The organism is Cytobacillus pseudoceanisediminis (assembly GCF_023516215.1).
GTDB classification, from domain to species: Bacteria; Bacillota; Bacilli; order Bacillales; family Cytobacillaceae; genus Cytobacillus; species Cytobacillus pseudoceanisediminis.
The window spans coordinates 173,015-403,700 of the sequence record NZ_CP097349.1; the positions used below are offsets into that span (position 1 = coordinate 173,015).

The following is a 230,686-nucleotide window of genomic DNA, read 5'->3' on the forward strand; positions in this document are numbered from 1 at the left end:
ACAACGGCATTGAATACGGCGATATGCAGCTGATTTCCGAATCTTATTTTCTGTTGAAAAATGTGCTTGGTTTGACTGCTGAAGAGCTTCATGAAGTATTTGCCGATTGGAATAAAGGTGAGCTTGACAGCTATCTTATTGAAATCACCGCTGATATCTTCACGAAAAAAGATGATGAAACCGGCAAGCCGCTGGTAGATGTCATCCTAGACACAGCCGGCCAAAAGGGAACCGGCAAATGGACAAGCCAAAGTGCGCTGGATCTTGGCGTACCGCTTCCAATCATTACTGAATCCGTTTTTGCCCGATTCATCTCTGCCATGAAAGAAGAGCGTGTCAACGCAAGCAAAGTTCTTCGCGGGCCAGCTGCATCGGAATTCACCGGTGATAAAAAAGCCTTTATCGAAAGTGTCCGCAAAGCCCTTTACATGAGCAAAATCTGCTCATACGCACAAGGCTTTGCTCAAATGAGAGCAGCATCCGAAGAATATGGATGGGATCTTAAATACGGCGATATTGCGATGATTTTCCGCGGAGGATGCATTATCCGTGCCCAATTCCTGCAAAAAATTAAGGAAGCATATGACCGTGAGCCTGGTTTAAAGAACCTGCTTCTTGATCCGTATTTCAAGGAAATCGTGGAAAGCTACCAGGATGCTACCCGTGAAATTATCAGTACGGCTGTGAAGAACGGCATCCCTGTACCATGCTTCTCTGCGGCACTGTCCTATTATGACAGCTACCGCACTGAAACTTTGCCTGCAAACCTTCTTCAGGCACAGCGTGATTACTTTGGCGCACACACCTATCAGCGTACAGATAAAGAAGGCATCTTCCATACAAATTGGATGGAGTAATATAAAAAAACAGCGTTCAAAAGGCGCTGTTTTTTTTGTAATTGCAGGAAGCCGGATCATGGTATCCCTAAACGAACCCCCTGCCGCGGCAGGGGGTTCGAAAATTATTTAACACTGTTCAACATCAAGGTCTGTTACAGGCCACCAGAAGAAACCGTCTTTTTCAAGCATCTGGTCTGCTTCTTTTGGACCCATTGAACCGGATTCATAGTTAGGGAAGCCTGCTTCTTTTGTGTTTTCCCATACGTCGGAAATTTTGTCGACAAAGCTCCAGGAAAGGGCCACTTCATCCCAATGGGTAAAGTTGGTTGCATCTCCGCGCATGCAATCATATAAAAGCCTTTCATAAGCTTCAGGCGTATTCATGTCATCGATGCCTTTGTTGGCAAAATTTAATTTTACCGGTGTGGCTTCCATGTTTTGTCCTGATTTTTGGGCATTCAAATATAGAGTAATGCCTTCTTCAGGCTGAATATGGATGACCAGCAGGTTCGGATTTAACGTTTGCTCAGTCTGATAGTATAAGTTCATCGGAATATCCTTGAACTGGATAACAATTTTCGTTGATTTTGCAGCCATTCTTTTTCCAGTACGAATGTAGATTGGTACACCTGCCCAGCGGAAATTGTCAATCATCAGCTTGCCAGCTACAAAAGTTTCGGTGTTTGATTGTTCATCCACCATCGGCTCTTCATTGTATGCAGGGACTTCCTGTCCGTTTAATTGGCCTTTTCCGTACTGGCCGCGGACAAAGTATTCTTTCACCTGGTCCCCTTCAAGCGGACGCATGGCTCTTAATACCTTCACTTTTTCGGATCTGATTTCATCTGTTGTCAGGCGGATTGGCGGCTCCATTGCCAGGAGGGCAACCATTTGCAGCATATGGTTTTGAACCATATCACGAAGGGCGCCGCTTTTTTCATAGTAACGGCCGCGTTCTTCTACACCCAGTACTTCGCTTGATGTAACCTGGATATTTGAGATGTAGCGATTGTTCCATAAAGGTTCGAAAATGGCATTGGCAAAACGGATAACTTCAATATTTTGTACCATATCTTTCCCTAAGTAGTGGTCAATCCGGTAAATTTCATTTTCTGAAAAAGCTTTTCGAATTTGCTTATTAAGCTGTTTCGCTGATTCCAAATCATGACCAAAAGGCTTTTCAATGACAAGGCGCTTAAAGCCATCCACATCCGTCAGTCCATCTGCTTTTAAATGCTCTGCAATGGTACCGAAAAATTCAGGGGCCATGGCAAGGTAAAAAATGCGGTTGCCTTCAAGGGAATAATGAGCATCCAATTTTTCAGCCACACTCTTTAATGCCAAATAGGAGCCTGAATCCGTTACATCGTGCGAATGATAGTAAAAATGAGAAATAAAATCTTCAAGTTCTCCGTTATCTTTAATAGCTGACTCAACAGAGGCTTTGACACTTGCCTGAAACTCTTCATTCGAGAGCGGCCTTCTGGCGATCCCGACTACCGCGAAACGTTCAGACAGCCTGCCTTTTTTGTACAAGCGGTAAAGTGAGGGAAACAATTTTCTTTTAGCCAAATCCCCCGTTGCCCCAAATATCATTATTAATGCGGTCGGTTTTTCGTTTGATTTCACGATTCTAGAACCTCTTTTCGAAAATATTTCTGTATGTAAGGCTGGACTGGCATTTGCCCGCCCGCAGCTTGAATAAAAGCTGTTATATTGCATTCGCAAAAAACGTCTGTACAAGTATAAAATTGTATCTGTTTAAAGCTATTTTCGCAAATATTAAGTTTGCCTTTTTAACATAGTTTCTTTCTAAAGGCCAGGAACTATCCTGTTAAATAAAACAAAAAACAATTGATTTAAATATTCCGCAGTTGCTGTGGTATATTGTTTATATTCGAACTGGCAAGCTCTGACAGATTTTTTTATCCTGACTGCTGGAAAGGAGGTTGTTTTTTCAATGGATGTTTTTTTCTTGGGAACGGGTGCAGGAATTCCAGCTAAACTGAGGAATGTATCTTCGATGGCTTTAAAGCTCCTGGATGAAAGAGGGAGCATTTGGCTTTTTGACTGTGGGGAGGCTACCCAGCATCAAATACTGCATACAAGCATTAAACCGAGGAGAATTGAAAAAATCTTTATTACACATCTGCATGGAGATCATATCTATGGTCTGCCCGGATTGCTCTCCAGCCGCTCTTTTCAGGGCGGTGATACTGAGGTGACTCTCTACGGGCCAAAAGGGCTGAAAGAATATATTGAAGTCTCGCTCTCTGTCAGCGGTACATACCTTAAATACCCTTTGAAAGTTGCTGAAATCAGTGATGGCACTATATTGGATGAAAAAGACTTTAAGGTGGAAGCGCGCTTGCTCGAGCACGGGATTCCTTCATATGGCTACCGGGTTACTGAAAAGGACCGTCCGGGAACATTGCTCGCGGATAAACTTGCAGAAGCGGGAATTAAGCCGGGTCCGATATATAAGAAAATAAAAAATGGCGAAAACATAGAGCTTGAGAATGGGAATATTCTGGAAGCAAAAAACTTTCTGGGCCCGGCTCAAAAGGGCAGAATCATCACGGTGCTGGGAGATACCAGGATTTGCGATGCGGCAATAGAATTAGCGGCTCATGCAGACCTATTAATTCATGAGGCAACCTTCTCACAGGGAGAAGAAAAGCTTGCACACGATTATTTCCATTCGACAACCCGGCAGGCTGCCAAAGTCGCGCGTGAGGCGAATGCAAGGAAGCTTTGTCTGAATCATATCAGTTCACGATATGAACGCCAGGATTGGGAACAGCTTGTGAAGGAATCGCAGACAATTTTCCCCAATACGGTAATTGCTGAGGACTTTAAAGAAATTCATATACCGCTGGATAAAGGAGAGGTGAATTAATTGAAAACTTTCTATGTCGTGCGCCATGCAAAGGCTGAGGGCCAGCCTTTCTCTGCCAGATTGACAGAAAGCGGAAGGGAACAGGCATTAAAATTAATTGATTTCTTTAAAGACAAGGAAATTAATCGCATCTATTCAAGCCCTTTTGTGCGGGCGATGGAAACTATCCGGCCGCTTGCACAGTCGAGAAACCTTGAGATTGTGGAGGAAAGCCGTTTGGGGGAAAGGGTGCTATCCTCCATTCTTTTTGATGATTGGCAGGAGAAGCTTAAGCAAAGCTTTTCCGATTTTGAACTGGTTTTCGAAGGGGAGAATCCCATTCGTCAGGCATGGAACGAGCTGCTTCCCTGCTGGATGAATTAATCGCTTCCAGTGAAAATCATATCGTTCTGGTCAGTCATGGCAATTTATCCACTTTGCTGCTGCGCTATTTTGATGAAAATGCAGGCTTTGAGCATCTTATGAAGATGAGCAACCCGGATGTTTTCGAGATTAAGGCAGATAGTGAGGGTGCGGCATGGAGGCGGATTTGGAACGAAAAGTAATGTCTGGAAAAATTGAATTTTCAAATTTGGCATTGACGGTTTCCTGCAGGCATAATATAATCACACTTATACTTTAAAACATTATATTAAAAAGCTATGAAGAGACTCTATTAAGTCTTATCTCCCTGTTTATAGAGAGCCAGTGGATGGTGAAAACTGGCACAAAGATAAGATGAATTTCATCTTGGAGCTTATCTTTTCTGCTCAATAGCAGGAAAGACGGTTAATCCGTTATATTTCGAGTGGAAAGTCACATGCTTTCAAAAAGGGTGGTACCGCGTGAATCTGATTCGCGTCCCTTTTGAAGTATGTGGCTTTTTTGTTTTTTGGGAAAGTTCTAAAAAATGGAAACCCAGCCGGTTTCTATTAAGAAAAGCTCCAGGCGCCAGCTTATCGCCGCCTGGAACCAGGCAGTATCTATATTGTAAATTATGGAGGTACAGGCATGCAGCAAAATGAGCAATGGTCATCGAAGATAGGATTTATTTTAGCCTCGGCCGGTTCGGCAATCGGACTTGGAGCTATCTGGAAGCTTCCGTATGTTACCGGGACAAGCGGTGGTGGAGCATTTATATTATTATTTCTGCTATTTTCACTATTAATTGGTTTTCCGCTTTTGCTGGCTGAGTTTGTGATCGGCCGCAGCACGGGGAAAGAGGCAATCTCGGCATACAAGGATATTGCTCCGGGAACTAAATGGCACTGGATTGGCTACCTTGGCGTATTTACCTGTTTTCTGCTTTTATCGTTTTATAGTGTAATAGGCGGGTGGATTCTGAAGTACATTGTATACGGGGTTACCGGTTCTATGAATGGAGCCGGCAATTATGAAGAGTTATTTGGCACATCCGTGTCAGACTCTGTGTCTGTTGTAGCGGCACAAGGGCTCTTTTTATTAATAACTGTTTTAGTGGTTGCTAAAGGTATCCAGAAGGGTATCGAGCAGGTCAGCAAAATTATGATGCCGGCTTTGTTCCTTTTATTTATTATCTTGATTGCACGATCCCTAACACTGGAAAATGCCATGGAAGGCGTCGCATTCTTCTTAAAGCCTGATTTTTCAAATCTGACGTCTGAAACCGTCCTTTATGCGATGGGTCAATCGTTTTTCTCTCTAAGTGTCGGGGTATCGGTTATGGTAACTTACAGCTCTTATCTATCTAAAAATGAAAATCTGATGCAGCCGGCCTTTTCCGTTGTCGGAATGAATTTGTTTATTTCTATTCTAGCTGGATTGGCTATTTTCCCGGCCGTTTTCTCACTGGGATTTGAGCCGGCTGCAGGTCCTGGTTTATTGTTCATTGTTCTGCCATCTGTTTTTGATCAGATTCTGTTCGGACGAGTGTTCTTGCTCTTATTCCTTGCACTGTTTCTATTTGCAACCTTAACTTCCGCTTTTTCAATGCTTGAGATAGTGGTGGCTGCTCTGACGAATAAGGAGGGAAGAGGCAGAATCCGTGCAGCCTGGCTGACAGGATTGGCAATCTTTATCGTAGGAGTCCCATCTGCACTTTCCTTCAGCAGCCTATCAGATATTTCAATTTTCGGCAAAACGATATTTGACAGTGCTGATTTTCTTGTCAGCAATGTATTAATGCCGGTAGGGGCGCTCTTCATTTCTATTTTTGTTTCATACAAAATGAAGAAGGATCTGCTGAGAAATGAATTGATTCAAGGTTCAAAATCGCTGAATGGAATCTTTTCCGCCTGGTATTTCCTTTTGCGTTATGTAGTGCCTTTGGTTATCATCATTGTATTCCTTGATTCACTGCAGATTATTTAATAGAAAAGGGATGGCGAACCGCCATCCCTTTTCTTTATTTTAATTTCAGAATTTATAACTTTGTATACCTTGAGAGCTGTCTAGCGCAAGCAGCCTGCCCCCTCGAGGTGAGGCCCCACGATGGGGGTCATGCAGACGTTGCCGCAGGTCAAGGAAAGTTGCGGCAGCGATCGCACATCCGAAAGCGGCAGCTTTTTGGGAGGATGTGGCGTTCTTAGTCTGCGTCCCTTCGTGGGCAAGGTGCTTCTGCTTTTCTTTAAATCCAGCCGCGTTCATATTGCTTAGGCGGTTCAATTGCTGCTCCAAGTTCCTTTGCTGCTGTGCGAGGCCAATAAGGGTCCCTCAGCAATTCCCTCGCAATGAAGATTAAATCTGCCCGTCCGTTTTGCAGAATTTCTTCTGCCTGCAGGCCGGATGTAATTAGCCCGACTGCACCAGTCTGAATATTGGCACCTTCCTTAATGGTTTCAGAGAATTTGACCTGGTAGCCCGGGTAGCTATTTATTCTAGCCGGCACTACCGCTCCGGAACTTACGTCAATAAGATCCACTCCCTGCTCCTTCATCCATTTTCCCATTTCTGCATAATCCTCTGCAGTTAACCCCTCATCATGATAATCATGTGCTGATACTCTAACAAACAAAGGCCCACCCCAAACGGTTTTAACTGCTTCAATGACTTCACGGAGGAAACGGTAGCGGTTTTCGGCTGATCCCCCATACTCATCACTTCGTTTATTGCTTAGCGGTGAAAGAAACTCATTGATCAAGTAGCCGTGTGCCGCATGAATTTCAATTACTTCAAAGCCGGCTTTCTTCGCCCTTTCAGCCCCTTTTTTGAATGCCTCCACAGTTTCAGACACTTCTTCTTTTGTCATTTCTTTAGGTGTTTTCATTTTTTCATTAAAAGCAATAGCTGATGGGGCGAGAATTTCCCCTTCGACAGTCGCTTTTCTGCCGGCATGTGCAAGCTGTATCCCAGCTGATGCCCCGTGTTCTTTCATTAGCCCGGTTAATTCTTTCAGGCCTGCGATATGGTCATCGTTCCATATTCCCAGATCCTGCGGAGAAATACGTCCCTGCGGAGTTACAGCAGTTGCCTCCAGGATGATTAATCCCACCTGGCCAACAGCCCGGCTCGTATAATGTGTCCGGTGCCAGTTTTCAACCATGCCGTCTTCATTATGGCTTGAGTACATGCACATCGGTGCCATAACAATTCTGTTCTTAAAGGTGATTCCTTTAATTGTTAAAGGGGAAAAAAGCTTTGTTTCCATAATCAATGCCTCCTTATTTCGCTATCCTAAATATTAAGTATATCAGGTGATTCCGCAAATGAAAAAGAACATGCACTTAGGAAGGTGTTTGCTTACTTCAGCGTTTATTCCTGAGTTCGCTTAATCTATATAATGTACCTCTCCAGACAATGCCGCCCCTTACAAAGGTTAGAATGCTGGCACGAAGTATGGAATAAATAAACAGGAGAGCTGTAATTGGAAATACAACAAACAGAAGCGGGGAAAATTTGGACATTCTTTTTGTAATAATTGTATAAACAACTGCTAAAAAAATGATGTTTACAAGGCTTAAACTGAAAATAACTTTTTCGGCTGAAAAAATTGTGATAAAGGGAAGCACCTGAGAAATGAATGTGCCGGCAATTGCAAACAGAACCATGCTAACCCGGTAATGAAGGCCTGCAAAAGTATTTTTCTCCAATCCTTTGAAGGCCTCTTTTAAGCTTTCATACCATTCAACTTCAATCAGGTTCATCGCCGTTGCAAATTTCTGTTTGAGGCCATTTTGTTTTATTTTCATTCCAAGCATTAAATCATCATCAGGCCGCATTCTTATTGCTTTATGTGTTCCGATTGCTTCATAGGATTGCCTGGATACCATGTTAAATGCCCCAATGCCAATGCCGGTTTTGGAACGTTGATTGTTCGCCAGCCAGGGGCGTTTATAATAGGAAAAACCGAAAAGAAAAAAGCAATGAACGTGTTGAGCCAGAAACTCCTTCCCATCAAGCTCGGTGCCGCGGTTAAATGGTCAAGGTCATTCTTACTAAAATAATGAACCGCCCTGCTGAGGGCGTCCTTTTTAAATAATACATCAGCATCTGTGAACAAAATTAATTCCCCTGATGACTCCAAATATCCCATGTAAAGGGCATGGTTTTTTCCAAGCCATCCACTGGGAAGAGTCTTGATATCGATACACTTAACCCTTGAATCACTTTTCTGGAGGCGGTCCATGATGCTTCCTGTGCTGTCGGTTGAACGATCATTGACCAATATCCATTCAATGCGTTTATAGCTTTGCTGCAGCTGGGTTTTTAAGCTCTCCTCAAGCCTGGCTTCTTCATTCCTTGCCGCTGTTATGATAGAAAGAAGAGGGCCATCAGTCATCGTATTGCTATCTTCAAGGCGGTCCAGGCTTTTTAGTCCCAGAACGGCATCAATTAGTACTGCAATCCATACAAGGAGGCTTGCGCTTAATAGAATAGTGAGCATTTGCGTGTTTCTCATCCTTTTTTCATAGTTTGCAATAAGAAGACGTAATTACAGGGGAGATGCCCCAGTTAAATTTTCACTGTGCTGCTGAAGCTTTGGCCAAGCCGTCTGGATTGGGCTGTCGCTTCCTTGATGCATTCAATAAAGGCTCGCTGCACCCCGTTTGCTTCAAGCACTTTTACACCTGCTTCTGTGGTGCCGCCGGGGCTTGTTACTTCCTTCCTAAGCTGCTGAGGATCCTTGGCCGACCTGGCCAGCATTTCGGCTGCCCCGATGAGGGTTTGGATGATGAATTCTTTCGCCATCTCCTTTTCGAGCCCGATTTCTTCCGCGCTTTTTTCCATGGCTTCTGCAAGATAATAAATATACGCTGGTCCGCTGCCTGACAGACCTGTCACGGCATCGAGCTGACGTTCCTCAACAAACGCTGACTTTCCCACTGTATCAAAAATGCCTCTTACTGCTTCCATCTGTTCTTTGGTCACTCTTTCATTAGCCGATAAGGCGCTCGCTGACTTTCCGACGGCTGCCGATGTATTCGGCATGGCTCTCACGACTGGCAGCTTTTTTCCGCCAATAGTTCAATGCTTTCGATTGAAACGCCTGCCAGAACAGAAATGATCAGCATATCTTCCTGTAAATAAGGTTTTATTAGAGTAATGGCATCCGCTGCATCTTTTGGCTTCATCGCTAAAATAACCGTTTCAGCCCCCTGAACAGTTCACTGTGATTATAAGTTGCCTGAACGCCATAGGCTTTTTGCATGGATTGCAGCTTTTCCCTGCTGCATTTGTTTGTGACCCAAATATTGCTGCCGGTTATGAGCCGGCTTTCAATCATTCCTGATATTAACGCTTCTGCCATTGATCCTGCTCCAACAATAACTAATTTTTTCATTTGCTGTTATTCCTCCTTTATTGATCCAAATGCCGGCTGACTAAAATAAAAAAGCCTTTCCATCCAGTAAAGGACGAAAAGACTATGCTTCCGCGGTACCACCTTCATTGCCTTTCCTTCTGAGTGCAGCATGCCTGCTGCATCCGCTGTCTTTGAAAAGGCATCTCGATCCCGATAACGCCGGGGGTGCGTTTAGGTTTTCCTAACAGCTCATAAGGCAGGTTCAATGGTCAAGTGGACTGTGAAGCCTTTCAGCCGCTGAGCTTCACTCTCTTTCGCCGTTTTCCATTTACTAATCTTATTCATCGCTATTTTCCTGCTGTCCAATAGTGCAGCTTGGTTTGTGAAATCAAATTTTAATTGTGATTATGCAAGAAGACACGCTTATTTGTCAAGCAGTATTTTCCTATAAAATATTAATAATGTGCAAAAGTTATGTGAAAATAATGACAATTGATAAAAAGAACGGTACACTTATTTTTATATATGAAGATTTCTAAATTATGTTATGGAATTTCGGTAATTTGTACGCATGGCAAATGCTGATATTTTAAGGGTAAAACAAGTTGGTTTATCTAAAGGGCATATGGACTGTATGACTTGGATGGCCTGCGGAAGTATATAAAAAAACAGCTTTATTTTATTTAAATATAGTGATTTAGGGGGATTGTTAAAATGGCAAATTGGAAGAATGGAATTGCAAAGCTTGTTATCCCGACACCTTTTCCTGTCGGTGACGTTAATGTATATGCAGTGAAAGGGGAAAAGCTGACTCTTGTTGATGCCGGCCCTAAAACGGATGAAGCATGGGAAGCCTTAAAATCCCAGCTTAAAGAGCTGAATTTAACTCCCGGTGATTTTGAACAGGTTGTCCTCACACATCATCATCCCGATCATGCCGGGCTGCTTGACTTTTTCCCTGATAATCTCGATGTGTTCGGGCACCGGGTTAACCAAAGGTGGCTGTCCCGGACGGACCAATTTCTAAAATTTCATGATGAATTTTACATAAAACTGTTCAATGAATTTGGGATTCCTGAAAGTTATTTTTCCTTTATAAATAAGATGAAAAAGACTCTGCGCTATTCCTGCAATCGTACTCTGACGGGCGAACTGGAGGAAGGCAGGCAGCCTGAAGGGCTGGACGATTGGACGGTAATGGAGACACCCGGGCATGCACAGAGCCATATAGGTCTGTTCAGGGAGAAAGATGGTGTATTTCTTGGAGGAGACCATTTGCTTGCACACATTTCTCCTAATCCCATCCTGGAGCCGCCGCTTCCCGGCAATACGGAACGGCCAAAGCCGCAGATTCAGTATAATGAGTCGCTGAAAAAGCTGCAGCAGCTTCCAATATCCCTTTTTTACTCTGGACATGGCGAGGATATTACAAATGTGAATGAGTTAATAAACGAAAGGCTTGGCCGGCAGCATGAGCGGGCAATGAAAGTAAAGGCATGGCTCGAGTCCGAATCGCTCACTGTTTTTGAAGTGTGCCGCCGCCTTTTTCCGAAAGTTTATGAGAAGGAGCTTTCCCTGACGATTTCCGAAACGGTTGCTCAGCTTGACTATTTACATTCAATAGGAGAGATTTATATAAATAAAGAGGAGGAAGCATTCTTGTATTCCGCATCAAAAGAGGTGGTTTGATTTGTCAGACAGATTAAAGAATAAAAATGTGATTATTACAGGTGCATCCGGAGGGATCGGGGCCCAGATGGCTGTCCTTTGTGCCGAGAGGGAGCGAACCTTGTCCTTCTTGCCCGCAGTTTTGACAAATTGCAGGAACTGCAGGCAGATTTGCTTAGGCGTTTTTCAGTGGATGTTTACATACATAAACTTGATGTTTCGGACACTGACGAGGTCTCGGCTGTTTTTTCCGAGGTACTTGCCCGGTTTGATCATATAGATGTTCTTGTGAATAATGCCGGGTTCGGCGTTTTCCGGGAAGCGCATGAAGCAAACGTTGAAGAAATAAAGGGAATGTTTGATGTAAATGTAGTTGGTTTAATGGCTTGCACCAGCATGGTGCTGCCGGTGATGAGGAAGCAGAGGAGCGGCCATATTATCAACATCGCCTCACAGGCGGGCAAAATTGCCACACCGAAATCCAGTGTCTATTCCGCAACCAAGCATGCTGTTCTTGGCTATACGAACAGCCTTCGGATGGAGCTGGCTGACAGCAATGTCTTTGTGACTGCTGTTAATCCCGGACCGATTGAGACAAACTTCTTCAATATTGCCGATGAAAAAGGCACATATGTGAAAAATGTCAGCAAATTTATGCTTAAGCCCGAATATGTTGCGCTCAAGGTAGTTAATGCAATGCTCCGGCCGGTCAGGGAAATTAATCTTCCTCGGTGGATGAATGCGGGAAGCATCGTCTATACACTTTTTCCAGGGCTTTTCGAAAAAATTGGAAAGCGTGCATTCAATCAGAAATGAAAAGAAGCCGGAGCAATCGCTTTGGCTTCTTTTTCATTCAAAAATATGGTGAACCAGTAATATACCCGTATACCACATCATTTACTATTTCATGCAGCTCGCTGTCTGCTTCTTTATTTTTCTCCTCTATTACTTTATTGAATATCTCTGCAAATTCCCTGCTCTCAAACGAAATGGAATGGCTGTCCTCGTTATATTGCTTTAAACAGTTTTGAACCATTTTATATATCATTTTTTTTGTTCATTATTTTTGCACCTCAAGCTGATTATACTGGCTTCTGGTAATATCGGCACCTGGCAAAAGAACCTGTTTTAAGAAAAAACGCGTAAAATTTCCATTGAAACCGAACGCATATTCGCTTAATATAATGGGTATACATATATAGAACGGATGTTCTTGTTTGTTTTTATTGGATTCAGGAGCTGCCGGCCAGCATAAGCAGGTACGGCGCCTTGCGCTTTTCTGAAGGAGGATGTCGATGTCATGGTTGATTACAGCGCAATGCCGAATAATCAGATTTTGTGTGTTGATATGAAGAGCTTTTATGCAAGCTGTTCTGCTGTCATGCTTGGTCTGGATCCTCTTGATTGCTATCTTGTAATTGCCGGGAATGTGGAACGGAAGGGCAGCGTTGTTCTGGCTGCCTCTCCGCGAATGAAAAAAGAGTTTGGGATAAAGACAGGGGCCCGGCTTTTTGAGGTTCCAAATGATCCGCGCATTAGAATTGAGGAGCCGAAAATGGCGACTTATTTAAGAATCTCCACTGAAATCACCAGGGTGTTTAACCGTTATGTCCCCAAGGAAGCCATCCATACCTACAGTGTCGATGAAAGTTTTATAAAAGTAGACGGTGCAGTGCATCTCTGGGGTGATGCCCAGACAATTGCCTGGAAAATAAAAGATGATATTGAACGGGAATTTCAGCTCCCCTGTGCCATAGGAATAGGGCCTAATTTGCTTATGTCAAAGCTCTGCCTGGATCTTGAGGCGAAAAAAGGGGGTTGCTGAATGGACGTACGAAGATGTGAAAGCAAAGCTGTGGAATGTATCCCCTTTAAGGGAAATGTGGGGCATCGGCCGCCGTGTTGAAAAGACATTGAATGGAATGGGGATTTTTACAGTTGGACAGCTTGCCCGCTATGATCTGGCTAAGCTTGAAAAAAGTTTGGGATTATGGGCAATCAGCTCTATCACCATGCATGGGGTATTGATCTGTCGGAAATAGGGGCACCGATCATGGAAGGGCAGATCAGCTTTGGGAAAAGCCAGATTTTACTGAGGGATTATAAAGAGGAAAAGGAAATTAAGCATGTGGTCCTTGAGATGTGTGAGGAAGTGGCAAGAAGGGCCCGCAGCCACCGCAAAGCCGGAAGGACCATCAGTTTTGGCCTTGGCTACAGCCAGGATGAATTTGGAGGAGGCTTTTACCGCTCAAGGACAGTTGACCAGCCAACCAATATTACGATGGATCTTTATCGCGTTTGCCTCGAGCTTTTTGACGAGAATTATGAGGGCAAAACAGTGCGTCAGATTTCCATTTCCCTCGGCAATATTACGGATGACAGCGAAATGCAGCTGAATCTGTTCGATTTGGATGGCTGGAAAAAAGGGAGCTCGGCTACACAGTGGACCGGATCCGCTCCAAGTTTGGAGGAGGAGCTTTGCTAAGAGCCGTCTCTTATACAAGCGCAGGAACCGCCAAGCACCGTGCGACATTGGTTGGCGGCCATAAGATGTAAAAGGGGTCAGCTCATGATTCGCGATCGGGGCAGAATAAAATGGACTTCTATGATGCTGCCGGAACATGTAAAGCTCTTGAGAGACTGGGCAGAGGAAGATACGTACGAGCAAAAGCGGGAATTGGATGAGCAGAAATTTGAATATATGAATGAAATTCTTTCGGAGGCAATGGAATTTCAAAAAAGCGTTACACTTACTCATTACAGGGGCAGAAATTATGAACTGGTCATCGGGAGCATCCATTACTGGGATGAACTTGGCCAAAAGCTTCATATTGTTGATCGATTTGGGGAGATTCACCGTATTTCCATTAACGCTATAGCGGATGCGCGGTTCACGGAAGAATAGAGCTGTCTGAACTGGATGAATTTAAAACGGGTAGTTTTTGGGCGCGGGAAGCACCTTAACAGCAGGGGGTGTAAGAAATATGCCTAGAGGAAAAGAACTGGAACAGCTGCCGATGGCTAATATCGCACCAGGGGCAGGAGAAGACAGTACGGACAGGGACCGGGAAATGCTACAGGGGATTGTACAGGATGAAAGAGCAACACCCGCAGGAATAAAAAATGAAAAAAACGGGGATGACTGTCCCCGTTTTCCACCCTTATTGCTTGTCGTCGAGAGCTTTCTCCGCACGGACACAGGATTGGAAAGTTCCTTTATGAGTGCCGTCACAAAATGGGATTTTTTGGGACCTCCCGCAGCGGCAAAGGGAGAAGGTTTGTTTTGTTTCAAATTTATTGCCATCCATATCAATTAACTCTACATCACCTGTTACACGCAGCGATCCATTATCCATTACTTTAATCTGCGCCTTTGACATATCCAATCATCCTTTCACATTTTGGTGGCTGAATAAGCAACTGTCTCTTTCAGAAGCATGTTATTCCTATCTGTGTTAAAATACAGCATATGCAAAGGGGAGGTAGTTTTAAACATGGAAATTGCATTAACTGAATTGGCGGCTGAAAAATTGTCCGAACGGATTGCCGGCAAAGATGGATTCATAAAACTAAAGTATGATATAGATGGCTGCGGCTGTGTAGTAAGCGGGGTAACGGCTCTCTGGCTTGTTAATGACCTGGATGAAGATGACAGGGAAATTAAAACGAACGCTGGCAGCATATATGCGGAAAAATCAAAGGAAGTATTTTTGGATGACGATTTAACAATAGACTTTTCAGTGAAAGCAAATTGCTTTCAGTTAAAAAGCCCAAATCAGTATTTAAACCCTAGGATGAGCTTTATTGATAAAACAAAATAATGATGTAGCAGGCGGCCGCTGAGGGAAGGCGGTCTTTTTTAATAGGTTACATAGGTAAAAATACCCTTCCAAAATTCTGGAAAATAAGGTTTTAATATATTAGTAAAAGGTTACAGGCTAAATAGAATAACAATAACAAAGATGTTTTGTCATTATTGGTGAAGAGAGAGTGCTGATGGGGGAGATTCGAATGAAGCAGAAGTTATTTTTGCTGGCGGCAGCTTTCCTGATGCTGTCAGGGTGCAGTACAGCAACAATGGGCCAGGCGATTGATGATGGAATTCCATTCAACGTAAAAGAAGTCTTACATAAAGAAAAAGTAAAAGATGGAGTCATACTGCTGTATTTAACGCAGCAGAATGATGGACAAAACGAGGTCGAGGCCATGGCGGCTGCCTATTTGAAGGGCAGTGACAAAAAAGGCTGGAAAAATGAAGGCCATAACCATTGGGAATATTATGAGAATGAACATATGACCGTTTATAAAGATACTTTTTATGATTACGATAAGGAAGGTAAATTAGAAAACAGATTACCGATTATTTTTGGCGAGATTCAGAGCGGAGATATAAAAAAAGTAGAGGTGGCCGGCAAGGAAGAGAAATTTGAAGAAGCGGCTATTATTAAAAAAGAAAACAAACGCTATTATTTTAAAATGGGAGATTTTCATACTGCAAGAGGGCTGTCGGCAGAGGGCAAGGAAATCATAAAGAAAAAGAAAAATTAGAGGATCCTATATGAAGCAGCTGGCTCACATTGAAGCCAGCTGTTTCTATTGTGATAAAGTATCTTTGCTGCTGACATACTGATCCAAAAACTCGTCGATGACTTTTTCATAATCTTCTCTGTTTTCATTGAAGGATTGGGCATGGATTCCATTGACAGCAAGGTAAAGTTGTTTAGGGCCTTTTTTCTTCTCGTATAAAGCCTCGGACATGGTCGGCAAAATAAAATCATCTTTTTCACTGTGTATGAACAGGATGGGTTTCTTTATATTTTCAATTACAGAAATAGGCGATACATCTGCGATGGAGTATTTCTCACGCATCCGCAGAAATAGATCGGCAACAGGCAAAAAGAGCTTTGGAGACAGCCTCATTTCTGCTTTCAGACGGTAAGCCAGCTGCTCTTTAAAGTCTGAAAAAGGGCAATCGGCGATGTAAAAGTCGGCACCGTCTTCGAGCATTCCCGCATAGAGGATCATTGTAGCAGCTCCCATGCTTTCGCCATGAATGCCAATCTGAATAGTTGGCCCTTTTTCCGCTTTAAGCCAATCAATAATTGCTTTTAAATCAAACTTTTCATAATGTCCGTAACTTGTCGTTCTTCCTCCGGATTCTCCGTGGCGGCGATGATCATAGATAACCGCATTAAATCCCCGGTCCAAAAAAGGTTCATATATTTAATCGAGTTCATTTTATTTTCCGTAACCCCGTGGGAAATAACAATATAGCGACTATTTTTATGCGGTTCGACAGCCACAGCTTTTAAGTTATAGCCAAATGGGGAGGGAATAAGCACTTCTCTTTTTGGCAGGCTTTCATACTTGATAAGATCAAGTCTGCCGGACTCCTTCTCCCTTTCTAAAATAAAGTCATCTTCCTTCTTTCTCATAAACATAAGCCTATTGGTAAAATAGACGCCGAGTGATGAAAGAAAGAGTACGATGGAAAATAAATAACGTAAAAACCTTCTCAAACCCATCCCTCCATCTTTTTTCTTTATTTTACCATTCCGGATAAAATTAAAACAGAGATGTGAGCCGGGACATGCAGAAATTTCAGAAGGAATCTCGGCATGAAAAAAGCCGCTTTTCGGCGGCTTATTGCTTTGCGTTTTGTCTTTTAGTTGGATGAATTGCCTTTTCTAAATCCTCGGCAGCAATCGTCTGGTTTACTGTATCGGAATTCGGCTTTCCCTTCTGGCTATATCCTTTATCGCGTTTTTGGCTCATCGGATAATCCCCCTTCTAATAGGCTTCAGCTGATTTGAGTTCGTCAGCTGCTTTAGCAGTTGCTTTCATCTAATAAGATGCTATAAGAAAGGGCGTATTATTCATCTTAAGAAGCTGCTATTGAACAGTTTGAGCGTTCAGCCTGAAATAGGTGCTTTCAATCGGCCTGGAAAGATGAGGCTGAACAATTTTTACCGCTTCAAGTAATTGATTAAGATTAACATTGGTTTCAATTCCCATACGCTCTAGCATATACACAACATCTTCAGTTGCCGCATTGCCTGCAGCGCCCGGGGCAAATGGGCATCCGCCAAGTCCTCCGGCGGAAGTATCAAAGCGGTCGACACCTGCCTGTAAGGCTGCAAAAATATTAGTGAGGGCCATTTTTCTTGTGTCATGGAAATGTGCAGTCAGCAGGGTAGTTGGAAACTCTTCTTTTAAACGGGAAAAAAGCCCGTGCGATTCATGGGGAGCAGCCATCCCGATTGTATCTGCCACGCTTAATTCATCAGCCCCTGCGTCAACAAATTGACGGCATAGCCCAACTGTATCTTCAGGGTCGATTGCTCCTTCATACGGACAATGAAATGCCGTAGAGATGCAGGCGCGGACAAAGTAACCTTTCTCCTTCAGTTCTCCGATAATCGGCTTTAGTTCATCCATGCTTTCCTGAGTGGATTTATTAATATTTTTCTTATTAAATGTATTGCTTACACCGACGAAAACGGCAACGGCCCGGCATTCAGTCATATATACCCTTTCAATGCCCTTGCGGTTTGGGGCCAGCACGATATCCCTTGTATTTGCATCAAGGCAATCTGCCGTAATTTCAGCTGCATCCCCCATCTGCGGAACCCACTTAGGAGACACAAATGAAGTAAGCTCCAATTCTGTTAATCCTGCATTTTTTAAACTTCTAATAAAGTCTTTCTTGACTTCGGTGGGTACAAAGGACTTTTCATTTTGCAGTCCATCCCGAGGGCCCACTTCAATGATGGTTACTTTATTTGGAATTGCAAGCGTCATGTTTTCCTCTCCCGTTACATATTTTAGATTGTGCCTGGTAAGCGTTTTCTTAAAAATGTTAAATCCCTTGAATTTATTGTAGTAGGAAAGCATTTTTGATTGCAAGAATAATAAAAATTTTGACAAAATAAAAGGAATTTTGAGATCTTGGCACGAATACAAGCAGAGAGATGTTTTGAAAGGATGAGAGAGATGGCACAAACAGAAGTCGTAATAGTCAGCGCTGTCCGGACAGCAATCGGCAGTTTTAATGGAAGCCTTAAAGACGTATCAGCACCAGAGCTTGGGGCGATTGCGATAAAAGGCGCACTTGAAAAAGCAGGTGTAACCCCGGATCAGATAGATGAAGTAATCCTGGGGAATGTCCTGCAGGCAGGTCTGGGACAGAATCCGGCAAGGCAGGCAGCTCTTAAAGCGGGCCTTCCTGAAAGCGTTTCCGCGATGACGATTAATAAGGTCTGCGGTTCCGGGCTGAAAGCAGTTCATTTAGCTGCACAGGCCATTTTAGCCGGTGATGCAGAAGCGGTGATTGCTGGCGGCATGGAGAATATGAGTCAGGCTCCTTACATACTGAAAAATGCAAGAAATGGCTTTAAAATGGGAGATCAAAAGCTTATAGATTCGATGATATCAGACGGGCTCTGGTGTGCATTTAATGATTACCATATGGGAGTTACTGCTGAGAATCTCTGCTCTAAATACGAGCTGAGCCGGGAAGAACAGGACGAATTCGCAGCAGCCAGCCAGGAAAAGGCGGCAAAGGCAATTGAAGAAGGAAAATTCAATGATGAAATCGTTCCTGTGGAAATTCCTCAGCGAAAAGGGGATCCGATTGTTTTTAATACAGACGAGTATCCAAAAAAGGGACGAATGCTGAAAAGCTCGCAGGCCTGCGCCCGGCGTTTAAGAAAGACGGCAGCGTAACAGCCGGTAATGCTTCCGGGATTAATGACGGTGCTGCGGTATTGCTTGTTATGAGCAAAAAGAAAGCAGATGCACTTGGACTTAAGCCATTAGTAACGATTAAAGGAAATGCAAGTGCAGGTGTGGATCCAAGCATCATGGGCATTGGCCCTGTTGCTGCGGTAAAAAAGCTCTTGAAAAGGCTTCTGTTTCCATGGATGAATTGGAGCTTATTGAAGCAAACGAAGCATTTGCAGCCCAGTCGCTCGCAGTTGACAGGGAGCTTCGTTTTAACAAGGAGATTCTGAATGTAAATGGCGGGGCAATTGCGCTCGGACATCCAATCGGCGCAAGCGGTGCAAGAATTCTTGTAACTCTTATTCATGAGATGCAAAAAAGACAGGCGAAAAAAGGCCTTGCAACTCTATGCATCGGCGGTGGCCAGGGGTAGCCACGGTGGTGGAGCTTGCATAGGAATATCGAAAATAAATGAAAAGCAAAAAAATTGAGTATTTCAATGAAAGGAGTGATTGAAGTGAAGAAAATTTGTACTTCCTTCAGTGAAGCAGTTCAGGAAATTCATGATGGCGCTGTCCTTATGGTTGGCGGCTTCGGTCTGTGCGGAATCCCTGAAAACCTTATTCTTGCTTTAGTTGATAAAGGGGTCAAGGACCTTACTGTCATTTCAAATAACTGCGGTGTTGATGATTGGGGGCTTGGGCTGCTATTAAAAAATAAACAGATTAAGAAAATGGTCGGTTCTTATGTCGGCGAAAACAAAGAGTTTGAGAGACAGGTTCTTTCAGGCGAAATTGAAGTAGAGCTGCTGCCTCAAGGAACGCTGGCGGAAAAAATTCGTGCAGGCGGTGCCGGCATTCCTGCTTTTTATACGCCGGCAGGAGTAGGCACACCGATTGCAGAGGGGAAAGAAACCAAGGTTTTTGACGGCAAGGAATATCTCCTTGAAGAGGCACTGAAAGCAGACTTCAGCCTTGTAAGAGCATGGAAGGGCGATAAAATGGGCAATCTTGTATATCACAAAACTGCCCGGAACTTCAATCCGATGATTGCAGCAGCAGGCAAAGTGACAATTGCAGAAGTGGAGACACTTTATGAAATTGGTGAATTGGATCCGAACTATATTCATACGCCGAGCATCTATGTCCAGTCGCTGATTGAGGGAAAACAGGAAAAGCGCATTGAAAGACTGACTGTGAAGAAATAGATACGGACGGAAGGAGAGGGACTCATGAGTAACGATAAAGCAGCAGTCCGCGAGAAAATTGCCAGACGTGCTGAGAAAGAAATTGAAAATGGCTTTTACGTTAATTTGGGAATCGGCATGCCGACATTGGTTGCAAACTATATTTCTGATAATAAAGAAGTAGTCCTTCAATCTGAAAATGGATTACTGGGAATTGGACCATACCCTGCCGAAAGCGAAGTTGATCCGGATTTAATTAATGCAGGAAAAGAAACAGTTACCGCAATTTCGGGGGCCTCCTATTTTGATAGTGCTGAATCTTTTGCGATGATCAGGGGAGGCCATGTGAATATTGCCATTCTCGGCGGCATGGAGGTTTCTGAAAAAGGGGATCTGGCAAACTGGATGATTCCCGGGAAAATGATCAAGGGAATGGGCGGTGCAATGGATCTGGTTCATGGCGCCAATAAAATCATCGTCATCATGGACCACACCAATAAAAATGGAGATTCGAAAATCCTTAAAGAATGCAGCCTGCCTTTAACAGGAAAAAACGTTGTTGACCGCATTATAACTGAGCGGGCAGTCATCGATGTCACTGATTCTGGTTTGAAGCTTGTTGAAGTCGCTAAAGGCTTCACAATCGAGGACATAATCAATTCAACAGAACCTGAATTGCAAATTGATGAAAACGTTGTAACAGAAGCTTATTAATTTCTTTTGAAAAGTACAGCTGCATGCTGTGCTTTTCATTATTTTTGAATTGTTTTTAATAAATTTCAGTGTTTATATTTGCACATAACTCAATGTCCTGCGGGAGGAGGCTCTCGTTCCTCCCCGCGGGAAAGCTTGAGTGCCTGCAGCGGAAATCAACGGGCAGCATTCAAAAGTGCAAACAACTAATGAGAAATAGAAATAGGCCTCTTAATAAGAGGTTGAAAGAAAAGAGGAGAAAAAATGAGTTTTTCATTTAAAGGAATCGATCATATCCAGCTGGCAGCTCCAAAAGGCTGCGAGGATGCAGCGAGGAAATTTTACGGTGAGCAGCTTGGACTGAAGGAAATTCCCAAGCCTGAAAATCTTCAGAAGCGCGGCGGCTGCTGGTTTATATGCGGAGATCAGGAAATCCATATCGGGGTGCAGGAAGGCTTCCTGCCGGCCAAAAAAGCCCACCCTGGATTTATTGTAGAAAACCTCGAAGACTTGAGAAGCAGTCTCCAAGAGCAGAAGATAGCTATAAAGGAAGAACCGCCAATAGAAGGAAGGAAGCGATTCTTTGTTGATGATCCATTCGGAAACAGAATTGAGTTCCTGGAGTATTTGTCGTAATAGCCATGCAGCCTGTTCCTTCATGAATAGAAAAATATGATATAATAAATGGCAAAATTAGTTGATGAGGGGATTATATGAAAAAGAAAAAACACCATTCCCAGCCTAAAAAAGACGATAAGCCAGTCACGCTTGGCGATATGCTAAACCAGGACTTAATGGAGCAATTAAAAGGGAAAAAGCAGGAATTAAAAGCTGCCGAAGATAAACAGAAGGAAGAAGATGAGCGCAAAAAAAGAGAGGAAAGAAGACTGCGCGAAAAAAATAAAAGTTTTGAAGAACTGCTTGGAGAAAGCGATCTTAACTGGAAAGAGTTCAAATAATAAGAAAAGCGGAAGGCGCACGCTTAGCAGCTTAGGCCCGAGAGCCGATGGTGCCTGAGCTGGACAGTTATCTAACTTCAGAAATTACATATTCTTATCTTTCAAAAAAGAAGGGGCTGACTTTCCATCAGCCCCTTCTACTCTCATTATTACAAGCTATTATTATCGATGCTGCTCATATTTGTTTAGCTTGGCAATGGATTGAATAATAGTCAATTCATCTTTATTCAGGGGATTAGCTCTTATTGCTCTTGCATTTGCTCTAACTTGCTCTGCCTTGCTGGCACCTGCCGTCACGGAAGCGACAGCGGGATCCGCAAGATTATACTGAAATGCTATCTCAGTCATGGAGCGCTCATCCGAAATTTTTTCCCTGATGCTGGTAAGCGTTTCTTCCAATTCAGCATAGCTGTAATCCAAATAGCCTTTCTTTTTAACTGACTCCGTTGCCTTATCCAGCATTTTGTCGCTGAGCAGACCTTTAGCGAGCGGACCTCTTGTAACCGCGCTGATGCCTTTTTGATTTAGAAGCGGTAAAGCTTCTTCTTCCGGTCGCCGATCTAGAATGCTGTATTGCATCATGACCGAAATGATGGAGGACTTTGAAGCATATTCACGGATCACATTTGGACGGATGGAGGATATGCCATATTGCCGGATGTATCCTTCTTCCTTCAGTTCCTCAAATGCTTCAATGGTTTCATCAATAGGATCTTCAATCGTGCCTCCATGAAGCTGATATAAATCAATATAGTCTGTGCCCAGCCTTTTTAAACTGTCCTTTACAGCTTCTTTGATGTGGCTTTTTGAGGGATCCCAGCTCCAGCCATCTTTATTATTATTCCAGCGGTTGCCGGCTTTGGTAGCAATGATAACCTGTTCCCGGACACTCTTTAAGGATTGTCCGACAAGCTTTTCATTTTCGCCAAAGTCATATAAGTCAGCTGTATCAAAATAATTGATTCCTTCCTCAAGGGCAGCTTCAATAATCTCCTGAGCCTGGGAAGGGTTGGTGCCAATTGACATGCAGCCCAGCCCAAGCTCGCTTACGTACAAGTCTGAGTTTCCAAGTCTTCTCTTTTTCAAGTACCCACCTCATTTGAGTGTTTTCTATAATTGTACATAAACAAATGAGGCATACTCAAATTTAGAGGCTTATCATTTTATATTGTTCTGAGATTCAACCCAGTCTTTTACAAGAACGTACTGCCTGCTGTATTGTTTTAATTTCTCACGGACTTCCCAGGCTTTTCCGGTCAGAATAATTCCCCTTTTGTGGACATACACCTTCATGCCATACTCCCCCTCATCAAGTATGATAAAATGTATGAGCAATCATTATCGGAATAGAACAGGAGTGACTTAAAAACAATGAGCCGCCTAGAAGAAAGAACGATTAATACGGAAAAAATCTTCACTGGTAAAGTCATTAGTCTGCAGGTGGAAGATGTTGAATTGCCGAATGGCAAAACATCGAAGCGGGAAATTATCAAACATCCCGGGGCAGTAGCTGTATTGGCTGTAACAGAAGATAATAAAATAGTGATGGTCGAACAATATAGAAAAGCGCTGGATAAGATTATTGCTGAAATCCCTGCCGGAAAGCTAGAAGCAGGAGAAGAGCCCAGAGTTTGTGCAGAAAGGGAACTTGAAGAAGAAACGGGGTACGGCTGCACGGAAATGGAATGGCTGATCTCATTCTACACTTCTCCTGGATTTGCCGATGAGCTGGTACATTTATATATAGCAAAGGGTCTTATGAAAAAAGAAAATGCCGCTTCGCCTGATGAGGATGAATTTGTGAATCTTATGGAAGTAACGCTTGATGAAGCAATTTCCCTGCTGAAGCAGCAAAGGATTTATGATGCGAAAACCGCTTATGCTATCCAATATCTGCAGCTGCAAGAGGCGCAGAAAAAATAGCATGAAGCGCTTTTTTACTGATCTCCATATCCATATTGGACGTACGTTTACGGGAAAGCCGGTTAAAATAACAGGCGCTAAATCCTTAACCTTCACAAATATCATCAGGCATGCCCGAAATGAAAAAGGGCTTGATATCATCGGCATTATTGATTGTCATTCTCCTGAAGTCATTCTTGAAATCGAGGATTTGGCTCAAAAAGGACTGGTAACTGAACATAGCGACGGGGGACTTCAGTATGGAGATTTAACGATTATACCTGGCTCAGAGCTTGAAATATATGATGAATTCTGTAAAGGCCCCATTCATGTTCTTTGCTTCTTTCCGACCCTTTCAGCTATGAAGGTTTTCTCAGCCTGGCTATCGGGACATTTAAAGAATATAACATTAAGCTCACAGAGAATTTATGCCTCAGGCAGAATTCTTCAGAAAAAAGTGAAGGAACTGGATGGGCTTTTTATACCTGCCCATGTTTTTACCCCATTTAAAAGTTTATTCGGGAAAGGGGTGGAGCGGTCGCTGTCAGAAGTGTTTGATCCTGGCTTAATTGATGCAATAGAGCTGGGGCTCAGTGCAGATACTATGATGGCTGATCAAATAGCTGAACTACACAGATATACCTTTTTAACCAACTCAGATGCCCATTCACTAAAAAAAATTGCAAGAGAATATCAAATCCTTGAAATGGAGTCACCAACATTTGCTGGCCTGAAAAAGGCTTTGGCTGAAAAAGAAAAATGCAAGGTGAAAGCCAATTTCGGGCTCGATCCGCTGCTTGGAAAATACCATCAGACTGTTTGCTCTGAATGTTTTGCCCCATTTGATGGAGCAAAGGGCATATGCAGAAATTGCGGTAACCACAAATTTATCAAAGGCGTGGCTGACCGGATCTCTGAACTAAAATCATCTGGAGAATTGCTCGTTGAACGGCCTCCCTATATTCATCAAGTGCCGCTTGAGTTCATTCCAGGGTTAGGCCCGAAAATGCTGGAGAAGCTGCTGAATCATTTCGGCACTGAAATGGCCATTCTTCACGATGTTCCTTTATCAGAAATAAGCAAAGTAATCCCTGAGAAAACAGCCAGGCTTATTGAGAAAGCCCGAGGAGGAACATTAAACCTCAAGGCAGGGGGCGGGGGCAAGTACGGCAAAATTATGGATATCTAAAAAACATAGAGCCCATCAGGCTCTATGTTTTTTAGATACTTTAGCATAAATGCATGTATCCCTAAGCTCTTTTCCATCTGCGCTCAGACTGTCATTGATTAGTACCCCTTCAAGCGTGTATCCCAGCCTTTCGGGAATCCTTCGGCTGTTTATGTTTTTCGGATCACATCTAATTTCCACTCTGTTCGCTTGAAAATGCTCAAAGGCAAATTTCGTCAAACCTTCGGCAGCTTCAGTAATATATCCTTTTTTCTGAAACCTCGAATCTCCCCAATAACCTATTTCGAATTTGCGGACATCCCAATCAATACGATGCAGGCCAGTGGAGCCAATAAAGACATCGTCTTCTTTCCTATAAATATGGATACGGAAATCTTCCCTAAGGATAAACTTGGCATAAGATTTGCGGATGCCAGCTTCAGTTTCTTCCACTGATTGTTCATTCTGTGCAAAAGGAAGCCATTTTCTTAGCTCAGCAGCTGAAACTAATATAGCTTCATGCACTGTTTTCCCATCTCCGGGCAAGGCAGGTCTCATATATAGCCTTTCGGTTTCAATCCTCTCTGGAAACTCATTTAAAATCGAATCCATTTTCTCATTCCCCTCTATGACAATTTAAATAATTTTGAAAATTATAGCGGAAATAACTGAAGTATTCAAGACTTTTTTTCCATTGGGGAGTAACCAATTCTTTGTCATACAAATCTGGGACAGGCATAGAATTTAATATCCAATCTGTTTTGTTTTAGGAGGAAGAGCAATGAAGAAAAAATGTACCAGAACGCTGCAGCAGCCCACTTTCGCGAACATTCCTCAATCTATTTATTTGTTGTTGTATTATTCCTGATGGGTGTCATTTTTGGGGCTATCGTTGTGAATAGCTTAAGCTTTACACAAAAGGAAGATTTATTTTATTATCTGTCGCAGTTTTTTGGCCAGGTATCAGATGGACATGTTGCAGCAGCAGATGAATTATTCAAACAGAGCTTTTTTCATAATACAAAATTTATAGGACTGATGTGGATTTTGGGAATCTCCATAATTGGACTGCCTGTCATTCTGATTCTTCTATTTATGAAAGGGATGGTGGTTGGCTTTACAGTTGGTTTTCTCGTTAACCAAATGGGATGGGAAGGGTTTTTGCTTTCCTTTGTATCGGTCCTTCCCCAGAATCTGATCATTATACCTATATTTATTCTCGCTGCAGCACTGGCTGTTTCTTTCTCTTTAAAAATGATAAGAAGACAATTTATGAAAAAAGTCGGTCAGCCCATGATGCCTCTTTTTGGAAGGTATATGGTTGCTTTTGCAGTAGCCATTCTGTTTCTAATTGCTGCAGCCGGAGTGGAGGCGTTTATCTCGCCTGTCTTAATGAAGTCTGTTGTCAACTCAATCCAATCCTAACATATGAATGAATGTAATGGCAGAGCTACCAGCTCTGTCTTTTGTTTGTGCAGGAAAAGGGATAGAAACAAAGAAGATAGGGTACATATAAAGAGGTTTAAATATGTTTTGAATCATATTATAATAATTATTATATGAAAGTAATTTTTATCTGTTATTTATAATTATTTTATTTTGAATGTGATCTCATTTCTGTTATAATGAGAATGTTAGTGGCGAGGGAGGGACTTTCGGTATGGAAAGCAGAATTGAAAGAATAAAAAAACAGTTGCATTCATCCAGCTATAAACTAACACCACAGCGAGAGGCAACAGTTCGCGTCCTGTTAGAACACGAAGAGGATCATTTAAGTGCGGAAGATGTCTACCTCCTAGTAAAAGAGAAATCGCCTGAGATAGGCTTGGCAACTGTATATAGAACACTTGAATTGCTGACTGAACTAAAAATTGTCGATAAAATTAACTTTGGTGATGGAGTTTCCCGTTATGACCTGCGTCAGGAAGGGGCAGCCCATTTTCACCACCATTTAGTCTGTATTGAGTGCGGAGCTGTTGATGAAATTCAGGAAGATTTGCTTGAAGACGTAGAGGAAGTGGTTGAACGCCGCTGGAACTTTAAAATAAAGGATCACCGCCTTACGTTTCATGGCATCTGCTACCGCTGCCAGGATAAACAGACAGACAACGAAACCGAAACAGAAGAAAACTAATATTTATTGACAAAGCTTATTCTTACATTAGAATGGGCTTTTTATTTTGATCTATTTTCACAAAGTTTGCTGTTTTCGAATGGATAAAAATATTTTTTACCGCAAAGTTGATCTTCGCTGTGGGCACTTGATCCTCGAAAATGCTATCGCATTTCCTTCGTGCGGTTGTTCATTCAAGGAGGTTTATTCAATGTTCTGCGGGAGGAGAGGGAAGGGAGAGACGCGAAGCCGAGGAGGCTCTCATTCCTCCCCGCGGGAAAGCTGGAGTGCCCCGTGCTGAAATCAACGGGCTTCTTTCAGAAAAACAACAATCCATAAGAGCCTGGTTATAAAAGTAAATCCCCAATAACAAACAAAAAGGAAGAGTGCCCTGAAGAAACGCCAATTATGCAGATTCAGGTATAATTCTTGTCCAAAATGGCATACCTTTTAATAATAGAAAGCATTTGAATCTTTGCTTATTAAAAGTGATGGAGGACCAAACAATGAAATCCTGGCTGAGTATGGCTTTTCAGACCATTAAAGTGTTTGTCATTTTTACTGGATGCACAATCCTTTTTTATTATGGTATTATGTGGTTAAACGAAGAATACCAGGATTATCACCGCTATGACGAACCACAGGGAGCGGCTGTTAAGGTGTCGGCGAGCGGTACAGATGAAGATAGGAGCTTGCTGGACCGGTTAATTCTTTTCTATTTAAATGGGGAGTAATGCAATCATATGGATGATCAGTTAAGGGACTTTATTCATTATTTACTTGTAGAAAAAGGCCTGGCCAAAAATACAATTGTATCTTATGAAAGAGATTTGAAAAGTTATCTGAAATATCTCAAGTCTGAAGAGAAGATTTCAAGCCTTGAGAGTGTGCAGCGGACACAGATTGTCCAATTTCTCGGCTTTTTAAAAAAACAGGGCAAATCCTCAAAAACCTTGGCCCGGCATATAGCCTCCATAAGGGCCTTTCACCAATTTCTGCTCCGCGAAAAAGCAGTTGGCCATGACCCTTCGGTCCATATAGAAACACCGCAAATGGAACGTTCGCTTCCAAAAGTATTAAATATGCAGGAAGTGGAAACTTTATTGGATTTTCCAGAGATAAAGGATCACTTTGGTTTGCGCGATAAAGCCATGCTTGAACTTTTATATGCTACAGGCATTCGCGTAAGTGAGCTGATTGGCCTGAACATAGGTGATGTCCATTTAACGATGGGCTTTGTAAGATGTATAGGCAAAGGAAACAAGGAGCGGATTGTGCCTATTGGCAAAACAGCCTCAGAAGCGCTGGAAAAATATTTAAATGAAGGAAGAGGAAAGTTTGCTCCAAAAAAGCATAAAGATGAAGCGTTATTTTTAAATCATCACGGCAAACGTCTTTCAAGACAGGGATTTTGGAAAATATTGAAGCGGCTGGCTCAGGAGGCAGGGATCGAGAAGGAACTTACTCCGCATACGCTGAGGCATTCATTTGCTACTCATCTGCTTGAAAATGGTGCGGATTTGCGGGCAGTCCAGGAAATGCTTGGACATGCCGATATTTCCACCACGCAAATTTATACGCATGTAACCAAAACTCGCCTTAAAGATGTGTACAGCCAATATCATCCCCGTGCTTAAACCATTAATTAACTAAGTAAATATAAATGTCATAAAGCTGCCATGAAAAATAGGCAGCTTTTTCTTGTCTTTTTACCTGTTTATTATGTAAAATATAGATGTCAGACTTCTGACGAATGAAAGGGCTATCTATATATTTATTTAACTGAAAGAATTACCTTTTTTACTGTCCAGGTCCATCGCCTGCCTCCTTGAGGTGTGTGGGCAGACAAGGCGTTCCGCTTTTCTTTCAGCAAGAGAATCAGTGTTAAATAAACCTAAAAAGGGTACTATACGAATATGATTTTTGTAACCGTATTCAAATAATTAGGAGGTTTACATATGTCTGCATATACATATAAGCGCGTTTTTTTAATCGTCATGGACTCAGTAGGAATTGGAGAAGCGCCTGATGCCGATAAGTTCGGTGATAAAGGCGCTGATACGATTGGCCACATTGCAGAAAAAATGAATGGCCTGAAGATGCCGAATATGGGCAAACTCGGGCTTAGTAATATCAATGAAATCAAAGGAATCGAAAAAGCAGAGAAGCCAATGGCATTTTACACTAAAATGCAGGAAGCATCTAACGGAAAAGACACAATGACTGGACATTGGGAGATCATGGGCTTGAATATCCAAACCCCTTTCGGGTATTTCCAGACGGGTTCCCGCAGGAATTGATTTCTGAACTTGAAGCCCGTACCGGGAGAAAAATAATCGGCAATAAACCGGCGAGCGGAACGGAAATTCTAGTTGAACTCGGGGAAGAGCATATGAAAACCGGCGCTTTGATTGTTTATACATCAGCCGATTCAGTACTGCAGATCGCGGCACATGAAGATATAATACCAATCGAAGAACAGTATGAAATCTGTAAGATTGCACGCGAACTGACGCTGGATGAAAAATATATGGTCGGCAGAGTGATTGCCAGACCATTCATTGGCGAGCCGGGAAATTTCCAAAGAACATCCAATAGACATGATTATGCGTTAAAGCCTTTTGACCGCACGGTAATGAACGAAATGGCAGACATTGGCCTCGATGTATTGGCAATCGGCAAAATTTCCGACATTTTTGATGGCGAAGGGGTAACGGAAGCCATTCGTACAACTTCAAATATGGACGGAATGGATAAGCTGATTGAAACATTTGAAAAAGAGTTTACGGGCCTGAGCTTTTTGAATCTTGTTGACTTTGATGCATTATTTGGGCATAGACGTGATCCGGAAGGCTATGGAAAAGCACTTGAAGAATTTGATGAGCGCCTGCCTGAAGTATTTGAAAAAATGCAGGACGGCGACCTATTAATGATCACTGCGGACCATGGTAATGACCCGGTCCACCATGGCACAGATCATACACGTGAATATGTTCCTCTTCTTGTTTACTCAAAAGACATGGAGGAAGGGCAAGAGCTTCCAATTAGCGAAACCTTTGCAGATATTGGAGCAACAATTGCTGATAACTTTAATGTAAAGATGCCGGCTTTTGGCAAAAGCTTTTAAATCAATTGAAATAACGAATAAAAAAGCAGATGAGGAGAATGACGATGAATTATAGCAAAATTCAAAATGCGGCTGAATTTCTTAAAAATAAGTATACTGGACAGCCAAAGATTGGGCTGATATTAGGGTCAGGACTTGGAGTGCTGGCAGACGAAATTGAAGAACCGGTTAAAATCCCTTATAACGAAATCCCTGATTTTCCTGTATCAACAGTAGAGGGCCATGCAGGACAACTGGTATTCGGACGTTTGAACGGCATTGAAGTGGTTGCTATGCAAGGCCGTTTCCATTATTACGAAGGATACTCATTTGATAAAGTAACCTTTCCGGTAAGAGTTATGAACGAAATGGGTGTTGAGAAGCTTATTGTTACGAATGCAGCAGGCGGAGTGAATGAAGCCTATTCACCTGGTGATCTCATGCTTATTTCAGACCATATCAACAATATGGGCAGCAATCCGCTTATTGGTCCCAATGATTCCCGCATGGGTCCGCGTTTTCCGGATATGTCAGAAGCATATTCCAAAGAATTGAGAAAGCTTGCCAGAGATATAGCCGATAAGCTAGACCTGAAGATTCAGGAAGGAGTTTATGTCGGCAATACAGGGCCAACTTATGAAACACCTGCAGAAATTCGCATGCTGAGAACAATGGGCGGAGATGCAGTCGGCATGTCAACTGTTCCAGAAGTCATTGTGGCACAGCATTCAGGAATGAATGTTCTTGGAATCTCCTGTATCTCAAATATGGCTGCAGGTATCCTGGATCAGCCGCTGAACCACGAAGAAGTAATCGAAACAACTGAGAAAGTCAAAGCCGATTTCCTTCGTTATGTGAAAGCAATTGTTAAGGAACTTGGTGTATAAGATTTTTTAAGGCATGTTGATTCTGAGGCTATGCGGCTAACTTAGTTTAATTACTAAGTTGGTTGGAGCGGAGGGCACTTGACTCCTGCTCAGAGGAGGCTCTCGTTCCTCCCTGCGGGAAGCAAGTGTCCCGTGCTGCAATCAACGGGCTGCTTATTGAACAAAAACAACAATCCGATTAGATTAGAGCCATAAGAAAAGAATAAATGAAAGCAGTGGTGTTTGATGATGAGAATGGTGGATCTTATTGAAAAGAAAAGGGATGGACTTGAGTTAACAACAGAAGAAATTCAGTTTGTCATTAAAGGATATACAGACGGATCAATCCCGGATTATCAGGTAAGTGCTTTAACAATGGCTATCTTTTTCCAGGGAATGACAGAGAGCGAAAGAGCCGACTTGACTATGGCGATGGTAGAATCCGGTGATCAAATCGACTTATCGAAAATAGAAGGCATTAAAGTAGATAAACATTCAACTGGCGGTGTTGGCGATACAACAACACTGGTCCTGGGGCCGCTTGTAGCGGCAGTGGGTGTTCCGGTTGCGAAGATGTCAGGCAGGGGACTCGGACATACAGGCGGAACAATCGACAAACTTGAGTCTGTAGTAGGTTTCCATGTGGAAATTGAAAATGATGAATTTATAAAGCTTGTTAATCAAAATAAAATTGCAGTAATTGGACAGAGCGGAAACTTAACACCAGCTGACAAAAAGTTGTATGCACTGCGCGATGTTACAGCTACAGTCGACAGCATTCCTCTAATTGCAAGTTCGATTATGAGCAAGAAAATCGCTGCAGGTGCTGACGCCATTGTCCTTGATGTTAAAACAGGCGCTGGCGCATTTATGAAGACACTTGATGATTCACGTGAATTAGCGAAAGCGATGGTTCGAATCGGAAATAATGTTGGCAGAAACACAATGGCAGTTATCTCCGATATGAGCCAGCCGCTGGGCTATGCAATTGGAAATGCCCTTGAAGTAAAAGAAGCGATCGATACATTAAAAGGCGAAGGTCCTGAAGATTTGACAGAACTTTGCCTGACCTTGGGCAGCCATATGGTTTTCTTGGCGAAAAAAGCGAATTCATTGAAGGAAGCGCGTGAGAAGCTTGAAAATGTTATTAAAGACGGTTCCGCTTTAGACACATTCAAAGTATTCTTAAGCTCTCAGGGCGGAGATGCTTCCGTTGTTGATGATCCGCAAAAATTGCCTCAGGCAAAATATACATTTGAATTAGAAGCTAAGCAGGATGGCTATGTTTCTGAGATTGCAGCGGATGAAATCGGAACAGCAGCCATGCTTTTAGGAGCAGGAAGAGCAACCAAGGAATCCGAAATCGATCTTGCTGTCGGCCTTATGTTAAGAAAGAAAATCGGCGACCAGGTACAGAAGGGCGAATCTCTCGTAACCATCTACAGCAACTTCGAAAATGTAGAAGAAGTAAGAAATATGCTTTATGAAAACATTGCTATGTCGACTGAAAAAGTACCGGCTCCAGTATTGATTCATGAAGAAATAACTGAATAATATAGCAGCAAAAAGCCGCCAGGACTTCATGTCTGGCGGCTTTTTGCTGTGGTGCTGTTTCTCTTATTTTCTTTTTAGTCAGCCAGAACTGTATAAATTTTCTTTGAATGGAAAAAATGGAGGCTATAAAGAATGGAGGTATTGTGTGATGAAACGACTCGTCTCATTGATGTTAATAACATTATTAATGGCAACAATCTTTGTTCCTTCAGGATTTGCAAGAGAAAGCAGTGCAGATTTAGCGGATAATGTGAAATCCGCAATTCTTATCGAACGTGATACCGGATCGATATTGTATGAAAAAAATAGCGGTGAACAGCTGCCGCCTGCGAGTATGACTAAAGTAATGACAATGCTTCTAATCATGGAAGCTATAGATGAAGGAAAGCTGTCATGGGATGAGAAAATCCGGACAAGCGAGTATGCGGCATCAATGGGCGGCTCGCAAATTTTCCTTGAGCCAGGTGAAGAAATGACCACAAAGCAAATGCTGCAGGGAATCGCTATTGGTTCAGGAAATGATGCGTCCGTTGCAATGGCTGAGAGAATTGCTGGTTCAGAAGAAGCTTTCGTTGAAATGATGAATAATAAGGCAAAGGAATTAGGCCTTAAGAACACTAATTTCCAAAACCCTACAGGCCTGTCAGCTAAAGAACATTACAGTACTGCACATGATATGGCAATAATGGCAAAAGAGCTCCTTAAATATGAAAAGATAACAGATTTTACTGGAACCTATGAAGCCTATCTTCGTGAAGACACAGATAAAAAATTCTGGCTTGTCAATACAAATCGCCTTGTGCGATTTTATCCAGGAGTTGATGGGCTTAAAACAGGTTTCACATCTGAAGCAAAATACTGCTTGACAGCAACTGCCGAGAAAGATGGCATGCGGGTAATAGCAGTTGTATTTGGCGCACCGACTTCCAAAGAACGCAATGCCCAAGTGACTAAAATGCTCGACTATGCATTTAGCCAATATAAGACACATCCAATGTATGAAAGAAATCATGTCCTTGGCAAAGTTGCAGTAAGCAAAGGGGAGAAGAAAATGGTTGAAGCCCTGACAAGCGAACCGATTTCCCTATTAACTAAAAAAGGTGAAAGCATTGAGGAAATTGAACAAAAAGTTACATTAAATAAAAATATTAAAGCACCTGTCCAAAAGGGCGATCAAATCGGGACACTAACCTTGAAAAAGAATGGAAAAGTTTTAGTTGAAAGCCCTCTGGTTGCTAAAGAAGATAGTATGGAAGCATCATGGTGGACCTTGTTTAAGAGATCTATGGGATTATTTTCAAAAGCTGAATAAATAACCATTCATTTTTGTCGAAAAGAATCTTTATGTTAATTATTTTTAGCGAAAATGCACTAGTTTTGTCTCCAGGAAGGAAATGAAACATCATGCATCGAAATTGACTCACTATAAGGGCGGATACCGGAATTTTTTGAGATTCCGGCTTATCCTATCCGGAGAAAGAGCATGGAGTATTAGCGGCTTTTTCAGTTGCGGGTACCAGATAAGGAGGCTAAGATAGTGAGTCTTAACATTAATTTGGAAGTGAAGCATGATGTCTTATGTATTCGTTTAAGCGGGGAGCTGGACCACCATTCGGCAGATGAGCTGCGTGAACAGGCAACAAGGGCGATTGAAGAGCATGACATCCATCACATTATTTTAAACCTTGAGCAGCTTTCTTTTATGGATAGTTCAGGGTTGGGAGTTATTTTGGGCAGATACAAACAAATCAAACAAAAGCATGGTGAAATGGTTGTTTGTGCCATTTCTCCAGCGGTGCAGAGACTATTTGATATGTCGGGTTTATTTAAGATTATCCGTTTAGAACCGACAGAAGAAAACGCACTGCAAAGATTGGGGGTTGCCTGAAATATGAAAAATGTGATGAACCTCGAATTCAGCGCACTTAGCCAAAATGAATCATTCGCTCGTGTCACTGTTGCTGCTTTTATTGCTCAGCTTGATCCGACAATGGATGAACTGACAGAAATTAAAACTGTCGTTTCCGAAGCTGTAACCAACTCCATTATTCACGGCTATGAAAATGATCCTAATGGGATTGTCTATATTTCTGTCCTGATTGAAGATGGATTCATTGATTTGACCATTAAGGATAAAGGCCTTGGAATTATGGATGTGGAGGAGGCACGTCAGCCGTTATTTACAACAAAGCCTGAACTGGAAAGATCAGGTATGGGCTTTACCATCATGGAAAATTTCATGGACGAAATCGAAATCAAATCGCAGCCGGGGATAGGCACAGAGATCCGATTAAGGAAGCATTTATCAAATAGTAAAATGCTATGCAATTAAGGGAGTCTTGCTATGGATGTGGAGGTTAAAGCAGAGAAGGGCCAAACCTATTTAAAGGACAATGAAGTCAAGGAGCTTATAAAGCAAAGCCAAAGCGGAGATCAGGGTGCGAGAGACAAAATTGTTCAAAAAAATATGCGTCTTGTCTGGTCTGTCGTCCAGAGATTCTTGAATAGAGGATATGAACCGGATGACCTTTTCCAAATTGGCTGTATTGGCTTGTTGAAATCGGTTGATAAATTTGATCTCAGTTATGATGTGAAGTTTTCAACCTATGCGGTTCCAATGATTATCGGAGAAATCCAAAGATTCATCCGCGATGATGGAACGGTGAAGGTAAGCCGTTCATTGAAGGAAATGGGCAATAAAATCAGGAAGGCCAAAGATGAGCTATCAAAAACGCTTGGCCGCATCCCAACAGTTACAGAGCTTTCCGAGTTTCTGGAAATCTCTCCGGAAGATATTATCCTAGCCCAGGAAGCAAGCCGGATACCTTCATCAATACATGAAACAGTTTATGAAAATGATGGAGATCCCATAACGCTGCTCGATCAGATAGATGATGGCAATGAAGGGAAATGGTTTGATAAAATAGCTCTAAAAGAAGCGATCCGCGAATTGGATGAGCGGGAAAGACTGATAGTTTATTTGCGCTATTATAAAGATCAGACTCAATCTGAAGTGGCAGCAAGGCTTGGTATTTCCCAGGTTCAGGTATCGCGTCTTGAAAAAAGATACTCCAGCAAATGAAAGATCGAATGGATATATAAATCCATCCGGTCTTTTTTTATTTTCAAAATACCAAAGCATAAAGCTTTGGACATCGATAACTGTCTAGATCCCCCACTTCTGCTGCTTTTCTAAACAGCCAATTATTGGAGTTCATGAAGCTAATATATGTAACTCATACTAAATATAGACACAAAAGCGGAAACGCTCTAAATAGTCGTACCAAGTTTATAAAAAGGAAATCACTTTGTGGGAAGTGAGCGTTTTGGAGAAAACAGTTTATATTCGCTTGCGGCACCGTCTGCAAATACGGCCCAATCAGATAATAATGCTTAAAGATATTGCACAGGTCATTGCCGATGATGATATTTATGTAAAGCTTTGTGCACTTCCGCTATATAAAGTAAATGAGCATGACCAAAATATTGTGATAATTGACGTTATGAAGGTAATTCGTGCCATTACCCAATTATTTTCAAACCTGGAGGTCCAGTCGATTGGGCCGGCTCAATCGATAGTTGAGGTTGTTACAAAAAAGCAAAAAGTATCATTCCCTCTTTTCCTGCTGGTTTGGCTGCTTCTGTTTATTGGTGCCGCCCTGGCAATTATGAATTTTCATGAAGATGTGAGCATGCAGGCTGTACAGCTTAGAATTTACACTCTCATAACTGGGGAAGTGGACAGAAAGCCCCTCATTTTTCAAATTCCCTATTCCATAGGCCTGGGGCTCGGCATGATCATATTCTTTAATCATGTTTTTAAGAAGCGGCTTAATGAAGAGCCTAGCCCATTGGAAGTGGAAATGTTCAATTATCAGCTGGATCTTGATAATTATGTTGCATTGAAAGAAAACAAGGAGAGTATGAAGTATCTTGATGACCATTAATGTTGTCCTGGTAATGATCATTGGATTTGCGGGGGGCTCGCTGTTGGTTCAGGGTTCGTTGCCTTTCTGGCTGTTTTAGGCATTATCCCGAGGCTGACCCAGCTGACCAAAACGATGAAAATGATCCATCATTATGAAGCTGCAGTTGTTATGGGTGCTTTGGCAGGTGCCCTGGCAACTTTATGGGATCCGGTGCTCCAGTTAACACCGCTGCTTTTAATCCCCCTGGGGCTCGCGTCGGGAATATTTATTGGAATGCTGGCAGCAGCTTTAACCGAAGTTTTGAATGTATTTCCAATCCTTGCGAAAAGAATCGGAGTGGATGGGAAAATTGCGATTTTATTAATGGCATTTGTATTTGGAAAGGTGTTCGGATCACTGTTTCAATGGATTTATTTTGTAAATAAATAAGCAATCGGCTGGGCATATTTAAAGAAAAAATGAGGATTCGGAAAGGAAAAGCCGCTATGGATGAACGGAGGCACGTCATTCTTATAACAGATGGAGACGATTTTGCAAGGAAGACAGTTGAACTTGTTGCTAAGGAAATCGGAGGAAGATGTTTGTCCTTGTCGCATGGAAACCCTTCAATCTTAACCGGTCAGCAAATCGTCAAGCTAATAAAAAAGGTTTCCCATGATCCTGTCCTGGTTATGTTTGATGACAGCGGGTTTATCGGGGAGGGAACTGGAGAGAATGCGCTGAAATATGTTGCGTGCCATAAGGATATCGATGTTCTGGGAATCATAGCAGTTGCCTCAAAAACAAGACAGGCCGAATGGACAAAAGTAGATGTGTGTATTGATAATAATGGCGAATTAACCCCTACGGAGTTGATAAGTTTGGAGTTCCCGAGATGGAAATAGGCAGAATCAATGGTGATACCGTTTATTGTCTGGATCAGCTGGATGTGCCGATAATCGTGGGAATTGGCGATATCGGGAAGATGTCCAAAAAAGATCATTATGATGCAGGATCACCGATTACTAAAAAGGCAGTAGAACTTGTATTGGAAAGGAGCGGCTATTATGGCACAAAGGAAGACGAAAGAAGATAAGACACCCATATTTGAATCCGTACATGAAATTGAAAAATATATGAAAAATAGAGTCGGCCTGGGAGAAAGCTTCGATCTGGGTGTCAGAAAGCTAACGATCTTAAGGAAGGATGTACATTTCTATTATATTAACGGATTAACGGATACGAATTATATCATTGCTATCATTGAGGGATTGGTTGGAATCAATGACAGTGAAAAACTTTCCGCTAACCTTTTTAAAATCATTGAAAACAGGCTGAGGCATCAATCAATTGAACACATTAAAACAATGGATGAGCTGGTCGATCAGGTGCTCTCAGGTCTAATTGTGGTTGTAGGCGAGGGAGAGGGAGAAGGGCTTGTCATCGATGTCAGAAGCTATCCCGGCAGAACCCCTCAGGAGCCGGATACTGAAAAAGTTGTCCGCGGATCAAGAGATGGCTATGTAGAAAATATTATAGTAAACACGGCCTTAACCCGCAGAAGAATTAGGGATGAGAGACTGCGATTTGAGATAATGCGCGTAGGTGAAAGGTCTAAAACGGATGTTGCCATTGGTTTCATTAAAGATGTGGCCAATCAGGATTTAGTTGATTTAATTAGAAAAGAAATAAAAGCCATTGAAATAGATGGCATTACCATGGCTGATAAAACAGTTGAAGAATTTATACTGAAACAGGGTTACAATCCCTTCCCGCTGGTACGGTATACGGAAAGGGCAGATGTGGCAGCAGCCCATTTGCTTGAAGGGCATGTTATTGTTTTTGTTGATACTTCACCAAGTGTGATTATAACACCTACTACTTATTTCCATCATTTACAGCATGCGGAAGAATACAGGCAATCGCCAGCTGTCGGCACATTTGTCCGCTGGATTCGCTTTTTAGGTCTCTTGGCTTCTGTTGTGCTTTTGCCGCTATGGTTCTTGTTTGTTTTGGAGCCTTCGCTTCTGCCTGAAAGGATCGCGTTTATCGGACCAAACGAAGAAACGAATGTGCCTGTCATAGCCCAGCTGTTTCTTGCAGACATCGGAATTGAGTTTCTAAGGATTGCAGCCATCCATACACCTACACCGCTTTCAACAGCTATGGGCTTAATAGCCGCTGTACTTATAGGCCAAATTGCCATAGATGTTGGCCTATTTGTTCCTGAAGTCATTTTATATGTATCACTTTCGGCAATTGGAACATATACGACACCAAGCTATGAACTGAGCATTGCCAATAAAATTCTGCGATTGTGTTTGCTTGTGGCAGTTGCCATTTTCCATACACCCGGCCTAGTCGTGGGACTCACACTAATCATTCTCCTGCTGGCAAGCATTAAATCTTTAAATACACCATATCTATGGCCATTTATTCCATTCAGCCCGGTGGCTTTAACCCAAATCCTGATTCGCCGTTCCATGCCCGGTTCAAAGATCAGGCCGAGTATTGTCCAGACTAAAAATCGTTATAAGCAGCCTGTTAAATAAGAAATACGCGTAATGCCGATTGCGGAAATACACGAAATATGGTAAAGTTTTTTTAATTAAATAAAGGATTAAAGGAAACAGAATAGACAGTCTCTTACGCAGCTGTCTTTTTCTTTCATAAACTGATTAATCACGGGGGCAGGGGAACCTGGCCTGGCTCCTGCGGAAAAGGAAGAGGGGGAACCATGTATTTTCACGGCACCATGAAGGTAAATGAAAAAGGGCATCTTGAAATTGGCGGTATGGACACAGTCGATCTTGCCGGTCAATTTGGAACACCTTTATACGTATATGATGTGGCATTAATAAGAGAACGGGCAAGGGGATTTAAGCAGACTTTCGATAAGCTTGGAATAAAAGCACAAGTGGCATATGCAAGCAAAGCTTTTTCTACAGTGGCCATGGTTCAGCTTGTTGATGAAGAAGGTCTTTCTTTGGATGTAGTTTCAGGCGGAGAGTTATACACGGCTCTTGCTGCAGATTTTCCACCTGAAAGAATTCATTTTCACGGGAATAATAAAAGCAGAGAAGAATTGAAAATGGCTCTTAAGAATCAGGTCGGCTGTATTGTTGTCGATAATTTTTATGAGCTGGAATTATTAGAGGAGATTTGCGAATCTCTTGCAGCCAGGACAAAAATCTTACTGAGGGTTACACCTGGAATTGAAGCCCATACCCATGATTATATCTTAACTGGCCAGGAAGATTCAAAATTTGGGTTTGACCTTCAGAATGGACAGGCGGAAACGGCTTTACAAAAAGCGCTGAATTCAAGCTGGATCGAAACACTTGGACTGCATTGTCATATCGGTTCTCAGATTTTCGATACAACAGGATTCATTTTGGCTGCCAAGAAAATTTTTGAAAAGATGGCAGAATGGAAAGAAAAGCATGCTTATGAACCTATAGTGCTTAACTTAGGCGGAGGTTTTGGAATCCGCTATACAGAAGATGATGATCCGATTCATGCATCTCAATATGTTGAAGAAATCATTGGGGAAGTTAAGAAACAGGCTGAACATTACTCAATGAAGATGCCGGAAATTTGGATTGAGCCGGGGCGCTCCCTTGTGGGAGATGCAGGGACAACTTTATACCAGACGGGATCACGCAAAGAGGTTCCAAATGTCAGAAATTATCTGGCTGTGGACGGCGGCATGAGTGACAATATCAGGCCGGCTCTTTATCAGGCTAAATATGAAGCGGTATTGGCAAACCGGGTATTGGATAAACCCGAAGAGACAGTATCAATTGCCGGTAAATGCTGTGAATCAGGCGATATGCTTATTTGGGATTTGCCTCTTCCAAAAGCAGGGGATCAAGACCTCTTGGCGGTTTTCTGCACCGGCGCATACGGCTATTCCATGGCAAACAACTATAACCGAATTCCAAGGCCGCCTGTCGTTTTTATTGAAAATGGAGAGGCAAAGCTGGTTGTTAAAAGAGAAACATACGAGGACATTTTAAGATTGGATTTGCCAATCAATGAAAAAATAAAAAATTAAGCTGCCCGTCAAGGCAGCTTAATTTTTTAAGAGAAGAAGGCTTTAACAGCGTCTATTACACTCACAAAAAAACGCTTTAAACTTTCTAAAAAACCTTGGCCTTCTTCACTTTCAAGGTATTTGGATATTTTGTCTTTTGCCTGGTTAAGCTGCTCGCCGACCTGATTCCAGTCGATATCAAGCTCTTTCAGCTTGTTGAACAAATCTATTAAACTTAAAATCTCCTGTTCAGTCAGAGTGATGCCGAGTTCCTTGGCGGCATTTTCGATAATAGTTCTTAGTTCTGCATCGGTTTCAGGTGAGTTTTTTGCAATTTCCTCTTTAATTTTGGCAATTAAAGCAGCAGCATTCTCGTTTCCGACCGAATCGCCAAGCTTAGCTGTTTCGACCATTTCTTCATTAGCCGCCTGTTTTACTTCTTCAGGGATTGTTTTTTCGGCCGAAATTTCATATGCCTTGATGATGCCTGTTAAGGCAGCTGTTCCGGAAACATTCGCAGGAGCTGTTATATAGATTTTCGCATCTTTTACACCTGCAGTAATCAAGGCATTAATATACATTTCATCAGTAACCCAGTTGATATTCTTTGTCTCAACTTCAAGTCCGGAGCCTTGTTTTGCTATTGTGACAGCTGAAGAAGATATCGCTCTCGTGCCTATTAAAGCTTTAGAGATATAATTGCCAAGATATTTATGTTCTTCTTCATTTGAAACAGTAATGATGGCCGCATCTTTCGGAGCTTTCATTTCAGCCAGAAGCATATTTTTTTGTTCTTCTGATAGATTCTCTCCTAGGGTGACAATTACGTCACCTTCTGCCATATCGGCAAATGCCTGTATCGGCATAATAAATAATAGCGAAATCATGAATAGCGCAAGCATTTTATTCCATTTCATGCGGTTTCCTCCCGAAGCAAAAATAGGTAAGCCATGTATGACAAGTCTGCCTTAATTATAATGGCTTCCTGTAAATAGACGATTCTTATGCGGAAAAGTTTCAATTCTTCTTTACCTGAAACATTAGCTCAAAATGCCTATTTCAGCAAGCAGAATGGAATTATCAAAAAGAATAGTGTAAAATGAATGATAGTTTGTGAGTCATAGGATTTATATAAATGGGGGCAGTAAGGAATCATGAAAAAAGCAATTGGCTTCTTTTTATTTTATTGCTTGTCTTAAGTATCGGATGGGGACTGGTTTACTGGTTTTTTATAGTTTAGAGCCGTCTTGTATCAAAAAAGGCGCTAAGGCAATGAATTATACGGTTTTTATTCGAAAATAGCAACATTCAGCATGAATACATATACTGTTATGGTAAGTTTATAAATATTAAAAAGTGGGAAAAATAGTTATGATGTTTTTATTCAAATAATGAGGGATTAATATGCTAATTCGATATAAAAAATCATTTGAAAAAATTGCAATGGGTCTTTTATCTTTCATGCCTAATGAAAAAGACCTGAAAAGGCTGCAGCAGACGATGAAGCAATATGAATCAGAAGAAAATTGGCAGCTGTTTTTGTGGAAGGAAGACGAAGATATAATTGGGCTGGTTGGGGTTACATCAAGTGATCAGACCATGGAGATTCAGCATATCTCTGTTAACCCGTCACACCGGCATCAAGGGATAGGCAAAACAATGATAAAAGCATTGGATGAACTATACCCTGGCAAAACGTTAACTGCAACTGATGAAACGGAAGCTTTTTTGAACAAGTGTGATATCAATAATGAAAATAAAGAAAAAGGCAGCGAATAATTATTATTCCTGCCTTTTTTTCTGATTCAGGGCATCCAGTCTCTCTTTAATGACCATTGTTCTATCTCTTCTTTTATGGCGGTGAACAATTTCTTTATCCAGTAGAATGCTGTCAGAGCACCAGGCAAATCCCTTGGAGGAGCAAACATCCATGCATTTTTCCTTAAGCAAGTGGTCTGTTATTGGCAAATTAACGCTCGTGTACTTACCGCCTTTTTGTATCAGCTCGAGCCTGTCCTTAAGGTCTTTCATCAATTGATCTGCATTAAGTCCCAGTGCCGTCAAATCTGCAGGACTGCACTCCAATATGCCGATTCCTTTGCGGAGAGTACGTTCGGCACCATTATTATTTTCTCTGCGATGATGATAAAAAGAAACTGCCATGAGAATTAGCCCAACCCATGTAGAACTTTTATTGTTTCGATCTGTATTCTTCCAGTATTCCTCCAGTATTTCGTGACATTCAAAATAATCACGGTCACCATGAAAATGGACCATGAACTCGATATATGCATCAGGATACATACTTTCACTCCTTGACAATTCTTTCTTTATTTTAACATAGGAGAAGCGGTTATCAGAAAAATAAAAACCCGGCGATTTAACCGGGCTTTTGAACACGTATATTTTGGCGCTTCTGGCTGGTCTCTGAAAGGCAATCCTTTTTCAGGTCCAGCCAGCAAAGTGCTGAATTTGTTATTTACTGTATTTAACGCAACAATTTAGAAGCACCAGGAAGCTCCTACAATAATTAAAAGGATGAACAACACTACAATTAAAGCAAACCCGGTTCCGCAATCTCCAAATCCAGAATTAGACATTCAAAATACCTCCTGTATCTTTATTTCCATACATCGTATGTAGGCAATTGCCTGAATGATTGGGCGCATCAAAAAAATTTGAAAATGAAATTGGGGGCATTCCGGACATCAGGGTTATTTTTCTATTGGATAACATTAATGAATAATCTATACTAGATATAGTCTTTTGGCGTTTAACGGAATCAATATTAGGAAAATTTGGTGGGTATTTATGCAATATGATCATTATAACGTAAAAATAGATGCGTTCGAGGGGCCGCTGGATCTCCTTCTTCATCTTATCAATCGGCTGGAAATCGATATCTATGACATTCCTGTATCAGAAATAACCGAGCAATACCTCATTTATATACATACAATGAAAGAGCTCCAGCTTGACGTAGCAAGCGAATATCTTGTGATGGCAGCTACACTGCTGGCTATTAAAAGCAAAATGCTCCTGCCAAAGCATGAAGAGGAAGAGCTGGAGGATGAATTTGGAATGGAAATGGAGGAAGATCCAAGAGATGAACTTGTAGAACGGCTGATTGAATACCGTAAATATAAGGAAGCTGCAGAAGAGCTTAAGGAGCGCGAACAGGATAGAAGTTTAATGTATACAAAGCCGCCTGCAGACCTTTCAGAATATGTGAATGATTCTCAGCAGGAAAAAGCTGATTTGAATGTAAGTCTTTATGATATGCTTGGTGCTCTGCAAAAGTTATTAAGAAGGAAGAAACTGCAAAGGCCGCTTTCTGCGAAAGTTGCCCGTCAGGAGATTCCCATAGAGAAGCGGATGTCTGAAATTGTGGACCAATTAAGGAATTTTAAGGGGAGGAAAAAATTCACCGACCTTTTTCCAATATCAGACAGAGAACATATAGTGGTTACTTTCTTGGCGGTGCTGGAGTTAATCAAGCGCAAAGAAATACAGGTCGAGCAGGACAGAAACTTCTCGGATATCTTTGTAGCGTCCATGGAAGGAGACAAATAGTATGGAGATTATTAATTGGAAAGGAATTGCTGAAAGCCTTCTGTTTGCAGCCGGTGATGAAGGCTTATCCCTAAAGCAAATTGCCCATGTTCTGGAGGTGGAAGAACTTCAGGCCCGTGAAATCATGGACAGCCTTATTGAAGACTACAGCAATAGCAGCCGCGGAATTATGGTGGTTGAACTGGCAGGGACTTTTCAGCTGGTTACGAAAAAAGAGTTTTCTGCGTATTTAAAAAAGCTGGTAGAATCTCCATCGTCCGCTTCCTTATCTCAGGCGGCACTCGAGACATTGGCAATCATTGCTTACAGACAGCCTATTACAAGGACAGAGATTGAAGAGATAAGGGGAGTCAAGACAGAGAGGCCTCTTCAGACATTATCGGCAAAAGTACTGATTAAAGAAGTTGGACGGGCAGAAGGAACAGGGCGGGCCTACCTGTATGGAACGACTAAAGAATTCCTTGATTATTTTGGCCTTAAAAGCATAGAAGAGCTTCCGCCGCTCCCCGATAAGGTTAGTGAAGAAGAGGATTCCTTCCAGGAAGAGGCAGATTTATTCTTTGAGAAGTTCCAGGAGCTAGATTCTTGAGTTTTCTGACACATTACATAGGAAGTGTGGTAAAATAGATTTATATTTTTCCCTTTCCTTTTAAAACAGCTGTCATACATATCATCTTAAAACCGTCGGGGGAAATAGGAGGGTTTTGCTTGCTGATTAAACATTGCATTGGATACGAGCTTGAAAAAGAAAAGCCGAACACTTCGGAAGACTTTTTTAACAGAAGCGAGATTGTGTTCGAAGAAGATGGGCAGGAGAAAACTTTTCATGTTTTATATGTCCGTTTCTTTGATGAATCCATGAATGAGTTCACACCCTATGAACAGGACCCGGTCTTCATTGCTGGTTCGAGAGAGGTGCAGTTCAAGGATCTTGTTGCTCTTTCATGTTTATTAAAGAACCCGGGTTTTAGGCATCGCAAACGAATTTATCTTAACTCAAAGGCTGATTTTGCATCCTATTTTCAGGATCTGGACTTTTCCAAGCTTCCATCCATTTTTGAAGCGCTGGAGAATAAAAAATCCTTTGACCTGCGATCACCTTTAGATTTTATTGTTCAACCGCAGTAATAGCCAGTGTATAAATACGGGGGTGTAATGGATGGGGAATTCAATCGTTAAATCACAAATGGAAGATGTGAAAAATTTCCTCGGTAATAGCGTTGCCGCTTTTGAAGATTTCTTAAATAATACAACGATTAAAGATCTTGAAACAGAAAAGCAGGGAAATGTGAATTATTATAAAAGCATTCTTTCACATGTCAGAAAACTCCTGGTTTATTGTGAAGAAGGGCTTGATACCTGCACGATCATTTTAAAAAGTGAACCCTTCCAAAAGGGGGCTGCCGAAAAGACATTATATCGGATTTACCATCAGTGCATTGAAGAGTTTTTCTCTCCGAAAAATGATGCCTGGTTTGAGAATAGCCGTTCAGCATATACTGGAAAAAACTCAATCCAATTCCACGAGGAAGTTCCTGACAGCCTAAAAACAATGTTCAGGCAGCTGGAAGGAGAGTTCCAGCGGATTCGGGAGGAACTTGAATATTACGAAACCGACTACCGGACAAAAATGATTCAATCAAAATAGGAATGTTGAAGAACAGCAGGCGGCTGTTCTTTTTTTGTGGGCGGGTTTACTGCAGTCTAGCGGGCAGTAAAAGATTGAAGTTTCACTTTATATGCAGGTTTCCAATTTTCTTTGGAAAACGTACAAACTTCCACTCATACAAATAGAAAGTGAGCTATAAAAAGAAGTGAGTGAGGGATTGTATGAGTAAAATGGAAGATTACATCAAGGAAGTTACAAAATGGAACAAAGAGCTAAGAGATTTCTTAGACTCGGAGGATGTTGAACAAAACGATGAACTGTGGCAAAGGCTGGATCATTTTACCGAAATTATGGATGGAATAAACGGTCCCCTCGATATTGAAGCCCTGGAAAAGCTGCAGGAACACGTAGATACTCTTCATTCCGATATGGAGAATTATTTTACTAATAGACAGCAGCTTGGAAATATCTATATCAATGAACCGTACATTTCTGCGGGTAAGCACTTTTTGCCTCCGCTCCCTTATGATTACAGTGCACTTGAACCGCATATCTCAGGTGAAATTATGAGACTGCATCATGATAAGCATCATCAATCTTATGTGGATGGATTGAATAAAGCAGAAGTGATGCTTCAAAATGCGAGAGACAATAATGACTACAGTCTCGTAAAACACTGGTCCCGTGAACTCGCCTTTCATGGATCGGGCCATTATTTGCATACGATATTCTGGAATAATATGAGCCCTGAGGGCGGAGGAAAACCTTCTGGGGCACTCCTCAAAGAAATTAACAAATACTTTGGGAGCTTTGAGAGGTTCAAAAACCATTTCACTGAAGCAGCCAAACAGGTAGAGGGCGTAGGCTGGGCAATACTGGTCTGGTCGCCAAGAGCGCGCAGACTCGAAATACTTCAGTCGGAAAGACATATGCTCTTAACCCAGTGGGATACGATCCCATTGCTGGTTTTAGATGTATGGGAACATGCATATTATCTGCAATATAAAAATAATCGTGGAGATTATGTGAAAAGTTGGTGGAATGTTGTCAACTGGAAGGATGTAGAAGACAGGTATTTAAAAGCATCTGAGTTAAAATGGAAGCCGTTCTAAATAGGAGAAGAAATAAGAAAAAGGGGAGTACCAAGAGTATTCCCCTCATTTTTGATGGACAAGCCTTTTCCAAAGCCGCCTGACAAGTCAAACTTAATAGTCATATCACTACTTGTCCTGCATAAACTTGTACAAATAAATGAAAAACATGGAGCTCCTCTCTGCGGGGGGATCCTGTATTTCGCTCAATTTGACATTCCACAAAGGAGACGGGGTTTTGTGCAATGAAATGGTTTAGAAGGCTGATGGCCATGGTTTTGGCCACCGCGTTGATGGTGATGAATATTCCTCAGAAGGCAGAAGCGTCTGTTTCAGTAAGTGCCCGGAGTGCCATATTAATGGAGCAGGATTCTGGCCGTATCCTTTACCAGAAAGATGCAAATGAAGTGAGGAGAATAGCAAGTATTACAAAAATAATGACAGCAATTCTGGCTATAGAGTCCGGAAAAATGGACGACATGGTTAAAGTAAGTGAGCGTGCTGTCAGAGCGGAAGGCTCCTCGATTTATCTAAAGGCAGGCGAAAAAATTAAGCTTGAAGATCTGGTCTATGGACTCATGCTTCGTTCAGGCAATGACTCTGCTGTTGCAATCGCAGAGCATGTTGGCGGAAGTCTTGAAGGATTCGGCTTTTTAATGAATAAGAAAGCTGAAGAGATTGGCATGAAGAACACACATTTCGCAAATCCCCATGGTCTGGATGATCATGAAGACCATTATTCGACAGCGTATGATATGGCTTTGCTGACCAGGTATGCAATGAATAATGAGACATACCAAAAGATTGCTGGTACAAAGGTGCACAGAGCACCAAATCCGAATGAAAGCTGGGACAGGGTGTGGAAAAATAAAAATAGGCTCCTGACTGAATTATATGAGTATTGCACCGGGGGAAAAACAGGATATACAAAAAGGGCAAAAAGAACTCTTGTTACAACAGCATCCAAAGGCAGCCTTAATCTGATTGCAGTAACCTTAAACGGACCCGATGACTGGAATGACCATATTAATATGTATGAGACAGCTTTTAAAACCTATGAAATTGTGGAAGTCCTGCCCGAGGGAATTATAGATGATATTGATGAAGAATATTATAAAGGCAAAGTTTATTTAAAGCATCCCTACCACTACCCTGTTTTAAAAGAGGAAAAAGACAAGTTTAAGATTAATATAGAGCTGCAGAAACCTGAAACAGAGTGGAAAGACAGCCGGACAATGCCTGAAGTCATAGGACAGGCAACAGTGTATTTTGAAGATCAGCCTGTTAAAAAACTTCCTTTATATTACAAGCATGATAAAGCAAAAGAAGATAAATCGCTTTTAGAATACTTTAAGGGTCTTTTTACCTCCATTGCGGGAGTGAAGATCAATGGTTAATATCATTTGGGTAATGCTTACCGCTATAGGCATTGTCTTTGCCATGATAAATGGCACCATAAACGAAGTGAACGAAGCCATTTTCAATGGTGCAAAAGAAGCGGTCACGTTATGTATCGGTCTAATCAGCATACTCGTTTTTTGGCTGGGAATGATGAGAATTGCAGAGGATGCCGGATTGCTGAAGAAGCTTGCTTCCTTATTCCGGCCTCTTGTGAAAAGGCTATTTCCAGAGGTGCCGGGTGATCACCCGGCGATGGGATATATGCTGTCAAACATGATGGCCAATATGTTCGGTCTTGGAAACGCAGCTACCCCGCTCGGTATAAAAGCTATGGAAGAGCTGAAGCAATTGAATGGGGGCAAAAATGAAGCGAGCCGCTCTATGATTACCTTTCTGGCCATCAATACTTCAAGTCTTACTTTAATTCCTACAACCGTGATTGCAATACGGATGAATTATAATTCCGCCTCGCCAACTGATATTGTAGGTCCCACTTTAGTGGCTACATTCTGTTCAACATTGGCCGCAATAATGATTGACCGTTATTTCTATTATCGAAGAACGCGTAAAGGATGAGGTTAGGATGGAGATTGTGTCAGCTGTTTCCCTTTGGTTAATTCCTATTTTAATAGGATTTATATTAATATATGGAACATTTAAGAAAGTTCCTACCTATGAAAGCTTTACTGAAGGCGGAAAAGAAGGCATAAAAATTGCTGTATCCATCATTCCGTTTCTTGTCGGCATGCTTGTAGCCATATCGGTCTTCAGGGCTTCCGGCGCTCTGGAGTATTTTATGGATCTGATCAGGCCCGGACTAGATGCCCTTGGAGTACCTCCTGATATCGTGCCCCTGGCTATTATCCGTCCGATCTCTGGTACTGCAGCTCTGGGAATGACCAGTGATTTAATCGCTGTCCATGGTCCCGACTCGTTCATAGGCAGACTTGCCTCAGTGCTTCAGGGCAGTACAGATACAACTTTTTATGTACTGACGGTCTACTTTGGGGCGGTAGGAATCAAAAAATAGGAGATGCCCTCAAAGTCGGACTCTTAGCCGATTTGGCAGGCATCATTGCCTCCATAGTGATTGTAACACTTGTTTTTGGAAATATGTAAAACAGAATGGAAAATAAAAGGCGTTTAATATAGGGTCTTAACGATGAGTCAGGTTGTTGCTATTTAACTGCAAACGAAGTTTAACCATCGGGCTGATTGGACTGGAGAGCACTTGATCCTCGAAAATGCATTCGTATTTTCTTCGTGCGGTGTAAATTCACAGAAGAAAATCCAATGTCCGGCGTGAGGAGGCTATCGTTCCTCTCTGCGGATTCACTAGCCGCAGCGGAAATCAGCGGATATCAGTTTAAAAACAAAACATCCTATTAATTAAAAGATACCTAATTAGGTGTCTTTTTTTATTTTTATCTAAATTCCAACATTCAGTAATTACAGACTATTTCTGATGCAAGCTGTTTTAACTATGGTTTGCTTTGAAAACTTGACGAATTATGTCATAATTCAGTAGGAGTGAAAAAGTATGAAATACTGTTAATAAAACTTTGAGGTGACATATATGGAAAGATTGCAGAAGGTTATTGCCCATGCTGGGTTTGCTTCGCGAAGAAAAGCGGAAGAGCTAATGGCTGAAGGCCGTGTAAAGGTTAATGGAAAAACAGTGAAGGAACTGGGAGTTAAGGTCTCTCCTTCAGATCGGATTGAAGTGGATGGAATTCCAGTTGAGAGAGAGGAGCCCGTTTATTTCCTTCTCTATAAGCCAAGAGGAGTAATTTCTGCCGTTTCCGATGATAAAGGCAGAAAAGTCGTCACGGATTTCTTTGAAGGAATCAAACAAAGAATTTACCCTGTTGGCAGATTGGATTACGATACATCCGGAATTCTCATTCTTACCAATGACGGGGAATTTGCAAATCTTTTAATGCACCCAAGCAATGAGATTGAAAAAGTCTACGTTGCCAAGATAAAAGGCATCCCTTCAAAAGAAAGCATGAGAAGCCTTCAAAGAGGAGTGGTCCTCGAAGATGGAAAAACAGCGCCTGCTAAAACCAAACTTTTATCAATGGATAAGAAAAAACAGACAGCCATTGTGGAAATCAGCATCCATGAAGGACGAAATCGCCAGGTTAGAAGGATGTTTGAAGCCATTGGCCATCCTGTTCTGAAACTGAAGAGGGAGAGATACGGCTATCTTACTTTGCAGGGTTTATCAGCGGGAGATGCGAGAGAACTTACTGCCCATGAAGTTAAACAGCTGCGGGCACTTGCTATGAAGAAGAAATAGTGAGCACAATAAAAATTCATAGAAGTGTCACAGTTACGATAATTTGTTAACAATATAGGTATGATGAAAAATGCTATAATAGTAAACAGCTATGAGGCTAAATTCTTTTTCCATATGTTACATATTAACGTATTAAAGGTACGATTTTTGATCTGAAAAGGATGCCTTAGGAGGGAAGTTTTTTATGAAGAAGCAGCGTCTGGTAATGAGAACAGTCATATTGCTTGTCCTTGGTGCTGCCGTGGCATATACGCTATACGCTAATTTTACGAAAGACAAGATTCAAAAGGTTGCTGTAGGAGAAAAGGCACCTGATTTCGTTTTGACAGACATGGATGGAAATAAACACCGGTTATCAGATTATGAAGGCCAGGGTGTTTTCCTGAACTTTTGGGGAACATGGTGCAAGCCCTGTGAGAAAGAAATGCCATATATGAACAACCAATACAAGCAATTTAAAGATGAGGGTGTTCAGGTTTTGGCTGTCAATGTAGGAGAAACAGATTTGGCAGTTAATAAATTTTCTGAGCGTTACGATTTATCTTTCCCGATTGTCATTGATAAGAATACCCAGGTTCAATCAGCTTACGGGATTAATCCTCTTCCTGCAACTTTCCTTATCGATAAAGACGGGAAGGTAGTCAAGTATATTACAGGAGAGTTGACTGAAGATACAATCAAGAACTATATGGAACAGATTAAACCATAAGTTACGGGGAGTTTTATATATGAAAGAAGTAAAATGCGACTGCGGCCATGTAAATCCCATAGGAACGATACTATGTGAGTCATGCGGCAAGGTATTGGAAGAAAAAGAAAAAGATAAGAAACTTCTGGATATGCGGTATGAAGGTAGTGCACGCCGTTCGCAAACCTATAACAAAACCATAATTGATAAAATATGGAATTTCTTCTCGTCTGTAAAGGTTGGAGTCTGGCTGATTGTCATAACGCTGATTGCTTCAGCCCTAGGAACGATTCTCCCTCAGGAAATGTATATTCCGCCGATCATGCCTGCTGAAGAATATTACGAAGATCAATATGGATGGATAGGCAAATTATACTATGATTTAGGATTCCATAACCTTTACAGCTCATGGTGGTATTTGATTTTGATTGCCTCAATCGGCATATCGCTTGTAATATGCAGTCTGGATAGGGTAATCCCTTTGTACAGGGCTCTAAAAAACAGAGGGTAAGCCGTCATGAAAGCTATCTCCAGCGCCAGCGGGTTTTTGGGGTTTCACAGGCAGAAGACACTGATCAGGCATTTACTATGGCAAAAGAAAAATTAAAATCAAAGAAATACAGCATCAGAGAAGAGGATGGAAACATCCTTGCCGAGAAGGGACGTTTTTCAAGATGGGGCCCATACGTTAACCATGTAGGGCTTATCATATTTTTAATCGGCGGAATGCTGCGTTTTGTACCAGGCATGTACGTTGACAAAATACTCTGGATCCGGGAAGGCGAGACAAAGGTCATTCCTGAAACCAATGGAGAATACTACCTTAAAAATGATGGCTTCATCCTTGAAATGTACGATAAAGAGAAAGATAAAGAAGTGTTTGAAGAAGCGATCGATAAAGCAGGAATGGTAGCAAAAAATTATCAGTCCAATGTGACTCTTTATAAAAAACAGGGAGATACAGTTGCAGGGGAAGAGGCTGATCTCGAGAAAGTTAAGGATTTTGAAATTAAGGTAAATAACCCTCTGAAGTTTGAAAAATTTGCATTATACCAAGTAGATTACAAGCTTAATGAGCTTAACAAAATGTCCTTTGCCCTGACCAATAAAAAAACGGGTGAAGAATATGGTGATTTAACAGTCGACCTGAACGATCCTCAGGATGTATATGATCTTGGAAATGGCTATAAAGCTGAAGTTGTCAGCTATTTTCCTGATTTTGAATTTGATGAAAATGGGGAACCGATAACAAAGTCCAGAGTTCCTAATAATCCTGCCTTTGTTTTTAAAATGTTTACTCCGGATAAGCCAGATGGCGAAATTAGCTTCGTTGCAATCAGACAGACAATTGAACCTTTTGGTGATAATGAATATAAGATGGCATTTAAAGGCATAGATACTAAAAATGTATCGGCTCTGACTGTCCGAAAAGATTTAACCCTATGGATTATTGCATTGGGCGGTGTTATTTTCATGATAGGTGTTGCACAGGGGTCTTATTGGAACCATCGAAGAATCTGGCTGCGCCGTGTCAATGGAGAAGTATGGGTAGCCGGACACACTAACAAAAACTGGCATGGACTTAAAAGGGAAATAGAGGCAGCATTGGACGGAACCGGAATTAAGGTGCCGGAAGACCAGCTGCAAAATCAAAGTGAAAAGAAAGGCTAAGGAGGAATCTGAGTGGTTACAATAAGCAGCAATTTACTATACACAGCTTTTATCCTCTATTTAATTGCTACTGTCTTTTTTGCTGGCTCCATAAAGGATAAGAAAAATACAAACAAAGGGCCAAACAAATGGGCGGCAATCGGATTATGGATTACCATTATCGGGTTTGCTGCACAGTTGGGCTACTTTATTACGAGATGGATTGCAGCCGGGCATGCGCCTGTCAGCAATTTATTTGAATTTACAACATTCTTTGGAATGTCGCTTGTAGGTGCTTTTATAGTGATTTACTTAATTTATAAAACACCTATTTTAGGAGTCTTTACGCTTCCTGTTGCTTTGCTTATGATCGCTTATGCAAGTATGTTTCCGCGGGAAGTTTCACCCCTGATCCCGGCTCTGCAGAGTGATTGGCTTCATATTCACGTTACAACTGCAGCAGTTGGACAGGCTATTTTAGCTGTCAGCTTTGCTGCAGGAATTATCTATTTGGTTAAATCAGTCGATCAATCTAAGCAAAGCAAACAGAGATTCTGGCTAGAAGCCGTTATGTTTGGCTTGGTTTGTACACTTGGCTTTATTATTATAAGCTCAAGCTTTTCAGCTTCCGGCTACAAGGCCGAATTTAACTGGGTTGATAAAAACGGACAGGAAGATGTTCTTGAGTATCATATGCCCGCTTTAACAGGTCCTAACGAAGGAAAGCTGATTACGGAAGGGAAATTTGAACCGCTGGCGGAAATGCCTGCAATTATTAATGCAAAAAAATTAAATACAGTTATATGGTCATTGGCTTCAGGTATCATTTTATATCTTGCATTAAGATTGATTCTCCGAAAAAGAGTTGGAGCTGCGCTTCAGCCGCTTGCTAAAAATATTAATCTGGATTTGGTTGATGAGATCGGCTACCGTTCAGTATTAATCGGATTTCCGGTATTTACGCTCGGAGCGTTGATATTTGCCATGATATGGGCACAAATTGCCTGGACTCGTTTCTGGGGATGGGATCCAAAGGAAGTATGGGCACTTATTACCTTCCTATTTTATGCTGCCTATCTTCACCTTCGCCTTTCAAAGGGCTGGCATGGTGAAAAGTCTGCGTGGCTTGCAGTAATCGGATTTATCATTATCATGTTTAACCTGGTTGCGGTAAACCTGGTCATTGCAGGATTGCACTCCTACGCCGGATCATAACAAGAAAAGCGGAAGCCGCCTTGCTCACCCCCGACAAGCACAAGACGGGCCTCCCGGAAAGGCGTCCTTTGCCTTTTTGGGAGGATTACTCGAAATGTGGAGGCGACTGCCCTATCAACGTACGCAGACTAAGATCGCCACGTCCTGTGGCAACGTCTGCATGACCCGCATCCTGCGGGCCTCAGGCATAAGACGGTTCCTGTTAGAAGGCGTTCTTCCTTCTGAAAGGAAACGCCTTATGACCCCGAGTCCCTGGGAGCCGAAACAAGACAAGCTTGTGACCTCGAGGGGGTAGGCGCTGGAGTTAGACAGTTCTCAAAAATCAAAGATAATAATTCTGATATTAATCATACAAGCCTTCACTTCACAACAGTGAAGGCTTTAATTAAAGCTATAATTCTTCTGTGATTTTCTGCTCTATATTTACTATGTGTCACCGCGATTTGATTGGAGCGGAAGGTGAGAGATCCTCGAATATGCATCCGCATTTTCTTCGTGCGGTGTTCTTTCGAGGAAGCTCATTCAACGTCCTACGGGAGTAGCGTACCAGGGAGACCCCGCAGACGCTAAGCGTCGGAGAATCCAGGCAGCCCCGTGTGTCGCTAAGTGCCTGCAGCGGAAATCCACGGGCAGAATTCTTTAGCTAAAATAGATTTTTGAGAAGAGCCATTTCTATTGAACGTTAGGGGGATTTGAAAAATGGAAAACCAAGTGAAAATTCTACTAGTGGATGATGAAGAAAGAATCCGCCGTTTATTAAAGATGTACCTTGAGCGTGAAAATTATTCGATTGATGAAGCGGAAAATGGAAACCAGGCTTTGTCAAAAGCTCTCGCAAATGATTACGATGTCATCCTTTTGGATTTAATGATGCCCGGCAAAGACGGCATTGAAGTCTGCAGAGAGCTGAGAGAGAAAAAAGCTACTCCTGTGATCATGCTGACAGCCAAAGGGGAAGAAGTTAACCGCGTACAGGGATTTGAAGTGGGCACAGATGATTATATTGTAAAGCCTTTCAGCCCGAGGGAAGTTGTGCTGCGAGTGAAGGCATTATTGCGCAGGTCTTCTAAAACTACCTACCTTCAAACAGAAACAACAGCAAAGGATGTAATTGTTTTTCCTCATCTAACGATTGATAATGATGCTCACAAAGTGTTGGCTGATGGAAAAGAAGTCAGTTTAACGCCAAAGGAATATGAACTTCTCTATTTCCTGGCAAAGGCACCGGATAAGGTTTTTGACAGGGAGCAGCTGCTTAAGGAAGTTTGGCACTATGAATTTTTCGGAGATTTAAGAACTGTCGATACACATGTGAAGCGCTTGCGTGAAAAATTAAATAAAGTTTCTGAGCAGGCTGCCAGAATGATTGTCACTGTTTGGGGAGTGGGCTACAAGTTCGAGGTTATTAATGAATGATGCTCTTTAGGAGTGTTGCAGGTAAGCTTTGGGGCACAATTCTTTTGTTAGTTTCCTTTGTACTGCTAATTTTAACAGTCATGCTGCTTGAGTTTTTTGAAAATTACCATATAAATGAAACAGAGAAAGGATTATCAAATACAGCCCATAAAATAACCAGAATTTTAAAAGAGCATAATCGTGAAGTCGGTTTGGAGATCTCCTGGGAACTTGTCGACGATGTTACAAAAGTAGTCATTATTAACTCGCCGAAAGAGTACTACTATTCTCCAAATCATACAGGTTCATTAAAACTCCCTATCTCCTACCTCACCGAGGAAGATGATTTAAAAGAAGTCCTCACGGAAGATAAGACTGTAAAAAAAGTAACATCCGTTAATCCTGAGTACACAGATGTAGCCGCAGATGATGACAGCAAGATTCTTATAATTGGGGTCCCTCTTGAAGGGGACAGCAGCAATGGGGCCGTCTTTATCTATCAATCCATTGAAGTCATGCATGAAACACTGCGTTCAACGACTAAATTTATTTTGCTGGCTGCAGGAGTTGCCATTATCCTAACAACCATCTTTGCATTTTTCTTATCGACAAGAATTAATGCTCCGCTCAGAAAAATGAAAGAAGCTGCCTTTGAGGTAGCAAGAGGTAAATTCGACACAAAGGTTCCGATCCTGACTAATGATGAGGTTGGCGAATTAGCCATGGCTTTTAATCAAATGGGCAGACAGCTGAAATTCAATATGAATGCTCTAAGCCAGGAAAAAGAACAGCTGGCAAGCATTCTAAGCGGGATGGCTGATGGGGTAATCACCTTCAACCGGGATGGCACGATCCTCATCACAAATCCTCCTGCAGAGCGGTTTTTGCAAAGCTGGTTTTATGAACTGGATGACATTGAGAATAATACAGAGGAAGTGCCATCCAAAGTCATGGAGCTTTTCCAGCTTGCTGTTAATACCGAGAAGGAGCAGATCGGAGAAATCTCTATACAAGGACGTTCCTGGGTGATAATCGTAAGCCCTCTTTATAATAATAAATATATAAGAGGAGCGGTTGCGGTTATCAGGGACATGACGGAAGAGCGTAAGCTTGATAAGCTCCGGAACGATTTTATAGCGAATGTTTCTCATGAATTAAGGACGCCGATTTCTATGATGCAGGGATATAGTGAAGCGATTGTCGATGATATTGCCGGAACGGACGAAGAGAAAAAAGAGATGGCAAGTGTCATTTATGATGAATCCCTGAGAATGGGCCGGCTTGTGAATGAATTGCTGGACCTTGCCAGAATGGAAGCCGGACATATTCAGCTGACAATGGAAGAAACTGAAGTGAATTCCTATCTGCAAAGAATTATCAGGAAGTTCCAGGGGCTGGCAAAAGAGAAGGAAATTAGTCTGGAACATGATCTGCAAAGCAAGGGTGTCCCTATTCAAATTGATCCGGACAGAATTGAACAGGTTATGACTAATCTGATTGATAATGCCATCCGGCATACCCCTCAGAATGGAGAGGTAAAAGTGCTCGAGAGAAGTGATGAACGGGGACTGTTTATCGAAGTGAGAGATTCTGGCTCAGGGATTCCTGAAGAAGACCTGCCGTTTGTATTTGAACGCTTTTATAAAGCGGACAAAGCAAGAACGAGAGGCCGATCTGGAACTGGCCTTGGCCTTGCAATTGCAAAAAATATAATTGAAGCTCATAAAGGACATATTACCGTTCAAAGCAAGACCGGACACGGTACGACATTTTCAATCTTTATCCCTCGAAATGAAGGATAAAGGCGAGAAATGTGGCGATTGTTCTTGATACACGGGAAACAATTTGTCATAGGCTTAGGGAAGGAGATGCATAAAGTTTCCTTCCCTTTTTTTGAAATATAGTTCTAATCAACAGGCCGGGCGTTTTTGAAGGCAAGGGAGTAATCCTGCACCCAAACAGGCTCTTGCGCTTTTCTGCAAAATAATAATATAGTTAAACTGTAACTTTTTTTAGAGAGAGAACGACTATTTTATTGAACGGGGAGGGGAATCCATGGACTCCGTTTTTGATGATCTTTATAAAAAATACCATCATGACGTTTTTCAATTTCTATTTTATATGGTCAAAAACAAGGAACTGGCTGAGGATTTAGTCCAGGAAGTCTATATAAGAGTATTAAAATCATATGAAAAGTTTGAAGGGAAAAGCAGCGAAAAAACATGGCTCTTTTCCATTGCGCGGAATGTTGCCATAGATTCCTTTCGCAAGCAAAAGGGCTGGAAGCAAAGGATTATGGAGAAATTTGACTGGTCAACTCAGGAGGTAAAGGATGAACTTCCCTTGCCGGAAGAAATTGCCCTGCAAAGAGAAGAAATTCAGCTGATCTACCGCTGTCTGGATTTATGCACCATTGACCAGAGGCTTGTCATAATTATGAGATATATACATGAACTCAGCATTAATGAAACAGCTGATGCACTTGGCTGGTCCGAAAGCAAGGTTAAAACAACCCAGCATCGTGCCTTAAAGGTGCTTAAGAAACATATGGAAGATTTTAAGGTAAAGGAGGGAATGGATAATGAAGGAATCAAAGTGGAGCGATGAGCAGCTTCAGGAATTGCTGAGTCAGTTGCCTAAAATTAAAGATGATCGTGATCCGAGAGACATTTATCAAGCCATCGAAATTAAGATGGGAAAGCAAAAAACAAAACATGGATCCTGCCATCTATCGCAGCGGCTGCTGCATTGCTCCTGCTTTTTATTCTCGTCCCAAACCTTATGAGCTGGCAGGAGTCTGCCGATAAGCAGGTCGAATCGAAAGCGGACCAATCAACCTCATCTGAACAAATAACAAGTGAAAATAACACTTTTCTGGAAGCAAAAGAGGAAGACTCTGAATTAATTGCTCAAGAGAAAGGCTCAGAAGAACAGGACCAGGCAGAGCTGTCCACTGAGCCGGAAGCGGAAGCGGAAGTAAATGATGAGGAGATAAGCCAGAAGACGGTTGCATCAGAATCTAGCCCTACTGCCGTTTATGAAGAAGATTTGGCAGGGAAAGAGGTACTGACTTATGCGATTCCAGATCAGGCGGCACAAAATATTGTACCCGTCAGTGTTTTAGTTGATGAAAATCCTGCCAGGACGAAATTTGAATTATTTGAAGACACAATGGGCAGGCTGACCGAAGATGAATGGGGTTTAGAGGATTACTATCCTCTGAAAGCAAATTTCACCTATGATCAGGGAAATAAAATGTTAACTGTTGATGTGCCAGCGGATCATCCATATAGTATGTCTTCCACGACAGAATTACTTTTAGAGAAGGTCTTGTCCAATATAATGAATAATCTTGATATTGAAAAGATTAACCTCATGACTGAAGGGGAAATCGGCATTGAATTTAGCCATTACGGATATAGAGAGGAATTTATCCCGGAAAATAGCAATGGTAACTTAATTTATTATTTCTTATATCCAAATGGCGCAGATTCAACACCATTCCTGGTCCCGCTAAGAGAGCAGCTCAACTCTATAAAAGATGCTCTAACAGCTATGAAGCAAAACCGGACTGAAAATAATTTACAGGCATCCATACCAGAAGACATTGATTTTGAAACAGAAGAAATACAGGATGGCAAACTCTTAATCCGTTTTAATAATGAATCAGAAATAATTGATGATGAATCAACACTTCATGCGATTGAAGCAATACTTCTGACGGCAAAAGACTTTGATTTTGACACGGTTAAATTGGAAAATGCAGATGTTGATAAAATAGGCAAGTTTGACCTTACAGAAGAATTAAAAGTACCAATAGCAGCGAATAAACGAGATTTGCCAAATTAGAGAGGCGGCCCATGTGGCTGCCTTTTCTTTTTCAGGGATAAAAATCCCTCAGGTCTGCATAAAAACTATGCTGCTGGAAGTATACTAATAACTGTGCTTTTAAGAGCTTTATTATTAATTGTTCTAAAAGAGTACAAGCTGTCATAGGGTGAAAGAGAGTGCGGTCACTGAAAGGCACTCGTACGGATATTTCAGCTGACAACATAGGAGGAAAAGAATGAAGGATTACATAAGACGTTTCTTTATCGCAGGAATAATGGCTCTTTGTGTGAGTCTGTTATTTCTGGGAGGGAAGCATTCTAAAGCTGCCGAGCCAAAAATTCCGGAACTGACAGAGCATTGGGTATGGCCTGCAGATGGTGTAATTACAGACACGTTTGGGACAAGAGAAGGACAGCATAAAGGCATTGATATAGCTGGAGATTCCGGGTCTCCAGTTTATGCTGTTGACGCAGGAATTGTGTCCAGGTCTTATTATTCCCAAACATATGGAAATGTGATATTCATTAAACATAACAATCAAACTGAAACAGTATACGCCCATCTGGATAAACGCTTTTCTGCTGAAGGAGAAAGTGTTGGGCTGGGACAGAAAATCGGACTGATGGGAAGCACGGGTGACTCCTCAGGGGTGCATCTCCATTTTGAAATACATACGCAGGCATGGACAGCTGATAAAATAAATGCAGTTGACCCTTCTGTTGCATTTGGGATGGGAGAAGTTGGACAAGCTGTAAATGCAGTGATGAAAGTTGAAAATGCGCGTGAAGTTTCAGCACGGCCATCTAATTTTGAGTCAGGGAAAATAAAAAATGGTTTCGAGGAAACTTACCATATAGTTAAAACAGGGGAAACATTATGGTCTATTGCTGCACACTATAATTTGCGGGCCGGGGAAATTGCGGATTTAAATAATATTAATCCTGATCACATTTTTTCAGGTCAAAAACTATTGATAAAACCCGTGAAATCTTTAGAATACACTGTTAAACAGGGAGATACTCTATCTTCTATAGCAAAAATGCATGATACAACGGCAGAAACAATCAAAGAATTAAATAATGCCGATTCAGATACTATAAAAATTGGACAAATTCTAATCATTCGCAAAAAATAGAATAGAAATGATTGCACCGCTTTACTCCCTTAAAGTATAATGGGTAAAAAAACTGGGGGAGTTTGAGAAATGCTTACAGACTATCATAATCATCTCGAAAATGGCACGTTGAGCCTGGATTATTTAAGAAAATTCACAGATGCTGCAGCCCGGAAAGGGATTGAATCTTTTGGAATCTCAGAGCATGCATATCATTTCTATCAGACAGCAGACATCCTGCAGAATTCATGGGTAAACGAAAGGCGCTTTTATGATATGAAAGACTATGTGAATGTTTTTCATGAAGCGTGGAGCAATGACATAGATGTGAAGATGTCAATTGAAATGGACTACACGCCAGGCAAACACCGTGAAATGGCGAAGTTTATCAATAGTTATTCTTTTGACTATGTTATTGGATCCATTCATTGGGTTGGAGATTTCGGCATAGACCTGGCTGAATTTAGGAAAGAATGGGATAAAAGGGATTTATATGATGTATATCGTAAGTACTTTGATCAGGTGGTCACTCTGGCTCAGTCAAATTTATTTGATATTGTTGGCCATTTAGACCTCGTGAAAATTTTTAAATATGTTCCCCAGGACGAAGAATTCCTGCTGGAGCAATATGATCGTGCAGCCAATGCGCTGGCAGAATCCAAGACATGTGTTGAAATCAGCACGGCTGGTCTGCGAAAACCAGTGGGGGAACTATACCCGGACAAACGGCTTCTTCAGAAATGCTATGATAAAAATATCCCGATTGTTCTTTCGTCTGATGCACACTTTCCTGAACATGTAGGTGCAGATTTTGAAAAAGCAATTGATCTTGCAAGAGAAGTGGGGTATCAGTCCATCATGACATTCTCAAAAGGAGAAAGAAAGGAATTTCCGCTTGGATAATATAAAGGATGGCATATTGCCGTCTTTTTTTGTTATATCGATAAAAATCTGTAAGGCTCTCGGTTAGAGAGATTCTCTATATCTGTCAGGTAAACATATCCCTTCACAGAATAACTTTTTTCAGTATAATTAATTTGTATAAATAAATACGGTCTATCTTCGGGGCAGGGTGAAATTCCCGACCGGCGGTGATGGGTCATTCTTGACTCTAAGCCCGCGAGCCTGAAAGCAGAGTTTTTGAAGAGAAACCTTTGCGGTTAATTTGGGCAGGATTTGGTGCGATTCCAAAGCCGACAGTACAGTCTGGATGGGAGAAGATGGAGGTTCTGCAGACGTTCAAAAAATGCAGGTTTTGAACGTTATTAAGCGTGCCTTTGCAACTCTCCCTCAAGTTATATTAGCTTGAGGGTTATTTATTGCGAAGACATTTGCTTAGCTGAACCTTTCTTCTTTAGGAGAGATAGTCCTTAAAAGGAGAGAGGAACATGAAAAAACTTAATATCAAAACCATGGTTGCCATCGGAATGCTGAGCAGCATCTCTTACGTATTAATGCTTCTCAATTTTCCAATCCCGCCGTTTCCGCAATTTCTGATGATTGACTTCAGTGATATTCCTGCATTAATCGCTGCGTTAATTTTTGGGCCGGCAGCAGGGATTTTGGTGGAACTTATTAAGAATATTCTTGACTACTTCATGACAGGGAGTGCAACAGGAGTACCTGTTGGGCATATTGCAAACTTTGCCGCAGGCATTTTGTTCGTCCTGCCGACTTACTATATGTACAGCAAGCTGAAAACAAAAAAGGGCATGACGTTTGGACTTGTTATCGGCACAATGGTTATGGCTGTCATAATGAGTGTGCTTAATTACCTTGTAATACTGCCGGCATATACTTTCTTCCTTAACTTCCCTGCAATGTCAGCACCTGAAATGAGAACTATGATTGTGACAGGGATTTTGCCATTCAATATTATAAAAGGTTTAATCATTTCATTTGTTTTCATGCTTATTTTTACACGCATGAGAACTTGGGTGGAGAAGCAGGCTGTTATAAAAAGCGCAGCTTAATAATATATAAGTTTAAAGCAGCGGCAAATGTGCCGCTGCTTTTTCTGTTCACTCCATTTAATCTTGTTAAATGTTAACATAAAAAACTCCCTTTCATGATGAAAGGGAGCAGCAGCTTAACAAAGGGTAAAGTATGGTTGAAGGATTATTCGTATTTAAGCGGATCGCCATCAAAAGCATCATCAGCTACTTTAATTGAATCGGTTGGGCAGCCTTCAAATGCATCCATCATATCATCAACTAATACATCAGGAATTTCAACGATACCCTGGTTATCATCAAGGGTAACGAAAGCGATGCCTTCATCATCATAATCATAAATGTCCGGTGCAGCTGCGCCGCAAGCTCCACATGCAATGCATGTTTCTTTGTCAACAATTGTATACTTTGCCATGAAAAAAACCTCCCAAGATTTAAACAATTAATCGTCCATCAAGATGATGGTAACACATTCCTCACATCTATTGTAAAACTGAATGTTCAACTTTTCAATAGAAAATGTATTGAGAATGCTTATCACACAAGGGTTTAGGCATAATTTACCCTGTGAATAAATAATTAAAACGGCCTGCCGATTTCTTTCATGATAAAATGGAAGAGGGGCAACAAGCTTCTTAAAACAAGAAAAAAATCTTTGGCCGTAAGGTGAAAAAAATGGAAAGATCTTATTTAAAAACTATAATAATGTACTGTATTAAAGAATTACAGGGACAAAGAACTATATATTCTATTTTACATTTGCTCAATGGAAAAAAATCTTCCCAAACCATTCAGGATGCTCATTTATTTCAGCTAACCCCGCTTTTTAGAACATTTGGAAGTTTAAGCCGGGATGTTCTGGATCAACTTGCACAAGAAATTGTAAGCAAAAGCTGGATGACTCCAACTGATGAAAAGCATTACATTTTGACTTCAGATGGTAAGGAAGAGCTGGAAAGGTCTCTTTTAGAATGTCCAATACCGTCTTCATTAAACGGATGGCTGTATTATAGTGCAGGTGACCTGTTTTGGGAGAGGATTACTCTTTTAATTCAGGTTATATCACATTTAAATAATAACAATGTAAAATACCTTCCTATTCAAAGAAAAAGAGATGTTCACGAATGGCTGAAATACTTTTTGAGAACATCTGGATTCGCCCGCAATGAAGTAGGAAGTGTGCTAAACAGGGAACTTTGCCAGTGCCTTGAAAGACTAAGTGATATTAATCCTGCTGTACTGACATTGAGGCTGACAGGCTATAACCGTATTGGCCTCACTGCTGTTCAGACTTCAGAACAGCTGGGAATCAGTCATGATTATTATCACCATCAGTTCCTTGGAGCCATTCATCATATCCTTGCAAGCGTAAGAGAAAATCCTGACGAATATCCGCTTATCGATAAATTAGTGAGCGGGACAGGAAATGAAGTTCAGCTAACGTTGTCTGCTCAAAAAACATATACACTGCTAAAACAGGGACTGGATTTGGATGTGATCGCAAAAACGAGAAACTTGAAAAAAGCACAATTGAGGATCATGTTGTGGAGGTAGCGTTAAATGACAGCGGTTTTAATATCACAAGTTATGTTTCAGAAAAGAAGCAGAAATTGATTCTTCAAGCAGCGAACAGTGCTGATTCATTGCAATTAAAGCAAATACGTCAATTGGTGCCGGAATCCGATTATTTTGAAATCAGATTAGTCATTGCAAAGCTTGGAGAGGGACAATGAGATTAGAAGCGCTATTACAGAGCAAATTTGGATTTTCTGCCTTTAGACCTGGACAAAAGGAGATCATTGAATCTGTGCTTTCAGGGAGGAATACTGTTGCCATGCTGCCTACAGGTACAGGTAAATCCCTATGTTATCAGCTGCCGGGATATATGATTGAAGGTCAGGTGATTATTATATCTCCTTTGCTGTCCCTTATGCAGGATCAGGCTGAACAGCTTATGATGAATGGGGAAAAAAGGTGATTGCATTCAATTCCTTTTTAACCCGCGGAGAAAAAACAGGCATTGATTCATCTGAATCAATATAAGTTTATCTTTATTTCACCCGAAATGCTTTATTATGAGTCAGTACTATCACAGTTGAAGAAATTGCGCATTGCTTTATTTGTTGTGGATGAAGCTCATTGTATTTCCCAATGGGGGTATGATTTCAGACCCGATTATTTAAAGCTGGGGAAGTCAGGAAAATGATAGGGAACCCGGTTACTCTGGCATTAACAGCTACAGCTACCGCTGAAGTTAAAGCAGATATAAAAAAGTCACTTGGCATACTGGACTGCAGCGAATTTATATACTCCGTTGACCGTCCTAATATTGCATTATCTGTAGAAAGGTTAGAGAATTTCCGTGAAAAAACAGAGAGACTTGTGGAGCTTGCTGGAATCCTTCAGGGCCCTGGAATTATTTATTTTTCCAGCAAAAAAATGGCGGAACAGTCAGCTGAGCTGCTTAGGGACAAAGGAGCCAAAAGAGTGATGGCTTACCATGGGGGAATGGACCAGGAAAGCCGTATCCTTGTGCAGCAGCAGTTTATTCATGGGCAGCTCGATCTTATTTGTGCTACAAGCGCCTTTGGCATGGGGATTAATAAAGATAATATCAGGTATGTAATACACTTTCATATGCCTCTTCAGATTGAATCCTATTTGCAGGAAATTGGCCGGGCAGGGAGAGATGGAAATCAAAGTATAGCCATTATGCTCTATGCACCGGGTGATGAGCAGCTTCCCATACAGCTTGCAGAAAGTGAATTGCCTGACAAAGCACAAATTGATTGGATTAAGGAATGGATAGAAGAAAACCCAAATGCGATCCAGAATATTGGTCCTTTTGAAGAGCAAATTAAGCAGCGTTCCGGTTTGACCGATGTTCAGTGGCGAATTTTTAATGATTTTTTTGAAAGGAAAAGCAAATCTGGACTCGATTACAGAAGGATTCTGCAGGAGATGAAGGAGTATTATGAAGGCAGAATCAAACTGAAAAGGGATAGCATTGAGGAAGTATATAAGTGGATCTACAAGAAGACATGCCGGAGAGAGAGTATACTTTCCTGCTTTGATGAGGAAAAAAATGCCTCAGTCCCATCCTGCTGCGATATTTGCGGTTTGCAATTGGAAAATTTCTTAAGGAATACAAATTCAGATAATCAGGAAAGCCCGCTGTATGATTGGAAAAATCATCTGGAATACCTCCTGATTCCAAGTGAGTGAACCAAAATGAGGAAAAGATACGCGGACATTATTAAGGAATTGACTGACAAGGAACTATTATTCCATCTTTATCTTACTCAGGTGCTTATTTTATCCATTTCTTTGATACTAAGTATTATATTGTTTAATAGTTTTGGGGAGTTCCAAGCTCTTTTTGAATTCAATGATATAAACATTTTTGTAATTGGAGCGGCGGCAGGAGCTGCAGTTGTCCTGATTGATATCGTGTTGATGAAGGTTCTCCCTGAAGTGCTGTATGATGATGGAGGATTAAATGAGAAAATCTTTCAGAATCGCAGTTTTATCCATATTGCTTTTATTGCGGCTGTGGTGGCGTTTAGTGAAGAACTTCTATTCAGGGGAGTCATTCAGACCCATTTTGGCCTTGCTATTTCCAGTCTTATTTTTGCGCTTGTTCATTATCGATATCTTTTTAATTGGTTTTTGTTTGTAAATATTATTACATTAAGCTTTTTAATAGGTTATATTTATCATATAACCAATAATTTGCTTGTTACGATTGTTATGCATTTTCTGATTGACTTTCTTCTTGGTATTCTTATTCGAAAACGTTACCTGAAAAAAACTATAAGGAAAGCTGAAGAGGACAATTCAATTAACGATCATTAACAGCAGCACACAAAATATACTTCTTATGATTTTTATTACAGGAAGGGATGAAACATGAATAAAGAAGACCCTTATAGAGATCAAGCTGAAAGACTCCGTAAGAAGATTGACCGAAAACAGGAAGCGGAATATAGCGGGCAAAAATCCGCTTTGCCGCCACGGAGCCGTGTTCACCAGGAAAAAAGGAAAAAGAGTAAATGGAAGGTTAAATACCCAGTTATTCGCCTGCTTGCTTTATTTTTTATCCTTTTGCCCATCACCATTTTCAGTATATATCAATATGTAAGTAGTGATAAAAGCATTAATGCCGGGTTAAATGCAGAAAATGAAGAAATCGGTTCTGAAACGGTCGTTTTTGCCACAAATGATGAAGGGGAAGGGACAACCATAGAAGTAAGAGAAGAGCCGGAATCCCAGGAACCTGAGAAACCTGAAAAAGCTGAGGGCGTTCAAGTAAAAGAAGATGCCAAAGTCCAGCAGGAAAAAGAGGCCTCTCAAACGACTGATAAAGAAGATAAAGGATCTGAATCCAATTCCAAAAAGCAAGCCCAGCAAACAGCACCTGAAAGTACAGACTCTTCCAAAACTGCCGGGAAACAGGAACAGGAAGAATTAAAAACGGAAGGCAAAGTTGTTTACCATACGGTCAAACCAAAGGAAACAATTTTTAGAATTGCCATGACCTATTATAAATCCCAGTCGGGAATTGAAAAAATAAAGCAAGCCAACAATTTGCCGTCGAATGAAATACAAACGGGCCAGGTATTAAAGATTCCGCTTGAGCAATAGAAGGAGCGGAAACAGGTAAGGCAGCGGCCTCTCTTTCTTAGTCATATAATAATGGACAGGCTCATACATTATTGAGAAAGGGAGGGAGAGTATTGGAATCGCCAATTAGAATGCTTGACGAACGTACAGATCAGGCTACCAGAAAAATGCTTGAGAAAGTGGTAGAGAGAAAGCAAAAATTTGATCGATTCAAGTCCTGGCATTTACTTGCCATGTGGGCAACTGTTTTTATTTCTTTTTTATTCTTTTTATATATTTATAAAAGTGTTATGCAGCCTTACTCTTACTCGTTTGCTTCCATGTTTTCGGCTTTTGTCAATCAGTCAGCTAATTTCTATTTGCTCGTTTTTTCTGTTGGCCTATATGGGCTTATGAACCTTCTGAGGGAAAAAAGAGAAAAAGCAGAAAAAGAATATCATGCTCTAAGGTGTGAAATAATAGATAAGAGCAAAGACCTTTGGAAAAAAGAAGATGAATGGAAAAACCGCCATACTGTTTTCGAAATGATGAAAAAAAATTATGATATAAATCTTTATCATGAGAATAAATGACAGTGCAGTTAATGGAAAAAGAAGCAGCTTGCCTGCTTCTTTTTTGTTAAGTATCTTTTAAAAGAATTTCTTCTTATCCCGTTCTTCCTTAAGAATTTCCACGGCTTCTCTAAAGCGCTGTGAATGAACAATCTCTCGTTCTCTTAAAAACCGGAGTCCGTCATTTAAATCCGTGTCATCACTCATATTAATGATCCACTGATAGGTTGCTCTGGCTTTCTCTTCTGCTGCGATATCTTCGTATAAATCTGCAATTGGGTCTCCCTTTGCCTGGATATAAGTAGCTGTCCAAGGAACACCTGCAGCATTATGGTAAAACAGTGCGTTATCATGGTCAGCATAATGATCACCGAGACCAGCGGCTTTCATTTGATCAGGCGTAGCGTCCTTCGTTAATTTGTATACCATTGTTGCGATCATTTCCAGGTGGGCAAACTCCTCTGTTCCAATATCTGTAAGTAGCCCGATGACCTTATCAGGTATAGAATAACGCTGGTTCAAATATCTTAGGGCAGCAGCAAGTTCTCCGTCAGCCCCCCATATTGTTCAATTAGAAACTTTGCCAGTTTGGGGTTGCATGTGCTTACCCTTACCGGATATTGCAGCTTCTTTTCATAAACCCACATTCTTTCTCAGCTCCTTTCAAATATCCAGATATATTCCTATTTAGCGCCTTCATATAAGAAGGCGCCGGGAAAAAGTTTATACTTGCCAAGGCCACGGTGCATCATCCCAATTCCAAGGCTGGCCGGAATAGCTGTGTCCAAATTGCATTAATGGACCATACTTGCTCTCAATGGCATTTCTCAGTTTTTTTCGTTCCTTTGCATAGTGATTGAATTGCTTAATGGCTTCAGAATCATTGTTATGAGTGTCAAGGTATAGAGTCAGTTCAACAAGGACAAAATCCACAGCCTGGAGCTGTTCAAGAAGCTGATAGTAATCTGCCGGCAATTGTTTCATGGCTATTGTCCCTCCCTGGCTTTTTCATAGGGACTGTACCATGGATCATAGAAAGCCTTCCAAAGCGTTCCTGCTCTTAAAGCCTCCATTGGCGTAAATTGTTCAAGCCCTGGCGGCTGAAATCCCATATATAGATTTGGAGGAGTGGAATAAGTTTTGACCTTTATAGGAGTGCAAGGGTCAAATGGGCTTACATAAGGGTGCCAGGTTTTACGGAGTGTATTCATCATAATCCCTCCTTTTTATGCGTCATTGAAACTTATGAAAAGTGCAGTGTTTTTATGATTGTTTACTCTAATAAAAAGAAGGGAAACTTGAGGTGATGGCGAAATTAAATGTTAGGTCTAATTAATGTTACTTTGAGGTGATGGCAATGTTTGTGAAAAGTATCATGATCCCCAAACATACCTGTTATACAATCGGACAGGATGCACCATTGAAAGAAGCTCTGGCTCTGCTGGAGGACCATCAGATTGACGGGCTTCCTGTATTGGATGGCGATCAATATGCCGGCATAATTACGAGATATGGAATATATGAGAACTTCTTTTGTCAGGTAATTCAAAGGAGGGTTTCCTGGAAGGAACACTGGTCAAGGATATTGCCACACATCAGGAGCAATATTTAAAAGGAAATGAGATTTTTGAAAAAACGCTTCTGGATTTAAAGGATTTCCCTTTACTTGCAGTTTTGGGCGATAATCGAAAATTTCTGGGCATTGTTACACGCTTTGATGTTCTCGCTCAATTCCAATCGGCCTTCGGAACCAATAAATCCGGTGTCAGGATTGCGTTTACTTCGGTAGAAGCGGAAGGGCGAATTGCACGTTTAGCCGAAATCGCCCATTATTTTCATGAACATATCATTTCCCTTGTTACCTTTGATGAAACCGACAAGCTGGTCCGCCGCATCGTGATGAAGGTTGAAAAAAATAATAATATGGATAAGTTCATCAGCCGGCTTGAAAAATCGGGTTTCCGTGTTTTGGACATAACTGAGTACTAGAGTAAATATAGTCAACAAAATAAATCCTTCTCATACACTTTGTATGGGAGGGATTTATTTTGTTTTTTATTTTGCTGAAGCTATTTACAGGCTTTATTAGCGGCATATTATTTATTAAATTTTTTCCGGTGTCTATTCCAATGGGCATCTCGGATATGATTGTCATTTTTGTACTGGAGCCGGCGGGCTTCGTCATGGGAATGATTTTTTCCTTATCGCCTTTATAGCCAACGCAGAGATCATCAGAAGTATTATCGAGTGGACTGCCAGGCTTTTAAAAAATATAAGGTCATTAAAACATATGGATGCTTTATTTGGGCCTGTGCTGAGTTTATTGCTAATTGGAGGCTTTTTTGTTTTGTCAGTCCTTTCGCCATGGGAAGCATTTGCCCTTTTCTGTTTTTCAGTAATTTATGGTATTATTTCTTTAGATTTCAAGAAAATCAATCTTGCCGAAGACTGATCGAAGGCGATTGATGGCAGGAGGATTTATGATATACCTAATAGCTTTGGCCATAATTGGCGGTGCGTGTTTACTAATGTATATGTTTAGTGAGGCATTTGCAGATAGAATTATATATAAAGAGCTTTCTTTTCCTGAGTTTCCGGAAAGCTTCGGTGAAGTAAAGCTTTTTTTATTTCGGATATTCATAAGAGGACGGTGTCAGAATCGATAATCGGGGAGGTTAAAGAAAAGAAGCCTGATCTGGTCATCATCGGCGGCGATCTCTTGGAAAAAGGAGTCCCTTTTGAAAGAGTAAAGAAGAACCTTTTGGGATTAAAGGAATGCGGGCCCGTCTATTTCGTTTGGGGGAATAATGACTATGAAGCGGATTACCACGAGCTCGATGCTCTGCTTCTCGAATGCGGAGTAAAAATTCTAGATAATACTGCCCTTTCCTTTGAATCAAATGAAGGAGAACGTTTTATTTTGATGGGAACAGATGATCTAAGCAAGGATAGGGATCGGCTCGACCTTGCACTTAAGGATGCAGGCTCAGGGGGTTTCAGGTGCTGGTCAGCCATGATCCAAGAATCATTAACAGTATAACAAAAGAACAAAATATTCACCTGGTGTTAAGTGGACACACACATGGCGGGCAAATTCGCATTTTCGGGTTTGGTCCTTATGAGAAGGGCCGGATAAAAGTGCTGCCGCAAACAACTATTCTGATCAGCAACGGCTATGGTACGACCGGTGTGCCATTGAGGCTGGGGGCAAAGCCGGAAACTCATTTCATTACAATTAATAAGGGCTGAAAATAAAACACACCCAGATTTTACAGTTCTACCGGCGGTTTTTATAATTAGTAATGAATGGAGGGCTGGGTATGGCAACTGAAGAAGGAAAGTATAATATTAAGGCTGTATCTAAGATGCTCGGCATTCAGCCAGGAACGTTAAGAGCATGGGAGAGACGGTATCAAATTGTTGCTCCAAAGAGAAATGAATCTGGCCATAGGCTTTATACAGAGGAACATATCAAAGTGTTAAAATGGCTGATCAGGAAAGTGGATCAGGGTTTTTCCATAAGTCAGGCTGTTTCCCTTCTGGAAAATAAGGAACTGAATGCCGAGCCGCTTCAGATGGATAAGGAAGGTGATCGGTCTGGTGCCCTCGCCAATGAGCTGCTTGAAGCTCTCCTTCAGTTTAATGAAACAAAAGCACATGATTTAATTAATCAGGCTTTCAGTTTTTATACAATAGATAAAGTTCTTATTGATATATTAGGTTCACTTCTTGTAAAAATCGGGCATCAATGGGAAGAGGGGAAAATAACAAGTGCACATGAGCATTTTGCCTCATCTATATTAAGATCCAGAATTGGGATGATTCTGCATTCTTTTCCGCATAACGGAGTTCTGCCAAAGGTGATAGCAGTCTGCGGACCAGGTGAAGCTCACGAATTAGGGCTATTAATTTTTACTTTATTTTTGCGCAGAAGAGGATTTGAAGTCGTTTACCTTGGGACAAGCATCGCTGAAGAAGATATCGAAACTGTGATTGAGATAGTTAAACCAAAGTTTATATTCTTATCCTGTACGATGAAGTCCAACGTACCAGAAACTCTAAAACTGTCAGAGAGCCTTGCAGAGACTTATGGGAATTTGCATGTAGGCATTGGGGGATTCGGGATTGATGCCCTCAGTAATGAAGAAAAAACGAAGTATGAACAGTTAATTCCCGGCAGTTCCACAAATGAATGGGAAGAATGGATTAGAAAACGGCTCCAATAAGATAAGATCTGGCGGTAAATTGCCGGGTCTTTTCTTTTTAGCCATACAAAATAAGACGACTCACAAACTGCGCAATGTTTCATACACTAAATCAAAGAGTTGGTTCAGGTCAGGGGGCTTATTATGCGCTTAGAACGTTTGAATTATAATAAAATCAAAATCTTTCTCACATTAGATGATTTAAATGATAGAGGACTGACTAAGGAAGATGTCTGGAAGGATTCACTTAAATGGCATCAGCTTTTTCATGAGATGCTGGAAGAGGCAAGTGAAGAATTTGGTGTAGATATTCAAGGTTCAGTTGCTGTGGAGATATTCTCCATGCAGTCTCAGGGAATGGTTATGATCGTTACAATGGAGGAGCAGATGGATGATGAAGAGCTCCTTGAGGATGGTTTTATTGAAATGCAAGTAACTGTTGAGGGCAGTGAAGATATATTATTCGAGTTCCAGGATTTTGAAGATGTAATTCAAATGGCTGCAGAGCTGAATCGTGTACAGATTGAGGAAGGAAGCCTTTATTCTTATAAAGAGAAGTATTATTATCATGTTACTGATATAGCGGCAGAAAACGTTCATAGAGTAATTGCCATACTAGCTGAGTACGGTGATTCAGCCTTTACCAGCATACATGTTATTCAGGAATATGGGAAAGTACTTATCGAGTCCCAAGCAGTAAAGGAGCTGGTAAAATACTTTCCATAAGGCTGAAAAGAGGGAAATCCTCTTTCTTTTTTTGAACAAAGGCAATCTTCCCCGCACAGATTATCAGGGAGGATGATTACAGCGAAATACAGTGATTTTGGATTAAATGGTCATGAACTATATAAAAATTGGGTAAAACAAGTATAGTCAATCAAATGCAATAATAGCATAAAAATGGAAAAGTTTTTAACTAAACAGTAAAGAGGGAAATGGATGTTTCCTTTAGGTTAAAACGGGAAAACGGGTACTAGGAGTAAACAGAAAATTCCCTTTAATACCAGGGCTGAGAGCGGTTTCATGAAAATATTAAAAAATGAGGAAAAGTACATTATTCTTCTTGCATAAATTAGGCAAAGGTGTATACTAATCCATGGAAGCGGACAACTAATGAAAGTGATTTTTCTAGGAGGTTTACAAATGGTAGCCGAGAAAGGTACTGATTCAAATAAAGCTGAAAAATTGGACGTCTTAAGGTCGACTCAAACTGTCATACATAAGGCTTTAGGGAAGCTGGGATATTCTGATGAGGTCTATGAGCTTCTAAAAGAGCCAATTCGCATGATGACAGTGAAAATCCCTGTACGGATGGATGACGGAACAGTAAAAGTCTTTACTGGCTACCGGGCCCAGCATAATGATGCTGTTGGTCCTACTAAAGGCGGTATTCGTTTTCACCCGAATGTAACTGAAAAGGAAGTAAAGGCACTGTCAATCTGGATGAGCTTAAAATGCGGAATTGTGGATCTTCCATATGGCGGAGGTAAAGGCGGAATCGTTTGCGACCCTCGCGATATGTCCTTCGGTGAGTTAGAGCGGCTAAGCCGCGGTTATGTACGGGCAATCAGTCAAATTGTGGGACCGACTAAGGATATTCCTGCACCTGATGTATTTACCAATTCGCAGATCATGGCATGGATGATGGATGAATACAGCCGGATTGATGAATTTAACTCTCCAGGCTTCATTACAGGTAAACCACTTGTACTAGGCGGTTCACATGGACGGGAATCAGCAACAGCTAAAGGGGTTACAATTTGCATACGCGAAGCTGCAAAGAAAAAGGCATTAATCTGGAAGGTGCAAGAGTAGTTGTTCAGGGATTCGGTAATGCTGGAAGTTTCCTCTCAAAGTTTATGCATGATGCTGGTGCAAAGGTTGTTGGCATTTCAGATGCTTATGGCGGTTTATATGATCCAGACGGTCTTGATATCGATTACCTCTTGGATCGCCGTGATAGCTTTGGCACTGTGACAAAGTTGTTTAATGATACAATTACAAATAAAGAGCTGCTTGAACTTGATTGCGATATTCTGGTTCCTGCGGCCATCGAAAATCAGATAACAGAAGAAAATGCACATAATATAAGAGCGAGCATTGTAGTGGAGGCGGCTAACGGCCCAACTACTTTGGAAGCAACACGAATTCTTTCCGAGCGCGGAATTCTGCTTGTGCCTGACGTGCTGGCCTCGGCTGGAGGAGTAACGGTTTCATACTTCGAATGGGTGCAAAATAACCAGGGATATTACTGGACCGAAGAAGAAGTAGAAGAAAAGCTTGAGAAGGTAATGGTTAAGTCATTTGATAATATTTATCAGACGTCCCAAACCCGTCGTGTGGATATGCGCCTGGCTGCTTATATGGTTGGTGTGAGAAAAATGGCGGAAGCTTCAAGATTCCGCGGATGGATTTAATTATAAATCCCATTGGTGAAAGTAAGACATTTGAATAATCATAAAAAATCTCCTATCATAAACTGATGGGAGATTTTTCAGTTGTTTTCAGTAAAGGTGGTTGCTTTTTATCTTCAAACTAAGTTTACCTGTTGAGTTGATCTTCGCTGTGGGCACTTTATCCACGGAATTCATCCGCATTTCCTTCGTGGGGGTTATTTCTAGGACGCTTATTCAGTATCCTGCAGGAGGTTAGGGAAGTGAGAGACCCCGCAGGCGGAAGCGAGGAGGCTCTCATCTCTCCGCGCGGAAAGCAAGTGCCCCATGCTGATTTGAACGCGCATATTATAGGCTAAAACAATTATTTGTAAGAAAAACAGCAACATGAAACTTTTTTTCATGGGTATTGATTAAGGAGTGAGAATCTTGAATATAGACGCTATTATTGTTGGCGGAGGACCATGCGGATTGGCAGCTGCCATAGCCCTTCAGGAAGCTGGGAGAAACCCGCTTGTTATCGAAAAAGGCAATATTGTAAACGCAATTTACCACTATCCAACACACCAAACCTTCTTCAGCACGAGCGAAAAGCTCGAAATCGGCGGGGTACCCTTTATAACAGAAAATTATAAGCCTAAGAGAAACCAGGCACTAACTTATTACCGGGAAGTTGTAAAAAGAAAAGGGATTAAGGTAAATGCCTTTGAAAAAGTTCTCAAAGTAATTAAAAATCCATCTGATGTATTTGAAGTACAAACAGATAAGGGCATTTATACCGCCAATTACGTAGTAATTGCTACAGGCTATTACGACCATCCAAATTACATGGGAGTTCCAGGGGAGGATCTGCCAAAGGTGTTTCACTATTTCAAAGAAGCCCATCCTTATTTTGATAAAGACGTAACGGTAATTGGCGGGAAAAACTCAAGCGTCGATGCTGCGATCGAACTGGTTAAAGCAGGAGCCAGAGTTACGGTGATCTATCGCGGAACAGAATATTCACCCAGCATAAAGCCATGGATTCTCCCTGAGTTTGAGTCCTTAGTCAGAAACGGCGTCATCAAAATGGAATTTAATGCACATGTGAAAGAAATCAGTGAAAATAAGCTGACCTACATGGCAGGTGGCCAGCATTTTGACATTGAGAACGACTTTGTATTTGCCATGACCGGCTACCATCCTGACCATGAATTTTTAAGGGGTATGGGAATTCAAATAAATGAAGAAACGGGCCGCCCTCAATTTAATCCTGAAACGATGGAAACGAATGTCCCTGGAATATTTATTGCGGGTGTAATAGCTGCCGGGAATAATGCCAACGAAATTTTTATTGAAAATGGCAGATTCCATGGCGGACAAATAGCAAAAGCTATAATTGAAAAAGGCAATAACAAAGGCTGATCACAAGTGATTAGCCTTTGTTATTGCCAATTTATATTTGGAAAATCTCTTCGATATTTTGCTGGGTTTCCAGTCCGATAAGCAGTTTAATTCTTGCTTTTTGCCCGTTTAGTCCATTTGAGAAAATAACACCCATGTCCTTTAGATGCTTTCCGCCTCCGTCATAGCCATACACATCTTGTGCAATTCCATTGAAACATCGGGAAACCAATACAATCGGAATGTTCTTTTCTGTAAGAGCCTTAATGCCTTCAATTGTGGCTGGAGGCAAATTGCCTTGTCCAAGTGCTTCAATCACAACTCCGTCAAAATCTAAATCACCTATCGCATAAAGCAAAGAAGAATCCATTCCGGCAAATGCTTTAATAAGTGTGACTTTTTTAACAATAGCATTTAAAGGATAATATTCTCTATTTGTGGGCGTGTTGTGGAATAATACACCTCTCTTTGTGACTATTCCGATTGGTCCATACTGCGGGCTTTGGAAAGTAGATACATTGCTTGTGTGTGTCTTTGTCACATTTTCCGCAGTATGAATTTCATCATTTAGAACAACCAGAACCCCTTTGTTTTTTGCTTCTTCACATGAAGCCACGCGAATGGAGGAAATTAGGTTGTAAAGTCCGTCAGAGCCGATTTCATTACTTGATCTCATTGCACCAGTAACAACGATGGGAAGAGATGTTTTAACAGTCAGATCCAAGAAATAGGCTGTCTCTTCTAATGTATCTGTTCCATGGGTAATGACTACGCCGCTAATTTTTTCTTTTGCCAGGTTTTTTTCAATGATTTCCTTCAATTTAAGCATTTCTCTAGGTGTTATATGCGGTGAAGGGAGATGAAAAGGCTCTTCAACCAGTAATTCTGCAAGGGAAAGCAGTTCCTTTGTTTTTTCAGTTAATGGATTATTATCTGTTGGCTTTACAGCACCAGTTGCTGCATCCTCACTCATTGAAATGGTGCCTCCAGTGTGTATAACAAGTATCTTTTTTTCTCCATGTTAATCCCCCAATTCTAGCTTTGACTCAAAATATGATGTGAAATATTTTGTTTTCCAATATTTGAATAATCATTTTAATTCTTTCTATATCATGATACGATTAAGAAAACAGATTGAAAAGAGGGCAGCTCATGCTGGGAATATTATCCGCTGGCATCGCGCCGGGGTTGGCATTATTAAGCTATTTTTATTTAAAAGATCAATATGAGTCTGAACCCATATCAATGGTTTTTAAAACTTTTTTGTTTGGTGCTTTGCTCGTATTCCCTATCATGTTCATCCAGTATGTTTTAGAGACTGAAGGGGTGCTGCAGTCTAGTTTGATGGATGCATTTCTGTCATCAAGTCTGCTGGAAGAATTCTTTAAATGGTTTATATTATTTTATACTATTTATCAGCATATAACATTTGATGAACCATATGATGGAATTGTGTATGGTGCTTCTGTATCACTTGGCTTTGCCACTGCAGAAAATATCTTCTATCTCGTCGCACTCGGTGTGGAACACGCTCTTGGAAGGGCCTTGCTTCCGGTTTCCAGTCATGCTCTCTTTGGTGTTATCATGGGCTATTATATAGGAAAAGGAAAATTCTCGGCAACCTCGACAAAAAAATGGATAGCCTTTTCGCTCTTTATACCTTTTCTCCTTCACGGTATTTACGACTATATCCTGATCTCCTTAAAACATTGGATTTTTATCATGTTCCCATTTATGATCTTCCTTTGGTGGCTGGGCTTAAGAAAAGTCAAAAAAGCAAGGGCACATAGTCTAAACCACATGAATAATCAATTTGATTTACAGAAAACTCTCCATTCTTGATGGAGGGTTTTTTATTTTGCCGAAAATAAACCAAAAGTAAAAAGACTCAAGTTATTGAATAAAAAGCCAAGGACTACAAAAAATAGGGTCAATGAAAAAAGATTGACTTTTGGAGGTTAAAATCCATGAAAAAGAATTTTTTGGCAGGAAAGGTTTTACTCATAATCTCCCTTTGTATTCTAGGAATTCCTTTTAGCGGGAATATGGACAAAGCTAATGCCTTTTCGAACCAGGTTATCCAGCACGGAGCAGTGGGAAATGATGTAATCGAGCTTCAGTCCCGCCTGCAGTATTTAGGATTCTACAATGGGAAAATCGATGGAGTTTTTGGGTGGGGAACCTATTGGGCACTCAGGAATTTTCAATATGAATTCGGCCTTCCGATAGATGGGCTTGCTGGCCAGGAAACAAAAAATAAGCTCGTAAAAGCATCCAAGTATAATGAACAGTATGTGAAAGAACAAATTAATAAGGGCAATAAATTTACCCATTACGGCGGGGTGGACACTGAAAAGCAGACTAAGCCTCAGCAAGGTGGATCTTCCGGGGGAACGGCACAGCAGCAGGAAGCTCCTAAACAGCCGACTGCTGCAAATGTGCCTAACGGATTCTCAGATAATGATATCCAGTTAATGGCCAATGCGGTTTATGGAGAATCAAGAGGAGAGCCGTATACAGGCCAGGTGGCAGTTGCCGCAGTTATCTTAAACCGTGTAGAAAGTGCATCATTTCCGAACACTGTATCTGGCGTTATTTTTGAGCCGCGTGCTTTTACCGCCGTGGCCGATGGACAGATATGGTTAACGCCGAATGAAACTGCAAAAAAGGCCGTCCTTGATGCCATTAATGGATGGGATCCAACAGGCGAGGCACTGTATTACTTTAACCCGGATACAGCAACAAGCGGATGGATTTGGACACGGCCGCAAATCAAGCAGATTGGAAAACATATATTCTGTAAATAGAGGGGTGAATGATCATGCTTAGAGGAATTCTCATAGGCGTACTTGCACTGGGTGTTGCCGGTACAGCGTTTTGGGGTTATCAGGAACACCGGGAGAAAAATGCAATCCTAATTAATGCCGAAAATAATTATCAAAGGGCATTTCATGATTTAACTTACCAAATTGACCTATTGCATGACAAAATCGGAACAACCTTAGCAATGAATTCGAGAGCTTCACTATCACCTGAATTGGCAGAAGTGTGGAGATTGACTTCAGAAGCCCACTCAGATGTTGGCCAGCTGCCTCTCTCACTTCTTCCTTTCAATAAAACAGAAGAGTTTCTATCCAATATTGGAGATTTCAGTTATCGGACAGCAGTAAGGGATTTGGAGAAGGAACCTTTATCGGATAAAGAATATCAAGCGCTAAAGCAGCTCTATAAACAGTCGGCTGATGTTCAGCAGGATTTGCGCAAAGTTCAGCATATGGTGCTTGAAAAGAACTTACGGTGGATGGATGTAGAAATGGCGCTCGCTTCCAATGGGGAAGCTGCAGATAATACAATCATAGATGGATTTAAGACAGTGGAAAAAACGGTTGAAGGCTATGGAGAGACAGACTTTGGACCGGCATTTGTAAATATGCAGAGGAAGGATGAAAATTACAAATATCTTAAAGGTAAAGAAATAACAGAAGAAGAAGCTGCACGAATAGGTCAGCAATATGCAAAGTTGGGGAAAAATGTAAATATAAGAGTGACTGAAAACGGCAAAGGATCTGATTACGGGTTCTATAGTGTCAGTATTCAAAATAAGAAAACAAAAGAAGAAGCAAACATGGATATCACTAAGAAAGGCGGGTATCCTATCTGGTTCATACTGGATCGGGAAGTGGCGAAACAAAAAGTAAGCCTTAATGAAGCAAGCAATAATGCGATTAAATTTCTGAAAGATAATGGCTTCAAGGACCTTGATTTATTCGAGAGTGCTCAGTATGACAATTTAGGCGTATTTACCTTCGTATCCAATCAGGATGGCGTAAGAATTTATCCGGACTCCATTCGTGTGAAAGTTGCGCTTGATAATGGCAGTATGGCAGCCTTTTCTGCTGAGGATTATTTAAAAGCTCATCACCAGAGAGAAATTCCTGAGCCTGCAATTACTGCAGAAGAGGCGAGAGCCAAGGTGAATCCACAACTGAAAGTCATGGAAGACAGACGGGCAATCATCATTAATGATTTAAAACAGGAAGTTTCCTGTTATGAAATTCTAGGCACATTGGGTGAAGATACCTACAGAATCTATATAAACGCAGAAACAGGACAAGAAGAAAAAGTAGAAAAGCTAAAAAATGCTGAGCCAGTATTTGAAGATGTACTGTAGAGAAAGCCGTATAGGCTTTCTTTTTTTGCTTTAGGAAGCACTTGGGTCTTTTTGCCTAAGTTTTTTAAAAATGCTATTGCGGGAATCTTTTATACCGGTCATAATTAAATGACAAGTTTATCCTTTTAATAAGGGAAGTGTGTCAGTGTGATAAATATTGGAGAGACAGTGCTGCTCGAATTAACATACTCGGAAAAATCCGAGAAATATAAATGCAAGCTTGTTGAAAGAGAAGGAAATAATCTATATATTGATTATCCGATAGTACAGGAAACAAATAAAACTGCTTTCCTGCTCGATGGGACTCAGCTGAAGGCAACCTTTTTGGCTGAAGATGGGACGGTATATCTTTTCGAAAGCGAGGTTATGGGAAGAGTTAAGTTGAAGATCCCGATGATTGTTTTATCATATCCAGGGGACGAACATTTGGTAAAAATTCAGCGGCGTCAGTTTGTCCGGGTTGAAACACCCGTTGATGTTGCTATCCACCCGGAAAGTAATGAGTTTAGTCCTTTTGTATCCGTTACGGATGATATTAGTGCTGGCGGGGCTGCAATCATCGCACAAACAGGCAGCTCTTTAATAGCGAATATGCAAATACTCACTTATTTCGTATTAACTATGCAAAACGGCGACAATTATTATTTACGGCTTAAAAGTAAGGTAATCAGAGTTTCTGAACCTCAAAATGGAAAATCGCTTATTTCTGTTCAGTTTTTGGAGGTAAGCCCCAGGATAGACAATTGCTCCTGCGATTTTGTTTCGATAGGCAACTGGCAATGAAGAAAAAGGCCTGGAAATATAAATAAAGGAATATTTTTTATATTCATCTCTCATAATAGATGGTGAAGTCTATTGGCTTATTCTTATTTTACCAGTTGGAGAGATGGCATTAATGAAAACGGTGGAGAGGATTATTCTAAAGTTAATTATTGTGCAATTTGTTTTCTTGCTGTTCACTCAATTTTTCTTTCATCATATGGATGCTTTTCCGGAATTAAAGCAGCTGACTCAGTATGAGGGTGTTACAGATCAGAATTTCACTGAGCTGCTTGAAACGTTCAGGGAAAATTATTAGCAGGCAGGCGCCTGCTTATTTTTTGTCCCGGCAGTCGGGAAAATCGATCATCTATAAGCCTTTCAGGGGCTATTTTTTAATATTTGCAAGACTTAAAAAACAGCTTAATTATGCACTGATGCAGACTTATTATGTTAAAATAAAGCTGAATGAACCTGGGAAAGAAGCGGCCAGGGGTACAGGAGGAACTATGAGCAAACGTATATCAATTGCAATTGACGGCCCAGCTGCTGCAGGGAAAAGTACAGTAGCAAAGATTGTGGCAGAAAAATTATCTTACATATATATTGATACTGGTGCCATGTATCGCGCCTTGACTTATAAAGCTATTCAGAAGAATGCAAGTCTTGAAGATGAAGCTTCTCTTATGGAGATTCTAAACAATACAGTTATTGAACTGCAGCCAGGCGAAAAAGGGCAATTAATTTATCTGGACGGGCTGGATGTGACAAATGAAATCAGGACTTCTGAAGTGACAAATTCTGTTTCTATAGTCTCCATGCATAAACTAGTTAGAGAAGAAATGGTATTGCGCCAGCAAAGCTTTGCTTTAAATGGAGGAGTTGTAATGGATGGCCGGGATATCGGAACCCATGTCCTGCCCCATGCAGAAGTAAAGATTTTTCTTTTAGCCTCTGTCGATGAAAGAGCTGTAAGGCGACATAACGAAAATATCCAGAAGGGATATCCATCTGATCTTGAAAAACTGAAGGAAGAAATTTCCTTAAGGGACAAGCTGGACTCTGAGCGCGAAGTAGCTCCCTTAAAGAAAGCAGATGATGCAAAGGAGATTGATACAACTTCTTTGTCAATTGGTCAGGTAGTCGATAAGATAATGGATCTGGCTATTGAAAGGATTGGTTCAAAGTGAATCTCTATTCTTTTGCTAAAGCAGCAGTCTATGGAGTTCTAAAACCCATATACAGATTTGAAGTAATTGGGAAGGAGAACTTTCCTGCTGAAGGGGGCGTCCTTTTATGCTCTAATCATATAGATAATCTCGATCCTCCGGTGGTCGGCATTAATGCTCCAAGGCCAGTTTATTTTATGGCCAAGGAAGAGCTTTTTAATGTACCGGTTCTGGGGAAAATTCTTCCCGATCTCAACGCATTTCCTGTCAAGAGAGGAATGAGTGACAGAGAGGCATTGAGAAAAGGGCTTGGAATATTAAAAGAAGGAAAGGTTTTAGGGCTGTTTCCAGAGGGTACTAGAAGTAAAACGGGGCAGCTGGGGAAAGGACTGGCAGGTGCAGGTTTTTTTGCTCTCAGGTCAGAAGCGAATGTCGTTCCCTGCGCCATTATTGGCCCCTATAAAGCTTTTTCAAGATTAAAAGTTGTATATGGTAAACCAATTGATATGAAAGAGCTAAGGGAAAGAAAGGCCTCGGCGGAGGAAACCACTGAATTGATTATGTCAGAAATACGTAAATTAATAGAAGATTATTCATAGACCTTCTTGCTTGACAAAAAACTTCTTTTGTAAGAAGTTAGTAAAAAGGCATTTTTTAAAAAGGCGAAAATATTCGAAAAATAAGGCTGTCCTTTACTTTGAACTTCAAGAATTGTCTAGCGCAAGCAGCCTAACCCTTCGAGGTCACAAGTCTTGTTCTTGTCGGGGGTGGGCAAGGCGTTTACGCTTTTCTTATGAGGGCAGAAAGAGACATTCAACAACAGTTGAAAAATAGCCTGCAAAATAAATAGCCATTCGAGTATTTCTGCTGCTGACACAGGGTTCTTGCCTGGATGGCAGGCAGTTGAATACAGATTAAAAATTTGAAAGCAGCCATTGGATTAAGGAGGAATACATATGTCAGAGGAAATGAATCAAGTAGAAGTTAAAAATTTTGAGGTGGGTGACAAGGTAAAAGGCCAAGTTACCAAAGTAGAAGAAAAGCAAGTCATTGTTGATCTTGCTGACAGCAAATTGGATGGGATTATCCCAATCAGCGAGCTTTCAAGCCTTCATATTGAAAAAGCAAGCGATGCGGTTTCAGAAGGAGATGAGCTCGAGCTTGAAGTTTTAAAAGTGGAGGAAGAAGCCCTTATTCTTTCTAAACGAAAAGTGGATGCCGGGAAATCCTGGGAAACCCTTGAAAAGAAATTCAATGATGGTGAAGTTTTTGAAGCAGAAATAAAAGATGTTGTTAAAGGCGGCTTAGTAGTAGACTTGGGTGTGCGCGGATTTGTTCCTGCTTCCCTGGTTGAAGCTCACTTTGTTGAGGACTTTACTGATTATAAAGGCAAAACGATGACATTTAAAATTGTAGAGCTTGATAAAGATAAAAATCGCCTGATTCTTTCTCACCGCGCTGTAATAGAGGAAGAAAAAGGAAAACAGAAACACCAAGTGCTTGAATCCCTTCAGGCAGGTCAGGTTTTAGATGGAACAGTTCAAAGAATTACTGACTTTGGAGCATTTGTTGATATTGGCGGGATCGATGGTCTTGTTCATATTTCCCAGCTTTCTTATGAGCATGTAGAGAAGCCTTCAGATGTTGTGGAAGAAGGCCAAAAAGTGAAAGTGAAAGTATTAAGTGTAGACCGGGATAATGAACGCATTTCACTTTCCATTAAGGAGACTTTGCCAGGGCCATGGGATAATATCAGTGAAAAGGCTCCTAAAGGAAGCACTCTTGAAGGAACAGTAAAAAGACTGGTGTCATATGGAGCATTTGTTGAAGTTTTCCCAGGAGTGGAAGGCCTTGTCCATATTTCTCAAATTGCGCATAAGCATATTGGAACTCCTCACGAAGTATTGAGCGAAGGACAGGAAATAAAAGTAAAGGTTCTTGATGTGAACGAACAGGACCAGCGCCTGTCATTGAGCATCAAAGATCTTCTTGAAAAAGAACAGGAAGAAGTGACTGACTATGAACTTCCTGAAGAAAATAAAGGCTTCTCTCTTGGTGATATGATAGGCGACCAGCTAAAGAATTTAAAAAAGTAATGGTGATAAATTTTGTCTAGATCAAAACGTAAATGGGATCATATCCAGCATGCTTTGGCAACGGGCCAAAACAGCAATACCGGTTTAGAGGATATTGCATTTATTCATCAAAGTCTTCCTGATGCGTTTCTTGATCAGGCTGATTTAGGCACTTCAATTGGCGAACTTTCATTAAGTTCGCCAATTTTTATAAATGCCATGACAGGAGGCGGAGGAGAAAGAACGGTTCAAATTAACCGGGATCTCGCCCTGGCTGCCAGATCAACAGGCCTTGCTATGGCAGTAGGGTCTCAAATGTCTGCACTGAAGGATCCAAGTGAAGCAGAATCCTACAGGGTTGTCAGGAGAGAAAACCCCTATGGAATTATTATTGGCAACTTAGGCAGCGAAGCTACAATCGATCAGGCAAAAGCAGCGGTTGATATGATAGAAGCAGATGCTTTGCAAATTCACTTAAATGTAGTCCAGGAATTGACCATGCCTGAAGGTGACCGTGATTTTCGGGGGCCCTAAAAAGAATTGAACATATCGTCTCCCATTCAGAAGTTCCAGTAGTTGTAAAAGAAGTGGGGTTTGGCATGAATAAAGAAACAGTATCAATGCTTGCATCAGCCGGTGTTACAGCAATCGATATCGGCGGATTTGGCGGAACGAATTTCTCCCGCATAGAAAATGCAAGAAGAGAAAGACTGTTAACGTTTTTTAATGAGTGGGGAATTCCGACAGCAGTTTCCATTGCAGAAGCTGTATCTTTGGAAAAAGATATTGCTGTCATAGCTTCTGGGGGATCCAGTCAAGCCATGAAATAGCTAAGGCAATTGCTCTTGGTGCAGGAGCTGCAGGGATGGCGGGATACTTTTTGAAAGTGCTCATGAAAGAAGGACTTGAAGCACTCATTGAAGAGATTAACAATATGCATACCGAATTGAAAGTGCTCATGACGGCCTTGGGGGCAGCAAACATCGCCCAGCTTCAGCAGTCTCCAATTATCATAACTGGAGGGACCCATCATTGGCTGAATGAACGTGGCATTGATACAAAGGCATATTCCCAGCGGATCATCCCAAAGTAAAGCTCTCGTCAAATGACGAGAGCTATTTTTTGCTTTCAGAGGCGTGTATATTAGATTTTTGAACATCGATAACTGTCTGGGTCCACAAGGAACGCTTCGACAGCATGACCATAGCACGATTAAAAGCATTAGCTTTTATGAGGAGCGCCTCCACCCTCGAGGTCACAAGTTTGTCCGGTTTCGGCTCCGGACGAAAGCTAACCATTCCATTCCAGAAGGAAAGAACACCTTCCTGCAGGGCTAATCTTGTGCTTGGTGCCCCCAAGGAAAGGAGGGCTTTGTCAGCATAATCATCGCACGATCAAATGCGCCAGCTTTTGAGAGAATGTGGCGTTTTTAGTCTGTGTTCCTTTGTGAGCAAAGTGCTTGCACTTTTCTTTTTAACTGTATTTTGAATCATTCAAAGATCTGGCTTCTTCGGGGCTCTGCATCTTGGCAGCTCCAGCATAATGAAGTGCCTGGTCGCGATCGGATTCCACTTTTCCGCTATTTTTAAGTTTTTTTCCTGTCTGTCTTTACCCATATTAAACACCTCCATGTTATTAAGATGAAATGAGTGCAAAAGAATTATGCAAAAAGATAGCTTTGATTCCAAAGGAATTATCCTTTTGAACTTGCAGGGTTATTTTACATATGAAAAAGCCATAATGGAAATGATAGGAGGTAGAGGATGGAAGGATTAATTTTCTATTGGATTTCCTGGATGGTTTGGATTATGGCGACTTTTTTTATGGATCGAAATAATAAATACAGGTTTCTATTATCTGCCTGGATTTTATTCTTCATTATGCTGTCACCCTGGACACTTAAAATCTTCAATGTTGAAACTGGTATTGGTGGCCTTTTTCTGCTTGTATCTTTATATATTTTTGCTGGGAGATTAAAAAAACTGAGTAAACTTTATTTCCTTTTTTGTGCTTTCATCCTGATGATGGCATATGTCACATTTCATCTGTTTGAACTGTTTGATCCGGTTTGGGTAATATTCTCACGAAATTGGATGCTGTCAGTCCTTCTTGTTTATTTGGCAGTTCTCCTGCAAAAAAACAGAATGCTCAGACTGCCGTTAATATTGCTCGGGAGCATCCAGGGAGAAGTTCTTTATGCGCTCATACTTAATCAATTTTCCTTTCCGTACACTATTGGATCATTGGCCTTTCTGGATATCATGGCAATCTCTGTTTCCATATCGGCCGTATGGATTGCAGTGCAATGGGCCGTCAAATATATTGAAGCCAACTTTAAACATTTCGAAAGGGAGAAACAAAAATTATCATGAGCGAATATACGTACCCGATACTTTTTGGTCTGGCAGCCGGAACTTTGACCCGTATTTATATGCTGAGGACGGATTACCGGCAATATCCTACATACTTACATGGAAAAATTATACACGTTGCATTGGGATTCATTGCTGCTGGCCTGGGAACGGTGGCCATCCCTTCAATTATGGAGGAAGAATTCACAGCCATTACCTTCCTGACCCTTGCTGCATCCCAGTTTAGGGAAGTCAGAAACATGGAGAGAAACACGCTTACTGAACTGGACAGCTACGAAATGGTTCCCAGAGGCAAAACGTATATAGAAGGCGTGGCGATCGCCTTCGAAAGCAGAAATTATCTTGTGATTTTTACATCTTTATTAAGTACGCTTGGCTATCTGCTATTTAATATATGGGGAGGGCTTGCGGCAGCCATTCTGGCCGTACTTATTTCAAAGAAATTAATGTCAGGGGGAAGGCTGAAGGAAATCGTTGAAGTTGAGTTTGTAGAGCCGCGATTTGATGGAGCGGGCTTGTATGTTGACAATATTTATATCATGAATATAGGTTTGCCTGAAAGACAAGAGGAAGTGCTGCGATATGGGATGGGATTTATTTTAAAACCTAAAAATTTCAATGCCCGCTCCACTATTGCGAATCTTGGGCAGAGACAGGCTATATTGCATGATGTTTCTACTGCTTTGGGTGTTTACCGGGATTCCGGAACTCCTGCGCTTGTTCCGCTTGCGAAAAGGGACCTTGATGATGGGCGTGTGGGGGTTTTTGTATTGCCGCAGGAAAAGAATATCAATAAAGCCATAAAAATCATCGAAGCGGTTCCGACACTCGAAAACGCGATTAGGATGCCTACTGAACGGCAAACGAATGGGAAAGGAAGTTAGCGTATGGTGCTTGAAAAATTCATACTGGCTGCAATTACAACAAATCCAGCCAAGATACCCTCAGGAACCGCCGTATTTCATTGTGAAGATAAAAAAGAAATGGAAATCATCGCAGCCAATCTCGAAGCTATTCTTGACGGTATTGCCCATGCTTTAACAGATGAACTATATGTAATTGTTAAGCATTAATCCAGCTTCCAAGTTTTTCATTGCTAGGAAGGTTTCTCTTTGTTAAAATATCTAAGTTAGACCCTTCTATCTTTGAGAAGGGTTTATTTTATAAATGTACAGCTGTTTGGATGGTTTTAACATCAATGTAGTGTTATTGTGGACAGCCATCTGTATGCTTACTCAAGGTAAAGGCATTTCTGGAACATAGATGGGATGTTTAAACAATTTAAATAAAGAATTGAAAGGGTGATGTTCATGGCAAAACCAGTGGTGGCTATTGTCGGGCGTCCTAACGTTGGGAAATCAACGATATTTAACAGAATTGTAGGAGAACGGATATCCATTGTCGAAGATATTCCGGGAGTGACAAGGGACAGGATTTATAGTTCGGCAGAATGGCTGACTCATGATTTTAATATTATTGACACAGGCGGAATTGATATTGGAGACGAGCCATTTTTAGAGCAAATTCGGCTTCAGGCAGAAATTGCGATTGATGAAGCGGATGTCATCATTTTTCTTGTAAACGGGCGAGAGGGTGTTACCTCTGCAGACGAGGAAGTTGCCAAAATTTTATATAAAGCCAAAAAGCCTGTAGTTCTTGGGGTAAATAAGATCGATAACCCTGAGATGCGGGATTTAGTCTATGACTTTTATGCACTTGGCTTTGGTGAACCATTTCCTATTTCAGGTTCTCATGGGCTTGGTCTTGGAGACTTGCTTGATGAAGCAGCCAAGCATTTCCCGAAACATGGCCAAACTGAATATGGAGAAGATGTCATTAAGTTTTCTTTAATTGGGCGCCCGAATGTCGGGAAATCCTCCCTTGTAAACGCAATGCTTGGTGAAGAACGGGTCATTGTCAGCAATATCGCAGGCACCACAAGAGATGCTATCGACTCGAAGGTGAAGGTTGACGGACAGGAATATGTCATCATCGATACTGCAGGAATGCGAAAAAAAGGGAAAGTCTATGAAACAACAGAAAAATACAGTGTACTGAGAGCTTTGCGGGCAATCGAACGTTCCGATGTTGTCCTAGTGGTCATCGATGGGGAAGAAGGAATCATCGAGCAGGACAAGCGCATTGCCGGTTATGCTCATGAAGCAGGCAGAGCTGTTGTTATTGTAGTCAATAAGTGGGATGCAGTTGAAAAAGATGAGAGAACAATGAAGGCATTTGAACAAAATATCCGTGAGCATTTTCAATTCCTTGATTATGCACCAATTGTTTTCCTTTCAGCTAAAACGAAAAAGCGTATTCATACTCTTATCCCGATGATTAATACAGCCAGTGAAAACCATGCTTTGCGTGTTGAAACAAGCGTCCTCAATGATGTCGTTATGGATGCTGTTGCGATGAATCCAACACCTACAGATAAAGGAAGACGCCTAAGAATTTATTATACAACACAGGTTGCTGTGAAGCCGCCGACATTTGTTGTGTTTGTTAATGATCCTGAACTTCTTCATTTTTCATATGAACGTTTCCTTGAAAACAGAATTAGAGACGCTTTTGGTTTTGAAGGCACACCTATTAAGATATTTGCAAGGGAAAGAAAATAATGCGATGATGCCAGCCGGAAAGCTTTAATGTTGTCTGGCAGGCAGAATCGGATGAATTTTTGATGCATCCAAATACATTGAAAGGCAGTGATCAAATGGAGCGGAAAAAAGAAAGTGTAGCTGTAGCAGGTGCTGGCAGCTGGGGTACTGCCCTGGCGATGGTGCTTGCGGATAATGGGCATGACGTCAGACTGTGGGGCCATAATCCTGATCAGATAGAAGAAATTAATAAGCACCATACTAATCAAAAATATTTATCAGGGATACATCTGCCTGCAGAAATAAGGGGATACACCTCGCTTGAAGAGGCTTTAACCGGAACAGACACTTTGATTTTGGCAGTACCGACAAAGGCAATTCGTGAAGTAGTCGGCAAGATCAAGGGAAGTAGAAAAGAGCCTCTAACCATTGTACACGTAAGTAAAGGCATTGAACCTGATTCACTTCTCCGGATTTCTGAAATGATTGAAGAAGAAATGCCTGGAAATCTTCTGGATAGTGTAGTGGTACTCTCTGGCCCAAGCCATGCAGAAGAAGTTAGTCTGCGGCATCCAACTACTGTTACGGTATCATCAAAAAATATGGTTGCTGCCGAAAAAATCCAGGATTTGTTTATCAATAACAATTTCAGAGTATATACAAACCCGGATATCATTGGAGTGGAAATTGGCGGGGCTTTGAAAAATATTATTGCGCTTGCAGCTGGAATTACAGATGGCTTAGGCTATGGAGACAATGCAAAGGCAGCCCTGATAACCAGAGGCCTTGCTGAAATTGCCCGTCTCGGTATGAAGATGGGGGCAAGCCCGCTTACTTTCTCCGGTTTAGCGGGAATCGGTGATTTGATCGTTACATGCACTTCTGTCCATTCACGCAATTGGCGAGCAGGCAACCTTCTTGGAAAGGGCCATAATCTGCAGGAAGTCCTTGATAATATGGGGATGGTCGTAGAGGGAGTCAGGACAACAAAGGCAGCACATCAGCTGGCTCAAAAATATGATGTAAAAATGCCGATTACTACTGTCCTGTATGATGTTCTTTTTAATAATGTAATTGCGAAGGATGCTGTTGATCTTCTGATGGCAAGAGGAAAAACACATGAGATGGAAGATCTTGCGAACGTTTTGGAAGATCAAAGCGGGAATAAAAAGGACTGAAATGTTTATTAATTGAAAAATATAGGCATTAGATGATGCGAGACAGCAGGTTCCTGCATACAATGCAACGAAGCAAACTAGTGTAATGAACAGGGTGCTGGGTTATTTAGTCAAATGGCTGAGGTAAAGAATTGCCCCTTCTTTGCCTCAGTTTTTTTGTGTTTAATTTTTTCGTAATGAAAAGTTTTTAGATTTATTCAATTAGTATGTTATAATACATTTCGGAAAAGGGAGTTGATTTGTATGTCGCCGGCTTTAATGAAAATGTGGATATCCCTTGCTTCTATGGGATTTATGTTTTTATCTATAATATTAATTTATCTTAGCCGCTACAAGCTGAAACCTGGAGTTTTTAAGATTATAACAGCCATTGTTGCCTACTTTTTAATGATAATAAGCGGGATTATTATAGTGATTGTCGTGTTCAGCGGTCCGACAAGCAGCTAGCACTTTTACATAAAGGGTTGATTAAATGAAAAAAGCTTTTAATATATTTTTGCTCTTGTTGAGCGGTGCTTTGATTCTGACGGGCTGTATGTATCCTGAAGAGAAATTATCACAAAATCAGATAGCCTATAAGGATCAGCTTCAGTCTGTCCAGTCGGCAGTGGACCAATATCGGGAAGCAAATGGAGACCTTTTGCCGATCAAAACCAAGGATCAGACGACCCCTATATATCAAAAATATCCAATTGATTTTAAGAAAATTGCCCCCGAATATATGGCAGAGCCGCCTGGGAATGCCTTTGAATCCGGCGGAGTTTTTCAATATGTAATCGTTGATGCAGAAACAGATCCAAAAGTGAAGATTTTTGATTTAAGAATTGCTGAAACTATAAGGGATATTAACCTGAGGGTTAAGGCACATGGGTTCCCGCCATATAAAGAGCAGATAGCAGAAAATGTCTTTACGATGGATTTCAAAAAATTAGGGTTTAAGGAAGAACCTAAAGCCCTCAGTCCATACAGCGGCCAGAGCCTCCCGTATGTTGTTACCGGCAATGCAGAGGTATACGTGGATTATCGGGCTGATTTATATCAGGCATTGGAGAATAAGGAAAACAAGCCTAAACCTGGAGAAGATATTAGAGATCTTCTTGTAGAGGATTCTGATTTTGTTCCTGCCTATTCCCTGCCTTACACAATCGATCCCGCCACAAATGATCCAATCTTTTTGGTGAAATAGTCATAACCCTTCTCCTGCAAAATATATTGTAGGAGAAGGGTTATTTTTTTATATACTTTTATAGCCACTCTTCAACTATTGACTATAAGCATAAAGGTAAAGGAATAAAGAGTAAGGGGAGTTTGAAAATAAAAAGGAAATTTGGAATGGTAAGCTGTCCATTTCAGACTGTCATTGGTTTGGAGATTTCCAGCTGGGCTGGCAGGTGCAATGCACATTCCTGATAGGGGGTAAAAATTTTAAAAAACTGTCATAACAATGTAGGACAACATCATACACATATAATGTCCAAACATAATAGATAGGATAATATTATCCCATTAACTCAAGATTTCAGGAGGGGATCACTTGGAAAAGGTTGATATTTTTAAAGATATTGCCGAAAGAACTGGCGGCGATATATATTTTGGAGTAGTTGGCGCAGTTCGCACCGGCAAATCTACATTTATAAAAAAGTTTATGGAACTAGTTGTTCTGCCAAATATGGAGAATGAAGCAGAACGTGCCCGCACACAGGATGAGCTTCCTCAAAGTGCTGCCGGCAAGACGATTATGACAACAGAACCGAAATTTGTCCCTAACCAGGCTGCTACAGTGCATGTTGCAGAAGGGCTGGATGTAAATATCAGGCTTGTGGACTGTGTGGGATATACAGTACCGGGGGCGAAGGGCTATGAAGACGAAAACGGCCCGAGAATGATCAATACACCTTGGTATGAAGAGCCGATTCCTTTTCATGAAGCTGCTGAAATAGGAACTAGAAAGGTAATTCAGGAGCATTCGACTATCGGAGTAGTGGTTACAACTGACGGAACAATTGGAGAGATCCCGCGTGCGAATTACCTGGAAGCCGAAGAAAGGGTTATTGAAGAGTTAAAGGAAGTTGGCAAGCCATTTATCATGATCATTAACAGTGTCCAGCCTCATCATCCGAATACGGATGCCCTGAGAAATGATCTCGCTGAAAAATACGATATCCCTGTCCTGGCCATGAGTGTTGAGGGCATGAGGGAATCAGATGTACTAAACGTTATGCGTGAAGCTCTTTATGAGTTCCCGGTACTGGAGGTCAATGTAAACCTTCCGAGCTGGGTAATGGTGCTGCATGAAGATCACTGGCTTCGTGAAAGCTATCAGGAAGCTGTTAAAGAAACGGTTAAGGATATAAAGAGGCTAAGAGATGTCGACCGAGTGGTCCATCAATTCAGCGACTTTGAATTCATTGACCGGGCAGGCCTCGCAGGTATTGAAATGGGGCAGGGAGTAGCCGAAATTGACTTATATGCGCCAGATGATCTTTATGATGAGGTACTTAAAGAGATAGTGGGTGTTGAAATCCGCGGAAAAGACCACTTGCTTGAGCTGATGCAGGAATTTGCTCATGCCAAAGCAGAGTATGATCAAATTTCCGATGCATTGAGAATGGTAAAGCAAACCGGCTACGGCATTGCTGCTCCTTCGCTGGCTGATATGAGCCTCGATGAACCGGAAATTACACGCCATGGTTCCCGCTTTGGTGTAAGGCTAAAAGCCGTTGCCCCATCCATTCATATGATTAAAGTGGATGTAGAATCTGAATTCTCACCTATCATCGGAACAGAAAAGCAAAGTGAAGAACTTGTCCGCTATCTGATGCAGGACTTTGAAGACGATCCGCTTTCAATTTGGAACTCCGACATCTTTGGACGCAGCCTAAGCTCCATCGTAAGAGAAGGAATTCAGGCCAAACTCTCCCTAATGCCTGAAAATGCAAGATACAAACTGAAAGAAACATTAGAAAGAATCATCAACGAAGGCTCTGGCGGATTAATAGCGATTATTCTTTAATGAAGGCTCCTTTTGGAGTCTTTTTTTACGTTTATTCTAATTTAAAGGAAATGTTTGAAAAATTCACTGCTTAATTTGCAATTGATTATCTAAAATAGTGTTTTAAAAAGCGCCGTAAGGGTAATAAAAACAGGTCAACTTATTACAAATATGTTGCAAAGAAGAAAAGATTCCCATTAAATCATGAAATATTCTTGATAACAGCATTTGATTGTGATAATCTTTTAACAGAATTACCGTTATGGCGGCCGAAACCCTTATATTTAAAGGGTTTATAATGATTTTTGGATTGAAAAATTTCAATTTATCATTTATTATAGGGCTTGTTATACAAAAAAAACGCCATAACGTATAGAATTCAGTAATTTTGTTTACAAATGTATGTAAGGAATCTTATTTTACTGGGTTTTATCCATATTTGGGAGGAGGTGAAAGGCATGAACAAAACAGAACTAATTAACGCAGTTGCTGAAGCTGGCGAACTTTCTAAAAAAGACGCGACTAAAGCAGTTGATGCTGTTTTCGATACAATCCTTGATGCTTTGAAAAATGGTGATAAGGTACAACTAATCGGTTTCGGAAACTTTGAAGTTCGCGAGCGTGCAGCCCGTAAAGGACGCAACCCGCAAACTGGCGAAGAAATCGAAATCGCTGCAAGCAAAGTTCCTGCTTTCAAACCAGGTAAAGCGCTTAAAGATGCAGTTAAATAATCTACATACAAGTGCTTAAAGCTTATGCTTGAGCTAAAAACCGCGAATAATCGCGGTTTTTTCTTTTTTATCCGATCTGAAATCACCCTGGCTACAGGGGAAAGAGCTGTATATTTAAATTAGAGAAAGACACGGAAGTTTCAGTTTTGCCTGAATGAAAGGGTTATGCTAATATGAACATATTATTACCACAGTGTTAATACATAGGAGGCATAATTATGGCAGAAGTGAATCGTGCCCAGATAGAGGATGCGGTGCGTTTAATATTAGAAGCTATCGGAGAAGACCCGAATCGTGAAGGACTTCTTGATACGCCTAAGCGAGTCGCAAAAATGTATGAAGAAGTTTTTATGGGGCTTAACCAGGATCCTAAAGAATACTTTGAAACAGTATTTGGCGAAGATCATGAAGAACTTGTTTTAGTTAAAGATATTCCATTCTACTCTATGTGTGAACATCACCTTGTACCTTTCTTTGGTGTTGCTCATGTAGCTTACATCCCAAGGGGCGGCAGAGTAACAGGTTTAAGCAAACTTGCCAGAGCAGTGGAGGCGGTTGCCAAGCGTCCTCAGCTTCAGGAACGCATTACATCTACTGTGGCAAATTCCATTCTGGAAAAGCTTGAGCCCCATGGTGTAATGGTCGTTGTGGAAGCGGAACATATGTGCATGACAATGCGCGGAGTTAAAAAGCCTGGTTCAAAAACGGTGACATCAGCAGTAAGAGGTGTGTTTGCAGAGGATGCAAGAGCACGGGCTGAAGTGCTTTCGCTTATTAAACAATAATAATGAGAACTCTGTAATGAAGGAGTTCAGGCTATAAAAAGGTCAAAGGCTGAAAGATAAAACTTTTAGCCTTTTTTTGTAAGTAATTATCATGAACATATGAAGCAAAGGATGGTTTAAATGGAAAAGAAAAGTCCATCAGCAAATGAATATATTGTGATAAAAGCCAAAGAAGACGGTGTTAATGTCATAGGGTTAACAAGAGGCTCTGATACAAGATTCCATCATTCAGAAAAACTTGATCAGGGAGAAGTAATGATTGCACAATTTACCGAGCATACATCCGCGATTAAGATCCGGGGGAATGCAAGAATAATGACAAGCTATGGGGAACTTGAAAGTGAAGCTAAGAAATAACCTTCCCTTTGAAAAGAAGGATAGGATATTTTCACAAGAGAATGTCCTGACATGTTCCTGTAATTTATGATATAATTGTTTCTGCTTGATTATTTCTCTTGAATACAAGATACCGGGTAAAAGGCTTTTTTTGCCCGTTTTACTTTAATAGTAACCAATGAATTGGCTAAAATAGATAAGATGTGTAAGGCAATTTGTGCCCGTTCTCTTTGTCGCAGTATTTACATGGAGAAAGCGCGCGGCTGAAAAAGAAAACTAAGGGGAAACAAGGGTGATGGCATGCATGATGTGAAGATTAAATTAGCAGATATAAAAGAACAGATTGAGAAAAAGTTAACCACCCTTATCTGCTCAGGTATATTGATTCTCCTGTTATTGATGAAGACAAGCTTCTGCTTCTGATCTCTTTCCTGAATGATGTGGAAATACCTGACACAAAAGCAGAAAAATATGCAGTTACTGCAATGCTTATCCAAATCGCCCTTGATACCCATGAACTTGTTAAGAACGATGAATCTGAAGACAAAGGTCTTAAGCATAGACAGCTCACTGTCCTTGCAGGTGTTTATTACAGCGGTTTATATTACAAGATTCTCGCAGCTTTTGATGATATTAAAATGATCAGGGCCTTCGCAGATGGGATTAAAGATGTAAATGAGCATAAAATTTCGCTATATCAGAAGTCTCCTGATGCAGTTGACAGCCTGATGAATTCAGTCAAAAAAGTTGAGGCGTCCCTATTTGAAAAACTGGCTGATGCATTCAGCAAGGCAGCTTGGAAAGAGGTAATATCCAATCTTTTATTCATCAAGCGATTGATTGCAGAGAAGCAGCAGTTCATTAAGGAAGGAACCTCAGTTGTTTTTGAAGCCCTGAAAAAGCTGACTTTCCCAAAAGTGAAAGACATGTCTGCTGAGCAGCGGAGATATCTGATTCTCATTTGTGATAGATATATTGATTTTTCAAGGAATATAGTTGATCAATCCCTGAGGAAATTCCCTCTTGCAAATGAATTATTAGAGCAGCGTATTCACTGCATTTTTAATAATAGTCAGTCTGTGGCTAAAACTTTTGTGGAAGAAGGATAAAATATGCAGCAATCAAAAGAAGAACGTGTTCATAGCGTATTTGAAAAGATTTATGGCAACTACGATAAAATGAATTCAGTTATCAGCTTTCAGCAGCATTTAAGATGGCGCAAAGATACAATGAAAAAGATGAATGTTCAAAAGGGTTCAAAGGCTCTTGATGTTTGCTGCGGTACTGCCGATTGGTCCATTGCGCTTGCTGAAGCAGTAGGTGAAAACGGTAAAGTTGTAGGTTTGGATTTCAGTAAAAATATGCTTAAAATCGGTGAGGAAAAAATTAAGGATAGGAAACTGAAGCAAGTCGAGCTTGTGCATGGAAATGCAATGGAACTTCCTTTTGCGGACAATTCCTTCGATTATGTTACAATCGGTTTCGGTCTTCGCAATGTTCCGGATTATCTGCAGGTATTAAAAGAAATGCACCGTGTTGCAAAGCCTGGCGGTATAGCAGTGTGTCTGGAGACTTCTCAGCCAACTCTGTTTGGATACAAGCAGGCTTATTATTTCTACTTCCGTTTTATCATGCCTATGTTTGGCAAGCTTTTTGCCAAAAGTTTTAATGAATATTCCTGGCTGCAGGAATCAGCCAGAGACTTTCCTGGGATGAAAGAACTTGCAGGAATGTTCGAAGAAGCAGGCTTTAAGAACGTCACATTCAAGCCATATAGCGGCGGTGTGGCTGCAGTACACATTGGAACGAAATAAAAAATAATAACTTGTTCTGTATGTTTCTCATTGAACGATAGAGAATAGATCAGACGGGATCGATAAGCTGGGTGAGTAAGCAAATGAAATTGAAAATGATGTATTCATTTTTAAATTCAGATTTAACTGTTATAGAGAACGAGCTTGAGGAGACGATTAAAGCTGAGTCTCCTCTATTGCATCAGGCTTCCCTGCATCTGCTGCAGGCCGGGGGAAAAGAATCCGGCCAGTTTTTGTTTTGCTTGCTGCAAAGTTCGGAGAATATGATATTGATAAAATTAAAAACGTAGCGGTATCACTGGAGCTTATCCATATGGCGTCGCTTGTCCATGATGATGTTATTGATGATGCAGAACTGCGCCGGGGGCAGCCTACCATTAAAGCAAAGTGGGATAATAAGATTGCCATGTATACCGGTGATTATATTTTCGCACGCGCTTTGGAATTAATAACCAATATACAAAATCCGCATGCTCACAAAATTCTCTCCCATACCCTTGTGGAACTTTGCATAGGAGAAATTGAGCAAATTAAAGATAAGTATAACTATGATCAGAATATAAGGACATATTTCCGGAGAATTAAAAGGAAAACAGCCATGCTTATTGCGGTGAGCTGTCAGCTTGGCGGCATTGCAGCTAATGTGGAGGAAGATATACATAAAAAGCTCTTTAAATTCGGCTATTTTGTGGGAATGTCCTATCAAATCATTGACGATGTCCTGGATTTTGTCGGTACAGAAAAAGAACTTGGCAAGCCGGCGGGAGGAGATCTCCACCAGGGTAACATTACGCTCCCTGCTTTATTTGCAATGGAGGACAGCATCATCTGCGATCAAATCAGCAGAGTCCACGAAGGAACTGAACGAAGTGATATTGAGAAGATAATTGCTTTGGTCAAAGACTCCGGTGCAATTGAAAAATCTCTGCAAATTAGTGATAAATATCTGCAGAAAGCCTTGGGGGTTCTCGAAGAGCTGCCTCCTTCCAGGTCAAAGAAAGCTTTGCGGGATATTGCAAAATTTATAGGCAAAAGAAAATTTTAATCCGCCAATTAATTGCCAGCACTTTTACAGGTGCCGGCAATTTTGTTTAGGAGGAAATTATTAAGTAAAAGCGCTTTCAGATTTCTGTTGCTAAATTTTCAAAACAATGTTAATATTTTCGTGGATTAACATAAATCACTATACATAAAGTTTTAGGAGTGGAATCAATGGAAAGAACATTTTTAATGGTTAAACCAGACGGAGTACAGCGCAATCTAATCGGGGAAATCGTTTCCCGTTTCGAAAAGAAAGGCTTTCAGCTTGTTGGCGGCAAGCTAATGAGCATCAGCAAGGAACTTGCTGAAGAGCATTATGGAGAGCATAAAGAGCGTCCATTTTTCGGAGAACTTGTTGACTTTATTACATCCGGACCAGTATTCGCAATGGTTTGGGAAGGTGAAAATGTTATCGCTACAGCTCGTCAGATGATGGGTTCAACAAATCCTAAAGATGCTGCTCCTGGAACAATCAGAGGAGATTTCGGCATTACAGTTGGGAAAAATGTAATCCATGGATCAGATTCACCTGCAAGTGCAGAACGTGAGATCGGCCTTTTCTTCAAAGAGGAAGAAAAAGTGGAATACAAAAAACTAATGAATGAATGGATTAACTAATATTCAAAAAAAGTACTTGTCCCTGACAAGTGCTTTTTTTGTAACCGAATTCATTTTTACGGCTGGGCGGGCATAGATAGAAGTCAAAAAGCTCACCAATTATTATAAGAGGGGAAAAGGAATGGCTAACGATTATCAGGATTTTATTCTAAATATTAAAAGAAAAACAGGAATCGACCTATCTCTGTACAAAGAAGCACAAATGAAAAGAAGGCTCATTTCATTGTATGAGAAAAAAGGCTTTAATTCATTTGGAGATTTTTTTAATGGCATAGTCAAGGATAGAGAACTCCTGAATGATTTTTTGGACAGGATGACGATAAATGTTTCCGAATTTTACCGTAATGCGCAGAGATGGGAGGTGCTCGAAAAAAAATCCTGCCGGGGTTATTAGAGCAGAATAGGAATTTGAAAATCTGGAGCGCAGCATGCTCCACTGGTGAAGAGCCTTATACAATTGCCATGATTTTATCAAAAATGCTGCCGCTATCCCAAATAAAGATTACTGCAACAGATATTGATGAAAATGCCCTGGCGAGGGCCCGGATGGGTGTATACCCTGAGCGTTCGCTTAATGAGGTTCCTGAAACCATGAGACAGAAGTTCTTTGGGCGTGAAGGAAGTTTCTTTAAAATATCCGAGGATATAAAAAAGACGGTAATTTTAAAAAGCAAAATCTTCTTGCAGACGATTTTGGCGGGCCGTTCGATTTAATTGTATGCAGGAACGTTCTTATTTATTTTACAGAGGAAGCAAAGGATCAGCTTTATCATAAATTCAGCAGCGCATTAAGAAAAGATGGCATATTCTTTGTTGGGAGTACTGAACAGATTTTTAACTCAGGCCGCTATCACTTGGAATCTGCTGAAACCTTTTTTTATAGAAAAGAATAAAAAAGTAACCGCATAGGGGATGATTTTCTGACATCCTCTTTCTTTTGTTTTTCTCCGTTTTGTAGTAAATATCTATTCGTGTTAAAATGGCTCCATTCATAAGAAGAAATAAAATATTATAGGAATTTTCAATTTTATCTATTCTTATATTTATCATTATGTTATATTGATACATAATCCTTTAATGAGTTGAAGGGGGAAAGAGTTTTGAGATATCTTACATCTGGTGAATCTCACGGACCACAGCTGACCACTATAATTGAAGGGCTGCCTGCAGGAATGCCGCTGATTGATTCAGATATAAATGAAGAACTTGCCAGACGCCAGAAAGGCTATGGCAGAGGCAGAAGGATGCAAATTGAAAAGGATACTGTTCAAATAACAGCGGGGATCAGGCATGGATATACATTAGGATCGCCGGTGGCACTTGTGGTTGAGAATAATGATTGGAAGCATTGGACAAAGATTATGGGCCAGGACCCTCTAAGTCCTGAGGATGAGGGTGAAGTGAAGAGAAAAATATCGCGTCCCCGTCCAGGCCATGCTGACTTAAATGGAGCACTAAAATATGGGCACAGGGATATGAGGAATGTGCTGGAGCGATCTTCAGCCAGAGAAACGACAGTGAGGGTGGCAGCCGGTGCAGCTGCCAAAAAACTGCTCTCTGAATTGGGGATTGAAGTTGCAGCCCATGTTATTGAAATTGGCGGGGTTGTTTCAAGCAAAAGAGATTATTCTTCACTAAAAGAGTTAAAGGAAATCACAGAAGAATCGCCTGTTCGCTGTCTGGATCAGAATGCCGGCCAAAAAATGATGGATGCCATTGATTCCGCGAAAGAAAATGGGGATTCCATTGGCGGAGTAGTAGAGGTTATTGTTGAAGGCATGCCTCCGGGTGTCGGAAGTTATGTACACTATGACCGCAAGCTCGATTCAAAGCTTGCAGGGGCAATGGTGAGCATTAATGCGTTTAAAGGTGTTGAGTTTGGCATTGGCTTTGAGGCTGCAAGGAAGCCTGGAAGTGAAGTTCATGATGAGATCACATGGGATCCTGAAAAAGGCTATTATCGGAAAACGAACCGGCTTGGCGGCTTAGAAGGGGGCATGACAACGGGTATGCCTATTGTTGTCAGAGGAGTGATGAAACCAATTCCTACCCTCTATAAGCCTCTTCAAAGTGTCGATATTGAAACAAAGGAACCCTTCTCAGCAAGCATAGAGCGTTCTGACAGCTGTGCAGTACCTGCAGCTGCAGTCGTTGCAGAAAATGTAATTGCCTGGGAATTGGCTTCAGCTATTGTGGATCAATTTTATTCTGACCGTTTCGAAGCATTAAAAGCTTCGGTTGAGCAGCAAAGAAAATTTGCGAGGGAGTTTTAATGAATAGTATTTCAATCAAAACCCCCGGGAGGACCTATCCAGTTTATATAGGGTCAGGAGCAATTGAGGGATTGGGATCATATATTAAAGATACTTTTCCGGCTCTAACCAATTTAATGATAATTACAGATGAAACGGTCCGGGCCATACATCTGCCTGTGCTGGAAACAGCACTTAGGGGTATAGATGCAAAAGTCTGCACAGTGCCAAGCGGGGAGAGAGCAAAGACATTTGAAGTTTACTATCAATGCTTGTCATTTGCTTTGGAACATAAGCTTGACCGAAAATCTCTTATTCTGGCGTTTGGCGGGGGAGCTGTCGGAGATTTGGGAGGTTTCGTGGCTGCCACATTTATGAGGGGGATACCCTTCATTCAGATTCCTACTACCATTTTGGCGCATGATAGCGCCGTTGGAGGGAAAGTGGCCATCAACCATCCTTCAGGAAAAAATATGGTGGGATCCTTTTATCAGCCTCAAGCTGTATTTTATGATTTGAATTTTCTTGATTCCCTTCCTCCAAAAGAGGTGCGCTCAGGGTTTGCAGAAGTAATAAAGCATAGCTTGATACATGATATGAACTTTTATTTGAGTCTTAAAGACAACATCCGCTCGCTTGAAGGGCTTCCTTCTGATGAATTAAGCGGAATGCTTACAAAGGGGATAGAAATCAAAGGCATGATCGTTGCTGAGGACGAAAAGGAAGCTGGTGTTCGCGCATTCTTGAATTTCGGCCATACCTTGGGTCATGCAATTGAAGCAGAAAAAGGCTATGGAGAATGGACACATGGAGAATCTGTTGCAGTAGGAATGCTATTCGCACTCCAATTAAGCAATAAAATGCTTGATCTGCGTTTTGATGTTAACGAATTCCGGTGCTGGCTTGATCAGCTTGGCTACCAAACGGATCTCCCGGAAGATTTATCGCATTCAAAACTGCTGGAACGGATGAAGCAGGATAAAAAATCAGAAGGCCAGAATGTCCGCTTTGTTCTTTTGAAAGAAGTGGGCAGTCCCGTTATACACCAGGTTTCTGATGATTTTATTCTGCAGGAGCTCGCAATATTTTTAAAATAAACAAGGAAGACTTTATTACTAAGAGATAAAAAGGCTGGTGAATCAGCTTTGGGAGGTGCTGCAAGTGATTCGAGGGGTGAGGGGAGCCGTCACCGTAGATAAGAATAGTGAATCTGAGATATTAGAGGCAACTGAGATGCTGATCAGACAAATGATTCAGGAGAATAAGATTAATTCTGAGGATGTTGCTTCTGTATTCATATCCGTTACGGAAGAATTAACAGCAGCCTTTCCCGCAAAGGCAATGCGTTCAATAGAGGGCTGGACCTATGTTCCTGTCATGTGCATGAGGGAAATACCTGTTGAAGGATCACTTCGTAATTGTATTAGGGTAATGATGCATGTGAATATAGATGTCCCTCAGGAGAATATCTGCCATATATATTTGCGTGAAGCCATCCAGCTCCGGCCAGATCTAAAGACCACAGACTCTCCTTAATGGAGAGTTTTGTGATAATATAGGAGCAGATCAAATAACGCTTTAATACGATAATAAGTAAAAGTGATAAAAAGAGGTGGATTTGAATGAAATGGAAGGAACAGCTGTTGGATTTAACTCCTTACCAGCCGGGAAAATCAATTGATCAAGTAAAAAAGGAATACGGTCTGGATAAAATAGTTAAGCTTGCTTCAAATGAAAATCCGTTTGGATGCTCTGAAAAAGTTCTTTTTACTATGAATCAGTCGACATCATTTTTTGCGCTGTATCCCGATGGCTATGCTTCTGAACTGCGGACTGCTCTGGCTGGACACTTAAGCATACAGGAAGATCAGCTGATTTTTGGAAACGGATCGGATGAAATAATTCAAATGATTTCCAGAGCTTTATTAAGCCCGGAAACAAATACTGTAATGGCTGCGCCAACATTCCCTCAATATAGGCATAATGCTGTAGTAGAAGGAGCCGAGATCAGGGAAATTCCATTAGTTGATGGGGGACATGATCTTGATGGAATGCTGGCTGCAATTGATGAAAATACAGCTGTAGTATGGGTTTGCAGTCCAAACAATCCGACAGGAAACTATGTTAATGAATCTTCATTGCTTTCCTTTCTGCAAAAGGTGCCTCGTGATGTATTGATAGTCCTTGATGAAGCTTATTATGAATATGTTATTGCTGAGGATTACTACAATGCATTGGATTTGATCCGGAAATTCGAAAATTTGATTGTCCTTCGTACATTTTCGAAAATTTATGGCTTAGCAAGCCTTCGGGTAGGCTATGGAATTGCAGATCCTCAAACTATCAAAGCTCTTGAGCCGGTTAGGGAGCCGTTCAATGTAAACAAGTTTGCTCAGGCTGCAGCAGCTGCAGCCATAGGGGATCAGAACTTTATCGAAGAGTGCAGACAGAAAAATCGGGAAGGGCTGGAACAATTCTATGCTTTCTGTGAAGCACATGGACTGGAATACTACCCTTCACAGGGAAATTTCATTTTAATCAACTTTAATGCAGATTCAAATGAAGTGTTTCAATTTTTGCTTGAAAAAGGGTATATCGTCCGCTCCGGCAAAGCACTTGGCTTCCAGGGATATGTCCGTGTCACAGTAGGTTCCAAGGAACAGAATGATGGTGTGCTTGCCGCCATGGATCAATACCTTGCAAAGCAGGCTGCAGCATTGTAGGCAATATGGGTTCTTAGTATTAATACTTTTTGATATCCATTCAGAGGCATATAGATGCCTCTGAATTATTTTTAATAAGGCGGTGAGAGGATGAGAGGGAAAATCTTTATTATCGGCCTTGGTTTGATCGGCGGCTCTTTGGCATTATCGATAAAAAGAAGCCATAGTGAAAGCATGATCATCGGCTTTGATGTAAATAAAGAGCAGGGACGCCTTGCTGAAATGCTTGGGGTCGCAGATGGAATTTCTTCTACAATTGAGGATGGAGCAAGGGACGCCGATTTAATTTTAATAGCTGCACCTGTGCAGGAGACACAAAAAATTATACATATATTAAAAGAGTGTGAATTAAAAAACACGGTCATCATCTCGGATGCAGGCAGCACTAAAAAGGAAATTGTCAGCTGCGCTAAGGTACTGAAGGAAAAAGGAATTACGTTTATCGGAGGCCACCCAATGGCTGGCTCTCATAAGAGCGGTGTTACTGCAGCAAAAGCATTGCTTTTTGAAAATGCCTTTTATCTGCTCACTCCTGAAGAGCACGTTTCCACGGCAGAGGTTGAAAGGTTAAAAGAATGGCTCACAGGGACGAAAGCAAAATTTCTAACCTTATCGCCTGAAGAACATGATTATATAACTGGTATTGTGAGCCATTTTCCGCACATGGTGGCTGCTTCTCTAGTGCATCAGGCAGAAAAAACAAGCCGTTCACAAAAGCTGATTCCAAGACTGGCTGCCGGCGGATTCAGGGATATTACCAGGATTGCCTCCAGCAGCCCTGCAATGTGGAGAGATATCCTGCTTCAGAATAAAGAAGTGCTTCTTAAGTTAATGGAGGATTGGCAGGAGGAAATGGAGAATGTTAAATCAATCCTCAGGCAAGAAAACAGTGAGGGCATTTTTGAGTATTTCCTCCGTGCAAAATTGTTCAGGGATGAACTGCCGCAAAAAGAAAAAGGCGCAATTCCGGCATTTTATGATCTCTTCGTCGATGTGCCGGACTACCCAGGTGTCATTTCAGAAATAACTGGATATTTAGCTAAGGAAGAAATCAGCATTACGAATATCAGAATTCTGGAAACAAGAGAAGAAATTTATGGAGTTTTGGTTATCAGCTTTCAAACTGAAGAGGACCGGGAACGGGCCATTAATTGCTTAGAACAATATACAAGCTATGAAACAACCATCGGTCTATAGTTCAGCAGGGAAGACCTTTATAAACCAGCAAAGGGTGATTAATATGATTCCGGCAAATTTAAGGACAAATCTTAAGGGATTAAGCGGAGAAATTGCGGTACCAGGTGATAAATCCATATCTCATCGATCTGTGATGTTTGGATCAATTGCAAAGGGAAAGACTGTTGTAACCAATTTCCTGCTTGGTGAGGACTGCTTAAGTACGATAGCCTGCTTTAGAAAGCTGGGTGTATCTATTGAACAGGAAGGCAATAAAGTCACAATTATGGGGAAGGGGATGGATGGATTACATGAACCCGAAGCTATTCTGGATGTTGGCAATTCCGGTACAACCATTCGCCTTATGATGGGAATCCTGGCTGGCCGTCCATTCCATTCAGTCCTTGTCGGGGATGAATCAATTGCAAAAAGGCCAATGACAAGAGTTACCGCACCGCTTAGTTTATTTGGGGCGAAGATTTATGGCAGGAAGAATGGTGAATTTACCCCTTTATCAGTAATTGGCGGACCGTTGGCCGGGGCAGCATACGAGCTTCCTGTAGCGAGCGCACAGGTAAAATCCTCGCTGCTCTTTGCCGGCCTGCAGGCCAGTGGGGAAACAGTCATTATTGAACCTATGAAGACGCGTGATCATACCGAAAGAATGATTAAGCAATTTGGCGGGGAAGTTGCAGCAGATGGGCATACCATTCGGATTAAAGGCGGTCAAACGCTAACAGGGACGGAAATCCATGTTCCAGGCGATATATCTTCTGCTGCCTTCTTCCTGGCTGCAGGAGCCATTGTGCCTAACAGTGAGATTAAACTGAAAAACGTCGGGCTCAATCCTACAAGAACCGGCATCATTGAGGTATTGCAGCAGATGGGTGCAAATATTAGCATTGAGCCATATGAAAATGGCTTAGCCGAGCCCGCAGGAGATATTACCATTAGAACATCCACTCTTAAAGGAACCGTTATCGAAGGGGCGCTCATTCCTCGGCTTATCGATGAAATTCCTATTATAGCCCTGCTCGCAACACAGGCAGAGGGAGAAACAGTTATCAAGGATGCAGAAGAACTTAAAGTCAAGGAAACGAATCGCATTGATACGGTTGTCAAGGAACTGTCAAAGCTTGGAGCCGATATTACTGCTACGGAAGATGGAATGGTGATCAAAGGGAGGGCATCCCTTTCTGGAGGTACTGTTTCAAGCCATGGGGACCATCGAATCGGCATGATGCTTGCAGTTGCCGCTGCCATTTCAAAGGGGGAAGTTCAGCTTCAACAGAAAGAAGCTATTTCTGTATCCTATCCGTCGTTTTTTGAGCATTTTGAAAGCCTGATTTCGGAGACGTAAGAAAAGCTGTAAGCGCCTTGCACGCCCCGGCACATCGAGGAGGCAGGCTGCTTGCGCTGATAGTTATCAAACTTCGGAATTTTGGACATTCTTGTCATTTAAAAAAGAGCTGATTTCCTGCAGCTCTTTTTCTATTGAATCAGTCATATTTGCGAGAAAAATTCATAGCTTGTCATAAGACCGTTTTAGAGGGTGGTTTTATGACTTATATTATTGAGAATGCAAATATTTTAAAGGAAGACAAGCTGATAAAAACATCACTGCTGATCAAGAATAATGAGATTTCACTGATGCAGGCAGAAATGAGAAGGTTTCAGTTTGCCAGAATGGATGCCGCTGCATTTATTATGGCTGCAGGATTTGTGGTTCTGGATACATCTATACCGCTGGAAAAGCCTTTTATTGAACTCAAAGAGTATTATATAAGGGAGTTCCTATTAAAAGGCTGTACAGCCTTCCTAACAGCCGCACCTGTAAAGCATGAATATTCCATGAAGAGTGACCTGAAATGCTTTAAGGCAAGTTTGTTAAGCAGTCCAATCGATTATATTATTGGTGTTAAGATTCCTGTCCGTCTCCTCACACCTTCATTTATTAGAAGATGCAAGAGGGAAAGGGTTCCTGTTGTTTTTGTTGAAATACAGGATGCAAAGGAGCTTGAAGCTGTACCATGGGGGTGGCTGCGGGAAGCCATGTTTCCTTATAATTGCCCGCTTTCCCCAATCTTTGCAAGCAGGAATGAAAAGGAGAAAAGCAGAATTAATACATTATGGAAAAAAATGATGCAGGAGCAGAAAATCCCTTCCATGCCAAATGAGCTGAATGAACACGAACCGCTATCCCGGTCAGTCCTTTCCAAAGCAGGAATTTACCCGTTAAAAGGAAATATCCATCAGGGTGGTGAAATCAGCTATAATTTATATGAAAAACCTGCAGAAGGTCTTACCGTTGAAGAATCACAGCTGTTTCATTATCATAGAGATAAACTTGCTGTTTCTGTACTGAGGGGGAAAGTGATACGAGCCGGGCAAGAAGTGGTTTTCCGTTCAGGGTCAGGCGAGCATGTTAATATCAGTACGCCAGCTTACTTTAAAATAGCCGATTAGCATTCGAAAGGAATTTAGTATGGATAAAGTAAATAAAATCATTACTCTTTTAGAAAACGGTCATCACGAAGAAGCATTGGAGAGCTATCAGCTAATACTGCTGGATGGTTCACATGAAGAAAGGTTCCTGCTGGCAGAAGAACTGTTCCAGTATGGGTTCCTTGAAGAATCAAAAGCATTATATGAACGTCTTCTGGAAGCATATCCGGAAGAAGGGGAACTGCTCGTTCTGTTAGCTGAAACACATATTGATCTGGGAAATGAAGAGGAAGCCATCCTCGTCCTTGAAAGAATAAATGAGCATGATCCAAGCTTTCCGCAGTCGCTTCTTCTATTAGCAGACCTTTATCAAATGGATGGTCTATTCGAAGTCAGCGAACAAAAGCTGCTGAAAGCAAAAGAAATATTGCCTGAAGAAGTAATTGTAGATTTTGCTTTGGGAGAACTTTATGCAGAGCAGGGAAGATTCCTGGAAGCAAAGCGGATTTACGAAAATGTTCTCGGTAAAGAGGAAGTCATTGCGGGGATAAATGTAAATCAGAGAATGGCGGATATTCTCAGCGCAGGAGGAGCATTTGAAGAAGCCCTTCCATATTACGAAAAAGCGCTTGCTGATAAACTGGAGATTAATACCCTTTTCAGCTATGCTTTTACAGCGCTGCAAGCGGGCTTTAACCGTACAGCAATTGAAAAGTTGACAGAACTGAAGGATCTGGACCCCGAGTATCATTCACTGTATTTATATCTTGCCCAGGCATATGAGAGGGAGGAAGAGGCTGGAAAAGGCCTTGAAGCGGTAAAGGAAGGCATTAAACTGGACGAATTTAATAAAGAACTATTTTTCTATGGCGGTAAGCTTGCCCTGAAAAATGGCAATGAAAAAGAAGCTGAAGATATGTTCAGACAGGCTCTTGCACTGGATCCCGAATATGTCCAGGCAGCCATTTATTTAAATAGACTGCTTCTGCAGCACGAAAGATATGAAGATGTAATCGAGATCACTGATATTTTGAACGAGCTTGAAGAGCCGCAGCTTATATGGGATTCAGCTGTTGCCTTTCAGCATACTGAAGAATATTCAGAGGCATTAAACAAATACCAGCTTGCATATACTTTCTTTAAACAGCAGCCTGATTTTCTTTCAGATTACGGATATTTTTTAGCAGAGGAAGGAAAAAGGGAAGAGGCTGCCGAAATTTTTAATACATTAATCAAACTGGAGCCAGGCAATGAAGAGTACCTCGATGTTCTGGAAAGACTTACTGATGATTTTCTTGATTAAATAAGGAAGCTGTTTTTTTAGCGTAGGGTGCCCTTATTGTAATTTCAGTTAGGCCAAATTTGTCTGTAAGCAGAGGAGGGAATCAAAAATGGCGACCCCTGTATCTGTCAACGAGAAGAAAGATTTTATCCGCTGGTTTTTAAACCATTATCAGCTCAAAAGAAGAGAATGCGTATGGATTCTCAATTATTTGATGAGCCATGACCAGCTTATGGAGAAGGTGCATTTTGTGGAACAGGCACAGTATTGTCCAAGAGGCCTGATCATGTCCGCCCACTGTGTGGATGAAGTTCCTTTCCGTTTTTATAAAGAGAATGTAATGACTACAGATGCGGAGAAGTCCTTCCATGATATCCGCTTAAACAGGGATGAAGAGATTTACATTCAGCTTAATTTCCATGCTTCCAACAAGGCCCATCAGTATGCAGCTGTCATGGAGGAAAATCCCTTTATGCCTAAAACACTTCAGATTAATGAAAAGGACCGGCTGATCGCGGAAAGGTTCCTGACAGAAAGCCTGGAGAAGTTCAGAAGAGAAAAACTTCTTGAGCTGATTGATGAAGCACTGGATAAGCAGGATAAAAAAGCTTTTAACATTTTGACTCAGCAGCTGAATAAATTAGAAACAACCTAAGCCTTGCTTTTATAAAAGCAGGGCTCTTATTTTTGTCTGCGCCCTATAGCGTAATCTGATTTGAAGCACTCTAAGCATTAATGATATATTAAGGGAGGCAAATATATGTAATGGAGTGAATGATATGAAATGGGTATCACAGGATATCGAAATGTTCCTTAAAGAAAAGCAATATGTAGACACTGCAGTTCTGCCGCTCCTTCCAGTATCATTTGGTGATGATATTAAACAGTCTGTAGCCATGACAGAATTTATATCGCTTCTAAGTGTCCAGCTTGAACGGCAATTCAGAGGCCGTCTGATCATGCTTCCTGGCTATGCCTATCTGAAATCAGCAGGGGAAGAAAGCCTGCTCAGCGGCTTGAGTGAATGGGAAGCAGAATTGAAGGCACAGGGATTTAAGCACATATTCCTTCTAACTTCAGATAGCATGTGGAAATCCCTTGAAGACCGCTTGGAAGGAGGTTTGATTTGGCTGCCATCCCTGCCTCTTGAGCATATGGATGAAAACTATCGAAATTCCATTCTGGATGACCAGGTGAAGCAGCTGTTGAATTTATTCGTGCAAAAGTGGCAAAATGGTGAATAGTGTGAATGTTAAGCCGCTCTATTTACATGTTTCGCCAAAGGATTATATTGACCTTACATAAAGATTGATATATCATTGTTATGTCCTAGTTTTATATTGTGTTGAATTTTGTCCGTTGGACTTAACTTCATAATAGAGGGGGAAAAGTATGAGCAAAAATCGAGTTTCTAGACGTCAATTCCTAAACTATACACTTACTGGTGTAGGCGGTTTCATGGCAGCTGGCATGCTGATGCCGATGGTCCGTTTTGCGGTCGATCCTGTATTGCAGGCAGCTGGTGAGAGTGATTTTATCCCAACAAAGCAAAAAGTGGCTGAAATTACTGAAACGCCAACAAGGGTTGATTACACATTTGAACAGCAGGATGCTTGGTACACATCCGAAGTTACCGGCACTGCTTGGTTTATAAGGATGAAAAAGGTGAAATTGTAGCATTGTCTCCAGTATGTAAGCATTTAGGGTGCGTAGTCGACTGGAATACTGACAAATCAAACCCTGATCATTTCTACTGCCCTTGCCATGGCGGCCTTTATACAAAGGATGGGACAAACGTTCCAGGTACACCGCCGGTTGCAGCGCTGGATGTATTTCCTTACACAGAAAAAGACGGCTTTTTGTATTTAGGCAAGGCTGAACCGCGAAAGGAGGCGTAATAATTGTTAAACAAAATTTATGATTGGGTAGATGAACGTTTAGATATTACGCCGATCTGGCGGGATATTGCTGACCACGAAGTTCCAGAGCATGTAAACCCTGCACATCATTTCTCTGCATTCGTTTACTGTTTTGGCGGTCTGACGTTTTTTGTAACTGTAATTCAGATTTTATCCGGTATGTTCCTGACAATGTATTATGTTCCGGATATTAAAAATGCATGGGAATCCGTGTATTATCTTCAGAACCATGTTGCATTTGGACAGATTGTCCGCGGAATGCACCACTGGGGAGCAAGTTTGGTAATCGTAATGATGTTCCTACATACGTTACGTGTTTTCTTCCAGGGAGCTTATAAGAAGCCCCGTGAATTAAACTGGATTGTCGGAGTGCTCATTTTCTTCATTATGCTTGCACTTGGACTGACAGGTTACTTATTGCCTTGGGATATGAAAGCCCTTTTCGCTACAAAAGTAACAATCCAGATCGTAGAATCAACTCCGCTGATTGGAGAATATCTGAAAATACTTATTGCCGGACATTCTGATATTGTCGGCGCTCAGACGATCACCCGATTCTTTGCCATCCATGTATTCTTCTTACCGGCTGCACTATTCGGGTTAATGGCTGCCCACTTTATTATGATTCGTAAACAGGGTATTTCAGGACCGTTGTAAGAAATAATTTTTTGATCATTGCAAAAGGAGGGGAAATCGCCCAATGCATCGTGGTAAAGGTATGAAATTCGTAGGTGACTCTCGTGTTCCTGCAGAACGCAAACCGAATATCCCGAAAGACTATTCGGAATATCCAGGAAAAACAGAAGCATTCTGGCCAAACTTCCTGTTAAAGGAATGGATGGTAGGGGCTGTATTCCTTATCGGTTTCCTATGCTTGACAATTGCGCATGAGCCGCCATTAGAAAAAATTGCTGATCCTAGTGATACAGCTTATATCCCGCTGCCAGACTGGTACTTCCTGTTCTTGTACCAGCTTCTGAAATACAGCTATGCTTCAGGACCTTATAATGCAATCGGTGCTTTCATTATACCGGGTCTTGCATTTGGAGCTTTGCTGCTTGCGCCATTCATTGACCGCGGACCTGAACGCCGCCCATCCAAGCGTCCTTTAGCAACTGGCTTCATGCTATTGGCTCTTGCCGGCATCACTTTCTTGACTTGGGAGTCTGTTGCACACCATGACTGGGAAGCTGCTGCACAGCAAGGTAAGATTGTAGCTGAAGTAGAATTTGATAAAGAGGACGAAGGCTACAAGATTTTTGAAGCGAACGGCTGTATTTCCTGCCATGGAGGAGATCTTCAGGGTGGAGCAGGTTCACCTGCACTTGTTGATACTGGATTAACACCTGAAGAAGTTGCTGACATTGCTAAAAACGGTAAAGGCGCCATGCCTCCGGGAATGTTCAAAGGCACTGATGAAGAACTTCAAAAGCTTGCTGAGTTTATTTCTGGCCTTGAAAGCAAATAATTTGTAAAGAAGCTGGCACTGCCAGCTTCTTTTTTATGCACAAAAATTGTTCGGTTTTTTTACAGGCATTTGGTGTGGTAAAATAATGAAATAATCGTGTACATAGAGAAGGAGAACAAAATATGAAATGGATCTATCCTTTATTAGGCAGCAGAGCTATGCTGATACTGCTACTGGTCATTAACACGGCAGGCACAATTTATGGGTATGTATGGTATAAGTGGCAGCTTGTCGATACACCGCCGATTTTTTTGCCTTTCGTACCGGACAGTCCTACAGCGAGCCTGTTTTTTATGTTTGTGCTTATCGCCTTTCTATTGGGCAAAAATTGGCCGCTGTTTGAAGCGCTAGCTATTGTAACCCTTATTAAATACGGAATATGGGCTGTGGTTATGAATTTGCTCGTTTTTCAGGTGACAGGTGAATTGGATCCTGTAGCGCTCATGCTGATCTTCTCGCATGGTGCAATGGCAGTCCAGGGTGTTTTGTATGCACCATTCTACCGTTTTAAACTATGGCATCTAGTTTTAACAGCAATTTGGACTCTTCATAATGATGTAATTGATTATGTCTTTTTCATGCTGCCGCGCTACCCTATTTTAAATCTTTACACACCGCAAATTGGCTACTTTACATTTTGGCTCAGTATTTTTTCCTTAGGAACCGCTTATTACTTCGTCTTAAGAAAGAATCGGTTTAGTCTGGATATAGTGAAATAGTGCTCCGATTGTCCTAATCCAAACCATTGAGTGATTTGGTTCCTCGTTTGTTTGAAAGAAATATCCTGGCTGGCTGAATTAATTTCTGGTCTAACCTTGTCCCTCTTTTCATATTTATCTAATAGTAATTTGAGGGGGACAAGTTTAATGAGGCGAAAAGTAATCGCATTCTTATTCATTATTATGTTATTGCCTGGAATGGTGTCTGCGGATAAGACAACACAAATAGATAAATTAGATCAATTATCTAATGAAGCCTTACAGATGGTTAAGCTTCATAGGTATGAGGATGCCAAGAAGCTTTTGGAGTATTTTTCCGAGCAATTTGTTGCTGTGAATGGCAAGGAAAGGCCATTTACAATGGACGAACTCCGGATTATTACAGTCTCTCATGATGATGCTGTACAAGCTGCTGTCAATACATCAATGAGCCATGAAGAACGGCTGAATCATGCAACAAAGTTCCGCCTGGTTATGGATGCAATCTCCTCAAAGTATCAGCCTTTGTGGACCGAAATGGAGAAGCCGATTATGACTGTATTTGGAGAAGTTAAGGAAGCGGCATACAGAGGCAATAACGAGAACTTTCATTCACATTTGAATTCCTTTTTGTCTTTATATGAGGTTATTTATCCCAGTTTAAAAATTGATGTTGATGCCGAAAAGGTACAAAAACTGAACGCACGCATTAATTTTATCGATCATTATCGGCCGCAGGTGCTTTCTCAGCAGGCAAGTCAGCAGGAGCTGGCGGCATTGGAAAATGATCTGCAGACAATCTTTGATGAAATGACAGAAGATGAAACGGACCCATCCCTTTGGTGGGTAATCATTTCAACCGGGAGTATTATCATCATTACATTATCTTACGTAGGCTGGAGAAAATATAAGGGAGACAGGGCAAGACAAAAAAACAGATCGTGATAAGAAAAGAGGAAGCGCCTTGCCCACAAAGGAACGCAGACTAAGAACGCCACGTCTTCCTAAAAGCTTCGCTTTCGGTCGTGCGATGTTTTTGCTGACGAAGCCTACATTGTCCTGTGTGCCTCAAGCACAAGACGAGCCTCATGAAAAGGTGTTCTTTGCCTTTTTGGGGGAGTCCCCGAAATGTGGAGTCCCTAGGAGCCGCAACTAGACAAACCGAAAAGTGGAGGCGACTGCCCAGGGACGACAGGCATAAGATGGTTCCTTCTGGAAGGAAACGGCTTATGACCCCGGGTCCCTAGGAGCCGTAACTAGACAAACCGAAAAGTGGAGGCGACTGCCCAGGGACGACAGGCATAAGATGGTTCCTGTAAGAAGGTGTTTTTCCTTCTGGAAGGAAACGGCTTATGACCCCGGGTCCCTAGGAGCCGTAACTAGACAAGCTTGTGACCTCCAGGTGGTAGGTGCTGTAGCTAGACAGTCCTCGAAGTTCAAAAATTTCTACACCCTTATTTTTGAACAAAAAGAATAATTGAGCGTCTTTTCCGTTTTGCAATAAAGGAAAATGGGAAAAAGATAATTAGAACTACTCATATGCTGGAGAGAAAAGCCAGCGGTTAAAATTCAACATGATCAGCTTGATGGGGGGTAACAAAATGGGAGGATATCTCATTTATTTTGCAATAATTATTCTTGTTCCGCTCTGGGCACAAATGAAAGTTAAGGGAGCTTACAGCAAATATTCAAAAATTCCTTCATCCACACAAATGAGAGGTGCTGAAGTAGCCAGAAGAATCCTGGATGAAAATGGCCTATATAACGTTGGCGTGGAAGAGACCAGGGGACATTTAACGGATCATTATGATCCGCGTTCTAAAACTGTCAGGCTATCAGCAACAAATTATCACGGCCATTCAGTGGCAGCAGCTGCCATTGCGGCCCATGAGGTTGGCCATGCAATTCAGGATAATCAGGATTACGCTTTTCTGCGTTTTCGCCATGCGCTTGTGCCTGTTGCAAATCTTGGTTCAAACTTCTCCTGGATTCTGATCATGATCGGTTTTTTTGCAGGATTGAGCGGAATGGTGCTGCTGGGAATTATCTTTATGGCAGCTGCAGTGGTATTCCAGGTTATCACTCTTCCTGTGGAGTTCAATGCTTCTAATCGTGCAATGGATCAGGTAGTGTCCCTCGGAATTATCAGAAACGATGAAGAACGGGAAACAAAAAAGTTTTGAATGCAGCTGCATTGACATATGTGGCGGCAGCAGCTGTTGCTGTGCTGGAATTGCTGCGTTTAATCCTTATTTACACAGGTATGACAAGATCCGAGTAAGAAAAGCTGCTAGATAGTTATCTTAAAAAAGCCGGCTAGTGTTAATGTCCCCTTTAAGTAGACATTCAAAAAAACCTTCATGTTACCATGGAGGAAAGAATGCTACTTGGAGGGGATTTTTTCTATGGCAAAGAAAGGACAAACTTTTAATAGCTATTCGGAGGAGTTTAAACATAATGCCGTCATGAGATACGTGAATGGGTCTAAGAGCTATAAAGTGTTGTCAGAAGAATTGGGAATTCGTCACTGCAGCCAGCTTAAAGTGTGGGTTAAGAAATGGAAAGATGGAGTACCATTTGATGAGCGTAAGGAGTCTCTAACCCTTTAAAAGGCAGGCCTAGGACTAAATTTAAATCGGTTGAAGAGGAAAGAGATTATTTAAAAGCACAGGTTGAATTTCTAAAAAAGCAGTATCCAAATCTGGTAAAGGAGGAGGAAACATACCCAGAAGAATAAAATATGAACTGGTTGATGAGTTAAGGGGGACCTATCCGGTCTCCTGGCTGCTGGAGATTGCCTATATCAAACCGGCTAGCTATTACAAATGGAAAAAAACGAATGTTAAACGGGAAGAGAAGGCTAAGGATGAACAAGTCATCCGTGAGCACATTTTGGGGATCCATTTCATGCATCCTGAATTTGGCCGGCCTCGTATTACAGATGAATTAAATGAAAACGGGTATTTAATTAACCACAAGAAGGTCTGCAGGCTGATGATGGAAATGGACATACAATCAGTCATCCGAAAGAAGAGAAAATGGCACGGTCGTAGTCCTTCTATCCTCTTCCCTAATCGCCTTAAAAGGAATTTCAGGGCTGCAGGACCTAATCAAAAGATGGTAACGGATATAACATATGTGTCTGTTGGAGAAGAATTTTATTATGTATCGGTCATACAGGATCTCTTTAATAACGAAATAGTAAGTTGGGAGCTATCTAAGAGAAATGATCTGGAACTTGTGTTAAATACAGTAGAAAAATGGACAAGAAAAAAGACGTAGCTGAAGCCGTTCTCCATTCAGATCAAGGTTTCCAGTATACGTCAAAGCTATACAGCAGCCGATTAGAGGATTATGGCATCAAGGGCAGCCACTCTCGAAAAGGAAACTGCCTGGACAATGCCAGTGTAGAATCGTTCTTCTCACACCTCAAAACCGAGAAGCTGTATATAAATAAGTGTAAGTCAGAAGAAGAACTAGAACAAGCTCTTGAGAATTACCTCTACCATTACAAACGAAGACAAAAGAAACTAAAGATACGCGCGCCGATTGAATATCGACACGCGCTCACTGCTTAGCTTTTTATGTTGTCTACTTGACAGGGGCAAGACCACTAGCTGGCTTTTTCTTTTTGCTGAAAAAAGAGATGCCATTATGGCATCTCCTGGATCTATTCTTTAGCGTTCAACCGGCTTTTTATTTTCATCCAGAGTAAAGCCTTCCCCCAGTACGTCATGGACAGCTGTAACCGATACAAATGCATGCGGATCAACAGCTGTGATGACATTTTTCAAACGAACAATTTCATTGCGGCCAACTACACAATAGAGCACTTCCCGTTCTATCTTAGTGAAGGAGCCGTGGCCTTTTAACACGGTGACACCCCGGTCCATTTCTTTCATGATTTTATCGGCAATCGCTTCATTTTGTTCTGAAATGATCATCGCTCCCCTTGCTGCATAGGCGCCTTCTTGCATAAAATCAATTACTTTGGCACCGATAAAAACAGCAACAAGAGTATACATGGCCTCCCTGTAATCCAAGTATGTAATTAAAGAAAGTGCTATAACAAAAAAGTCAAAAATGAACATCGTTTTTCCCATGCTTACCCCTGCGTACTTATGGGTAAGCCTCGCGATTATATCCACTCCGCCTGTTGTGCCCCCATACCTGAAAATGGTCCCAAGTCCAATCCCGATGAAGACTCCGGCGAATAGAGAAGCAAGAGTTAAATCCTCTTTTAGAGGCATTTCGATCTGGTACCGCTGAAAAATCCACAAGAAAATGGACACAGCGACCGTTCCGATAATCGTGTAAACAAAAACATTCCTGCCAAGAAGTTTCCACCCTATAAAGAAAAGGGGTATATTCAGCAGCAAGTTTGTATAAGAAGGATCCCACTTGAACAGGAAATATAAGAGCAGTGTTATCCCGGTGAATCCGCCTTCAGCCAAATTATTCTGCATATTAAAATGAACAAGGCCCCACGAAAAAATGGCCGCACCAAGCAAAATGAAAAAAATATTCTTAAATTTTACTCCAAAATGCATATTATCCCTCCACTGCCTGAATATCACAATACCAAAGCGTATCTAATTATATAAGATACAGAATATAAGAGCAATGACCTTTCCGGGACAAGATGGCAGAGGGGAATCAAATAAGCTCGATGATAAAAAATATTTGTAAAATAGCCGATCTTTAGCTTAACATGAAAAGTGGTAATCTCCGTATATAGATACACCTATAAAAAGCAGAGGTGAAATAAATGCAACCAGCAAAATCAATGAAAGATATGCAAACAGAAGTAGACACATACATAAGCCAATTTAAAGAAGGTTATTTCAGTCCATTGGCCATGCTTGCAAGAATGACTGAAGAACTTGGGGAACTATCCAGGGAAGTAAACCATTACTATGGTGAAAAACCCAAAAAATCCACCGAGGAAGAAAAAGCGATCGAAGAAGAGCTTGGAGATATGCTTTTTGTTCTAATATGCTTTGCTAATTCCTTAAATATTGACTTGGAAGAAGCGCACGATCGTGTCATGAAAAAATTCAGCACACGTGATAAAGACAGATGGACAAGAATTGAAGAATAGAAGGAGAGAAAACAATGGATAAAGTTAAAATTGTTATAGCGGGACCGCGGGGACGAATGGGAAGTGAAGCCGTCCAGCTTGTTAATCGAACAGAAAATTATGAAATAGCTGCAGTGATCGACCATAAAAATGGAGGAGGCTTTCTTGGCGATTTTGAAGGGTTTTCACAGTTTGGCCAGGTTCCGGTTTACACAGATCTTGCCTTATGCTTTCAGGAACTAAAACCAGATGTGCTTATTGATTTGACCACTCCGGAAGTAGGAATGTTCCACACGAAAACAGCACTGGAGTATGGTGTTAGACCAGTTGTTGGGACAACAGGCTTTTCGAAGGAAAATTTGAAAGAGCTTGAAGAACTTTGCCAGGAAAAAGGAATCGGCTGCATTATTGCCCCAAACTTTGCACTTGGTGCTGTATTAATGATGAAATTCTCACAATTAGCAGGAAGATATTTTAACGATGTGGAAATTATAGAGCTCCACCATGACCAGAAATTGGATGCTCCATCTGGAACTGCAGTGAAAACAGCAGAAATGATTGCTGATGTAAGAGAGAACAAAGAGCAGGGCCATTCACAGGAGAAGGAAACGATTCCTGGTGCAAGAGGCGCAAACTTTGATGGCATGCATATACACTCTGTACGGCTTCCTGGCCTGATTGCTCATCAGCAGGTTATGTTCGGTTCGGAGGGACAAACATTGACCATCCGCCATGACTCCTATAACAGGGCTTCCTTTATGTCTGGAGTAAAACTTGCTGTCGATACAGTTTTAAAAATTGATACTCTCGTCTACGGCCTCGAAAATATTATTGATTAGAAAGGGGTGCCACCATGAATATTGCCTTAATTGCCCATGATAAGAAAAAGGATGATATTGTAAGATTTGCAATCGCCTATAAATCAATTCTTGCTGAACATACCCTTTACGCTACTGGAACAACCGGTTCACGCATCATGAAGGAAACTGGCCTTTCCATTCATCGTTTTCAGTCTGGGCCACTTGGCGGGGACCAGGAAATTGGTGCTTTAATTGCTAACAATAAAATGGATGTAGTATTTTTCTTTAGAGATCCTCTGACTGTTCAGCCTCATGAGCCGGATGTTTCAGCTTTGGTGCGCCTCTGTGATGTATATGCGGTCCCATTGGCGACTAATATGGGCACTGCTGAAATTATTATTAAAGGACTGGAACGCAATGATTTATCATGGAGGAATATTGTAAGTGAAAAAGGTGACATGAATGAACCTGGATAATCTTGATATTCTGGCATTTGGTGCGCATGCTGATGATGTTGAAATTGGCATGGGCGGCACAATTGCCAAATTTGCCTCAATCGGAAAAAAATTGGAATATGCGACTTGACCCGGGCCGAGCTTTCTTCTAATGGGACGGTTGAAATCCGTAAAGAGGAATCACTGAAAGCAGCTGATATTCTGGGGGTTAGTGTGCGGGAAACACTTAATCTGCCTGACAGGGTTTATATTATAATCAGGAATACATAAAAAAGATTGCGGAAATGATCCGTAAATACAAGCCTGTTCTTGTGTTTGCACCTTACATGGAGGACAGGCATCCTGACCATGGCCATTGTGCCCGGCTGGTGGAAGAAGCCGTCTTTTCGGCCGGAATAAGAAAATACGAAACAGGGGGGATTTTGCTCCGCATAAGGTGAAAAGCCTTCACTTTTACATGATAAATGGTTTCCATAAGCCTGACTTCCTAATTGATATCTCATCTTTTATGGATAAAAAAGCTGAAGGGCTGGAGTCTTATCAAAGTCAATTTGTAAAAAAACCTGGTTCATTTGATACTCCGCTTGTCAACGGTTATATTGAGACTGTTGCAGCGAGGGAAGGCCTATTTGGAAAACAGGCAGGGGTGGAATATGCAGAGGGCTTTAAAGTCAATAAGCCCTTAATGATTAATATGGATATATTCGGTGGAGAATTATGAGAAAAAATTAAAAATAGGTATCACCTGCTATCCCACGGTGGGAGGATCAGGTGTTGTTGCAACAGAACTGGGTAAAATGCTGGCTGAAAAAGGCCATGAAATACATTTTATTTCATCAAGCCTCCCTTTTAGACTGAAAAGGATGTACCCAAATATTTTTTATCACCAGGTAGATGTAAATCAATACTCCGTGTTCCAATATGCTCCTTACGATATCGCGCTTGCAAGTAAAATGGCAGAAGTGATAAAACGTGAAGGACTTGACCTTCTTCATGTGCATTATGCAATCCCGCATGCAGTTTGTGCGATTCTGGCTAAGCAGATGAGCGGCACGGATATTAAGATTGTTACCACCCTTCATGGAACGGATATTACAGTTCTCGGGTATGATCCATCCCTGACAGATGCGATCCGTTTCGGAATCGAAAAGTCTGATGGCGTTACAGCTGTATCCAATGCGCTCATTTCGCAAACTTATGACCTGATAAAACCTGATAAATCTATAAGAGCAGTTTATAACTTTATAGATGAAAGAATATACAAGAAAACCGACTCTGCTTATCTTAAAGAAGAATATGGCATAAAACCGGATGAGAAGGTTGTCATCCATGTTTCCAATTTTCGCGGTGTAAAGCGGGTACCTGATGTTGTTAAGGCTTTTGCAAAAATCACGGAAGAAGTTCCTTCCAAGCTGCTATTAGTAGGAGACGGACCGGAAATGACCGTTATATGCAGGCTGGTGAATGATCTGCAGCTTAAAGATAAGGTCTTGTTTTTGGGAAAACAGGATAATCTGGAGGAGCTATACAGCATCAGTGATTTAATGCTCTTATTATCCGAAAAGGAAAGCTTTGGACTTGTTGCTCTCGAGGCAATGGCATGCGGAGTGCCGTGCATCGGCACTAATACTGGGGAATTCCAGAAGTAATCAGCGACGGTGAGACAGGTTATATTTGTACTCTGGGGGATATAACTGATATCTCAAAAAAAGCAATTAAACTGCTTAATGATGAGTCCCTGCTTGAAAGGTTTGCTTCCCAATCCATTTCACTCGCTAAAGGAAGGTTCAGTGCCAGTCAGATTGTCATTCAATATGAAGAGTTTTATTATGAACTTTTGGAAAAAGGTGACCTTCGATGAATGAAGCTTTTTTAAGGGCAGTTCCTGTCCTCGAGAATATAGAAGCGGCAGGTTATGAGGCCTATTTTGTAGGAGGCTCCGTACGGGATTTTATCCTTGGCAAGGAAATTGCGGACGTCGATATTGCCACTTCCGCTGCCCCTGAGGAAGTCAAAACCATATTCCCAAGAACACTTGATGTGGGCATCGAGCATGGCACTGTGGTTGTACTGCATAATGGCATACCCTATGAAATTACAACTTTCAGGTCAGAGGCTGAATATCTGGATTTTAGGAGGCCTTCAAAGGTTCAATTTATCAGGTCTCTAAAAGAGGATTTGAAAAGAAGAGATTTTACAATGAACGCCATTGCTATGGATAAGAAAGGGCATCTTATTGATCCATTTAACGGCAGGGGAGCAATAGAAGAGAAAAGAATCTGCACCGTTGGACAGCCTGCTGAGAGATTTACTGAAGATGCACTTCGAATGATGAGAGCAGTCCGCTTTTATAGTCAGCTTGCATTCGAAATTGAAAAAAACACTTATGATGCTTTGGCATCTTTGGCTCATTTACTTGAAAACATTGCAGTTGAAAGAAAGCTGGCAGAATTCGAAAAACTATTAGCAGGAACCAGCCGGATGAAAGCTCTTATGATAATTGGGGAAACAGGACTATCTAAGTATCTGCCAAATATGTCTGGCTTCCAAAAGGAATTAATGCAGGCAGAAGATTATAATGCAGCTGAACTGACAGTGGATGAAATGTGGGCCTTTCTTGCATGCATCTTTAACTTGGACGAGTCGCAGGCTGAAGCCTTTTTCAAAAGCTGGAAACTGCCTGTAAAGAAAATAAAAAAGATATTGGCAATTAATAAATGGATTCGGTATAGAGCCAAAAATATGTGGGATGCCTATTCCCTTTACCAGGCAGGATGCGTTTCACTAAACGCCGAGCGGGTCCTCAACGTAATCGTGCATGAGGACTCAAGCAGGGGAACCGATATCCTGGTGAGTAAATATAATTGCCTGCCGATTAAAGAGAGAAGCGATCTTCAGCTTACCGGAGATAACCTGATGGATTGGTTTGGCAAACCTCCTGGACCCTGGATTAAAGCAATTCTTGAAAAAACGGAGGAAGCTGTCTTGCGCGGCGAATTGAATAATAGCAATGAATCCATAAGGGAGTGGCTCATAAATTGCAATCAGAAATTAGGAAAAAATTGATTGATGCTTTTACGAAGAGCAAGGAGGAATACCTTTCAGGCCAGTATTTAGCCGACCTGATTGGCTGCTCAAGAACGGCTGTATGGAAGCATATTGAAGAGCTGAGGAAAGAAGGCTTTGAACTGGAAGCGGTCAGAAGAAAGGGATATCGGATTACGAAAACACCTGAAAAGGTTACTCCTGATGAAATCAGGCTGGGTCTGCAGACTGAAACACTTGGCCGTCAAATTCATCATGAAGAAAGTGTTGACTCAACACAGAAGATTGCTCATCGCCTTGCTTACGAAGGTGCGCAGGAAGGAACGGTCGTCATCGCGGAGGAACAGCTTTCAGGCAGGGGAAGAATGGACAGGAGATGGCATTCCCCGAAATCAACAGGCGTATGGATGAGTGTTATCCTGAGGCCGAATATTCCACCTCCGAAAGCACCGCAGCTGACGCTCATTACAGCGGTGGCTGTTGTACAGGCGATTGAAGAGCTGACAGATTTAACACCGCAAATTAAATGGCCGAATGATATATTAATGAACGGGAAGAAAGTTACAGGAATCCTGACGGAACTGCAGGCGGATGCAGACCGCATTATTTCAATAATCATCGGCATCGGAATCAATGTTAACCAGGAGCTTGATGATTATCCAGATGAACTTAAAGACATTGCCACTTCTATATCCATTGAAAAAGGCGAAAAGCTTTCAAGAGCGGAGCTGATTAGAGTATTACTGGCAAAACTGGAAAACCTTTATAAACTGTATTTAGATAAAGGCTTCTATCCGATTAAGCTTTTATGGGAAAGTTATGCTGTCAGCATTGGTAAGAACCTTACTGCAAGAACTATTACCGGCAGTATATATGGCAAGGCTCTTGGAATTACAGAAGATGGAGTCCTGATGATCGAAGACAGCAGCGGAAAGGTCCATCATGTCTATTCTGCGGACATTGAGCTGGATGTTTAATTGTTTGCCTAAAATTTTTATAGCCAATTCTTTTGCCTTTTTGATATACTTTTTATGGGCAGTATCCTTAAAAGAACTGCACCTTTTTTGAGCGAATCATAAAATAAATAGATATCTGCCTAGATCCAAAAAAATGGACCGGGACAGAGGGATGAACTGATATATGAGCTATTGCAAAATCCTTCTGCCTACAGAAGGATTTTTTAATGTTCTGTTTTTTAACTCATTTGGAAGTTTTATTGCCTCTTCCTGCATAAGGAGGACGAATGATGAAGCAAACAACTGATTTTCTAAAAATGAAGGAACATGAAGAGAAAATTGTAATGCTGACAGCTTATGATTTCCCTGCTGCCAAACAGGCCGAAGGGGCCAATGTGGACATGATTCTTGTGGGGGACTCGCTTGGGATGGTAGTGCTGGGCTATGATTCAACTGTTCCAGTTACAATGGAGGATATGATTCATCATGGAAAGGCTGTCAAACGTGGAGCAAAAAATACATTTATTGTGATTGATATGCCGTTTATGAGCTATCACTTGTCCGCAAAAGATACACTTATAAATGGAGCAAGGCTCATTCAGGAAACAGGGGCACATGCTGTTAAGCTTGAAGGCGGTGATGAAGTCGCACAACAAATCGGAGCGTTAACAAAAGCAGGCATTCCTGTTGTTGCCCACCTGGGCCTGACACCACAATCTGTGGGGGTCCTTGGGGGATATAAAGTTCAGGGGAAAAACGCTGAAGCAGCCAGAAAGCTGATTGATGATGCCAGAGAATGTGAGAGGGCTGGAGCTTTCGCTCTTGTCCTTGAGTGTGTTCCAAAACAGCTGGCAAAGCAGATTACTGATGAATTGACGATTCCTGTCATTGGGATCGGGGCCGGCAAGGATACAGACGGACAGGTTCTTGTTTACCATGATGTATTGGGATACGGTGTAGAGCGTGTTCCAAAGTTTGTGAAACAGTATGAAAACCTGAACCCAATTATCGCCGATAGTCTTGCAGCTTATTCCGCAGAAGTGAAGAACGGATCATTTCCTGATGATTCCCATTCCTTCAAGATGAAAGAGGAAGAGCTGCTGAGCTTGTACGGAGGAAAAGCATGAGAACGATTACTGATATAAGAGAAATGCAAAGTATTGCTTTACAGCTTAAGAGGGAAGGAAAGACAATTGGATTCGTCCCGACAATGGGTTATTTACACGAAGGTCATCTCTCCTTATTAAGTGCCGCCAGAGAAGAAAATGATGTGACAGTGGTAAGCATCTTTGTCAATCCGCTTCAATTCGGCCCTAAAGAAGATTTAGCGACATATCCCAGGGATTTCGAGCGTGACAGCAGCCTTGCAGAGAAAGAGGGGAATGACTACATCTTCTTTCCTTCAGCAGAGGAAATGTATCCTGAGACTCCGTCTGTAACAGCTAAAGTACAGGATCGTACGGATGTTTTATGCGGAAAATCCAGGCCGGGACATTTCGATGGTGTTGCAACGGTCCTTATAAAGCTCTTTAACATTGTACAGCCTGATAAAGTATATTTTGGGATGAAGGATGCTCAGCAGGTGGCCGTTGTTGATGGGCTAGTACGAGATTTCAATATTCCAGTGGAAATTGTCCCTGTTCAGACGGTCAGAGAAGAAGATGGATTGGCTAAGAGCTCAAGAAACGTACATCTTCTTCCGGCAGAACGAGATCAAGCAGCAGCTCTCCATCAAAGTCTTAAGATGGCGGAGTCCGCTATAGATGAAGGGGAACAAGATCCCCGGAAGATTCTAGCCTGCATGAAGGAATTCATCACAAAAAATACAAGCGGGGAAATAGATTATATTGAAATCCTATCCTATCCCCACCTTAAACAGCTTTCCCGCCTGGAAGGTAAAATCATCATCGCAATGGCCGTTAAATTCTCAAAGGCCCGTTTAATAGATAACGCTATAATATCAGTAAAAAAACAAAGCTAAGGGAGGAAGACAGCATGTTTCGCACCATGATGAATGGCAAGATCCATCGTGCAACAGTAACAGAAGCCAATCTTAATTATGTTGGCAGCATCACTATCGATACAGACATTATTGAAGCAGTAGGCATGGCTCCCAATGAGAAAGTTCAAATTGTTAATAATAACAATGGAGCACGATTTGAAACCTATATTATACCCGGTGAAAGAGGGAGCGGCGTAATCTGTGTTAATGGTGCAGCTGCACGCCTTGTACAGGAAGGGGATATTGTCATTATCATTTCATATGCTCTCGTTCCTGATGAAAAGGTGCCTTATCATGAACCAAAGGTAGCGATAATGGACAGCAGCAATCGGATCGCTGACATGATACATGCAGAGCCGGAAAGTACAGTTTTTTAAATAGAGTTTTATAAAGTGCTGAACTCCTATGGAGATTCAGCTCTTTTTTATAAACAGCCTGAATAACTGCATAGTTCAAGTGGAAGAAAAATAATAAGGGGAAAAGCTATTTGCCTTTTTCTTTTTCCGTTTTTATGATACCGTTTGAATGACTGAATATTGAGGTGTTAGCCATGGGTAATAAATATGTTGTAGTGGATTTGGAAACAACCGGGAACGCCCCGAAAAAAGGCGATAAAATGATACAATTTGCTGCTGTGGTGATTGAAAACGGAAAAATCACAGAGGAATACTCCTCCCTTGTAAACCCGGAGCAATCCATCCCCCCGTTTATAGAAGAACTGACAGGATTGTCAGATGAAATGGTCGAGAATGCCCCGCTCTTTTCGGAAATTGCCCCTAAAGTCTTGACTTTGCTTGAGGGTGCTTATTTTGTGGCTCATAATGTTTTATTTGATTTATCTTTTTTACAGGAAGAATTAATTGAGGCAGGATATAACGGATTTTACGGTCCTGTTCTTGATACAGTTGAGATGGCCCGTATTCTTTTTCCGACTGCAGATAGCTTTAAATTATCTGATCTTGCACTCCGGGAAGGCCTTAATCATGAACGTCCCCATCAGGCAGACAGTGATGCGTATGTGACCGCTGAGCTCCTGTTAATATTATTGAATAAGCTTAAAAACCTTCCCCATAACACCATAGACCTGCTGCATAAGCTGTCTGGAGGCTTAAAGAGTGATCTTGATATATTATTGGACGAGTTCATTGCGGTTAATGAAAGTAGGATTGGTTATTTAGATGATGGTATTGAAGTTCACAGAGGGATTGCACTGAAAAAAGAAATGAAACCACGGGAACTAGCAGGCTCCGAATTTCAGGGCTTTCCTTTCAGTGAAGAGGAAAAGCAGGAAATGTTCATTAAAGCCTTCCCTTCTTTTGAAAAAGAGATGGCCAGTTTATCATGATGGATTCGGTTTATGGAGCGTTCAAAAATAAACGGCATGCATTGATTGAGGCAGGCACTGGTGTTGGGAAGTCCTTGGCATATCTTGTTCCATCAGCTGTTTATGCAAAGGAAAGCGGAAGAACTGTTATTATCAGTACATATACAACACAGCTTCAGGAGCAGCTGCTGAGGAAGGATGTTCCACTGCTTCAAAAAATGCTGCCATTCCCGCTTAAAGCTGTATTGCTGAAGGGAAGAAGCCATTATATCAGCCTTGCGAAGTTCGCTCAAACGTTAAGAGATGATGAAGATAATTATGATACAACCCTTAGCAAAATGCAGATTCTTGTCTGGCTGCTGGAGACTGACACAGGTGATATTGATGAATTAAACCTGTCAAGCGGCGGGATGATTTACTGGAGCAGGATAAAGAATGATGAAACAGCTTTTTTACAGGATAAGTCGTGGATTTCCAGAGATTTTTATCTAAGGGCAAGAAAGGATGCCCAAAAGGCAGATATCATTATTACGAATCACTCACTGCTTTTAACGGATCTAACAGCAGATAATGTTATTTTGCCTGAATTCAGCCATGTGGTGATCGATGAGGGACATCATTTTGTTAAGGCTTCTGGGAAACATTTTGGCAATAAGCTTGATTATCTATCAGTTCGGCTGATGCTTGGTCAAATTGGATTATTTGAACAGAAGCAGCTGTATTATAAGCTTGAAAAGCTGGTGGAAGAGAAAGCAGCGGCACCTGATGATGTCATGCATTCTTTTGAAATCAACCAAACAATAGCTGACATTATTCATGAAATGGATGAGTTGTTTAGAGTTATAGCGATTTATGCTAAAAAACATACAAAAGCAAAAAAAGCGTAAATCGAATTACGGTCCGATTTAATAGAAATGCTGATAACAAGGAAACGAATGTCGTATTAGCGAGTGCCGAACGTTTTAAATTTATGCTTAAGGAATTGATCCAGGGCATAGACAGCCGTGTAGGAGCAGTTACAAATATTAAATCAGCTCTTTCTCTTGAGGAGAAGGCATTAATGGAGGAAGTGGCTTCCATTCTGGATGATTTAAGGGGAATGTATGAGGATTTAAACCATATCTTTCACTTGCCGTCCCGGGAATTTGTTGTTTGGATTGAAATGGATACTCGCTCTGCACAAAATGCTACAACTGTTTATGCACAGCCTGTATCAGTTTCTGAATATCTTAATGAACAATTCTTCAGCCAAAAGGAAAGTACGGTCATTACATCTGCCACTTTATCTGTGAAAAATTCTTTCAGTTTTATTCTAAAGGAACTAGGGCTTGAGGAACAGCAATGCACTCTAAAGCAAATTCAATCTCCTTTTGATTATCAAAGGCAGGTTAAGCTAGTGATTTCTGATGATTTGCCTGAAGTGAATGCAGTACCGCTCGAGGAGTATGTGGCATCAATTACCGAGCATATAATTTCAATTGCGGAAGCAGCGAAAGGAAGAATGCTGATTCTTTTCACTTCGCATGAGATGTTAAGAAGAACCTATGAGCTTATAAAGGAATCAGGGTTCCTGGAGGATTATGTTCTCATTGCCCAGGGTGTTACAAGCGGAAGCAGATCAAGACTTACGAGGAATTTTCAGCGATTTGATAAAGCCATTCTTTTAGGGACAAGCAGCTTTTGGGAAGGTGTGGATATCCCTGGTGAGGATCTTTCCTGTCTTGTAATTGTCAGGCTGCCATTTTCACCTCCAGATGAACCGATGGCACAGGCGAAAAATGAGCAAATTGCAAAGGAAGGAAAAAATCCGTTTTCCGAATACTCATTGCCCGAAGCAGTTATCCGCTTTAAGCAAGGTGTCGGGAGATTAATTAGAACAAGTTCGGATAGAGGAGTCATCGTGATATTTGACCGAAGAATTATCACCGCAAGGTATGGAAAGGCATTTCTGGATTCCATTCCGCCTATTCCTGTCCAGAAAAGTAATATTGATGAAATTGTCGAATTAATTTATACTTGGCTGTAAAAAATTCCGCGATTTTCACCGGAATCCTACTATGAGAACAAGGCATCTGGTTTTTATCAGGATAAATTTAGATGATTAACGCATTATAATTTTGTGGGTTCTTTATTTATAAATCCTCAGTATGCTTTTGTTCATATGTAGGAGGAATGGAAAGATGAACGTGCTGTTCGCCTTTATGCTACTGTTCACGAATTGGTATTACATACCTAAGGATTCACCAGCAGTTCCTGTTAAAGTGGAAAGCATTGATCTAAAACTAAAAAGTGATGAGCTGGCTTTTACGTTTTTTTCCTTGTCTGATGGCGAGGCTTCCTTGCTTCATCATGGAAATGACGAAAAAGTCCTTATTAACACCGGCGGGCCAGGAACAGAGGAAGAATTAAAGAAGCTTCTTGAATTATATGGCGTAAATAGGATTTCAGCTATTATCCTGACAGATGAGGAATTATATAACGTGGCCAGCCTTAAATGGCTGATAGAAGATTTTGGGGTTAAAGAAATTATTGCCTATGATTCTGCAGTTTCTGAGTTGAGGGCTGAGAACGGAATCAGTGACCTTAGTCTGCATGCCTGGAATCAGAATTTTAAGCAGCAGCTATTTCCGGGGTTGCTTGCAGAAGTTCTTTACGCAGGTAATGAATCGGGGGAAGGAATGGATATTTCCTTTACATTTGCAAGGCATCGTGTATTATTTATGAACTCGACTAGTCCAAAATCTAAAGATTTTCTCATGAAAAAAGAGTTATCCAATGTTAATATTGTAAAACTTCCTGCGTTTGGCAGGAACGATTCCATATCAGAAGAGATGATCAAACATTTGGATCCGCAGATCGCCATTCTTTTTTATAAACCATCCATAAAACATGATTCGGATCTGTTCGGGCTGTTAAACGATGCCTGGGTTGATGTATATTATACAAGAAAGCACGGAACCGTCACCATCAAATTTACAGACATTAATTATGAATTATTCACGATTTTCCAGGGCGAGGAGTTCAAATAAACATATACCTTCACCAAAATATCAAAGGGAAATATTTTGTGAAGGTAATGACTTTTAGGGGGAATTTTATCACTTTCAACAGGCCAAATAATTAGCAATCAAAATTTAATGGCCAAATGGAAAAAAGCTGCGCTTGCGGCGCAGCTTGACGTGGTGGACCAGAAGAAAATTTGTAGTTGTTTTAATACCAGTTAATCAATTCTGCTGTTATACTGTTACTGAGATTTATTTCTTTGTAAAATTAGTTTAACCTTAACGGCTGGGTATATAAGTTACAAATATTGTAGAGGCTGAGGAGGAATTCCAGAATGGAAAGCAAAATTGAGGTTTTATCTACCGTGAAGATCCAGCAAAGCCCGGATCTGTATAAAATTGTTGATGCACTGAACAGAACTTTAAAAGAAAAAGATTTGATGTTCGGTTTGGCGCTTGATCAGGAAGACCAAAATAAAGCGATTTTTACGATTTATCGTACATAAAAGAGTGATTGAGACATGAAGAGAGCAATATGGGGTATCATTATTCTGCTTGTCATATGCATTGGAGCAGGCTCTTTAATTTATTTCAACAGCATGAAGCCGGTTAGAGCGGCAGAATCAAAGGCTGTAGAGCTTGCGAAAAAGGAAACAGATCTTGCTGAAACTGAAGATTTCAATTTATATCATGGCACTGAGACCTACTATGTAATCGAGGGTAAAGATCATGATGGGACAAGTATATATGTGTGGGTTCCAGAAAAAAAGGGAAAATCGTTACACTGAAAGAATCTGAAGGAATTTCCAGAAATGAGGCCATTAACAGACTTAAGCAGGAGAAAAATGCTGCTGAAATCATGTCTGTGCGGCTTGGAATGGAGAAAAATATTCCATTATGGGAAATTCATTACCGTTCCGGCAGTGATTTAATAAATTATTATTATATAGATTTTAAAACAGGAGAATGGCTAAAAAAATTGAAAATCTATAGCCTGAGGCATTACAGCGCCTTAGTGCAGGAGAAAATCGGGAGGAAGCAAGCAAATGGAGATTCAACTGGCACAAAGAGTAAAAGCGTTGACACCATCAACAACTCTGGCAATCACAGCAAAAGCAAAAGAGCTAAAAGCCCAGGGACATGATGTTATTGGATTGGGAGCAGGCGAGCCGGATTTTAATACGCCGCAGCATATTATCGATGCAGCAGTGAAATCAATGAATGAGGGACATACAAAATATACGGCTTCAGCAGGTCTTCCAGCATTAAAGAAAGAAATCGCAAACAAGTTTAAAAAAGACCAGGGACTTGAGTATGACGCTTCAGAAATCATCGTTACCAATGGTGCAAAGCATGGCTTATATACACTTTTCCAGGTTTTGCTTAATGAAGGGGATGAAGTCATTATCCCGACTCCATATTGGGTCAGCTATCCTGAACAGGTTAAACTAGCAGGAGGTATTCCTGTTTATGCAGAGGGAAGAGAAGAGAATGATTTTAAGATCACACCGGAACAGCTGGCTAAAAGCATAACTGACAAAACCAAGGCAGTGATTATTAACTCACCAAGCAACCCGACCGGCATGCTTTATTCAGCGGAGGAATTAAAGGAGCTTGGCGAGGTTTGTTTAAAGCATAATGTCCTTATCATTTCTGATGAAATCTATGAAAAACTGGTATATGGCGGCCACCAGCATACTTCGATTGCTGAAATTTCACCTGAACTTAAAGAACAAACCATTATCATTAATGGGGTATCCAAGTCTCATTCCATGACAGGGTGGAGAATTGGATATGCAGCAGGTAATAAGAATATTATTAAGGCCATGACCAACCTTGCCAGCCACAGCACATCCAACCCGACAACAACAGCACAATATGGTTCAATCGCTGCATATGCCGGATCACAGGATACACTGGAAGAAATGAGAGAAGCATTCGAACATCGATTAAATGTTATCTATGATAAATTAATCAGCATACCAGGCTTTACTTGTGTAAAACCACAAGGAGCATTTTACCTGTTTCCCAATGTGAAAAAGGCAGCAGAATTGACCGGTTTTGAGAGTGTCGATGAATTTGTTAAGGCTCTTCTTGAGGAAGCGATGGTTGCAGTAATTCCAGGTTCTGGTTTTGGCTCTCCGGATAATATCCGTTTATCATATGCAACTTCTCTTGAATTATTAGAAAAAGCTGTGGAACGGATGCATGGATTTGTAGAAAAGAACATGAAGTAAAGAAAAGCGGAAGCGCCTTGCCCACCCCGTACACTTCAAGGCTTACGTTAGAAATCGACGTTCAAAATTTTGGACTTTCTAATTTTTGTGAAACAGGAGCGCTGGATTATATCCGGCCTCCTTCTGTATTTTTCGTAAGAACACTTAAAATATTACTAATATTGCTTGTCAATGTGCTTGAAGGTATAATATATAGCGTTACATAAGAAGTGATTGCTTAGATTTTTTTGGAGGGAACATAAATTGATAAAAACAACAATTTCTCAAGTTCATAAATATGTTGATCAGGAAGTTACGATTGGAGCTTGGATTGCCAACAAGCGCTCAAGCGGAAAGATTGCATTTTTACAGCTGCGCGATGGGACTGGTTTTATTCAAGGTGTTGTAGTGAAAGCGGAAGTGCCGGAAGAGATTTTCCAGGGTGCAAAATCAGTTACACAGGAATCTTCCGTTTATGTTACTGGCAAGATTCAAAAGGATGAGCGTTCACCTTTCGGATTTGAAATGCTGGTTACAGGCCTGGAAGTTATTCATCAGGCTGTGGACTATCCGATTACTCCTAAAGAACATGGAACTGAATTCCTAATGGACAATCGTCACTTATGGCTGCGCTCCCGCCGACAGCATGCAGTCATGAAAATCAGAAATGAAATTATCCGGGCAACTTATGAGTTTTTCAACGAGCAAGGTTTTTCAAAGGTTGACCCTCCAATTTTGACGGGAAGCGCCCCAGAAGGTACATCGGAACTTTTTGCGACAAAGTATTTTGATGAAGATGCTTATTTATCACAAAGCGGCCAGCTTTATATGGAGGCAGCTGCTATGGCTCTTGGAAAAGTATTTTCATTCGGGCCGACCTTCCGTGCTGAAAAATCCAAAACTCGCCGTCATTTAATCGAATTTTGGATGATTGAACCTGAAATGGCTTTCTGTGAGTTTGATGATAACCTGAAAGTACAGGAAGAATATGTAGCTCATATTGTACAATCTGTTCTTAAGAACTGTTCAATTGAACTCAAAACACTAGGCCGTGATACGGAGAAACTTGAAAAAATTACGGCACCATTCCCGCGCATCACGTATGATGAAGCAATTAAGTTTCTTCAGGAAAAAGGTTTTGATGATATCCAGTGGGGAGACGACTTTGGTGCACCGCATGAGACAGCAATTGCAGAAAGCTATGATAAGCCAGTCTTTATCACACACTATCCAACTTCACTGAAACCATTCTATATGCAGCCTGATCCATCAAGAGAAGATGTTGTATTATGTGCCGACTTGATTGCACCTGAAGGGTATGGAGAAATCATCGGCGGCTCTGAGCGTATTCACGACTATGACCTTCTAAAGCAGCGCCTTGATGAACATAAGTTAGATAGGGATGCTTACAAATGGTACCTGGAGCTTCGTCAATATGGGTCCGTACCGCATTCGGGATTTGGTCTTGGACTTGAAAGAACAGTTGCGTGGATAAGCGGCGTCGAGCATGTACGTGAAACAATTCCTTTTCCTCGTTTATTAAACCGCCTATATCCATAATTTTTTAAAAACTGATAGATAAAGCAGAAATCCGCCTTCCGCGGATTTTTTGCTTCTTCAGATTCCCGCAACATCTTCCAGAAGAAAGCAGTCAAGCTGAATCTTCATGGAAAAGTTACCGGTTTTTCATCTCACTTTGGCCACTGTGTTCATGATATACTGAGAAGGAGGTGTCCCGAATGTCTAAAAATAGTTTATTAAAATGGCTTCAGGAAGGAAATATTTCAATACCTGGAGTCCTGCTTTCTCAATATAAAGAAATGAATTTGAATGAGCATGAACTCGTCTTAATTCTTCATGTAATTTCCTATATTGAACATGGGAATGAATTTCCCACCCCTGTAGAATTATCTTCGCGCATGACCATTTCTGTGGCTGAATGTACGGATATGCTAAGGAAACTAATCCAAAAAGGATTTTTTGATATCAAAGATAGCTACTCTGCTGATGGCATCAGATATGAAAAATACCATCTAGATCCGCTTTGGGAGAAGCTCATTGATCAGTTTCTGCTCAGCGGCAAGAAAGAGGAAGCTGTTAAGATACAGCAGGAGGAAACAGATCTTTATACTTGCTTTGAAAGGGAATTCGGCAGGCCGCTTTCACCTTTTGAATGTGAAACACTTGCGCTCTGGATGGATGATGATCATCATGATCCCCATATTATAAAAGCTGCATTAAGAGAATCTGTCCTGTCCGGCAAACTGAATTTCAGATATATAGACAGGATTCTTTTTGAGTGGAAAAAGAATGGCATAAAAACGATTGAACAGGCTAAAAGCTATGGAAAAAAATTCAGGCAGAACCAGGCACAGCTAAGGACAAAGAGGGAAGACACTCCGTCACAGACGACGAAATCTGTTCCCTTTTATAATTGGCTTGAACAGTAAGCAGGCTAAAGCTGCACCCAAAATATTGAAGATAGTAAGTTGGTGATTTCTTTGTTAAATAAAACACAAATAAGATACTGCCTTGATGCAATGGGGGAAATGTTCCCGGAGGCACATTGTGAATTAAATCATTCCAATCCATTTGAATTAGTCATAGCTGTAGCACTATCTGCACAATGTACTGATGCACTGGTAAACAAAGTGACAAAAAACCTGTTCCAAAAGTATAAAACACCCCAGGATTACCTCAATGTTTCCATAGAGGAACTGCAGGAAGATATCCGCTCAATTGGTCTTTATCGCAACAAAGCTAAAAATATCCAAAAGCTGTGCAGATTGCTTCTGGATGAATATGAGGGTGTAGTGCCGCGTGACAGAGATGAGCTGACAAAGCTTCCTGGAGTAGGCCGCAAAACTGCCAATGTCGTTGTCTCAGTGGCTTATGGAGTGCCTGCTATTGCAGTCGATACTCATGTTGAACGAGTAAGCAAAAGGCTTGGCTTCTGCCGCTGGAAGGACTCTGTACTGGAAGTTGAAAAGACATTAATGAAGAAAGTGCCGATGGATGAATGGTCAATTACTCATCATCGTATGATCTTTTTTGGGAGATATCACTGTAAGGCACAGAATCCTCAATGTGAGATTTGCCCTCTGCTAGATTTATGCCGGGAAGGCAAGAAACGTATGAAGGTGAAGCAAGCAAAATGACCGGGGAGATAGTCATTCCTGTTACAGAACAATTATGCCATTCCCTGTTTTACAAAATGAATGATTCATTGGCTGTAAAAGAAAGATCCCTTTCCGCTTATCAGCCTCTACCGCCATTTCTATATGAAGCGGCTTTTTATAGGGGCATACCTGCTGTAAGGCCTTGGGAAACCAGCGAAAAATTTATTCCTGTCTTAATGAATGAGTGGGCAGGGCAGAAACATCTTCTGGGTATGCACTTTTCGAACCGGGACCAGAAGGCAGCATTAGATCCGATGAAAGTATCTTTGGGAGTATTTTTACAGCTATTGTATTGGGCAAACAGCAAGCCGGTAAACCTTCAGTCAGATCCTGGAGAATTGCCAATAAAGCCAGTGAACCTTAAGGAACGGCTGAATTTCATTTTTGCACGACCGGCTTTTTATCATTCTTATATACAGCTGTCTGAACTAATGTCTGAAATGGAAAAGCAATATATGAAGATGCTTGCATTGGAAAAATCGAAGAGAAAGCGCCTTTAAATGATAGGCGCTTTTTTCTATGGCTAGAGAAAACAATAGCCTGCGCGAACTACAAGTCCCGCGCATAAACCCCATTAAGGCCGCGCGCGAAAGGAGAGAAAGCGCGCACAAGAAATGCGAGCGTAAAAGACCGGAACCCGCGCACAAAAGGAGGGAAAGCGCACACAACGGAAGAAATGCGAGCGTAAAAGACCAGGACCCGCGCAAACCCAAAAGTCCCGCGCATAAATCCCATTAAGCCGCGCGCAAAAGGAGGGAAAGCGCGCACAAATGGAAGAAATGCGAGCGTAAAAGACCAGGACCCGCGCAAACCCAAAAGTATCGCGCACAACTCCAAAAAAGCCGCGCGTAAAAGGAGAGAAAGTGCGCACAAACCGGAGAAATGGGCGCACAAAAGACCGAGACTCGCGCGAATCCAAAGGTCTCAGCGCAAAAATCTCATTAAACAGCGCGGAAAGTGAGGAAACCGCGCACAAACGGAAGAAATGCACGCGCAAAAGACCGGGATCCGCGCGAACCCAACAGAATCGCGCACAACTTCAAAGAATCCGAGCGCCAAAGGAGGAAGCTGCCTACAATCACGAATTACCCGGACACAATTGTACCAATACCGTCCATTCCATAAAACCTCAGCAGGACAAAGATAAAAAAAGAGCTGACTCAACCCTGAGCCAGCTCTTCATTTCTATTTAGTTATGTGCCAGATCCATTTCCAGAACCGCTCGAGCCTGAAGTGCCGCTGCCATTGCCGTTTCCGCCGCTGCCAGTACCTCCAGTACCTCCAGTATCTCCAGTACCTCCTGTATCTCCAGCACCCGCTCCATTTCCTTCTCCGGTACCGGTGTCGCCATCTCCGGAACCTTCACCATTACCTTCACCGTTTCCGGCTCCTTCGCCATCTCCGGAACCATCACCGGAACCTTCACCTTCACCATTTCCAGAACCGTCGCCATCTTGGTTTCCGTCCTGGCCGTCTTCACCATTTTGTCCTTCTTGACCTTCCTGTTCCTCTTCGCCAGTTCCATCTTGTCCTTCACCTTCAGTTTCATCTTCTTCGATGACGCCTGGATCAGGGATTTCTACTTTTACAGAGGCAGGATCACTTTGCTGATCACCTTTAAATGCTGTTACTTTAAAGGTATAAACAGCTCCTGGCTGAGGGTTGGCAATTTTTAAGCCTTTTTCAGAAGTGACGCTAAGCTGCTGATCTCCGCCTTCATTTACGGATACCGTCACTTCAAATTGAGTGCCTTCTGCGTCTTCTGGGTATTCCCATGATAATGCAATTTCATTTGTCTCCTGGTCAAAGTTCGCTGACAGACCAGAAGGGGAGTCGAGTTTATCAAACTTCTCAGACACTTGTGTCGGAGCATTGCCTTTTACAGCATATTCATAAATGATTTGGTCCTTAGGTGTAAATTGGCTTGCCCGTTTGGCAGGGTTGCTTCCTTTTTCAATGGCAACCTCCTCCACGGAGTTAGGGACCTTGAAGTCTTCTGTTTCTTTTCCTTCTGAAACATGTGCCATTAGACTGCTGAAAAGTCTTTGCGCAATTTTTTGCTCATCGCCTGCAGGGATATAGTTTTTTCTATCCTGATAGCCGGTCCATATAGCTGCTGTATAGTTCGTCGTATAACCTGCAAACCATGCATCAGGCACAGCACCACTAGGAATTCCCCATTCCTGTTCCTGTTCATCAGTGTAGTTTGTAGTTCCTGTTTTTCCTGCTACAGGCAATCCTTGAACATCTGCCTGTCGGCCAGTTCCATATGAAGATTTAACTACACTTTTCAGCATGTCACTAATCATAAATGCTGTATAATCTTTCATCACTACTTCAGACTCTGGTTTCAAGTCAAGCTTCGTGCCGTCACGCATTTCAATTTGCTTGATGGCATGAGGCTCAGTGTAAAAGCCATTATTCCCAAAAGCACTATATGCGCCGGCTACCTGCAGAGAGGAAACCTCATATGCGCCGATAGAATATGACTCATACATTTCTTCCATTGGGATGCCTAATCTATTGGTGAATTCTAAAGCCTTATCAGTTCCTACTTCCTGAAGGGTTTTCAGGGCCGGGATATTACGTGAACGGGCGAGGGCTTCACGCATGGACATAGGGCCCATATGTTTTCCGTCCCAGTTATTAATTTTTGTTCCGCCGGAATATGTGTGGGGTTCATCAACAATAGTCTGGTAGGTTCCCCATTTTAGATACTCGATTGCTGGGCCATAATCGACAATCGGTTTAAAAGTTGAACCAGCATGTCTTTTTTGATCTACAGCATAGTTAAACCCGCGTTTTACTTCCTGGTTGCGACCGCCGCCAATTGCTCTTATTTCCCCAGTTTTTGTATCCAGCAAAGTGATTCCTGCCTGGAATTCGTCATCTGGATACGCTACCGCTGCATCAGTGTTTAAGATGTTTTCTACGTGTTTCTGTGCATTTGGATCCAGGGTCGTATAAATTTTTAATCCATCAGAATATGGGTTAAGATCCGGGTATTTCTTTTCTACTTCATCCAAGACAACATCGATGAAAGAATCATATTTTGATTCGTTTGTTTCTCTTTTCTCTTCAGCCACAAGTGTAGATTCCACAGGAACTTTTTGGGCTGCTTCCATTTGTTCTTTTGTAATGAAACCATGCTGATTCATCAGTGAAAGGACAATATTTCTCCTTTTCTCTGCCTTGTCAGGATGATCAAAAGGATTATAATTGTTCGGGCTTTGCGGCATGCCGGCTAAGAGGGCCGCTTCATGCAGCTCCAGCTCATCTAGTTCTTTATCAAAAAAGATTTTCGATGCCGTTAAAACTCCATGCCCTTCTGACATGTAAATCTTGTTCACATACATCTCAAAGATTTCCTGTTTTGTATACTTGCGCTCAAGCTGGAATGCGAGCCAGGCTTCCTGGGCTTTCCTGCTTAGCGTTTTTTCATTATTTAAGAAGGAGTTCTTTACCACCTGCTGGGTAATCGTACTTGCCCCTTCAGAACCAAATCCGCGAGTTACGTTGGCTATTACTGCACCGCCTAATCGAATTAAGTCCATGCCATTATGTTTGTAAAAGCGAACATCCTCAGTTGCCAAAAACGCGTCTTCCACTAGTTTTGGTATGTCTTCATAAGCGACATAATCACGGTTTTCGGAGCCTACATCAGTAATGAATTCGCCCTCCATATCGTAAATCTGTGAAGAAATTGGATCCTTCAGCAATTTTTCATCAAGCTTTGGTGCGTCTTTCACCATAAAAGCAAAAGCGCCTGCTCCTATAAGCATTCCAGCAATCCCGAGGGCAATTAAAATTAGGAAAATACGTTTAAAAGTGCCTGTGCCTTTTTTCTGCCCTTCTTTTTAGGCTTGGATTGCTGTTTGCGGCGCTCCTCTCTTGATTGATATTTTTCAGTCATATCTATGTTCATCCTTTCTTGACAATGGAACTGTAAAAAAACTTATTTAAGGGTATAAAGATAATCTATTATCTTAATATAGTCAATTCTGGGCTGAAATCCAAGCGGAATGTGGTGGCCATGCATTTCGATTTCCCCCTTGGTAATTGATTTTCTTCCCCCAGCCTTCATTCTCTCCCAGTATGAGAGCAAATAATGTGCCTCTAAAAGGAAAACTTCTTCGGTAGCAGAAAAGCGGAGAAGAACAAAACAAATCCCTTGCTGGGCTAATACCTTCTCCATGTGCTTCACCTGGTGTTCATGAAAATTCTTTAGAGGGAAGGAGGTCGTGTTCTGAGTTTCTTTTGCTTCAAAATCAATATATCTCCCTTTATACACACCATTATAATCTGTTGTTGATGCTTGTTTGAAATATGCTTCTTTAATAACGGCCGCACTTCTCTTTGGATAATCAACCTGGACGATTTGAACAGGCGTTGGTTTTTTATGAATAGTGGCTATTCCATGTTCCAGATAGAATTCATTCGTTTCGTTAATATCTTCCTCCAGTGTCATTCCACGATTGCTGTAGGTCCATTTCTTCTCTGGTGTTAATTTTTTGGCGCTATTGGGAGAAGGAGTATATCTCCTGCCATTAGGATAATGGAAATTCATGCATTCACCTCGTTTTAAACTACTCCCTATAATAACAAAAGTAAGCATGATTTGGTTGAATAAAAAGTTCTAAATAACAAAGTATATAGGAAACTCCATTTGAGCGTTACTTTCCAGTTTTATTCGTTTTACAGAGTCATTTGGAGTGTCTGCCTGCTGGCCAAATACAGACCATTCATTTTCTGAGGTGAAATGCGATGTTTCTTCCTGGGAAATTCTTGAATAGCCATGAGAAAAAGGAACAGGCAATAATGGATCATATTATGAAGATGACTGCAAAATATAACCTGGACAATATTTCAAGAACGGAAGCATATTTCAGATTTTATAAAAAGCATCCTGAGATACGCTGGGCGTTTCTTGCCTCCATGGTGTCTCGAAATGCCGGCTGGAATATGTGTGATCTTGAAGGAAACTGTTTTCCTAAATTGATAGGAAAGAAATTGCGGGACATGCTTTATATTACATATGAAAGGGCCAATTGGCTGATTTTTCAGGATGCATTTCCGCAATTGCTCCTCTATCATTATTCGACGAAAATAAATAGGCCAATGTTTCATTTATTAAAAATTTTTCGTGTATCGGCATTTATGGAACAGGAGTGGCTTTCTTTCTGGAAAAATAGAAATAAAAAGAGGTTAATGATTTCACTGATTATCAATGAACAAAATGTTATCCAAGAACCTGTAATGGAACATGAAATTTATAAGAATAAAGTTTTTCATACATTGCTTTTTTCCTTTCAGGACTATCTTCATTTTAGTTCTGTAATCTTCCCTACTTGTAAAGGGGAATTATACGGGGCAAGTGTCAATGGTTTCCGCTCGGTGTCGAAAAGAATTGATCTTGGAAAACGGCTGGCAGAAATCTTATTTGACACCAGCTATTATGGGGACGTGTATGAATTTGCTTCAGGCACAATTCATACTGGTTCAAGACATGATTATGAGAAATACTTTGAGGGAAGACAACGGAGAACCACCCCTTTCTTACGCTGTACATACCCGATAATCACCCATCACATTCATCAATTTAATGATTGGTCCGAAAAAAACGCATTAAAAGTAAATGGGCATCTGAATCGGTTGTCTTAAAGCACCCTGTCCATATTACCAAATGGTATTTGCATAAGCAGAAACAGCTTCATACTGCTGCAAAGCTGGGGAAATTATTTCGCTTGCTTTGTTAGCGGAAAAGTGAAAAAAGCAAGGAATCCCTTGCTTTTTACAATGTCTATGAAATTATAAAATATAACAATGTGGATAACTTTGATGAAAAAATATCTGCATCCAGCTCCAGCGCCTAGCCCCTCGGGTCATAAGCCAAATCACTCCAGAAATCTGCGTGATTCGTCTTATGCCTGTCGGGGCTGATCAAGGCGCTTCCGCCTTTGTTCTTTTAAGTTGAAGGGCGGTCAGGGCCTTCAAGTTTCTTATTGCCATAGCCTGTTTTTGTTTCTTCCAGCTTTTTCGGCTGTGCTTTATTTTGTTTTTCTTTTTCTTTTTTTGCCATTACATTACACCTCCGTTAATTAGTTTGTTCAATGACGCTGTTTTCATTCTTCCGGGGGCTGTCGAAACCATGTTGCTGCCATGCAAATAAGAACTTTCTTTGACGAATCACTTCTAGTTTTGTCATGCATGGAGGAAACCTACAAACGAAATAGAATTATGTAGGCACACAGCAAAATTTTCACTGTATCCTTCGTCGTATTTATTGCAGGAAGCAAGGAGAAAAAGAAATCGGGAGGTTTTTTGTATGCAGGGAAAAATGGTAGAAAAAGATGAATTGCTGGCCATGCTTACAGAAATATATGATCAGCTGGAAGAGCTTGAAAATGTCCTGGAGTCTAATTTGTCTGGGCTTCGCCAGGATTGGTATTATGAACAGTCAGAAAAACTGGAGGTTTGCGAAAGCAGGCTGGAAGCGATTGAAGAGGGCATGACGGTAATCAGGTCTGAGGCAGACAATATAGAAGATACAAAAAGGTCAGCAGCAATGAAGCTTGAACTTGGCTTCTAAGTGGCATAGAATAGCAGTATCCTTCAGTAGCTAATGTTGACTAGCTACTTTTATTTTTTAATAAAGCGTATAAGATCTGAAGTTAGAAAACTGTCTAGCTCCAGGCGCCATCGGCTCTCGGGTCTAAGCCAATCCGTCCAAAAGGTTAAAGAGTCTTATGTATGAGGCCCACAGGACATGGAAGGCTTCGTCAGCATAAACATCGCACGACCGAAAGCGATAGCTTTTGGGAGGATGTGGGTCATGCAGACATTGCCACCGGACGTGGCGTTTTAGTCTGCGTGCCTTTATTAAGCGGGCGCCTTCCGCTATTCTAATTGGAGTTGATGCTGAATGGTTCATGAAAATTCCCTGCTGCAAATGACAGAACAGCTGCTTGAATGTGTAGAAATCTCAGACAGCAGGTTTAAAAAGGTTAAGGAATCAGGTGAGAAGGGTGATTTTTATAATGAAGTCAAACCTTTTGCCGATGATGTTAAATCCATAAATGAAAGATGGAAAGAAGAAGCCCTGGAGTGGATTGGCATTCATAAACCCCGAAATCTTTATCCTCAGCAGATTGAATCTGCTGCTGAACATATTGAACTGGTCTCCATTCAGGCATTTTTCCCTGAAACAAGCAAAACCAGGTTCATTAATTATGTTAATTCGGCCGTGTATGTCCTAAAGCAATTGATAAAATTAGTAGGTGAAGAAAAAAGGGAACCTGAAATAGGGTCCCTTTTTTAAATATTTCTTATGCATTTACTGAATCCTGGAGGGTGTTATCTTTGTAGCTTTCCGGAACGGCCGCTCCTTGAGCTTCAAGCTCACGAACGAGATTTCGATAATCTGTACTGGAAATTTCATTATGGATATAGGCCTTTTTAGCAAAATCCAATAATTCATTAACATTTTCAGGAGTATACTCCCGCAGCTGATGAAACTTCATTTTTAGTTCGTGAACATTCATGATATTGCCTCCTCAGAATATTGATTCGCGGAGAAATTTCTTCCCCGCAGCCCGGTAAATGAAAAAGGGGACAAGAAACTGTTTTGTTTTTTATATCCTATCATGAAAATTTATTTTTCATCGTTTTTAAAAAAATCAAACTTCCGACATGATTCTTCATAGTTAGACAAAAACGGAAACCGCTTCCATTTTTAATGTTAATTGATCCTTTCACATTCTGGGCAAAACTTTCATATATTATATTGGTGATAATTAGAAGGCTTTTGCCTGGAATTATTGCTAATATACTTATATTTTTTGAATGGGGAGGATGTTTGCCCATGTTTGGCCGAGTAATGAATAGAGCGAGCCATCTGCAGCCATACGGCCATTTAAATCAAAGTATATACATGGATCCATTTTATATGGGGCCGAATGGCCAATTTTATATGAGGCAGCAGCCAATGCAGAATTATAATAATTCTGCTGGACAGTATAACCCTTATTATTTGCCTTATAATATGGAGTATCATCAGCCGCCTCAGATGGCAGGATTGCAGCAGCAAAATTATTCACCAAATCCCTATCCGCAGCATAACTATGACCAAGGATACTACGCAAAGACCGGTTCGAAAAATGCTGGTGTTTTTCAAAACCCATTAGAATCTGAAGATTATTACGGAACTCAGGCAAGCAAGTCCGCTGCGCAGCAGATGCCGTATATGAATCCGTATCCTAAACAATCATTCATTCCTAAACAGCCATCTGGAGTGCAAAGCATTATGAATTCCTTTAAAGCCCAGGATGGTTCGCTTGATCTCAATAAAATGGTGGATACCGCAGGTCAGATGATGTCAGCTGTAACGCAAGTGTCATCGATGGTAAAAGGGATTGGCGGAATATTTAAAGCTTAACTGATCATGGCCGAATAGGCCTTTTTTTATCTCTTATTTTAATGGCATGGAATTATATATAAAAATCAGACTTGAAAAAAATTAAATATATTTGAAAATAAAATAGCTGGTCTATTTTTTGCGACTCCCATTGTATAGGAATTATTATCCAGGAGAATTTAACGCATGATTGACAAAATTTAGATAAAAGTGAAAAGATAGAAAAATGGCTCATGGTCATAAAGGGGGATTTGTATGGTTCGTGCTCTTCAGCAAATATTTATCATATTTATATTAATTTTGCTACTTGCGGCATTGCCAAAAATTATTTCTGTTGATCCATCAAACGGGAGTCTTGATTGGAGCTTTGAAAGTCTACCGCAGATTTATGGAGATTTTATTAAAGAAGTAAGCGGGGGCAGCCTGGGTACCTATCAGCTCGGCCGGCAAACTCGTCCTATAGCCGAGGATATTGCTGATAACTTTACTACCAGTCTGCTAATTGTATTGATTGCTGTGAATGCTTCCTTAGTTATAAGTCTTATTTTCGGGGTATTTATCAGCCGTTTCAAACTAACTAAGCTTTTTGGTGCATTCTTGAATATCCTTGCGTCCATACCCGACTTTATCATCATTGTAATGTCTATGATTCTCGCCGTTAAAATATATAAAATGACGGGGATCAGAGTGATCTCACTAAGGCCGGATGGAGGAGCCCTTAACACCTGGTTTCCAACAGTGCTCGCAAGCTTAGCTCCAACTCTATATCTATTTAAGCTTGTTTCGGTAAAATATTATCAAACAAGCGGGGAGGACTATATAAAGACTGCAGTTGCTAAAGGAATGAGCTTGAATTACATAAATTTTCAGCATGTATTTAAAAATTTGGAGCCATTTATTAAATCTGAGCTAATCAAAGTGATTTCCCTGGCGATTGGCAATCTCTTCATTATTGAACATATTATGAATGTCTCCGGCATAACTAAATTTATTTTTCAGAGCAATGAGGTCCAGCCGATCGCAATTGGCTTGTTTGCCATGCTTTTGATTTCTCTAATTGTCTATATTTCTAACAGGCTCATATTCTATCTGTTTAAACGGGGTTTTATCTATGAATAAGCTGCTAAAAATAAATTACTCCTTGATTATCGGAATTCTTATGGTTGCAGGCTTGCTTTTTTCAGTATATTTGGGCCTTATCTTGCACCGCATTCATTGACTGCAGCACTGGAAACACAATATACAAACGGGAAGGTTTTGGCCCCGCCATTAGAGCCCTTTGAATCACCCTCCTATCCGCTGGGGACAGACAAATGGGGCTACGACCTTTTGTCCATGATTTTATATGGATTAAGATACACTGTTTTTATTGCAGCTGCTGTTACGATGATTAAAATGGCTTTCGGAACAATCATCGGTTTGTATGCTGGCACATTGAAACGGACACCAGGCTGGCTGATTGCTTTTGAAAATGCCTGGAGCTATGTTCCGCTGTTTCTGATCCTGTATTTTTTCCTGGCGCCAATAAGCTTCAACAGCAGCCTTAAACAAAATGTATTAATAGTCTACTTTATAGTTATTGCGTCGATCATCAGCATTCCTAGCATCGTATCATCTGTAAGACTTAAAACCGCTGAATTATATAAGTCCGTTTATATCGAAGCGGCCAAAGCACTGGGTGCTGGAAAACACCGTTTGATTTGGAAGCATCTATTTCCTCAGTTAAAGGAAACTTTCCTTGTTATGTTTATACTTGAAATTGTGTATGTGATTGCTCTTATGGGCCAGCTGGCGCTTTTAAATATTTTTGTCGGCGGAACCATTATGAGATTTGACCCCATCATATACCTATCAGCTACAAAAGAGCTCGCAGGGCTGGTTGGGCAGGCGAGGTTGAATATCTATGGAAACACTCATATATTAGTTGCGCCACTTGCAGTCCTTTTATATACAACAGTATCCTTCAGCCTTCTGGCAAATGGATTGAAGAATCGATTTCAGTCAAATTATCAGCGTACACCGTGGATTAGGACAGGGCATGAACCATTAATTCAGCCTTCCAGAAAACAATATGGCCAAAAAAGAAGTTTTGGTCATTTTCTGCCCCAAAAGCAGCCTTTTCTTCACTAGTCATTGCTTTTGCTGGTGCTGGAATTTATGTAATGGCAGCAAAAGATGCCAATATTGGCGTTAAAAGCGGCAGCCACTCGGATTACAACATTGATCTGAAAATGAATGGCGAAGGTTATTTCACTGCCAATGCTAATATCCAAGTGAAAAACCAATCAAATAAAGAATGGGAAGACCTTGTATTTTATTTCATTCCAAACGTTTTTGCAGAGGGACATACATTTGATTCAGTCGAGGGAACATCTGAGGCAGATATCGGGAAGGTAACAGTGAACGGGCAAAAAGCGTCATTTATGCTAAAGGGTGATACGTTAACCATAAAGTTAAAACCTGAAATGAAAGATAAAAGAAGACATAATGTAAAGATCGAATATGGATTTACAGTCCCTGACAAAGGCAGCCGCTTTTCAAAAGTAGACACAAACTATTATCTTGCTCAATGGTACCCTATGGCTGCAGTTTATCAAAAAGGCAAATGGAATAAAGAGCCGTATATGGAAGGACTGGAAACATTTCATACAGGCTTCTCTGATTTCAACGTTTCCTATAAGCTTCCGAAAGGGTATTCTCTGGCTTCAACAGCAGACAAAGATCCTGCAGAAGGGAAGAATGAAGGGCATATTAAAGCCAAAAAGGTCAGGGATTTCTTCATTGCTGTCATGAAGGATATGGAAGTTCATGAAACGGAAGCGAAAGACGGCGTGAAGGTCAGATTGTTTTCAAGAAGCAATCATGACAAAGACCCTGTAGCTTCATTGACACTGGCCAAAAATGCATTAACATTCTATCAGGATCATATTGGAGACTACCCGCATGAGCAGCTTGACATCGTTTTAGATGATGGACAATTTATGGAATATCCCGGTATTGTAACCATTAACCCTTATATTGATGATAAGAGATTTTATGATATATCTATTGTTCATGAAATTGCGCATCAGTATTTTTATGGAGTAGTGGCCAATGACCCCTACAATAATGCGTGGATTGATGAAGGAATTACTGAATTTGCCACCTCTATGTATTTCTATGCAGGTCAAAACCAGGCTGAAAGACAGGCATTTGGCATTTCCCATTTTCGAATGGAGGCCATTGAAGAAGCTGGACTTGGAAGGCAATATTCAAATGTGCCGGTTAATGAGGTAAAGCATTCAGGCTATATCTATGGGCAGCCTTCTCTGGAGATTTTACAGATGATTCAGGAAAAATATACCCTAAAAGGAGAATCCCCTAAAGCCGTGGGGATGCAGTTCCTGTCAGATTATTATCAAAATTTCCGTTATAAAGAGGTCGATACAAAGGAGTTTATATCCTTCACAAAAGATTACTTCAGTGTTCCGACCGGTTATTTCAATAATTGGATTGATACATCTAAACTAGACAGCTAATTAGTTCATTTAAACAAAAACAAGCAGTCATTGAGCCTGCTTGTTTTTGTTTAACCAGGCCGCATTAGTGAATTAATTTTACCTGGCTTGCAGGCAGGATCAGCTTTCATCGATTACGATTCTTTTTCCCTGCTGCTTTGGCACCGTGATTTGCAGAAGGCCGTTTTGGTAAACTGCCTTTACTTTCTTTTCATTAACTGGCTGGGGAAGCGGAACGGTCCGGCTGGAACGCTGCATGCTTTGCTGTCTTCTAAAGATTTTATTTTTCTCATCCTCTTCTGTCACCATCTCAGAGGACTTGACAGAAATGGTTATATAATTGTCCAGGATGTCAATTTGTATTTGCTCTCTATTTATTCCTGGAAGTTCTGCACTAATGATATGTTCTTTTTCGGTTTCCGCAACATCGACATGAAAAGAAGAAGAATTTGGGAAGGGATTCTTAAAGAAATCATCCATGGTCTGCAGAAATCCTCTAACGGGTTTTTCATGAAAAAGCTGATTCATCGATTTCATTAAATCACCAAAAGGCTCATTTCGGTCTTTTTCTTTGGATCCTCCATATACATCCATCCCCTCTCAAACAGGATTTTTCAACATATCCTATGCTGCCAATTGGGTGGATGTTCCTGTTGAGCAAATAAGGTTAAAAGAAAAGCGGAAGCGCCCTTTGGAACAAGTAAAACCGCTTGTTCCTGCGACTGCGAGAACCTCCAAGGAATCTTTCCTTTGGTGCTCACGGCCGAAACCTCGAGGGAGTAAACGCTTGAGCTGGAAAATAGAATAAACCGCATAGGCGGTTTTTAAAAGATTGTCTCTAAGAGCTGATCAGGGTTTATGATTAAATGTCCATCCTGATCTGTTTCAATTAACTTTTCTTTTTTCATTTTGGTTAAAGTCCTGCTGACCGTTTCCCTTGTAGTGCCAATCATATTGGCGAGGTCTTTATTGGTGAAGTCCCCTTTTAAAAGAAAGCTGCCGTTTTCAAGCGTTTTTCCATGCATTTTGGCTAGACGGACAAGTAATTTGATAATTTGTTCATAAGTATTGTTTAAAATTTGCGCTTCCAGCCGCTCCTGAAGATCAACAATCTTCTCGCCCAGAACTTTAAACACCTTAATGCATAGCACGGGATTTTCAATTAGTACCTTTTCAAATTGCGAAATTGGTACAACGACGAGTTGAGCATTTTCAAGCACCTCCGAAAAAGCCGGATATCCCCCTTTTCTGAAAAATCCTACGTGAGGAAACATCTCGCCTTTTGTTAAGATGGCAACAATCTGCTCTTTTCCATTAATATCACTTCTATAAATCTTAACTCTGCCGTTGTTAATAAAATAAACATTATCCAGCGGGTCATCCTGAAGAAAAACATGGCTTCCTTTTTCCAATCCCGTGAAATTGATATCTCTACCACTTTATCGAGCTCTTCATTGTTCAGTTCTTTAAATAGAGAGAACTGGGAAAGAACTCCCTTAATTTCTTCTGCTCTCATAATCCACCTCTTGCGTCTGTCCTATAAAGCTTATTGTAACAAAAAACATTCTTAACGTTCATATAAAGAAAAGCTTATTTTAAAATCAGTTTCCTTAAAGAAGATAGTCCGGCTGGGACGTCTAAATATATCGGACCTTCTTGGTGAAAAATGATTTTAATCCCTGAGCGAATATATTAAACGTTAAGATGGCACAGGTCATTGCAAATGCTGGGAAGAAAGGAATCCAAATCGGGCCTCTTATATCCTCAAAGGCTTTCATCAGCATCATAGGCCAAGAAATCGAATTATTGACCAATTGCCAATCTCCTCCCATGGATTGAACTAAATCCTGGGAAATAAAAATGCCGACAAACCCTAATTGACCAAGTAAAAACATGACTTTTCCAAGGTCTGTAACCATATATACAAGAAGCTTGCTAAATAGAAAAGGCAGATAGTATGTTCTGAAAAGCCTGTATGGTGAAGCTCCAGCAGCAATCCCTCCATATATATATTCTTTGGAAGAAATCTGATCAAATTCCAGCTTTATCATTTCTGCGGCACGGGGCATTTCTGCCAGACCTATAATTAGGAGCAGGAATAGGGGCCGGTGTTCAGTTAACAAAAATGGCGGAAGCATGGCAAGAAGCATGACAATGATGATGGTCGGAATATATGACAGCAGTCCATTAAGCCATTTAAGGAAGAGGTGTGTACCCATCCATTTTTTGTGCGCAAGAAAGGAGAGCGGAATTGCCAGTGTATATCTCAGGCCAGTTATACAGGCGACCAGCAAAATGGTTTCTTTTGCGCCCAATATAATCAGGCTGAGTAAATCCCTTCCGCTTTTGTCAGTGCCGAATATGTATTCCTCTGATGGCGGATAAGGCGGTATAACGGGCTTTTTATCCTCATTAAGGATGTAAGTAATCTTTGTTAACTCGCGGTCTACAAAAGGAAGATAAGGTCCGGCAAACGTGATTGCCAATAGTAGCATCAGAAAAACAGTTCCTGTGCAAAATAGGGCATGTCTCTTAAACCATATTAAAACGCGCATACTCCATCACGCCCTTCCTTTTGGCATGAGCCAGAATTTTGCTATCTGTGAAAGGATAATAGTAATAAACATGATAAAGAGAAAAGGGAGCATCAGGGACAGTGCCTTAATTTCATCATTAGATGTTATGCTGAATAGAAGCTCCTTGCCTGCCCCATTATAGCCAGCCAGCTTTTCAATGATTGGCAGACTGGATAGGATATAGAGCATCACCAGCTGCGCCTGGTTCAAAATGGGGGACCAGCAATTCCATAGCATATGCAGGAGTGCTTTAAAGTCGCCAAGCCCTTTTGCATAGGTGGTGCGCACATACTCTTCGCCCATTTCATTTTCAAGTGCAGCCGAGGTAAAACGGGACATGTGAAGAAATGGAAACACGGATAAAGAAATGAGCGGCAGTAAAAAGCTATACCAATTTTCATGCCCATATAGCTTAAAGTAAGGAAGCCCTTGCTGCATCAACAGAATCAGAAGGTATTGAATGGCAATAAAAAGAAAAAATCGGGTATGGAAGAAAACAGCCAGGAAAGAAAGTTCTGAAGCTTCCCGGAAAATTTTTTCTCCTGTAAAATTGGAGTGCACCCATCAGTGTGCCAAGCAGCATGCTGACCATGAAGGCCGGCAAAATAATCTTAATGCTGCGCTTAACAAATATCGCTGATTCCTCACTGACTGGGCGTCCGCTCCTTGCATCACCCAAACCTTTTTCAGTTACTATATAAACAGTGAAATCTTGTATTCTCTCTTTATATAATTCAAAGCTAAAGGGGTAATCCGCTTCAACATGAAACGCCGAAAAAACAGCTATTTCTTGTTCCCGGGGAAGAAGAAGAATCAGGATAAATCCAATTAGAATTAACAAAAACACCGCTGCTGATTTTAAAATGCTGTAAAGCATGGCTTCACCTCTTAAAAAAATGAAAAATATACATAATATTGTCCTATATTTAGAACTTTCAGTCAATTTTTCCCATGAAGTCTAATTTAGGGAATTGAGGACGAAGGATTTTAGAGTTTAATAGAATATTTCCATAAAAAGTTAATGGGATTTAAGAGTTTGCTCTGTTAGAACGAACGTTTATTCGCTAGAATAGGGGTATGAGGTGAAATAGATGAAAGTGCGTAAAAATCTGCCTGAAATCATGAAAGAACTTATATCTGAACAGCAATATAAAGATAATATTGTCCATTGGCATACAATAGAAGAAAAAGAGGCTAAGACTGCCGGCCTTCCGGAAGACATACATCCGTCTTTAATAGAAGCATTGCAAAATAGGGGCATTACAAGGCTTTATACACATCAAAAAACATCTTATCGGGCAGCCATGAATGGGGACAGTCTTGTGGCAGTTACTCCAACGGCCTCAGGCAAAACACTTTGCTACAACCTTCCAGTCCTGCAGACGATCGTCAATGATCCAGATGCAAGGGCGCTTTATATGTTTCCGACAAAAGCCTTGGCTCAGGACCAAAAAAGCGAAATCAATGAAATCATCCAGGAGTCCGGATTGGATATCAATTCCTATACATACGACGGGGATACACCAGCAAATATTCGGCAAAAGGTACGCAGGGCTGGGCATGTGGTTATAACAAACCCGGACATGCTTCATTCGGCGATATTGCCCCATCATACAAAATGGGTGTCTTTGTTTGAAAATTTGAAGTATGTGGTCATAGATGAACTTCATATTTACAGAGGGGTATTTGGCAGTCATGTAGCCAATGTCATACGCCGCCTTAGACGGATTTGCCGTTTTTATGGAAGTGACCCCATTTTTATCTGTACTTCTGCAACAATTGCAAATCCATTGGAACTCGCAGAAAAGCTTACAGAAAAGCCGATGAAACTTGTAGATAATAATGGAGCCCCGAGCGGGAAAAAACATTTTGTATTTTACAATCCTCCTATTGTCAATAAACCGCTGAATATTAGAAGAAGCGCTACTCTAGAAGCGAGAAAGCTCGCAGGTGAACTACTGAAAAATAAAATCCAGACCATTGTGTTTGCAAGAAGCAGAGTCAGAGTCGAGATTCTGCTGACATACCTCCAGGAGCTTGTAAAGCATAAGTTGGGACCTAAAGCCATTCGGGGTTATAGAGGCGGTTATCTGCCAACTCAGAGGCGGGAAATTGAAAAAGGACTTCGTTCAGGGGAGATTTATGGAGTTGTCAGCACAAATGCGCTTGAGCTCGGAGTGGACATCGGACAGCTGCAGGTTTGTATTATGACCGGATACCCCGGTACAATTGCCAGCTCATGGCAGCAGGCTGGCCGTGCAGGCAGAAGGCATGGTGAATCGCTTGTCATCATGGTGGCAAGCTCCAGTCCGCTTGACCAATATGTTATTCAAAACCCTGATTACTTTTTTAATAAAAGTCCTGAAACAGCCAGAATTAATCCAGATAATCTTATTATTCTGGTGGATCATATCAAGTGTGCAGCCTATGAGCTTCCTTTTAATGCCGGGGAACGTTTTGGCACCTTTGAAACTGAAGAGGTATTGGAATACCTGGCAGAAGAAAGGGTACTGCATCAAAATGGAGATAAATTTTATTGGATGAAAGACTCATTTCCTGCCCATAACATCAGCCTCCGTTCAGCATCACAGGAAAATGTCGTTATAATCGATCAATCGGATATCGCGAATGTGAAAGTTATTGGCGAAATGGACCGCTTTTCCGCTATGACCCTTCTGCATGAAGAAGCAATCTATCTCCACCAGGGGACCCAGTTTCAGGTGGAAATGCTTGATTGGGAAGAGAAAAAGCATTTGTCCGCGAAGTGGATGTAGACTATTTTACAGATGCTAACCTGGCAGTTGAGCTAAAGGTGCTGGAACAGGATAAACTCAGATCATCCACCATTGGGGAAGTAGGGTTTGGGGATGTAAGTGTTGTGGCAATGGCTACGATCTTTAAGAAAATTAAGTTTGAAACACATGAAAATATCGGATCCGGTCCAATAACACTTCCGGAAGAAGAACTTCATACAAGCTCAACCTGGCTTTCGTTTAACAAGGAATCCTTAAATTATAAGCAAGACCGGCTTGAGCAGGGACTCATCGGAACAGCACATGCGCTTAAACATATTGTGCCTCTTTTTGTTATGTGCGATCCTCAGGATGTTCATGTTGTCCCACAGGTAAAAGCGGCCCATAATGAAAAGCCGACGATCTTTTTTTATGACAGGTATCCCGGCGGGGTAGGGCTAAGCGAGAAGATTTTTGGGGGAATAGAACATATCATGCACGAAACGATGGAAATGGTCAGCAGATGTTCATGTGAGCATGGGTGTCCTTCCTGCATTGGAACTGATACCTCTTCAGAAACCGCGAAAAAAGACGTACTCAGGATTCTCAGCTCTTTTAAAAATGGAGTTAATCGAGCAGGTGATAGACTTGTCCATTAAAAACAAACTGAACAGGCTAAAGGGCCATCTCGGTACAGAGAAGGATAAACAGCCATCACCCGTCAAGTTGTCAAAGAATAATATCGATGTGCCATTTAAAGAAGTATGGGAAGCCGAAAGTGTCTATCCATATTATTTTGAAGACTCCTATTGCCTTGTGAGGGAAAAGGAATATAGCCTTGATCAAATGCATGGAATCTATTCTTTTGGCCAGTTTACAGCGGCGGTGGAGGCCTGGAATTCTTCAGGCATCACGCATCCGCTGTCTGCTGCCGGACATGGGCCGGAAAATCTTTTCTTCTTTGATACAGAGACAACAGGCTTAGGCGGAGGGACTGGAAACACTATTTTCCTGCTTGGCCAAGCCAGTCTGCACGGAGATAAAATAAAGCTGAAGCAGCATATCCTTCCTCATCCTGGAGCCGAGATTCCATTGTATAAAAGCTTTCTTGAAAGCATTGATTATTCAACAATGGTGACATACAACGGGAAGGCTTTCGACTGGCCGCAGGTAAAAACGAGGCATACCCTTCTGAAGGAGCATGTCCCCAAACTTCCTCCATTTGGCCATTTTGATTTGTATCATGCAGCAAGGAGAATGTGGAAGCACAAACTCGAGAGGATAAAACTTACTGCAGTGGAAAAAGATGTTTTGGGGATCGAAAGAAAGGATGATATTCCGGGTTTTCTGGCACCGATGATCTATTTTGATTTTGTGGAAAGAAAAAATCCTGAAGGAATGCTGGGAATAATTAAACATAATGAAATAGATATTTTGTCCCTGATCAGTCTTTATACACATCTTTCTTTCCAAATAATGCAGCTGGATGAAAAACAGACTCCCCGTGAGGTCTATGAAGTAGGAAGATGGCTTTCGACATTGGGTGAATCTTCACAGGCGAAGACAGCCTTTAATAGAATATCTGAAGGAGAGTCTTCTGAAGCTTTGGATGCCAGGTTTGCACTGGCTTTTGAGCATAAGAAACATAAAAATTGGGATGAGGCGGCAAAATTATGGAAGGATATTGCTGAAAAAGGCCTGATGAATAGGAAGGTAATATCATGCATTGAACTGGCCAAGATCTATGAGCATCGCTTAAAGGATATAGGCCAGGCAATTATATATGCGAAAAAAGCTTTTAACATGATGAAAGATATCTCAGGTGGCGAAACAGAAAAGCTGAAAATAAAACAGGAAGAATTGCATCGGCGGATTGTACGGCTTGAACGAAAGTTTAATCGAACTTAAATTTCCCTGTAACATAATTTTAATATACCAGACAAAAAAATCCACTATTTCCTAGTTGTATGTACTTCTTCTTACAGGTAAAATTATAACTTGTGTGGTACTTTTTTAGGAATTTTATATAGTGAGGCTGGTAAAATGTATAAAGCAATCTTATTTTTATTCTTCCTTGTGATTTTCACTACAGCAATCGTTTTCTCCAATTTAAAAGACAGTTTCTACAGCATGCTCTAAGGCTAGTACCTAAAAAATAGGTGTTTTCATTAGTACAAGATTACTCTTTCTCACATAGGTTGTTAATGTAAAAACAATTTAGAAAGGGGATCTTTACATGTTTTGCAGACCAAGACCTTCGCAGGTGATGCCTGCTGTTGTTCATCCGACAAAATGCTGTGTAACTCATTCTTTCCAGAACATTGTGGTTCCACACATTCATCCTACACATCATACTCATGTAAACCACATTAACTATGAGAATCAGCATTCTTTCCCGCATACTCAGTCAAATGTGAACCAGGTGACACAATCAAATGTTAATATGGGACCAAGACCAGGCGTGGCAGGTGCATATAGCCCAGGAATGGGTCCAGGTATGGGAATGGGCCCAGGTATGGGAATGGGTCCAGGATATGGCGGACCAGGAACTGGCGTAGCAGGAGCATCAACCGGAATGGGGCCAAAACAAGGGCCGAGTTTTTCCGGCAGATAATCAACAAGGGCTTTATGCCCTTGTTTTATTTATATAAATATCAAATGGAAACTTAAATGAGTCCCGGCCAGATTTCTTTAAGGAGTTTTTGCAATTGACAAAAGTAGCAGTTATTTCAGGGTATAAGCCTTTTGAAGTAGGGATATTTAAAAATGATGACCCGGCAGTCGGCTATATAAAAACCGCCATAAGAAAAAGCCTGCTTTCCCTGATTGATGATGGGCTCGAGTGGGTAATTATCAGCGGGCAGCTGGGTGCCGAGCTTTGGGCGGCTGAAGTTGTATCTGACCTTAAGCTGGAAGGTTACGAAGACCTGAAGCTTGCATTCATAACTCCTTTTTGGAGCAGGAAGCATCCTGGAAGGATGCGAACAAAGAATGGTATGAATCCATACTGCTTCAGGCTGATTTTGTTGATTCAGTATCAAAAAAACCTTATGAAAGTCCTCAGCAATTCAGGGTGAAAAATCATTTTTTTGTCGGCAAAAGTGATGTGCTGCTTCTTTTTTATGATTTGGAAAAAGAGGGAAGCCCCAAATATTTGTATGAAACCGCAAAAAAATATCAGGAAGAAAATGAATATGAAATTAGACTAATCACCTTTTATGATTTACAATTGATTGTAGAAGAAGAACAATTCTCTCAGAGAGACATATTTGAATAATACACAGATAAATTGACAAATGTACATATCTCTGGAAAAATAGTATTAATTATGATTGGCGATATACTGAGGTGAGTATCATGCTATCCGATAAAATTAAATTAACTGCAAAAGATATTTTGGAAAAAGAGTTTAAGACAGCTATGAGAGGCTATAAGCCTGAAGATGTTGACAAGTTCTTAGATTTGGTCATAAAAGATTATGAAGCATTCCATCAGGAAATTGAAGATCTTCAGCAGGAAAATATGAGATTGAAAAAACAGGTTGACGATGCTTCACGCAGACCGGCAGCACAAACTGCAGGTACAACCAATTTTGATATTCTAAAAAGATTATCAAATCTGGAAAAACACGTTTTTGGCAGTAAATTGTATGATTGACAGGAATTAACAGTTTTTCCTGTTTAAAACCATTGCTATTCCATCGCAGATTACATATAATATTCTTTGTGATCATTAATAGCGTTCGGGTAATCGCTGCAATATGTTTTATATTGTAGAGGAAAGTCCATGCTCGCACAGGCTGAGATGCCTGTAGTGTTCGTGCCTAGCGAATTCATAAGCTAGGGCAGTCTGAGCTAGCTCTGGCTGACGGCAGGGAAAATGCCTAAGTCCTTCTGGATATGGCATGAATACCTTGAAAGTGCCACAGTGACGTAGCCTTTTCAGAAATGAAAAGGGTGGAACGAGGTAAACCCCGCGAGCGAGAAACCCAAATGATGGTAGGGGCACTTTCCCTGAGGAAATGAACAACGGGAAGGACAGGCAGATGCCTGTAGATAGATGATTACCACCTGAGTACGAGACATTTGTCGCTTGCAGTACTACGGTACAAAACATGGCTTACAGAACGTTATTAGTGAGACAGTATGAGTGTTATAAATTCAAGCTCTCCTTTTTGGGAGAGCTTTTTTACTTTTCTGCCTGCTGTTAAGAAGTTTAAGCTGTTTTCGTAAAGTTTGTTGCTATTTAATAACTTAGTTTAATGGTGTAAATTCAAAGTAGCTTATTCAATGTCCTGCGGGAGGAGGGGAGCGGGAGACCCCGTAGCCGAAGCTGGCTCCCGTTCCTCCCCGCGGAAAGCAACTTCCCGCAGTGGAAATCAACGGACTAATTCATTAGCAAAAACACAAAACTTTTAGAAAAAAGCAAAGCTGAAGTCCAAGATGACCAATCAGAGAACCTGAAAGGCTCATTGCGGGTAAGTAAATAAACAGATATACTTTATATGTTGATTGCTAAGCCGAGTTAGGGTATACATAATAGTAATAAGAATTAGGTTAGGGTGAAAATATGTCTAAATACGATTTAATCGCCACTACGGCCATGGGGCTTGAGGCACTCGCTGCCAAAGAAGTGCGCGATCTCGGATATGAATGTGAAGTTGAAAACGGCAGAATAACATATAAAGGCGATGAAGCTGCAATTGTCCGGTCGAATTTATGGCTGAGAACAGCAGACAGAATACGCATAAAAGTGGGAGAATTTAAAGCAACAAGTTTTGATGAGCTTTTTGAGAAAACAAAATCGCTGCCCTGGGAAAATTATATGCCTGAAAATGCCGAATTTCCTGTTTCAGGAAAGTCTGTGAAGTCCAAGCTTTTTTCAGTTTCCGATTGTCAGGCTATTGTCAAGAAAGCAATAGTGGAACGCATGAGAACAAAGTATAATAAGACAGGCTGGCTCGAAGAAAATGGGCCGTTATTTAAAATAGAAGTTGCTCTTCATAAAGATGTAGCGCTTTTGACCATCGATGCCAGCGGAAGTGGACTCCATAAACGGGGATATCGTACGGGGCAGGGGGAAGCACCCCTAAAGGAAACACTTGCAGCTGCACTGGTTATGCTGACTAATTGGAACCCGGATAAGCCATTTGCAGATCCCTTCTGCGGATCTGGCACTATTCCGATAGAAGCAGCGTTAATCGGCCAGAATATTGCACCAGGTTTTAATCGTGAATTCATTTCGGAAGGATGGTCATGGATTCCTGAAAAAGTCTGGGAGGATGGAAGAAACGAAGCTGAAGACCTGGCGAACTATGATCAGCCTCTCGATATTACAGGTGCTGACATTGATCACAGGATGGTGAAAATAGCAGAAGAAAATGCTTTTGAAGCCGGATTGGGAGATTTAATAAACTTCAAACAAATGCAAGTGCGCGATTTTACGACTGCTAAGGAATATGGTGTCATTGTCGGAAATCCTCCGTATGGGGAGAGACTTGGTGAGAAGGCAGCGGTACAGCGAATGTACGCTGAAATGGGGAGGGCCTTGGCCCCTCTTGATACGTGGTCGATTTATATGCTGACTTCAGACGAGGAATTTGAAAATCACTTTGGAAAAAAAGCGACTAAGAAACGCAAGCTCTTCAATGGTTTTATTCGCACAGACTATTATCAGTACTGGGGCAAAAGACCGCCAAGAAATAATTAGATGTAAAAACAAAAGCATAATTCCTCCTGAGGCTGTATAGAATATATCTATCTGATTCTTTTTTCAACATCAGAATCTATATTCTTTTTCGAGAGCTGTCTAGCTCCAGCGCCTACCCCCTCGAGTTCACAAGCCATTCCTCCCAAAAAGGCACAAAACGCCTTTCCGTGAGGCTCGTCTTGTGCATGTCGGGGGTGGGCAAGGCGCTTGCGCTTTTCTAAGGAGGGGTGGCAATGAAACATTCAAGCATTGATTTTAATAAAATTTCCCAGGCGCTTAATGGAACACTTGAAGCAATACAGGGAGACGGTGATCCATCAGCAGAAGCACTGGAGAGTCTAAAAAATGCACAGGACGAATTGCAGCAGGCATTGTCATTTTCTATGTCACGTGTTAACTAATCGTCAATACCTGAGCAGGGGCTGCCTAATAGCACCCCTGTTTTTTTATGTAAAAGATCAATATTCGTTTTTTTATAAATCTTGACAGTTGCAGTATTTGAGATAAAATTATATGATGTTCATTTGATTATTAACAATCTAAATATGAAATACTGATAGAACTGAAATCAAAGCGTCTGGATAAAAAGGCGCTTTAACTTTTTAATTACGGAGGGGTAGCATGTCTAACCGAATGCCTTTTGCCGTATCCAAAAGCGAATCTTTTTACGAAAAGCTAAGCGAGTGGATCGGAGATGTTTTTTACGATATATTGCCTGAAGCAGGATTTGAAATTCGGGATGAACAAATATTTATGGCCTTTCAGCTTGAGAAGGCATTTAAAGACAAAAGTGTTATTTTTGCTGAGGCTGGTGTAGGGACTGGGAAAACGATTGTTTATCTTTTATATGCAATCAGCTATGCAAGGTACATAAACAAACCTGCTATTATCGCATGTGCGGATGAGACTTTAATTGAGCAGCTTGTGAAAAAGGAAGGAGATATTGCCAAGCTGGAGAAAGCATTAGGATTGAATATTGATGTCAGGCTGGCAAAATCACGTGATCAGTACCTATGCTTAAATAAGCTGGATAAGCTCGTAGCGAATGATGTTCATGATCATTATAACCGCATTTTTGATGATCTCCCGGATTTTGTTCAAACAGGATCTTCCATGCAAAAGTTTGAGAAATATGGTGACCGGAAAGATTATCCTGATTTGCCGGATGAGCATTGGAAGAATGTCTCGTGGGATTCAATCCAGGATTGTTTTACTTGTGAGAAGCGCCACCGCTGTGGTCAAACCCTCCATAGGGAATACTACCGGAGCGCAAAAGACTTGATTATTTGTTCGCATGATTTTTATATGGAACATATCTGGACAAAGGAATCAAGAAAACGTGAAGGGCAGCTGCCTTTGCTTCCTGAGAGCTCCTGTGTGGTTTTTGATGAAGGCCATTTGTTGGAATATGCATCCCAAAAGGCTCTGACTTATCGTTTTACTGAGCAGATACTGGAATCCATTTTAACAAGACTCATGGCTAATGATGTACGTGAAAAAACGTTAAATATAATTGAGGATGCCATTTACCAGAATGAGCATTTCTTTTTAACACTTGCCATGTCCGCTTCTGGTGACGCAGGCTCTGACAAGAAAACGATTGAAAAAACTGCCGATGTAATGAGAGAAGGCCGTAAACTCCAGAACTTAATCAATACACTTGAGGAAGAATTGGTGTTTGAAAGCGAAATGTACGTTATTAATGAATATGACTTAAAAATTGTCGAAGAATATCTTGAGCAAATCGCATACTCACTTTCACTGTTCCTAAAGGATTTAAAAGGAATTACCTGGTTTGAAGAAACAAATGGTGAAAGAACCCTGGTCATCATGCCAAGAATGGTGGAAGATATTATGCGGGAAGAAGTATTTTCCCAGAAGAAGCCGTTTGTATTTTCTTCAGCAACATTATCAGAGAATAAATCCTTTGATTATATGGCAAAGAGCCTTGGGGTAGATGAGTATTTATCATTTACCGTAGATTCCCCATTTGACTATGAAGAGAATATGGTTATTCGCATGCCGGAATTTGCAGAGGAATCTGCCACAGCGAAGATGGATTATATTCTTGAACAAATTATGATGACAGAAGGCAGGGCTTTAGTTTTATTCAATAGCGCTTCTGAATTGGCAGAATTCAAAGCCTTTGCATCAGGAAAATTGAGTGTGCCAATCTTTTTTGAAGGAGATGCAGAAATAAGTACCCTCGTGTCAAATTTCCAAAATGATGAGTATTCAGTACTCTGTTCTGTCCATTTATGGGAAGGTCTTGATATACCGGGAAGATCCCTGGAAAATGTGCTTATTTTTGGCTTGCCATTTCCTCCTCATGATCCGGTCTTTACAGCCAAAAGAGAAGGTTCATCTGATCCTTTCAGAGAGGTTGATCTGCCATATATGATTCTGAGGTTAAGGCAGGGTATTGGGAGATTAATTAGAACACATGAAGACAAGGGCACAGTTCACATTCTAATGAATGAAAATGAAAACGAAGAAGTGCGTGAAACGATAAAAAAGGTTCTGCCTGCAGAGCCATCCATAAAGAGTTGAACAAAGGCAGTGCCCCAAGCGGGCACTGCCTTATTGTTAACCTCTCAAAAGCTGATTTGCTTCAGGTGTCATACGGGCAGGGGTCCAGGCTGGTTCCCAGACAAGATTAACCTCAACAGCAGAAAATTGCTTCAGATCTTCAATGCAATATTTCACTCCGCTGACAATACTGTCATGAAGCGGGCATCCGGGTGTTGTCAGGGTCATGGTAATAACTGCCTTGCCATCATCGGGAAAATCAATATTATAAATAAGTCCCAAATCAACCACGTTTATATTTAACTCAGGATCCATAACTCTTTTTAGATTGCTGAGAACTAATTCTTCTGGATTCATGTTCATTCCTCCTATTTTTTAAAACAGAAATAATTAAATAACAGAAAACAATGGATGCTCCAAGAGTTAAAATCTGGCCGGAAAGGAACAGGGCAAGGTGTTCATATGCAATGGAAACAGTCACACTGAGTATACCGAGAATAAGGGAGGAAAGAACCGGAATGGATGCCTTGTCATTCATCATATCCTTGAGCGAAGGCACACTGTGTTTGCCTATCTCTTTGCTATATCTCCAAGTCCACCATAAGAATGGAACAATTTTAAATAAATAACCCATAATGCTCAATGCTACCCAAAGCTGGAGGTATGCAAATGCCAGATATCCAATGGCACTTTCGAAGCTCCCGGTAAGCGAGCATATGAAAGCTCCCAGGTGGATGGCCAGTCCTGCAGGTATAGCGAGCAGAGCAAAGCGGAATGAATAATCAAGCTTTTTCTTTACTCTTCTCTGCAGGATTTGCAGCATGTGCCAGGTGAAGAATGCAAATCCGCCTGCCAGAATCATTAATGCAATGGTAAAAAGTGAGTTTTTCTCTGTGAAAAAAGACAGAACTGCCGCAGCCAGCCCTGATGCATAAACCGTAAAGACGTATTTGGCCGGCTTCATGCTGTAGCCATGAGACAAGGAAAACATGGGAACCATTTTATAGGAAAATCCAAAAATCAAGAGGGTAAACCAGCCCGCTGTTCCGAACAGTATGTGGCTTTTAAAGACTGCTTGATAATAATCAGAAATAAATCCAGTTTTCATGCTGAAGACCATAAGGATTCCCAGTAGAATTGCAGTTAACAGGCTAATTAGTGCAGTTCCCACGAAAAGAGTCAATACATTGGGCTTCGCCTGCTGCCTTAAAGTCATGAACATTTGCAGCAGAAACATTAAGATCCCCGTTAAAGTAATAAGCCCAGGCAGCAGTGCACTCTCTGGATTATGAAATAAACTATGGGCAAAATATAATATTCCAAAGGCAGTAACCGTAAATTGGATAAAGCCAAACCTTTCATTCCAAATTGGTGTCAGAAAAACCACTGGAACGAGCTGATAAATGGCTCCCATTGCTGTCATCAGCGCCCATCCCAATATAAAAAGATGAGCGGCTGACCAAATTGCGGGTACACGAAATTGGCTGCTGATGATGGAATCCCCTTTAAAAAGAATAAGGGCCATAGCTCCTATTAAACAGAGCAGGCTGAAAAGTATAAATAAAAATGGAAGTTTGATATTGGTCTCATTTTTTGTTTTGGCGAACATTGGGATCACCTGCTTATTTCTTAATTTCTATTAAAAAGCTTCCATCTTCCTGTTCGGCAGTTACATGGCTGCAGCCCATTTCGTCCAGCTGTTCATAAAGAAACATGGGCCGCCTGTCATTAATGATTAATAAGGTTTCTCCTTCTGGAAGGCTTTCAAGAGCTGCAAGTGTTCTCAGCATGGGCTGCGGCGGCTCCAGTCCCCGGTTATCCAGCTTCATTTTGACTCACCGCTCTTAGTAAAGATCACTTTCCAATGCTTCTTATCAATTTCTTCAGTTTTATATTCAAACCCTTTTGCCTTTAATACTCCAAAAAGAGGGATGGGCTTAAATGGTGCATGCAGAATAAAAACATCTTCGGCATCCAGTCCAGATACCGCGGACATGATTTTCTGAAATGGCTCCAATTTGTTTTTTATATCTTCTCTTACATCAAGTTCAACGACTTTGTTTTTCATTTTGACCTCTCCTTTAATTGGCTGATAGTTTAAAATAGCTGCCAATAACAGTGAATCAACTGCAGTGAGAATAGTTATTAATTGCTTTAAGTTTAACAGCGGCAGCTTTTCAAATAAGTGACATATATCATATTTCGAAGAACATTTTTCAAAAGGCATTATAAAGTTATAAAAAAATCATTGGAACAAAAAAACCCGCAGATGCTTACTCTGCGGATTCTTCCTGTTCTTCAATACATTTAAAACAGATTGTTTCATTTTTTTCGTTATGAACTCCGTTGAAGAATCCATCAAGACAGAATAGGTCTTTGCCGCAAACAGAGCAGCTGCCAACTAATTCCTTCATTTTCGGTCACTCCTGGCTCTCTAATATTTGGGAACTTTGCTTTTTAAAGTATATGAACATCCCGCATACCGTTAACAGTAAAAGCGCTGCGGCGATCAAGAAACCTATATTGAAAGTTACTCCCATTAAACCTAATACGGTGGAGCCGGCTACAACGCCCAAAGAAAAAAGGCATAGAAGAGGCCAAATGCCTTTCCTCTTGTTTTTTCAGTTGTATGGCTGGCTATAAGGGCATTAATGGAAGGGAATAAAAGAGCAAACCCGGTGCCGTAAAGGACCATGCATAAAAACATGAATGCAAGAGAATAAGCTGAACTTAGCAGAATGAGTGCAATTCCAATGATCAGCATCCCTGAAAGCATGCTATTGTGATGCTTAAATGTATCAAAAATTTTATTAATAGGCAGCAGAAAAATAAGAATTGCGGTTATTCCGAAAGTGCTTAATAAGATTCCGCTGTACATTGAATCAAATTGCAGAGCTTCTACCTGAAGGGGAGAAGGTAAGCAAGTGCCCCTTGAGCAAACATGAGTGAAAAAGCTCCTAAATAGCTTGCTGCGAGCATAGGATTCTTTAATAATGAAAGCATTTTCTCAGAATGAGAGCTTTCTTCTTTAACCTTTTTCAGATTCCCTGATGGCAAAAACACAAAGGCCAGGACTGCACTGCTGATCATCGTTGCTGCTATAATTAAAAAGACCCAGTTTATGCTGTAATTGGAAGCAACCACAGCGCCAAAAGCAGGCCCGATAATGGCAGAACAGCCAACAGCAGCACCTGATACAGCCATTTTTTTCCTTGTTTGTCTGATTTTCCGCGGTCTGCGATGACTGTAAAAGCTGCAGGTACCAGAAACCCGCCAAATAACCCATGAAAAAACCTTACTGTAATTAAATGCAAAGGTGTCTCAGCAAATGCATACAGGACTAAAATGGTGCCAGTTAAGGAAAGGCCAGGGACCAAAACTTTTTTGCTCCGTTTTTATCAATCCAATAGCCTGCTAATATATTGCCTATCATATTCGAGAAGGAATACATCCCAACAATTAATCCCACAAAGGCTGGTGAGGAGTCAAAGGTTTTGGCAAAAGGGCTCATAATAGGGAGCTGGGAAAAGGTATCAATAAATGCTGCGATAATGATAAAGTAAATCAAATATTTCATGCTATCTCACTTTCTCGCGTCCAACGGGCAGTAAGACCTTCACTTTAGGGCTAAAGAGGAATCAAAAGAGGATAAGTGGGGGTCAAACTGCCCATAAGGGCACGATAAGTTCAACTAACAATCAGCGGGGAAAAGCGCCCCGCTAATTGAAGTTTCACTTTATGGTTAGTTCACTTTCCACCATTATAACTCTTTGGCCGGCAGGTTAAAAAGAAAAACAGCAATGGGAAAGAGATTATGTTGACTGCCTTTTCAGAAAAATGTGATAAAATGATAATGTAATAGATATATATAGGGGGTAAAATTATGGCAGAATCATTAAAACAGACAGAACAGCAATTCCTTGATTATGTCAAAAAAATGACGGCATATAATGAAGCCATCGGGCTGATGTATTGGGATATGCGGACAGGGGCACCCAAGCAGGGTCTGGAACAGCGTTCCGAAGTGATTGGAATGATCTCTTCAGAAGTATTCAAAATGTCAACATCTGAGGAAATGGCTGCATACATAGCAAAACTTTCAGGTCAGGAAAATCTTACTGAAGTGACATTGAAAACTCTTGAAGAATGCAAAAAGGATTATGATCGGAATAAAAAAATTCCTGCGGAGGAATATACGGAGTATGTCATCCTGCAATCCAAAGCTGAAAGCATTTGGGAAGATGCAAAAGCAAGCTCAGATTTCGAGATGTTCCAGCCATATTTGGAAAAGCTTGTTGAAATGAATAAACGATTCATTTCTTATTGGGGATATGAAGGTAACAAATATAATACTCTGCTGGATATGTATGAACCTGGTGTTACCGTTGAAACACTTGATCAGGTTTTTGGGCAGCTTAGGGAGAAAATTGTCCCTCTGGTTCACCAAATTTCCGAATCACAGAATAAACCGGACACCAGCTTTTTATTTGAACACTTTGCCAAGGACAAACAGCGGGATTTCAGCCTTAAAGTTCTTGAACAAATGGGTTATAACTTTAAAGCAGGACGACTGGATGAGACTGTTCATCCTTTTGCGACCGGTTTAAACCCTGGTGATGTCCGGGTGACAACCAAATATGATGAAACAGATTTCCGAACTGCCGTATTTGGCACGATTCATGAAGGCGGGCATGCTCTGTATGAACAAAATATTTCTTCTGATCTTGTGGGCACCCCGCTATGCTCTGGAACATCCATGGGAATTCATGAATCACAGTCATTATTTTATGAAAACTTTGTTGGAAGACATTTTTCTTTCTGGAAAAGGAATTATGACCTTCTTAAAGAATATGCCAGCGGTCAATTTGATGATGTGCCAATAGATGCTTTTTATCGTGCCATTAATGAATCAAAGCCTTCTTTAATCCGTATTGAAGCAGACGAATTAACATATCCTCTTCATATCATCATCCGATATGAAATTGAAAAGGGCTTGTTCAATGATGAAATCGAAGTTAAAGACCTTCCTGCAATCTGGAATGAAAAATATGAACAATACTTGGGAGTAAAGCCTGAAAATGACGGAGCAGGCATTCTGCAGGATGTTCATTGGGCTGGAGGAAGCTTCGGTTATTTCCCTTCATACGCTTTAGGATATATGTACGCAGCACAGCTTAAAAACAGCATGTTAAAGGATTTGCCAAACTATGATGAATTACTTGAAGAGGGCAATTTGCTGCCAATCAAAGAGTGGTTTACCCAAAATGTGCACCAGTTCGGCAAAATGAAAAAACCGCTTGAAATCTTAAATGACGTAACTGGAGAAGGACTGAATGCCCAGCATTTAATTGATTATCTATATGATAAGTACGGTAAGGTCTATCAGTTGAAATAGGTGTTTATTATAATTTGAGAAGAGGGTGGCCTCAGCCATCCTCTTACTTCATGGAGAGAAATAATGAAGAAAATACTTCCATTCATAATGATTGCGTTAGGGGCAAGTCTATGGGGAATTATTGCTGTTTTTGTTAAAGGGCTCGGAGAATATGGATTTACGGCTATGGAAATTGTGGCCGCGAGAGTTTTTTGCAGCAATATTTCTTGTCCTAATAGGAATTATGCGTTTCCGGAACTGCTTTAAATTGCAATCTGCCTCTGACATCAGACTTTTTGCAGGAACCGGAATACTGAGCATCGTCTTTTTTAATTATTGTTATTTCACAGCAATGAACCAAATCAGCATATCAATGGCTGTCGTTCTGCTTTACACAGCTCCAGCATTTGTTACTGTATTATCTTACCTGTTTTTAAAGGAAGGAATAAATCTTGGAAAGATTGCAGCTGTGGCAGGCACAATTTTAGGCTGCATTCTAATTGCCGGAGTAACAGCAGGCAGCCGTGATATCACTTTGCTTGGAATTATGACGGGATTGGGTTCTGGGTTTGGCTATGCACTGTATACGATATTCGGAAAATTTGCATTAAGAAAATATCATCCGTATACAGTTACGCTTTATACATTCCTGATTGCATCGGTATTTCTAATCCCGGTAACCAGACTGTGGACAAAAGCTGAAATCTTTCTAAACACTGAAGTTTTGTTTCTTAGTATTGGTCTTGGATTTGTACCTACGGTTCTCGCCTATTTTGTATATACATGGGGACTGGAAAAAACGGATGGAAGCAAAGCAGCTGTTATTGCTACAGTTGAACCTGTCGTGGCCATGCTTCTAGGAGTCACACTTTACGGGGAAAGTCTCGGTGCAGTCCAGATTGCTGGTGCTTTGCTGATACTCAGTTCTGTAATTATTGTGAATTTGCCTGCAAGAAGGAAAAATGCAGGAAGGGCGGCTGACTCAAGCAAGCTTGAACACTAAAACACTCCGTCCATATCGGAACGGAGTGTTTTTTTTACCAAAGCTTATATCCTTTAGCCCCGGGAGGTGCATTTTGAATTAAATCTATAAAAGGAATGGTGTAGGCAAATAGAATAAGAACAACCGTAATTCCAAGCCAAAGCTTCCAATTTTCAAATACCATTGGAGCTTTTTCGGCTTCATCAGCAGCTTCTCCGACAGGGAATTCCAGCTCTCCCTTTGGTGCGAAAAAGGCAAGGTTGATGAAGATATAAAGCATTAAGATGATGCCTATAAATAGGATAGAACCGCCGATTGCCTGTGCAACCTGGTATGGAATCCATTCTGCTGCTTGTGCTGCTCCGCCATATTCAGAGTATGATGAACGGCGCGGCGCTCCTAGAAGACCGGCAGCATGCATGGCACCAGACATGAATGTCATTCCGATTGCCCAGATAACTGCTTGGATGATACCCAATTTATTCATCGCTTTTGTTAATGTTCTTCCTGTGAGATGTGGAATCAGCCAGTAAGAAACCCCAAAGAATGTAAGTACTACAGATGTTGCCACGGTTAAGTGAAAGTGGCCGGTTACCCAAATCGTGTTATGGACAACCTGGTTCATCTGGTGGGACGCATTAACGATACCGCCTGCTCCCGCAGGTATAAAGGCAACCATCCCGATGAAAGGAACAGTAAATCGGGCATCTCCCCAAGGCAGTTTTTTTACCCAGCCGAATAATCCTGTGGCCCCTTTGGAACGCCCAAAGCTTTCAAAAGTGGCAAAAAGAGAAAATGCAGTCATAAGAGATGGAATGACAACCAGGAATGTTAGGATAACCTGTAAGAATTTCCATGCTGGGTCAATTCCCGGCTCCATTAATTGATGGTGAAATCCGACAGGGATTGAAAACAGCAGGAATAATATGAATGACATGCGCGCCAATGAATCAGAAAAAATCTTTCCGCCGATGACTTTAGGAATGACAACGTACCAGGCCATGTAAGCTGGCAATAGCCAGAAGTAAACAAGCGGATGTCCGAAATACCAGAATAGAGTACGGCTGACTCCGATATTTACTGTTTCTACAAACCCCAATGACCAAGGAAGAAGCTGGAAAAGAACAGTAGACGCTACACCGATTGTTGCCACAATCCACATCATTGTGTTGACCAATGACATAAAGGTTAATAACGGACTCGGCTGCCCGGGATTTTTTCTTCTCCATTCTGCATACTTCATAATGATGGCTGCCCCGTCAATCCAGCTTCCCACTATAACAAGTGTTAAACCGATATAGTACAATGCATGTGCCTGAAGAGGAGCATAGAAAGTATAAAGAACAGTAGCTTCATTCAACAGGATCATGACAGCTGCAAGAACAGTTCCTGCTGTCATCAGCCAAAACCGGCCCAGCCGGCAATTCGCTGTTTATTTGTAAGGGTTCCTGATGTTTTGCTTGTTGCTGCTAACTGGAAGCCCATTATAAAAAAGGTAGTAAGTACAAGTCCGAGTACAACACCGTGAACCGTGAGAATTTGGTAATACCCGATGCCTGCCGGAAGCTCGAATTTACCGGAGCGGACCAAAGTCTGCAATAAGCCAGCAAGGCCGCCTATTGCTAAAGCTGTAAATGCAACGAAAAAGTGAGCCATTGCCAATTTTCCGTCACGGCGGTCAACTTTAAATTTTGCTGAAGGATTAAACATTATTCCACCACCTTAATTTTAGACGACATCATGTGGTGACCAACACCGCAATATTCATTACATACAATTAAGTATTCTCCAGTTTTATCAAATGTTGTAATGTGTTCACTGATATAGCCGGGTTCTAGCATCATGTTGATATTTGATCCTGCAACTTCGAAACCGTGGACAACGTCTTTGGTTGTTGCGATAATTTTCACTTTAGCACCATATGGAACCTCCACTTCAGCTGGGCTATAGGAAAACGCAGATGCTACGTATACCAATTCGTAATCCCAATCTTTCCCTTCTACCTTTTTCAGTCCTGGCTCATTAAATGGAGCGGTAGTATCGACCTTTTCAGGGTCGATTGTTGCCAAACAGCTTGGGGGCTGATTGCCCAGGTAAAATGCGCTGACTCCCAAGACTGTTAGAAAAACAAGCAGCGATCCGATTCCAAAAGTGAGCCAGGCCTTTTCAAATTTATGCATATGCATGGCTTTTTCCCCTTTCTAACTCTAAAAGCGGCTGATAAATAATGAATAAACACCTGCCCATGTAATGATCAGGAAGAATCCTAATAAGAAAACGGAAGCTAGCGTTCCCTTTAAGGAAGAGCTATCCTCTATTTCAGTTTTTGTTTTTCGGCTGAGTTCTGTTTTCGCCATTGTCTTTCACTCCTTTCGAATATTTGGAAAAAGTAAATGATTACACTTTCATAATACAAAACATTTAGGAAGATTCTAGATGCTTTCAGTGAGTTCACAAATTGTTCATTCGTAACTTAAACACTATGATAATGGTGAAAAATTGATATTTAAGTGATTTATGTCACAAAAAACTCCTGTGAATTGTGAAAAAACTGTGAAGGTTTAATTGAGCTTCAGAAGGAAGGCAAATTTTTAAAAATAAACATACTGAAGAGGGCGAATTATCTGATTAGCGAACAATTTTCTGGTAATATATTGTTTAGTTCGTATTTAGTTAAATTTTTGATTGAAGTATTAGTAAATGATGTTATAATGTTAATAAATTAATAACATTCACTCATATAATCGCGAGGATATGGCTCGCAAGTTTCTACCGGGTTACCGTAAATGATCCGACTATGAGTGAGCAATGTAAAGGACGTTTAAAGTCATCCTTGTTTGCCTGCAGCTTAGATCATTAGCCTGAAGGCCATTGCTTCACTCATTTTTATGTTGTGAATGCGATGGGCTTCAGGCTTTTTATATGGCTGGAATGAGTAATTGAAGGCTATCTATCATAGAGGAGGATGCAAAATGGATATGCTTATTGAAAAAATAAAGAGCGAAGGGATTGTTTTATCTCCGACAGTTTTAAAGGTGGATTCTTTTCTGAACCACCAAATAGATCCTCAGCTAATGCATGAAGTCGGCAAAGAATTTGCAGATAGATTCTCCAGAAGCGGGATTACAAAAATATTGACTATCGAATCTTCGGGGATTGCGCCAGCTGTAATGGCTGGGCTCCATCTGAATGCTCCAGTTGTATTCGCTAGAAAAAGAAAATCTCTCACTCTGGTAAATGACCTGATTACAGCCTCTGTCTATTCTTTTACTAAGGAAGAAACAAGTGAAATCTCTGTTTCAAAGAAATATCTATCAGAAAAAGATAATGTCCTTATAATCGATGATTTTCTGGCGAATGGACAGGCAGCACTAGGTCTTGCGGATATAGTAAAAAAAGCGGGATCAGGAATTGCAGGGATTGGAATCGTTATTGAAAAAGGCTTTCAAAATGGCGGACAGCTGCTGAGGGAAAAGGGATTCCGGGTCGAGTCCTTAGCTATTATTGACTCACTTGAAAACGGCATGATCAGCTTTGATAATACAGCAAAGAATATGGAGGAAATGATACGATGAATCAGAATCCGCTTAAAATTGCTTCATTGGGAATTCAGCATGTCCTTGCCATGTATGCAGGCGCGGTAATTGTACCATTGATTGTAGGAGGTGCACTTGGCTTAACAGGGGAACAGCTTACTTATCTTGTTTCCATTGATATTTTTATGTGCGGAATTGCAACACTCCTTCAAGTATGGCGCAGTAAATTTTTTGGGATTGGCCTTCCTGTAGTTCTGGGCTGCACATTTACGGCCGTTGGACCGATGATTGCGATCGGAGGGCAGTATGGAATACCTGCTATCTATGGTTCTATTCTGGTTTCTGGTATTTTCGTTGTAGCTGTTTCAAAGTATTTTGGAAAACTGGTTAAATTTTTTCCGCCTGTTGTAACAGGGTCTGTAGTTACCATTATAGGGATTACGTTAATTCCTGTAGCAATGAATAATATGGCTGGAGGTGAGGGAAGCCCTGACTTTGGTTCCCTGACAAATATAGCATTGGCTTTTGGCACTTTGCTGTTCATCATAGTACTTTTCCGATTCTTTAAAGGCTTTGTTCGAGCGATTGCCATTTTGCTGGGGCTGGCTGCTGGCACCATTACTGCGTTTTTTATGGGCATGGTAGATTTCTCCGCTGTTGGGGAAGCTTCCTGGTTTCATATGCCATCCCCTTTCTATTTCGGCATGCCGACATTTGAGGTGACAGCGATCCTCACAATGATACTCGTAGCAATGGTCAGTTTAGTTGAATCTACGGGCGTATACTTTGCCCTTGGTGATATCTGTGAAGAAAAATTGGAAGAGAAAGATCTGTCAAATGGCTATCGTGCCGAAGGACTTGCGATTATCCTTGGTGCTGTCTTTAATGCTTTTCCTTATACAACATATTCGCAAAACGTCGGACTTCTTCAGATGTCAGGCGTTAAAACAAAAAATGTCATATATACAGCAGGGGCTTTTCTTGTACTGCTTGGGCTAGTTCCGAAAATCGGCGCATTGACAACCATTATTCCTACTCCTGTTTTAGGAGGCGCAATGGTAGCTATGTTCGGTATGGTAGTCGCCTATGGAATAAAAATGCTCAGCAAGGTAGAGTTCTCCTCTCAGGAAAATTTATTAATCATTGCCTGCTCTGTCGGGATGGGATTGGGAGTAACAGCCGTTCCTGAACTATTCGCGCAAATGCCTTCCAGTGTGCGTATCCTGACTGATAACGGTATAGTGGCTGGCAGTGTGACAGCAATTCTTTTAAATATCGTATTCAATGTTGCTAAAGGAAAAAAGCAGTTCAGCCTGCATCTTTTGCGGAGCAGAAGGCTTCATAATTCTTCTTTGCGGCAATCACAATAATTCTGGCAATCAATATAATATTCTATCGGTATTTTACATTTCCGAAGCGATTGTTTCTCGCACGAAAGAGAGTGGAATGTGATGGAGAAATTTTATTGTGATAACTGCCGGCTTTTATATAATGAAGAAGAGGTTTGTGCTGCTTGCGGTATCCTGGTTACGAAAAAAATATATATAGAAGTACAAAAGCATCACAAAAACAATAATGGATTGGATGCATCAGAATAACTATGCCATGGGCCAGCCATTTTTTATTGAATGCTTGGCTCTAGAGCTAATTGGAAAAGATTTAGTAATGATATTCATTTAGTTATTCCATTATAATAAAGATGCACAACAACTCCTTCAAAACACATTGCTTCCTCCTAATGGGGGAGCTTTTTTTGCTTGATTATCCAATTTTGTAACATAAATTGCTTTTATTTGGAAAAAGTAAAAGAAAGCAAGTGGAGGAGAGTCATGTATGCCAGCAATTGTATCAGTTGCAGAAGCAATACCTGAACATGTTCTGACACAGGATCAGGTAATGGATTTTGCCAGAGATTTATTTTCAGAGTCCTTTAAGGATATTGAACGCCTATTGAAAGCTTTCCGCAACGGCCAAATTGAAAAGCGCCACTTCGCAAAGGGACTCGAATGGTTTAAAACAGATAAATCATTTGAAGAGCGAAACAATGCTTATATTGAACAGGCTATTGAACTGGGAACAAAGGCTATAAAGTGCTGTCTGGAAAATGACATTTTCCTGAGCAAGAATCTCCAATGTGATGATATCGATGCCATCTTTACTATTTCAAGCTCAGGAATTGCCACACCGAGTATTGAAGCAAGAATCATGAATAAGCTTCCATTTTCTGAACATACGAAGCGAATACCGATATGGGGACTGGGTTGTGCGGGCGGCGCATCAGGCCTTTCAAGAGCCTATGAATACTGCCTGGCTTACCCTGAAGCAAAAGTATTGGTTTTAACTATAGAATTATGCAGTTTGACCTTTCAGCGCAATGACAGATCAAAGAGTAATCTTATCGGGACCTCTCTTTTTGCTGACGGCGCAGCATGTGCGCTGATAACGGGTGATGAAGTTCAAAGGGATTTTCAAAAGGTGTCATCCATTCCGAGAATCCTGGGAACCCAATCAACAACAATGCACAATTCTCTGGATGTGATGGGCTGGGAAGTGAAGAATGCGGGCTTATATGTGGTTTTCTCAAAGGATATACCATCCATAATAGAGGGCTGGCTGAAGCAGAATGTAACGGAATTTCTAAGGGGAAAAGGCATGGAGATGAAAAAAATAATCCATTTTGTTGCCCATCCTGGGGGAAAAAAGTTATTGATGCTTATCAGAAAGCATTGCAATTCGATCCTGATATGACAAAAGTTTCACTTGATGTATTAAAGGAGTTCGGGAATATGTCCTCAGCAACCATTCTTTACGTGCTGAAAAGGTTTATGGAGATCGGCAGAAAGGGAGATACCGGACTTGCAACTGCTCTCGGCCCGGGATTTAGCTCGGAATTACTGCTGCTGGAATGGGAGTGAATACATGCTGTTCAAACTATTTATTGCCGTCATCATTTTGCAGAGGGCAGCAGAGCTTGCTGTAGCCCGAAATAATGAAAAGTGGATGAAAGGCCGGGGCGCACTGGAATTTGGTCAGCGGCACTATCCCTGGATCGTTGCGGTTCACGTTTCTTTTTTCATTTGCTTTCTGATTGAAGTAACCATCTTTGAAAAAGACCTGTCCCCTTTTTGGCCCATTCTTCTGATTCTTTTCTTTCTTACCCAGGCAGGAAGAGTATGGGCACTCTTCTCTTTAGGGAAATACTGGAATACCAAAATCATAGTCATGCCGGGGGCAAAGGTCGTCAGAAGGGGGCCATACCGTTTTATAAAGCATCCCAATTATGTAATTGTAGCTGCTGAATTTCTCGTAATACCTTTAATGTTCCAGGCTTATATCACTGCGGCTGTATTTACCCTGCTAAACATAATGGTACTTTCGGTCAGGATACCAGCCGAAGAAAAAGCACTGAAAGAATTGACAGGATACGAAGAAGCTTTTTTACGATTAAGACCTGGCATGAATAGAGATATTAAAAAAGTTTGACAATTTTAAAATCCCTATTGAAAATGATTATCGTTCGTGATAAACTTCTAATTGAATTTGAAAATTATTCTCAATATCATTCCAACAGGAAGGTGTTGCTACATATGACAATTCTATTTGTTGCAGGCACAATTGCTGCCTACTCACTTGTTATGAAACATGTATTAAATAACGTAGCTAGACCACATACAAGATAATAGTATTTTTTGAAACCAGGCGCGGGAGGCCTGGTTTTTGTTTTTTAACGCATGTGAAAATACAAGCAAATGAACATAGAATAAAAGCAGCTGCTGAGAAATATTAGAAAAATCAAAGAATAAACCATCCTATATAGGAAAATAAACGAAAATCATTTAAAATAGGAAGTAAATTAAAGTTACAAGGGGATTAATGGAAATGGCTGACACGATTTTGCAACCAGGATTACAGCAAACTGAATTAATGAACAGAATTACTGCGATATATACATTCGCCCAGAGAAATGGGGATAGCCAGACAGCTAAAAGAGCTAAAGATCTCTTAATTAAGCTAAGAGACCAGGAATTTGCCATCGCTTTTTGCGGACATTTTTCTGCTGGAAAATCGAGCATGATTAACAAGCTTGCAGGAGAGGACCTCCTTCCGTCCTCGCCGATTCCAACCAGTGCCAACCTGGTAAAAGTCAAATCAGGTGAGGAAGATTATGCAAAAGTTATTTTTAAGGAAGGAAAGCCAAGGCTTTATCCTGCTCCGTATGATTACGGACAGGTAAAATCCTATTGCAAGGACGGCGATTCAATTCATTCCATTGAAATAAGCCATTCCGCCACCAGTTTGCCCAAGAAGGCAGTAATTATGGATACACCTGGAATCGATTCTACAGATGATGCGCATAGAATTGCTACTGAATCTGCTCTTCATTTGGCTGACCTTATTTTTTATGTTATGGATTATAACCATGTCCAGTCGGAATTAAATTTTCTTTTACAAAAGAACTGACGGCTGCAGGAAAAGAAGTTTATCTTGTTATCAATCAAATTGATAAACATCGGGATGAAGAGCTCAGCTTTGAACAATTTAAAGAAAGCGTAAAGGAATCATTTGCATCCTGGGGAGTAAAGCCTGCGCGGATTTTTTACACCACGTTAAAAGATGAAAATCACCAGGCAAACGATTTTAAGGCACTTCAGAACTTTATTAACAGCAGCATTGATAACCGTGAAGAGCTTTTGCCCCAATCCGTTTTTAATTCTTTAAAGAAATTAACAGAGGACCATCTGGCATTTTTAGGAGACACCCATGCAGCTGAAAAAGATAAATGGGAAGAAAAACTGGCTGAATTAGATCAGGATGAACGGGATCAGCTCGGAAACAGGCTGCAAGAGTTAGAGAATCAGTTGAATAAGATAAAGTCTTCTATGCATGAAGCAGATATTGAGTTAACCGGAAAGATAGATGAGATTTTAAAAAACGCTTATTTAATGCCTTTCCAGACGAGGGAACTGGCTGAATCTTACCTTGAGTCGTGCCAGCCTTCGTTTAAAATTGGCCTATTTTTCAGCAAACAGAAAACGGAGCAGGAAAGGTCAGTGCGGCTTGACCGCTTCTATCAGGATTTTTCCGAAAAGGTTAAGTCTCAGCTGGAGTGGCATATAAAAGAGCTGTTTTTACAGCAGTTCAAGCAGCATAATATCCATGATTCAGAAATTCTAGCACAAGTTCAGAGCTTCAAGCTTTCCTTTGAACCAGCAGTTTTAGCCGAAACAGTAAAGTCCGGGGCCATGGTTTCAGGAGATTATGTTCTTCAGTATACGAACGACACCGCAGAGGCTGTAAAGAGAATTGCCAAAAAGAACGCAGCTTTCCTGAAAAATGCACTACTGGAAGCGCTTGAAGAAAATATCAGCCAGGATCAGACTGTACTGGTCAATGAAATTCGCAAGCTTACTGTCTATGCGGAAGCTCTTAGTGCAATTAAAGCTCTCAATGAAAAAGTTATTAAGGCATCTGCCGAGATGAAAGTCTATTTGACAGGTGACTTTGCTCAAGTTGAGTTTCAAGAGCAAGCCAAAATCCTTGCAGCAGAAGATGTCGATGAATCTGAAGTTGTTTTCCTGCATGAAGATAAAGCTGAGAAGGAAAAGGTGCCAAAGAAATCCGGAAAATCTGCTGAGGAAGAGCAGACAGGGGAAGCCGTTCCTGCGGTTTCCGTTCAGCCTGTTATTGAAAAGCTTCAATTCACCGCTAATGCAGTAAAGGATATCCCAGGTTTCAGAAAGCTTGCAGCTGATTTGGCAGATAAAGCATCAAGGCTTGAGAGCAAAGAATTCACAGTTGCCCTTTTTGGTGCATTCAGTGCAGGAAAGTCCTCCTTTGCCAATGCTTTAATCGGGAAAAACTGCTTCCGGTTTCACCAAATCCGACGACAGCTGCAATCAACAAAATTAAGCCTGTTACTGCTGAAAATGTCCATGGAACTGTTCTTGTAAAAGTAAAGGATTCACAGACTCTCTTAAATGATATCAATCATTCATTGAAGGTCTTTGATTATTCTGCAGGAAACTTTGGCGATGCTGCTGCAGCGATTAAAAAGATCACTGGGGAAAACCAGGATTTCGATGCGAATGAAAAGACACACTTTGCATTTCTTAATGCCTTTATGAGAGGTTTTAATTTCTTCACAGATCAGCTTGGGAAAATCATAAAAGCTGATTTGGAAGAGTTTCGGGATTATGTTGCCAATGAGGAAAAATCATGCTTCGTTGAGACAATAGAGGTTTACTTTGATTGTGAACTGACAAGGCAGGGAATTACCCTGGTTGACACACCTGGGGCAGATTCGATTAATGCGAGGCATACCGGGGTCGCATTTGAATATATAAAAAACTCGGATGCAATCCTTTTTGTAACTTATTATAATCATGCCTTTTCGAAAGCCGACAGAGAATTTCTTATTCAGCTTGGAAGGGTCAAAGACACCTTCTCACTTGATAAAATGTTCTTTATCGTCAATGCCATTGACCTTGCCAATAATGAAGAAGAAAAGGATTCGGTACTTGAGTACGTTGAAGAACAGCTAGTGCAATACGGAATCCGCCGGCCGCATCTGTCTGGCATTTCAAGCCTTCAAGCTCTGGCAGAGAAGCTGGATAACAGCAAAGAGGGAGTTTCCAATATCAGTTCATTTGAAAAAGCTTTTACTCCTTTATAAATCAAGACCTGCTGAATATTTCCATCTCATCAGCAGAAACAGAGTGGAGGCGCCTATTAGCCCAGCTGAGGTCTTACATTTCCTCCTCACAGGAAAATAAAGAAGTCAGGTTTGAAAAGCTGAAACAGCTTGAGGAAGAGCACCAGACGGTTACTGAGATTATCCGTGGACAAAAATCCGAACTGCTTTCCCAAAGGCTTGAACAGGAAACGGATGAGCTAGTCTTTTACATCAAGCAAAGAGTATTTCTGCGTTTCTTTGATTTTGTTAAGGAGGCTTTCAACCCTTCGGTCCTGAAGGATGATGGCCGGAACTTAAAGAAAATGCTTAAAATCGCTCTTGATGAATTCCTTGCAAGCTTTGGGTTTGATTTTGCCCAGGAACTTCGTGCAACAACATTAAGGCTTGAATCCTATATATCCAAGCTGATCGGCCAGCAGCAGGAGACTATTTCGAAAAAAGCCGCCAATGTGAACAGTGATTTGTCTTTTAGCTCATATGAGCCATTAAAAATGGAGAGTATTGAATTTGATTCTGCATTTTCCAATGAAGACCCGAACCAATTTAAAAAGGCTCTATCCTACTTTAAAAACCCAAAAACGTTTTTTGAAAAGAATGAACGCAAGCAGTTGGCGGATGAACTGGAGAAGAACCTGCAGGAACCTGCAGATCGTTACCTGCAAGCTGAAAGCACCAGACTAAAATTCCATTACAGCAGCCTGCTGACGGTCGAATTTGAGCGGCTGCTCAATTCGCTGATTGAACAGAACAATGAATATTATGAAGGTATTACGGCTGCTTTAAAAGATGATTTCCCGATTGAAGAGCTGAAAGAAATTGAGAGGAACATTGCACAGTACGAATAATAGGTATTGAAAGGTTGCTGCTTTTCTTATGGAAAAATGGCTTTCTGCTGCTGAAGAAAAATATAATATAGACATCCTGTTTGCATGTGAAGCAGGAAGCAGGGCCTGGGGGACAGATGATGCGGAATCAGATTATGATATCCGCTTCATCTTTAAACATAAGGACCTGAAAGCATATCTTTCCCTTGAACGTGCCAAAGAGGTTATTGATTCAGATAACCCTTATGATGCGCACGGCTGGGATATTTTTAAAGCATTTGACCTTATGCAAAAATCCAATCCAAGTATATTCGAATGGGCATACTCACCCATCATCTACAAGGATAGGGATGGCTTTTCAAATAGGCTGAGGAGTATCGCGGAAAAAGAGTTCTCACGGTATAAGTTATTCCAGCATTACACCCAGCTATTTTCCCGCAATCTTGGGGAAGCGGCTAAAAAAGAGGGCTTTACAATTAAGAAACAGAAGCTGCTAATCCAGGCGATAAGAGCCTGCCTCATTTCAAGGCAGCTGCTACAGCAAAGCAAAATAAACGGAGATTTTTTGTATACAGGTCTCTTTTGCTTAAAGGAAGAGGATGAGATTACCCGCTTTTATCAGACCCTGGTTAATGCAAAACAACGCGGGGATCTTATTCAGGAGCATCTAGCTAATCAAATAGCTGATACACTCGAGTCAGAAAGGGAATTCCTCTATACAGCCGGTGAATCAATGCCTATAGGAAAAGGCAAAGTATCCGGACTGAATAAATGGCTTTGGGAACTGCTGAAAGTTTAAAATCATTCTGAGAAGTAAAGGGAGAGCTATGGAGAAAAATTTATTTCATGCATGTGCAACCTGCGTAAACTTCCATCCTGAAAAGCGTAAAGAAGGAATGGTTTATTTTTGCAGCAGACTGGGCTATGAAACGAAACCTGACTATCAATTTAACTGCTGGACACCAAAGGAACATATAAAACGCCTAATGGAAAAGAGAAAAGGGGAGAACCTTAAATGAAGTATCAAGTAGAAAAGGAATGGGTAGTAACTAAACTGGATGATCCTAATATCCGAATTGCCGACTGCCGCTTTAAACTTGGGTCACCTGAAGAAGGGCGCAGCTTATATAATCTCAACCATATTCCCAATGCCGTGTATTTTGATTTAGAGAAGGATCTGTCGGGCCCTGTTAGAGAACATGGGGGCAGGCACCCGCTTCCAAATCCCTCTCAATTTAAAGAAGTCCTGGAGAAGGCTGGTATCAGCAGGGATACCACAGTAATTGCCTATGATGGAGGAGAAGGGGCTTTTGCCGCAAGGTTCTGGTGGCTCCTCAGGTATTTGGGACATGATAAAGTTTATGTATTGAACGGCGGATATAAAGAATGGGCTGAAAGCGACTATCCTTTGAATAATAAGATTCAAAGCTTCGGGCCAGCTGACTTTAAAATCGATCTGCGGCCTGACATACTTGCCTCATACGAAGAAGTTAAAGAATATACCGGTAATCAGGATACTGCTGTAATTATTGACTCGAGAGAGGAAAAGAGATACCTGGGACTGGAGGAGCCAATTGATAAAAAAGCCGGCCATATCCCTGGAGCAATCAATAGAGTTTGGCTTGAAGCGTATAAAAATGGCAGGTTTAAAGAAGCAGAGGAACAGGAAAAACGGTTTGCAGACATCGATAAGAATAAACCTGTAGTTGTTTACTGCGGATCTGGGGTAACAGCAGCACCTAATTTTCTGGCATTAAAGGAAGCTGGCTTCCGTAATGTTAAATTATATGCTGGAAGCTTCAGCGATTGGATCTCTTATGACGGAAATAAAATAGAAACTGTCGAAAAATAGAGGAATCCCTTATAAAAAAAGGGATTTTTTTACTGTTAAAATTATTATATAATTTAAAAGGTTTAATATATTTTGAAAATGGAGTGGTTAAATGAATACTTCGGGCTACACGATAACAAAAAAACAAAGAACTGAAACAAAACAAATATTGGTAACGACTGCAATTATTCTAATATTGTCAGCAATTTTTATTCCTATATCTTTACTTTCACCATTTCAGGCACAATTTTTCAGACCTGAAGGGACCTGGGTTTTCGAAGCGCCTAAAGCCGCTTATGTTACATTTAGCATAGCTTTGGCATCGATGGGGATTTTTATCCTAGCGGGGGTTTGGCTGCACAGTGCTGAAAAATTTGGCAGGATTGCGAAATTTATTACAGGAGCCGGTTTTTTGTTTTCACTGGCTACAGTTATCCTCAGTTTTGATTATTACCACTATATTGATAAGAATGGTGTCCATTTTAATACATTATTCAGTTTGAAGGAGAAGCACTATAATTGGCCGGAAATCAAACATGCCAGGCAAACGGTCATAAACAAAATGGGTGTTATGTCTGATGATGAATTAATCTTTACCTTTAAAGATGGAACTACATATGCGTATCCATTAAATAATAATGTCCGAAATGCGCGAATCGCTACTTACTATGAACTGGAAGAACATGGAGTTGAACTAATAAGGGAAACAGAATAGGGCTGTAAAACTTTTCAAGAGAAACGGAGAGTTTCCCATGATATAATAGTTGTTATGATTATAATCGGGAGGCGGAAAAATGAACGAGAAAAAACCTTCACTGCTGCTGGTTGATGGAATGGCTCTGCTGTTCAGGGCATATTTTGCAACAGCGATGTCCGGTCAATTTATGATAAATTCAAAAGGAATACCTACAAATGGAGTTTACGGATTTGTTAAACACTTTTTAACGGCTGTTTCTTCCTTTAGCCCGACTCATGTGGCCGTTTGCTGGGATATGGGAAGCAAAACCTTCCGTACGGAAATGTTTGATGCCTATAAAGCAAACCGTCCTGAAGCTCCAATTGAACTTGTGCCTCAATTCGATCTGGTAAAAGAAGTCGTGGAAGCTTTTGATGTTCCAAATATTGGCCTTGAAGGATATGAAGCTGATGACTGCATTGGCACCATTGCAAGAAAAGCAAGCCAGGAAGCGGAAGTACTGATCCTTACTGGCGACCAGGATATCCTTCAGCTTCTGGATGATAATATTTCTGTCATTTTGCTGCAAAAAGGCTACGGCAATTATCTGGTGCATACGACAGAAACCTTTTATGAAGAAAAGGGAATAACACCGAAGCAGATGATTGATTTGAAAGCCTTCATGGGAGATACAAGTGATAATTATCCCGGAGTAAAAGGGATTGGCGAAAAAACAGCTCTGAAGCTGCTGCAGCAATTTGAGCATATTGAAGGTGTATTAGAAAACCTGGAACAGCTCACAAAAGGACAGCGTGCCAAGATCGAACAGGATCTTGAAATGCTGCACTTGAGCAGACAGCTCGCCGAAATAAAATGCGATGTACCTGTTGAATGCCCTCTAGACCTGGCGCAATTCACAATGAACCGGGAAAAGGTCATAGAGAAATTCACTGAAATTGAATTCCGCGGTCTTCATAGATTTCTTGATTTTAAAAAGGAATATGCATAATAGAGACCCCAGGCTCCTGCCTGGGGTTTTAAATTTTTTCATGATTGCGCATCTCCAAGTAAAAGAGAAAACTGAGCGCATAAATGCAAGAAACCCGCACACACCATAATCATGCGCGCATACCGAAGAACCCCCGCGCACATCCTCGCCAAGCCAGCGCGTATAAGAAAAGCTTGCGCGTACAAACGAGAGAGCTCCGAGCACACAAGGGTCAAGCGCGCGTAAACGAAGAAACCCCGCGCACAAAAATGACAGAAACCGCTCACACAAGGATCATACACATATAACCGAAGTAAAATGTGTACATCCCCACCAGACTCTAAATGCAGCTTTACTCTAACAAACATTAATGCCGCCAAAGGCGGCATCCAATTTATTTAGTATTCTTCTTCTTCGCTGCATTCTCCAGTTTGCTTTTAGGTTCCTCTGAAAATTCAGCATCCTGCCCGTATCCTTGAGGGTTTACGCCAGGTGCTTTTATTCCTCTGTTTGTATGTCCATTTTTGCTCATGTGATTCACCTCCCCAGTCAGCAACTTCTCCATTGATAACCTTATTATTGTTAAAGTCTTCGGGTTTTAATCATGTCCATCGAGGGTACAATTTAGCAACTGATGCGGTGAGTTCTTCTTCTGTTTTGGGTTTAATTATTCCATAATTACAGGCCTATTTAGCATTTGAAGGAGGAATAATAAAAGTCTGCATACTTCACAATAAAGAAGAGGTGAATTGTTATGAACAAGGGAGTTTATATCGCTCTTTTAAGTATAGGGCTGGCACAGGGCCTAAAAATCCCCATCCATTATGTGAAAAAGGGAGAACTTCGTCCTGATTTGTTTTTCCAGACAGGGGGCATGCCGAGTTCTCATTCGGCTGGTGTTTCTTCTTTAACCACTTTTATAGCTTTAAAGCGCGGAGTTCCGACGGTCGACTTTGCTTTATCACTGGTTTATGGCCTGATTGTTATGTATGATGCCCAGGGAATCAGGCGCCAAACCGGTGAGCTTACCTTAAAGGTAAATAGTCTTGGTGAGCTGGTTGATAAAATTCACAAAGATGAGACTGTTAAGTTTGAGGAGGAAGGTCCAAAGAAGCTGAAGGAAATGCTCGGCCACCAGCCTGCTGAAGTATTGGGCGGAGCTCTCCTCGGTGTATTAACCGGAACACTTGGCTACCTTCTAACTAAGAAGAAATAATTGAGCTTACAACTCCCCTGCTTCATGCAGGAAAAAGGTAGATAATTGTCGAAAAATCAGGTAAGATTTAGGAGAACGCAGGAGGGAGCAGGGGAAGAGGGTAAGTGAAATGAAGACAGTTGAAGAGTATTTGCACTTTTTGCAAAGTAAAGGATTTCAATTTCGGGAAGACGCGATTGGCTTCATTTACTTTGGCAAAAATTATACCAATGCTTCTGACGAGCTTGCCAATGCAGCAATAGAACTTACATTAAAAGCTCAGAAATCATTTGACGGCAGTTTTTACGTATCATTGCTTGAAACATTGGTTTCAAAGAATATTACCAGCAGGCGTGAAGCAATAAAATTTGTAAAAGAAAAATCAATCATTTAAAAGGCGTGTTTTTTGAGGACACGCCCTTTTTCTATTTATTAAGCTGTTTTTCTCCTAAAGATGGATAATGTTTTCTTAGCAGGAATTTCTGCAAAGACCATACCTGCAAAAATTAGCAGACAGCCAGTCAGGGCACTAAAGGAAAGTCTCTCATTCGCCCACATAAATCCTGCAGCAGCAGCAAACACAGGTTCCATGGCGAATATGAGGGCCACTCTTGTTGGGGTTGTGAATTTTTGAAAAGCCGTCTGTGCAAAAAATGCGAGCGCGGTCGCAAACAATGAAGTTACAATTAGAGCAGTCACCACATTGGTCTTAAATAATACTCCAGTTTCAAATGCCTGCTGCCAATTTTCTGTAAAAAACGCAAAAATGCCTGATAGCAAGGCCACGGTACCTACTTGAATAACCGTTAATAGCAGGGCCGGGTATTTGCTGCTATATTTTCCTGTGAATATAATATGAAGGGCAAAACCAACTGCACAGATTAATACATATGCATCACCGATATTTAGCGAGACTTTATCAGTCATTGTAAGCAAATACAATCCCGCTGTTGCAATTGATACACCTATAATAGCATTGAACCCTGGCTTAATTTTTAAAAGCATAAAAGAAAAGACTGGGACCATTACTACACTTAACCCCGTAATAAAGCCAGCTTTTGAGGAAGTTGTATGAAGCAGTCCGATTGTCTGGAAAGCATAGCCTATAAATAAAAACAAGCCCATAATAATTCCAGAAATCAAAAGCTTTTTGTTTATTTTCTTTAACTGTTCTCTTTCAAAAATAACTAGCCAGCCTCCCAGCAAGAAAGCGGCCATTAAAAAGCGTACGCCATTAAAAGAAAATGGCTCAAGAAAAGCAATGGCGTTTTGTACAAGCACAAAGGTAGTTCCCCACACAAAGGCTACGAGCAATAGGCTTACATCTGCAAATATAACCGATCTATTCATTATCTCATTGACCTTTCGTTCTATTTTTGCGAATGGCTGCTCTGGCTAATTCATCCGCTCCTTTGTTTTCGGAGCTGGGCACCCATTTCATAAAAAACAAATCAAATTGCCTTGTAAGCTCCAAAGCATTTTCAAGCAAGGGAGCAAATTTTTTATTTTTAACGAATTCCTTTTCAACGGCCCGGTTAACGAGCTGTGAATCCGTTCGAAAGGATACTGTTTTGTATCCCTTTTCTATACATATTTCCAGAGCATGAATAAATGCACGGTATTCGGCTTCGTGATTTTCCATTTTCCCTAAAGGAATGGAATAGCGTTCAACTTGGCCATTATTTTTAATGAAAATGCCTGCCCCGCTGGGACCCGGGTTTCCGGCACTTGCTCCATCGATATACACTTCAATCAATTAAACTGCCTCCTGATTTTAACAGCATAATAGGGTAAACTAAGTGTAGTTTATCATAAAAATAAGCGATAAAGTGAAACTTCAATAAGTGGGGGCTTTATCTCCCACTGATTGTTAGTTGAACCAATCGGGCCTTTACGGGCAGTTGGATCCCCCAGTTATCCTCCATTGATACCGCTGAGTCTTTAATTGGGGGAGCCTACTGCCCGTCAGACCGCGATAAAGCAGAAAAGGATACCAAAAATGGCATCCTAATCTTTTACTGGAAAACGTTTAGCAATATAGCCAAACGGGGTATCAAGTATAGCTACTATAAATTTCAGCAAATAAGTGGTGATGAATATTTGAATCCATTCCTCCATTGGAAATACGCCGAGGAAAGCAATGCTTGTAAAAACAAGGGTATCCAATAGCTGGCTGATCATAGTGCTGCCATTATTCCTGATCCAAAATTGGCCATCCTTTGGAAATTTCTTTTTTAAATAGGTAAAAATATAAACATCCGTAAATTGACTGACTAAATAGGCAGCGAGGCTTCCGGCAGCAATTCGCGGCAGAATCGAAAAAGAGTGCTGAGGGGCTCCTGTGCAAAATCTGTTTCATGCGGTTTAAATAATAAAACCATCTGCATGATGAGAGTCATGGACAGAAGAGTAAAGAAACCAAGCCATACAGCTTTTTTTGCTTCTTCCTTTCCGTACTTTTCATTTAGGATATCCGTAACGAGAAAAGCGGTACCGTACATAGCGTTTCCTAAAGTAGCCGTCAGGCCGAACATTTCAATGGTTTTTACGACTTGAAGATTGGCCATGACAGTAGAGAAGCCAATCCACACGAATAAACCAGTCTTTCCGAACACGCGGTACATAGTCAATACTAATGTGAAATTAATAATTGCAAAGAGCAGTCCAAACCATTCGTTAAACATCATATTCCTCCTAGTTTTGTTAATGCGGGAGTTTACGAACCGCAGGAGATATAAAATTGTCATTGACCATTATACCTTGAAATATACTCAGTTAGTAATAAACTGAGTAAAGTATAATAAGTCCAACTATTGCAAACAGTTCTAATAATGATGACCAGCTAATAAAGTACAGAAAGGCTGACCTTAATGAAATATAAATTGGAATGGAAATATAAACTTAAAGGTAATGAGGATATATTATTTACTTCAGACTGGATTGACGGTGAATCGGCCTTGCAGGCTGGAGAAGATATTGAAAAATCAGGGAAGGGCAAAGAAATAATTTACTATGATGAAGCTGGCACTTCATGGAGCACAAAGGAAATGAGAAAACTTCTAATGGAAGTGGAAGAGGATCCCCACGATATTACCGTATTTTTTGATGGGGGATTTAATAAAGAAACCAGTCAGGCTGGGCTCGGTGCAGTAATATATTTTAAACAGGGCAAAAAAAGTACCGTGTGAGGGCAAATGAGCTATTTGATGAGATGGATAATAATAATGAAGCAGAATATGCGGCCATTTATTACACTCTCAACCTGCTCGAAGAAATGGGCGTTCATCATATGACTTGTGAATTCAAAGGTGATTCCCAGGTAGTGTTGAAACAGCTTGAAGGTGAATGGCCATGTTATGAAGAAAATTTAAACCGCTGGCTTGACCGAATTGAAGAAAAGATTAAAAAGCTTGGTATTCTGCCAAGATATAGACCCATTCCGCGCAATGAAAATAAAGAAGCAGATAAATTGGCCGGTCAGGCACTGCAGGGGAAGTTTATTAACAGCAAAATGCAGATCATATAATCCGATATAAGGAAGGCGTGAATCGTTTGAGCAGGAAGGAAATTATTAATGAAGTGGAGGAGCTGATAATCAGTTACTGCAAAGACTGCTTCCTTCATAAGCATCATAAAGAGGAAAGAGGGCGCAGATATGCCCATCGATTTTGCATTACAGAGTGCACTGTAGGTGAGAAAATTAAATCAATAGGCAGCAAGCTTTCATAAATCAGGAAAAATAAAAGGCTGGCAGGTGCCAGCCTTTTTATCGTTATATTTGAATTATAGTTTTACAACGTTTGCAGCTTGAGGTCCGCGGTTTCCTTCAACGATTTCGAAAGAAACTTCCTGGCCTTCTTCTAAAGATTTGAAACCTTCACCTTGGATAGCAGTGAAGTGAACGAATACATCGTCTCCGCCTTCAACTTCGATGAAACCGAAACCTTTTTCATTGTTGAACCATTTTACTTTACCGTTTTGCATGTTTACTTTTCCTCCTAAGCCTGTCAAGACACATCTTGTGCCTTAGATGAATATTACCACCTAACAAAACATAGAGCAGATATTTTTATCTAATAACGGAAATATATTCTGTTAAATGATGATTATAATATACATGAATGGGCACTTTCCGTCAAGGAATTAAAACGCTTTTTTAAAAAAAACAATAAAATATTTAAAATATTTCAACTTTTGTTTATTTGAGAGTGAAATGCAATGTTCACTAGTGAATTGATAACATAAATTAGAGATTTTCTCATATTAATTATTAATTATCTTGTTGGCAAAGGGTGAGGAAAATGTATCGGTTTTCCATTGAGAATCAAGATTGGATCTTGAGGTTTTCACCCAACATCCAAATAGAAGCAGAAGAGAAGCAGGCCATCATCAGCTCGATCCTGCAGCTTGGCAAGGATCTCCCTCTATACTCACATGGAGAGTCATTTCTTATTATGAATGACCAATTAGGCATCATTGTATTTAATGTTGAGAAAATTCCATCCATGATTTTGACGGTCGCAAACATTGTTACAGAAAATAAATGGTACATCCAAAAAAACCTGACAATAAAGCGCTATCTTAAAGAATGATCGGCAAAAGCCATTTTTTTGATAGAAAAAAATTTTGGTCGTCGATAACTTTCCAGCTCCACAAGGAATGCAACGACAGCTTTATCATCGCACGACTAAAAGTGTCAGCTTTTAGGAGGAGCGCCTGCCCCTCGAGGTCACAAGGCTGTCTAGTTGCGGCTCCTAGTGACGAAAGACTAGCCAATCCCTTCCAAGGAAAGTACACTTCTTGCAGGGCTCGTCTTATGCTTGTCGTCCCTGTGCAGTCGCCTCTACATGTAGGGCAGCCTCCGAAAAAAGGGAAAGAACTCCTTTCCGAGAGGCTCGTCGTGTGCTTGATGCCCACAGGTTAAGGAAGGCTTCGACGGTATACACACCGCACGACCAAAATAGGCAGCTTTTGAGAGATATGGCGTTCTTACTGCAAGGCGCTTGCGCTTTTCTTATTGCAAGCAAATTTATTAGGTAATAAATCACAGGGTCTTCCGCCTTATGCAAACGCTTTCCTGCATGGATTAATATATAATTGCAGGAAACTTTAAACAATTTGCAAAGGAGGACTTATGTTGAGAGGGTATAAACAGTTTATTTTTCTGGCCGCTGCTATAATATTGGCGGCATCCAATTTTTTATCCCCATTCATGCAAACGATTGCATCAGCTAAAAAAACGACACAAGGGCTCGATCAGACTACGGCAGTCACTATCCATTATCAGCCTGCAGAGGGCAATGCGAAAGATTGGAATTTATGGGTATGGCCTAAAGATGGCGAAGGTCAGGCTTTTGAATTCACTGGTGAAGATGAATTTGGACTCACTGCAGAGATTGTACTCCCTGGAATCCATGATGAAGTTGGGTTTATTGTCCGTACTGACAGCTGGGAGAAGGATGGGGAGACCGATTCATCAATGTACAGAGCGGCAATGATGAAGTATGGGTAAAAGCAGGCGATGAACATACATATACATCACCGCCTGATGGTGAGTACAGGGACTTTCCAGCATTTGAAAGGGTGAAGGTAAAACTCCACTACTTTCGATATGACGGTAATTATGAAGGCTGGAATTTATGGACTTGGCCAGAAGGCAAAGATGGCAAAAGAGTTGATTTTGCAGCAGAAGATGATTTTGGGAAAGTTGCTGAATTTGAGCTTGAAAATCCGGAAGGTATGACAAAGGCCGGATTTATAGTCAGGAAGAGCATAGAAGGAAATGACTGGGCAGGCAAGGAATTTAGTGATCGCTTTATTACAAAGTTCGATGAAAATGGGAATGCAGAAATATGGATTGTTCAGGGAACAGAAAGAATTTATTACAATCCAGCCTATATTGAAAAAGATCCAAAAATAGTGAATGCTTCTATGGATACTTTTAATCAGATTACGCTTGAAACCAATTTTCCTTTCCAGTGGAGGGATTGGGAATCCATCATTGAAATTGACAATGCCAATATTAAAGAAGTTGTTCCTTTTGACGGGGACGAGGAAAAGGATTTTACAAATAAAGTAAGAGTGATAACAGAAGATAAACTAGATTTCAGGCAATCATATAAAATTTCTGCAGTTTCATTCGGAGAGGCAGAGGTGAAGATTGGGGATATTGTCAGATCAAAGGAATTTGATGATGCTTTCTATTATGATGGGAAGCTGGGAAACCAGTATGCGAAAAATCAAACCTCCTTCAGGCTTTGGGCTCCTACAGCAAGTGAAGCATCGATAGTGCTTTATGACAGCTGGGATGATCAGACTGCTGAAGAACTGCCTCTTAATAGAGGTGAAAAAGGAACCTGGACAACTGTTCTAAAAGGTAATCAAAATGGGCTGATTTACAATTATAAAGTTAAAATCGGAGGGGAATGGACAGAAGCGACTGATCCCTATGTCCGGGCTGTAACAGTGAATGGCGACAGGGGCGTTGTGATGGATCTGGATTCAACCGACCCTAAAAAGTGGAATAAACAGAAGCCGAAGTTAAAGAATCCAGAGGACTCCATCATTTATGAAGTTCATATACGGGACCTTTCGATTCATGAGGACAGCGGCATTAAGCATAAGGGGAAGTTCCTTGGAGCTGCTGAGAAAAGCACTTTAAATTCAAAAGGAGAAAAAACAGGTTTAAATCATATAAAAGATCTTGGAGTCACACATGTTCAGTTCCTTCCGATTTATGACTACCGGACAGTTGATGAAACAAAACTGGACGAACCACAATATAACTGGGGCTATGATCCTAAAAACTATAATGTGCCGGAAGGCTCGTATTCTACTGATCCTTATGATCCAGCTGCAAGAATTACAGAATTGAAGACAATGATTCAGGAATACCATAAAGAGCAGCTGCGGGTTGTAATGGATGTTGTGTATAATCATGTATTTGCAGTAAATGAATCCAGTTTCCATAAGCTTGTTCCAGGCTACTATTTCCGCTATAACGAAGATGGAACACTTGCCAATGGCACAGGAGTCGGCAATGATACAGCTTCGGAAAGAAAAATGATGCAGAAATTTATCGTCGACTCTGTTGCATATTGGGCTGAGGAATATAATCTTGATGGATTCCGCTTCGATCTGATGGGCATTCATGATACTGAAACAATGAATAAAGTAAGAAAGGCATTGGATAAAATTGATCCTACTATCATTATCATTGGGGAGGGATGGGATTTAAACACACCACTGGCAGCTGAAAGAAAGGCCAATCAGAAAAATGCCGAAGATATGCCTGGCATTGGCCATTTCAACGATGGCATCCGGGATGGTTTAAAAGGCAGTGTGTTTGATGAACTGGATAAAGGTTTTGTAAATGGCAAACAAGGCATGGAAAACTTTGTTCAGCAAGGAATTGCAGCAGGATTGGAATATCCGGGCACTATGGCCACATACAAAGATCCTGAACAGGCGGTTACCTATGCTGAGGCGCATGATAACCACACTCTTTGGGATAAGCTTGAACTGACTAATCCAGACGCAGCGGAGGAATCAAGAAAGAAAATGCATAAATTGGCATCTTCCATTATACTGACATCCCAAGGAATCAGCTTTGTTCATGCAGGCCAGGAATTCATGCGGACAAAATACGGGGATCACAACAGCTATAAATCCCCTGACAGTGTAAATCAGTTAGACTGGGACCGCCGAACAGATTTCAGCGGGGAAGTAGACTATTTTAAAGGTCTGATTAAGCTCAGAAAGCATTATAAATCGTTTAGAATGACATCAGCTGAGGATATTCAATCAAAGCTTGAATTTATTGATGCCCCAGATAATACGGTGGCATATAGACTGGATGCAAAAGGCCTAAAAGATAGAGCGAAAGAGATTGTTGTAATCCATAATGCAAATACAGAAACAGCCAAAATAACACTTCCAGGCAAGGGCCCTTGGCATTTGCTTGCAGACGGAAAACAGGCAGGGATAAAAACCCTAAAGATATATCAGTCAAAAACAATTGAAGTACCTGCACAAACAAGCTTTATTCTAAAAAGGTAAGTAACGGAGGAGAATCCTGTCAGGGGATTCTTCTTTTGTTTTGCTTAGCGGAACAGATTGTTTTAAAAATTTCATAACTATATAGGTATTTTAACTCCCTTTGCTAAATTTTTAGGTTAATATTAAAATAGATGTCTACAATTTGTTCTACAATGCAAAGGGAGCTAAAGTATGAAATTGATAATCGCGGAAAAACCCGATCAGGGTATGACGCTGGCTTCTGTTTTTAAAATGAAGAAACACCAGGGATATATTGAGATCCTTCCGAACGATATATTTCCCCAAGGGGCTCATGTTACTTGGGCTATAGGCCACCTATGCCAGCTGTCTGCCCCTGAAAAATACAAGAAGGATTGGAAAAAGTGGTCATTGGATACATTGCCCATAATTCCGGAGCAATTTCAATATGAAGTGACAAAGGATAAAGCAAAACAATTTAATATAATCAAACAGCTTGCTTCTAATCCTAACTTAACAGAAATTATCCATGCTGGTGATGCAGGGAGAGAAGGCGAGCTTATCATCCGGAATATTCTAAGGCTTACCGGTACCAGAGTGCCCATGAAAAGGCTCTGGATCTCTTCCTTGACTCCTAAAGCCATAAAGGAAGGGTTTCTTACCCTGCTGGATGAAAGTGACACAAGGAACTTATATTATGAAGCCTATACGAGAGCATGTGCCGACTGGATCGTTGGCATGAATGCTTCACGATTATACAGTCTTCTTCTGCAGCAGAAAGGCTTCTCGGATGTTTTTTCAGTAGGAAGGGTTCAGACTCCCACTTTAGCTTTAATCGTAAAAAGGGAACAGGAAATCCAGAATTTTGTTTCCGAACCTTTCTGGGAAGTAAATGCACAGTTTAAAGTAAACGGGAAAAAATATACCGGCAAGTGGGAAAAAGATGGGGAATCAAGAATTAAGACGAAGGAGCTTGCCGAAAAGATTGCGGCATTCTGCAGGGACAAAGATGCACAGGTAGAAGATGTGCAGGCCGAAAAAAAGAATTCCTGCCGCCGATGCTTTATAACCTTTCTGCATTGCAGGCAGAAACCAACCGCAGATTCAAATTCCCGCCCAAAAAAACACTTGATGTATTGCAGAAGCTTTATCAAAAAGGAATCGTTTCATATCCTCGCTCAGATTCCAGGCATGTAACAGAAGGAGAAGCGGAAATGTTTCCGGAGATCCTCAGGAAAATGGAAACAAAAGATGAGTATAAGGAATTTTTCCCTTTGCCTTCAAGCTCGATTTTGCAGAATAAACGGTATGTGAATGATAAAAAGGTAACTGATCACTATGCCATTATTCCGACCGAACAAGTGCCCGACCTGGTAAGATTATCTTCGGATGAAAAAATTCTCTATGACCTGATCGTTAGGAGCTTAATAGCTGCACATTATGGAAAAGCTGTAACAGAATATACAACTATTAAAACCCTTGCAGATGGAAGAGCTTTGTTTTTATCCAAGGGAAAAGTACAGCTTGAAGAAGGCTGGAGAAAAGTGATTCCGCAGCAGGAGAAGGAAAAGGAACCGATTCTGCCTTTATTGCAGGCGGGTGATCAAGGTACAGTGTTAAAGGCGGATGTAAAAGAAAGCAAAACCCAGCCGCCAAAAAGGTATACGGAAGGCCAGCTGATTACACTGATGAAAACGGCCGGGAAGCAAATCGAAGATAAGGAACTTGAGAAGGTCCTGATGAAGACGGAAGGCCTTGGAACGGAAGCTACAAGGGCGGGAATCATCACAATGCTGAAGGAGCGCAAATACATTGATATAAAGAAGAATCTTGTATATGCAAACTCAAAAGCAAAAATCCTGATAGAAGCAATAGGCACAGAAATACTGGCTTCTCCAGAAATGACAGCCAAATGGGAACAGCGGCTGAAGGATATTTCGGATGGTCAGGCATCCCCCAAACAATTCATGGAGCAAACCAATAAAATGGTTGGCCATTTGATTTCCGCCTCCATTGAACATGCGGGAAAGTGGACATTCTCTGAGGAAGATAAAGAGGGGTTCACGCCCGGGAAATTCAAGCAAAAAAGAGCAGTCAATCTGGGCAAATGCATGCTGTGTGATGGTAAAGCTGTTGATAAGGGGAGCTTTTATGGCTGCTCCAATTATAATAAAACAAAATGCACTTTCACTATTTCCAAAAGCATTATGGGCAAGACGATGACTCAGAAACTGATCAAACAGCTACTGAAGGATGGGGAAACAGACTTAGTTGAAGGTTTTACAAGCAAAGGAAAGGATAAAACATTTTCAGCTAAATTAACCTGGGACCGACAGGAGAATAGAGTCAAATTTCTCTTCCCGCAAAAGACCTGAATTTGCTTGCTGCAGCGAATTTCCTTGTCTCCATTTTCCAACTGTAGTAAAATCGTTAAAGTCTTATAATTGTTAATGAATGAAATAAAGTGGACATGGCGCTCTGCGCATTTATAATATCTGAATTTATATCTTTGAATTTTGAGAATGGTCTAGCTCGAGCGGCTACCCCCTCGAGATCACAAGTCAATCCTCCCAAAGAGGCAAAGAACGCCTTTCTGATAGGCTCGTCTTGTGTTTGTCGGGGGTGGGCAAGGCGCTTGCGCTTTTCTAATTGGCAGGAGGTTGCGTAATGCCAACACCAAGTATGGAAGATTACATTGAACAAATATATATGTTAATCGAGGACAAAGGATATGCCAGAGTTTCTGATATTGCCGAGGCTCTCTCTGTACATCCCTCTTCTGTGACAAAAATGGTTCAGAAGCTTGATAAGGATGAGTATCTAGTTTATGAAAAGTATCGAGGGCTTATTTTAACGCCAAAAGGAAAAAAGTCGGCAAGAGGCTTGTATATCGGCATGAGCTTTTAGAACAGCTCCTGCGTATTATTGGAGTTAAAGAAGAAAATATTTATGAAGATGTGGAAGGCATTGAACATCACCTGAGCTGGGATGCCATCGATAGGGTTGGCGACTTGGTTCAGTTTTTGAAGAGGATGATAGCCGCATTGGAGTGCTGAGGGAAATCCAGCGTAAAAATGAGGAAGAACAGTAAAAACCTGACTGCTTTCGTCAGGTTTTTTTCATGCACCGGACTTTTTTAATAGAAGCTGGGAAAATCATCAAAAGATGACGCAAAGGAAGGATTCAGATATATCGAACCATCTTCGTTTTCATAAATTTGAATACCTTCAATCAAGCCTTCTTTAGCCTCCAATAGTGCTTTCCGATAAGAAATGATCCTTCCTCCGGAAGTCTGGAATGAAATAATCTCTTCATTGTTGTTTCTGTAGACTGCAGTCAGCTGTTCACCGTTCATATAAACACTCCTTATTCATTTTCTATCAGTATTGTTGACTTTTTTAACATTTTATAATCAGAGGTATTTTTGATAATCTTAGCGAATTTAAAATATTGGGAACTTTTTAATGAACAATCGTATGCATACACGGGGGGATATGATGAGCACTTTTAACTGGTCTGCAGAAGCAGAGAGGCTTTGGGATGAAAATTCGGAATCATGGAATGCAAAGAGTGCAGCAATGTGGGAGGAAGGGAGCCGAAAGGATATCATCTCCTTCTTCGAAAAGCATGTCAAAAAGGGATCTGCCGTATGTGACCTTGGATGCGGTGATGGGTATGGTTCATATAAACTTGCTTTGGCTGGCTATAAAGTTATCGGGATTGATGTCTCTGAAGAGATGATACATAAAGCAGAAAAATTGAACGAAAAAACAGGTGCGGTATTTAAGAAAGAAGACATTTCAGATCTTACCCTTGAAGAGAATGCACTTGATGCGGTCCTTGCCATCAATTCACTGGAATGGACAGAGAGCCCGCTGGATGTATTAAAAGAAATTCGGCGAACTGTTAAGCCGGGCGGAAGGGCATGTATAGGCATTCTTGGTCCAACAGCTGCACCCAGGGCTAACAGCTACCGCAGGCTTTATAAGGAAAAAGTTATCTGCAATACCATGATGCCGTGGGAGTTTGAACGGCTTGCAAAAGAAAACGGATGGTCAAAGATTGATGAACTTGGTGTTTATAAAAAAGCATCAGACCAGCTTTCAAAAGGCTCGCTGACGGATGAGCTAAAGCAATCATTATCTTTTATGTGGATCTTTATGCTTGAAAACAGGAAAAATGAAGGGATGGGAAGAGAATGAGCAGATATTCAATTGAAGAGTTTGTAAAGCAGACAAAACAGCAGGATAAAGGAGAAGGATTATTTGAACTTGAAACACCAAGGATGCTCGAAATTAATTTAACCAGCCAGGTTTGGGCTAAAGCAGGCGGGATGGTTTCCTACCGCGGCCAAATTAAGTTTGAACGCGAGGGGATACTCGAGCATGGCTTAGGAAAAATGTTTAAAAAGGCACTTACTGGAGAAGGGGCAGCTTTAATGAAAGCTACGGGCAACGGAAAGCTGTACCTTGCAGACCAAGGAAAGAAAATTTCAATTCTGAATCTCGATGGAGATGCCATCTTTGTAAATGGGAATGATCTGCTTGCATTCGAGCCTTCCATCAGCTGGGACATTAAGTTAATGAAGAGGATGGCAGGCATGCTTGCAGGAGGTTTGTTCAACGTCCGTTTAGAAGGAACAGGAATGGTGGCTATCACTTCTCACTATGAGCCGCTGACACTCTTGGTTACTCCTGATAATCCGGTGTATACGGATCCAAATGCGACAGTTGCATGGTCAGGTACACTGCAGCCGGAATTTGTGACAGATATCTCATTTAAAACGTTCCTTGGAAGAGGAAGCGGAGAGTCGATCCAAATGAAGTTTTCAGGCAACGGCTTTGTAGTAGTTCAGCCATTTGAAGAAGTGTATTATGCTCAGCAATCATAAGGAAAAGCCGGTATTTGAGAGGGGCAAACCTCTCAAATACCGGCTTTTTTCATGCTTTGCTGCAAATTAAGTTATCCGTTCACTGCACTATTAATCCCAATCATAAGGAGTTTCCTGGTAAACATAGTAGTTCAGCCAGTTGGAAAACATTAAATGGGCATGTGACCGCCATTTATTATGGGGGTTTCTGCCGGGATCATTATTCGGGAAATAGTGTTTTGGCATAGGGACCTGCAGGCCTCTGGTTCTGTCTCTTGTGTATTCTTCCGCAAGTGTGCCTGCTTCATATTCCAGGTGTCCTGTTACCATGATTTGTCTTCCGCCGTTGGCACTCATGATGAAAGGACCCGCTTCCTCAGATGATGACAGGAGCTTGACTTCCGGGTGTTTCAGCAGTTGCTCTGTATAAACATCAGTATGGCGCGAATGCGGAGCAAAGTAGATGTCATCGAATCCTCTCAATAATTTCTCGCTTCTGTCATGAACTTCATGAAGGTAAACGCCTGAGCACTTTTCAGGCAGCTCATATTTTCCGATTCCAAAGTGATAGAATAACGCTGCCTGTGCTCCCCAGCATATATGCAGGGTGGAAGTAACATTCGTTTTCGTCCACTCCATTATTACGGTTAGTTCCTCCCAATAGTCCACTTCTTTAAAGTCGAGAAGCTCTACAGGTGCTCCAGTTATGATCATCCCGTCAAATTTGCGGTTTCGGACTTGCTCAAACGTAGTATAGAATTGTTCGAGATGCATAGGACTGGTATTTTTTGATTGATGTGTGGCAGTTTTTAAAAACGAGATGTTCACCTGTAAAGGCGTATTTCCAAGGAGTCTTAAAAGGTGTGCTTCGGTTTTTTCTTTTTCAGGCATCAAATTCAGGATGAGGATATTTAATGGGCGAATATCCTGCTGTTTGGCACGGTCCTCATCCATGATAAATATATTTTCTTCCTCTAAGATCTCCCTTGCAGGAAGCAGCTTAGGAATTTTTATTGGCAAGTGATCATCTCCCTGTGCAAAAATTCAATTAAACTTATTATAAAGACGATTCGAAATTGTATCAATGCTTCACTGTGTGAAAATGCGAAAATATCAAAAGTAAATGACAATATTTCGATTCGGGGATGGTACAATATAGCTGTAAGGAACCTATACATATTGGATTCTAGGGGGATAAAAATGAATGTGAAACCGATTGTAAAATCAGACATTGAAATTGCCCAGGCATCTGCAATGAAGCCTATTGCGGAAATAGCTGAAAAAATCGGGCTCTTAGAGGATGATCTGGAGCTTTTCGGCAAGTATAAAGCAAAATTATCCGCTGATACCTTAAAGAAATTAAGTACGAAAGAAAGCGGAAAAATAATTCTTGTCACCTCCATTAATCCGACACCTGCAGGAGAAGGAAAATCCACAGTAACAGTCGGTCTTGCCGATGCTTTCAACAGACTTGGCAAAAAAGCTATGGTCGCGATGAGGGAACCTTCTCTTGGGCCAACTATGGGAATCAAAGGCGGAGCAACCGGCGGAGGGTATTCGCAGGTTCTGCCGATGGAAGACATCAATCTGCATTTTACCGGTGATCTTCACGCAATCACTACAGCCAATAATGCATTGGCTGCCCTGATTGATAATCACCTCCAGCAGGGGAATCTGTTAAATATTGACCAGAGAAGGATAGTATGGAAGCGTGCCCTGGATTTGAACGACCGTGCATTAAGAAAAATAGTCATTGGCCTTGGAGGGCCTGTACAAGGTGTTCCGAGAGAAGATGGATTTGATATCACTGTGGCTTCAGAAATTATGGCCGTCCTATGCCTTGCCTCCGACCTTCAGAACTTGAAGGAAAGACTGGGGAAAATGGTGATAGCATACAATTATGATAAACAGCCGGTAACAGTAGCCGATCTTGGAGTGGAAGGAGCTCTTACCTTGCTTCTTAAAGAAGCAGTCAAACCTAATCTGGTGCAGACAATTGAACATACACCGGCATTGGTTCATGGCGGCCCGTTTGCAAATATTGCTCATGGGTGCAACAGTGTGATTGCAACTGCCGCTGCCTCCAAGCTGGCTGACTATGTAGTGACAGAAGCCGGTTTTGGCGCGGATCTTGGTGCTGAAAAGTTTTTAAATATTAAAGCCAGAACAGAGGGCATTGACCCTGAAGCAGTGGTGATTGTAGCTACAATCCGTGCTCTAAAAATGCATGGCGGCTTGTCAAAAGCAGAATTGGGCAAAGAAGATACTGAAGCACTCACTAAAGGCTTTGCTAATTTAAAAAAGCATATTGAAACAATTGAAAGTTTTGGCCTTCCGTATGTAGTGGCTATTAACCGGTTTATTTCCGATAGCGAGAATGAAATAGAGGTCCTTACAGAACTTTGCAGTGAGGCCGGCATGCCAGTGGCGCTGACAGAGGTTTGGGAAAAAGGCGGGCAGGGAGGAATTGAGCTGGCCGAGAAGCTCCTGGGAATTTTGGATGAAAAAGCAGCGAATTTCAGCCACCTATATGATTTATCTTTGCCTCTTGAGGAGAAAATTCTAACAGTAGCCCAGACGGTTTATGGTGCAAGCAAAGTGGAATACTCAACTAAAGCCAAAAAGCAGATAAAAGACTTTGAAAGCTTTGGCTGGGGCGTCCTGCCGGTTTGTATGGCTAAAACACAATATTCATTATCTGATGATCCTTCAAAGCTTGGAAGGCCATCAGATTTTACCATTACTATACGCGAGCTGAAGCCATCTATTGGTGCAGGATTCATTGTAGCACTCACCGGTGATGTGATGACTATGCCTGGATTGCCTAAAGCCCCTGCAGCCATGAACATGGATGTAGATGAAGATGGGAATGCTGTCGGCCTATTTTAAGGGGGAATTAGCCCATGTTTGACCCAACGGCCTTTGAGAATATGAAGGTTGTAATGGAAGGCGGATTCTATGACCGGGATCTGGACGGTGAAATAAGAATCGTTGATCGAAATGACATATTAAACTCAGCTAAAATGAGCCGGAGGTATGACATTACTTTCACAGACATTGCAAAAGGGCTGGCAGAGATTTTCTGTACCTTTACAATGGAAGCGGGATTGGATAATCTCGCAGCTGAGCTATTGCCTCAAGGGAAATCTGAGAAGCTGGCAGGCTGCCGGATTAATGTAAAATTTACAATTAAGCATCCACAAGATTCAAAAGCATTTCTGCAAATCCGTGAAGTTCTGCATCATATCTGGGGCAGTGGACGGAAGGTCGAACAGACTGTAAAATACAACCCTGAAAATATGAAGGCCTTGGCCGAAACAGAAACCGTCATTTCTTTTAACCGGCTTATTCATGAAGAACAGATAGATGATCTGAATGAAATGATCACTTATATGACCGCTTCGATGAAAGCTTTAAGAAAAGTCTATATTTAATATGAATGCGTCTTGCCGAAAATAGCAAGGCGCTTTTTTCGTATGGAATTTATACGGAAAATTCAAAATTGTATTTACAATCACTTGCTCTGATAATACGATTAAGAAGGAATGGAAAAACATTCCGAATAATATCAAAAGGAGGAGAGGCAAATGGTTTTGGTTATCATTGAAGGAAAAGGAATTGAGAAGGGTAGACAAGACGTAACCTAGTCAGGAGGACAAAGGTATGATTCAAAGTACAGACAAAATAGTCATTGCAGAGTATCATGAGGGCTTTGCGGCAGGAATAGCAAAAATGTGGAACTTGAGCAGAGACAGCTGGGGCGGAGATACCAGTGTAATGACTGAAGAACAAGTAAAAACGAAGGAAGCGAATAATGGCAATATTACTTTATACTTAGCGCTGGATGGTGAAGAGGTCGTAGGCTATTGCGGGTTATCGGAATATAAAGAAGATACGGGATCCCTATACATCCCTCTTTTAAATGTAAGGCCGGATTACCATGGACGGAAAATAGGAAAGATGCTTGTGCTGAAAGCGCTGCAAAAAACAATTGAATTGGGCTGGCCGCGCCTTGACTTGTATACATGGCCAGGAAATGTGAAAGCTGTCCCGCTTTACAAAAAATGCGGTTTCTTCTGGGAAGACAGAGATGATACAACACACTTAATGAATTTTATTCCGGCTGTTCATCAGACACAGCTTTTGAAACCTGCCTTCGAAAAGCTTGATTGGTATAGCAGCAGCATGAGAGAAATTGACGTGAAGCCAGATGGAATCAAAGAAAGCGGCTTTACATTTTACGAGTATTTATGGGAGAACGGTGAAGTGTCTGCAAGAGTCAGGTTTGAAAGAACGGGCAGAGGAATCAGTTTAATAGAAACGGATGATTACCTTCTAGAACTATCCATGGATCATCATGAAGTAATCGAAAATGAAATCCAAAATTTCCAGCTCAAACTCATCAATAAGACGGGAGTTCCTGTTTCTTTTAAGGCTGAAGGCAATAACCAGGGAAGAGTCGAAGCTGTTTTCGAACATGACCTGATGGCCGAGAGTGACGCGGTAATTACCGGACAATTCATAGTGCATGAAGGGGAAGAGCCTAGTATCTGGAAAACGCATCCTTCATTAGAAGTTAAGGTGTGGGTAAATGGTGAGGAGTGTGAATTGCGCCTTGGTCTGCTGCCTAAGCAGCCAGCCAAAATTACAGGCGGTTCAAAAGGGAATCTCAGGTTTATAAATCAGGAAGCTGAATTGGAAATTGAGGTTGAGAACAACCTTGAAGAAGACGCCGTATTTCACCTTTCATTTCCTGTAAGTGATCTTGTCGAATTAGAAGAGCGGGACTTTAGAATAGAGCTTCACAAAAAAGGGCGTAAGTTGCTGAAGGTGCCTTTCATTGTTAAAAAATATGGCTTTTATCAGCCGGAAATGGCAATATTGGCAACAAAGGAGAATGGAGACGAACTCGCTTTTTCATGCAGCTCAATGGGCATCCCCATTAAAAGCTTCGGTCAAAAGTTCGGGGGAGAGTCAAAGGATTATTGGCATATCTGCAATGGAATCTGCCAGGTGAATATCCGTAAATTGGATTATAAAATAACGGCTGGCAGGAACGAAAGTGTTAACCAGCCTTTCGCGTTTTTTGCTCCTAAACTTGGGAAACCCTTTTCAGCTGAATTTTCAAAGGCAAAGCCGGCGGCAGCAGAGTGGTTTACAGATGACACGGCAATCACTTTCAAATTGGTATTCAAGTCTGAAGCATTTACAGGTATTCTTGTATCATTGTATACATCCCTATATGGTGAAGGCCTTGTTAAAATATGGGCTGAATTGACAAACGAAGGGGATGAAAAATATGAGAATCTGTATTTCAGCCAGCCGTTATATTATGAAATGCAGAAGCCGTATTTCCCCCTGGATAATGAAGTAATCGAGTTTTCTGACATAAAAGAATTGGGGTTCATGGAGTTATCAGGTATAACCGAAAATTGGTTTTTCGCCGATCATAACGGCGAGCCGGTTGGATTCTGCTGGCCGAAAAATGCGAAGTCCAATCCTGATGGGTGGCAATTTTACTATCAGCAGGAAACTGGCTGCATTGAATCGGGAAATCAGATAGTATTGGCACCTGGCTATTTATCAATAGGAGCTTTCCGGACATGGGAAGAAATGCGGCATTTTGCAGGTGTCGGGACAGAGTATGAAAAAAATGTTTACCATGAAAAAGCACTAATTATCAATAGGGGAAATCCAGTTGCAAAAGAACAGGATACAGCAGAATTCACTCTTAAAACATATCGTTCTAGTTATCTTAATGGCACTATTGATTTATATTTAAATACAGATAAAAAACAAACCTCAAATTTCAGTCAAGAACAGGAATTAAGTGTGTTCAAATCCAATTTTCCTATTAAGGATACGGAACCTCTATCTATTATAAATGCTGAAATTACCCTTGACAGTGAAAAGAAGCAAGTAAGGGAACTTCTGCTTGTGCCCCGGGGTAATGTCCGTATGCTTACGGAAGAGCATGGCGGCAAGACTGTTTATATCATGGATAATGGCATCATTAGTTTAAAAGGTGCACCGGATTTTTATCCTGGCTTATTCTCATTAACCTATAAAGAGAGGGAGTGGCTTGATTCATCCTTTCCCGAACCGGTTGCCAAAGGATGGTGGAACCCATGGACTGGCGGCATGAAAACTGTGCCATCGCAAATGAGTGTGTTCTCGCTATTGAAGGAGTCATCTTCTGCTGAATTTACCAGTGTTAAAGATTCGTATGGAAACGAATGGTCTACATTGGCCATCAGTACGAAAGTTGTCCATCACTCCATATGGAAAGGCCTTGAATATACACAGTATTTCGCGTTATTGCCGGGAGTGCCGCTCCTTGCCCATTGGGTAAAAGCGGAGAATGCAGGCGGGAAGTACCTGTTAAATGAAAAATGGATTACAGATTTATTTATAGCCGGTAGCTCATTAAAGGATCTTACTCTTACAGTAAGTGACAAAGGAGCAGAATCAGCATATCAGGCCGGAGTTGAGGAGCAGTCATTTGTTCTAATTGATGGATCCCGTATTTCCAGCTGCCTGTCTCCTGAAAATATGTATGTAATGAGAAGTAAAGATAATGAATTCCTTGGAGCATATATGAATAAAGAAGCATTCGAAGTTATTTCGGAACGAAAAGCAGGCCCATTGGCCAAACCGGGCTTTATTGCATTTGATGAAAGAAGCTTCGAGGGCAGACTGCTTAATAGACTCCACAACCTGGAATTCTGCTAAAGGAGAAATTATGAAAGTCATAGATGCACATATTCATTTTTCTGATATTAAATCATTTCATCATACTGCCAATGAACTCTCACTTGTAGATTATTCATACCATGGGCATCAGCAGGAGTTCCAAAAAGCTAATGTAGTCTTGAGCATTGCAATGGGGCTTACAGAAACAGAAAATATGGGCTTTCCGGATTATGAAGCAAGAACGCCTATGGGGCTTGACCTGGATGATAAGATACCGGCTAATGTTGTTTACTGCGCTGGCATCAATCCATATGATCTCAATGAAGGAGCTCTTCAAAGGCTGGAGGATAATCTGCAAAAGCCGAACGTGGCAGGGATCAAGATTTACCTGGGATATTATCCTTTCTACGCCTATGATGATGTTTATGAACCTGTGTACGAACTCGCTGCAAAATATGGAGTTCCTGTTGTATTTCATACAGGAGATACTTATTCAGAAAGGGGTTGCTTAAGTATTCTCACCCGCTGGCTATTGACGAGGTTGCTGTTAAACACCGGAATGTTAATTTCATGATGGCTCATTTTGGAGACCCATGGACTTTGACAGGAGCTGAAATCATATACAAGAATCCAAATGCCTATGCGGATCTTTCAGGCCTGATTGTCGGTACAGAAAAAGAATTGAAGAAGCGCAGCAAAGGAAGATTTTTGGATCATCTGAGGCATGCTTTAGTGTTTGCAGATTCTTACGATAAATTGCTGTTTGGAACCGATTGGCCTCTTGCGCCAGTGGGTCCTTATATTGAATTTATAAAAGAACTCATACCTGAAGAGCATCATGAAGATGTATTTTACAATACCGCTATAAAGGTTTTTCCTAAAATAAAACCTTTTCTGCCATAGAACCTGCGGCTGGAAGAGAAATCTTTCACTTCCAGCCTTTCAAATAGTCTTAATTACATACATACACGTATAAATATCTTAAAAGGGGGCGGCTATAGTGGATAAAATTGCATGGGTAACAGACAGCACTGCTTTTTTAAATAACGAGTTAAGAAACCATCCTCACATGTACCAGATTCCGATGACCATCATTATGGATGGCAAAGAATATACAGATGGAGTTGATTTAACACCGGAAGAACTTTATGCGAGCTTAAAAACCCTTGATACTCCTCCAAAAACTTCCCAGCCATCCATTGGTGCTTTTCAGGAGTTATATGAAAATCTGCAGAAGGACTATGACTGTATTATCGCAGTGCTGGTATCGGCAAAACTCAGCGGGACTGTTTCTTCCAGTGAACAGGCAGCCCAGCTGGTTGATATACCAGTATACAGCATAGACTCCAAGATATTATCATACCCTTTAACAAGATTAATCCTTAAGGGGATGGAATTGGCAGAAGCCGGACTGGATATTAAAGAAATTATCCGCAGGCTTGAGGCACTCCGCGATACGGGAGAAACCTATGTCCTCATTGGGAGTCTTGAACAGCTTCATAGAAGCGGCAGGATGTCCGGAGTTCAGTTTTTCCTGGGCAGCATGCTAAATGTAAAGCCGATCATTTCAGTTCGTGATGGGGAATTAAGCGTAAAAGAGAAAGCCAGAAGCGAAAGAAAGGCAAAAGACAAAATTGTGAATCTGCTCAAGGGTGCACATGAGAGAAAACTGCTGAAGGAAGTATTCATCCTATACGGTTTGCATCCGGAAGAAGCGGAGACATGGAAGAAGGAGCTCCAGGAAGAATTTAATGGAGTTGAATTTGGATGCTATTCTTTGGGGGCTACCATTGGCGTCCATGCAGGAGAAAATACACTTGGCATCAGCTGGCTGAATGGCCTGGAATAAAATAGCTTAGGGACCTGGTGCAGGAAATCAAATACTGGTTTTCTGCGCCATTTTTTTATCGGTGCCGTCTGTAAGAATGAATCCAATAAATGGTTCTATAGATATGGCATTACCTTGCCATCGTTTCTTTTTGGGACTAATGTTAAAATGGAGTGTGGAGTTTGAAAGCAGGTGAAATAATGAAGGAAAAAATATACATTTAACAGAAAAATTCGTCCGGGATACACTCGGAGAAGATTCAACCGGGCATGACTGGCATCATATTGAGCGGGTGAGAAAAAATGCCCTTTACATAGCCAAAAAGGAACAAGCAGGAGATCCTTTTTTAATTGAAATGGCAGCGCTGCTTCATGATATACCCGATGCTAAGCTGAACACTTCAAGGGAAGCTGGAGAAAGGAAGCTATCTGATTTTCTGCAGGAAATTGAGATTGCAGAAGAAGCTTCCAGCAGCATTAAGACAATTATTGATTCAGTTTCTTTTAAAGGCGGCAATAACAAGAAGGTCTTAAGCGTGGAAGCTAAAATAGTCCAGGATGCGGACCGATTGGATGCGATTGGTGCTGTAGGGATTGCACGGGCATTTGCCTATGGCGGCAAAAAAGGGCAGCCAATTCATGATCCCGGCCTTGAAATCAGAAAAGTAATGACTGAAGATGAATACCGGAATGGTAAGTCATCATCCATCAATCATTTCTACGAAAAGCTATTGAAGCTGAGAGACCTGCTAAATACTGACACTGCCAGGGAAATGGCAGAAGAGCGGCATCAAATTATGGAGAAATATCTGCATCAATTTTTTATAGAATGGAATGGTCAAGCATGAAGATGATCTCTGTGGAAAATGTTACAAAAACATATGGAGAGAAAGAACTTTTTAATGATATATCTTTTACAATCGCTGAAAAAGAAAGGGCAGGACTGATCGGTGTAAACGGTACAGGGAAATCTTCCCTGCTTAAAGTGATTGCCGGTGTTGACCTGCCAGACTCTGGAGAAATAGTCACTCCTAGAGATTACACCATTTCATATTCAGCACAGCAGCCTGAACTCAACTATGATTTAACAGTTCTTGAGCAGGTTTTTGCAGGAGATGCGCCAATTCTTGTACTGCAGAGAGAATATGAACAAGCCCTGCTGGAGCTTAGCATGCACCCCGAAGATTCAGACATTCAGCAAAATCTTTTCGAACTTCAAAAAAGAATGGATACCCTTGATGCCTGGGAAGTGAACACCGATGCAAAAACGATACTCACTAAGCTGGGTATCGAGGAGTTCAGTAAAAAGATTGGAGAGCTTTCTGGCGGGCAAAAAAAACGGGTTGCTCTGGCACAAGTATTGATCCAGTCACCTGACTTGCTGATTCTTGACGAGCCGACAAATCATCTTGATTTTGAATCGGTCAAATGGCTGGAAGAATATCTGGGCAGGTACAGGGGTGCTCTGCTCCTTGTAACACATGATCGTTATTTCCTTGACCGGGTTACAAATAGAATGTTTGAACTTGAAGGCGGAAATCTATACAGCTATAAAGGGAATTATGCTGCATTCCTTGAAGCAAAGGCGGTAAGAGAGGAAAATGAGGCGGCAGCTATCGATAAGCAGAAAAATCTGTTCAGAAGGGAACTGGAATGGATCAGAAGAGGTGCAAAAGCCCGTACCACCAAACAAAAAGCCAGAATCCAGCGGTTTGAAACCCTTGACAGCCAGCTTGCTTCAGTTAAATCCTCCGAAAAATTGGATATGTCCCTAAGCGGCAGCCGCCTAGGAAAACAGGTATTTGAACTCGAATCTGCTTCAAAAAAGTATGGCACTCAAACGATTCTGGATCATTTTGATCTTCTTGTAAAACCAGGGGATAGAATAGGGATTATCGGAAGAAATGGAACGGGGAAATCTACTCTGCTTAACATACTGGCAGGCCGGATTCCGCTTGACTCAGGTAAGCGCATTATTGGGCAGACAGTAAAAATCGCTTACTATACACAGGAAAGCGAAGATATGGATGAGAACAAGCGCATGATCGAATACCTCAAAGAAACAGCAGAAGTGGTTGAAACATCCGATGGCAAAACGATTTCTGCAGCTCAAATGCTTGAGCGCTTCCTATTTCCGGCCTATTCTCACGGCACTCCTATCCGCAAGCTTTCCGGCGGGGAAAAACGCAGGCTGTATTTATTGAAAATCTTAATGTCTGAGCCTAATGTTCTTCTGCTTGATGAGCCGACCAATAACCTTGATACTCAAACCCTAACGGTTCTCGAAGATTATCTTGAAGATTTTCCCGGTGTAGTCATTACAGTTTCGCATGACCGCTACTTCCTGGATAAAGTGGCTGAGCAGCTTCTTGTATTAAAAGGCGAGGGCAAAATCGAATCCTACTATGGAAATTACAGTGAATTTCTTGAAAGCGAGAATGCCAAGCCTGTTCAGGAAGCTGATCATGCCCCCAAAAAGGCGAGGGAAACTAAGCCGAAAAAGAAGAGAATGAGCTACAAAGAAAAAAGGAATGGGAAGAAATCGAGGGTAAAATTGAAGCGGCTGAATCCCGTCTCGAAGCGATTTCCTCAGAAATGGCCAGCATCGGCAGTGACTTTGAAAAGGGTCAGGCCTTAGTAGAAGAAGAAACAAAGCTGAATGAAGAGCTTGAATACTTGATTGAGAGATGGAGCTATCTTTCAGAAGCAGCTGAAAATGAATAATTCATACCCGGGGATTTTTCCCGGGTTTCTTTGCATATTCAGAAACAGCTAAAATGCCTCGATAATCTCCTTATGTTAAAATAATACCAGTTACCATCGTGAATATATAAAAAAGGGTGATACTTTTGAGAATAAAAGCAATCGAACCAACACCAAGTCCAAACACTATGAAGGTTATTCTTGATGAAGAGCTTCCGATGGGGAAGGCCAATAATTATAAAAAGGAAAAAAAGAAGGAGCTCCAAAGATTATTCTAGATATACTTGAAATTGAAGGAATCAAAGGGGTGTACCATGTTGCCGATTTCCTTGCTGTCGAAAGAAATGCGAAATATGACTGGAAAGAGCTTCTCCCTCAAGTAAGATCCGCTTTTGGCGAGGATGTGGAAAATGAAGGCACAGACAACGGCATCGATGAACATTTTGGCGAAGTCCAAGTGTTAGTCCAAATGTATAAAGGAATTCCCATGCAGGTGAAACTGACTGACGGCACAGAAGAAAAGCGCTTTGGACTTCCTGAAAACTTTATCAGTGCTGTTTCAGAGGCCCAGGATCCTGCAGATAACGTTGTCATGGTCCGCAAGTGGAAAGAATTCGGTGTCCGCTATGGAGACTTTGACCAAGTTGGCCATGATATTGTTGAAGAACTAATGGCTGCCTATCCAGAAGCAAGACTCCAGATACTTGTTAAAACGGCAAAAAGCCCGGATAAAGCGGAGGAAAAACACGCACGTTCCCTTCTTAAACTGTCTGTCGAAGATCTGGATTCCCCAGATTGGCGGGAGCGCTATCAAAAACTCGAACAGATGGATGATCCTGAACTGGAGGACCTGCCTGTGCTTGAAAAAGCGCTTAAAGATGAGAAGGCTTCAATCAGAAGACTTGCGACAGTTTATCTTGGGATGATTGAGGAAAAGAGTGTCCTGCCTCTCCTCTACAAAGCATTAAAGGATAAAACGGTCACTGTAAGACGTACAGCAGGGGATTGTTTGTCAGACCTGGGATTTGAAGAAGCAATGGACGCCATGAAGGAAGCACTGCAGGATGACAGTAAACTTGTGCGCTGGCGTGCGGCTATGTTCCTTTACGAAGTGGGTGATGAAAGTGTGCTTCCTGCTTTAAAAGCAGCAGAAGACGATCCGGAATTCGAAGTCAGCATGCAAATCAAATTGGCTATTGAAAGAATTGAACATGGAGAAGAAGCAAAAGGGTCAGTTTGGAAACAGATGACTGAATCCCGGAAACGGGGCCAGGAATAATTACAGGAAAAAACCGCTCACAGAATGAAAATCTGGAGCGGTTTTTTTGTTGGGCATATAAGGAATTGTTCCCGGCGTCTTAGGAAAGACGGCAGCAGTAATAAGGTAACGACTGAAGCAAAATTGTGTGCCCGGCTTTTTATAGAATGTCCCGTCCTCAATTATTGAATTCCATAACTCACACACACTGCAGTTTCACCCATTTAAAGCGAAAAATTATAATAAATTTGTAAAAATTATTGAAATTATCCGAAAAAGGGTCTATATTGGAAAGAAAATATTTGGGAGCAGGAGGCTTATCATATTATTCCCATAGAATAAGAGATTATGAATCTAGGGTAAACGGAGGTATTACATACTATGACTGGCTCACAGATGAGAAGTGATATGATCAAAAAAGGCACAGACCGGGCTCCGCACCGCAGCTTGCTGCGTGCTGCCGGGGTAAAGGAAGAGGATTTCGGAAAACCATTTATTGCTGTGTGCAATTCCTATATTGATATCGTACCTGGACATGTGCATTTGCAGGAATTCGGTAAAATTGTTAAAGAAGCAATCCGTGAAGCAGGAGGAGTTCCATTTGAATTTAATACCATCGGAGTAGATGATGGAATTGCCATGGGCCATATTGGCATGCGCTATTCTCTGCCAAGCCGCGAAATCATTGCAGACTCACTTGAAACAGTTGTTTCTGCACACTGGTTTGACGGAATGGTCTGTATCCCGAACTGCGATAAAATTACGCCTGGAATGATGATGGGGGCCTTAAGGGTTAATATTCCAACCGTTTTTGTCAGCGGAGGCCCGATGAAAGCTGGCGTTGATTCAAGCGGAAAACCTTTATCTTTAAGCTCTGTCTTTGAGGGTGTAGGTGCCTTTGAATCTGGACAAATCGATGAAAAAAGGCTTCAGGAAATCGAGCAGGTTGCCTGTCCGACTTGCGGATCATGTTCCGGAATGTTCACTGCAAATTCCATGAACTGTCTGGCAGAAGGGCTGGGCCTTGCACTTCCTGGCAATGGGACGATTCTGGCAGTATCAGAAGAGAGAAAAGAGTTTGTTAAACGTTCAGCCAAGCAGCTGATGGAATTAATAAAAAAAGACATCAAGCCGCGCGATATCGTTACAATTGATGCGATTGACAATGCATTTGCCCTGGATATGGCAATGGGCGGGTCAACCAATACAGTTCTTCACACATTGGCACTTGCTCACGAAGCCGAATTTGAATATCCGATTGAACGAATTAATCAGATTGCCAACCGGGTTCCGCATTTAGCGAAGATTGCTCCTGCTTCAGATTATCATATTGAAGATGTTCATAATGCGGGTGGAGTCAGTGCGATCATCAATGAATTGCTTAAAAAGCCGGACGCCCTGAATGGAGATTGTCTGACGGTTACCGGAAAGACGCTAAGGGAGAATGTTGCAGGCAGTGAAATTCTGGATAAAAACGTAATCCGTACCCTGGAGAATCCGCATTCTGAACGCGGAGGGCTGGCAGTTCTGTTTGGAAATCTTGCTCCTGAAGGATCAATTATAAAAGTCGGTGCTGTTGATGAATCAGTAGGCGGATACCATAGAGGACCAGCCATCTGCTTTGATTCGCAGGAAGAGGCATTATCCGGAATCATTACCGGCAAAGTGCAGGAAGGCCATGTTGTAGTCATTCGATATGAGGGTCCTAAAGGAGGGCCTGGAATGCCGGAGATGCTTGCACCTACTTCCCAGATTGTTGGCCGGGGACTCGGGGCAAAAGTCGGCCTGATTACAGATGGCCGTTTCTCAGGGGCTTCCAGGGGGATCAGCATTGGGCACATTTCTCCTGAGGCTGCTGAAGGCGGGCCTATTGCATTCGTGGAAAATGGAGATATCATTGAATTGGATTTGAATAACCGTACAATCAACCTGGAAATCTCGGATGAAGAATTTGAAGAACGCAAAGCCAATTGGCAAGGCTTCGAGCCAAAGGTCAAAAAAGGGTATCTTGCCCGTTATTCGAAGCTTGTAACCAATGCCAGCACAGGCGGCGTTATGAAAATTTAATAATGTTAAGAAAGCCGGTCATTTATGACTGGCTTTCTTGCTGATAAGAGTTTTTGGCCGATATGTATGTGATTTAAGACGATAGAATACCGTAATAGGACGATAAAAAGGATTACAAAGTAATACCCGGCATAGAAAAATTGCATAAAGATCATACGTTATAGTATGCTTACTTTACAAACTGCAGCTTAAGGAGGAGGCAATTTTATGTCTATGGCATATGAAGAATATATGAAACAAATGGTAAAGCCGATGCGTGAGGAGCTTGTACAGGCTGGTTTTAAAGAACTGACGGCTTCAGAGGATGTAGAGCAGTTTATGGAAGGTCTTGAAGGAACAGCTCTGGTTGTTGTCAATTCAGTTTGCGGCTGTGCTGCTGGACTGGCTCGGCCGGCAGCTACACAGGCCGTTTTACGCAGTGAAAAGAAACCTGATCATTTAGTGACGGTGTTTGCAGGACAGGATAAAGAGGCAACAGCTAAAATGCGCGAGTACTTTGATGGATATGAGCCTTCATCTCCTTCTATGGCTGTTTTAAAAGGGAAGGAAGTTGTGCACTTCATTCACCGCCATGATATTGAAGACCATTCCATGGAAGCGATCATGGAAAATCTTCTTGCGGCTTTTGAGGCGAATTGCTGAGAATATAAAGATTAAACAAAACGGGGTGTCTGCTGGCACCCTTTTTTATAGCAAAATTAAGAAATTCAGGTGAACACAATGATTATTACAACTGCCGGACGCACCAATGAAGCAATGAAAGAAAAAGCAAAAAAATTGCCGAACAATTGGGTGCAGAATATATCAGCAGGAATAAAAGGTCTGTAGGAATGATCCAAAAACAAGTTCCTGAAGACTGCATAGTAGTTGGAAAAGAACGTTTGGAGCTTTTTCCGATAGGTGAAAGCCAGCCATTTTTCTTTCATCCCAGTTCAGCGATGTTCAGAGTAAAGCGTCTCCTAAAAGGAGAGGGTGATCCTTTTCTTCAGGCTGCGGGGCTTAAAGAAGGCAGCAGTATTCTAGATTGTACCCTTGGACTGGCCTCGGACAGCATAACAGCCAGTTATGCAGCAGGGAGTAAAGGCAAAGTTACAGGGCTGGAAGGAAATAAATATCTTTCCTTCCTGGTGGCGAATGGCCTTAGACAATGGGACTCCGGGCTTGATAGTATGAATCAGGCAATGAGAAGAATAAAGGTGGAGTCGTCAATGGCCCTTCCTTATTTGAAAAAATTGCCCCCGGACAGTTATGACGTTGTATATTTTGATCCCATGTTTGAAGAAAAAATCCTTGAGTCAGAGGGGATTAAAGCACTGAGGAACTTTGCTGTTTATGAGGACCTGTCAGAGGAAGTTATTTTTCATGCAAAAAGAGCAGCCAGACAGAGAGTGGTTCTGAAGGATCACTTTAGAAGTTCAAGGTTTGACCGATATGGCTTCAAAGTAATTGAAAGAAAGTCATCGAAATTTCATTTTGGGGTAATTGAAAAATAAGAAAAAGTGCCTGAATACCAGGCACCTTCTTATTTAATCTGCGATGGCCAGATAAACAAAGTAAGCCATCAGCAAAAGGCTTGCAATAACAAAGAATACAGACCAATCCATTTGAATTTCCCCCTTTTTATTCTCCTCGGCTTGAAGAAAACGATTTGTTCTTATTATTCCCGCTTTGCTGATTTATAATCCGGCAAATATATTTTTCACTATATATCTATTGTTCTTTTTAACGATACATGAAATCAATTTAAATTTGATTCGAAAAGAAGTATAATAGAAAAATAGAATTGAGATACATAGCGAGGAAGGATACTATGGAATTTCCTATTTCAAAAAGAATGGCTTCTTTTCCGGAAAGTGTGTTTGCTGAATTGTCCCAAATTAAGAATTCGAAACTTTCAGACGGATTTCCGGTGATTGATTTGAGCATTGGCAGCCCTGATTTGCCCCCTCCCGCTTTTGTTATGGAGGAGTTAGCAAGAGGAACCCGGGAACCAGAATCATATGGGTACTCGTTAACAGGTACAAATGAATTTCATACTGCAGTCTGCAGCTATTATAAACGAAATTTTGAAGTGAATCTTGAATCTTCAGAGGTGCTGCTTTTAATGGGTTCCCAGGACGGGCTGGTTCATTTGCCGATGGTTCTATGCAACCCTGGAGAGTATATCCTAGTCCCGGACCCGGGATATACTGCTTATGCTGCAGGTGCAGCATTGGCCGGGGCAAAGATGTACGGCATGCCCTTAAAAAAGGACAGTAGCTTTCTGCCGGATTTTGATGAAATCCCTGATGAAATACTCGCAAACACGAAATTAATGATTCTGAATTTCCCCGGCAATCCCGTTCCTGCAATGGCGACAGAAGAGTTTTTTCTTCAGGTGATCCATCTGGCAAAGAAGTACGGCTTTGCTGTATTGCATGATTTTGCTTATTCAGAACTTTATTATGAGAAGAGACCTCTAAGTTTTTTGTCTGTTACAGGGGCAATGGATGTAGGGATTGAAATGAATTCACTATCAAAAAGCTTTAATATGGCAGGATGCAGGGTGGCATATGCTGCCGGTAATCAGCAGCTTATTGCGCTGCTGGCCAACTTCAAATCCAATTTGGATTATGGGGTATTCTTGCCGGTGCAGTCAGCTGCAGTGAAAGCATTGAATGATCAGTCCTCTTTTTGCAGGACTTGAGAGAAACATATAGAAAAAGAAGAGATGTATTATTAAAAGAGCTGAAAAATATCGGGTGGGATATCAGCAAGCCGGAGGGGTCAATGTTCTTGTGGGCAGAGGTTCCAAATGGATACAGCTCCTCCCGGAATTTTGCGGTTGACTTGATTAACCGCGCCGGCGTAGTCGTAACCCCTGGAAGTGCCTTTGGCCAATGGGGTGAGGGATATGTTCGGATTGCACTTGTTCAGCCCGAAGATGTATTAAAGCAAGCTGCCGCAAATATTGAAAAAAGCGGCATATTTAAGAAAATCCTTGCTTAGCAGAAAGGAAGGCGAAAAAACATGCCGAATTGGCTGAGAAAATCCTTTGTTGTACTTGTTACCATTTTAACATTTGGCCTCGTCACACCTTCTCAGGCTTTCCTATATGAAAATACCAGCCAGTTAAAAGCCTCTAGAGCTTCTGATGTGGAAAACTCGGAAAACAATGCAGAACTTGCTGAAGAGGAAGATACTAATTTTGATAAGGATGACTTTATCAGGCAAATGCTTATAGAAGCTGAGGCACAATCATATGAGAAGTTTGGCGCAAAGATAGGCCCTGTTATTGAAGATGAGTTTAACGAGGTGATACTTCCAAATATTGAGAAAGCCATCCAGGAGGTGGCGGTGCAATTTCCCGAAGAAAGCCTTGCTAACTTAAAGGTTACAGAAACTCCGGGGGGCGGATTGTCGGAAAAAATCTTCCATATCACCAATAGCAAGGCGAATGAAGATGTCATTCGCTTCCATGTAAGAAGGGACCATCCTCCTCAGCAGGGATACTGGTTTAATTTTCACTATCATACACACCATGATAATTTTCAGGCCCACCATGAACTTGGATCAATTTACTGGAATAAAAACACTCCGCCGAAATGGATGACTTAAAGATTGAAATAAATCCTTGAATATGAAAAAATATTTTTATGGATTATGAAACTTTTCATGATTTATAGCGTAAATACATTTATTCTACATAATGGAGGTTTGAGTTGAAATGGCAGTAAGCTTATCAAAAGGACAAAAAGTTGACTTAACAAAAACAAACCCGGGTATGACTAAGGTAATAGTCGGACTTGGGTGGGACACGAATAAATACGATGGCGGAACTGACTTCGATTTGGATTCTTCTGTATTCCTCCTCGGAGACACTGGGAAGGTAACTTCTGAAAGCGACTTTGTTTTTTATAACAATACAACTGGTGCTAATGGTTCCGTTGTACATACTGGAGATAACCGTACAGGAGAAGGGGCTGGAGATGACGAGCAGGTGAAAATTGACCTTGCTAATGTGCCTGCAAACATCCAGCGTATTACGTTCACAATCACAATTCATGACGGAGAAGCACGCAATCAGAACTTTGGACAGGTATCAAATTCCTATGTAAGAATCCTTAATGAAGATACAGGCGAAGAATTGATCCGCTATGACCTGGGGGAAGATTTCTCTATTGAAACTGCACTTGTAGTTGGAGAACTATACAGACATAACGGAGAATGGAAATTCAGTGCGATTGGAAGCGGATATCAAGGCGGACTGGCTGCACTGGCAAAAGATTTTGGTTTACAGGTTGGATAAATAAGAGGTATATTTTTTTATAAGGCTCGGCAATGCCGGGTCTTTTATATGAATAAAATAGTCATCATCCGGGGGAATAAATTAGAATGGAAATCTTAGAATCTATTATGCATACATATTCCCAGTTTTTTAACTGGGAAATGTGGGTTGAAGCTTTATCAAAGCCGGAAAGCTGGGCACTGATAGGGACACTTGTCATTTTAGAAGGCTTATTGTCTGCTGATAATGCACTCGTACTTGCTGTAATGGTAAAACATCTACCGGAAAAACAGCGCAAGAAAGCACTTTTTTATGGTCTGTTAGGTGCTTATTTCTTCAGGTTTATTGCCATTGGAATCGGTGTATTCTTAATTGAATTCTGGTATATTAAGGTATTGGGTGCAGCCTATTTAGCCTGGCTTGCAATCAAGTATTTTATTGATAAGCGGAATGCCGAGCAAGAAGGTGATGAAGAGGCAATAGAAGGGATTAACCAACGGGGGTTATTAATTCGCCTTTTCGGTACTTTCTGGGGAACAGTCATTGCAGTTGAATTAATGGATATTGCTTTTTCAATAGACAGTATTTTGGCTGCGCTTGGAGTGAGTCAGGAAATCTGGGTGCTGTTAATTGGAGGCATGCTTGGAATTATCATGATGCGTGGTGTAGCGGGAGTATTCTTAAAGCTGATTGATAGAGTGCCTGAACTGGAAACCAGCTCATATATTCTGATCCTGCTTATTGCTGCTAAGATGCTTGCAAGTGCTGCTGGTATTCATATTGACCATATTTACTTCTTTATTGTATTGGTTATCGTGTTTGCTATTACATTTATTGTTCATGCTAGGAATGCAAAAAAGGAAGCTGCAGATCAGGGCTGAACTTAAATATCTAATTGCTCAACGTTTAAAAGGGAACAGACAATTGTCCGCTCCCTTTTATTTTTATCTTTTTTGGACGAAAAAGGAAGAAAGTAGTATTTATGTGAAGGAATGGAGCTGCAAAAATGAGACTATTTTCCGATCTTCCGGATGAAAAAATAAATCAGGTGTTTTACAAAAAGCCGGGCCATTTTAACAAGAGGTCAGGCAGGGATCTTTTAGCATATGCACTTGGAGCAACTTTGTATATGCCGGCTACAAGGCCTAATATTCATCAGGATCTGCTCTCAAAAAAGCATGCAGGCCTTACATCCATGGTCATATGCCTTGAAGATGCAATTGGTGATGATGAAGTGGAACAGGCAGAAGACCTGCTGTCTTTGGAATTGGAAAATTTGAGCTCGGACCTTGCGAAGGGGCTTTGTGAAGAAGAAGATCTCCCTTTGCTCTTCGTGCGTATCAGAAGCTATGAACAGCTTATTAGACTCAAAAACAGAATCCCCAATGGCATGCATCTTCTCACTGGTTTTGTTCTGCCAAAGTTCTCTCCGGCTGAAGGATGCAAAATTTTAGCTGAAATTAAAAAGCTTAATTCTTATGGTTATTGTTTATATGCCATGCCGATTCTGGAAACTAAAGAAATCATTCAAAAAGAAACAAGGCTTGATCAATTAATCGGCATTAAGAAGGTTTTGGACCAGCATTCTGAACTGATTTTGAATGTGCGGATTGGTGCCACTGATTTTAGCGGGCTATATGGAATTCGCAGAAACTCAGATACTACTGTATATGATATTGCTGTTATCAGAGATTGTATCTCAGATATCATTAATATATTTTTGCGTTCCGATCAGCCATATGTCATCTCAGGCCCGGTATGGGAATACTTCTCCTCAAAGGAGCGTCTTCTGAAGCCTCAAATCAGGCAGACTCCATTCAGGGAACGTCTTGGGCAGGATGGGCTCAAAATGAGGACGGACTTGATTGACCGGCATATGGACGGATTAATTAGAGAAATCGCGATGGATATATCAAATGGCTTAACTGGAAAAACCATTATCCATCCAACCCATATCAGGCCCGTACAGGCATTGAATACTGTCACCCTTGAAGAGTATTTGGATGCACAGAGCATCGCCGGTCAGGCCGGCGGAAAAATAGGGGTTATGAAAAGCGATTACCAAAACAAAATGAATGAAATTAAACCCCATTTATATTGGGCTAAAAAAATATTATTAAAATCAGAAGTATACGGGGTGCTGCAGGATGAGATCACATACATTGACCTACTCAAAAACGAAATATTCAATTCAGATACTCAACTCATTAACCGTTGATATTCAGATAACCGATAACCCTTATGAGCTTGCGCCTGAAGATTTGTTTGTCATGGCCGCAAGAATAAATAAAAAAAGATCCTTTTTATTTGTCAGCAAAGTACTCGGAAAACATATTCCGATTAATCCGCAAATCGGACTCCTGACAGGGGAACTGCTTGCAAGCCGTTATATGGAAAAGGTAAAGAACGTAGACACAGGAAAGGCCGCTGAGCTTCTATCTGCTTTTAAAAACGGCTCAGGCGTCATAAACAGCAGCCCTTTTATTCATGAAGAACATAACCCTGTCATTATCGGTTTTGCCGAAACAGCAACGGCACTTGGGCATGCTTTCTTTCAATCATTTAAACGTGCCGATTACTTTCACACAACAAGAGAGCAGCTGATTGATAGGAATTCTGTCATAACATTTGAAGAAGAACATTCCCATGCTACTTCCCACAGATGTTACACAAATGAAAGCCTTTTGGATAATAAGAGAGAGATCATTCTTGTTGATGATGAAATGACAACAGGAAAAACAGCTATTAATATCATCCGATCCATTCATGAACGCTTTCCCAGAAAGATTTATACAGTCGTCTCCATTCTGGATTGGCGTTCCCTAAAAAACCAGATTCTGTTTGATGAACTTGAAAAAGAATTGGGCATTATTATTCACAGTGTGTCTCTTCTAAAAGGGGAGATCGACGTTAAGGGTTCCCCTGAAGTGCATGAAAGTCAGTCATCGGATGAACTGAAAGGTAATAATGGGCTAATTTCCTATATTCATATAAATAATGAATTCCCTGAACTATTAAGCCCGATGAATGAGCCTTCTGCTGCTCTAAGCGGTGAAGTCAAAACTATTCCTTATTTAAAAGATTCTGGCCGTTTCGGGCTGGATGCAAAACGCCAAGCCGGATTAAGTGTGTCATTAGCTGAGATCGGCCAATACCTATCAGGTAAACGGGATGGCAGGAATACGCTATGTCTTGGAACAGGGGAGTTTATGTATATCCCTATGAAACTTGCCTCATTAATGGGGGAAGGCGTAAAATTCCACTCAACAACACGCAGTCCCATTTTTGTAAGAAATGTTAATGAATATGGAGCCAAATACGGCATATCCTTTCAAAACCCTGAAGACCCTGAAATGGCGCAATTTGTTTATAACATTCCAGAGGACTATTATGAAGAACTTTTCCTGTTTTTCGAAAGAAAGCCAGAAAAAGATTCACTTATGCCTTTTATCAATCAATTAAAGAAATATATAAAGAATATAAAAATAGTTTGCTTTAATGGGGGTGAAACAAATGAATAGAATTGCGGAAAAATTTGGTTCATATAGTAAAGATGACGTTGTATTTTTACTGAAGGATTTAAGCAGATATTCACTTGAAGGATCCATTGAGCAAAGGGAAAAAAACATTCAGTCCGGTCAGCATTATAGTGAAACACTTCCTATTGAATACCAGCCTCCTGAAAATTACCTTTCCCTGTTTTGGGAAACACTTGATGAATACAAACGAAAAACAGCATTGTCCACAGGAGTGGTTTCTGAACAAATTTGGAAGAAAAAAGGAGAAAATGCGGTTTTAGTTTCCCTAGCCAGAGCAGGGACGCCTGTCGGTATTCTAATAAAACGGTATCTTTATGAAGTATATGGAGTAAGATTGCCGCATTACAGCATTTCCATTATCAGGGACCGGGGGATCGACGAAAATGCGATAAAGCATATCTTAAACTCACATCCTGGCTGCAATATTCAGTTTGTGGATGGATGGACAGGCAAAGGGGCTATTTCTGTTGAATTAACCAAGGCCTGCAGACAATTCCATGAACATTATGGTGTTCTTCTCGATGACACTTTGGCTGTTCTTGCAGATCCAGGATTTTGCACAACACTTTATGGAACAAGGGAGGACTTTCTGATTCCAAGTGCCTGCCTCAATTCTACTGTTTCAGGATTGGTCAGCAGAACAGTATTAAATGAATCCTTAATTGGGCCGGAAGATTACCATGGCGCCAAATACTATAGGGAGCTGGAGGAAGCAGATGTTTCAAACCATTATCTCTCAGCGATTACAGAAGAGTTCTCGGCTATTAAACAGGAAGCAGCTGAACTTGCGGCCAAGATTATGGAAAACCCTGGGGAAGCATGTTTTAAAGGAATGAAAGAAGTTCAGAGAATACAAGAGGAATTTAAAATTGGATCTATTAACTTTGTAAAGCCGGGAGTCGGAGAAACCACCAGGGTTCTTCTGAGAAGGCTTCCATGGAAAATTCTGATGAGAGACCCTAAAAGCCCATATGTTCGCCATATTGTGATGCTTGCCCGGGAGAGGAATGTCGAGATTATTCATTATCCTGATATGAGCTACACATGCTGTGGATTAATTAAAAAGACGGGAGAAGAATAATGAGGATGTTTGCTTCAGACCTGGACAGGACATTGATCTACTCAAATAAAGCACTAGCTGATTTTGGTCAGACAGGAGAAAAAATTTAATTGGGGTTGAGCGTAAAGATGGCAGGGAAGTGGCCTTTATGACGAACGAGGGGCTCTTGATGCTGAAAAGGGTATCCGCTCAAATGCTCTTTGTGCCTGTTACAACGAGAACTTACGAACAATATAAGCGCATTTTTATTTTTCAGGATGACCAACTTAATATTCCGTACACTGTCACATCGAATGGCGCAAATATCCATTATCATGGAAAGCCTCTTGAGGAGTGGTCCGGCATAGTACGAAAGCGTCTAAAGGCAGAGTGTGCATTGCTTGAGGAAATGATGGACAGATCACAATCTCTGGAACTGAACGGAAAAATAAAAACCGCTGAAAATCTTTTCTTTTACTATATTCTGAATGAACATATTACAACAGCAGCCAAAGAGGAAATAGTAAGGCTGACTGAGTCTTATGGGTGGAGAATATCCCTTCAGGGGAGAAAACTGTATTTTATGCCGAATCCAATCTGTAAAGGCGAGGCAGTAAAATTTATTAAGAATCGGGAAGAAATAAAAATTGTTTTCGGAGCAGGTGATTCAGTTCTGGACCATGATTTCTTAAAGTTCTGCGATTTCCCATACGTCCCAAACCATGGTGAGCTGGCAGCTAATCCAGCCCTCTCACATCCTTACTTGATTTCTAATAATATAGGGGCAGCAGCCGGGAAGAAATTCTTAATGATGTTTTAAATAATATTAAAGAAAGAGTTTAGTCCGGCTGGTCCCTCAGCCATTTTTTTAAAGCGATAAATAAACAGATGCAAGACGTATAGCATCCTGTAAAGATTAAGCTGCTGATGGCAATAGACTGGTAACTAACAAAAGTGAAGACTGCAAGAATTAATGACAAGAAAAAGATGTCTGTGAAAACAAAAGAACTGGAACATAAAATATTCCTGATCATATCCAGATCATGATCAATCCCCTGATATCTCACTCTTCGAAAAAGCAGCCTCATACTGATTCACCTTCCTTTCACAGAGTACTCCAATTTATGCGGGGACAGGAATAATGGTGAAAAAGTTCATTTGAGGTTATTCAGCTATGAAAATACGGCTGAAATGAAACTTTCTTCCTGTTAAATCGTAAAGAAAGTTAACCATTTTAGAAATAGGCTGTATTCCTATGATATGATGGTAATAAGTTTACATATTTTTTCCCGTGTCATTATCCGGGAACTGAAACGCCATTTTTGAATGAAATGATAAGAATGCATCTTTCGCTCATAGAGGGAAGGGATATAAATTGAACTTGTCGTACAGTCAAATTAAAAATCACATTATAAAGATTACACATGAGAATTGGACCTCACACTTAACAAAGCCTAATCAAGAGCGTGACAGTTACAGAGAGGAACAGCAAACTTTGCATATTGGCCAGATTGTTGCCAGGTTTCTCGGAGTTCCGCTTGATGAAGATGAATATTATAATCGTCTTTTTGACCTTATTCACACAGAGAATGCAGAGCTGCTTCTTTTGAGTGAAGAACATCTGGATAAAACCATTAATAATCAGCATTTCCAGGCGATACAAAAAGTCCTGAACATTAACCAGGAACAGGATTTATCCATAAACCGCTTTGCTGCTTTCCTTGATGGGGAACAGCTGCTGCTTAAATCATCCTCACCTTCTATGCACAGGAAGATTAGAGAAGCGATGATCAGTATGCTGAAACTTTTTCTGAACATGAACCAGCCGGATTAAAAAACCAGGATATCCGAAGAGTGCTTGTAGATGTGATTAAGTGGTCCACTAACCATTTGGGCACAGAACTTAAAGATATTGACCCTAAAAGGGCCATGCCAAAAATCCTATGGTACGGTAATGGGAAAAAGAGTCATTTTTATTTTTTGTATTACTTAATTCAAATCGGGTGCGATATTCTTTATTTTTCTCCTTCAGGGGAAGATCTTCCGGCAAAAATGGGGCCGGTTGGTCAGGAATCTTTTGTCCATCATTACCCTGAAAAGAAAAAGCCAGAGCCTTTTCCGCAAGAAAAGAGAAGAAGGAGTGCTACAGTTGCCTATAGAGCATCCAGGGAAATAGAAACCATCCTTAACCATGAGGGATCAGGACTTTATAAGCCCTGGCAGCTGCGGGATTATACACCTTCCTCTGTTACTTTGAAAACCACTTATGATGAGCTCTTTATTTTAATTAAAGAGAAAGCCATGATCCGCCCAAACTTCGAGGTGAAAGAAGGAAGGGTCATGATACCTTCCGTATTTTCAAAAATCCAGGGTGTAAGCAGGAACCGCAAGGAATACTGGGATCGAATACAAACAATCAGCCAGTATGATGAAAGTTTGCTGATAAGGAGATTTCCTTTTACAAATAGCGTCAACAATGATTTTCGGTTCCATTATCGGAATGCACTTGACAGGGAAGGAAAGCTGGATCCTGAAAAAATCATTGCAGGGCACTATTGGAGGTATCAGCAGCTTCCTGGCGGCCTGCAAAATGGAATTGCAATGGCGATTAGAAATATGTGTGAACGTCCGCGTATAAAGCCGCTTTCCGGTGAAGCGGAAGATGAATTGAAGATTTATCTATTTAGCCAAAGCCTGCAAATTCCGCCGAGCATTCTAAAATTAATGCAGCAATTTGATTATTCGCAGGAAGTCCCTAAGATTATCCTCTATAACAACGAGCTGAACGGGACGATGGTAAGATCGGATGCCGCTCTTCTTTTGCTGCTTAATCAGTTTGGACTGGATATTGTATTGTATAATCCGCCGGGCCATAACGACATTGAAAACTTCATTGAGGAAGATTTATATGATGTCCATTGGCTTGAGGATGTTGTTTTTGAACAGGAATTTAAGGAGCCATCTTTTCTAAAGAAGGTTCTCTTTCAAGGAATATTAAAAAATTTAAAGGGTGATTGAAAATGAATCCGACTAACGCAACAGATTTGAATTTAACAGCCCAGGTGCAGGATGACAAATTAACCGAAAATAAGGTATCAGAAATTAAGCTTGCTTTAAGGCAGGAGCCTGAGGTGCAAAATTTGGCCAGGTCCATCGATGAGAAGGACCAAATTCAAATACTTGAATTCGGTAAAGAGCCTGCAGTCCAGATTTCCCGCTTTTCCGATCAGATACTGAGCAACATGAGAACAACCAAGGTTGAAGATTCAGGTGAGCTTTTAAAGCAGCTCGGCAGAATTATGGACAAATTTGACAAGAAGGATTTCGAGCAGGGATCAAAAGGGATCTTTGGCAAGCTTTTCAAGCGCGGTGAAAAGATGATTGAAAAGCTTTTCGGGAAATATCAGACAATGGGCGCGGAAATTGATAAGGTTTATGTTGAAATTTCCAAATACCAAAGTGAAATGGTTGATTCCACATCCATGCTTGAACAAATGTATGAGCAAAATTATCAGTACTATCTGACGCTCGAAAAATATGCTGTGGCAGGACAGCTGAAAGCCGACGATTTAAAAGCCCATCAGCTTCCTCAGCTGGAAGAAAGGGCGGCCCAGGGGGATCAAATGGCTTCGATGCAGCTGGATACGTTAAGAAATGCCATCGAACTGCTGGAGCAAAGAGTCTATGATCTTGAAATGGCTAAAATGGTTGCCCTTCAAACTGCACCGCAAATCCGGCTGCTGCAGCGAGGCAATACTAAGCTGATCGGGAAGATTAATTCTGCATTCGTTACTACGATTCCAATTTTTAAGAATGGCCTGATTCAGGCAGTGGCAGCAAAGAGACAAAAACTTGTTGCAGATTCAATGAGCGAGCTGGACAGACGAACAAATGAAATGCTTGTGCGCAATGCCCAGAATATTTCTAATCAAAGCGCTGATATCGCAAGATTGGCAGGCGGTCCGAGCATTAAGATAGAAACCATTGAGGAATCCTGGAATATCATCATGAAAGGTATGCAGGAGACAAAATCAATAGAAGAAGAAAACAAGCGTTTACGGCAAGAAGGAACCAGGAGACTGGAACAGCTGCAGGACAATTTTAAAAAAATGAAGCAGCAGGGTTAGGCAGCTGCTCATTTTAAAATAAAATATAAATAATTGATGAGGTGGAATTGATATGGCAATAAATCTTCAAAAAGGCCAGCGTGTTGACTTAACTAAAGGAAATCCCGGATTATCTAAAATTATGGTAGGATTAGGCTGGGATCCAGTACAAAAAAGCGGAGGCGGCGGTCTTCTGGGATCTTTATTCGGAGGCGGCGGCGGTGCAAATATCGACTGCGATGCTTCTGTTATCATGCTTGGTGAAAATGGAAAGCTTAAGAGTAATAAAGATGTTATTTATTTCGGTAATTTAAAAAGCAGCGATGGAAGTGTACAGCATTCCGGGGACAATCTTACCGGAGCGGGAGATGGAGACGACGAGCAGGTAATGGTTGATTTAAGCAGAGTGCCGGCACACGTTCACAAAATGGTTTTTGTTGTAAATATCTATGATAGTGTAAAAAGAAAGCAGCATTTTGGCATGATTCAGAATGCATTCATCCGTGTCGTTAACTCTGGAAATAATCAAGAATTGATTAAATATAATCTTACAGATGATTACAGCGGAAAAACTAGTTTAATTGTCGGTGAGATTTATCGCCATGGAGGCGATTGGAAGTTTGCTGCAGTTGGCACTGGAACGGCTTCTCCAGGCCTATCAGATGTTGTACGTTCATATTCTTAATAAAGATATTCATTGGCAGGGCCCGAATTTATTCGGGCCCTTTTTGAATTTTTATTTAATTTTCCCATCATTTGTTTCCTTCAACTTCTTCATTCGTATGTTATAATTTTAATAGATTAACAGAACGGTTAAAAATTTTTCTCCATTCAGGCAGTTCCGCAGCTTAGACACTTCAAAGAGCTCTGTTGCCCGTAAATTATACATCTTAGATTAGCAGAAGGGGCTTTTAAAATGCGCAAAATGGCACTGACATTTACAATCATGATGGTTTCCCTTGCACTGCTGGGGAACTCTCAGGCTGCCATGGGCGGGATCAAACTAAAAGATTATCCGAATTCCTCCCAGCTTAAAGAGTTTCTCAGTTTAAAATCTCCACGACAGCTAGGCGGCATTTTTATATTGCCGCTCGAACCTTTTGATGAGGGGAGGCTGCAGAAATGATTTCCCGGGTGGATAATCTGCCAGCCTCCCTGCTGACGAAAATAGAGGATGAAGATATCAGGGTGAAATTATTCGTAGGAAAGCTTACTGATAATCCTACAGCCCAGCACCTTGAAGGGGTAATTCCCCGCGGCTATACAGGGGGTACCACTTGGGACGATGTCCCGGGGATTGGCGGGGCAAAAACAGTCCTTGTTAAAATAGGCTACAGTGAGAAGGGGAAAGGCCATGGATCCATTAACCTGGAACTTCATGAACTTGCCCATTCTGTTGATCGCTATGTTTACAATGGCATCCGATTTAATCAGAAGTTTCTCTCTGTCTGGAAAGCTGAGAAAGCTAAATTGTTCCCGGGTCAAAACTATTTTCTATCCTTCCCTGAAGAATATTTCGCTGAGGCTTTTGCCATGTATTTTGCAGGCGGGGAATCCAGGAAATCATTAAGTGTGAATGCTCCGAAGACCTATGATTTTATAAACAAATTAAACTAATTTCATCGTATTCTCTTAATTTTTATCCGATGTGAAATTTACGGAAATTCGTGTACAATAGCAATGAGTATTTAAAAAAGGTTGGGTTGAAATGAAACAATATTTGGATCTATGCAAGCATGTTTTGGAGAATGGGACAAAGAAAGAAGACCGCACTGGTACAGGGACAATAAGTACATTTGGCTATCAGATGCGCTTTAACCTGCAGGAAGGCTTCCCATTGGTTACAACAAAGAAATTGCATTTAAAATCCATTATCCATGAGCTGTTATGGTTTTTAAACGGTGATACCAATGTAAAATACCTTCAGGAGAATGGTGTGCGAATCTGGAATGAATGGGCTGACGAGGAAGGCAATCTTGGGCCGGTATATGGTCATCAATGGAGATCATGGACAGGTGCCGATGGAAATACAGTTGATCAGATTAGCAGCCTGATTGACCAGATCAAAACAAATCCTGATTCCCGCCGGCTGATAGTAAATGCCTGGAACGCAGGAGAGATAGAAAAAATGGCTTTGCCGCCTTGCCACTGTATGTTCCAGTTTTATGCAGCAGATGGAAAGCTTTCCTGCCAGCTTTATCAGAGATCTGCGGATGTTTTTCTCGGGGTTCCGTTTAATATTGCTTCCTATGCTTTACTGACTATGATGGTTGCACAGGTGTGCGATCTGGAGCCTGGTGAATTCGTACATACTTTCGGAGATGTGCATATTTACCAGAATCATATTGACCAGGTAAACCTTCAGCTGAGCCGTGATCCCCGGCCGCTTCCAAAAATGATCATTAATCCGGATGTGAAAGATATTTTCAGCTTTAAGTTTGATGATTTCCAGCTGGAAGACTATAATCCCCACCCTCATATTAAAGGAGTTGTCAGTGTATGATTTCTTTAATGTGGGCAATGGATGAGAATCGAGTGATCGGCAAGGATAATAAACTTCCCTGGCATCTGCCTGAGGATTTAAAGTTCTTTAAAAGAACTACGATGGGACATCCGATTGCCATGGGACGAAAAACCTGGGATTCAATCGGAAGACCTCTGCCGGGGAGAGAGAATATTGTTATTACCCGGAATAAATCCTTTTCCTGTGAAGGATGCACAGTTGTAAATACGGTTGAAGAGCTTCTGAAGTACAGCGGTGTAAAGGAAGATGAAATCTTCGTCATTGGCGGTGCCGAGATTTTTAAAGCCATCCTTCCTGCAGCAGATCGTCTCTATTTGACTATGATTTATGACCAATTTGCAGGAGACACATACTTTCCGGAATTAGACATGTCAGAATGGGATCTCCTTTCAAGGGAGAAGGGCACCAGGGATGAAAAAAATCCATATGATTTTGAATTCCTCATTTATAAAAGAAAATAATCTTAAAAGCAGCTCGCTCCGGCGGGCTGCTTTGTTTTTATCATTTATTCTGTAAACATATAGTGAAAGGAACCTGATTATTATATAATGTAAACCATCCCAAGATCTGGAGGTCATTATGCTTCGATTAATAATCTTTTTTCTGTATATGGGCGGATATTTGGTTTATAGCCTGCCTGCACTAACCCGAATGAGGAAACTGAATGCTGCGCTCCCTGTTGAGGAACGAGACCGCATTATCCATAATGTGCCGCAGAAGTGGTCCAGGACAATTATGAAAATCTCAGGCTCTCAAGTGAAAGTTAAGGGGCAGGAATTGATTCCGGGCGGACCTGTTGTCATTGTTTGCAACCATGAAGGGGATTTTGATATTCCAGTCCTTCTTGCATCTATTGATAAACCTTTTGGTTTTATTTCAAAAGTTGAAGTTAAGAAAGCACCCATTATCTCTTCATGGATGGAAGTCATGAACTGTGTTTTTATTGATCGCAGCAATCGCAGCAAGGCTGTCAATTCTTTAAAGGATGCTGCATTACTATTAAGGCAGGGGCACTCTCTCCTGATTTTTCCGGAAGGAACCAGAAGCAAGGGCGGTCAGGTAGCGCCTTTTAAGGTGGGCGGATTCAGGCTTGCACAGGATGCAGGTGTTCCGATTGTGCCAATTTCCATTAAAGGGACAGCTGATGTGTTTGAAAAGAATGGGAGGCTCATAAAGCCGGCTAAAATAGAAATCCAGGTGTGTAAGCCTGTGAATTCCAGGATCGTTCAAAATATGGAAGCAAAGTTTCTTGCGCAGGAAGTAAGAGAAATAATCTGCAGCAGCCTTACAGGCAAGAAGATCGCGTCATAAGAAGAAGGCCCCTTTCAGTCAGGGGCCTTATTTAAATTATGCGGTTAATTAAATTAGAAATTGGGATTCACTAAATAATCTGTCATTTTCTGAATCATTCCGTGGTATTCTTTGGGATCGCAAAACTCTTCTGCTGTAAAGTTGGTTTTCACCCATTGTATTAATTCGTCAGCACTGTTGAAGTACTCTCCGCTCGTGTCGCTTTTCCGAATCATATACCTGCCGTTATCTTCATCCAATGTTACTTCTACAGGCAAAGCGCTATCCAGACTGCATAAAGAAAACTCCATTCCGGCACCCCTTTGAGATATAAATTAGCTTTTGCTTATTATATGTCAGTTTCAGCGATTTCTATCCTTAAAATAATTCGAAAAATGTAAATTTTAAAAAAAACCCGATTGAAATCATGATTTGTCATGGTATAATGTACAAATTAATAACTTGTAAAGAAGAGGGTGGCAAAATGGAACAGAAGGTAATGACAAAAAAATGGGTGCAGTTGGAAGATATTTTGATTGCATACCAGCAGCTAAAGGATATTGTTGCCCATACACCTTTACAGAAAAATGAACGTCTATCAGAAAAGTATGGGTGCAATGTCTATCTGAAAAGAGAAGATCTTCAGCATGTCCGCTCATTTAAATTAAGAGGTGCCTACTATAAAGTTAAATCTTTAACTGCGGTGGAGCTGGAAAATGGTGTTGTCTGTGCAAGTGCTGGGAACCATGCACAGGGAGTTGCCTATGCATGCAGGCATCTTGGCGTCCAGGGAAAAATTTTTATGCCGGCAACCACACCGAGACAAAAAGTAAGTCAGGTGGAGCTGTTTGGGAGGGACTCAGTGGAAATCATTCTCGTAGGAGATACCTTTGATGATTCCTATTACGAAGCTCTTAAATGTGCAGAGGCGGAAAGCAGGGCATTTATTCACCCATTTGATGATCAAATGGTGATTGCAGGACAAGGGACAGTAGCGGTGGAAATCCTTAACGACTGTGAAGAGCCTGCAGATTTTGTTTTTGCGAGTATTGGCGGAGGCGGATTAATGGCCGGACTGAGCACTTACATAAAAAGTATATCACCGGAAACACAGATGATTGGAGTAGAACCGGCAGGAGCACCATCGATGAGTGAATCTATCAGGGCTCAAGCAGTAGCGCCTCTCGAGGAAATTGATAAGTTCGTAGATGGAGCGGCAGTAAAATGTGTCGGTGAAAAAACCTATGAAATCTGCAATGAGCTTGTTGATGATATTTTCATGGTGCCTGAAGGGAAAGTGTGTACGACGATCCTTGAATTATATAATGAGCATGCGATTGTGGCTGAGCCTGCAGGTGCGCTGCCAATAGCCGCACTTGATATGTGCAGGGAGCAAATTAAAGGAAAGAATGTCGTATGTGTGATCAGCGGCGGCAATAATGATATTGGACGAATGCAGGAAATAAAAGAGAGGTCCTTGCTTTATGAAGGCCTGCTTTACCACTTTATTGTGAATTTCCCTCAGCGTGCCGGAGCATTAAGAGAGTTTCTTGACGAGGTTCTTGGCCCGGCAGACGATATTACACGTTTTGAGTACACGAAGAAAAATAATAAAGAAAATGGTCCAGCCCTTGTGGGAATTGAGTTAAAGCATAAAGAGGACTATAGTGACCTCATTTTAAGAATGAATAAAAAAGGATTTTCATACAAAGAGATAAACAAAGACAGTAACCTTTTTCATCTGCTGGTATAAGCACCCGGATGACTTGGCAGCTTCATATTATTTACTATGATTTGTGACTGAAATATGAATTTTGATGATATCTGTGACATTTCCTTTGAAAAGTACTATAATCGTATTAGATTCAGATGGGAAGTACTTAAAAGGAGATGTGAATATGCTTTCAAATATTGGTGTTCCGGGATTAATTTTAATCCTTGTTTTAGCGTTAATCATATTCGGACCAAAAAAACTGCCGGAAATTGGCCGTGCTTTTGGTGAAACACTTAGAGAATTCAAAAAATCCACCCGTGATTTAACGAGTGACGTAATGGAAGAATTTGAACAGGATTCTAAGAAAAAAACGGTTAAATAAGGTGTAAGGATATACTTCTTGCACCTTTTTGTTTTGGTTTCAGATACAGCAGGCTGGGCCATAGCCTGGTTTTTTATAAAATTAGCAGGAGAATTATATGGAAGAAAAAGAGTTAAATTTAGTCGAACATCTAGATGAATTAAGAAAAAGACTCATTATAACGGCATCAGCATTTATCCTGTTTTTTATTGCAGGCTTTGTTTTTGTGGAGGATATTTATAAATGGCTGGTAAGAGACCTGGACGTCAAATTGATTGTCCTGGGTCCAAGTGATATTATCTGGGTTTACTTTATGCTTGCTACGGTCATTGCAGTTGCAGGAACAATTCCCGTTCTGGCTTTGCAGATTTGGCTTTTTGTCAAGCCTGCCCTGACAGCCGCTGAGCGGAAGATTTCTCTTTCTTATGTGCCGGCGCTTTTTATATTGTTCATTATTGGTCTTTGCTTTGGCTATTTTGTCATTTTCCCCACAGTATTGAGTTTTCTTGTTGAATTGGGTGGAGAAATGTTTGAGGCTAATTTCACTGCGGATAAATATTTCCGCTTTGTCCTAAATATGACTTTGCCTTTTGGAGTTTTGTTTGAACTCCCTGTAGTCATCATGTTCCTGACTTCGCTTGGAATCATTAATCCTTATGTGCTTACTAAAATCAGGAAGTATGCTTATTTTGTCCTTGTCGTGATTTCAGTTGTTATATCACCTCCTGACTTCATGTCTGATATTCTTGTCACTATTCCATTGCTTCTGCTTTATGAAATAAGCATCAACTTATCTAAAATTGTTTACAAAAGAAAGCTGAAAAAGGCAGAGAATTCAGGAGAGGCATCTTCTTAAAAAAATTAATCAGATAGCATAATCAGACACATTTCGAGCCGTATTTGGGGTATAATATAAACAAACGGGTGAAAAAGAGGATTGATATTTTGCTATTTAAAAGCCTAGAGTTCAAAAATGCTGTTGGACAGAAGGTAAAAATTATTGAAATTCCTGTATTGGCAAAAGATAGCCCTTATTATTTTATGATCCAAGTCCGTTTGAAAACTTTTATTGCGGCCACTAACGCCAATGAGAAAACACTTAAGAACCATTCATTTAGAGAATATCTAAAGCGAGTTTTAAAGTGGCCCGTCTATGAAGAGATTTTTAAGACTCCAGAATTAAAAAATAACGCTTAACAACTTTGATGCCGGCAGCCAGCCGGTATTTTTTTGGCCACTTGAGGAGGAGAAATAAAGGCTTTATATTTATCGCTTTATTTGTATTTTGCTTAAATGTATAATATGAACTAATTGTTAATCCAGGGGAAGTGAAAGCATAATGGCTAAAATTAAAATTGTAACAGATTCTACAGCTGACCTATCCAGCGAATTGATTGAAAAATTCGATATTGAAGTTGTCCCGCTATCTATTCACATAGAAGGTAATACATACTTGGACCGGGTTGATATTACTCCATCTGAATTCATGAGAAAAATGAAAGAAGCGGACGAGTTGCCTAAAAGCTCCCAGCCTCCTGCAGGAGTATTAGCTGAGGTGTATGACAGGTTTGGTGACCAAGGCTATGATATTCTCTCTATTCATATGACTGGCGGAATGAGCGGTACTGTTCAATCAGCAGAAAGTGCAGCAGCTATGTCACATGCAAATGTTACAGTGGTTGATTCAAGATATATATCCAAAGCACTGGCTTTTCAAGTATTGGAGGCTGCAAAAATGGCCAGCGAAGGGAAAAGTATTCAGGAAATTGTCAGCCGGCTGGAAACCATTCGCAGTAATACTAAATTATTTGTAGTAGTAGATACGCTGGAAAATCTTGTGAAAGGCGGAAGAATCGGCAAAGGCAAGGCCATGATCGGGTCCTTGCTGAATATAAAACCAATTGCCTCGCTTGAAGGCGGTGTATACACACCAGTTGCCAAAGTAAGAAGCCATACCCAGGTGGCCAAGTATTTGGCCAAGCAATTTGCAGAGGATATCAAAGGGAAAACAATAAAAGGTGTAGGCCTTGTCCATGCAGAAGGCATTGAGTTAGCTTCTAAACTGAAGAAAATGATTGAAGAGCTGGATGCTGCTGCAGAAATTGAAATCGAAGAAACAACTCCAATTATCAGTACACATACGGGACCAGGAGCAATTGGATTTATGTATCATCTGGAAGATTAATAAAACGGACGCATGGCTATCAGGCTATGCGTTTTTTTGCAGTTTAGGAATTTATAAAATATAACGATGTGAATAACTTTGATGAAAAATTATCTGCATCCAGCTCCTACCCGATCAAGGGCCTTCCGTTTTTGACCAGGATATAAATGCTGCACTTTTAAAACTTTGGCGTTTTTAGAGGATTTCAGCAGAATTTTGCCGAAAAAGGTTAGATAGCTACTTAGAATATAAGGAATCGGTGACTGCTATATGAAGGATCAAATAAAAAATCTGCCTTTGTTCAGAAAAGTACTGTTATTCTCCTTCCTCATTTCTATCTTTGTCACAGTTTTTACAGCAGGCATCAGCTTTATGGTTGAAACCCGGCATCTGGAGAAGCAGCTTACAGATAGAGTGACTGACATGGCTTCTCTTTGGAGCTCTGTTATAGAGTACAAAGATGTTGAAAAAGTAAAGGAATATCAGGATCCGTCCGATCCGGCTTATAAAAGGCTGCAACATGTTATTTCATTGGTAAATGAAAAGGCAGCCTATTCAAATGCTTCACTGCTGATGCCGGAAAAAAGTGATGATAACTCGGTAAAGTTATTAGTAACTTCCAAAAGCTCTAAAGAAATGGGCCTGGAATCATTTTCATTTTATTCGGCAAGTGACGATTTTATAGATGGTTTAACGGAAGCTGTGCAGAAGAGAAGTACTGCATCCAGTAAGGTTT

212 protein-coding genes, 1 other RNA gene, 44 pseudogenes, 2 riboswitches and 2 other annotated features (2 of these 261 cut by a window edge) are annotated in these 230,686 nt (G+C 41.2%); of the genes and pseudogenes, 206 read left to right on the forward strand and 51 right to left on the reverse strand.

Annotated features, from left to right (window positions below; all coding sequences use genetic code 11):
- On the forward strand, positions 1-857 hold the 3' portion of the coding sequence (gnd, locus tag M5V91_RS00950) for an NADP-dependent phosphogluconate dehydrogenase (protein WP_009332861.1). It extends 553 nt beyond the left edge of the window; 857 of the gene's 1,410 nt are visible here — the last part of the coding sequence; the start codon falls outside the window, past its left edge; the stop codon is at positions 855-857.
- A 108-nt stretch (positions 858-965) separates the two neighbouring features.
- Here the strand turns inward: gnd and zwf are convergent, their stop codons facing one another.
- Positions 966-2,435, reverse strand: coding sequence for a glucose-6-phosphate dehydrogenase (gene zwf, locus M5V91_RS00955; RefSeq protein WP_033196481.1), 1,470 nt, complete (start codon positions 2,433-2,435; stop codon positions 966-968).
- A gap of 364 nt (positions 2,436-2,799) precedes the next feature.
- Between zwf and rnz the strand changes: the two genes are divergently transcribed.
- The 4 genes from rnz (at position 2,800) to M5V91_RS00975 (ending at position 6,066) form a co-directional block, all read left to right on the forward strand.
- Positions 2,800-3,738, forward strand: coding sequence for a ribonuclease Z (gene rnz / locus M5V91_RS00960; protein WP_251175092.1), 939 nt, complete (start codon positions 2,800-2,802; stop codon positions 3,736-3,738).
- Positions 3,739-4,101: a histidine phosphatase family protein gene (locus tag M5V91_RS00965; RefSeq protein WP_284521660.1), complete on the forward strand. Its 363-nt coding sequence runs from the start codon at positions 3,739-3,741 to the stop codon at positions 4,099-4,101.
- Positions 4,068-4,283: a histidine phosphatase family protein gene (locus tag M5V91_RS00970; RefSeq protein ID WP_284521661.1), complete on the forward strand. Its 216-nt coding sequence runs from the start codon at positions 4,068-4,070 to the stop codon at positions 4,281-4,283. Before M5V91_RS00965 ends, M5V91_RS00970 begins: the two co-directional genes overlap by 34 nt.
- Positions 4,284-4,370: 87 nt before the next feature.
- Positions 4,371-4,586, forward strand: a binding site (T-box leader).
- A 142-nt stretch (positions 4,587-4,728) separates the two neighbouring features.
- The gene (locus tag M5V91_RS00975) at positions 4,729-6,066 is read left to right on the forward strand and encodes a sodium-dependent transporter (RefSeq protein WP_009332857.1); all 1,338 of its coding nucleotides are present in this window, start codon (positions 4,729-4,731) and stop codon (positions 6,064-6,066) included.
- 256 nt (positions 6,067-6,322) lie between these two features.
- On the opposite strand, the gene namA is transcribed toward M5V91_RS00975, so the two are convergent.
- The 4 genes and pseudogenes from namA to proC all read right to left on the reverse strand — a co-directional run bounded on the left by namA (position 6,323) and on the right by proC (position 9,475).
- A complete protein-coding gene (gene namA, locus M5V91_RS00980) occupies positions 6,323-7,342 on the reverse strand; it encodes an NADPH dehydrogenase NamA (protein ID WP_009332856.1) in 1,020 nt (339 codons plus the stop codon).
- A gap of 97 nt (positions 7,343-7,439) precedes the next feature.
- Positions 7,440-7,964 (reverse strand): hypothetical protein, encoded by a 525-nt coding sequence (locus M5V91_RS00985; RefSeq protein WP_284521662.1) that lies wholly within the window; start codon positions 7,962-7,964, stop codon positions 7,440-7,442.
- On the reverse strand, positions 7,916-8,578 hold the full coding sequence (locus M5V91_RS00990) for a glycosyltransferase family 2 protein (RefSeq protein WP_284521663.1): 663 nt from the start codon (positions 8,576-8,578) through the stop codon (positions 7,916-7,918). The genes M5V91_RS00985 and M5V91_RS00990 overlap by 49 nt, the downstream gene beginning before the upstream one ends.
- 68 nt (positions 8,579-8,646) lie before the next feature.
- A pseudogene (gene proC / locus M5V91_RS00995) lies at positions 8,647-9,475 on the reverse strand (pyrroline-5-carboxylate reductase).
- 66 nt (positions 9,476-9,541) lie between these two features.
- Positions 9,542-9,790: a binding site (T-box leader), on the reverse strand.
- A gap of 360 nt (positions 9,791-10,150) precedes the next feature.
- Between proC and M5V91_RS01000 the strand changes: the two are divergent.
- Both M5V91_RS01000 and M5V91_RS01005 read left to right on the forward strand, forming a co-directional pair.
- Positions 10,151-11,125, forward strand: a complete 975-nt coding sequence (locus M5V91_RS01000; protein ID WP_009332853.1) for an MBL fold metallo-hydrolase — start codon at positions 10,151-10,153, stop codon at positions 11,123-11,125.
- Between the two features lies 1 nt (position 11,126).
- Positions 11,127-11,920: pseudogene (locus M5V91_RS01005) on the forward strand (SDR family NAD(P)-dependent oxidoreductase).
- A 37-nt stretch (positions 11,921-11,957) separates the two neighbouring features.
- Here M5V91_RS01005 and M5V91_RS01010 read toward each other — a convergent pair.
- Positions 11,958-12,152: a YqzH family protein gene (locus tag M5V91_RS01010; RefSeq protein WP_251175094.1), complete on the reverse strand. Its 195-nt coding sequence runs from the start codon at positions 12,150-12,152 to the stop codon at positions 11,958-11,960.
- 252 nt (positions 12,153-12,404) lie between these two features.
- On the opposite strand from M5V91_RS01010, the pseudogene M5V91_RS01015 reads away from it, so the two are divergent.
- Positions 12,405-13,660, forward strand: a pseudogene (locus M5V91_RS01015) (Y-family DNA polymerase).
- 13 nt (positions 13,661-13,673) lie between these two features.
- Positions 13,674-14,009 carry a YolD-like family protein gene (locus tag M5V91_RS01020; protein ID WP_009332849.1) on the forward strand — a complete coding sequence of 112 codons (336 nt, stop codon included), beginning with the start codon at positions 13,674-13,676 and terminating at the stop codon, positions 14,007-14,009.
- Between the two features lie 256 nt (positions 14,010-14,265).
- Here the strand turns inward: M5V91_RS01020 and M5V91_RS01025 are convergent, their stop codons facing one another.
- A complete protein-coding gene (locus M5V91_RS01025; RefSeq protein ID WP_009332847.1) occupies positions 14,266-14,484 on the reverse strand; it encodes a CDGSH iron-sulfur domain-containing protein in 219 nt (72 codons plus the stop codon).
- A 114-nt stretch (positions 14,485-14,598) separates the two neighbouring features.
- On the opposite strand from M5V91_RS01025, the gene M5V91_RS01030 reads away from it, so the two are divergent.
- Both M5V91_RS01030 and M5V91_RS01035 read left to right on the forward strand, forming a co-directional pair.
- Complete coding sequence (locus tag M5V91_RS01030) at positions 14,599-14,925, forward strand: iron-sulfur cluster biosynthesis family protein (protein WP_009332846.1); 327 nt, start codon at positions 14,599-14,601, stop codon at positions 14,923-14,925.
- A gap of 190 nt (positions 14,926-15,115) precedes the next feature.
- Positions 15,116-15,652: a hypothetical protein gene (locus M5V91_RS01035; protein ID WP_009332845.1), complete on the forward strand. Its 537-nt coding sequence runs from the start codon at positions 15,116-15,118 to the stop codon at positions 15,650-15,652.
- 45 nt (positions 15,653-15,697) lie between these two features.
- Here M5V91_RS01035 and M5V91_RS01040 read toward each other — a convergent pair.
- The 3 genes and pseudogenes from M5V91_RS01040 to M5V91_RS01050 form a co-directional block, all read right to left on the reverse strand.
- Positions 15,698-16,623: pseudogene (locus tag M5V91_RS01040) on the reverse strand (alpha/beta hydrolase).
- Between the two features lie 124 nt (positions 16,624-16,747).
- Entirely contained in the window at positions 16,748-16,879 is a 132-nt protein-coding gene (locus M5V91_RS01045; protein ID WP_019380331.1) for a hypothetical protein, read from the reverse strand.
- Positions 16,880-16,996: 117 nt separating this feature from the next.
- Positions 16,997-17,905, reverse strand: a complete 909-nt coding sequence (locus tag M5V91_RS01050; protein ID WP_009332843.1) for a hydroxymethylglutaryl-CoA lyase — start codon at positions 17,903-17,905, stop codon at positions 16,997-16,999.
- Between the two features lie 192 nt (positions 17,906-18,097).
- Between M5V91_RS01050 and M5V91_RS01055 the strand changes: the two are divergent.
- The 5 genes and pseudogenes from M5V91_RS01055 (at position 18,098) to M5V91_RS01075 (ending at position 21,664) form a co-directional block, all read left to right on the forward strand.
- A pseudogene (locus M5V91_RS01055) lies at positions 18,098-19,282 on the forward strand (acetyl-CoA C-acetyltransferase).
- Between the two features lie 61 nt (positions 19,283-19,343).
- On the forward strand, positions 19,344-20,033 hold the full coding sequence (locus M5V91_RS01060) for a CoA transferase subunit A (RefSeq protein WP_019380334.1): 690 nt from the start codon (positions 19,344-19,346) through the stop codon (positions 20,031-20,033).
- Between the two features lie 24 nt (positions 20,034-20,057).
- A complete protein-coding gene (locus M5V91_RS01065; protein WP_009332840.1) occupies positions 20,058-20,726 on the forward strand; it encodes a CoA transferase subunit B in 669 nt (222 codons plus the stop codon).
- Positions 20,727-20,969: 243 nt separating this feature from the next.
- Positions 20,970-21,341: a VOC family protein gene (locus M5V91_RS01070; protein ID WP_009332839.1), complete on the forward strand. Its 372-nt coding sequence runs from the start codon at positions 20,970-20,972 to the stop codon at positions 21,339-21,341.
- Between the two features lie 77 nt (positions 21,342-21,418).
- Positions 21,419-21,664 (forward strand): YqkE family protein, encoded by a 246-nt coding sequence (locus M5V91_RS01075; RefSeq protein WP_009332838.1) that lies wholly within the window; start codon positions 21,419-21,421, stop codon positions 21,662-21,664.
- A 162-nt stretch (positions 21,665-21,826) separates the two neighbouring features.
- Here the strand turns inward: M5V91_RS01075 and M5V91_RS01080 are convergent, their stop codons facing one another.
- Both M5V91_RS01080 and mciZ read right to left on the reverse strand, forming a co-directional pair.
- Positions 21,827-22,750, reverse strand: a complete 924-nt coding sequence (locus tag M5V91_RS01080; RefSeq protein ID WP_251175095.1) for an aldo/keto reductase — start codon at positions 22,748-22,750, stop codon at positions 21,827-21,829.
- Between the two features lie 72 nt (positions 22,751-22,822).
- On the reverse strand, positions 22,823-22,957 hold the full coding sequence (mciZ, locus tag M5V91_RS01085; RefSeq protein WP_019380336.1) for a Z-ring formation inhibitor MciZ: 135 nt from the start codon (positions 22,955-22,957) through the stop codon (positions 22,823-22,825).
- 78 nt (positions 22,958-23,035) lie between these two features.
- Here mciZ and M5V91_RS01090 point away from each other — a divergent pair, with 78 nt between their 5' ends.
- Complete coding sequence (locus tag M5V91_RS01090; protein WP_009332836.1) at positions 23,036-23,587, forward strand: NUDIX hydrolase; 552 nt, start codon at positions 23,036-23,038, stop codon at positions 23,585-23,587.
- Position 23,588: 1 nt separating this feature from the next.
- On the forward strand, positions 23,589-24,755 hold the full coding sequence (locus tag M5V91_RS01095) for an endonuclease Q family protein (RefSeq protein WP_009332835.1): 1,167 nt from the start codon (positions 23,589-23,591) through the stop codon (positions 24,753-24,755).
- 15 nt (positions 24,756-24,770) lie between these two features.
- On the opposite strand, the gene M5V91_RS01100 is transcribed toward M5V91_RS01095, so the two are convergent.
- Positions 24,771-25,346, reverse strand: coding sequence for a GNAT family N-acetyltransferase (locus tag M5V91_RS01100; protein WP_009332834.1), 576 nt, complete (start codon positions 25,344-25,346; stop codon positions 24,771-24,773).
- A 180-nt stretch (positions 25,347-25,526) separates the two neighbouring features.
- Between M5V91_RS01100 and spoIIM the strand changes: the two genes are divergently transcribed.
- From spoIIM to lysA, 16 genes and pseudogenes are all read left to right on the forward strand, one after another.
- Complete coding sequence (gene spoIIM / locus M5V91_RS01105; RefSeq protein WP_284521664.1) at positions 25,527-26,159, forward strand: stage II sporulation protein M; 633 nt, start codon at positions 25,527-25,529, stop codon at positions 26,157-26,159.
- 235 nt (positions 26,160-26,394) lie between these two features.
- Positions 26,395-26,868: a ferric iron uptake transcriptional regulator gene (fur, locus tag M5V91_RS01110; protein ID WP_009332832.1), complete on the forward strand. Its 474-nt coding sequence runs from the start codon at positions 26,395-26,397 to the stop codon at positions 26,866-26,868.
- Positions 26,869-27,353: 485 nt separating this feature from the next.
- The gene (locus M5V91_RS01115) at positions 27,354-27,581 is read left to right on the forward strand and encodes a YqzK family protein (RefSeq protein WP_009332831.1); all 228 of its coding nucleotides are present in this window, start codon (positions 27,354-27,356) and stop codon (positions 27,579-27,581) included.
- 9 nt (positions 27,582-27,590) lie between these two features.
- The gene (gene xerD / locus M5V91_RS01120) at positions 27,591-28,484 is read left to right on the forward strand and encodes a site-specific tyrosine recombinase XerD (RefSeq protein ID WP_009332830.1); all 894 of its coding nucleotides are present in this window, start codon (positions 27,591-27,593) and stop codon (positions 28,482-28,484) included.
- A 321-nt stretch (positions 28,485-28,805) separates the two neighbouring features.
- Positions 28,806-29,974: pseudogene (deoB, locus tag M5V91_RS01125) on the forward strand (phosphopentomutase).
- Between the two features lie 44 nt (positions 29,975-30,018).
- Complete coding sequence (locus tag M5V91_RS01130; RefSeq protein ID WP_019380339.1) at positions 30,019-30,840, forward strand: purine-nucleoside phosphorylase; 822 nt, start codon at positions 30,019-30,021, stop codon at positions 30,838-30,840.
- Positions 30,841-31,068: 228 nt separating this feature from the next.
- Positions 31,069-32,373, forward strand: a complete 1,305-nt coding sequence (locus M5V91_RS01135; RefSeq protein ID WP_019380340.1) for a pyrimidine-nucleoside phosphorylase — start codon at positions 31,069-31,071, stop codon at positions 32,371-32,373.
- Between the two features lie 148 nt (positions 32,374-32,521).
- Positions 32,522-33,685 (forward strand): D-alanyl-D-alanine carboxypeptidase family protein, encoded by a 1,164-nt coding sequence (locus tag M5V91_RS01140; protein WP_009332826.1) that lies wholly within the window; start codon positions 32,522-32,524, stop codon positions 33,683-33,685.
- A gap of 225 nt (positions 33,686-33,910) precedes the next feature.
- Positions 33,911-34,261, forward strand: coding sequence for an anti-sigma F factor antagonist (gene spoIIAA / locus M5V91_RS01145; protein WP_009332825.1), 351 nt, complete (start codon positions 33,911-33,913; stop codon positions 34,259-34,261).
- Positions 34,262-34,264: 3 nt separating this feature from the next.
- Entirely contained in the window at positions 34,265-34,705 is a 441-nt protein-coding gene (gene spoIIAB, locus M5V91_RS01150; protein WP_009332824.1) for an anti-sigma F factor, read from the forward strand.
- A 12-nt stretch (positions 34,706-34,717) separates the two neighbouring features.
- Positions 34,718-35,475: pseudogene (gene sigF / locus M5V91_RS01155) on the forward strand (RNA polymerase sporulation sigma factor SigF).
- 224 nt (positions 35,476-35,699) lie between these two features.
- Positions 35,700-36,320, forward strand: a complete 621-nt coding sequence (locus M5V91_RS01160) for a stage V sporulation protein AA (RefSeq protein ID WP_251175096.1) — start codon at positions 35,700-35,702, stop codon at positions 36,318-36,320.
- A pseudogene (locus M5V91_RS01165) lies at positions 36,310-36,731 on the forward strand (stage V sporulation protein AB). The gene M5V91_RS01160 and the pseudogene M5V91_RS01165 overlap by 11 nt, the downstream one beginning before the upstream one ends.
- Positions 36,732-36,787: 56 nt before the next feature.
- Positions 36,788-37,377 (forward strand): annotated as a pseudogene (spoVAEA, locus tag M5V91_RS01170) (stage V sporulation protein SpoVABEA).
- A complete protein-coding gene (locus tag M5V91_RS01175; protein WP_009332819.1) occupies positions 37,349-38,833 on the forward strand; it encodes a spore germination protein in 1,485 nt (494 codons plus the stop codon). Before spoVAEA ends, M5V91_RS01175 begins: the two are co-directional and overlap by 29 nt.
- Before the next feature lie 185 nt (positions 38,834-39,018).
- The gene (gene lysA / locus M5V91_RS01180) at positions 39,019-40,338 is read left to right on the forward strand and encodes a diaminopimelate decarboxylase (RefSeq protein WP_019380345.1); all 1,320 of its coding nucleotides are present in this window, start codon (positions 39,019-39,021) and stop codon (positions 40,336-40,338) included.
- Between the two features lie 26 nt (positions 40,339-40,364).
- On the opposite strand, the gene M5V91_RS01185 is transcribed toward lysA, so the two are convergent.
- Positions 40,365-41,234, reverse strand: coding sequence for a DUF1002 domain-containing protein (locus M5V91_RS01185; RefSeq protein ID WP_009332817.1), 870 nt, complete (start codon positions 41,232-41,234; stop codon positions 40,365-40,367).
- A gap of 487 nt (positions 41,235-41,721) precedes the next feature.
- Between M5V91_RS01185 and M5V91_RS01190 the strand changes: the two genes are divergently transcribed.
- Positions 41,722-42,096, forward strand: coding sequence for a GNAT family N-acetyltransferase (locus M5V91_RS01190; protein ID WP_019380347.1), 375 nt, complete (start codon positions 41,722-41,724; stop codon positions 42,094-42,096).
- A 3-nt stretch (positions 42,097-42,099) separates the two neighbouring features.
- On the opposite strand, the gene M5V91_RS01195 is transcribed toward M5V91_RS01190, so the two are convergent.
- Both M5V91_RS01195 and M5V91_RS01200 read right to left on the reverse strand, forming a co-directional pair.
- Positions 42,100-42,621, reverse strand: a complete 522-nt coding sequence (locus M5V91_RS01195) for a DUF309 domain-containing protein (protein WP_019380348.1) — start codon at positions 42,619-42,621, stop codon at positions 42,100-42,102.
- A gap of 197 nt (positions 42,622-42,818) precedes the next feature.
- Positions 42,819-42,917: a YjcZ family sporulation protein gene (locus M5V91_RS01200; protein ID WP_019380349.1), complete on the reverse strand. Its 99-nt coding sequence runs from the start codon at positions 42,915-42,917 to the stop codon at positions 42,819-42,821.
- 211 nt (positions 42,918-43,128) lie between these two features.
- Here M5V91_RS01200 and M5V91_RS01205 point away from each other — a divergent pair, with 211 nt between their 5' ends.
- The 20 genes and pseudogenes from M5V91_RS01205 to M5V91_RS01300 all read left to right on the forward strand — a co-directional run bounded on the left by M5V91_RS01205 (position 43,129) and on the right by M5V91_RS01300 (position 62,159).
- Entirely contained in the window at positions 43,129-43,890 is a 762-nt protein-coding gene (locus M5V91_RS01205; RefSeq protein WP_009332813.1) for a segregation/condensation protein A, read from the forward strand.
- Position 43,891: 1 nt separating this feature from the next.
- Positions 43,892-44,479, forward strand: a complete 588-nt coding sequence (scpB, locus tag M5V91_RS01210; RefSeq protein ID WP_071157033.1) for an SMC-Scp complex subunit ScpB — start codon at positions 43,892-43,894, stop codon at positions 44,477-44,479.
- Positions 44,480-44,598: 119 nt separating this feature from the next.
- Positions 44,599-45,018 carry a hypothetical protein gene (locus M5V91_RS01215; RefSeq protein WP_019380351.1) on the forward strand — a complete coding sequence of 140 codons (420 nt, stop codon included), beginning with the start codon at positions 44,599-44,601 and terminating at the stop codon, positions 45,016-45,018.
- Between the two features lie 31 nt (positions 45,019-45,049).
- Positions 45,050-45,538: a YpuI family protein gene (locus tag M5V91_RS01220; protein ID WP_009332810.1), complete on the forward strand. Its 489-nt coding sequence runs from the start codon at positions 45,050-45,052 to the stop codon at positions 45,536-45,538.
- Positions 45,539-45,720: 182 nt separating this feature from the next.
- On the forward strand, positions 45,721-46,611 hold the full coding sequence (locus M5V91_RS01225; protein WP_019380352.1) for a superoxide dismutase: 891 nt from the start codon (positions 45,721-45,723) through the stop codon (positions 46,609-46,611).
- A 224-nt stretch (positions 46,612-46,835) separates the two neighbouring features.
- Positions 46,836-47,987: a D-alanyl-D-alanine carboxypeptidase family protein gene (locus M5V91_RS01230; RefSeq protein WP_019380354.1), complete on the forward strand. Its 1,152-nt coding sequence runs from the start codon at positions 46,836-46,838 to the stop codon at positions 47,985-47,987.
- A complete protein-coding gene (locus tag M5V91_RS01235) occupies positions 47,980-48,567 on the forward strand; it encodes a nucleoside recognition domain-containing protein (protein WP_019380355.1) in 588 nt (195 codons plus the stop codon). Before M5V91_RS01230 ends, M5V91_RS01235 begins: the two co-directional genes overlap by 8 nt.
- 7 nt (positions 48,568-48,574) lie before the next feature.
- Positions 48,575-49,110, forward strand: a pseudogene (locus tag M5V91_RS01240) (spore maturation protein).
- Between the two features lie 457 nt (positions 49,111-49,567).
- On the forward strand, positions 49,568-50,293 hold the full coding sequence (gene rluB, locus M5V91_RS01245) for a 23S rRNA pseudouridine(2605) synthase RluB (protein WP_019380356.1): 726 nt from the start codon (positions 49,568-49,570) through the stop codon (positions 50,291-50,293).
- A 184-nt stretch (positions 50,294-50,477) separates the two neighbouring features.
- The gene (gene resA / locus M5V91_RS01250; protein WP_019380357.1) at positions 50,478-51,002 is read left to right on the forward strand and encodes a thiol-disulfide oxidoreductase ResA; all 525 of its coding nucleotides are present in this window, start codon (positions 50,478-50,480) and stop codon (positions 51,000-51,002) included.
- 19 nt (positions 51,003-51,021) lie between these two features.
- Positions 51,022-52,652, forward strand: a pseudogene (gene resB / locus M5V91_RS01255) (cytochrome c biogenesis protein ResB).
- Between the two features lie 12 nt (positions 52,653-52,664).
- A complete protein-coding gene (ccsB, locus tag M5V91_RS01260) occupies positions 52,665-53,846 on the forward strand; it encodes a c-type cytochrome biogenesis protein CcsB (protein ID WP_009332802.1) in 1,182 nt (393 codons plus the stop codon).
- A gap of 699 nt (positions 53,847-54,545) precedes the next feature.
- The gene (locus tag M5V91_RS01265) at positions 54,546-55,262 is read left to right on the forward strand and encodes a response regulator transcription factor (RefSeq protein WP_019380359.1); all 717 of its coding nucleotides are present in this window, start codon (positions 54,546-54,548) and stop codon (positions 55,260-55,262) included.
- Entirely contained in the window at positions 55,259-57,043 is a 1,785-nt protein-coding gene (locus M5V91_RS01270; protein WP_251175099.1) for an ATP-binding protein, read from the forward strand. The genes M5V91_RS01265 and M5V91_RS01270 overlap by 4 nt, the downstream gene beginning before the upstream one ends.
- A 253-nt stretch (positions 57,044-57,296) precedes the next feature.
- The gene (gene sigX / locus M5V91_RS01275) at positions 57,297-57,848 is read left to right on the forward strand and encodes an RNA polymerase sigma factor SigX (protein ID WP_019380361.1); all 552 of its coding nucleotides are present in this window, start codon (positions 57,297-57,299) and stop codon (positions 57,846-57,848) included.
- A complete protein-coding gene (locus M5V91_RS01280) occupies positions 57,823-58,026 on the forward strand; it encodes a hypothetical protein (protein ID WP_284521666.1) in 204 nt (67 codons plus the stop codon). Before sigX ends, M5V91_RS01280 begins: the two co-directional genes overlap by 26 nt.
- On the forward strand, positions 57,990-59,090 hold the full coding sequence (locus tag M5V91_RS01285) for an RsiX family anti-sigma factor (protein ID WP_284521667.1): 1,101 nt from the start codon (positions 57,990-57,992) through the stop codon (positions 59,088-59,090). Before M5V91_RS01280 ends, M5V91_RS01285 begins: the two co-directional genes overlap by 37 nt.
- Before the next feature lie 217 nt (positions 59,091-59,307).
- Positions 59,308-60,207: a LysM peptidoglycan-binding domain-containing protein gene (locus tag M5V91_RS01290; RefSeq protein ID WP_251175101.1), complete on the forward strand. Its 900-nt coding sequence runs from the start codon at positions 59,308-59,310 to the stop codon at positions 60,205-60,207.
- A 69-nt stretch (positions 60,208-60,276) separates the two neighbouring features.
- Positions 60,277-61,089 carry a histidinol-phosphatase gene (locus tag M5V91_RS01295; protein WP_071157041.1) on the forward strand — a complete coding sequence of 271 codons (813 nt, stop codon included), beginning with the start codon at positions 60,277-60,279 and terminating at the stop codon, positions 61,087-61,089.
- A 151-nt stretch (positions 61,090-61,240) separates the two neighbouring features.
- A riboswitch (FMN riboswitch) is annotated at positions 61,241-61,412 on the forward strand.
- A gap of 162 nt (positions 61,413-61,574) precedes the next feature.
- Positions 61,575-62,159, forward strand: a complete 585-nt coding sequence (locus M5V91_RS01300; RefSeq protein ID WP_009332794.1) for an ECF transporter S component — start codon at positions 61,575-61,577, stop codon at positions 62,157-62,159.
- A 145-nt stretch (positions 62,160-62,304) separates the two neighbouring features.
- Here the strand turns inward: M5V91_RS01300 and M5V91_RS01305 are convergent, their stop codons facing one another.
- The gene (locus tag M5V91_RS01305) at positions 62,305-62,553 is read right to left on the reverse strand and encodes a ferredoxin (RefSeq protein WP_009332793.1); all 249 of its coding nucleotides are present in this window, start codon (positions 62,551-62,553) and stop codon (positions 62,305-62,307) included.
- A gap of 260 nt (positions 62,554-62,813) precedes the next feature.
- Between M5V91_RS01305 and M5V91_RS01310 the strand changes: the two genes are divergently transcribed.
- The 7 genes and pseudogenes from M5V91_RS01310 (at position 62,814) to M5V91_RS01335 (ending at position 67,333) form a co-directional block, all read left to right on the forward strand.
- On the forward strand, positions 62,814-63,692 hold the full coding sequence (locus M5V91_RS01310) for a YpbB family protein (protein WP_284521668.1): 879 nt from the start codon (positions 62,814-62,816) through the stop codon (positions 63,690-63,692).
- Entirely contained in the window at positions 63,683-63,871 is a 189-nt protein-coding gene (locus M5V91_RS01315) for a helix-turn-helix domain-containing protein (protein ID WP_284521669.1), read from the forward strand. The genes M5V91_RS01310 and M5V91_RS01315 overlap by 10 nt, the downstream gene beginning before the upstream one ends.
- A gap of 101 nt (positions 63,872-63,972) precedes the next feature.
- Positions 63,973-64,344 (forward strand): annotated as a pseudogene (locus M5V91_RS30220) (DEAD/DEAH box helicase).
- Entirely contained in the window at positions 64,341-65,363 is a 1,023-nt protein-coding gene (locus tag M5V91_RS01320) for a helicase-related protein (protein ID WP_369425923.1), read from the forward strand. Before M5V91_RS30220 ends, M5V91_RS01320 begins: the two are co-directional and overlap by 4 nt.
- Before the next feature lie 6 nt (positions 65,364-65,369).
- A complete protein-coding gene (locus tag M5V91_RS01325) occupies positions 65,370-65,993 on the forward strand; it encodes a CPBP family intramembrane glutamic endopeptidase (protein WP_019380368.1) in 624 nt (207 codons plus the stop codon).
- Between the two features lie 54 nt (positions 65,994-66,047).
- Positions 66,048-66,782: a LysM peptidoglycan-binding domain-containing protein gene (locus M5V91_RS01330; protein WP_251175104.1), complete on the forward strand. Its 735-nt coding sequence runs from the start codon at positions 66,048-66,050 to the stop codon at positions 66,780-66,782.
- A gap of 92 nt (positions 66,783-66,874) precedes the next feature.
- On the forward strand, positions 66,875-67,333 hold the full coding sequence (locus tag M5V91_RS01335) for a YpbF family protein (protein WP_019380370.1): 459 nt from the start codon (positions 66,875-66,877) through the stop codon (positions 67,331-67,333).
- Between the two features lie 57 nt (positions 67,334-67,390).
- Here M5V91_RS01335 and M5V91_RS01340 read toward each other — a convergent pair.
- From M5V91_RS01340 to M5V91_RS01350, 3 genes and pseudogenes are all read right to left on the reverse strand, one after another.
- Positions 67,391-67,959 (reverse strand): annotated as a pseudogene (locus M5V91_RS01340) (manganese catalase family protein).
- Between the two features lie 76 nt (positions 67,960-68,035).
- A complete protein-coding gene (locus tag M5V91_RS01345; RefSeq protein WP_009332783.1) occupies positions 68,036-68,296 on the reverse strand; it encodes a spore coat protein CotJB in 261 nt (86 codons plus the stop codon).
- Between the two features lie 2 nt (positions 68,297-68,298).
- Positions 68,299-68,523 carry a spore coat associated protein CotJA gene (locus M5V91_RS01350; RefSeq protein WP_019380371.1) on the reverse strand — a complete coding sequence of 75 codons (225 nt, stop codon included), beginning with the start codon at positions 68,521-68,523 and terminating at the stop codon, positions 68,299-68,301.
- Positions 68,524-68,669: 146 nt separating this feature from the next.
- Here M5V91_RS01350 and M5V91_RS01355 point away from each other — a divergent pair.
- From M5V91_RS01355 to M5V91_RS01385, 7 genes and pseudogenes are all read left to right on the forward strand, one after another.
- Positions 68,670-69,301: pseudogene (locus M5V91_RS01355) on the forward strand (CBS domain-containing protein).
- Positions 69,302-69,360: 59 nt separating this feature from the next.
- Entirely contained in the window at positions 69,361-69,528 is a 168-nt protein-coding gene (locus tag M5V91_RS01360) for a hypothetical protein (RefSeq protein WP_284521670.1), read from the forward strand.
- A 264-nt stretch (positions 69,529-69,792) separates the two neighbouring features.
- Positions 69,793-70,561: pseudogene (locus M5V91_RS01365) on the forward strand (metallophosphoesterase).
- A 71-nt stretch (positions 70,562-70,632) separates the two neighbouring features.
- Entirely contained in the window at positions 70,633-71,538 is a 906-nt protein-coding gene (locus M5V91_RS01370) for a MerR family transcriptional regulator (protein ID WP_251175106.1), read from the forward strand.
- A 123-nt stretch (positions 71,539-71,661) separates the two neighbouring features.
- Positions 71,662-72,243, forward strand: coding sequence for a genetic competence negative regulator (locus M5V91_RS01375; protein WP_251175107.1), 582 nt, complete (start codon positions 71,662-71,664; stop codon positions 72,241-72,243).
- Between the two features lie 417 nt (positions 72,244-72,660).
- Positions 72,661-73,934, forward strand: a pseudogene (locus M5V91_RS01380) (Glu/Leu/Phe/Val family dehydrogenase).
- A gap of 405 nt (positions 73,935-74,339) precedes the next feature.
- On the forward strand, positions 74,340-75,314 hold the full coding sequence (locus tag M5V91_RS01385) for a YpdA family putative bacillithiol disulfide reductase (RefSeq protein ID WP_009332775.1): 975 nt from the start codon (positions 74,340-74,342) through the stop codon (positions 75,312-75,314).
- A gap of 31 nt (positions 75,315-75,345) precedes the next feature.
- Here M5V91_RS01385 and M5V91_RS01390 read toward each other — a convergent pair whose 3' ends face one another.
- On the reverse strand, positions 75,346-76,266 hold the full coding sequence (locus M5V91_RS01390) for an asparaginase (protein WP_284521671.1): 921 nt from the start codon (positions 76,264-76,266) through the stop codon (positions 75,346-75,348).
- 179 nt (positions 76,267-76,445) lie between these two features.
- Between M5V91_RS01390 and prsW the strand changes: the two genes are divergently transcribed.
- The 9 genes and pseudogenes from prsW to fni all read left to right on the forward strand — a co-directional run bounded on the left by prsW (position 76,446) and on the right by fni (position 84,560).
- Positions 76,446-77,135: a glutamic-type intramembrane protease PrsW gene (gene prsW, locus M5V91_RS01395; protein WP_009332773.1), complete on the forward strand. Its 690-nt coding sequence runs from the start codon at positions 76,446-76,448 to the stop codon at positions 77,133-77,135.
- Between the two features lie 125 nt (positions 77,136-77,260).
- A complete protein-coding gene (gene sleB, locus M5V91_RS01400) occupies positions 77,261-78,100 on the forward strand; it encodes a spore cortex-lytic enzyme (RefSeq protein ID WP_009332772.1) in 840 nt (279 codons plus the stop codon).
- Between the two features lie 14 nt (positions 78,101-78,114).
- Positions 78,115-79,464: a germination protein YpeB gene (gene ypeB, locus M5V91_RS01405; RefSeq protein ID WP_251175108.1), complete on the forward strand. Its 1,350-nt coding sequence runs from the start codon at positions 78,115-78,117 to the stop codon at positions 79,462-79,464.
- A 147-nt stretch (positions 79,465-79,611) separates the two neighbouring features.
- Complete coding sequence (locus M5V91_RS01410; protein WP_439649953.1) at positions 79,612-80,247, forward strand: flagellar brake protein; 636 nt, start codon at positions 79,612-79,614, stop codon at positions 80,245-80,247.
- Positions 80,248-80,359: 112 nt separating this feature from the next.
- A complete protein-coding gene (locus M5V91_RS01415) occupies positions 80,360-80,542 on the forward strand; it encodes a YpfB family protein (RefSeq protein WP_009332769.1) in 183 nt (60 codons plus the stop codon).
- Positions 80,543-80,732: 190 nt separating this feature from the next.
- A complete protein-coding gene (gene cmk, locus M5V91_RS01420) occupies positions 80,733-81,413 on the forward strand; it encodes a (d)CMP kinase (protein ID WP_026041598.1) in 681 nt (226 codons plus the stop codon).
- Complete coding sequence (locus M5V91_RS01425) at positions 81,410-81,991, forward strand: lysophospholipid acyltransferase family protein (protein WP_009332767.1); 582 nt, start codon at positions 81,410-81,412, stop codon at positions 81,989-81,991. The genes cmk and M5V91_RS01425 overlap by 4 nt, the downstream gene beginning before the upstream one ends.
- A gap of 357 nt (positions 81,992-82,348) precedes the next feature.
- Positions 82,349-83,488: a 30S ribosomal protein S1 gene (gene rpsA, locus M5V91_RS01430; RefSeq protein WP_009332766.1), complete on the forward strand. Its 1,140-nt coding sequence runs from the start codon at positions 82,349-82,351 to the stop codon at positions 83,486-83,488.
- A 12-nt stretch (positions 83,489-83,500) separates the two neighbouring features.
- A pseudogene (gene fni / locus M5V91_RS01435) lies at positions 83,501-84,560 on the forward strand (type 2 isopentenyl-diphosphate Delta-isomerase).
- A 380-nt stretch (positions 84,561-84,940) separates the two neighbouring features.
- On the opposite strand, the pseudogene M5V91_RS01440 reads toward fni, so the two are convergent.
- Positions 84,941-85,083 (reverse strand): annotated as a pseudogene (locus tag M5V91_RS01440) (YpzI family protein).
- 147 nt (positions 85,084-85,230) lie between these two features.
- Here M5V91_RS01440 and M5V91_RS01445 point away from each other — a divergent pair.
- The 35 genes and pseudogenes from M5V91_RS01445 to M5V91_RS30235 all read left to right on the forward strand — a co-directional run bounded on the left by M5V91_RS01445 (position 85,231) and on the right by M5V91_RS30235 (position 115,475).
- Positions 85,231-85,839 (forward strand): YphA family membrane protein, encoded by a 609-nt coding sequence (locus tag M5V91_RS01445; protein ID WP_009332763.1) that lies wholly within the window; start codon positions 85,231-85,233, stop codon positions 85,837-85,839.
- The gene (locus tag M5V91_RS01450) at positions 85,836-86,723 is read left to right on the forward strand and encodes a YIEGIA family protein (protein WP_009332762.1); all 888 of its coding nucleotides are present in this window, start codon (positions 85,836-85,838) and stop codon (positions 86,721-86,723) included. The genes M5V91_RS01445 and M5V91_RS01450 overlap by 4 nt, the downstream gene beginning before the upstream one ends.
- Positions 86,724-86,726: 3 nt before the next feature.
- The gene (locus M5V91_RS01455) at positions 86,727-86,912 is read left to right on the forward strand and encodes a capping complex subunit for YIEGIA (protein ID WP_009332761.1); all 186 of its coding nucleotides are present in this window, start codon (positions 86,727-86,729) and stop codon (positions 86,910-86,912) included.
- Between the two features lie 237 nt (positions 86,913-87,149).
- The gene (gene der, locus M5V91_RS01460) at positions 87,150-88,460 is read left to right on the forward strand and encodes a ribosome biogenesis GTPase Der (protein ID WP_009332760.1); all 1,311 of its coding nucleotides are present in this window, start codon (positions 87,150-87,152) and stop codon (positions 88,458-88,460) included.
- Positions 88,461-88,555: 95 nt separating this feature from the next.
- Positions 88,556-89,617 (forward strand): NAD(P)H-dependent glycerol-3-phosphate dehydrogenase, encoded by a 1,062-nt coding sequence (locus M5V91_RS01465; protein WP_026041599.1) that lies wholly within the window; start codon positions 88,556-88,558, stop codon positions 89,615-89,617.
- Positions 89,618-89,860: 243 nt separating this feature from the next.
- Positions 89,861-90,064: a DUF2768 domain-containing protein gene (locus M5V91_RS01470; RefSeq protein WP_019380380.1), complete on the forward strand. Its 204-nt coding sequence runs from the start codon at positions 89,861-89,863 to the stop codon at positions 90,062-90,064.
- Positions 90,065-90,089: 25 nt separating this feature from the next.
- On the forward strand, positions 90,090-90,803 hold the full coding sequence (locus M5V91_RS01475) for a YphF family lipoprotein (protein WP_251175109.1): 714 nt from the start codon (positions 90,090-90,092) through the stop codon (positions 90,801-90,803).
- Positions 90,804-91,151: 348 nt separating this feature from the next.
- On the forward strand, positions 91,152-92,630 hold the full coding sequence (spoIVA, locus tag M5V91_RS01480) for a stage IV sporulation protein A (protein WP_019380383.1): 1,479 nt from the start codon (positions 91,152-91,154) through the stop codon (positions 92,628-92,630).
- 437 nt (positions 92,631-93,067) lie between these two features.
- A complete protein-coding gene (gene hbs / locus M5V91_RS01485; RefSeq protein WP_009332755.1) occupies positions 93,068-93,340 on the forward strand; it encodes a non-specific DNA-binding protein Hbs in 273 nt (90 codons plus the stop codon).
- Positions 93,341-93,558: 218 nt separating this feature from the next.
- Positions 93,559-94,125 (forward strand): GTP cyclohydrolase I FolE, encoded by a 567-nt coding sequence (folE, locus tag M5V91_RS01490; protein ID WP_009332754.1) that lies wholly within the window; start codon positions 93,559-93,561, stop codon positions 94,123-94,125.
- Positions 94,126-94,245: 120 nt separating this feature from the next.
- Positions 94,246-94,482, forward strand: coding sequence for a trp RNA-binding attenuation protein MtrB (gene mtrB, locus M5V91_RS01495; RefSeq protein ID WP_009332753.1), 237 nt, complete (start codon positions 94,246-94,248; stop codon positions 94,480-94,482).
- Positions 94,483-94,880: 398 nt separating this feature from the next.
- Positions 94,881-95,570 (forward strand): heptaprenyl diphosphate synthase component 1, encoded by a 690-nt coding sequence (locus M5V91_RS01500; protein WP_284522235.1) that lies wholly within the window; start codon positions 94,881-94,883, stop codon positions 95,568-95,570.
- A gap of 3 nt (positions 95,571-95,573) precedes the next feature.
- Complete coding sequence (gene menG, locus M5V91_RS01505; protein ID WP_009332751.1) at positions 95,574-96,275, forward strand: demethylmenaquinone methyltransferase; 702 nt, start codon at positions 95,574-95,576, stop codon at positions 96,273-96,275.
- Between the two features lie 83 nt (positions 96,276-96,358).
- Positions 96,359-97,320, forward strand: a pseudogene (gene hepT / locus M5V91_RS01510) (heptaprenyl diphosphate synthase component II).
- Positions 97,321-97,487: 167 nt separating this feature from the next.
- Positions 97,488-97,934, forward strand: coding sequence for a nucleoside-diphosphate kinase (ndk, locus tag M5V91_RS01515; RefSeq protein WP_009332749.1), 447 nt, complete (start codon positions 97,488-97,490; stop codon positions 97,932-97,934).
- Positions 97,935-98,055: 121 nt separating this feature from the next.
- Positions 98,056-98,827 (forward strand): annotated as a pseudogene (locus M5V91_RS01520) (CheR family methyltransferase).
- A 207-nt stretch (positions 98,828-99,034) separates the two neighbouring features.
- A complete protein-coding gene (gene aroC / locus M5V91_RS01525) occupies positions 99,035-100,207 on the forward strand; it encodes a chorismate synthase (RefSeq protein WP_009332747.1) in 1,173 nt (390 codons plus the stop codon).
- Complete coding sequence (aroB, locus tag M5V91_RS01530; RefSeq protein WP_019380389.1) at positions 100,207-101,283, forward strand: 3-dehydroquinate synthase; 1,077 nt, start codon at positions 100,207-100,209, stop codon at positions 101,281-101,283. The genes aroC and aroB overlap by 1 nt, the downstream gene beginning before the upstream one ends.
- Before the next feature lie 64 nt (positions 101,284-101,347).
- Entirely contained in the window at positions 101,348-101,722 is a 375-nt protein-coding gene (gene aroH, locus M5V91_RS01535; protein WP_009332745.1) for a chorismate mutase, read from the forward strand.
- A gap of 86 nt (positions 101,723-101,808) precedes the next feature.
- Positions 101,809-102,909: a histidinol-phosphate transaminase gene (hisC, locus tag M5V91_RS01540; RefSeq protein WP_019380390.1), complete on the forward strand. Its 1,101-nt coding sequence runs from the start codon at positions 101,809-101,811 to the stop codon at positions 102,907-102,909.
- 90 nt (positions 102,910-102,999) lie between these two features.
- The gene (locus M5V91_RS01545; protein ID WP_009332743.1) at positions 103,000-104,106 is read left to right on the forward strand and encodes a prephenate dehydrogenase; all 1,107 of its coding nucleotides are present in this window, start codon (positions 103,000-103,002) and stop codon (positions 104,104-104,106) included.
- A gap of 43 nt (positions 104,107-104,149) precedes the next feature.
- Positions 104,150-105,445, forward strand: coding sequence for a 3-phosphoshikimate 1-carboxyvinyltransferase (aroA, locus tag M5V91_RS01550; RefSeq protein ID WP_217028187.1), 1,296 nt, complete (start codon positions 104,150-104,152; stop codon positions 105,443-105,445).
- Between the two features lie 200 nt (positions 105,446-105,645).
- Positions 105,646-106,551, forward strand: a complete 906-nt coding sequence (locus M5V91_RS01555) for a hypothetical protein (protein ID WP_251175110.1) — start codon at positions 105,646-105,648, stop codon at positions 106,549-106,551.
- Between the two features lie 19 nt (positions 106,552-106,570).
- Positions 106,571-107,833: a tetratricopeptide repeat protein gene (locus M5V91_RS01560; RefSeq protein WP_217028192.1), complete on the forward strand. Its 1,263-nt coding sequence runs from the start codon at positions 106,571-106,573 to the stop codon at positions 107,831-107,833.
- Positions 107,834-107,921: 88 nt separating this feature from the next.
- A complete protein-coding gene (locus tag M5V91_RS01565) occupies positions 107,922-108,467 on the forward strand; it encodes a ReoY family proteolytic degradation factor (RefSeq protein WP_009332739.1) in 546 nt (181 codons plus the stop codon).
- Positions 108,468-108,591: 124 nt separating this feature from the next.
- Entirely contained in the window at positions 108,592-109,056 is a 465-nt protein-coding gene (locus tag M5V91_RS01570; protein ID WP_019380393.1) for a YpiF family protein, read from the forward strand.
- 148 nt (positions 109,057-109,204) lie between these two features.
- Positions 109,205-109,710, forward strand: a pseudogene (locus M5V91_RS01575) (Rieske (2Fe-2S) protein).
- A 3-nt stretch (positions 109,711-109,713) separates the two neighbouring features.
- On the forward strand, positions 109,714-110,388 hold the full coding sequence (gene qcrB / locus M5V91_RS01580; RefSeq protein WP_009332736.1) for a menaquinol-cytochrome c reductase cytochrome b subunit: 675 nt from the start codon (positions 109,714-109,716) through the stop codon (positions 110,386-110,388).
- Positions 110,389-110,431: 43 nt separating this feature from the next.
- On the forward strand, positions 110,432-111,199 hold the full coding sequence (locus M5V91_RS01585) for a menaquinol-cytochrome c reductase cytochrome b/c subunit (RefSeq protein ID WP_009332735.1): 768 nt from the start codon (positions 110,432-110,434) through the stop codon (positions 111,197-111,199).
- 122 nt (positions 111,200-111,321) lie between these two features.
- Positions 111,322-111,918 carry a lipoprotein heptaprenylglyceryl N-acetyltransferase LhaT gene (lhaT, locus tag M5V91_RS01590; RefSeq protein WP_009332734.1) on the forward strand — a complete coding sequence of 199 codons (597 nt, stop codon included), beginning with the start codon at positions 111,322-111,324 and terminating at the stop codon, positions 111,916-111,918.
- 147 nt (positions 111,919-112,065) lie between these two features.
- Entirely contained in the window at positions 112,066-112,842 is a 777-nt protein-coding gene (gene ypjB / locus M5V91_RS01595) for a sporulation protein YpjB (protein ID WP_009332733.1), read from the forward strand.
- Positions 112,843-113,498: 656 nt separating this feature from the next.
- Positions 113,499-114,178, forward strand: a pseudogene (locus M5V91_RS01600) (zinc metallopeptidase).
- Positions 114,179-114,302: 124 nt separating this feature from the next.
- Positions 114,303-114,506, forward strand: a complete 204-nt coding sequence (locus M5V91_RS30225; RefSeq protein ID WP_369010369.1) for a transposase — start codon at positions 114,303-114,305, stop codon at positions 114,504-114,506.
- Between the two features lie 136 nt (positions 114,507-114,642).
- Complete coding sequence (locus tag M5V91_RS30230; RefSeq protein WP_369425969.1) at positions 114,643-115,179, forward strand: IS3 family transposase; 537 nt, start codon at positions 114,643-114,645, stop codon at positions 115,177-115,179.
- Positions 115,158-115,475: an IS3 family transposase gene (locus tag M5V91_RS30235; RefSeq protein ID WP_167543169.1), complete on the forward strand. Its 318-nt coding sequence runs from the start codon at positions 115,158-115,160 to the stop codon at positions 115,473-115,475. Before M5V91_RS30230 ends, M5V91_RS30235 begins: the two co-directional genes overlap by 22 nt.
- Positions 115,476-115,574: 99 nt before the next feature.
- Here the strand turns inward: M5V91_RS30235 and M5V91_RS01610 are convergent, their stop codons facing one another.
- Positions 115,575-116,447 carry a YitT family protein gene (locus M5V91_RS01610; protein WP_019380451.1) on the reverse strand — a complete coding sequence of 291 codons (873 nt, stop codon included), beginning with the start codon at positions 116,445-116,447 and terminating at the stop codon, positions 115,575-115,577.
- A 218-nt stretch (positions 116,448-116,665) separates the two neighbouring features.
- Here M5V91_RS01610 and M5V91_RS01615 point away from each other — a divergent pair, with 218 nt between their 5' ends.
- From M5V91_RS01615 to M5V91_RS01710, 20 genes and pseudogenes are all read left to right on the forward strand, one after another.
- Positions 116,666-116,998, forward strand: coding sequence for a nucleotide pyrophosphohydrolase (locus M5V91_RS01615; RefSeq protein ID WP_019380450.1), 333 nt, complete (start codon positions 116,666-116,668; stop codon positions 116,996-116,998).
- 14 nt (positions 116,999-117,012) lie between these two features.
- The gene (gene dapB / locus M5V91_RS01620) at positions 117,013-117,816 is read left to right on the forward strand and encodes a 4-hydroxy-tetrahydrodipicolinate reductase (RefSeq protein WP_009332726.1); all 804 of its coding nucleotides are present in this window, start codon (positions 117,013-117,015) and stop codon (positions 117,814-117,816) included.
- A gap of 14 nt (positions 117,817-117,830) precedes the next feature.
- On the forward strand, positions 117,831-118,253 hold the full coding sequence (mgsA, locus tag M5V91_RS01625; RefSeq protein ID WP_009332725.1) for a methylglyoxal synthase: 423 nt from the start codon (positions 117,831-117,833) through the stop codon (positions 118,251-118,253).
- Positions 118,246-118,953: pseudogene (bshB1, locus tag M5V91_RS01630) on the forward strand (bacillithiol biosynthesis deacetylase BshB1). Before mgsA ends, bshB1 begins: the two are co-directional and overlap by 8 nt.
- Positions 118,940-120,093: pseudogene (gene bshA, locus M5V91_RS01635) on the forward strand (N-acetyl-alpha-D-glucosaminyl L-malate synthase BshA). Before bshB1 ends, bshA begins: the two co-directional pseudogenes overlap by 14 nt.
- Complete coding sequence (locus M5V91_RS01640) at positions 120,090-121,298, forward strand: CCA tRNA nucleotidyltransferase (RefSeq protein ID WP_009332722.1); 1,209 nt, start codon at positions 120,090-120,092, stop codon at positions 121,296-121,298. Before bshA ends, M5V91_RS01640 begins: the two are co-directional and overlap by 4 nt.
- Entirely contained in the window at positions 121,271-122,254 is a 984-nt protein-coding gene (locus tag M5V91_RS01645; RefSeq protein ID WP_019380447.1) for a biotin--[acetyl-CoA-carboxylase] ligase, read from the forward strand. Before M5V91_RS01640 ends, M5V91_RS01645 begins: the two co-directional genes overlap by 28 nt.
- A 269-nt stretch (positions 122,255-122,523) precedes the next feature.
- The gene (gene panB / locus M5V91_RS01650) at positions 122,524-123,360 is read left to right on the forward strand and encodes a 3-methyl-2-oxobutanoate hydroxymethyltransferase (RefSeq protein WP_019380446.1); all 837 of its coding nucleotides are present in this window, start codon (positions 122,524-122,526) and stop codon (positions 123,358-123,360) included.
- Positions 123,357-124,214, forward strand: a complete 858-nt coding sequence (gene panC / locus M5V91_RS01655) for a pantoate--beta-alanine ligase (protein WP_019380445.1) — start codon at positions 123,357-123,359, stop codon at positions 124,212-124,214. Before panB ends, panC begins: the two co-directional genes overlap by 4 nt.
- A 14-nt stretch (positions 124,215-124,228) precedes the next feature.
- Positions 124,229-124,612: an aspartate 1-decarboxylase gene (gene panD, locus M5V91_RS01660; RefSeq protein WP_009332718.1), complete on the forward strand. Its 384-nt coding sequence runs from the start codon at positions 124,229-124,231 to the stop codon at positions 124,610-124,612.
- Positions 124,613-124,785: 173 nt separating this feature from the next.
- A pseudogene (dinG, locus tag M5V91_RS01665) lies at positions 124,786-127,585 on the forward strand (ATP-dependent DNA helicase DinG).
- Between the two features lie 154 nt (positions 127,586-127,739).
- Positions 127,740-128,588, forward strand: a complete 849-nt coding sequence (locus M5V91_RS01670; protein WP_019380443.1) for a ComEC/Rec2 family competence protein — start codon at positions 127,740-127,742, stop codon at positions 128,586-128,588.
- 308 nt (positions 128,589-128,896) lie between these two features.
- Positions 128,897-129,067 (forward strand): YpmA family protein, encoded by a 171-nt coding sequence (locus M5V91_RS01675; RefSeq protein ID WP_009332715.1) that lies wholly within the window; start codon positions 128,897-128,899, stop codon positions 129,065-129,067.
- Between the two features lie 15 nt (positions 129,068-129,082).
- Positions 129,083-129,349 (forward strand): cell wall elongation regulator TseB-like domain-containing protein, encoded by a 267-nt coding sequence (locus M5V91_RS01680; RefSeq protein WP_284521672.1) that lies wholly within the window; start codon positions 129,083-129,085, stop codon positions 129,347-129,349.
- On the forward strand, positions 129,313-129,705 hold the full coding sequence (locus M5V91_RS01685; protein ID WP_284521673.1) for a hypothetical protein: 393 nt from the start codon (positions 129,313-129,315) through the stop codon (positions 129,703-129,705). The genes M5V91_RS01680 and M5V91_RS01685 overlap by 37 nt, the downstream gene beginning before the upstream one ends.
- The gene (locus M5V91_RS01690; protein ID WP_026041604.1) at positions 129,614-130,798 is read left to right on the forward strand and encodes a pyridoxal phosphate-dependent aminotransferase; all 1,185 of its coding nucleotides are present in this window, start codon (positions 129,614-129,616) and stop codon (positions 130,796-130,798) included. Before M5V91_RS01685 ends, M5V91_RS01690 begins: the two co-directional genes overlap by 92 nt.
- A gap of 246 nt (positions 130,799-131,044) precedes the next feature.
- Positions 131,045-132,337, forward strand: a complete 1,293-nt coding sequence (gene asnS, locus M5V91_RS01695; protein WP_157888601.1) for an asparagine--tRNA ligase — start codon at positions 131,045-131,047, stop codon at positions 132,335-132,337.
- Between the two features lie 179 nt (positions 132,338-132,516).
- Entirely contained in the window at positions 132,517-133,227 is a 711-nt protein-coding gene (locus tag M5V91_RS01700) for a DnaD domain-containing protein (protein WP_019380439.1), read from the forward strand.
- Positions 133,228-133,278: 51 nt separating this feature from the next.
- On the forward strand, positions 133,279-133,935 hold the full coding sequence (gene nth / locus M5V91_RS01705) for an endonuclease III (RefSeq protein WP_009332710.1): 657 nt from the start codon (positions 133,279-133,281) through the stop codon (positions 133,933-133,935).
- Complete coding sequence (locus M5V91_RS01710; protein WP_251175489.1) at positions 133,932-134,456, forward strand: YpoC family protein; 525 nt, start codon at positions 133,932-133,934, stop codon at positions 134,454-134,456. The genes nth and M5V91_RS01710 overlap by 4 nt, the downstream gene beginning before the upstream one ends.
- A gap of 693 nt (positions 134,457-135,149) precedes the next feature.
- Here the strand turns inward: M5V91_RS01710 and M5V91_RS01715 are convergent.
- Together M5V91_RS01715 and recU are read right to left on the reverse strand one after the other, a co-directional pair.
- Positions 135,150-137,738: a PBP1A family penicillin-binding protein gene (locus tag M5V91_RS01715; RefSeq protein ID WP_284521674.1), complete on the reverse strand. Its 2,589-nt coding sequence runs from the start codon at positions 137,736-137,738 to the stop codon at positions 135,150-135,152.
- A gap of 173 nt (positions 137,739-137,911) precedes the next feature.
- A complete protein-coding gene (gene recU, locus M5V91_RS01720; protein WP_009332707.1) occupies positions 137,912-138,523 on the reverse strand; it encodes a Holliday junction resolvase RecU in 612 nt (203 codons plus the stop codon).
- 197 nt (positions 138,524-138,720) lie between these two features.
- Here recU and M5V91_RS01725 point away from each other — a divergent pair.
- From M5V91_RS01725 to M5V91_RS01735, 3 genes and pseudogenes are all read left to right on the forward strand, one after another.
- Positions 138,721-139,712: pseudogene (locus tag M5V91_RS01725) on the forward strand (DUF2515 domain-containing protein).
- Between the two features lie 569 nt (positions 139,713-140,281).
- Positions 140,282-140,545, forward strand: coding sequence for a hypothetical protein (locus M5V91_RS01730; RefSeq protein ID WP_019379767.1), 264 nt, complete (start codon positions 140,282-140,284; stop codon positions 140,543-140,545).
- A gap of 333 nt (positions 140,546-140,878) precedes the next feature.
- Positions 140,879-141,274, forward strand: a complete 396-nt coding sequence (locus M5V91_RS01735) for a YppE family protein (protein WP_284521675.1) — start codon at positions 140,879-140,881, stop codon at positions 141,272-141,274.
- A 7-nt stretch (positions 141,275-141,281) separates the two neighbouring features.
- Here the strand turns inward: M5V91_RS01735 and M5V91_RS01740 are convergent, their stop codons facing one another.
- Positions 141,282-141,497, reverse strand: a complete 216-nt coding sequence (locus M5V91_RS01740) for a YppF family protein (protein WP_009332703.1) — start codon at positions 141,495-141,497, stop codon at positions 141,282-141,284.
- Between the two features lie 320 nt (positions 141,498-141,817).
- On the opposite strand from M5V91_RS01740, the gene M5V91_RS01745 reads away from it, so the two are divergent.
- The 4 genes from M5V91_RS01745 to M5V91_RS01760 all read left to right on the forward strand — a co-directional run bounded on the left by M5V91_RS01745 (position 141,818) and on the right by M5V91_RS01760 (position 145,887).
- Positions 141,818-142,390, forward strand: coding sequence for a YppG family protein (locus M5V91_RS01745; protein ID WP_019379764.1), 573 nt, complete (start codon positions 141,818-141,820; stop codon positions 142,388-142,390).
- Positions 142,391-142,624: 234 nt separating this feature from the next.
- A complete protein-coding gene (locus M5V91_RS01750) occupies positions 142,625-143,488 on the forward strand; it encodes an ABC transporter permease subunit (protein ID WP_009332701.1) in 864 nt (287 codons plus the stop codon).
- A gap of 96 nt (positions 143,489-143,584) precedes the next feature.
- Positions 143,585-144,499: an ABC transporter permease subunit gene (locus M5V91_RS01755; RefSeq protein ID WP_284521676.1), complete on the forward strand. Its 915-nt coding sequence runs from the start codon at positions 143,585-143,587 to the stop codon at positions 144,497-144,499.
- 32 nt (positions 144,500-144,531) lie between these two features.
- Positions 144,532-145,887: a M1 family metallopeptidase gene (locus tag M5V91_RS01760; protein WP_009332700.1), complete on the forward strand. Its 1,356-nt coding sequence runs from the start codon at positions 144,532-144,534 to the stop codon at positions 145,885-145,887.
- Between the two features lie 99 nt (positions 145,888-145,986).
- Here the strand turns inward: M5V91_RS01760 and M5V91_RS01765 are convergent, their stop codons facing one another.
- From M5V91_RS01765 to M5V91_RS01785, 5 genes and pseudogenes are all read right to left on the reverse strand, one after another.
- Complete coding sequence (locus M5V91_RS01765; RefSeq protein WP_284521677.1) at positions 145,987-146,460, reverse strand: Hsp20 family protein; 474 nt, start codon at positions 146,458-146,460, stop codon at positions 145,987-145,989.
- 230 nt (positions 146,461-146,690) lie between these two features.
- Positions 146,691-147,382: pseudogene (locus tag M5V91_RS01770) on the reverse strand (Crp/Fnr family transcriptional regulator).
- A 121-nt stretch (positions 147,383-147,503) separates the two neighbouring features.
- Complete coding sequence (locus M5V91_RS01775) at positions 147,504-148,361, reverse strand: ABC transporter permease subunit (protein WP_226280631.1); 858 nt, start codon at positions 148,359-148,361, stop codon at positions 147,504-147,506.
- A 66-nt stretch (positions 148,362-148,427) separates the two neighbouring features.
- Positions 148,428-148,880 (reverse strand): ABC transporter permease subunit, encoded by a 453-nt coding sequence (locus M5V91_RS01780; protein ID WP_284521678.1) that lies wholly within the window; start codon positions 148,878-148,880, stop codon positions 148,428-148,430.
- On the reverse strand, positions 148,855-149,319 hold the full coding sequence (locus tag M5V91_RS01785) for a hypothetical protein (protein ID WP_284521679.1): 465 nt from the start codon (positions 149,317-149,319) through the stop codon (positions 148,855-148,857). Before M5V91_RS01785 ends, M5V91_RS01780 begins: the two co-directional genes overlap by 26 nt.
- A gap of 214 nt (positions 149,320-149,533) precedes the next feature.
- Here M5V91_RS01785 and M5V91_RS01790 point away from each other — a divergent pair.
- The 9 genes and pseudogenes from M5V91_RS01790 to M5V91_RS01835 all read left to right on the forward strand — a co-directional run bounded on the left by M5V91_RS01790 (position 149,534) and on the right by M5V91_RS01835 (position 159,433).
- Positions 149,534-151,833, forward strand: a pseudogene (locus tag M5V91_RS01790) (DEAD/DEAH box helicase).
- On the forward strand, positions 151,823-153,082 hold the full coding sequence (locus M5V91_RS01795; RefSeq protein ID WP_251175485.1) for a ribonuclease H-like domain-containing protein: 1,260 nt from the start codon (positions 151,823-151,825) through the stop codon (positions 153,080-153,082). The pseudogene M5V91_RS01790 and the gene M5V91_RS01795 overlap by 11 nt, the downstream one beginning before the upstream one ends.
- A gap of 328 nt (positions 153,083-153,410) precedes the next feature.
- Positions 153,411-153,788 (forward strand): CotD family spore coat protein, encoded by a 378-nt coding sequence (locus M5V91_RS01805; RefSeq protein WP_009332693.1) that lies wholly within the window; start codon positions 153,411-153,413, stop codon positions 153,786-153,788.
- A gap of 94 nt (positions 153,789-153,882) precedes the next feature.
- Positions 153,883-154,451: pseudogene (locus M5V91_RS01810) on the forward strand (SLOG family protein).
- 80 nt (positions 154,452-154,531) lie between these two features.
- Positions 154,532-154,831, forward strand: a complete 300-nt coding sequence (gpsB, locus tag M5V91_RS01815; protein WP_009332691.1) for a cell division regulator GpsB — start codon at positions 154,532-154,534, stop codon at positions 154,829-154,831.
- 81 nt (positions 154,832-154,912) lie between these two features.
- Positions 154,913-155,301, forward strand: an RNA gene (rnpB, locus tag M5V91_RS01820) — RNase P RNA component class B.
- Positions 155,302-155,743: 442 nt separating this feature from the next.
- Positions 155,744-156,883 carry a THUMP domain-containing class I SAM-dependent RNA methyltransferase gene (locus M5V91_RS01825; RefSeq protein ID WP_251175484.1) on the forward strand — a complete coding sequence of 380 codons (1,140 nt, stop codon included), beginning with the start codon at positions 155,744-155,746 and terminating at the stop codon, positions 156,881-156,883.
- A 233-nt stretch (positions 156,884-157,116) separates the two neighbouring features.
- Complete coding sequence (locus tag M5V91_RS01830; RefSeq protein WP_166672401.1) at positions 157,117-157,284, forward strand: hypothetical protein; 168 nt, start codon at positions 157,117-157,119, stop codon at positions 157,282-157,284.
- 220 nt (positions 157,285-157,504) lie between these two features.
- Entirely contained in the window at positions 157,505-159,433 is a 1,929-nt protein-coding gene (locus M5V91_RS01835) for an ATP-dependent DNA helicase (protein ID WP_251175483.1), read from the forward strand.
- Between the two features lie 36 nt (positions 159,434-159,469).
- On the opposite strand, the gene M5V91_RS01840 is transcribed toward M5V91_RS01835, so the two are convergent.
- The 8 genes from M5V91_RS01840 to M5V91_RS30845 form a co-directional block, all read right to left on the reverse strand.
- Positions 159,470-159,769, reverse strand: a complete 300-nt coding sequence (locus M5V91_RS01840; protein WP_251175482.1) for a metal-sulfur cluster assembly factor — start codon at positions 159,767-159,769, stop codon at positions 159,470-159,472.
- Positions 159,717-161,021, reverse strand: a complete 1,305-nt coding sequence (locus tag M5V91_RS01845; protein ID WP_284521680.1) for a hypothetical protein — start codon at positions 161,019-161,021, stop codon at positions 159,717-159,719. The genes M5V91_RS01840 and M5V91_RS01845 overlap by 53 nt, the downstream gene beginning before the upstream one ends.
- 13 nt (positions 161,022-161,034) lie before the next feature.
- Positions 161,035-161,241, reverse strand: coding sequence for a DUF2249 domain-containing protein (locus tag M5V91_RS01850; RefSeq protein WP_009332685.1), 207 nt, complete (start codon positions 161,239-161,241; stop codon positions 161,035-161,037).
- Entirely contained in the window at positions 161,238-161,480 is a 243-nt protein-coding gene (locus tag M5V91_RS01855; protein ID WP_026041556.1) for a DUF2249 domain-containing protein, read from the reverse strand. The genes M5V91_RS01850 and M5V91_RS01855 overlap by 4 nt, the downstream gene beginning before the upstream one ends.
- A gap of 205 nt (positions 161,481-161,685) precedes the next feature.
- Complete coding sequence (locus tag M5V91_RS01860; protein ID WP_019379755.1) at positions 161,686-161,826, reverse strand: hypothetical protein; 141 nt, start codon at positions 161,824-161,826, stop codon at positions 161,686-161,688.
- Between the two features lie 149 nt (positions 161,827-161,975).
- A complete protein-coding gene (locus M5V91_RS30835; RefSeq protein ID WP_284521681.1) occupies positions 161,976-162,290 on the reverse strand; it encodes an MFS transporter in 315 nt (104 codons plus the stop codon).
- 20 nt (positions 162,291-162,310) lie between these two features.
- Positions 162,311-162,616, reverse strand: a complete 306-nt coding sequence (locus M5V91_RS30840) for an MFS transporter (protein ID WP_284521682.1) — start codon at positions 162,614-162,616, stop codon at positions 162,311-162,313.
- Between the two features lie 151 nt (positions 162,617-162,767).
- Positions 162,768-162,989, reverse strand: a complete 222-nt coding sequence (locus tag M5V91_RS30845) for an MFS transporter (protein ID WP_284521683.1) — start codon at positions 162,987-162,989, stop codon at positions 162,768-162,770.
- Positions 162,990-163,295: 306 nt separating this feature from the next.
- Between M5V91_RS30845 and M5V91_RS01880 the strand changes: the two genes are divergently transcribed.
- The 3 genes from M5V91_RS01880 (at position 163,296) to M5V91_RS01885 (ending at position 165,789) form a co-directional block, all read left to right on the forward strand.
- A complete protein-coding gene (locus M5V91_RS01880) occupies positions 163,296-164,807 on the forward strand; it encodes a carboxypeptidase M32 (RefSeq protein WP_009332682.1) in 1,512 nt (503 codons plus the stop codon).
- A 63-nt stretch (positions 164,808-164,870) separates the two neighbouring features.
- Positions 164,871-165,053, forward strand: coding sequence for a hypothetical protein (locus M5V91_RS30245; RefSeq protein WP_369425925.1), 183 nt, complete (start codon positions 164,871-164,873; stop codon positions 165,051-165,053).
- 1 nt (position 165,054) lies between these two features.
- Positions 165,055-165,789, forward strand: coding sequence for a DMT family transporter (locus tag M5V91_RS01885; RefSeq protein WP_369425926.1), 735 nt, complete (start codon positions 165,055-165,057; stop codon positions 165,787-165,789).
- A gap of 34 nt (positions 165,790-165,823) precedes the next feature.
- On the opposite strand, the pseudogene M5V91_RS01890 reads toward M5V91_RS01885, so the two are convergent.
- From M5V91_RS01890 to M5V91_RS01900, 3 genes and pseudogenes are all read right to left on the reverse strand, one after another.
- Positions 165,824-167,478 (reverse strand): annotated as a pseudogene (locus M5V91_RS01890) (b(o/a)3-type cytochrome-c oxidase subunit 1).
- Positions 167,478-167,954, reverse strand: coding sequence for a cytochrome c oxidase subunit II (locus M5V91_RS01895; protein WP_071157222.1), 477 nt, complete (start codon positions 167,952-167,954; stop codon positions 167,478-167,480). The pseudogene M5V91_RS01890 and the gene M5V91_RS01895 overlap by 1 nt, the downstream one beginning before the upstream one ends.
- 21 nt (positions 167,955-167,975) lie before the next feature.
- Complete coding sequence (locus M5V91_RS01900; protein WP_009332678.1) at positions 167,976-168,125, reverse strand: cytochrome c oxidase subunit 2A; 150 nt, start codon at positions 168,123-168,125, stop codon at positions 167,976-167,978.
- A 359-nt stretch (positions 168,126-168,484) separates the two neighbouring features.
- A riboswitch (purine riboswitch) is annotated at positions 168,485-168,586 on the forward strand.
- A gap of 154 nt (positions 168,587-168,740) precedes the next feature.
- On the opposite strand from M5V91_RS01900, the gene M5V91_RS01905 reads away from it, so the two are divergent.
- The 11 genes and pseudogenes from M5V91_RS01905 (at position 168,741) to M5V91_RS01970 (ending at position 180,338) form a co-directional block, all read left to right on the forward strand.
- Positions 168,741-169,343: a xanthine phosphoribosyltransferase gene (locus M5V91_RS01905; protein ID WP_019379751.1), complete on the forward strand. Its 603-nt coding sequence runs from the start codon at positions 168,741-168,743 to the stop codon at positions 169,341-169,343.
- Positions 169,340-170,674 carry a nucleobase:cation symporter-2 family protein gene (locus M5V91_RS01910; protein ID WP_284521684.1) on the forward strand — a complete coding sequence of 445 codons (1,335 nt, stop codon included), beginning with the start codon at positions 169,340-169,342 and terminating at the stop codon, positions 170,672-170,674. Before M5V91_RS01905 ends, M5V91_RS01910 begins: the two co-directional genes overlap by 4 nt.
- A 78-nt stretch (positions 170,675-170,752) precedes the next feature.
- Positions 170,753-170,902 (forward strand): hypothetical protein, encoded by a 150-nt coding sequence (locus tag M5V91_RS01915; RefSeq protein WP_157380196.1) that lies wholly within the window; start codon positions 170,753-170,755, stop codon positions 170,900-170,902.
- 235 nt (positions 170,903-171,137) lie between these two features.
- Positions 171,138-172,219, forward strand: a pseudogene (locus M5V91_RS01920) (type III polyketide synthase).
- 4 nt (positions 172,220-172,223) lie between these two features.
- A complete protein-coding gene (locus M5V91_RS01925) occupies positions 172,224-172,787 on the forward strand; it encodes an isoprenylcysteine carboxyl methyltransferase family protein (RefSeq protein WP_009332674.1) in 564 nt (187 codons plus the stop codon).
- A 396-nt stretch (positions 172,788-173,183) separates the two neighbouring features.
- Positions 173,184-176,843, forward strand: a pseudogene (locus M5V91_RS30850) (dynamin family protein).
- 28 nt (positions 176,844-176,871) lie between these two features.
- On the forward strand, positions 176,872-177,621 hold the full coding sequence (locus tag M5V91_RS01950) for a nucleotidyltransferase domain-containing protein (RefSeq protein ID WP_019379746.1): 750 nt from the start codon (positions 176,872-176,874) through the stop codon (positions 177,619-177,621).
- Positions 177,622-177,649: 28 nt separating this feature from the next.
- Complete coding sequence (locus M5V91_RS01955) at positions 177,650-177,841, forward strand: hypothetical protein (RefSeq protein ID WP_009332669.1); 192 nt, start codon at positions 177,650-177,652, stop codon at positions 177,839-177,841.
- A complete protein-coding gene (locus M5V91_RS01960) occupies positions 177,838-178,674 on the forward strand; it encodes a sulfurtransferase (RefSeq protein ID WP_251175476.1) in 837 nt (278 codons plus the stop codon). The genes M5V91_RS01955 and M5V91_RS01960 overlap by 4 nt, the downstream gene beginning before the upstream one ends.
- A gap of 91 nt (positions 178,675-178,765) precedes the next feature.
- A complete protein-coding gene (locus M5V91_RS01965) occupies positions 178,766-179,368 on the forward strand; it encodes a hypothetical protein (RefSeq protein ID WP_251175475.1) in 603 nt (200 codons plus the stop codon).
- A gap of 79 nt (positions 179,369-179,447) precedes the next feature.
- Positions 179,448-180,338 (forward strand): 5'-3' exonuclease, encoded by an 891-nt coding sequence (locus M5V91_RS01970; protein ID WP_009332663.1) that lies wholly within the window; start codon positions 179,448-179,450, stop codon positions 180,336-180,338.
- A 373-nt stretch (positions 180,339-180,711) separates the two neighbouring features.
- On the opposite strand, the gene sspL is transcribed toward M5V91_RS01970, so the two are convergent.
- Positions 180,712-180,849 carry a small, acid-soluble spore protein L gene (gene sspL, locus M5V91_RS01975; RefSeq protein WP_009332662.1) on the reverse strand — a complete coding sequence of 46 codons (138 nt, stop codon included), beginning with the start codon at positions 180,847-180,849 and terminating at the stop codon, positions 180,712-180,714.
- 222 nt (positions 180,850-181,071) lie between these two features.
- On the opposite strand from sspL, the gene M5V91_RS01980 reads away from it, so the two are divergent.
- Together M5V91_RS01980 and M5V91_RS01985 are read left to right on the forward strand one after the other, a co-directional pair.
- Complete coding sequence (locus M5V91_RS01980; protein ID WP_009332661.1) at positions 181,072-181,533, forward strand: divergent PAP2 family protein; 462 nt, start codon at positions 181,072-181,074, stop codon at positions 181,531-181,533.
- A gap of 109 nt (positions 181,534-181,642) precedes the next feature.
- Complete coding sequence (locus M5V91_RS01985; RefSeq protein WP_009332660.1) at positions 181,643-181,906, forward strand: DUF6123 family protein; 264 nt, start codon at positions 181,643-181,645, stop codon at positions 181,904-181,906.
- A 38-nt stretch (positions 181,907-181,944) separates the two neighbouring features.
- Here M5V91_RS01985 and M5V91_RS01990 read toward each other — a convergent pair whose 3' ends face one another.
- The 3 genes and pseudogenes from M5V91_RS01990 to M5V91_RS02000 all read right to left on the reverse strand — a co-directional run bounded on the left by M5V91_RS01990 (position 181,945) and on the right by M5V91_RS02000 (position 184,196).
- Complete coding sequence (locus M5V91_RS01990) at positions 181,945-182,862, reverse strand: DMT family transporter (RefSeq protein WP_009332659.1); 918 nt, start codon at positions 182,860-182,862, stop codon at positions 181,945-181,947.
- Between the two features lie 4 nt (positions 182,863-182,866).
- Positions 182,867-183,268, reverse strand: a complete 402-nt coding sequence (locus tag M5V91_RS01995; RefSeq protein WP_009332658.1) for a reverse transcriptase-like protein — start codon at positions 183,266-183,268, stop codon at positions 182,867-182,869.
- 251 nt (positions 183,269-183,519) lie between these two features.
- Positions 183,520-184,196: pseudogene (locus M5V91_RS02000) on the reverse strand (queuosine precursor transporter).
- A 186-nt stretch (positions 184,197-184,382) separates the two neighbouring features.
- Here M5V91_RS02000 and M5V91_RS02005 point away from each other — a divergent pair.
- Both M5V91_RS02005 and M5V91_RS02010 read left to right on the forward strand, forming a co-directional pair.
- Positions 184,383-185,038 (forward strand): annotated as a pseudogene (locus M5V91_RS02005) (ribonuclease H family protein).
- Between the two features lie 26 nt (positions 185,039-185,064).
- Positions 185,065-185,241, forward strand: coding sequence for a zinc-finger domain-containing protein (locus M5V91_RS02010; RefSeq protein ID WP_009332655.1), 177 nt, complete (start codon positions 185,065-185,067; stop codon positions 185,239-185,241).
- A 54-nt stretch (positions 185,242-185,295) separates the two neighbouring features.
- Here M5V91_RS02010 and cspD read toward each other — a convergent pair whose 3' ends face one another.
- Entirely contained in the window at positions 185,296-185,496 is a 201-nt protein-coding gene (cspD, locus tag M5V91_RS02015; protein WP_009332654.1) for a cold-shock protein CspD, read from the reverse strand.
- Positions 185,497-185,813: 317 nt separating this feature from the next.
- Between cspD and M5V91_RS02020 the strand changes: the two genes are divergently transcribed.
- From M5V91_RS02020 to mntR, 5 genes and pseudogenes are all read left to right on the forward strand, one after another.
- Positions 185,814-186,104: a hypothetical protein gene (locus tag M5V91_RS02020; RefSeq protein ID WP_009332653.1), complete on the forward strand. Its 291-nt coding sequence runs from the start codon at positions 185,814-185,816 to the stop codon at positions 186,102-186,104.
- A gap of 542 nt (positions 186,105-186,646) precedes the next feature.
- Positions 186,647-187,024 (forward strand): pullulanase-associated domain-containing protein, encoded by a 378-nt coding sequence (locus tag M5V91_RS30855; RefSeq protein ID WP_284521688.1) that lies wholly within the window; start codon positions 186,647-186,649, stop codon positions 187,022-187,024.
- 83 nt (positions 187,025-187,107) lie between these two features.
- Positions 187,108-189,570, forward strand: a pseudogene (gene pulA / locus M5V91_RS02030) (type I pullulanase); the annotation flags it as partial.
- A gap of 171 nt (positions 189,571-189,741) precedes the next feature.
- Positions 189,742-191,903 (forward strand): annotated as a pseudogene (locus M5V91_RS02035) (DNA topoisomerase III).
- Positions 191,904-192,195: 292 nt separating this feature from the next.
- A pseudogene (mntR, locus tag M5V91_RS02040) lies at positions 192,196-192,619 on the forward strand (transcriptional regulator MntR).
- Positions 192,620-192,664: 45 nt separating this feature from the next.
- Here mntR and M5V91_RS02045 read toward each other — a convergent pair.
- Positions 192,665-192,883, reverse strand: a complete 219-nt coding sequence (locus M5V91_RS02045) for a DUF3892 domain-containing protein (RefSeq protein WP_009332649.1) — start codon at positions 192,881-192,883, stop codon at positions 192,665-192,667.
- Positions 192,884-193,025: 142 nt separating this feature from the next.
- Between M5V91_RS02045 and M5V91_RS02050 the strand changes: the two genes are divergently transcribed.
- Complete coding sequence (locus tag M5V91_RS02050; protein ID WP_009332648.1) at positions 193,026-193,730, forward strand: class I SAM-dependent methyltransferase; 705 nt, start codon at positions 193,026-193,028, stop codon at positions 193,728-193,730.
- The gene (locus tag M5V91_RS02055) at positions 193,727-194,419 is read left to right on the forward strand and encodes an AIM24 family protein (protein ID WP_009332647.1); all 693 of its coding nucleotides are present in this window, start codon (positions 193,727-193,729) and stop codon (positions 194,417-194,419) included. The genes M5V91_RS02050 and M5V91_RS02055 overlap by 4 nt, the downstream gene beginning before the upstream one ends.
- Positions 194,420-194,509: 90 nt before the next feature.
- Here M5V91_RS02055 and metA read toward each other — a convergent pair whose 3' ends face one another.
- Positions 194,510-195,418 carry a homoserine O-acetyltransferase MetA gene (metA, locus tag M5V91_RS02060; protein WP_009332646.1) on the reverse strand — a complete coding sequence of 303 codons (909 nt, stop codon included), beginning with the start codon at positions 195,416-195,418 and terminating at the stop codon, positions 194,510-194,512.
- A gap of 180 nt (positions 195,419-195,598) precedes the next feature.
- Here metA and M5V91_RS02065 point away from each other — a divergent pair, with 180 nt between their 5' ends.
- The 19 genes and pseudogenes from M5V91_RS02065 (at position 195,599) to M5V91_RS02155 (ending at position 218,611) form a co-directional block, all read left to right on the forward strand.
- Positions 195,599-197,287 carry a formate--tetrahydrofolate ligase gene (locus tag M5V91_RS02065; protein ID WP_009332645.1) on the forward strand — a complete coding sequence of 563 codons (1,689 nt, stop codon included), beginning with the start codon at positions 195,599-195,601 and terminating at the stop codon, positions 197,285-197,287.
- 14 nt (positions 197,288-197,301) lie between these two features.
- Complete coding sequence (locus M5V91_RS02070) at positions 197,302-197,832, forward strand: hypothetical protein (protein WP_009332644.1); 531 nt, start codon at positions 197,302-197,304, stop codon at positions 197,830-197,832.
- 229 nt (positions 197,833-198,061) lie between these two features.
- A complete protein-coding gene (locus M5V91_RS02075; protein ID WP_251175473.1) occupies positions 198,062-201,130 on the forward strand; it encodes a GNAT family N-acetyltransferase in 3,069 nt (1,022 codons plus the stop codon).
- A 10-nt stretch (positions 201,131-201,140) separates the two neighbouring features.
- Positions 201,141-201,994, forward strand: a pseudogene (locus M5V91_RS02080) (amidohydrolase family protein).
- Between the two features lie 97 nt (positions 201,995-202,091).
- On the forward strand, positions 202,092-202,940 hold the full coding sequence (locus tag M5V91_RS02085) for a DegV family protein (protein ID WP_251175472.1): 849 nt from the start codon (positions 202,092-202,094) through the stop codon (positions 202,938-202,940).
- A 193-nt stretch (positions 202,941-203,133) separates the two neighbouring features.
- A complete protein-coding gene (locus M5V91_RS02090) occupies positions 203,134-203,766 on the forward strand; it encodes an HD domain-containing protein (RefSeq protein WP_284522237.1) in 633 nt (210 codons plus the stop codon).
- Positions 203,763-205,642, forward strand: a pseudogene (locus M5V91_RS02095) (ABC-F family ATP-binding cassette domain-containing protein). The gene M5V91_RS02090 and the pseudogene M5V91_RS02095 overlap by 4 nt, the downstream one beginning before the upstream one ends.
- 125 nt (positions 205,643-205,767) lie before the next feature.
- Positions 205,768-206,900 (forward strand): annotated as a pseudogene (locus tag M5V91_RS02100) (conserved virulence factor C family protein).
- Positions 206,901-207,275: 375 nt separating this feature from the next.
- Complete coding sequence (ilvD, locus tag M5V91_RS02105; RefSeq protein WP_033196461.1) at positions 207,276-208,946, forward strand: dihydroxy-acid dehydratase; 1,671 nt, start codon at positions 207,276-207,278, stop codon at positions 208,944-208,946.
- A gap of 207 nt (positions 208,947-209,153) precedes the next feature.
- Positions 209,154-209,588: a BrxA/BrxB family bacilliredoxin gene (locus M5V91_RS02110; protein WP_009332636.1), complete on the forward strand. Its 435-nt coding sequence runs from the start codon at positions 209,154-209,156 to the stop codon at positions 209,586-209,588.
- Between the two features lie 78 nt (positions 209,589-209,666).
- Positions 209,667-210,439 (forward strand): annotated as a pseudogene (locus tag M5V91_RS02115) (class I SAM-dependent methyltransferase).
- 317 nt (positions 210,440-210,756) lie between these two features.
- Positions 210,757-211,934: pseudogene (locus M5V91_RS02120) on the forward strand (LL-diaminopimelate aminotransferase).
- Between the two features lie 21 nt (positions 211,935-211,955).
- Positions 211,956-212,543 carry a YpjP family protein gene (locus M5V91_RS02125; protein ID WP_071157260.1) on the forward strand — a complete coding sequence of 196 codons (588 nt, stop codon included), beginning with the start codon at positions 211,956-211,958 and terminating at the stop codon, positions 212,541-212,543.
- A gap of 109 nt (positions 212,544-212,652) precedes the next feature.
- The gene (locus M5V91_RS02130; protein ID WP_009332632.1) at positions 212,653-213,234 is read left to right on the forward strand and encodes a TerD family protein; all 582 of its coding nucleotides are present in this window, start codon (positions 212,653-212,655) and stop codon (positions 213,232-213,234) included.
- Between the two features lie 86 nt (positions 213,235-213,320).
- Entirely contained in the window at positions 213,321-214,094 is a 774-nt protein-coding gene (locus M5V91_RS02135) for a TerC family protein (RefSeq protein ID WP_009332631.1), read from the forward strand.
- Between the two features lie 125 nt (positions 214,095-214,219).
- Positions 214,220-215,431 (forward strand): HpcH/HpaI aldolase/citrate lyase family protein, encoded by a 1,212-nt coding sequence (locus M5V91_RS02140; protein WP_071157264.1) that lies wholly within the window; start codon positions 214,220-214,222, stop codon positions 215,429-215,431.
- Entirely contained in the window at positions 215,361-216,734 is a 1,374-nt protein-coding gene (locus M5V91_RS02145) for a phosphoribosyltransferase family protein (RefSeq protein ID WP_251175471.1), read from the forward strand. The genes M5V91_RS02140 and M5V91_RS02145 overlap by 71 nt, the downstream gene beginning before the upstream one ends.
- Positions 216,727-217,833 (forward strand): cysteine protease StiP family protein, encoded by a 1,107-nt coding sequence (locus M5V91_RS02150; RefSeq protein ID WP_071157268.1) that lies wholly within the window; start codon positions 216,727-216,729, stop codon positions 217,831-217,833. Before M5V91_RS02145 ends, M5V91_RS02150 begins: the two co-directional genes overlap by 8 nt.
- Before the next feature lie 127 nt (positions 217,834-217,960).
- A complete protein-coding gene (locus M5V91_RS02155) occupies positions 217,961-218,611 on the forward strand; it encodes an HAD family hydrolase (RefSeq protein WP_284521690.1) in 651 nt (216 codons plus the stop codon).
- Between the two features lie 19 nt (positions 218,612-218,630).
- On the opposite strand, the gene M5V91_RS02160 is transcribed toward M5V91_RS02155, so the two are convergent.
- Positions 218,631-218,879: a hypothetical protein gene (locus M5V91_RS02160; RefSeq protein WP_019379720.1), complete on the reverse strand. Its 249-nt coding sequence runs from the start codon at positions 218,877-218,879 to the stop codon at positions 218,631-218,633.
- 293 nt (positions 218,880-219,172) lie between these two features.
- Between M5V91_RS02160 and M5V91_RS02165 the strand changes: the two are divergent.
- The 7 genes and pseudogenes from M5V91_RS02165 (at position 219,173) to M5V91_RS02200 (ending at position 225,732) form a co-directional block, all read left to right on the forward strand.
- Positions 219,173-220,809 (forward strand): annotated as a pseudogene (locus M5V91_RS02165) (YceG family protein).
- 2 nt (positions 220,810-220,811) lie between these two features.
- Complete coding sequence (locus M5V91_RS02170; protein ID WP_009332625.1) at positions 220,812-221,918, forward strand: toxic anion resistance protein; 1,107 nt, start codon at positions 220,812-220,814, stop codon at positions 221,916-221,918.
- A gap of 52 nt (positions 221,919-221,970) precedes the next feature.
- Positions 221,971-222,582 (forward strand): TerD family protein, encoded by a 612-nt coding sequence (locus tag M5V91_RS02175; RefSeq protein WP_019379717.1) that lies wholly within the window; start codon positions 221,971-221,973, stop codon positions 222,580-222,582.
- 231 nt (positions 222,583-222,813) lie between these two features.
- A pseudogene (locus M5V91_RS02185) lies at positions 222,814-223,514 on the forward strand (anthrax toxin lethal factor-related metalloendopeptidase).
- 91 nt (positions 223,515-223,605) lie between these two features.
- Entirely contained in the window at positions 223,606-224,400 is a 795-nt protein-coding gene (locus M5V91_RS02190; RefSeq protein WP_009332622.1) for a thymidylate synthase, read from the forward strand.
- Positions 224,397-224,882, forward strand: coding sequence for a dihydrofolate reductase (locus tag M5V91_RS02195; RefSeq protein ID WP_009332621.1), 486 nt, complete (start codon positions 224,397-224,399; stop codon positions 224,880-224,882). The genes M5V91_RS02190 and M5V91_RS02195 overlap by 4 nt, the downstream gene beginning before the upstream one ends.
- A gap of 118 nt (positions 224,883-225,000) precedes the next feature.
- Positions 225,001-225,732 carry a lysophospholipid acyltransferase family protein gene (locus M5V91_RS02200; RefSeq protein ID WP_251175470.1) on the forward strand — a complete coding sequence of 244 codons (732 nt, stop codon included), beginning with the start codon at positions 225,001-225,003 and terminating at the stop codon, positions 225,730-225,732.
- Between the two features lie 53 nt (positions 225,733-225,785).
- Here M5V91_RS02200 and M5V91_RS02205 read toward each other — a convergent pair whose 3' ends face one another.
- Entirely contained in the window at positions 225,786-226,022 is a 237-nt protein-coding gene (locus tag M5V91_RS02205) for a hypothetical protein (protein WP_009332619.1), read from the reverse strand.
- Between the two features lie 173 nt (positions 226,023-226,195).
- Between M5V91_RS02205 and ilvA the strand changes: the two genes are divergently transcribed.
- From ilvA to M5V91_RS02235, 6 genes are all read left to right on the forward strand, one after another.
- Positions 226,196-227,464: a threonine ammonia-lyase IlvA gene (gene ilvA / locus M5V91_RS02210; RefSeq protein ID WP_009332618.1), complete on the forward strand. Its 1,269-nt coding sequence runs from the start codon at positions 226,196-226,198 to the stop codon at positions 227,462-227,464.
- Positions 227,465-227,609: 145 nt separating this feature from the next.
- Positions 227,610-227,807 carry a twin-arginine translocase TatA/TatE family subunit gene (locus tag M5V91_RS02215; RefSeq protein ID WP_009332617.1) on the forward strand — a complete coding sequence of 66 codons (198 nt, stop codon included), beginning with the start codon at positions 227,610-227,612 and terminating at the stop codon, positions 227,805-227,807.
- 97 nt (positions 227,808-227,904) lie between these two features.
- A complete protein-coding gene (gene tatC / locus M5V91_RS02220; RefSeq protein WP_009332616.1) occupies positions 227,905-228,642 on the forward strand; it encodes a twin-arginine translocase subunit TatC in 738 nt (245 codons plus the stop codon).
- 89 nt (positions 228,643-228,731) lie between these two features.
- Positions 228,732-228,983: a DUF2535 family protein gene (locus M5V91_RS02225; RefSeq protein ID WP_019379714.1), complete on the forward strand. Its 252-nt coding sequence runs from the start codon at positions 228,732-228,734 to the stop codon at positions 228,981-228,983.
- A 142-nt stretch (positions 228,984-229,125) separates the two neighbouring features.
- On the forward strand, positions 229,126-229,971 hold the full coding sequence (locus M5V91_RS02230; protein ID WP_009332614.1) for a DegV family protein: 846 nt from the start codon (positions 229,126-229,128) through the stop codon (positions 229,969-229,971).
- Positions 229,972-230,220: 249 nt separating this feature from the next.
- On the forward strand, positions 230,221-230,686 hold the 5' portion of the coding sequence (locus M5V91_RS02235) for a sensor histidine kinase (protein WP_026041551.1). It continues 1,151 nt past the right edge of the window; the window shows 466 of its 1,617 coding nt (coding positions 1-466); it begins with the start codon at positions 230,221-230,223; its stop codon lies off the right edge, out of view.

Coding starts and splice junctions, on each gene's coding strand:
- cspD (WP_009332654.1), bottom strand. CDS start 185,496: ATGCAAAACGGTAAAGTAAAATGGTTCAACAATGAAAAAGGTTTCGGT.
- M5V91_RS02065 (WP_009332645.1), top strand. CDS start 195,599: ATGAATGTGAAACCGATTGTAAAATCAGACATTGAAATTGCCCAGGCA.
- M5V91_RS30835 (WP_284521681.1), bottom strand. CDS start 162,290: ATGTACAGCGGAATCTTATTAAGCACTTTCGGAATAACCGCAATTCTT.
- M5V91_RS02190 (WP_009332622.1), top strand. CDS start 223,606: ATGAAACAATATTTGGATCTATGCAAGCATGTTTTGGAGAATGGGACA.
- M5V91_RS02020 (WP_009332653.1), top strand. CDS start 185,814: ATGTATCGGTTTTCCATTGAGAATCAAGATTGGATCTTGAGGTTTTCA.
- M5V91_RS01455 (WP_009332761.1), top strand. CDS start 86,727: ATGGTGCTTGAAAAATTCATACTGGCTGCAATTACAACAAATCCAGCC.
- M5V91_RS02195 (WP_009332621.1), top strand. CDS start 224,397: ATGATTTCTTTAATGTGGGCAATGGATGAGAATCGAGTGATCGGCAAG.
- sigX (WP_019380361.1), top strand. CDS start 57,297: ATGGACTCCGTTTTTGATGATCTTTATAAAAAATACCATCATGACGTT.
- sspL (WP_009332662.1), bottom strand. CDS start 180,849: ATGAGCAAAAATGGACATACAAACAGAGGAATAAAAGCACCTGGCGTA.
- M5V91_RS01140 (WP_009332826.1), top strand. CDS start 32,522: ATGAAACGACTCGTCTCATTGATGTTAATAACATTATTAATGGCAACA.
- M5V91_RS01100 (WP_009332834.1), bottom strand. CDS start 25,346: ATGGATTCGATTTTAAATGAGTTTCCAGAGAGGATTGAAACCGAAAGG.
- M5V91_RS01840 (WP_251175482.1), bottom strand. CDS start 159,769: ATGAATCCAGAAGAATTAGTTCTCAGCAATCTAAAAAGAGTTATGGAT.
- aroA (WP_217028187.1), top strand. CDS start 104,150: ATGATTCCGGCAAATTTAAGGACAAATCTTAAGGGATTAAGCGGAGAA.
- M5V91_RS01450 (WP_009332762.1), top strand. CDS start 85,836: ATGAGCGAATATACGTACCCGATACTTTTTGGTCTGGCAGCCGGAACT.
- spoIIAB (WP_009332824.1), top strand. CDS start 34,265: ATGAAAAATGTGATGAACCTCGAATTCAGCGCACTTAGCCAAAATGAA.
- M5V91_RS02130 (WP_009332632.1), top strand. CDS start 212,653: ATGGCAGTAAGCTTATCAAAAGGACAAAAAGTTGACTTAACAAAAACA.
- M5V91_RS01805 (WP_009332693.1), top strand. CDS start 153,411: ATGTTTTGCAGACCAAGACCTTCGCAGGTGATGCCTGCTGTTGTTCAT.
- xerD (WP_009332830.1), top strand. CDS start 27,591: ATGGATGATCAGTTAAGGGACTTTATTCATTATTTACTTGTAGAAAAA.
- M5V91_RS01310 (WP_284521668.1), top strand. CDS start 62,814: ATGGAAAGATCTTATTTAAAAACTATAATAATGTACTGTATTAAAGAA.
- lhaT (WP_009332734.1), top strand. CDS start 111,322: ATGAAATGGATCTATCCTTTATTAGGCAGCAGAGCTATGCTGATACTG.
- M5V91_RS01325 (WP_019380368.1), top strand. CDS start 65,370: ATGAGGAAAAGATACGCGGACATTATTAAGGAATTGACTGACAAGGAA.
- M5V91_RS01895 (WP_071157222.1), bottom strand. CDS start 167,954: ATGCATATGCATAAATTTGAAAAGGCCTGGCTCACTTTTGGAATCGGA.
- M5V91_RS01470 (WP_019380380.1), top strand. CDS start 89,861: ATGTCGCCGGCTTTAATGAAAATGTGGATATCCCTTGCTTCTATGGGA.
- M5V91_RS01050 (WP_009332843.1), bottom strand. CDS start 17,905: ATGACGCTTGCAATTCCAAATAAAGTAACCATCATTGAAGTGGGCCCT.
- ilvD (WP_033196461.1), top strand. CDS start 207,276: ATGAGAAGTGATATGATCAAAAAAGGCACAGACCGGGCTCCGCACCGC.
- tatC (WP_009332616.1), top strand. CDS start 227,905: ATGGAAGAAAAAGAGTTAAATTTAGTCGAACATCTAGATGAATTAAGA.
- ndk (WP_009332749.1), top strand. CDS start 97,488: ATGGAAAGAACATTTTTAATGGTTAAACCAGACGGAGTACAGCGCAAT.
- gpsB (WP_009332691.1), top strand. CDS start 154,532: ATGCTATCCGATAAAATTAAATTAACTGCAAAAGATATTTTGGAAAAA.
- M5V91_RS01115 (WP_009332831.1), top strand. CDS start 27,354: ATGAAATCCTGGCTGAGTATGGCTTTTCAGACCATTAAAGTGTTTGTC.
- M5V91_RS30855 (WP_284521688.1), top strand. CDS start 186,647: ATGTTGAGAGGGTATAAACAGTTTATTTTTCTGGCCGCTGCTATAATA.
- M5V91_RS02230 (WP_009332614.1), top strand. CDS start 229,126: ATGGCTAAAATTAAAATTGTAACAGATTCTACAGCTGACCTATCCAGC.
- M5V91_RS01710 (WP_251175489.1), top strand. CDS start 133,932: ATGACCGGGGAGATAGTCATTCCTGTTACAGAACAATTATGCCATTCC.
- M5V91_RS01850 (WP_009332685.1), bottom strand. CDS start 161,241: ATGAAGCTGGATAACCGGGGACTGGAGCCGCCGCAGCCCATGCTGAGA.
- M5V91_RS01910 (WP_284521684.1), top strand. CDS start 169,340: ATGAATCAGAATCCGCTTAAAATTGCTTCATTGGGAATTCAGCATGTC.
- M5V91_RS01475 (WP_251175109.1), top strand. CDS start 90,090: ATGAAAAAAGCTTTTAATATATTTTTGCTCTTGTTGAGCGGTGCTTTG.
- M5V91_RS01390 (WP_284521671.1), bottom strand. CDS start 76,266: ATGAGTGAGGATGCAGCAACTGGTGCTGTAAAGCCAACAGATAATAAT.
- M5V91_RS01955 (WP_009332669.1), top strand. CDS start 177,650: ATGGAGAAAAATTTATTTCATGCATGTGCAACCTGCGTAAACTTCCAT.
- M5V91_RS01780 (WP_284521678.1), bottom strand. CDS start 148,880: ATGCAGCAAGGGCTTCCTTACTTTAAGCTATATGGGCATGAAAATTGG.
- M5V91_RS01670 (WP_019380443.1), top strand. CDS start 127,740: ATGAACGTGCTGTTCGCCTTTATGCTACTGTTCACGAATTGGTATTAC.
- M5V91_RS00970 (WP_284521661.1), top strand. CDS start 4,068: ATGGAACGAGCTGCTTCCCTGCTGGATGAATTAATCGCTTCCAGTGAA.
- recU (WP_009332707.1), bottom strand. CDS start 138,523: ATGAATTTCCATTATCCTAATGGCAGGAGATATACTCCTTCTCCCAAT.
- M5V91_RS30245 (WP_369425925.1), top strand. CDS start 164,871: ATGAAGAAAATACTTCCATTCATAATGATTGCGTTAGGGGCAAGTCTA.
- M5V91_RS01130 (WP_019380339.1), top strand. CDS start 30,019: ATGAATTATAGCAAAATTCAAAATGCGGCTGAATTTCTTAAAAATAAG.
- M5V91_RS01195 (WP_019380348.1), bottom strand. CDS start 42,621: ATGTATCCTGATGCATATATCGAGTTCATGGTCCATTTTCATGGTGAC.
- panC (WP_019380445.1), top strand. CDS start 123,357: ATGAGAACGATTACTGATATAAGAGAAATGCAAAGTATTGCTTTACAG.
- M5V91_RS01010 (WP_251175094.1), bottom strand. CDS start 12,152: ATGATATATAAAATGGTTCAAAACTGTTTAAAGCAATATAACGAGGAC.
- M5V91_RS01615 (WP_019380450.1), top strand. CDS start 116,666: ATGCAACCAGCAAAATCAATGAAAGATATGCAAACAGAAGTAGACACA.
- M5V91_RS01045 (WP_019380331.1), bottom strand. CDS start 16,879: ATGAGCCAAAAACGCGATAAAGGATATAGCCAGAAGGGAAAGCCGAAT.
- M5V91_RS01270 (WP_251175099.1), top strand. CDS start 55,259: ATGATGCTCTTTAGGAGTGTTGCAGGTAAGCTTTGGGGCACAATTCTT.
- M5V91_RS02150 (WP_071157268.1), top strand. CDS start 216,727: ATGAATAGAATTGCGGAAAAATTTGGTTCATATAGTAAAGATGACGTT.
- M5V91_RS01280 (WP_284521666.1), top strand. CDS start 57,823: ATGAAGGAATCAAAGTGGAGCGATGAGCAGCTTCAGGAATTGCTGAGT.
- M5V91_RS30840 (WP_284521682.1), bottom strand. CDS start 162,616: ATGGCTGTATCAGGTGCTGCTGTTGGCTGTTCTGCCATTATCGGGCCT.
- M5V91_RS01075 (WP_009332838.1), top strand. CDS start 21,419: ATGAAAAAGAAAAAACACCATTCCCAGCCTAAAAAAGACGATAAGCCA.
- M5V91_RS02045 (WP_009332649.1), bottom strand. CDS start 192,883: ATGAACGGTGAACAGCTGACTGCAGTCTACAGAAACAACAATGAAGAG.
- ilvA (WP_009332618.1), top strand. CDS start 226,196: ATGGAACAGAAGGTAATGACAAAAAAATGGGTGCAGTTGGAAGATATT.
- M5V91_RS01350 (WP_019380371.1), bottom strand. CDS start 68,523: ATGAATACACTCCGTAAAACCTGGCACCCTTATGTAAGCCCATTTGAC.
- lysA (WP_019380345.1), top strand. CDS start 39,019: ATGTATTTTCACGGCACCATGAAGGTAAATGAAAAAGGGCATCTTGAA.
- M5V91_RS30225 (WP_369010369.1), top strand. CDS start 114,303: ATGGCAAAGAAAGGACAAACTTTTAATAGCTATTCGGAGGAGTTTAAA.
- M5V91_RS02215 (WP_009332617.1), top strand. CDS start 227,610: ATGCTTTCAAATATTGGTGTTCCGGGATTAATTTTAATCCTTGTTTTA.
- M5V91_RS01135 (WP_019380340.1), top strand. CDS start 31,069: ATGAGAATGGTGGATCTTATTGAAAAGAAAAGGGATGGACTTGAGTTA.
- M5V91_RS01265 (WP_019380359.1), top strand. CDS start 54,546: ATGGAAAACCAAGTGAAAATTCTACTAGTGGATGATGAAGAAAGAATC.
- M5V91_RS02205 (WP_009332619.1), bottom strand. CDS start 226,022: ATGGAGTTTTCTTTATGCAGTCTGGATAGCGCTTTGCCTGTAGAAGTA.
- M5V91_RS01175 (WP_009332819.1), top strand. CDS start 37,349: ATGGCACAAAGGAAGACGAAAGAAGATAAGACACCCATATTTGAATCC.
- M5V91_RS01830 (WP_166672401.1), top strand. CDS start 157,117: ATGAAACATTCAAGCATTGATTTTAATAAAATTTCCCAGGCGCTTAAT.
- M5V91_RS02175 (WP_019379717.1), top strand. CDS start 221,971: ATGGCAATAAATCTTCAAAAAGGCCAGCGTGTTGACTTAACTAAAGGA.
- panB (WP_019380446.1), top strand. CDS start 122,524: ATGAAGCAAACAACTGATTTTCTAAAAATGAAGGAACATGAAGAGAAA.
- M5V91_RS00990 (WP_284521663.1), bottom strand. CDS start 8,578: ATGCTCACTATTCTATTAAGCGCAAGCCTCCTTGTATGGATTGCAGTA.
- M5V91_RS02160 (WP_019379720.1), bottom strand. CDS start 218,879: ATGAGGCTGCTTTTTCGAAGAGTGAGATATCAGGGGATTGATCATGAT.
- prsW (WP_009332773.1), top strand. CDS start 76,446: ATGCTGGGAATATTATCCGCTGGCATCGCGCCGGGGTTGGCATTATTA.
- M5V91_RS01090 (WP_009332836.1), top strand. CDS start 23,036: ATGAGCCGCCTAGAAGAAAGAACGATTAATACGGAAAAAATCTTCACT.
- M5V91_RS01785 (WP_284521679.1), bottom strand. CDS start 149,319: ATGCTTTACAGCATTTTAAAATCAGCAGCGGTGTTTTTGTTAATTCTA.
- M5V91_RS02140 (WP_071157264.1), top strand. CDS start 214,220: ATGAGACTATTTTCCGATCTTCCGGATGAAAAAATAAATCAGGTGTTT.
- fur (WP_009332832.1), top strand. CDS start 26,395: ATGGAAAGCAGAATTGAAAGAATAAAAAAACAGTTGCATTCATCCAGC.
- M5V91_RS01570 (WP_019380393.1), top strand. CDS start 108,592: ATGAAATGGGTATCACAGGATATCGAAATGTTCCTTAAAGAAAAGCAA.
- panD (WP_009332718.1), top strand. CDS start 124,229: ATGTTTCGCACCATGATGAATGGCAAGATCCATCGTGCAACAGTAACA.
- M5V91_RS02200 (WP_251175470.1), top strand. CDS start 225,001: ATGCTTCGATTAATAATCTTTTTTCTGTATATGGGCGGATATTTGGTT.
- M5V91_RS01585 (WP_009332735.1), top strand. CDS start 110,432: ATGCATCGTGGTAAAGGTATGAAATTCGTAGGTGACTCTCGTGTTCCT.
- M5V91_RS01985 (WP_009332660.1), top strand. CDS start 181,643: ATGAAGACAGTTGAAGAGTATTTGCACTTTTTGCAAAGTAAAGGATTT.
- M5V91_RS01860 (WP_019379755.1), bottom strand. CDS start 161,826: ATGAAGGAATTAGTTGGCAGCTGCTCTGTTTGCGGCAAAGACCTATTC.
- ypeB (WP_251175108.1), top strand. CDS start 78,115: ATGCTTAGAGGAATTCTCATAGGCGTACTTGCACTGGGTGTTGCCGGT.
- M5V91_RS02155 (WP_284521690.1), top strand. CDS start 217,961: ATGACGAACGAGGGGCTCTTGATGCTGAAAAGGGTATCCGCTCAAATG.
- M5V91_RS01020 (WP_009332849.1), top strand. CDS start 13,674: ATGATTCGCGATCGGGGCAGAATAAAATGGACTTCTATGATGCTGCCG.
- M5V91_RS02110 (WP_009332636.1), top strand. CDS start 209,154: ATGTCTATGGCATATGAAGAATATATGAAACAAATGGTAAAGCCGATG.
- resA (WP_019380357.1), top strand. CDS start 50,478: ATGAAGAAGCAGCGTCTGGTAATGAGAACAGTCATATTGCTTGTCCTT.
- ypjB (WP_009332733.1), top strand. CDS start 112,066: ATGAGGCGAAAAGTAATCGCATTCTTATTCATTATTATGTTATTGCCT.
- M5V91_RS01675 (WP_009332715.1), top strand. CDS start 128,897: ATGGAAAGCAAAATTGAGGTTTTATCTACCGTGAAGATCCAGCAAAGC.
- rpsA (WP_009332766.1), top strand. CDS start 82,349: ATGTCAGAGGAAATGAATCAAGTAGAAGTTAAAAATTTTGAGGTGGGT.
- M5V91_RS01345 (WP_009332783.1), bottom strand. CDS start 68,296: ATGAAACAATTGCCGGCAGATTACTATCAGCTTCTTGAACAGCTCCAG.
- M5V91_RS02070 (WP_009332644.1), top strand. CDS start 197,302: ATGTTTGACCCAACGGCCTTTGAGAATATGAAGGTTGTAATGGAAGGC.
- M5V91_RS01095 (WP_009332835.1), top strand. CDS start 23,589: ATGAAGCGCTTTTTTACTGATCTCCATATCCATATTGGACGTACGTTT.
- mtrB (WP_009332753.1), top strand. CDS start 94,246: ATGGAAAAGAAAAGTCCATCAGCAAATGAATATATTGTGATAAAAGCC.
- M5V91_RS01735 (WP_284521675.1), top strand. CDS start 140,879: ATGGTTCATGAAAATTCCCTGCTGCAAATGACAGAACAGCTGCTTGAA.
- M5V91_RS01200 (WP_019380349.1), bottom strand. CDS start 42,917: ATGTCTAATTCTGGATTTGGAGATTGCGGAACCGGGTTTGCTTTAATT.
- der (WP_009332760.1), top strand. CDS start 87,150: ATGGCAAAACCAGTGGTGGCTATTGTCGGGCGTCCTAACGTTGGGAAA.
- M5V91_RS01765 (WP_284521677.1), bottom strand. CDS start 146,460: ATGGATGTATATGGAGGATCCAAAGAAAAAGACCGAAATGAGCCTTTT.
- menG (WP_009332751.1), top strand. CDS start 95,574: ATGCAGCAATCAAAAGAAGAACGTGTTCATAGCGTATTTGAAAAGATT.
- M5V91_RS01415 (WP_009332769.1), top strand. CDS start 80,360: ATGAAAACGGTGGAGAGGATTATTCTAAAGTTAATTATTGTGCAATTT.
- cmk (WP_026041598.1), top strand. CDS start 80,733: ATGAGCAAACGTATATCAATTGCAATTGACGGCCCAGCTGCTGCAGGG.
- rluB (WP_019380356.1), top strand. CDS start 49,568: ATGGAAAGATTGCAGAAGGTTATTGCCCATGCTGGGTTTGCTTCGCGA.
- M5V91_RS01715 (WP_284521674.1), bottom strand. CDS start 137,738: ATGCTTATAGGAGCAGGCGCTTTTGCTTTTATGGTGAAAGACGCACCA.
- M5V91_RS01205 (WP_009332813.1), top strand. CDS start 43,129: ATGCAATATGATCATTATAACGTAAAAATAGATGCGTTCGAGGGGCCG.
- M5V91_RS01825 (WP_251175484.1), top strand. CDS start 155,744: ATGTCTAAATACGATTTAATCGCCACTACGGCCATGGGGCTTGAGGCA.
- M5V91_RS01070 (WP_009332839.1), top strand. CDS start 20,970: ATGAGTTTTTCATTTAAAGGAATCGATCATATCCAGCTGGCAGCTCCA.
- M5V91_RS01305 (WP_009332793.1), bottom strand. CDS start 62,553: ATGGCAAAGTATACAATTGTTGACAAAGAAACATGCATTGCATGTGGA.
- M5V91_RS01465 (WP_026041599.1), top strand. CDS start 88,556: ATGGAGCGGAAAAAAGAAAGTGTAGCTGTAGCAGGTGCTGGCAGCTGG.
- M5V91_RS30235 (WP_167543169.1), top strand. CDS start 115,158: ATGGACAAGAAAAAAGACGTAGCTGAAGCCGTTCTCCATTCAGATCAA.
- M5V91_RS02055 (WP_009332647.1), top strand. CDS start 193,727: ATGAGCAGATATTCAATTGAAGAGTTTGTAAAGCAGACAAAACAGCAG.
- M5V91_RS01775 (WP_226280631.1), bottom strand. CDS start 148,361: ATGCTACTATTGGCAATCACGTTTGCCGGACCTTATCTTCCTTTTGTA.
- M5V91_RS01375 (WP_251175107.1), top strand. CDS start 71,662: ATGCGCTTAGAACGTTTGAATTATAATAAAATCAAAATCTTTCTCACA.
- M5V91_RS02145 (WP_251175471.1), top strand. CDS start 215,361: ATGAGATCACATACATTGACCTACTCAAAAACGAAATATTCAATTCAG.
- M5V91_RS01925 (WP_009332674.1), top strand. CDS start 172,224: ATGCTGTTCAAACTATTTATTGCCGTCATCATTTTGCAGAGGGCAGCA.
- M5V91_RS01980 (WP_009332661.1), top strand. CDS start 181,072: ATGAACAAGGGAGTTTATATCGCTCTTTTAAGTATAGGGCTGGCACAG.
- M5V91_RS01000 (WP_009332853.1), top strand. CDS start 10,151: ATGGCAAATTGGAAGAATGGAATTGCAAAGCTTGTTATCCCGACACCT.
- M5V91_RS01065 (WP_009332840.1), top strand. CDS start 20,058: ATGAGTAACGATAAAGCAGCAGTCCGCGAGAAAATTGCCAGACGTGCT.
- M5V91_RS01025 (WP_009332847.1), bottom strand. CDS start 14,484: ATGTCAAAGGCGCAGATTAAAGTAATGGATAATGGATCGCTGCGTGTA.
- M5V91_RS02050 (WP_009332648.1), top strand. CDS start 193,026: ATGAGCACTTTTAACTGGTCTGCAGAAGCAGAGAGGCTTTGGGATGAA.
- namA (WP_009332856.1), bottom strand. CDS start 7,342: ATGGAAACAAAGCTTTTTTCCCCTTTAACAATTAAAGGAATCACCTTT.
- M5V91_RS01835 (WP_251175483.1), top strand. CDS start 157,505: ATGTCTAACCGAATGCCTTTTGCCGTATCCAAAAGCGAATCTTTTTAC.
- M5V91_RS01555 (WP_251175110.1), top strand. CDS start 105,646: ATGACTTATATTATTGAGAATGCAAATATTTTAAAGGAAGACAAGCTG.
- M5V91_RS01990 (WP_009332659.1), bottom strand. CDS start 182,862: ATGAATAGATCGGTTATATTTGCAGATGTAAGCCTATTGCTCGTAGCC.
- mciZ (WP_019380336.1), bottom strand. CDS start 22,957: ATGAAGGTGTATGTCCACAAAAGGGGAATTATTCTGACCGGAAAAGCC.
- M5V91_RS01035 (WP_009332845.1), top strand. CDS start 15,116: ATGAAGCAGAAGTTATTTTTGCTGGCGGCAGCTTTCCTGATGCTGTCA.
- M5V91_RS02075 (WP_251175473.1), top strand. CDS start 198,062: ATGATTCAAAGTACAGACAAAATAGTCATTGCAGAGTATCATGAGGGC.
- M5V91_RS02170 (WP_009332625.1), top strand. CDS start 220,812: ATGAATCCGACTAACGCAACAGATTTGAATTTAACAGCCCAGGTGCAG.
- M5V91_RS01965 (WP_251175475.1), top strand. CDS start 178,766: ATGAATACTTCGGGCTACACGATAACAAAAAAACAAAGAACTGAAACA.
- M5V91_RS01905 (WP_019379751.1), top strand. CDS start 168,741: ATGGATATGCTTATTGAAAAAATAAAGAGCGAAGGGATTGTTTTATCT.
- M5V91_RS01225 (WP_019380352.1), top strand. CDS start 45,721: ATGAGTAAAATGGAAGATTACATCAAGGAAGTTACAAAATGGAACAAA.
- M5V91_RS01700 (WP_019380439.1), top strand. CDS start 132,517: ATGTCTAAAAATAGTTTATTAAAATGGCTTCAGGAAGGAAATATTTCA.
- M5V91_RS01560 (WP_217028192.1), top strand. CDS start 106,571: ATGGATAAAGTAAATAAAATCATTACTCTTTTAGAAAACGGTCATCAC.
- M5V91_RS01030 (WP_009332846.1), top strand. CDS start 14,599: ATGGAAATTGCATTAACTGAATTGGCGGCTGAAAAATTGTCCGAACGG.
- spoIIM (WP_284521664.1), top strand. CDS start 25,527: ATGTACCAGAACGCTGCAGCAGCCCACTTTCGCGAACATTCCTCAATC.
- aroB (WP_019380389.1), top strand. CDS start 100,207: ATGAATAGTATTTCAATCAAAACCCCCGGGAGGACCTATCCAGTTTAT.
- M5V91_RS01970 (WP_009332663.1), top strand. CDS start 179,448: ATGAACGAGAAAAAACCTTCACTGCTGCTGGTTGATGGAATGGCTCTG.
- M5V91_RS02135 (WP_009332631.1), top strand. CDS start 213,321: ATGGAAATCTTAGAATCTATTATGCATACATATTCCCAGTTTTTTAAC.
- rnz (WP_251175092.1), top strand. CDS start 2,800: ATGGATGTTTTTTTCTTGGGAACGGGTGCAGGAATTCCAGCTAAACTG.
- zwf (WP_033196481.1), bottom strand. CDS start 2,435: ATGATATTTGGGGCAACGGGGGATTTGGCTAAAAGAAAATTGTTTCCC.
- M5V91_RS01745 (WP_019379764.1), top strand. CDS start 141,818: ATGTTTGGCCGAGTAATGAATAGAGCGAGCCATCTGCAGCCATACGGC.
- M5V91_RS00975 (WP_009332857.1), top strand. CDS start 4,729: ATGCAGCAAAATGAGCAATGGTCATCGAAGATAGGATTTATTTTAGCC.
- M5V91_RS02125 (WP_071157260.1), top strand. CDS start 211,956: ATGCCGAATTGGCTGAGAAAATCCTTTGTTGTACTTGTTACCATTTTA.
- M5V91_RS01370 (WP_251175106.1), top strand. CDS start 70,633: ATGGCAACTGAAGAAGGAAAGTATAATATTAAGGCTGTATCTAAGATG.
- hisC (WP_019380390.1), top strand. CDS start 101,809: ATGAAATGGAAGGAACAGCTGTTGGATTTAACTCCTTACCAGCCGGGA.
- hbs (WP_009332755.1), top strand. CDS start 93,068: ATGAACAAAACAGAACTAATTAACGCAGTTGCTGAAGCTGGCGAACTT.
- M5V91_RS01230 (WP_019380354.1), top strand. CDS start 46,836: ATGAAATGGTTTAGAAGGCTGATGGCCATGGTTTTGGCCACCGCGTTG.
- M5V91_RS01330 (WP_251175104.1), top strand. CDS start 66,048: ATGAATAAAGAAGACCCTTATAGAGATCAAGCTGAAAGACTCCGTAAG.
- M5V91_RS01295 (WP_071157041.1), top strand. CDS start 60,277: ATGCTTACAGACTATCATAATCATCTCGAAAATGGCACGTTGAGCCTG.
- M5V91_RS01220 (WP_009332810.1), top strand. CDS start 45,050: ATGGGGAATTCAATCGTTAAATCACAAATGGAAGATGTGAAAAATTTC.
- M5V91_RS01445 (WP_009332763.1), top strand. CDS start 85,231: ATGGAAGGATTAATTTTCTATTGGATTTCCTGGATGGTTTGGATTATG.
- M5V91_RS01960 (WP_251175476.1), top strand. CDS start 177,838: ATGAAGTATCAAGTAGAAAAGGAATGGGTAGTAACTAAACTGGATGAT.
- M5V91_RS01565 (WP_009332739.1), top strand. CDS start 107,922: ATGGCGACCCCTGTATCTGTCAACGAGAAGAAAGATTTTATCCGCTGG.
- M5V91_RS01320 (WP_369425923.1), top strand. CDS start 64,341: ATGATAGGGAACCCGGTTACTCTGGCATTAACAGCTACAGCTACCGCT.
- M5V91_RS01290 (WP_251175101.1), top strand. CDS start 59,308: ATGAAGGATTACATAAGACGTTTCTTTATCGCAGGAATAATGGCTCTT.
- M5V91_RS01545 (WP_009332743.1), top strand. CDS start 103,000: ATGAGAGGGAAAATCTTTATTATCGGCCTTGGTTTGATCGGCGGCTCT.
- M5V91_RS00985 (WP_284521662.1), bottom strand. CDS start 7,964: ATGGTATCCAGGCAATCCTATGAAGCAATCGGAACACATAAAGCAATA.
- M5V91_RS01185 (WP_009332817.1), bottom strand. CDS start 41,234: ATGAAATGGAATAAAATGCTTGCGCTATTCATGATTTCGCTATTATTT.
- M5V91_RS01855 (WP_026041556.1), bottom strand. CDS start 161,480: ATGAAAAACAAAGTCGTTGAACTTGATGTAAGAGAAGATATAAAAAAC.
- M5V91_RS01845 (WP_284521680.1), bottom strand. CDS start 161,021: ATGTTCGCCAAAACAAAAAATGAGACCAATATCAAACTTCCATTTTTA.
- dapB (WP_009332726.1), top strand. CDS start 117,013: ATGGATAAAGTTAAAATTGTTATAGCGGGACCGCGGGGACGAATGGGA.
- M5V91_RS01300 (WP_009332794.1), top strand. CDS start 61,575: ATGAAAAAACTTAATATCAAAACCATGGTTGCCATCGGAATGCTGAGC.
- M5V91_RS01740 (WP_009332703.1), bottom strand. CDS start 141,497: ATGAATGTTCACGAACTAAAAATGAAGTTTCATCAGCTGCGGGAGTAT.
- scpB (WP_071157033.1), top strand. CDS start 43,892: ATGGAGATTATTAATTGGAAAGGAATTGCTGAAAGCCTTCTGTTTGCA.
- M5V91_RS01730 (WP_019379767.1), top strand. CDS start 140,282: ATGCAGGGAAAAATGGTAGAAAAAGATGAATTGCTGGCCATGCTTACA.
- M5V91_RS01900 (WP_009332678.1), bottom strand. CDS start 168,125: ATGGCGAAAACAGAACTCAGCCGAAAAACAAAAACTGAAATAGAGGAT.
- sleB (WP_009332772.1), top strand. CDS start 77,261: ATGAAAAAGAATTTTTTGGCAGGAAAGGTTTTACTCATAATCTCCCTT.
- M5V91_RS01610 (WP_019380451.1), bottom strand. CDS start 116,447: ATGCATTTTGGAGTAAAATTTAAGAATATTTTTTTCATTTTGCTTGGT.
- M5V91_RS01950 (WP_019379746.1), top strand. CDS start 176,872: ATGGAAAAATGGCTTTCTGCTGCTGAAGAAAAATATAATATAGACATC.
- M5V91_RS01760 (WP_009332700.1), top strand. CDS start 144,532: ATGGCAGCAAAAGATGCCAATATTGGCGTTAAAAGCGGCAGCCACTCG.
- M5V91_RS01880 (WP_009332682.1), top strand. CDS start 163,296: ATGGCAGAATCATTAAAACAGACAGAACAGCAATTCCTTGATTATGTC.
- M5V91_RS01190 (WP_019380347.1), top strand. CDS start 41,722: ATGCTAATTCGATATAAAAAATCATTTGAAAAAATTGCAATGGGTCTT.
- M5V91_RS01680 (WP_284521672.1), top strand. CDS start 129,083: ATGAAGAGAGCAATATGGGGTATCATTATTCTGCTTGTCATATGCATT.
- M5V91_RS30845 (WP_284521683.1), bottom strand. CDS start 162,989: ATGAAATATTTGATTTACTTTATCATTATCGCAGCATTTATTGATACC.
- mgsA (WP_009332725.1), top strand. CDS start 117,831: ATGAATATTGCCTTAATTGCCCATGATAAGAAAAAGGATGATATTGTA.
- M5V91_RS01640 (WP_009332722.1), top strand. CDS start 120,090: ATGAATGAAGCTTTTTTAAGGGCAGTTCCTGTCCTCGAGAATATAGAA.
- M5V91_RS01750 (WP_009332701.1), top strand. CDS start 142,625: ATGGTTCGTGCTCTTCAGCAAATATTTATCATATTTATATTAATTTTG.
- folE (WP_009332754.1), top strand. CDS start 93,559: ATGGCAGAAGTGAATCGTGCCCAGATAGAGGATGCGGTGCGTTTAATA.
- M5V91_RS01235 (WP_019380355.1), top strand. CDS start 47,980: ATGGTTAATATCATTTGGGTAATGCTTACCGCTATAGGCATTGTCTTT.